The sequence below is a fragment of the Ruegeria sp. AM1 genome, assembly GCF_056540745.1.
In genome coordinates, this window is record NZ_JBQFXH010000001.1 from 56,261 (window position 1) to 279,800 (window position 223,540).

At 58.7% G+C, this 223,540-nt stretch carries 223 protein-coding genes, 1 pseudogene and 2 riboswitches (2 of these 226 cut by a window edge); of the genes and pseudogenes, 111 read left to right on the forward strand and 113 right to left on the reverse strand.

Annotation, left to right across the window (positions count from 1 at the left end):
* The 5 genes in view from ACR0I7_RS00270 to ACR0I7_RS00290 are tightly spaced (at most 9 nt apart) and all read left to right on the forward strand, a layout consistent with a single transcriptional unit that may run on beyond the window.
* Nucleotides 1-186, forward strand: partial view of a cbb3-type cytochrome c oxidase subunit I gene (locus ACR0I7_RS00270; protein ID WP_480507256.1) — the 3' end only. 1,182 nt of this gene lie to the left of the window's left edge; the window shows 186 of its 1,368 coding nt (coding positions 1,183-1,368); the start codon falls outside the window, past its left edge; it ends in the stop codon at nt 184-186.
* Nucleotides 186-1,001, forward strand: a complete 816-nt coding sequence (locus ACR0I7_RS00275) for an AAA family ATPase (RefSeq protein ID WP_480507258.1) — start codon at nt 186-188, stop codon at nt 999-1,001. Before ACR0I7_RS00270 ends, ACR0I7_RS00275 begins: the two co-directional genes overlap by 1 nt.
* Before the next feature lie 9 nt (nt 1,002-1,010).
* Complete coding sequence (locus ACR0I7_RS00280) at nt 1,011-2,933, forward strand: nitric oxide reductase activation protein NorD (protein ID WP_480507260.1); 1,923 nt, start codon at nt 1,011-1,013, stop codon at nt 2,931-2,933.
* A complete protein-coding gene (locus tag ACR0I7_RS00285) occupies nt 2,930-3,478 on the forward strand; it encodes a cytochrome c oxidase subunit 3 (RefSeq protein WP_480507261.1) in 549 nt (182 codons plus the stop codon). The genes ACR0I7_RS00280 and ACR0I7_RS00285 overlap by 4 nt, the downstream gene beginning before the upstream one ends.
* A gap of 5 nt (nt 3,479-3,483) precedes the next feature.
* Nucleotides 3,484-3,756, forward strand: a complete 273-nt coding sequence (locus ACR0I7_RS00290; protein WP_480507263.1) for a cytochrome C oxidase subunit IV family protein — start codon at nt 3,484-3,486, stop codon at nt 3,754-3,756.
* 56 nt (nt 3,757-3,812) lie between these two features.
* Here the strand turns inward: ACR0I7_RS00290 and hemA are convergent, their stop codons facing one another.
* The gene (gene hemA, locus ACR0I7_RS00295; RefSeq protein WP_480507265.1) at nt 3,813-5,036 is read right to left on the reverse strand and encodes a 5-aminolevulinate synthase; all 1,224 of its coding nucleotides are present in this window, start codon (nt 5,034-5,036) and stop codon (nt 3,813-3,815) included.
* Between the two features lie 181 nt (nt 5,037-5,217).
* On the opposite strand from hemA, the gene ACR0I7_RS00300 reads away from it, so the two are divergent.
* Entirely contained in the window at nt 5,218-5,907 is a 690-nt protein-coding gene (locus tag ACR0I7_RS00300; protein ID WP_480507267.1) for a Crp/Fnr family transcriptional regulator, read from the forward strand.
* Nucleotides 5,908-6,038: 131 nt separating this feature from the next.
* On the opposite strand, the gene ACR0I7_RS00305 is transcribed toward ACR0I7_RS00300, so the two are convergent.
* The 3 genes from ACR0I7_RS00305 to ACR0I7_RS00315 form a co-directional block, all read right to left on the reverse strand.
* Complete coding sequence (locus tag ACR0I7_RS00305) at nt 6,039-7,304, reverse strand: ABC transporter permease (RefSeq protein WP_480507269.1); 1,266 nt, start codon at nt 7,302-7,304, stop codon at nt 6,039-6,041.
* Complete coding sequence (locus tag ACR0I7_RS00310) at nt 7,301-8,107, reverse strand: taurine ABC transporter ATP-binding protein (protein ID WP_480507271.1); 807 nt, start codon at nt 8,105-8,107, stop codon at nt 7,301-7,303. The genes ACR0I7_RS00305 and ACR0I7_RS00310 overlap by 4 nt, the downstream gene beginning before the upstream one ends.
* 66 nt (nt 8,108-8,173) lie before the next feature.
* The gene (locus tag ACR0I7_RS00315; protein ID WP_480507273.1) at nt 8,174-9,169 is read right to left on the reverse strand and encodes a taurine ABC transporter substrate-binding protein; all 996 of its coding nucleotides are present in this window, start codon (nt 9,167-9,169) and stop codon (nt 8,174-8,176) included.
* Nucleotides 9,170-9,349: 180 nt separating this feature from the next.
* Between ACR0I7_RS00315 and ACR0I7_RS00320 the strand changes: the two genes are divergently transcribed.
* On the forward strand, nt 9,350-10,324 hold the full coding sequence (locus ACR0I7_RS00320) for a LysR family transcriptional regulator (RefSeq protein ID WP_480507275.1): 975 nt from the start codon (nt 9,350-9,352) through the stop codon (nt 10,322-10,324).
* A 30-nt stretch (nt 10,325-10,354) separates the two neighbouring features.
* Here the strand turns inward: ACR0I7_RS00320 and ACR0I7_RS00325 are convergent, their stop codons facing one another.
* The gene (locus ACR0I7_RS00325; protein ID WP_480507277.1) at nt 10,355-11,374 is read right to left on the reverse strand and encodes a LacI family DNA-binding transcriptional regulator; all 1,020 of its coding nucleotides are present in this window, start codon (nt 11,372-11,374) and stop codon (nt 10,355-10,357) included.
* A gap of 108 nt (nt 11,375-11,482) precedes the next feature.
* Between ACR0I7_RS00325 and ACR0I7_RS00330 the strand changes: the two genes are divergently transcribed.
* The 4 genes from ACR0I7_RS00330 (at nt 11,483) to ACR0I7_RS00345 (ending at nt 17,483) form a co-directional block, all read left to right on the forward strand.
* Nucleotides 11,483-13,810, forward strand: coding sequence for a DUF1989 domain-containing protein (locus tag ACR0I7_RS00330; protein WP_480507278.1), 2,328 nt, complete (start codon nt 11,483-11,485; stop codon nt 13,808-13,810).
* 52 nt (nt 13,811-13,862) lie between these two features.
* On the forward strand, nt 13,863-14,834 hold the full coding sequence (locus tag ACR0I7_RS00335; protein WP_480507279.1) for an ABC transporter substrate-binding protein: 972 nt from the start codon (nt 13,863-13,865) through the stop codon (nt 14,832-14,834).
* A gap of 71 nt (nt 14,835-14,905) precedes the next feature.
* Entirely contained in the window at nt 14,906-15,955 is a 1,050-nt protein-coding gene (locus tag ACR0I7_RS00340) for a quaternary amine ABC transporter ATP-binding protein (RefSeq protein ID WP_480507281.1), read from the forward strand.
* Between the two features lie 10 nt (nt 15,956-15,965).
* On the forward strand, nt 15,966-17,483 hold the full coding sequence (locus tag ACR0I7_RS00345; RefSeq protein ID WP_480507283.1) for an ABC transporter permease: 1,518 nt from the start codon (nt 15,966-15,968) through the stop codon (nt 17,481-17,483).
* A 423-nt stretch (nt 17,484-17,906) separates the two neighbouring features.
* Here the strand turns inward: ACR0I7_RS00345 and ACR0I7_RS00350 are convergent, their stop codons facing one another.
* On the reverse strand, nt 17,907-19,565 hold the full coding sequence (locus ACR0I7_RS00350) for a BCCT family transporter (RefSeq protein WP_480507285.1): 1,659 nt from the start codon (nt 19,563-19,565) through the stop codon (nt 17,907-17,909).
* A gap of 122 nt (nt 19,566-19,687) precedes the next feature.
* Here ACR0I7_RS00350 and ACR0I7_RS00355 point away from each other — a divergent pair, with 122 nt between their 5' ends.
* Nucleotides 19,688-20,614, forward strand: a complete 927-nt coding sequence (locus ACR0I7_RS00355; RefSeq protein ID WP_480507287.1) for a LysR family transcriptional regulator — start codon at nt 19,688-19,690, stop codon at nt 20,612-20,614.
* 204 nt (nt 20,615-20,818) lie between these two features.
* Here ACR0I7_RS00355 and ACR0I7_RS00360 read toward each other — a convergent pair whose 3' ends face one another.
* From ACR0I7_RS00360 to ACR0I7_RS00400, 9 genes are all read right to left on the reverse strand, one after another.
* Nucleotides 20,819-21,076 (reverse strand): hypothetical protein, encoded by a 258-nt coding sequence (locus ACR0I7_RS00360; RefSeq protein WP_480507289.1) that lies wholly within the window; start codon nt 21,074-21,076, stop codon nt 20,819-20,821.
* Nucleotides 21,077-21,091: 15 nt separating this feature from the next.
* Nucleotides 21,092-21,793, reverse strand: a complete 702-nt coding sequence (locus tag ACR0I7_RS00365) for a NapC/NirT family cytochrome c (RefSeq protein WP_480507291.1) — start codon at nt 21,791-21,793, stop codon at nt 21,092-21,094.
* 30 nt (nt 21,794-21,823) lie between these two features.
* Nucleotides 21,824-22,267 (reverse strand): nitrate reductase cytochrome c-type subunit, encoded by a 444-nt coding sequence (locus tag ACR0I7_RS00370; RefSeq protein ID WP_480507293.1) that lies wholly within the window; start codon nt 22,265-22,267, stop codon nt 21,824-21,826.
* Between the two features lie 19 nt (nt 22,268-22,286).
* Nucleotides 22,287-23,210 carry a quinol dehydrogenase ferredoxin subunit NapH gene (napH, locus tag ACR0I7_RS00375; RefSeq protein ID WP_480507295.1) on the reverse strand — a complete coding sequence of 308 codons (924 nt, stop codon included), beginning with the start codon at nt 23,208-23,210 and terminating at the stop codon, nt 22,287-22,289.
* Nucleotides 23,207-24,082, reverse strand: a complete 876-nt coding sequence (gene napG / locus ACR0I7_RS00380) for a ferredoxin-type protein NapG (RefSeq protein ID WP_480507297.1) — start codon at nt 24,080-24,082, stop codon at nt 23,207-23,209. Before napG ends, napH begins: the two co-directional genes overlap by 4 nt.
* Before the next feature lie 29 nt (nt 24,083-24,111).
* A complete protein-coding gene (gene napA / locus ACR0I7_RS00385) occupies nt 24,112-26,613 on the reverse strand; it encodes a nitrate reductase catalytic subunit NapA (protein WP_480507299.1) in 2,502 nt (833 codons plus the stop codon).
* Between the two features lie 16 nt (nt 26,614-26,629).
* Nucleotides 26,630-26,899, reverse strand: coding sequence for a chaperone NapD (locus ACR0I7_RS00390; RefSeq protein WP_480507301.1), 270 nt, complete (start codon nt 26,897-26,899; stop codon nt 26,630-26,632).
* Nucleotides 26,893-27,411, reverse strand: a complete 519-nt coding sequence (locus ACR0I7_RS00395; RefSeq protein WP_480507303.1) for a ferredoxin-type protein NapF — start codon at nt 27,409-27,411, stop codon at nt 26,893-26,895. Before ACR0I7_RS00395 ends, ACR0I7_RS00390 begins: the two co-directional genes overlap by 7 nt.
* 258 nt (nt 27,412-27,669) lie before the next feature.
* Nucleotides 27,670-28,356: a GntR family transcriptional regulator gene (locus ACR0I7_RS00400; protein WP_480507305.1), complete on the reverse strand. Its 687-nt coding sequence runs from the start codon at nt 28,354-28,356 to the stop codon at nt 27,670-27,672.
* A gap of 211 nt (nt 28,357-28,567) precedes the next feature.
* Between ACR0I7_RS00400 and ACR0I7_RS00405 the strand changes: the two genes are divergently transcribed.
* From ACR0I7_RS00405 to ACR0I7_RS00430, 6 genes are all read left to right on the forward strand, one after another.
* On the forward strand, nt 28,568-29,311 hold the full coding sequence (locus ACR0I7_RS00405; protein ID WP_480507307.1) for an SDR family NAD(P)-dependent oxidoreductase: 744 nt from the start codon (nt 28,568-28,570) through the stop codon (nt 29,309-29,311).
* Nucleotides 29,312-29,335: 24 nt separating this feature from the next.
* Nucleotides 29,336-29,647 carry a cupin domain-containing protein gene (locus tag ACR0I7_RS00410; RefSeq protein ID WP_480507309.1) on the forward strand — a complete coding sequence of 104 codons (312 nt, stop codon included), beginning with the start codon at nt 29,336-29,338 and terminating at the stop codon, nt 29,645-29,647.
* A gap of 185 nt (nt 29,648-29,832) precedes the next feature.
* Nucleotides 29,833-30,822 (forward strand): TRAP transporter substrate-binding protein, encoded by a 990-nt coding sequence (locus ACR0I7_RS00415; RefSeq protein WP_480507311.1) that lies wholly within the window; start codon nt 29,833-29,835, stop codon nt 30,820-30,822.
* A 65-nt stretch (nt 30,823-30,887) separates the two neighbouring features.
* Nucleotides 30,888-31,433, forward strand: coding sequence for a TRAP transporter small permease (locus ACR0I7_RS00420; protein WP_480507313.1), 546 nt, complete (start codon nt 30,888-30,890; stop codon nt 31,431-31,433).
* A 2-nt stretch (nt 31,434-31,435) separates the two neighbouring features.
* Nucleotides 31,436-32,716, forward strand: coding sequence for a TRAP transporter large permease (locus tag ACR0I7_RS00425; protein WP_480507315.1), 1,281 nt, complete (start codon nt 31,436-31,438; stop codon nt 32,714-32,716).
* Between the two features lie 35 nt (nt 32,717-32,751).
* A complete protein-coding gene (locus tag ACR0I7_RS00430; RefSeq protein ID WP_480507317.1) occupies nt 32,752-33,273 on the forward strand; it encodes a redoxin domain-containing protein in 522 nt (173 codons plus the stop codon).
* A gap of 28 nt (nt 33,274-33,301) precedes the next feature.
* Here the strand turns inward: ACR0I7_RS00430 and ACR0I7_RS00435 are convergent, their stop codons facing one another.
* The 4 genes from ACR0I7_RS00435 to ACR0I7_RS00450 form a co-directional block, all read right to left on the reverse strand.
* Nucleotides 33,302-34,210 carry a sugar kinase gene (locus ACR0I7_RS00435; RefSeq protein WP_480507319.1) on the reverse strand — a complete coding sequence of 303 codons (909 nt, stop codon included), beginning with the start codon at nt 34,208-34,210 and terminating at the stop codon, nt 33,302-33,304.
* 65 nt (nt 34,211-34,275) lie between these two features.
* On the reverse strand, nt 34,276-35,028 hold the full coding sequence (locus ACR0I7_RS00440; RefSeq protein ID WP_480507321.1) for a FadR/GntR family transcriptional regulator: 753 nt from the start codon (nt 35,026-35,028) through the stop codon (nt 34,276-34,278).
* Complete coding sequence (locus ACR0I7_RS00445; protein ID WP_480507323.1) at nt 35,025-35,219, reverse strand: hypothetical protein; 195 nt, start codon at nt 35,217-35,219, stop codon at nt 35,025-35,027. Before ACR0I7_RS00445 ends, ACR0I7_RS00440 begins: the two co-directional genes overlap by 4 nt.
* Nucleotides 35,220-35,496: 277 nt before the next feature.
* A complete protein-coding gene (locus ACR0I7_RS00450) occupies nt 35,497-36,387 on the reverse strand; it encodes an SMP-30/gluconolactonase/LRE family protein (protein WP_480507325.1) in 891 nt (296 codons plus the stop codon).
* A 108-nt stretch (nt 36,388-36,495) separates the two neighbouring features.
* Between ACR0I7_RS00450 and ACR0I7_RS00455 the strand changes: the two genes are divergently transcribed.
* The 9 genes from ACR0I7_RS00455 to ACR0I7_RS00495 all read left to right on the forward strand — a co-directional run bounded on the left by ACR0I7_RS00455 (nt 36,496) and on the right by ACR0I7_RS00495 (nt 45,486).
* Nucleotides 36,496-37,209 (forward strand): FadR/GntR family transcriptional regulator, encoded by a 714-nt coding sequence (locus tag ACR0I7_RS00455; protein WP_480507327.1) that lies wholly within the window; start codon nt 36,496-36,498, stop codon nt 37,207-37,209.
* 8 nt (nt 37,210-37,217) lie between these two features.
* Nucleotides 37,218-38,426 (forward strand): mandelate racemase/muconate lactonizing enzyme family protein, encoded by a 1,209-nt coding sequence (locus ACR0I7_RS00460; protein WP_480507329.1) that lies wholly within the window; start codon nt 37,218-37,220, stop codon nt 38,424-38,426.
* Nucleotides 38,427-38,461: 35 nt separating this feature from the next.
* The gene (locus tag ACR0I7_RS00465) at nt 38,462-39,439 is read left to right on the forward strand and encodes a substrate-binding domain-containing protein (protein WP_480507331.1); all 978 of its coding nucleotides are present in this window, start codon (nt 38,462-38,464) and stop codon (nt 39,437-39,439) included.
* 73 nt (nt 39,440-39,512) lie between these two features.
* Nucleotides 39,513-40,490 carry an ABC transporter permease gene (locus tag ACR0I7_RS00470; protein WP_480507333.1) on the forward strand — a complete coding sequence of 326 codons (978 nt, stop codon included), beginning with the start codon at nt 39,513-39,515 and terminating at the stop codon, nt 40,488-40,490.
* Between the two features lie 3 nt (nt 40,491-40,493).
* On the forward strand, nt 40,494-41,225 hold the full coding sequence (locus tag ACR0I7_RS00475; protein ID WP_480507335.1) for an ATP-binding cassette domain-containing protein: 732 nt from the start codon (nt 40,494-40,496) through the stop codon (nt 41,223-41,225).
* A gap of 9 nt (nt 41,226-41,234) precedes the next feature.
* Nucleotides 41,235-41,978 (forward strand): SDR family oxidoreductase, encoded by a 744-nt coding sequence (locus ACR0I7_RS00480; protein ID WP_480507336.1) that lies wholly within the window; start codon nt 41,235-41,237, stop codon nt 41,976-41,978.
* Complete coding sequence (locus tag ACR0I7_RS00485) at nt 41,975-42,838, forward strand: aldose 1-epimerase (protein WP_480507338.1); 864 nt, start codon at nt 41,975-41,977, stop codon at nt 42,836-42,838. The genes ACR0I7_RS00480 and ACR0I7_RS00485 overlap by 4 nt, the downstream gene beginning before the upstream one ends.
* Nucleotides 42,835-43,971 (forward strand): fumarylacetoacetate hydrolase family protein, encoded by a 1,137-nt coding sequence (locus ACR0I7_RS00490; protein WP_480507340.1) that lies wholly within the window; start codon nt 42,835-42,837, stop codon nt 43,969-43,971. The genes ACR0I7_RS00485 and ACR0I7_RS00490 overlap by 4 nt, the downstream gene beginning before the upstream one ends.
* Nucleotides 43,972-43,980: 9 nt before the next feature.
* Complete coding sequence (locus tag ACR0I7_RS00495; RefSeq protein ID WP_480507342.1) at nt 43,981-45,486, forward strand: aldehyde dehydrogenase (NADP(+)); 1,506 nt, start codon at nt 43,981-43,983, stop codon at nt 45,484-45,486.
* A gap of 19 nt (nt 45,487-45,505) precedes the next feature.
* Here the strand turns inward: ACR0I7_RS00495 and ACR0I7_RS00500 are convergent, their stop codons facing one another.
* Nucleotides 45,506-46,048: a GNAT family N-acetyltransferase gene (locus ACR0I7_RS00500; protein WP_480507344.1), complete on the reverse strand. Its 543-nt coding sequence runs from the start codon at nt 46,046-46,048 to the stop codon at nt 45,506-45,508.
* A gap of 64 nt (nt 46,049-46,112) precedes the next feature.
* A complete protein-coding gene (locus ACR0I7_RS00505) occupies nt 46,113-47,081 on the reverse strand; it encodes a homocysteine S-methyltransferase family protein (RefSeq protein ID WP_480507346.1) in 969 nt (322 codons plus the stop codon).
* Between the two features lie 116 nt (nt 47,082-47,197).
* On the opposite strand from ACR0I7_RS00505, the gene ACR0I7_RS00510 reads away from it, so the two are divergent.
* From ACR0I7_RS00510 to ACR0I7_RS00525, 4 genes are all read left to right on the forward strand, one after another.
* A complete protein-coding gene (locus tag ACR0I7_RS00510; protein ID WP_480507348.1) occupies nt 47,198-48,781 on the forward strand; it encodes a winged helix-turn-helix domain-containing tetratricopeptide repeat protein in 1,584 nt (527 codons plus the stop codon).
* Between the two features lie 126 nt (nt 48,782-48,907).
* Nucleotides 48,908-50,575, forward strand: a complete 1,668-nt coding sequence (locus ACR0I7_RS00515) for an extracellular solute-binding protein (protein WP_480507350.1) — start codon at nt 48,908-48,910, stop codon at nt 50,573-50,575.
* Between the two features lie 192 nt (nt 50,576-50,767).
* A complete protein-coding gene (locus tag ACR0I7_RS00520; protein ID WP_480507352.1) occupies nt 50,768-51,961 on the forward strand; it encodes a phytanoyl-CoA dioxygenase family protein in 1,194 nt (397 codons plus the stop codon).
* 39 nt (nt 51,962-52,000) lie between these two features.
* On the forward strand, nt 52,001-53,188 hold the full coding sequence (locus ACR0I7_RS00525; protein WP_480507354.1) for a phytanoyl-CoA dioxygenase family protein: 1,188 nt from the start codon (nt 52,001-52,003) through the stop codon (nt 53,186-53,188).
* A gap of 45 nt (nt 53,189-53,233) precedes the next feature.
* On the opposite strand, the pseudogene ACR0I7_RS00530 reads toward ACR0I7_RS00525, so the two are convergent.
* A pseudogene (locus ACR0I7_RS00530) lies at nt 53,234-54,224 on the reverse strand (pyridoxal phosphate-dependent aminotransferase).
* Nucleotides 54,225-54,442: 218 nt separating this feature from the next.
* Here ACR0I7_RS00530 and ACR0I7_RS00535 point away from each other — a divergent pair.
* From ACR0I7_RS00535 to cueR, 4 genes are all read left to right on the forward strand, one after another.
* Entirely contained in the window at nt 54,443-55,000 is a 558-nt protein-coding gene (locus ACR0I7_RS00535) for a TetR/AcrR family transcriptional regulator (RefSeq protein WP_480507356.1), read from the forward strand.
* On the forward strand, nt 54,997-55,833 hold the full coding sequence (locus ACR0I7_RS00540; protein WP_480507358.1) for a sterol desaturase family protein: 837 nt from the start codon (nt 54,997-54,999) through the stop codon (nt 55,831-55,833). Before ACR0I7_RS00535 ends, ACR0I7_RS00540 begins: the two co-directional genes overlap by 4 nt.
* A gap of 178 nt (nt 55,834-56,011) precedes the next feature.
* A complete protein-coding gene (locus tag ACR0I7_RS00545; protein WP_480507360.1) occupies nt 56,012-58,522 on the forward strand; it encodes a heavy metal translocating P-type ATPase in 2,511 nt (836 codons plus the stop codon).
* A 15-nt stretch (nt 58,523-58,537) separates the two neighbouring features.
* Entirely contained in the window at nt 58,538-58,924 is a 387-nt protein-coding gene (gene cueR / locus ACR0I7_RS00550) for a Cu(I)-responsive transcriptional regulator (protein WP_480507362.1), read from the forward strand.
* A 37-nt stretch (nt 58,925-58,961) separates the two neighbouring features.
* On the opposite strand, the gene ACR0I7_RS00555 is transcribed toward cueR, so the two are convergent.
* Complete coding sequence (locus ACR0I7_RS00555) at nt 58,962-61,766, reverse strand: protein-arginine deiminase family protein (RefSeq protein ID WP_480507364.1); 2,805 nt, start codon at nt 61,764-61,766, stop codon at nt 58,962-58,964.
* Between the two features lie 12 nt (nt 61,767-61,778).
* Nucleotides 61,779-64,901 carry a hypothetical protein gene (locus ACR0I7_RS00560; RefSeq protein ID WP_480507366.1) on the reverse strand — a complete coding sequence of 1,041 codons (3,123 nt, stop codon included), beginning with the start codon at nt 64,899-64,901 and terminating at the stop codon, nt 61,779-61,781.
* Nucleotides 64,902-65,389: 488 nt separating this feature from the next.
* Between ACR0I7_RS00560 and ACR0I7_RS00565 the strand changes: the two genes are divergently transcribed.
* Complete coding sequence (locus ACR0I7_RS00565) at nt 65,390-65,893, forward strand: hypothetical protein (RefSeq protein WP_480507368.1); 504 nt, start codon at nt 65,390-65,392, stop codon at nt 65,891-65,893.
* Between the two features lie 210 nt (nt 65,894-66,103).
* Nucleotides 66,104-66,724 (forward strand): 30S ribosomal protein S4, encoded by a 621-nt coding sequence (gene rpsD, locus ACR0I7_RS00570; RefSeq protein WP_480507370.1) that lies wholly within the window; start codon nt 66,104-66,106, stop codon nt 66,722-66,724.
* A 58-nt stretch (nt 66,725-66,782) separates the two neighbouring features.
* On the opposite strand, the gene ACR0I7_RS00575 is transcribed toward rpsD, so the two are convergent.
* On the reverse strand, nt 66,783-67,064 hold the full coding sequence (locus tag ACR0I7_RS00575) for a DUF1330 domain-containing protein (RefSeq protein WP_480507372.1): 282 nt from the start codon (nt 67,062-67,064) through the stop codon (nt 66,783-66,785).
* A 94-nt stretch (nt 67,065-67,158) separates the two neighbouring features.
* On the opposite strand from ACR0I7_RS00575, the gene ACR0I7_RS00580 reads away from it, so the two are divergent.
* The gene (locus ACR0I7_RS00580; RefSeq protein ID WP_480507374.1) at nt 67,159-68,031 is read left to right on the forward strand and encodes a LysR family transcriptional regulator; all 873 of its coding nucleotides are present in this window, start codon (nt 67,159-67,161) and stop codon (nt 68,029-68,031) included.
* Here the strand turns inward: ACR0I7_RS00580 and ACR0I7_RS00585 are convergent, their stop codons facing one another.
* Nucleotides 68,032-68,493 (reverse strand): Lrp/AsnC family transcriptional regulator, encoded by a 462-nt coding sequence (locus tag ACR0I7_RS00585; protein WP_480507376.1) that lies wholly within the window; start codon nt 68,491-68,493, stop codon nt 68,032-68,034.
* Between the two features lie 102 nt (nt 68,494-68,595).
* On the opposite strand from ACR0I7_RS00585, the gene ACR0I7_RS00590 reads away from it, so the two are divergent.
* The 4 genes from ACR0I7_RS00590 to ACR0I7_RS00605 all read left to right on the forward strand — a co-directional run bounded on the left by ACR0I7_RS00590 (nt 68,596) and on the right by ACR0I7_RS00605 (nt 72,935).
* Nucleotides 68,596-70,011: an aminotransferase class V-fold PLP-dependent enzyme gene (locus tag ACR0I7_RS00590; protein ID WP_480507378.1), complete on the forward strand. Its 1,416-nt coding sequence runs from the start codon at nt 68,596-68,598 to the stop codon at nt 70,009-70,011.
* A 64-nt stretch (nt 70,012-70,075) separates the two neighbouring features.
* A complete protein-coding gene (gene hisC / locus ACR0I7_RS00595; protein ID WP_480507380.1) occupies nt 70,076-71,161 on the forward strand; it encodes a histidinol-phosphate transaminase in 1,086 nt (361 codons plus the stop codon).
* On the forward strand, nt 71,158-72,075 hold the full coding sequence (locus ACR0I7_RS00600) for a prephenate/arogenate dehydrogenase family protein (protein WP_480507382.1): 918 nt from the start codon (nt 71,158-71,160) through the stop codon (nt 72,073-72,075). The genes hisC and ACR0I7_RS00600 overlap by 4 nt, the downstream gene beginning before the upstream one ends.
* Before the next feature lie 65 nt (nt 72,076-72,140).
* Nucleotides 72,141-72,935: an extensin-like domain-containing protein gene (locus tag ACR0I7_RS00605; protein WP_480507384.1), complete on the forward strand. Its 795-nt coding sequence runs from the start codon at nt 72,141-72,143 to the stop codon at nt 72,933-72,935.
* Here ACR0I7_RS00605 and ACR0I7_RS00610 read toward each other — a convergent pair.
* Nucleotides 72,932-73,933, reverse strand: coding sequence for a DUF2125 domain-containing protein (locus ACR0I7_RS00610; RefSeq protein ID WP_480507386.1), 1,002 nt, complete (start codon nt 73,931-73,933; stop codon nt 72,932-72,934). The two genes, ACR0I7_RS00605 and ACR0I7_RS00610, sit on opposite strands and share 4 nt — an antisense overlap.
* Before the next feature lie 68 nt (nt 73,934-74,001).
* Between ACR0I7_RS00610 and ACR0I7_RS00615 the strand changes: the two genes are divergently transcribed.
* From ACR0I7_RS00615 to ACR0I7_RS00625, 3 genes are all read left to right on the forward strand, one after another.
* On the forward strand, nt 74,002-74,532 hold the full coding sequence (locus ACR0I7_RS00615) for a gamma-glutamylcyclotransferase (RefSeq protein WP_480507388.1): 531 nt from the start codon (nt 74,002-74,004) through the stop codon (nt 74,530-74,532).
* Nucleotides 74,533-74,602: 70 nt separating this feature from the next.
* Nucleotides 74,603-75,781 carry a biopolymer transporter ExbB gene (locus tag ACR0I7_RS00620; RefSeq protein WP_480507390.1) on the forward strand — a complete coding sequence of 393 codons (1,179 nt, stop codon included), beginning with the start codon at nt 74,603-74,605 and terminating at the stop codon, nt 75,779-75,781.
* A gap of 3 nt (nt 75,782-75,784) precedes the next feature.
* Nucleotides 75,785-77,443 (forward strand): peptidoglycan -binding protein, encoded by a 1,659-nt coding sequence (locus tag ACR0I7_RS00625; protein ID WP_480507392.1) that lies wholly within the window; start codon nt 75,785-75,787, stop codon nt 77,441-77,443.
* A 21-nt stretch (nt 77,444-77,464) separates the two neighbouring features.
* Here the strand turns inward: ACR0I7_RS00625 and ACR0I7_RS00630 are convergent, their stop codons facing one another.
* The 3 genes from ACR0I7_RS00630 to gloB form a co-directional block, all read right to left on the reverse strand.
* A complete protein-coding gene (locus tag ACR0I7_RS00630) occupies nt 77,465-78,355 on the reverse strand; it encodes a YHYH protein (protein ID WP_480507394.1) in 891 nt (296 codons plus the stop codon).
* Between the two features lie 188 nt (nt 78,356-78,543).
* Nucleotides 78,544-80,868 (reverse strand): ATP-dependent Clp protease ATP-binding subunit ClpA, encoded by a 2,325-nt coding sequence (gene clpA, locus ACR0I7_RS00635; protein WP_480507396.1) that lies wholly within the window; start codon nt 80,866-80,868, stop codon nt 78,544-78,546.
* 172 nt (nt 80,869-81,040) lie between these two features.
* Nucleotides 81,041-81,808: a hydroxyacylglutathione hydrolase gene (gene gloB / locus ACR0I7_RS00640; RefSeq protein WP_480507397.1), complete on the reverse strand. Its 768-nt coding sequence runs from the start codon at nt 81,806-81,808 to the stop codon at nt 81,041-81,043.
* A gap of 61 nt (nt 81,809-81,869) precedes the next feature.
* Between gloB and ACR0I7_RS00645 the strand changes: the two genes are divergently transcribed.
* The 7 genes from ACR0I7_RS00645 (at nt 81,870) to ACR0I7_RS00675 (ending at nt 88,235) form a co-directional block, all read left to right on the forward strand.
* Nucleotides 81,870-82,604, forward strand: a complete 735-nt coding sequence (locus ACR0I7_RS00645) for a methyltransferase domain-containing protein (RefSeq protein ID WP_480507399.1) — start codon at nt 81,870-81,872, stop codon at nt 82,602-82,604.
* A 303-nt stretch (nt 82,605-82,907) separates the two neighbouring features.
* Nucleotides 82,908-83,468, forward strand: a complete 561-nt coding sequence (locus ACR0I7_RS00650) for a F0F1 ATP synthase subunit delta (RefSeq protein ID WP_480507401.1) — start codon at nt 82,908-82,910, stop codon at nt 83,466-83,468.
* Nucleotides 83,469-85,007: a F0F1 ATP synthase subunit alpha gene (gene atpA / locus ACR0I7_RS00655; protein WP_480507403.1), complete on the forward strand. Its 1,539-nt coding sequence runs from the start codon at nt 83,469-83,471 to the stop codon at nt 85,005-85,007.
* Between the two features lie 12 nt (nt 85,008-85,019).
* Entirely contained in the window at nt 85,020-85,898 is an 879-nt protein-coding gene (locus ACR0I7_RS00660; protein ID WP_480507405.1) for a F0F1 ATP synthase subunit gamma, read from the forward strand.
* 18 nt (nt 85,899-85,916) lie between these two features.
* Nucleotides 85,917-87,341 (forward strand): F0F1 ATP synthase subunit beta, encoded by a 1,425-nt coding sequence (atpD, locus tag ACR0I7_RS00665; RefSeq protein ID WP_480507407.1) that lies wholly within the window; start codon nt 85,917-85,919, stop codon nt 87,339-87,341.
* A gap of 12 nt (nt 87,342-87,353) precedes the next feature.
* Entirely contained in the window at nt 87,354-87,764 is a 411-nt protein-coding gene (locus ACR0I7_RS00670) for a F0F1 ATP synthase subunit epsilon (RefSeq protein ID WP_480507409.1), read from the forward strand.
* Nucleotides 87,765-87,884: 120 nt separating this feature from the next.
* Nucleotides 87,885-88,235: an H-type lectin domain-containing protein gene (locus tag ACR0I7_RS00675; protein ID WP_480507411.1), complete on the forward strand. Its 351-nt coding sequence runs from the start codon at nt 87,885-87,887 to the stop codon at nt 88,233-88,235.
* Nucleotides 88,236-88,246: 11 nt separating this feature from the next.
* Here ACR0I7_RS00675 and rpiB read toward each other — a convergent pair whose 3' ends face one another.
* Together rpiB and ACR0I7_RS00685 are read right to left on the reverse strand one after the other, a co-directional pair.
* On the reverse strand, nt 88,247-88,687 hold the full coding sequence (gene rpiB / locus ACR0I7_RS00680) for a ribose 5-phosphate isomerase B (protein ID WP_480507413.1): 441 nt from the start codon (nt 88,685-88,687) through the stop codon (nt 88,247-88,249).
* A 57-nt stretch (nt 88,688-88,744) separates the two neighbouring features.
* Complete coding sequence (locus tag ACR0I7_RS00685) at nt 88,745-89,764, reverse strand: ribose-phosphate pyrophosphokinase (RefSeq protein ID WP_480507415.1); 1,020 nt, start codon at nt 89,762-89,764, stop codon at nt 88,745-88,747.
* 109 nt (nt 89,765-89,873) lie between these two features.
* Between ACR0I7_RS00685 and ACR0I7_RS00690 the strand changes: the two genes are divergently transcribed.
* A complete protein-coding gene (locus ACR0I7_RS00690; RefSeq protein ID WP_480507417.1) occupies nt 89,874-90,476 on the forward strand; it encodes a DsbA family protein in 603 nt (200 codons plus the stop codon).
* 41 nt (nt 90,477-90,517) lie between these two features.
* On the opposite strand, the gene ACR0I7_RS00695 is transcribed toward ACR0I7_RS00690, so the two are convergent.
* From ACR0I7_RS00695 to ACR0I7_RS00730, 8 genes are all read right to left on the reverse strand, one after another.
* A complete protein-coding gene (locus tag ACR0I7_RS00695) occupies nt 90,518-91,552 on the reverse strand; it encodes a threonine aldolase family protein (protein ID WP_480507419.1) in 1,035 nt (344 codons plus the stop codon).
* Nucleotides 91,552-92,025, reverse strand: a complete 474-nt coding sequence (locus ACR0I7_RS00700) for a YcgN family cysteine cluster protein (protein WP_480507421.1) — start codon at nt 92,023-92,025, stop codon at nt 91,552-91,554. The genes ACR0I7_RS00695 and ACR0I7_RS00700 overlap by 1 nt, the downstream gene beginning before the upstream one ends.
* Nucleotides 92,022-92,954 carry a bifunctional riboflavin kinase/FAD synthetase gene (locus ACR0I7_RS00705; RefSeq protein ID WP_480507423.1) on the reverse strand — a complete coding sequence of 311 codons (933 nt, stop codon included), beginning with the start codon at nt 92,952-92,954 and terminating at the stop codon, nt 92,022-92,024. Before ACR0I7_RS00705 ends, ACR0I7_RS00700 begins: the two co-directional genes overlap by 4 nt.
* Nucleotides 92,955-93,041: 87 nt before the next feature.
* On the reverse strand, nt 93,042-93,533 hold the full coding sequence (locus ACR0I7_RS00710; protein WP_480507425.1) for a ClbS/DfsB family four-helix bundle protein: 492 nt from the start codon (nt 93,531-93,533) through the stop codon (nt 93,042-93,044).
* Nucleotides 93,534-93,669: 136 nt separating this feature from the next.
* A complete protein-coding gene (locus ACR0I7_RS00715; protein WP_480507427.1) occupies nt 93,670-94,113 on the reverse strand; it encodes a MaoC family dehydratase in 444 nt (147 codons plus the stop codon).
* A 101-nt stretch (nt 94,114-94,214) separates the two neighbouring features.
* Nucleotides 94,215-95,090, reverse strand: coding sequence for a TIGR01459 family HAD-type hydrolase (locus tag ACR0I7_RS00720; RefSeq protein ID WP_480507429.1), 876 nt, complete (start codon nt 95,088-95,090; stop codon nt 94,215-94,217).
* A gap of 119 nt (nt 95,091-95,209) precedes the next feature.
* A complete protein-coding gene (locus tag ACR0I7_RS00725; RefSeq protein ID WP_480507431.1) occupies nt 95,210-96,130 on the reverse strand; it encodes a manganese-dependent inorganic pyrophosphatase in 921 nt (306 codons plus the stop codon).
* Nucleotides 96,131-96,229: 99 nt separating this feature from the next.
* Nucleotides 96,230-97,210 carry a TraB/GumN family protein gene (locus ACR0I7_RS00730; RefSeq protein ID WP_480507433.1) on the reverse strand — a complete coding sequence of 327 codons (981 nt, stop codon included), beginning with the start codon at nt 97,208-97,210 and terminating at the stop codon, nt 96,230-96,232.
* A gap of 138 nt (nt 97,211-97,348) precedes the next feature.
* On the opposite strand from ACR0I7_RS00730, the gene ACR0I7_RS00735 reads away from it, so the two are divergent.
* A complete protein-coding gene (locus ACR0I7_RS00735) occupies nt 97,349-98,023 on the forward strand; it encodes a DUF2161 domain-containing phosphodiesterase (RefSeq protein WP_480507435.1) in 675 nt (224 codons plus the stop codon).
* A 17-nt stretch (nt 98,024-98,040) separates the two neighbouring features.
* Here ACR0I7_RS00735 and bla read toward each other — a convergent pair whose 3' ends face one another.
* Nucleotides 98,041-98,919, reverse strand: coding sequence for a class A beta-lactamase (gene bla, locus ACR0I7_RS00740; RefSeq protein WP_480507436.1), 879 nt, complete (start codon nt 98,917-98,919; stop codon nt 98,041-98,043).
* Between the two features lie 228 nt (nt 98,920-99,147).
* Here bla and ACR0I7_RS00745 point away from each other — a divergent pair, with 228 nt between their 5' ends.
* The 5 genes from ACR0I7_RS00745 to ACR0I7_RS00765 all read left to right on the forward strand — a co-directional run bounded on the left by ACR0I7_RS00745 (nt 99,148) and on the right by ACR0I7_RS00765 (nt 104,118).
* Nucleotides 99,148-99,435 carry a co-chaperone GroES gene (locus tag ACR0I7_RS00745; protein ID WP_480507438.1) on the forward strand — a complete coding sequence of 96 codons (288 nt, stop codon included), beginning with the start codon at nt 99,148-99,150 and terminating at the stop codon, nt 99,433-99,435.
* A gap of 55 nt (nt 99,436-99,490) precedes the next feature.
* Nucleotides 99,491-101,134, forward strand: a complete 1,644-nt coding sequence (gene groL, locus ACR0I7_RS00750; RefSeq protein WP_480507440.1) for a chaperonin GroEL — start codon at nt 99,491-99,493, stop codon at nt 101,132-101,134.
* A 183-nt stretch (nt 101,135-101,317) separates the two neighbouring features.
* Nucleotides 101,318-102,160 (forward strand): DMT family transporter, encoded by an 843-nt coding sequence (locus ACR0I7_RS00755; protein WP_480507442.1) that lies wholly within the window; start codon nt 101,318-101,320, stop codon nt 102,158-102,160.
* A gap of 39 nt (nt 102,161-102,199) precedes the next feature.
* Entirely contained in the window at nt 102,200-102,973 is a 774-nt protein-coding gene (locus tag ACR0I7_RS00760) for an esterase/lipase family protein (protein WP_480507444.1), read from the forward strand.
* Nucleotides 102,970-104,118, forward strand: coding sequence for an alpha-D-ribose 1-methylphosphonate 5-triphosphate diphosphatase (locus ACR0I7_RS00765; protein WP_480507446.1), 1,149 nt, complete (start codon nt 102,970-102,972; stop codon nt 104,116-104,118). Before ACR0I7_RS00760 ends, ACR0I7_RS00765 begins: the two co-directional genes overlap by 4 nt.
* Before the next feature lie 54 nt (nt 104,119-104,172).
* On the opposite strand, the gene ACR0I7_RS00770 is transcribed toward ACR0I7_RS00765, so the two are convergent.
* The 3 genes from ACR0I7_RS00770 to ACR0I7_RS00780 all read right to left on the reverse strand — a co-directional run bounded on the left by ACR0I7_RS00770 (nt 104,173) and on the right by ACR0I7_RS00780 (nt 106,027).
* Nucleotides 104,173-105,246: a 5-(carboxyamino)imidazole ribonucleotide synthase gene (locus ACR0I7_RS00770; RefSeq protein ID WP_480507448.1), complete on the reverse strand. Its 1,074-nt coding sequence runs from the start codon at nt 105,244-105,246 to the stop codon at nt 104,173-104,175.
* The gene (gene purE / locus ACR0I7_RS00775) at nt 105,239-105,727 is read right to left on the reverse strand and encodes a 5-(carboxyamino)imidazole ribonucleotide mutase (protein WP_480507450.1); all 489 of its coding nucleotides are present in this window, start codon (nt 105,725-105,727) and stop codon (nt 105,239-105,241) included. The genes ACR0I7_RS00770 and purE overlap by 8 nt, the downstream gene beginning before the upstream one ends.
* 75 nt (nt 105,728-105,802) lie before the next feature.
* Nucleotides 105,803-106,027: a YdcH family protein gene (locus ACR0I7_RS00780; protein ID WP_480507452.1), complete on the reverse strand. Its 225-nt coding sequence runs from the start codon at nt 106,025-106,027 to the stop codon at nt 105,803-105,805.
* A 163-nt stretch (nt 106,028-106,190) separates the two neighbouring features.
* Here ACR0I7_RS00780 and ACR0I7_RS00785 point away from each other — a divergent pair, with 163 nt between their 5' ends.
* The 4 genes from ACR0I7_RS00785 (at nt 106,191) to ACR0I7_RS00800 (ending at nt 108,687) form a co-directional block, all read left to right on the forward strand.
* Nucleotides 106,191-106,604, forward strand: a complete 414-nt coding sequence (locus ACR0I7_RS00785) for an Hsp20 family protein (RefSeq protein WP_480507454.1) — start codon at nt 106,191-106,193, stop codon at nt 106,602-106,604.
* Nucleotides 106,605-106,609: 5 nt separating this feature from the next.
* Nucleotides 106,610-106,834, forward strand: coding sequence for a DUF1150 family protein (locus ACR0I7_RS00790; RefSeq protein ID WP_480507456.1), 225 nt, complete (start codon nt 106,610-106,612; stop codon nt 106,832-106,834).
* Between the two features lie 108 nt (nt 106,835-106,942).
* Complete coding sequence (locus tag ACR0I7_RS00795) at nt 106,943-107,827, forward strand: PhzF family phenazine biosynthesis protein (RefSeq protein ID WP_480507458.1); 885 nt, start codon at nt 106,943-106,945, stop codon at nt 107,825-107,827.
* Nucleotides 107,827-108,687: a hypothetical protein gene (locus ACR0I7_RS00800; RefSeq protein WP_480507460.1), complete on the forward strand. Its 861-nt coding sequence runs from the start codon at nt 107,827-107,829 to the stop codon at nt 108,685-108,687. Before ACR0I7_RS00795 ends, ACR0I7_RS00800 begins: the two co-directional genes overlap by 1 nt.
* A 27-nt stretch (nt 108,688-108,714) precedes the next feature.
* On the opposite strand, the gene ACR0I7_RS00805 is transcribed toward ACR0I7_RS00800, so the two are convergent.
* The 4 genes from ACR0I7_RS00805 to trxB form a co-directional block, all read right to left on the reverse strand.
* Nucleotides 108,715-109,263: a hypothetical protein gene (locus tag ACR0I7_RS00805; protein ID WP_480507462.1), complete on the reverse strand. Its 549-nt coding sequence runs from the start codon at nt 109,261-109,263 to the stop codon at nt 108,715-108,717.
* A gap of 211 nt (nt 109,264-109,474) precedes the next feature.
* Entirely contained in the window at nt 109,475-111,193 is a 1,719-nt protein-coding gene (locus ACR0I7_RS00810; RefSeq protein WP_480507464.1) for a bifunctional sulfate adenylyltransferase/adenylylsulfate kinase, read from the reverse strand.
* Between the two features lie 196 nt (nt 111,194-111,389).
* Entirely contained in the window at nt 111,390-113,081 is a 1,692-nt protein-coding gene (locus ACR0I7_RS00815; RefSeq protein ID WP_480507466.1) for an adenylate/guanylate cyclase domain-containing protein, read from the reverse strand.
* 133 nt (nt 113,082-113,214) lie between these two features.
* The gene (gene trxB / locus ACR0I7_RS00820) at nt 113,215-114,156 is read right to left on the reverse strand and encodes a thioredoxin-disulfide reductase (protein ID WP_480507468.1); all 942 of its coding nucleotides are present in this window, start codon (nt 114,154-114,156) and stop codon (nt 113,215-113,217) included.
* A 230-nt stretch (nt 114,157-114,386) separates the two neighbouring features.
* Here trxB and ACR0I7_RS00825 point away from each other — a divergent pair, with 230 nt between their 5' ends.
* Complete coding sequence (locus ACR0I7_RS00825; RefSeq protein WP_480507470.1) at nt 114,387-114,887, forward strand: Lrp/AsnC family transcriptional regulator; 501 nt, start codon at nt 114,387-114,389, stop codon at nt 114,885-114,887.
* Between the two features lie 119 nt (nt 114,888-115,006).
* On the opposite strand, the gene ACR0I7_RS00830 is transcribed toward ACR0I7_RS00825, so the two are convergent.
* The 4 genes from ACR0I7_RS00830 to lgt all read right to left on the reverse strand — a co-directional run bounded on the left by ACR0I7_RS00830 (nt 115,007) and on the right by lgt (nt 119,221).
* Entirely contained in the window at nt 115,007-115,789 is a 783-nt protein-coding gene (locus ACR0I7_RS00830; protein ID WP_480507472.1) for a Hint domain-containing protein, read from the reverse strand.
* Nucleotides 115,790-116,514: 725 nt separating this feature from the next.
* Entirely contained in the window at nt 116,515-117,273 is a 759-nt protein-coding gene (pgeF, locus tag ACR0I7_RS00835; protein WP_480507474.1) for a peptidoglycan editing factor PgeF, read from the reverse strand.
* Nucleotides 117,270-118,337 (reverse strand): class I SAM-dependent methyltransferase, encoded by a 1,068-nt coding sequence (locus ACR0I7_RS00840; RefSeq protein WP_480507476.1) that lies wholly within the window; start codon nt 118,335-118,337, stop codon nt 117,270-117,272. Before ACR0I7_RS00840 ends, pgeF begins: the two co-directional genes overlap by 4 nt.
* The gene (lgt, locus tag ACR0I7_RS00845; RefSeq protein ID WP_480507478.1) at nt 118,334-119,221 is read right to left on the reverse strand and encodes a prolipoprotein diacylglyceryl transferase; all 888 of its coding nucleotides are present in this window, start codon (nt 119,219-119,221) and stop codon (nt 118,334-118,336) included. Before lgt ends, ACR0I7_RS00840 begins: the two co-directional genes overlap by 4 nt.
* Before the next feature lie 98 nt (nt 119,222-119,319).
* Here lgt and ACR0I7_RS00850 point away from each other — a divergent pair, with 98 nt between their 5' ends.
* The 5 genes from ACR0I7_RS00850 (at nt 119,320) to ACR0I7_RS00870 (ending at nt 122,531) form a co-directional block, all read left to right on the forward strand.
* Entirely contained in the window at nt 119,320-119,568 is a 249-nt protein-coding gene (locus ACR0I7_RS00850; protein ID WP_480507480.1) for an accessory factor UbiK family protein, read from the forward strand.
* A 324-nt stretch (nt 119,569-119,892) separates the two neighbouring features.
* Nucleotides 119,893-120,393, forward strand: a complete 501-nt coding sequence (locus tag ACR0I7_RS00855; protein ID WP_480507482.1) for a type III secretion system chaperone family protein — start codon at nt 119,893-119,895, stop codon at nt 120,391-120,393.
* 41 nt (nt 120,394-120,434) lie between these two features.
* Nucleotides 120,435-121,250, forward strand: a complete 816-nt coding sequence (proC, locus tag ACR0I7_RS00860) for a pyrroline-5-carboxylate reductase (RefSeq protein WP_480507484.1) — start codon at nt 120,435-120,437, stop codon at nt 121,248-121,250.
* The gene (locus ACR0I7_RS00865; RefSeq protein WP_480507486.1) at nt 121,243-121,581 is read left to right on the forward strand and encodes a tRNA-binding protein; all 339 of its coding nucleotides are present in this window, start codon (nt 121,243-121,245) and stop codon (nt 121,579-121,581) included. The genes proC and ACR0I7_RS00865 overlap by 8 nt, the downstream gene beginning before the upstream one ends.
* Complete coding sequence (locus ACR0I7_RS00870) at nt 121,581-122,531, forward strand: 2-hydroxyacid dehydrogenase (RefSeq protein WP_480507488.1); 951 nt, start codon at nt 121,581-121,583, stop codon at nt 122,529-122,531. Before ACR0I7_RS00865 ends, ACR0I7_RS00870 begins: the two co-directional genes overlap by 1 nt.
* Here ACR0I7_RS00870 and ACR0I7_RS00875 read toward each other — a convergent pair.
* Nucleotides 122,528-123,106 (reverse strand): thymidine kinase, encoded by a 579-nt coding sequence (locus ACR0I7_RS00875; RefSeq protein ID WP_480507490.1) that lies wholly within the window; start codon nt 123,104-123,106, stop codon nt 122,528-122,530. The two genes, ACR0I7_RS00870 and ACR0I7_RS00875, sit on opposite strands and share 4 nt — an antisense overlap.
* Before the next feature lie 352 nt (nt 123,107-123,458).
* Here ACR0I7_RS00875 and ACR0I7_RS00880 point away from each other — a divergent pair, with 352 nt between their 5' ends.
* Together ACR0I7_RS00880 and ACR0I7_RS00885 are read left to right on the forward strand one after the other, a co-directional pair.
* Entirely contained in the window at nt 123,459-123,920 is a 462-nt protein-coding gene (locus ACR0I7_RS00880; RefSeq protein WP_480507492.1) for a hypothetical protein, read from the forward strand.
* A 95-nt stretch (nt 123,921-124,015) separates the two neighbouring features.
* Nucleotides 124,016-124,483, forward strand: coding sequence for a hypothetical protein (locus ACR0I7_RS00885; protein ID WP_480507494.1), 468 nt, complete (start codon nt 124,016-124,018; stop codon nt 124,481-124,483).
* A gap of 14 nt (nt 124,484-124,497) precedes the next feature.
* Here the strand turns inward: ACR0I7_RS00885 and ACR0I7_RS00890 are convergent, their stop codons facing one another.
* Nucleotides 124,498-125,622, reverse strand: coding sequence for a beta-ketoacyl-ACP synthase III (locus ACR0I7_RS00890; protein WP_480507496.1), 1,125 nt, complete (start codon nt 125,620-125,622; stop codon nt 124,498-124,500).
* A 162-nt stretch (nt 125,623-125,784) separates the two neighbouring features.
* Between ACR0I7_RS00890 and ACR0I7_RS00895 the strand changes: the two genes are divergently transcribed.
* The 3 genes from ACR0I7_RS00895 to ACR0I7_RS00905 are packed head-to-tail and all read left to right on the forward strand — an operon-like array spanning nt 125,785 to nt 130,339.
* Nucleotides 125,785-126,252, forward strand: a complete 468-nt coding sequence (locus ACR0I7_RS00895; RefSeq protein ID WP_480507498.1) for a MarR family winged helix-turn-helix transcriptional regulator — start codon at nt 125,785-125,787, stop codon at nt 126,250-126,252.
* Nucleotides 126,249-127,286, forward strand: a complete 1,038-nt coding sequence (locus ACR0I7_RS00900; protein ID WP_480507500.1) for an efflux RND transporter periplasmic adaptor subunit — start codon at nt 126,249-126,251, stop codon at nt 127,284-127,286. Before ACR0I7_RS00895 ends, ACR0I7_RS00900 begins: the two co-directional genes overlap by 4 nt.
* 11 nt (nt 127,287-127,297) lie before the next feature.
* Nucleotides 127,298-130,339 (forward strand): efflux RND transporter permease subunit, encoded by a 3,042-nt coding sequence (locus tag ACR0I7_RS00905; protein WP_480507502.1) that lies wholly within the window; start codon nt 127,298-127,300, stop codon nt 130,337-130,339.
* A gap of 17 nt (nt 130,340-130,356) precedes the next feature.
* Here ACR0I7_RS00905 and ACR0I7_RS00910 read toward each other — a convergent pair whose 3' ends face one another.
* Nucleotides 130,357-130,767 (reverse strand): VOC family protein, encoded by a 411-nt coding sequence (locus ACR0I7_RS00910; RefSeq protein WP_480507504.1) that lies wholly within the window; start codon nt 130,765-130,767, stop codon nt 130,357-130,359.
* A 99-nt stretch (nt 130,768-130,866) separates the two neighbouring features.
* Nucleotides 130,867-134,211, reverse strand: a complete 3,345-nt coding sequence (carB, locus tag ACR0I7_RS00915) for a carbamoyl-phosphate synthase large subunit (RefSeq protein WP_480507506.1) — start codon at nt 134,209-134,211, stop codon at nt 130,867-130,869.
* Nucleotides 134,212-134,383: 172 nt separating this feature from the next.
* On the opposite strand from carB, the gene ACR0I7_RS00920 reads away from it, so the two are divergent.
* The 4 genes from ACR0I7_RS00920 to aspS all read left to right on the forward strand — a co-directional run bounded on the left by ACR0I7_RS00920 (nt 134,384) and on the right by aspS (nt 138,642).
* Nucleotides 134,384-135,517 carry an aminodeoxychorismate synthase component I gene (locus tag ACR0I7_RS00920; protein WP_480507508.1) on the forward strand — a complete coding sequence of 378 codons (1,134 nt, stop codon included), beginning with the start codon at nt 134,384-134,386 and terminating at the stop codon, nt 135,515-135,517.
* The gene (locus ACR0I7_RS00925; protein ID WP_480507510.1) at nt 135,472-136,119 is read left to right on the forward strand and encodes an aminotransferase class IV family protein; all 648 of its coding nucleotides are present in this window, start codon (nt 135,472-135,474) and stop codon (nt 136,117-136,119) included. The genes ACR0I7_RS00920 and ACR0I7_RS00925 overlap by 46 nt, the downstream gene beginning before the upstream one ends.
* Nucleotides 136,116-136,787: a CPBP family intramembrane glutamic endopeptidase gene (locus tag ACR0I7_RS00930; RefSeq protein ID WP_480507512.1), complete on the forward strand. Its 672-nt coding sequence runs from the start codon at nt 136,116-136,118 to the stop codon at nt 136,785-136,787. Before ACR0I7_RS00925 ends, ACR0I7_RS00930 begins: the two co-directional genes overlap by 4 nt.
* A gap of 79 nt (nt 136,788-136,866) precedes the next feature.
* On the forward strand, nt 136,867-138,642 hold the full coding sequence (aspS, locus tag ACR0I7_RS00935; RefSeq protein WP_480507514.1) for an aspartate--tRNA ligase: 1,776 nt from the start codon (nt 136,867-136,869) through the stop codon (nt 138,640-138,642).
* 202 nt (nt 138,643-138,844) lie between these two features.
* On the opposite strand, the gene ACR0I7_RS00940 is transcribed toward aspS, so the two are convergent.
* Nucleotides 138,845-139,564 (reverse strand): response regulator, encoded by a 720-nt coding sequence (locus ACR0I7_RS00940; RefSeq protein WP_480507516.1) that lies wholly within the window; start codon nt 139,562-139,564, stop codon nt 138,845-138,847.
* Nucleotides 139,565-139,699: 135 nt separating this feature from the next.
* Here ACR0I7_RS00940 and mce point away from each other — a divergent pair, with 135 nt between their 5' ends.
* Both mce and ACR0I7_RS00950 read left to right on the forward strand, forming a co-directional pair.
* Entirely contained in the window at nt 139,700-140,104 is a 405-nt protein-coding gene (mce, locus tag ACR0I7_RS00945; protein WP_480507518.1) for a methylmalonyl-CoA epimerase, read from the forward strand.
* A 22-nt stretch (nt 140,105-140,126) separates the two neighbouring features.
* The gene (locus tag ACR0I7_RS00950) at nt 140,127-140,393 is read left to right on the forward strand and encodes a DUF1467 family protein (RefSeq protein ID WP_480507520.1); all 267 of its coding nucleotides are present in this window, start codon (nt 140,127-140,129) and stop codon (nt 140,391-140,393) included.
* A 3-nt stretch (nt 140,394-140,396) separates the two neighbouring features.
* Here the strand turns inward: ACR0I7_RS00950 and ACR0I7_RS00955 are convergent, their stop codons facing one another.
* From ACR0I7_RS00955 to ACR0I7_RS00965, 3 genes are all read right to left on the reverse strand, one after another.
* A complete protein-coding gene (locus ACR0I7_RS00955) occupies nt 140,397-141,095 on the reverse strand; it encodes an EI24 domain-containing protein (protein ID WP_480507522.1) in 699 nt (232 codons plus the stop codon).
* Nucleotides 141,092-141,670, reverse strand: a complete 579-nt coding sequence (locus ACR0I7_RS00960; RefSeq protein ID WP_480507524.1) for a nitroreductase family protein — start codon at nt 141,668-141,670, stop codon at nt 141,092-141,094. Before ACR0I7_RS00960 ends, ACR0I7_RS00955 begins: the two co-directional genes overlap by 4 nt.
* Nucleotides 141,671-141,858: 188 nt before the next feature.
* Complete coding sequence (locus tag ACR0I7_RS00965; protein WP_480507526.1) at nt 141,859-142,107, reverse strand: hypothetical protein; 249 nt, start codon at nt 142,105-142,107, stop codon at nt 141,859-141,861.
* 118 nt (nt 142,108-142,225) lie between these two features.
* Between ACR0I7_RS00965 and ACR0I7_RS00970 the strand changes: the two genes are divergently transcribed.
* From ACR0I7_RS00970 to ACR0I7_RS00990, 5 genes are all read left to right on the forward strand, one after another.
* A complete protein-coding gene (locus ACR0I7_RS00970; RefSeq protein WP_480507528.1) occupies nt 142,226-142,936 on the forward strand; it encodes a M48 family metallopeptidase in 711 nt (236 codons plus the stop codon).
* Nucleotides 142,933-143,301: a YigZ family protein gene (locus tag ACR0I7_RS00975; protein ID WP_480507530.1), complete on the forward strand. Its 369-nt coding sequence runs from the start codon at nt 142,933-142,935 to the stop codon at nt 143,299-143,301. The genes ACR0I7_RS00970 and ACR0I7_RS00975 overlap by 4 nt, the downstream gene beginning before the upstream one ends.
* A gap of 66 nt (nt 143,302-143,367) precedes the next feature.
* Nucleotides 143,368-143,619, forward strand: a complete 252-nt coding sequence (locus ACR0I7_RS00980) for a DUF6455 family protein (protein WP_480507532.1) — start codon at nt 143,368-143,370, stop codon at nt 143,617-143,619.
* A 13-nt stretch (nt 143,620-143,632) separates the two neighbouring features.
* The gene (locus ACR0I7_RS00985) at nt 143,633-143,902 is read left to right on the forward strand and encodes a DUF6455 family protein (protein WP_480507534.1); all 270 of its coding nucleotides are present in this window, start codon (nt 143,633-143,635) and stop codon (nt 143,900-143,902) included.
* A complete protein-coding gene (locus ACR0I7_RS00990) occupies nt 143,902-144,159 on the forward strand; it encodes a DUF6455 family protein (protein ID WP_480507536.1) in 258 nt (85 codons plus the stop codon). The genes ACR0I7_RS00985 and ACR0I7_RS00990 overlap by 1 nt, the downstream gene beginning before the upstream one ends.
* Before the next feature lie 6 nt (nt 144,160-144,165).
* On the opposite strand, the gene ACR0I7_RS00995 is transcribed toward ACR0I7_RS00990, so the two are convergent.
* Nucleotides 144,166-144,408 (reverse strand): CDGSH iron-sulfur domain-containing protein, encoded by a 243-nt coding sequence (locus ACR0I7_RS00995; protein WP_480507538.1) that lies wholly within the window; start codon nt 144,406-144,408, stop codon nt 144,166-144,168.
* Between the two features lie 228 nt (nt 144,409-144,636).
* On the opposite strand from ACR0I7_RS00995, the gene ACR0I7_RS01000 reads away from it, so the two are divergent.
* The 3 genes from ACR0I7_RS01000 (at nt 144,637) to ACR0I7_RS01010 (ending at nt 145,742) form a co-directional block, all read left to right on the forward strand.
* Complete coding sequence (locus ACR0I7_RS01000; RefSeq protein ID WP_480507540.1) at nt 144,637-144,825, forward strand: hypothetical protein; 189 nt, start codon at nt 144,637-144,639, stop codon at nt 144,823-144,825.
* Between the two features lie 146 nt (nt 144,826-144,971).
* Nucleotides 144,972-145,328 (forward strand): diacylglycerol kinase, encoded by a 357-nt coding sequence (locus ACR0I7_RS01005; protein WP_480507542.1) that lies wholly within the window; start codon nt 144,972-144,974, stop codon nt 145,326-145,328.
* Between the two features lie 69 nt (nt 145,329-145,397).
* Nucleotides 145,398-145,742 (forward strand): hypothetical protein, encoded by a 345-nt coding sequence (locus ACR0I7_RS01010; protein ID WP_480507544.1) that lies wholly within the window; start codon nt 145,398-145,400, stop codon nt 145,740-145,742.
* An 82-nt stretch (nt 145,743-145,824) separates the two neighbouring features.
* Here ACR0I7_RS01010 and rimO read toward each other — a convergent pair whose 3' ends face one another.
* On the reverse strand, nt 145,825-147,213 hold the full coding sequence (rimO, locus tag ACR0I7_RS01015) for a 30S ribosomal protein S12 methylthiotransferase RimO (protein WP_480507546.1): 1,389 nt from the start codon (nt 147,211-147,213) through the stop codon (nt 145,825-145,827).
* Nucleotides 147,214-147,312: 99 nt separating this feature from the next.
* Between rimO and ACR0I7_RS01020 the strand changes: the two genes are divergently transcribed.
* Complete coding sequence (locus ACR0I7_RS01020; protein WP_480507548.1) at nt 147,313-149,274, forward strand: AsmA family protein; 1,962 nt, start codon at nt 147,313-147,315, stop codon at nt 149,272-149,274.
* Between the two features lie 47 nt (nt 149,275-149,321).
* On the opposite strand, the gene ACR0I7_RS01025 is transcribed toward ACR0I7_RS01020, so the two are convergent.
* From ACR0I7_RS01025 to ACR0I7_RS01040, 4 genes are read right to left on the reverse strand one after another with little or no spacing between them, the layout of a single operon-like run.
* Nucleotides 149,322-150,818 (reverse strand): phosphomannomutase/phosphoglucomutase, encoded by a 1,497-nt coding sequence (locus ACR0I7_RS01025; RefSeq protein ID WP_480507550.1) that lies wholly within the window; start codon nt 150,816-150,818, stop codon nt 149,322-149,324.
* A gap of 14 nt (nt 150,819-150,832) precedes the next feature.
* Nucleotides 150,833-151,666, reverse strand: a complete 834-nt coding sequence (kdsA, locus tag ACR0I7_RS01030; protein ID WP_480507552.1) for a 3-deoxy-8-phosphooctulonate synthase — start codon at nt 151,664-151,666, stop codon at nt 150,833-150,835.
* Nucleotides 151,667-151,671: 5 nt separating this feature from the next.
* Nucleotides 151,672-153,255 (reverse strand): KpsE/RkpR family capsule polysaccharide export protein, encoded by a 1,584-nt coding sequence (locus ACR0I7_RS01035; protein ID WP_480507554.1) that lies wholly within the window; start codon nt 153,253-153,255, stop codon nt 151,672-151,674.
* The gene (locus ACR0I7_RS01040; RefSeq protein ID WP_480507556.1) at nt 153,233-153,892 is read right to left on the reverse strand and encodes an ABC transporter ATP-binding protein; all 660 of its coding nucleotides are present in this window, start codon (nt 153,890-153,892) and stop codon (nt 153,233-153,235) included. Before ACR0I7_RS01040 ends, ACR0I7_RS01035 begins: the two co-directional genes overlap by 23 nt.
* 241 nt (nt 153,893-154,133) lie before the next feature.
* Here ACR0I7_RS01040 and ACR0I7_RS01045 point away from each other — a divergent pair, with 241 nt between their 5' ends.
* Together ACR0I7_RS01045 and ACR0I7_RS01050 are read left to right on the forward strand one after the other, a co-directional pair.
* Nucleotides 154,134-154,721, forward strand: coding sequence for a uracil-DNA glycosylase family protein (locus ACR0I7_RS01045; protein WP_480507558.1), 588 nt, complete (start codon nt 154,134-154,136; stop codon nt 154,719-154,721).
* The gene (locus ACR0I7_RS01050; protein WP_480507560.1) at nt 154,714-155,499 is read left to right on the forward strand and encodes an SseB family protein; all 786 of its coding nucleotides are present in this window, start codon (nt 154,714-154,716) and stop codon (nt 155,497-155,499) included. The genes ACR0I7_RS01045 and ACR0I7_RS01050 overlap by 8 nt, the downstream gene beginning before the upstream one ends.
* Nucleotides 155,500-155,555: 56 nt before the next feature.
* On the opposite strand, the gene yghU is transcribed toward ACR0I7_RS01050, so the two are convergent.
* Nucleotides 155,556-156,434: a glutathione-dependent disulfide-bond oxidoreductase gene (gene yghU, locus ACR0I7_RS01055; RefSeq protein WP_480507562.1), complete on the reverse strand. Its 879-nt coding sequence runs from the start codon at nt 156,432-156,434 to the stop codon at nt 155,556-155,558.
* Between the two features lie 245 nt (nt 156,435-156,679).
* Between yghU and ACR0I7_RS01060 the strand changes: the two genes are divergently transcribed.
* A complete protein-coding gene (locus ACR0I7_RS01060) occupies nt 156,680-157,198 on the forward strand; it encodes a YHS domain-containing (seleno)protein (protein WP_480507564.1) in 519 nt (172 codons plus the stop codon).
* Nucleotides 157,199-157,259: 61 nt separating this feature from the next.
* Here the strand turns inward: ACR0I7_RS01060 and ACR0I7_RS01065 are convergent, their stop codons facing one another.
* Complete coding sequence (locus ACR0I7_RS01065) at nt 157,260-157,928, reverse strand: J domain-containing protein (protein WP_480507566.1); 669 nt, start codon at nt 157,926-157,928, stop codon at nt 157,260-157,262.
* Between the two features lie 400 nt (nt 157,929-158,328).
* Here ACR0I7_RS01065 and ACR0I7_RS01070 point away from each other — a divergent pair, with 400 nt between their 5' ends.
* Genes ACR0I7_RS01070 through upp form a run of 5 tightly spaced genes read left to right on the forward strand, consistent with a single transcriptional unit; the run spans nt 158,329 to nt 162,851 of the window.
* Complete coding sequence (locus ACR0I7_RS01070; protein WP_480507568.1) at nt 158,329-158,712, forward strand: cytidine deaminase; 384 nt, start codon at nt 158,329-158,331, stop codon at nt 158,710-158,712.
* 11 nt (nt 158,713-158,723) lie between these two features.
* Entirely contained in the window at nt 158,724-160,031 is a 1,308-nt protein-coding gene (locus ACR0I7_RS01075; protein WP_480507570.1) for a thymidine phosphorylase, read from the forward strand.
* Entirely contained in the window at nt 160,028-161,239 is a 1,212-nt protein-coding gene (locus ACR0I7_RS01080) for a phosphopentomutase (protein ID WP_480507572.1), read from the forward strand. Before ACR0I7_RS01075 ends, ACR0I7_RS01080 begins: the two co-directional genes overlap by 4 nt.
* The gene (locus ACR0I7_RS01085; protein ID WP_480507574.1) at nt 161,236-162,222 is read left to right on the forward strand and encodes an adenosine deaminase; all 987 of its coding nucleotides are present in this window, start codon (nt 161,236-161,238) and stop codon (nt 162,220-162,222) included. The genes ACR0I7_RS01080 and ACR0I7_RS01085 overlap by 4 nt, the downstream gene beginning before the upstream one ends.
* A complete protein-coding gene (upp, locus tag ACR0I7_RS01090; protein WP_480507576.1) occupies nt 162,219-162,851 on the forward strand; it encodes a uracil phosphoribosyltransferase in 633 nt (210 codons plus the stop codon). Before ACR0I7_RS01085 ends, upp begins: the two co-directional genes overlap by 4 nt.
* Nucleotides 162,852-162,857: 6 nt before the next feature.
* Here upp and ACR0I7_RS01095 read toward each other — a convergent pair whose 3' ends face one another.
* Nucleotides 162,858-163,871 carry a hypothetical protein gene (locus ACR0I7_RS01095; RefSeq protein ID WP_480507578.1) on the reverse strand — a complete coding sequence of 338 codons (1,014 nt, stop codon included), beginning with the start codon at nt 163,869-163,871 and terminating at the stop codon, nt 162,858-162,860.
* A gap of 146 nt (nt 163,872-164,017) precedes the next feature.
* Here ACR0I7_RS01095 and ACR0I7_RS01100 point away from each other — a divergent pair, with 146 nt between their 5' ends.
* The 3 genes from ACR0I7_RS01100 to ACR0I7_RS01110 all read left to right on the forward strand — a co-directional run bounded on the left by ACR0I7_RS01100 (nt 164,018) and on the right by ACR0I7_RS01110 (nt 166,571).
* A complete protein-coding gene (locus ACR0I7_RS01100; protein WP_480507580.1) occupies nt 164,018-164,965 on the forward strand; it encodes a DMT family transporter in 948 nt (315 codons plus the stop codon).
* Nucleotides 164,962-165,624 carry a sulfotransferase family 2 domain-containing protein gene (locus ACR0I7_RS01105; RefSeq protein WP_480507582.1) on the forward strand — a complete coding sequence of 221 codons (663 nt, stop codon included), beginning with the start codon at nt 164,962-164,964 and terminating at the stop codon, nt 165,622-165,624. The genes ACR0I7_RS01100 and ACR0I7_RS01105 overlap by 4 nt, the downstream gene beginning before the upstream one ends.
* A 185-nt stretch (nt 165,625-165,809) precedes the next feature.
* Nucleotides 165,810-166,571: a Hint domain-containing protein gene (locus tag ACR0I7_RS01110; protein WP_480507584.1), complete on the forward strand. Its 762-nt coding sequence runs from the start codon at nt 165,810-165,812 to the stop codon at nt 166,569-166,571.
* A gap of 55 nt (nt 166,572-166,626) precedes the next feature.
* On the opposite strand, the gene ACR0I7_RS01115 is transcribed toward ACR0I7_RS01110, so the two are convergent.
* The 8 genes from ACR0I7_RS01115 to ACR0I7_RS01150 all read right to left on the reverse strand — a co-directional run bounded on the left by ACR0I7_RS01115 (nt 166,627) and on the right by ACR0I7_RS01150 (nt 174,332).
* A complete protein-coding gene (locus ACR0I7_RS01115) occupies nt 166,627-168,828 on the reverse strand; it encodes a 3-hydroxyacyl-CoA dehydrogenase NAD-binding domain-containing protein (protein ID WP_480507586.1) in 2,202 nt (733 codons plus the stop codon).
* Nucleotides 168,821-169,309, reverse strand: coding sequence for a cupin domain-containing protein (locus ACR0I7_RS01120; protein ID WP_480507588.1), 489 nt, complete (start codon nt 169,307-169,309; stop codon nt 168,821-168,823). Before ACR0I7_RS01120 ends, ACR0I7_RS01115 begins: the two co-directional genes overlap by 8 nt.
* Entirely contained in the window at nt 169,309-170,520 is a 1,212-nt protein-coding gene (locus ACR0I7_RS01125) for an acetyl-CoA C-acetyltransferase (RefSeq protein WP_480507590.1), read from the reverse strand. The genes ACR0I7_RS01120 and ACR0I7_RS01125 overlap by 1 nt, the downstream gene beginning before the upstream one ends.
* Before the next feature lie 10 nt (nt 170,521-170,530).
* Nucleotides 170,531-171,169: a glutathione S-transferase family protein gene (locus ACR0I7_RS01130; protein WP_480507592.1), complete on the reverse strand. Its 639-nt coding sequence runs from the start codon at nt 171,167-171,169 to the stop codon at nt 170,531-170,533.
* A gap of 51 nt (nt 171,170-171,220) precedes the next feature.
* Nucleotides 171,221-171,433 (reverse strand): hypothetical protein, encoded by a 213-nt coding sequence (locus ACR0I7_RS01135; protein WP_480507594.1) that lies wholly within the window; start codon nt 171,431-171,433, stop codon nt 171,221-171,223.
* 54 nt (nt 171,434-171,487) lie between these two features.
* Entirely contained in the window at nt 171,488-173,269 is a 1,782-nt protein-coding gene (locus ACR0I7_RS01140; RefSeq protein ID WP_480507596.1) for an acyl-CoA dehydrogenase C-terminal domain-containing protein, read from the reverse strand.
* A 39-nt stretch (nt 173,270-173,308) separates the two neighbouring features.
* On the reverse strand, nt 173,309-173,710 hold the full coding sequence (locus tag ACR0I7_RS01145; RefSeq protein WP_480507598.1) for a MerR family transcriptional regulator: 402 nt from the start codon (nt 173,708-173,710) through the stop codon (nt 173,309-173,311).
* Between the two features lie 253 nt (nt 173,711-173,963).
* Nucleotides 173,964-174,332 carry a MerR family transcriptional regulator gene (locus tag ACR0I7_RS01150; protein WP_480507599.1) on the reverse strand — a complete coding sequence of 123 codons (369 nt, stop codon included), beginning with the start codon at nt 174,330-174,332 and terminating at the stop codon, nt 173,964-173,966.
* Between the two features lie 115 nt (nt 174,333-174,447).
* On the opposite strand from ACR0I7_RS01150, the gene ACR0I7_RS01155 reads away from it, so the two are divergent.
* The 3 genes from ACR0I7_RS01155 to ACR0I7_RS01165 are packed head-to-tail and all read left to right on the forward strand — an operon-like array spanning nt 174,448 to nt 176,705.
* Nucleotides 174,448-174,867: a PaaI family thioesterase gene (locus tag ACR0I7_RS01155; protein ID WP_480507601.1), complete on the forward strand. Its 420-nt coding sequence runs from the start codon at nt 174,448-174,450 to the stop codon at nt 174,865-174,867.
* Nucleotides 174,868-175,386 carry a PaaI family thioesterase gene (locus tag ACR0I7_RS01160; protein ID WP_480507603.1) on the forward strand — a complete coding sequence of 173 codons (519 nt, stop codon included), beginning with the start codon at nt 174,868-174,870 and terminating at the stop codon, nt 175,384-175,386.
* A 2-nt stretch (nt 175,387-175,388) separates the two neighbouring features.
* Nucleotides 175,389-176,705 carry an MATE family efflux transporter gene (locus ACR0I7_RS01165; protein ID WP_480507605.1) on the forward strand — a complete coding sequence of 439 codons (1,317 nt, stop codon included), beginning with the start codon at nt 175,389-175,391 and terminating at the stop codon, nt 176,703-176,705.
* Here the strand turns inward: ACR0I7_RS01165 and arsC are convergent.
* The 3 genes from arsC to ACR0I7_RS01180 form a co-directional block, all read right to left on the reverse strand.
* A complete protein-coding gene (gene arsC, locus ACR0I7_RS01170) occupies nt 176,702-177,043 on the reverse strand; it encodes an arsenate reductase (glutaredoxin) (RefSeq protein ID WP_480507607.1) in 342 nt (113 codons plus the stop codon). The genes ACR0I7_RS01165 and arsC overlap by 4 nt on opposite strands.
* Nucleotides 177,040-178,098, reverse strand: coding sequence for a quinone-dependent dihydroorotate dehydrogenase (locus tag ACR0I7_RS01175; RefSeq protein WP_480507609.1), 1,059 nt, complete (start codon nt 178,096-178,098; stop codon nt 177,040-177,042). The genes arsC and ACR0I7_RS01175 overlap by 4 nt, the downstream gene beginning before the upstream one ends.
* 94 nt (nt 178,099-178,192) lie before the next feature.
* On the reverse strand, nt 178,193-178,531 hold the full coding sequence (locus ACR0I7_RS01180) for a DUF952 domain-containing protein (RefSeq protein WP_480507611.1): 339 nt from the start codon (nt 178,529-178,531) through the stop codon (nt 178,193-178,195).
* A 108-nt stretch (nt 178,532-178,639) separates the two neighbouring features.
* On the opposite strand from ACR0I7_RS01180, the gene ACR0I7_RS01185 reads away from it, so the two are divergent.
* Entirely contained in the window at nt 178,640-180,223 is a 1,584-nt protein-coding gene (locus ACR0I7_RS01185) for a bifunctional metallophosphatase/5'-nucleotidase (protein WP_480507613.1), read from the forward strand.
* A 60-nt stretch (nt 180,224-180,283) separates the two neighbouring features.
* Here ACR0I7_RS01185 and ACR0I7_RS01190 read toward each other — a convergent pair whose 3' ends face one another.
* Nucleotides 180,284-181,936, reverse strand: coding sequence for a tetratricopeptide repeat-containing sulfotransferase family protein (locus ACR0I7_RS01190; protein ID WP_480507615.1), 1,653 nt, complete (start codon nt 181,934-181,936; stop codon nt 180,284-180,286).
* Between the two features lie 164 nt (nt 181,937-182,100).
* Between ACR0I7_RS01190 and mnmH the strand changes: the two genes are divergently transcribed.
* Nucleotides 182,101-183,153 carry a tRNA 2-selenouridine(34) synthase MnmH gene (mnmH, locus tag ACR0I7_RS01195; RefSeq protein WP_480507617.1) on the forward strand — a complete coding sequence of 351 codons (1,053 nt, stop codon included), beginning with the start codon at nt 182,101-182,103 and terminating at the stop codon, nt 183,151-183,153.
* Here mnmH and selD read toward each other — a convergent pair.
* The 7 genes from selD to ACR0I7_RS01230 are packed head-to-tail and all read right to left on the reverse strand — an operon-like array spanning nt 183,144 to nt 191,239.
* Nucleotides 183,144-185,303, reverse strand: a complete 2,160-nt coding sequence (gene selD / locus ACR0I7_RS01200) for a selenide, water dikinase SelD (protein WP_480507618.1) — start codon at nt 185,301-185,303, stop codon at nt 183,144-183,146. The genes mnmH and selD overlap by 10 nt on opposite strands.
* Before the next feature lie 5 nt (nt 185,304-185,308).
* Nucleotides 185,309-185,695: a Na+/H+ antiporter subunit G gene (locus ACR0I7_RS01205; RefSeq protein ID WP_480507620.1), complete on the reverse strand. Its 387-nt coding sequence runs from the start codon at nt 185,693-185,695 to the stop codon at nt 185,309-185,311.
* 7 nt (nt 185,696-185,702) lie between these two features.
* Complete coding sequence (locus ACR0I7_RS01210; protein ID WP_480507622.1) at nt 185,703-185,972, reverse strand: K+/H+ antiporter subunit F; 270 nt, start codon at nt 185,970-185,972, stop codon at nt 185,703-185,705.
* A complete protein-coding gene (locus tag ACR0I7_RS01215) occupies nt 185,969-186,466 on the reverse strand; it encodes a Na+/H+ antiporter subunit E (protein WP_480507624.1) in 498 nt (165 codons plus the stop codon). The genes ACR0I7_RS01210 and ACR0I7_RS01215 overlap by 4 nt, the downstream gene beginning before the upstream one ends.
* Nucleotides 186,466-188,010, reverse strand: a complete 1,545-nt coding sequence (locus ACR0I7_RS01220; RefSeq protein ID WP_480507626.1) for a monovalent cation/H+ antiporter subunit D — start codon at nt 188,008-188,010, stop codon at nt 186,466-186,468. The genes ACR0I7_RS01215 and ACR0I7_RS01220 overlap by 1 nt, the downstream gene beginning before the upstream one ends.
* Nucleotides 188,007-188,366 carry a Na+/H+ antiporter subunit C gene (locus ACR0I7_RS01225; protein ID WP_480507628.1) on the reverse strand — a complete coding sequence of 120 codons (360 nt, stop codon included), beginning with the start codon at nt 188,364-188,366 and terminating at the stop codon, nt 188,007-188,009. The genes ACR0I7_RS01220 and ACR0I7_RS01225 overlap by 4 nt, the downstream gene beginning before the upstream one ends.
* Nucleotides 188,366-191,239 carry a monovalent cation/H+ antiporter subunit A gene (locus ACR0I7_RS01230; RefSeq protein WP_480507630.1) on the reverse strand — a complete coding sequence of 958 codons (2,874 nt, stop codon included), beginning with the start codon at nt 191,237-191,239 and terminating at the stop codon, nt 188,366-188,368. The genes ACR0I7_RS01225 and ACR0I7_RS01230 overlap by 1 nt, the downstream gene beginning before the upstream one ends.
* Nucleotides 191,240-191,455: 216 nt before the next feature.
* Between ACR0I7_RS01230 and ACR0I7_RS01235 the strand changes: the two genes are divergently transcribed.
* Entirely contained in the window at nt 191,456-191,938 is a 483-nt protein-coding gene (locus ACR0I7_RS01235) for a rhodanese-like domain-containing protein (protein ID WP_480509678.1), read from the forward strand.
* The gene (locus ACR0I7_RS01240) at nt 191,935-192,750 is read left to right on the forward strand and encodes a CE1 family esterase (RefSeq protein WP_480507632.1); all 816 of its coding nucleotides are present in this window, start codon (nt 191,935-191,937) and stop codon (nt 192,748-192,750) included. The genes ACR0I7_RS01235 and ACR0I7_RS01240 overlap by 4 nt, the downstream gene beginning before the upstream one ends.
* Here the strand turns inward: ACR0I7_RS01240 and mdoH are convergent, their stop codons facing one another.
* The 7 genes from mdoH to ACR0I7_RS01275 all read right to left on the reverse strand — a co-directional run bounded on the left by mdoH (nt 192,751) and on the right by ACR0I7_RS01275 (nt 202,253).
* On the reverse strand, nt 192,751-194,622 hold the full coding sequence (gene mdoH / locus ACR0I7_RS01245; RefSeq protein WP_480507633.1) for a glucans biosynthesis glucosyltransferase MdoH: 1,872 nt from the start codon (nt 194,620-194,622) through the stop codon (nt 192,751-192,753). It lies immediately after the preceding gene.
* The gene (locus ACR0I7_RS01250; protein WP_480507635.1) at nt 194,619-196,118 is read right to left on the reverse strand and encodes an OpgD/OpgG family glucan biosynthesis protein; all 1,500 of its coding nucleotides are present in this window, start codon (nt 196,116-196,118) and stop codon (nt 194,619-194,621) included. Before ACR0I7_RS01250 ends, mdoH begins: the two co-directional genes overlap by 4 nt.
* Complete coding sequence (locus tag ACR0I7_RS01255; protein WP_480507637.1) at nt 196,115-197,332, reverse strand: OpgC family protein; 1,218 nt, start codon at nt 197,330-197,332, stop codon at nt 196,115-196,117. Before ACR0I7_RS01255 ends, ACR0I7_RS01250 begins: the two co-directional genes overlap by 4 nt.
* Before the next feature lie 35 nt (nt 197,333-197,367).
* Nucleotides 197,368-198,738 (reverse strand): tetratricopeptide repeat protein, encoded by a 1,371-nt coding sequence (locus ACR0I7_RS01260; RefSeq protein ID WP_480507639.1) that lies wholly within the window; start codon nt 198,736-198,738, stop codon nt 197,368-197,370.
* A gap of 180 nt (nt 198,739-198,918) precedes the next feature.
* Nucleotides 198,919-200,103, reverse strand: coding sequence for a CaiB/BaiF CoA transferase family protein (locus tag ACR0I7_RS01265; RefSeq protein ID WP_480507641.1), 1,185 nt, complete (start codon nt 200,101-200,103; stop codon nt 198,919-198,921).
* Nucleotides 200,090-201,709 carry a thiamine pyrophosphate-binding protein gene (locus tag ACR0I7_RS01270; RefSeq protein ID WP_480507642.1) on the reverse strand — a complete coding sequence of 540 codons (1,620 nt, stop codon included), beginning with the start codon at nt 201,707-201,709 and terminating at the stop codon, nt 200,090-200,092. Before ACR0I7_RS01270 ends, ACR0I7_RS01265 begins: the two co-directional genes overlap by 14 nt.
* Before the next feature lie 79 nt (nt 201,710-201,788).
* On the reverse strand, nt 201,789-202,253 hold the full coding sequence (locus ACR0I7_RS01275; protein WP_480507644.1) for a DUF302 domain-containing protein: 465 nt from the start codon (nt 202,251-202,253) through the stop codon (nt 201,789-201,791).
* 149 nt (nt 202,254-202,402) lie between these two features.
* On the opposite strand from ACR0I7_RS01275, the gene ACR0I7_RS01280 reads away from it, so the two are divergent.
* The gene (locus tag ACR0I7_RS01280; protein WP_480507646.1) at nt 202,403-202,756 is read left to right on the forward strand and encodes a DUF1636 family protein; all 354 of its coding nucleotides are present in this window, start codon (nt 202,403-202,405) and stop codon (nt 202,754-202,756) included.
* Here the strand turns inward: ACR0I7_RS01280 and ACR0I7_RS01285 are convergent.
* From ACR0I7_RS01285 to cbiE, 9 genes are all read right to left on the reverse strand, one after another.
* Nucleotides 202,744-203,238 (reverse strand): hypothetical protein, encoded by a 495-nt coding sequence (locus ACR0I7_RS01285; RefSeq protein WP_480507648.1) that lies wholly within the window; start codon nt 203,236-203,238, stop codon nt 202,744-202,746. The genes ACR0I7_RS01280 and ACR0I7_RS01285 overlap by 13 nt on opposite strands.
* Before the next feature lie 66 nt (nt 203,239-203,304).
* Nucleotides 203,305-204,003, reverse strand: coding sequence for a CbtA family protein (locus ACR0I7_RS01290; RefSeq protein ID WP_480507650.1), 699 nt, complete (start codon nt 204,001-204,003; stop codon nt 203,305-203,307).
* 4 nt (nt 204,004-204,007) lie between these two features.
* The gene (locus tag ACR0I7_RS01295; protein WP_480507652.1) at nt 204,008-204,178 is read right to left on the reverse strand and encodes a CbtB domain-containing protein; all 171 of its coding nucleotides are present in this window, start codon (nt 204,176-204,178) and stop codon (nt 204,008-204,010) included.
* A 38-nt stretch (nt 204,179-204,216) separates the two neighbouring features.
* A riboswitch (cobalamin riboswitch) is annotated at nt 204,217-204,423 on the reverse strand.
* Nucleotides 204,424-204,466: 43 nt separating this feature from the next.
* Nucleotides 204,467-205,210, reverse strand: coding sequence for a precorrin-6A synthase (deacetylating) (gene cobF, locus ACR0I7_RS01300; RefSeq protein ID WP_480507654.1), 744 nt, complete (start codon nt 205,208-205,210; stop codon nt 204,467-204,469).
* Entirely contained in the window at nt 205,203-205,931 is a 729-nt protein-coding gene (gene cobA / locus ACR0I7_RS01305) for a uroporphyrinogen-III C-methyltransferase (RefSeq protein WP_480507656.1), read from the reverse strand. Before cobA ends, cobF begins: the two co-directional genes overlap by 8 nt.
* Nucleotides 205,928-207,244, reverse strand: a complete 1,317-nt coding sequence (locus tag ACR0I7_RS01310; protein WP_480507658.1) for a cobyrinic acid a,c-diamide synthase CobB — start codon at nt 207,242-207,244, stop codon at nt 205,928-205,930. The genes cobA and ACR0I7_RS01310 overlap by 4 nt, the downstream gene beginning before the upstream one ends.
* A complete protein-coding gene (gene cobM, locus ACR0I7_RS01315; protein ID WP_480507660.1) occupies nt 207,237-208,031 on the reverse strand; it encodes a precorrin-4 C(11)-methyltransferase in 795 nt (264 codons plus the stop codon). The genes ACR0I7_RS01310 and cobM overlap by 8 nt, the downstream gene beginning before the upstream one ends.
* The gene (locus ACR0I7_RS01320; RefSeq protein WP_480509680.1) at nt 208,028-208,396 is read right to left on the reverse strand and encodes a cobalamin biosynthesis protein; all 369 of its coding nucleotides are present in this window, start codon (nt 208,394-208,396) and stop codon (nt 208,028-208,030) included. Before ACR0I7_RS01320 ends, cobM begins: the two co-directional genes overlap by 4 nt.
* A complete protein-coding gene (gene cbiE / locus ACR0I7_RS01325) occupies nt 208,393-209,592 on the reverse strand; it encodes a precorrin-6y C5,15-methyltransferase (decarboxylating) subunit CbiE (protein ID WP_480507662.1) in 1,200 nt (399 codons plus the stop codon). The genes ACR0I7_RS01320 and cbiE overlap by 4 nt, the downstream gene beginning before the upstream one ends.
* Between cbiE and ACR0I7_RS01330 the strand changes: the two genes are divergently transcribed.
* The gene (locus tag ACR0I7_RS01330) at nt 209,591-210,343 is read left to right on the forward strand and encodes a cobalt-precorrin-6A reductase (protein WP_480507664.1); all 753 of its coding nucleotides are present in this window, start codon (nt 209,591-209,593) and stop codon (nt 210,341-210,343) included. The two genes, cbiE and ACR0I7_RS01330, sit on opposite strands and share 2 nt — an antisense overlap.
* Here the strand turns inward: ACR0I7_RS01330 and cobJ are convergent.
* From cobJ to ACR0I7_RS01365, 7 genes are read right to left on the reverse strand one after another with little or no spacing between them, the layout of a single operon-like run.
* Nucleotides 210,316-211,068 (reverse strand): precorrin-3B C(17)-methyltransferase, encoded by a 753-nt coding sequence (gene cobJ, locus ACR0I7_RS01335; RefSeq protein ID WP_480507666.1) that lies wholly within the window; start codon nt 211,066-211,068, stop codon nt 210,316-210,318. The genes ACR0I7_RS01330 and cobJ overlap by 28 nt on opposite strands.
* Nucleotides 211,065-211,793, reverse strand: a complete 729-nt coding sequence (locus ACR0I7_RS01340; RefSeq protein ID WP_480507668.1) for a precorrin-2 C(20)-methyltransferase — start codon at nt 211,791-211,793, stop codon at nt 211,065-211,067. The genes cobJ and ACR0I7_RS01340 overlap by 4 nt, the downstream gene beginning before the upstream one ends.
* Nucleotides 211,790-212,419, reverse strand: a complete 630-nt coding sequence (locus tag ACR0I7_RS01345) for a precorrin-8X methylmutase (RefSeq protein ID WP_480507670.1) — start codon at nt 212,417-212,419, stop codon at nt 211,790-211,792. Before ACR0I7_RS01345 ends, ACR0I7_RS01340 begins: the two co-directional genes overlap by 4 nt.
* The gene (gene cobG / locus ACR0I7_RS01350) at nt 212,419-213,546 is read right to left on the reverse strand and encodes a precorrin-3B synthase (RefSeq protein ID WP_480507672.1); all 1,128 of its coding nucleotides are present in this window, start codon (nt 213,544-213,546) and stop codon (nt 212,419-212,421) included. Before cobG ends, ACR0I7_RS01345 begins: the two co-directional genes overlap by 1 nt.
* Complete coding sequence (gene cobN, locus ACR0I7_RS01355) at nt 213,543-216,836, reverse strand: cobaltochelatase subunit CobN (protein ID WP_480507674.1); 3,294 nt, start codon at nt 216,834-216,836, stop codon at nt 213,543-213,545. The genes cobG and cobN overlap by 4 nt, the downstream gene beginning before the upstream one ends.
* 3 nt (nt 216,837-216,839) lie before the next feature.
* Entirely contained in the window at nt 216,840-217,895 is a 1,056-nt protein-coding gene (gene cobW, locus ACR0I7_RS01360) for a cobalamin biosynthesis protein CobW (protein WP_480507676.1), read from the reverse strand.
* Nucleotides 217,896-217,897: 2 nt separating this feature from the next.
* On the reverse strand, nt 217,898-218,281 hold the full coding sequence (locus ACR0I7_RS01365; RefSeq protein WP_480507677.1) for a DUF1636 family protein: 384 nt from the start codon (nt 218,279-218,281) through the stop codon (nt 217,898-217,900).
* Between the two features lie 83 nt (nt 218,282-218,364).
* Nucleotides 218,365-218,571, reverse strand: a riboswitch (cobalamin riboswitch).
* Nucleotides 218,572-218,716: 145 nt separating this feature from the next.
* On the opposite strand from ACR0I7_RS01365, the gene ACR0I7_RS01370 reads away from it, so the two are divergent.
* Together ACR0I7_RS01370 and ACR0I7_RS01375 are read left to right on the forward strand one after the other, a co-directional pair.
* On the forward strand, nt 218,717-219,673 hold the full coding sequence (locus ACR0I7_RS01370) for an NAD(P)-dependent oxidoreductase (protein ID WP_480507679.1): 957 nt from the start codon (nt 218,717-218,719) through the stop codon (nt 219,671-219,673).
* Nucleotides 219,674-219,835: 162 nt separating this feature from the next.
* Nucleotides 219,836-220,090, forward strand: coding sequence for a hypothetical protein (locus ACR0I7_RS01375; RefSeq protein ID WP_480507681.1), 255 nt, complete (start codon nt 219,836-219,838; stop codon nt 220,088-220,090).
* A gap of 473 nt (nt 220,091-220,563) precedes the next feature.
* Here ACR0I7_RS01375 and ACR0I7_RS01380 read toward each other — a convergent pair whose 3' ends face one another.
* Both ACR0I7_RS01380 and ACR0I7_RS01385 read right to left on the reverse strand, forming a co-directional pair.
* Complete coding sequence (locus tag ACR0I7_RS01380; protein WP_480507683.1) at nt 220,564-221,508, reverse strand: hypothetical protein; 945 nt, start codon at nt 221,506-221,508, stop codon at nt 220,564-220,566.
* Between the two features lie 217 nt (nt 221,509-221,725).
* Nucleotides 221,726-223,540, reverse strand: the 3' portion of a protein-coding gene (locus tag ACR0I7_RS01385) for an AAA family ATPase (RefSeq protein WP_480507685.1). The gene runs 1,329 nt beyond the window's last position; the window shows 1,815 of its 3,144 coding nt (coding positions 1,330-3,144); its start codon lies off the right edge, out of view — the gene reads right to left on this strand; it ends in the stop codon at nt 221,726-221,728.

A 223,540-nucleotide genomic window follows, 5' to 3' on the forward strand; every position in this document is an offset into this window, starting at 1 on the left:
ACCCATATGCAGCGCGTAATTGGCGACTACTTCATGGACGTCCAGGACCAGATCGCTATCTTCTACTGGATGCGCTTTGGCTCGGGTGTTGTTGTGGTCATTGGCGCGCTGTTGTTCATCTACTCGATCTGGGTGCCCCGGAAAGAGGTGATTGAACCCGGCGCTGCCGAAACCCCTGCGGAGTGATGGATATGGACGGCTCCGTACAAATGGAACTGGGGGCGGCAAACGCCCCCTTCTACCTGGCGCAGGGCGACGAATGCGATGTGTTCGCCGCCGCCTATGCCAACAACCTGCCTGTTCTGCTGAAAGGGCCGACGGGCTGCGGAAAGACCCGGTTCGTGGCCCATATGGCTGCCAGCCTTGGTCGCCCGCTTTATACCGTGGCTTGTCATGACGATCTGGCGGCCGCCGATCTGATCGGGCGTTACCTGCTGAAGGGCGGCGAAACCGTCTGGGTCGATGGTCCGCTGACGCGCGCAGTGCGCGAGGGTGCGATCTGCTATCTAGACGAGGTGGTCGAGGCCCGCAAAGACGTCACCGTTGTTTTGCACCCGCTGACCGATGACCGGCGCATCCTGCCGATCGACCGCACCGGCGAAGAGCTTGAGGCCGCGCCCGGTTTCATGCTGGTCGCCTCATACAACCCCGGTTACCAGAATATCCTGAAAACCCTGAAACCCTCGACCCGGCAGCGGTTTATCTCGCTCGAGTTCGACTTTCCGTCGCCCGAGATGGAGGCCGAAGTGGTCGCCCAGGAGAGCGGGCTGTCGTTGGAGCGCTGCAAACCGCTGGTACGTCTTGCAGGCAAGCTGCGCGGGCTCAAGGGTCAGGATCTTGAGGAAGGCGTTTCCACACGTCTGGTCGTTTATGCCGCGACGCTGATCGCACAGGGCATGTCCACCGACCGCGCCATCCTTGCCGCAATGATCGAACCTCTGACCGATGACGAGGATATCAAACGCGGGCTCCTCGATCTTGTCACGGCTGTCTTTGGGTGAGGCCCGCCGATGGTCAGGATCGATTTTGAGCCATGGGAACCCGAAGAAACAATCGGGAAACTGTGGCACACCCTTGCCAGCCGCCTCGATGCACCCCAGGTGCATGTTGGAGCCGCGGTCGACCTCTCAGAGGTCGCGGGGCGGCTGGCAGTCCTTTTTCGGGGGTTGGGAGGCAACCCGGGCGTCGAACTGCGCCCGGTCTCACCCGAGGTTTCCCGCCACCGGCTGAGCTGGCGGCGGCGGCTTGGGGCCGAGGTTGAGCTTATGTCGCGCCCGTCTTTTGACGGCGAGGTGCTGCGCCTGCCTGAGCAACTGGCTGTTTTCCCGGCGCGCGAAGCAAATGGCGCACTTTTTGTCTGGCTGGCCGCGGCGGCGGCGCATGCAGGCACGAGAATAGATGCAGACGACCCGCTGCGCGCTGATATGAACGCGCTGGCTGCGGCCCGATCGATGGTCGAAGCCACCTTGGAAGATGCCCCCGGTCTGCGCCCACTTTACACTGAACTCTGTCGTGGTCTGTTGTATCAACGCGCCATCCCAAGCCTGCCACCTGTTGAGGCCGAGGTTGAGGAACTTGTGCGCCATATGCTGGGTGATCCCGCACCGTTGTCGCCCAAGGCGCAGGCGTTGCAAGAGCTGGATGACGACATGTGCGCCCCGCGCGGCTATCAGCACTTCCGCCCGGTGCCGCTGTGGCCCGAGCTGCGCGCCGTCAGCTTTTCTGCACATACCGAAGTGGAAAGCCGCGATACCGAAGGCCAGCCCCAAGAGTCGGGTGAGAAAACCCACCGTGCACGCCGCCGGAAATCCGAGCAGGCCGAACGTCAGGACAGTCTGATCCTCCACAAGTTCGAGGCGATCCTCAGCTGGGCGGAGTTTCTGAACCTCAACCGCAGGGTCGACGATGATGACCCTGACAGTGCAAAAAAAGCTGCTGACGATCAGGATGAAATTGGACTTGGTCAGATATCTAAAGCCCCCCCGACGCGGTTGAAATTGCACCTCGACCTCGCGCCTGAGGACGTGAACCGAGAGCGTCTGTCGGGCCGTATCCTCTATCCCGAATGGGATGTGCGCACCGGGCAGTACCTGCCCGATCACGTCAACGTCCTGACATCGGATGCCGATATCCGCGAGGATGCTGCCGAGTTCGGCAAGGACCCCGCCACCGCCCGCCGCATTCGCGCGGTCAAACGCCAGTTCGAGGCGCTGCGACCGGGGCGGGTGATGACACGTGGCCATCTGGACGGCGATCAGTTGGATATCGAGGCGGCTGTGCGTGCAGAAACGGAGCGCCGCGCCCGCGGGGAAGGCAACGAGCGCGTCTGGCAGCAATCCCGCACCGAGGCGCGCGATCTGGCGGTCTCGATTCTGCTGGACGTAAGCCGTTCGACCGAAAGCGCCGTCACAGGCCGCGCCGTGATCGACATCGAACGCGAGGCGCTGGCCGCTTTGGCCTGGGGCCTGAACGCCTGCGGCGACGATTTCGCCATCCACGCCTTCAGCTCGTTGAAGCGCCAGCGTGTCTATGTGCAGCGCTGCAAACGGTTTGATGAGCCGATGGGGGCGTTGGTCGAACAGCGCATCGCCTCGTTGCGGCCCGGGCATTACACCCGGCTGGGCGCTGCGATCCGCCATTGTTCGGCCGAGTTGGCAGCCCAATCGCGCAAGCGCCGCCTGCTGTTGGTGATCACCGACGGGAAACCCAACGATCTGGACCACTATGAGGGCCGCCACGGCATCGAAGACACCTGCATGGCCGTCCGCGAAGCGCGGCGCGCGGGACAGTCGGTCTTTGGCGTCACTATCGACAAAACTGGCAAAAGCTGGTTTTCGCGTATGTTCGGGCAGGGAGGTTTTGCCGTCATCCCCGACCCGCATCGTTTGACCATGGCGCTGCCGCAAATCTATCGACAGCTGGTTGGCGCATGACAGAGGCTTCTTTGATCGATGAGTTGCCCGGTGAGTTGCTGATGTGGGTCCTCATTATCTCCGAACTGCTGGTATTTGGTGCCGGGTTGGTCGCATTCATGGGCGTGCGTCTGACCGACCCGGTGGGTTTTGCCGAGGCACAAGCGCATCTGCATCGGACGGGGGCCGCGCTGAACACTGCGGTGTTGGTCACGTCAGGCTATCTGGCAGCACAGGCGCTAAGATGGCGTCGCGCCGCGCAGCAACGCGCCGCGCGTCTGGCCCTGATCGGGGCGGCCTGTCTTGGGGTCGTGTTTCTGATCATAAAGGGCGTGGAATATGCTGACAAAGCCGCGCTGGGCATCAATTTCGAAACCCATGCGTTTTTTATGTTCTACTACCTGCTGACCGGATTTCACGCGGCACATGTTCTGGCAGGTGTGGGCATCTTGCTATTGGTCGCTTGGCGGGATGAACCGCGCAACATCGAGGCGGGTGCTCAGTTCTGGCACATGGTCGATCTGGTCTGGATCCTGCTGTTCCCCGTGATCTATCTGTTGGGGTGATTGAGATGCCCGAAGAAAGCCCTCGTCGCTGGATTGCGGGTACTCTGACATCTGCCTGGATTAAGCTCTTGGGGCTGAGTGTCGCGTCGGCCATTCTGACCCTGTTGCCCATGCCGCCTGCATTGTTGGGAGGGGGTATTCTGCTGTTGGCGCTTGCCAAGGCCCGCATCATCCTTGCACGGTATCTTGAGCTTTCAACCCGACCCGCGTGGTTGCGGGGCTTTACCATGGTACTGACCGCGTTTTCTGTGGTGATCTATGGGCTCTACCTAATCTGAAGAAACAAAAACGCCACCCTGACGGGTGACGTTTCGGTGGCAGATACTCGGGCATTTTATTGCGCAGCTATAGGCATCCGCGCGATTTGGCACCGTTGCCACAAGGCTGACAACGCACCCACCAGATGGTCGATATCCTCGTCCGTATGCACCGGCGATGGCGTGATACGCAGGCGTTCAGTGCCCTTGGGAACAGTCGGATAGTTGATTGGTTGGATGTAGATTCCGAACTCTTCCAGCAAGGTATCCGAGATGAATTTGCATTTCACCGGATCGCCAACCATGACCGGAATAATATGGCTGGGGTTGGGGATGTGAGGAATACCTTCAGCATCCAGCCGCGCGCGCACTTGTGCAACGCGCGTCTTTTGCAGGTCTCGTTCAGTGTTTGACTGTTTCAGGTGCTGGATGGATGCCGCGGCACCCGCAGCAACCGCGGGGGGCAGGGCCGTGGTAAAGATGAACCCGCTGGCGAAGCTGCGCACGAAATCGCAGAGCGCGGCTGAGGCGGCGATATATCCACCCACAACCCCAAAGGCTTTGCCCAGAGTGCCTTCGATGACGGTCAGCCGATCCATCAGACCCTCGCGTTCGGCAATGCCGCCGCCGTGCGGACCATACAGGCCGACCGCGTGAACCTCGTCCAGATAAGTCATCGCCCCATAGGTGTCGGCCAGGTCGCAGATTTCTCTGATAGGTGCGATATCGCCATCCATGGAATAGACAGATTCAAAGGCGATCATCTTGGGCGCATCCGGATCAGCGGCGGCAAGCTTAGCTTCAAGATCGGTTAGATCGTTATGTTTCCAGATCACCTTTTGCGCGCGCGAGTGGCGGATGCCTTCGATCATTGACGCGTGGTTCAACGCATCCGAAAAGACGATCAGGTCGGGAATCTTGGCCGCAAGCGTACCCAACGCTGCCCAGTTCGAGACATAGCCGGATGTAAACAGCAGGGCGGCTTCTTTGCCGTGCAGCTCGGCCAGCTCTTGTTCTAGAAGGACGTGGTCATGGGTTGTGCCCGAGATGTTGCGCGTGCCGCCAGCCCCTGCACCGCAGCGATCAAGCGCGTCGTGCATAGCTGCCAGAACCGTTGGTTGCTGTCCCATGCCCAGATAGTCGTTCGAGCACCAAATCTGAACATCCCGTTGCGCGTGCTCATCGGTTTGCCGAGCGTTTGGGAAAGAACCGCAGCGGCGCTGCAGATCGATGAAAACACGATAATTCCCCTCATCCCGCAGGGCGTTGAGGCTCTGGTCAAAAAATCGCTCGTAGTCCATCTCGTATACTCCCGGGGATACTGGCTATGGGGCCAGAATAAGTGCCGGGGCGGGCGCGCAACATGACAATTGTCAAGTTGGCGGTGGGGAAAAGACTGGTGCGTTCCGGCGCGCTTTGGCATAGCCTGTAAGGGGATGGACATGCGGGCCTCTTCAGCCCGCAGAGAAGGGGGGTGCCTCTGTGGCACATGAAATACAAAAGGCGATCGCGCGGCAGTCGCTCTTGCTCAAAAGCTTGCCCGAGCAGCATGTAGACACGTTGCTGAGCCACGCAATCTGGCGTCAATACGACCGCGGCGAGACGATCTTTTTGCAGGAGGAGAAGGCCAAGGCCGTGCATGTGGTTTTGGCCGGATGGGTCAAGCTGTTCCGGATGTCACCAAGCGGCGCCGAAGCGGTCGTGAGCGTCTTCACCAAAGGTGAGAGTTTTGGTGAGGCCGTCGCCCTGCGAAATGTCCCCTATCCGGTGTCGGCTGAGGCCGTGTCATCCTGTGAGGTGATGCATATTCCCAGCCCTGTGCTGTTGTCACTGATGCGCGAAGATCCTGAGATCGGGATTTCGATTCTGGCGGCGACCTTTACCCACCTGCACTCGCTTGTTGCGCAGCTTGAGCAGTTGAAGGCGCAGACCGGGGCGCAGAGGGTGGCGGAGTTTTTGCTCAGCCTCTGCGATTGCGATGCGGATGAGTGTGATGTTGCGCTGCCCTATGACAAAATGCTGATCGCCGGGCGTCTTGGCATGAAGCCCGAAAGCCTGAGCCGCGCGTTTTCGCGATTAAAGGCCGTGGGGGTTAAGATCAATCGCAACCATGCAGAGATTTCCAATATCGGGATGCTGCGGGACTATGCCGAGAGCGACTCGTCGGCTTAATCCGGCTGTCGCCCGCTTCGGATCACTTTGGCCTCAGGACGCATGGCCAACACATGACGCGGCGATTGCAGGCTAGAACGAAAAAGCCCCGGACCATGGTCCGGGGCTTCTTGTTTCTGATCTGTATGGGCTTAACTGCGGCCCTTCCACGGAACAAGGAAGTCCTCTGCTTTGCGCATCAGGATGTCGATGCCATAGCCGATCACGCCGATCAGCACGATGCCCATAATCACGATATCGGTCAGCTGGAACTTTGACGCCGCAATGATCATCATCCCGGCTCCTTTCTGCGCTGCAACCAGTTCGGCCGCAACCACAGTGCCCCAGCAAACGCCCATCGCAACCCGCGCGCCCGTGAAGATTTCGGGCAGCGAGTTTGGCACGATCACGTGACGCATGATCTGCCATTTCGACGCGCCAAGCGAATAGGCCGCGTGAATCTTAGAGATGTTCACACCAGATACACCCGCCCGCGCAGCGATGGTCATGATCCAGAGCGCGGCGAGGAACAGCAGAACGATCTTGCCGGTTTCCCAGATGCCAAACCAGATGATGACCAGTGGGATCAGCGCAAGTGGTGGAACCGGACGCATGAACTCGACAATGGGGTCGAACCATCCACGGAACCAGCCGGACAGACCCATGGCATAGCCCAAAGGAATACCAACTAGGGCCCCTGCAACAAAGCCTGCGACAACGCGCAGCAGCGACCAGCCGAGATGCTCCCAAAGCGAGAAGTTCTGATAGCCCTCGCGCGCAATCTCGAAGAAACGCGAAACAACGGTTTCGGGTGCAGGCAGCCAGATTGGGTTCATCTGCAAACCCTGATCAGGAGTAAATGTAATCGCGCCCTTATCGGTCAACGATACAGTACCGTTCCCTGTGTCCACTTTGACGCCCGCGCCGATAGGCTGGCCGTTGATCGCAACGATTTTAGCCCCGTCTTTGCGGGTGGTCTCGTCATTCTTGTCGAACAGGATTGTCGACGAACGCCCCGCAGGTGCCGCCAGGGCGTCATTCTTGGCAAAGCCGCTGCCTGGCTCTACTTCGAACTTCTCGGCCTCTTCGCCAAAGGCTGGTACGCGGACAAAGATGGTTGCGTCGTCCGTGCTGCCATCGGCACTTTCCAGAGTATAGGTGAACTCTGTATCACCGACAAACGGGCCAGGCACATGTAGCGGGCTAAGCTTGGAGCCGGTAAAGGCCGCCCAGATGACAAAGATCACAAGCACAGAGATGATCGAGGCCGCCCTGTCCGCACGGACAGCACTTTCATCCCCGAACGTCACGGTTTTCAGACTGGTGAAATCCTTGCGGCTTTGCAGGCCGCGGCGCAGAGAGTAGACGATGAAGAACGCACCGGCGAACAATCCGACATAAAATAGAAGTACAATCATGCGACCTGCTCCGTACGGCCCATAATTTCTTCCTCCATCTCCCAGATCATCGACAGGATTTCATCCCGCGTTTCTGCGAACCCCTCGGATTTCTTTACGTCGCGAAGATCAGCATTCACGCCGCGTTCCGCAAAGGGCAGATTGTATTCACGGTGAATACGACCCGGACGCGGAGCCATCACGATCAGTCGTTCCCCAAGCAACAGGGCTTCTTCGACTGAGTGGGTAATCAGGATGATTGTCTTGCCGGTCTCTTTCCAGAGCTTCAGCACCAGCCCTTGCATCTTTTCCCGTGTCAGCGCGTCCAGCGCACCCAGCGGTTCGTCCATCAGGATCACGTCGGGCTCATTCGCCAGACACCGGGCCAGCGCAACACGCTGTTGCATACCCCCGGACAGTTCGTAGACGGCCTTGTCTTTAAAGTCCTGCAGACCCACGACCTCAAGCAGGTGATCAGATATCTGATCCCGCTCGGCCTTGGGCATCCCCTTCATCCGTGGGCCAAATTCCACGTTTTCCCGCACGTTCATCCATTCGAACAGCGCCCCTTTTTGGAACACCATCCCGCGTTCCGCATCCGGGCCTTCAACCACGTGGCCATTCAATTCGACCTTCCCCGAGGTCGGTGCCAGAAATCCTGCAAGGATATTCAGCAACGTCGTCTTTCCGCACCCTGACGGGCCAAGAACGGACATCAGCTCTCCTTCTTTCAGAGTGAGCGAGACGTCCTGAAGAGCCTGCACAGATGACCCGTTGGGCAGATCAAAGCGCATGGACAAATCAATGATGTCCAATTCGGGCATCCTGTTTCCTTCCTGCTTAGATGTGGGTCGGCCCGTCGTGCGGGCCGATCTCCGATTTTTTGACGTTTAGTTGTTAGCTGATTCCAGAGGGGCCGTGCTTACAGCACCGCCATAGGAATCCAGCGCGTTCTCAATGCTTCCGGCGGATTGGAAGACATTCGCAACACCGGTCATGAACTCTTGCGCGCCGCCACCCAGCCATTTCTCCGACAGTTGTTCGTCAACCGATGGGAAGGTGAACAGAGCGATCGTAGCCTCAGCATCTGCAAGATCCATACCTGCATCCTTGGCAATAACCGCAAGCATTTCTTCCTGATTTTCGCCCGAATTCCACTGCGCGTTGGCGTCTGCGGTCACCTTCAAGAACTTGCTGAGCAGTTCCGACTCGCCTTCGACAAAGCTGGCGGGGGCCGAGGTTACGTCAAAAACCAGAATGCCGATTTCTTCTTTCTCGGCACCGGTCAGCAGGACATTCCCATGCTCAAGCATCCGACGTAGGGCGCCGCCCCAGCCGCAGACCATGTCCAGGTTGCCCTGTGCAAATGCGGCCGCGCCATCTGCAGGCGCCATGTCGACGATTTCCATCGAGCTGAGGTCAACGCCGAAATGATCCATCTGCGACAGGAAACCATAATGTGCGGCGGTGCCGATCGGAACGCCAACTTTTTTGCCGTTCAGTTCACCGGCATTGGTTTTGTCGATTTCCAGCGCTTCGGCAACGACACAGTTATCGTTATCCGAATAGCTGGTCGCTACATCCACAATTTGCAGGTCCTGGCCTGCAGAGGTGGCTACGACGAAGGGTGGAACACCCTGGCTGACGGCGATCTGAACGTCGCCCGACGCCATGGCCGCGGACATCGCCGTGCCGGTGTCGAAAGATACCCAGTTGATCTTCGTACCAAGCTCTTCTTCGTAGGTTCCGTTTGCCTTTGCATACTGGAACGGCATCGGCCATTCGAGGAAATACGCAACGGTGATCTCGTCCAGCGCGGCGGCCTGCGAAGCCGTCAGTGCAGTGATCCCGGCGCAAGCTGTTGTGAGCAGATATTTCTTGATCATTTCGAAAATGTTCTCCCTGATTGGTCACACTTTAGCGTGTGTGGTGACCTTCCAAAGTCTGGTCAGTATTTCATACATAGACGGAGGCCGCAAAAACAGTGAAACAATTTCTTAGTTGCGAATAAAGCGAAACTTTGTTTCGCTTTATTCCATAAGGGTCACAATTGCGGGAGCCATCCGGTGACAAGAAAACCGCTCAGCCTCAAATGGCTGGAAGTGTTTCAGCTGATTTCGAAACTGGGTTCGATTCAGAAGGTTTCGGCAGAGACGGGACTATCGATCAGCACTGTCTCTAACCACTTGCGCAGCCTGGAAAAAACACTGGACGTTGAGCTGGTGGATCATAGCCGTCGCCCCATGGGGCTGACCCCGGCCGGCACCGTGTTTGCACGGCATGTTTATGAGGGGCTGACCGCCCTGCGACGGGGCGAAGCCGAGATTCGTTCCGGAAGCTGGCAGCACGCGACCGATTTGCGCCTGGCCCTGATTGACGAGTTCGACAACCAGATCGCCCCCGAACTGTTCCGATTTCTGTCCGCGAATCTGCCCCGCTGCAGCTTTCGGCATTTCACGCGCCCCAGCCATGAAATCATCGAAAAATTGCAGACGCAGCGGCTGGACGCAGGTGTTGCCACGCGGCCCGTCGGAAACATCGAAGGGCTGGTGGAATACCCGTTGATGCGCGACCCGTTCATTGTCGTATTACCGCCGGTTTTCGAGGGTGAGCTGACCAGCCTGAGCGCCGCCGGCGAGCGGCTACCGTTCTTGCGGTATTCGCGGGATCACACCATAGGCAAGCTGATCGAAACGCAGCTGACCCGCAGCAAGATCGACCTCCCCAATCGGTTCGAGCTGGAGTGCAATCAGTCGATCGTTGGTCTGGTAGCCGAGGGAGCTGGATGGACGATAACCACCGCGGCGAGCTATTATCGCGCAAGGCGGTTTCACGAAAGCACGCGGGCAGTTCCCTTGCCAGGCAAGAGTTTCGCGCGCACAGTCTCGCTGTTTACGACCAATGTGTACCCGGCCAGCACATCGCGGCTTATTCACAATAGAATGCAGAGCTTGATCGAGCAGCATTTTATCGAGCATATGACATCCCGGTTCCCATGGCTCAGCGGTGAGTTCCGGACAATCGCGTCGCGCCGCGACTGACGGGTTGGCACCCGCGCGCCGAACGCAGGTTCATTGCGCGCGCAAAATGGTCGACTCACGCACCACCAATTCGGGTCGGAGCTGTTCTGATCGGGGTTTTTTCTGATCTGTAATCCAGCTTGCCATGGCGACGGCTGCCTTTTCTCCCATGCGAAGAACGGGAAGGTGCACGGTGGTCAACGACGGCACCGCGACAGCCGAGCTTGGAAGATCATCGATCCCGACCAGCGAAATCTGATCAGGCACTGAGATGCCCTTTGACTGAAGGCCAAACAAAACTCCCAGCGCAAGAACATCTGACAGGCAAAGTATCGCGTCCGGCCGATCAATCTCTGCGCAAATGCGCGCAACGCTGCTGGCGCCGCCCGACAGGCTGATGTCGGTCTCGTATGTAGAGATTTTTCCATCCCAGGGCAGATCGTGTACGCCTGCCAGACGCAGTTGCGTCCTGTCGTTGTTGTGGGCGGGGCCATGCACAACGGCGACGTGCCTGTGGCCGAGGTCAATCAGATGCTGCAAAGCCAGGCGGGACGCATAACGGTTGTCATAGCCGATCGTCGGTAAGGGATTTTCCTTGTCGTAGAAAGAGGTGACGATCGTGGGCAACATCGTCCGATCAATCAACTCGCGGAAGGCGGTGTTGTGCGCGGCGCCGGTGACAATCAGGCCTTCGGCCCCGATGTCGACCAAGGCTTTGGCTTTTGCGGTTTCCATGTCCGGGTTCGATTCGGTTGTCGCAACGACAAGCGAAAGCTGATTTTCCGACAGCTTACGCTCAAGGGCTGCTAGAAACCGAGAGAAAATCGCGTTGTCCAGCGTCGGCACCAGAGCACCAACGAATCGCGTCCGGCCCGAGTTGATCGCGCGCGCCGCCGCGCTGGGCACAAATTTGAGCTCGGTGATTGCCGCCTGAACTTTCGCGAGAGTGTCTTTCTGCACCAGGGATGAGTCGTTCAGAACGCGCGATACGGTGGCGACAGACACGCCTGCTGCTTTGGCAACATCCCTCAGGTTCGCTCGTTTTTTGGGATTGGATGCCTTTTTGTTCAACGACTATTCGCCTCGCCAGATAATATGTTCACTAAAGTGTTGACATATGAAACTAGTTTCATCAACCTTTGTAACTAGTTTCATAACCGGAATGCGGAAGACAGCAAAATGTACGGTCCATCGGTACTGTATGAATTCGCGAATGCGGGTCTTGATAACCCGGGACGATTGTTCCCCGGTTTTCCAAAAAACAGCGGAACTCAATCGCACATACTGGCGCCTCGTGAGGCGGTCCGGCTGGAGCTGCGCGCGGGCGATCTGCTTTCCATCGACGGGATCAGCGCGTCGCAACCACTGGATATTGCCGCGTTTACCGCCGGGGGAGAGCAGGTGTTACGTGCCCTGAACGTAACACCGACCGGGGTGCTGGCATTCTCGGACTTCGACAGCGCCGAGCTTGGCGGATGGATCAGCGCTCGAGGCGGCGACCCACTGGCCGAGGTGGCCTGCTGCAGATTGAGTCAGGACGAGGAGCCGTTGATTCTGACGGCGGCTACACCTTTGACCGTGTGGTTGGTTTGCTCTGTTTCTGCCCCGAACATGATTGAGGGCGCTGATGCGGGCTGCATCACGGTCAGTCACAAGTCCGCTGCCGCAAGTGCCGCGACGCTGCCGCCGCTTCTGGGGGACACCCGCGACGAATTCACCGTGCCGCGGGGCACAGCGCTGGCGTATGAGCTGCGCGCCGGTGAAACCGTGCAGATCATCGATGTCGAAGGTCAGCAGTGTTCGGATTTCATGGCGCTGTGCGCAGACGGGCTGGACCGCGGTCAGGAATGGATGATCGATTCAACCGCGACCCGGTCGATGGTGCGCCGTGCCTATCCCGGCCCCGGCCTGCTGGACAAGTTTTATGACCGTGAGATGCGGCCTTTGTTGAACGTGCTGCAGGATACCTGCGGACGGCATGACATGTTTGGGCTGGCCTGCACCGCGCGTGGCTATGAAGAGCGTGGATTCCCTGGGCACGTCAACTGCTCGGACAACATATCAAATGCGCTTGCGCCCCACGGGGTTGCGCGGCGTTCAGCCTGGCCGGCGATCAATTTTTTCTGGAATACCTGGATCGATCCGGCCTCGCATCACATCCTGACGGATGAAAGCTATTCCCGCCCTGGTGACTATGTCGCCTTGCAGGCATTCGAAGATCTGGTCTGTGTTTCGACCGCCTGTCCTGATGACATCGATCCGATCAACGGTTGGAACCCCACGGATGTGCATGTGCGCATTTATCGACCTGAAACCCCAATCCGCCGCGCTGTCGCCTATCGTGAAAAGGAAGACGCCCCCATGTCGATCAGTCAGGAGTCTGCCTTTCATGACCGTCTGGCCCCACTGACCCAGAATTTTGCTCCGGCGCGCGACCTGTGGGCGCCCGTCAGCTATCCTGCCCACGGGACGTTGGGTGAATACTGGGCCTGCCGCGAAGCGGTAACCGTGCAGGATATGAGTGGCCTTCGCAAATATGACATCGTTGGCCCGGATGCGGAAAAGCTGATGCAGATGGCCACAACGCGCAACGTGGCCAAGCTGCCGGTATGGCGCGGGTCATATACGCTGATGTGCGACGAAAGTGGATCAGTCATTGACGACGGCACTCTGTTCCGCCTCGCGCCCGAGATTTTCCGGTGGTGCTGTGGCAATGAAGAAAGCGGACGCGTGTTGCAGGCACTTGCGACAGAGCATGAGTTGCATGTGCGTGTGCATGCCATGCGTGGCGCATTGCCAAACCTTGCGATCCAGGGGCCGAAATCCCGGGACCTTTTGCGTAAGATTGCCTTTACCCAGCCGCATGTTCCGGCACTGGATCACCTCAAGTGGTTTGGCGTGACCGTTGCACGACTGGGCGATCGCGACGGGGCGCCGTTCATGTTGTCGCGGTCGGGTTATACCGGCGAACTGGGCTATGAAATCTTCTGCGCCAAATCCGACGCGTGCGCGATCTGGGATGCGGTTATCGAGGCCGGCGAAGAATTCGGGATCAAACCGATGGGCTCGGCCGCACTTGAAATCATAAGAATCGAGGCAGGCCTTGCCGCCGCCGAAGCCGAATTTACCGCAGGCGTTGATGCGTTTGAGGCGGGGCTCGGCTTTGCGGTGGATCTGAAGAAAGAGGAGTTTACAGGCAAAGCAGCACTTGAACGCAATGCGCGCGATCCGCGCCGGGTGCTCAAGGGGTTGCTGATTGATTGCGATGATGTGCCGGCGCATGGCGCGCACGTTTATCAGGGCGAGCGTCAGGTGGGGGTTGTGACATCCGCTACACGCTCGCCGATGCTTGAGAAGGCTATCGCAATGGCGCGTTTGTCGGTAGAGTGCGCCGAAAACGGAGCACGCCTTGAAATCGGACAACTTGACGGTCGGATGAAGCGCCTTGGCGCAACCGTAACTGACGTCCCATTCATAGATCCGCAACGTAAGCGGGCGCGCGCCTGATGGCGCATCTAAATCAAAACCAAGACAACGTATCACAACGGGAGAAAACAATATGAAGCATTTGACGACACTGACTGCGACCGTCGCGTTGGCCCTGGGAGCGACCGCGGCTATGGCGCAGGAAAAAGTCATGGTGGGCGAACCCAGTTGGCCGGGTGCCAAAATCATGAGCCGTGTTATCGGTCAGGTGATTGAAACGCGTCTGGGTGGCGAAGTCGGGTATGCACCTGGCGCGAATGCTGTGATCTTTGCCGCAATGGATGGCGGACGGGGTGACATTGACGTACACCCTGATGTCTGGTTGCCAAACCAGTCGTCATTCACCGACGAATATGTCGATCAGAAGGGCACCGTAGGGCTGTCGTCGGGCAGCTATGAAGGGCGCGCCGGGATCTGCGTTCCTAACTACATGGTTGATGATCACAACATCCGCTCGATCTATGATCTGGCCACGCCTGTTGCGCAGGAACTGTTCGACTCGAACGGTGACGGCAAGGGTGAAGTATGGGTTGGCGCGTCCGGCTGGGCCTCGACCAACACCTTCAAGGTGCGTGTTCGTGACTATGGCATCGAAACCTTCCTTGAGCCGACCACCGAAGACGAAACCGTTTTCTACTCGCGCCTGAAGGACTCGATCGATCAGAAGAAAGGCGCAGCCTTCTATTGCTATGCTCCGCACTATGTTCACGCGCTCTATGACGTGACCATTCTGGAAGAGCCCGAGCATGACGCATCAACCTATAAGATGGTGCAGCCGGATCAGGATGCGGACTGGTACAATAAATCTCATGTCAGCACAGGCGAGCCGGTCAAAACGGTGACCGTTGCGCATTCCAAGTCGTTGGAAGAACGTAACCCCGCCGCCGCGTCATTCCTGAGCAACATCGATATGGATGCTGCGCAGTTGAGCGGCTTGACCTATGAGGTCGTGGTCAAAGGTCGTGAGATTGATGAAGTGGTCGCCGAATGGATTGATGCCAATGGTGACACCGTAGACGTCTGGCTGGGTCTCAAAACCAACTAAACACACTGCACCCCCGGGGTCGTACGCCGCCGGGGGTGTCACGTATCAAGAGCAAAAGTGATGGGATGGGCATGACAGCGGATATCGCAATTGATGCACGCGGCGTTTGGAAAGTGTTCGGAGAACGGGCTGATGAAGCGCTCAAAGCCATTCATGCTGAAGGGCTGAGCAAATCGGAAGTGCTGGACCAGTACAATTGCGTCGTTGGGGTGGCGGATGCCAGCTTTGAAATTGAACGCGGCGAACTGTTCTGCGTTATGGGTTTGTCCGGCTCGGGCAAATCGACACTTGTACGGCATGTAAATCGCCTGCTGGAACCAACAGATGGTCACATCTATCTGGACGGCGAAGATGTAATGGGCCTGAACGCCGAAGGTTTGCGCGATCTGCGCAACCGTCGCGTGGCCATGGTGTTTCAGAATTTCGGTTTGATGCCGCATAGGACAGTGCGGGACAACGTCGCGATGCCGCTGGAAATCCGCGGCACGGGCAAGGCGCGCCGCTGGGAAGAAGCGGATCGCGTTCTGGAACTGGTGGAACTGAGCGGCTGGGAAGACAAATACGCGCATGAGCTTTCAGGGGGCATGCAACAGCGTGTCGGTCTGGCGCGCGCGATTGCATCCGACCCGGAAATCCTGCTGATGGATGAACCGTTCTCGGCGCTTGACCCGCTTATCCGCAAGCAGTTGCAGGACCAGTTCATGGATCTCAGTCGTAAGCTGAACAAGACCACGATGTTCATCACCCATGATCTGGACGAAGCGATCCGCATCGGTCATCGCATTGCGATCATGAAAGACGGGCGCATCGTACAGATCGGCACACCCGAAGAGATCATTCTCAATCCTGCCGACGACTATGTAGCGGACTTTGTTGCGGGCATTTCCAAGCTCAACATGATCTTCGCGCATTCGGTGATGAAGCCTGTGGACGAATTCGAGGCGCATCACGGCGAGGTGCCAGGCGATGCCAAAGAGGCGCATCCCGAGATGGACCTGTCCGACTTGATGACGTTGTGTGTTGATGGTCACGGGGTGGTGGCGGTCACACAGGACGGCAATACCGTCGGCGTGATCAACCGGGCGGGGCTGATCCGCGCGATTCAGGACAGCCAGGCGTAAGGGGGCAGACATGAAAGATGTTTCAACAGAACAGATCAAACCCGAAACGGCTGACCGGCTGGATGGATTGATCGGTGATTTTGTAGGTCAAAGTCAGGACTACTATCAAAAAACCTTCGCCTACATGATGCAGGCACCGGGGTATCGGTTCACCCTGAACAAAGCGGCGGCAATCCTGGGGCCGATCTGGTTCGGCGCGCGTGGGCTCTGGTCGTGGTTTCTGGGCTTTCTGCTGCTGGAAACGCTGGCCTATATCCAGATCGGGTTGGGGCTGTTTGGGGATCTGGGACGAGAGTTTCGGGATCGGGCGGCACAGATCGAGCAGACACTGGAACTGCGGCGTCAGCAGATCACAGCGGCGGAACAGTCCGGGGCTGCCTCGCTGGATTCGTTAAAGCGTGCGGCCGAGTCGCTGGAGGGGGCCCTGGCCGGGGCACAAGAAGCGGCTCGAAGCGCAGATTCCACGGGTCTTACTTATCTGATCGTTGGCCTTGTGCTGCTGGGGCTGGTCAAGTTCCTTGCGGCGTCACTGGCCAATTGGACGCTGGAAGGGCAATTCGCACGTTGGAGGTCTGACTCGAACGTTGCGCATGGATGGTCGCCTACACGGATGATCGTCGCCGCAGCGCTGACAATCACCGTGGTTGTTCTGTCGGCGATAAAATTCGCTCAACCCGATGCTGTTGCGGTGCTCAAGACATTCCCAACCAATCGTGACTGGCGTCTGAACGTTGGCGACGGGGTCCAGGCTGTGTTCGAATGGACCAAGGTTGCAGGACGCGGTTTCTTTGACGGTCTGACCTTTGGGATGCGTACCCTGCTGGACTGGATCGAAGTGGTTCTGGTCGATACTCCCTGGCCGGTGGTCGCACTTGTGATCATCATGTTGGCCTATCTCTCGGCTGGTCCGCGTGTTGCGATCTTTACCGGTGCTGCGCTGGCTTATCTGGGTCTGCTGGACTTCTGGGAAAAGGCGATGACCACCATCGCTCTGCTGGGGGCTGCGGCGCTGATCTCGATCACGCTGGGTATTCCGCTGGGCATTTACTGCGCCCGCCGGCCACGCGCCTTTGCGATTGTGCGGCCGATTCTCGACTTCATGCAGTCGATGCCGTCCTTCGTGTATCTGATCCCGGTTGTGGCCTTCATTGGCTCGGGTAAGCCCGCTGGGGTCGTGGCCACGATGATCTTTGGCAGCCCGCCGGTGATCCGCTTTACCGTTCTGGGGCTGCAGCAGGTTCCCGAAACCGTGCGCGAGGCCGCCTTGGCTTTTGGGGCGACACCTCGCTACTTACTGTGGCGCGTTGATCTGCCGCTGGCGCATAAGACCATTATGGCCGGTGTGAACCAAACCATCTTGATGTCGCTGGCGATGGTTGTTGTTGCCTCGCTGATCGGCGCCAAGGGTCTGGGTGAGGACGTACTGGAAGCCCTGCAATACGCAGCTGCCGGGCAGGGTATCCTTGCTGGTCTGGCGATCCTGTTCTGCGCGCTGATCCTTGACCGGATCGTTGCAGGCAAGAAGTAACGCAGCGCATCAGAACGCTGTATGTTTGAAATGGGGCCGATCATGCATTCGCGTGATCGGCCCTTTTTATTGCGCCTGACATCGGATCAGAGCACCGCCCGCCGATTGGATTGAACCTGTCGGAGCTTCTCGCGTTTCCTCAGCACATGCATGTGCGTTGAGACCGTAGTACTTCAGGAGCCACGCGGTGTCATTGGGACCCACGAAATAACGGCTGTGTTCTCGACCTGAGCGGGCCGGACACTATCTTAGCATGCAGATTGATGTGCCGTAGGCCTGGCCGACCGCGTGGCACTTATCGGTGGGGTCTACTGGCAATCCAAGCCGCGCGTTACCGCAAAAACATTGGAAGGAATTGGCTCAGGCAAAATAAATGCCGCCGCAGTTTCCTGCGGCGGCACCGGTTTTCTGTGAGTGGTGTGTTTACTCGGCCGGTTCGGTCGACACCGTGGTGGGGATACCCGCCTGTTCACGCTTGCCGTCGTTATAGATGGCCTTGATCAGCGCAAAGCACTGCAGCACCATCACAAGTGAGAAGGGCAGCGCGCCGATCACCATTGCGGTCTGGATGGCCTTGAGGCCACCAACCAGCAGCAGAGCGGTCACAACAGACCCCAATGCAACACCCCAGAAGATGATGTGGGGACGTGCCTTCGGGCCTTCGTCACCGGCCGCGTTGATGGTGTTGACGATCAGCACGGCGCTATCTGCTGTGGTGACCAAGTAGGTCATCAGCAAGACCACGATCATGACCGACATGGCCCAACCCAGGAAGGGCGACAGCATATACTGCACCATGGCAAAGATCTTGTCGCCGTCCGGTGCGGACGCAATCTGTCCGTTCGCACCTCCGGTCAGCTCTAGGTCAATGGCGGTGCCACCGGCCCAGGTGAACCAGACAAAGCACATCAGTGAGGGTACAATCATCGCGCCCAGCACGAACTCGCGGATGGTTCTGCCTTTCGAGATGCGGGCGAGGAACAGGCCCACAAACGGTGCAAAAGCAATCCACCAAGCCCAGTAGAAGACCGACCATGCACCCTGCCAGCCTTCCAGCTTGGAGGCGATGCTTTCAGGATTGTCGTCACCCGACCACACGCGGAACATCATATCCGGCAGCGCGATCAGATAGTCCCACAGGCCGACGAACAGCGCCTGAAGACCAAAGAAGGTCGAGCCGAACAACAGGAAGAAGCCAAGCAGGATGATGCTGAGTGCCATGTTGATGTTTGACAGCCACTTGATCCCCTTGCCCACACCAGACAGAGCTGACGCGGTGGAGGCCGCCATGATGACCACGATCGCAACCAGAACCCCGGTTGTGCTGGCTGTACCCGCATCATTGGTCAGGCCACCAATTCCGATCCGTGTGAGGCCTGCTACGAACTGTTCGACACCGAAACCCAGCGTCTGCGCAACACCCAAAATGGTTGCAACAACCGCGACGATATCGACCGTGTGACCGATTGAGCCCGAGAGTCTTTCGCCAAATAGCGGCGTCAGCGACGAGCGCATGGTCAGCGGCAGACCGCGACGGTAGCTGAAGAAGCCAAGAGCGAGACCGGCAATCGCATAGCAAGCCCATGCCCCTAGGCCCCAGTGCAGGAAAGACCACTTATAGGCCATTCTGATGTTGTCTTCGGTGCCACCGTTTGTGAGGCCCTGAATAACTTCGGGGTTATTGGTCCAGTGATAGATCGGTTCGGCCACGGCCCAGGTCAGCATGCCGACCCCGATCCCTGCGCCAAACATCATTGAAAACCAGGAGAAGTTCGAAAACTCGGGCACATCATCTTGCTGGCCTAGCTTTAGGCGACCGGCCGTCGGCCACAGCGCAAGCGCGATACAACACAGAACGAACAGCGCAACGGTCCAGATGTACCAAGCACCAAATGATGACAGGATGAAGCTGTTGATCGAGTTCAGAACTCTGCCGGATTGCTCTGGAAATGCGATCGCCCAGATGACAAGGCCGCCGATCATCAGCTTTGACGAGATTGTCACGATCTGACTGAAGCCGCGATAGAAGCCTCCGTCCGCTACCTGAATCGGTAGCTCGGTTAAAGGGGGTTTGACTGACATGTAGAATCCCTGTTTTCCGTAATCCGCTTTTTATGCATTCCAAATCTGGTTTGCCCGTGGCGGAATTTGCACAAAGTTATTTGTCTTACAAAGCCAGCTGTTTTTGTAGTATTGAATAACTTATGAATGACATTAGCAGTGTTAATAGGAGCCTCAGCCACAATCTGGTCGCGCTGTTTGCGTTTGATATGGTGGCGCGGCATGGCAACTTCACCGGTGCTGCTGAGGCTCTGGGGTTAACACAGCCGGCGGTTTCGCAGCGGGTCAAGGCGCTGGAGGTCGAACTGGGCGTCGCCTTGTTCAAACGCGAGCATCGCGGTGTGACTTTGACCAGCGAGGGGCTGCGGCTGCTTACAGTTGTGAGACCTGCAATGACTCAGATGGGAATCTCGGTCGCCTCGCTGCTTGAACGAAAGTCGCGACCGCGCGTACGTATCTCGGCCGACTTTGCGTTTTCGACTTTTTGGCTGTTGCCGCGGTTGTCACATTTGCGGTCGGAGCTGGGCGATGAAATCGAGATCCAGATACTGGCGTCTCAGGTCCCGCCGGACGATGGGATGGATGATTGTGATATCAGGATTCATGTCCTACCTTTCAGTGACATAAGGCCCGGCGATGTGATGGTGCTGCATGAGCGTGTCGTCGCGGTTTGCAGCCCTGGATTCCTGCAAAAGAACGGACCAATCCAGAGCGCCCAGCAACTATTGGACACGCAGTTGTTGAGCCTGTCCAAACCCCCTTCGGCCGAGTGGCAAACCTGGCAGGGGTGGTTCGAAAGCCTGAACATTACCGGAGAACGGTCGCGGAATTATATCAGCTTCAACAACTATGACATGGTCATACAATCGGCTGCTGCGGGTGACGGTGTGGCCCTTGGCTGGCTGGGTCTGGTCGACGACATGCTGCAGACGAAACAACTGGTGATGGCAACCAATGACATCGTGGAAAGTCAGGCAGGCTATGTGATGTCGCGGACAGATTCTGACATCAGTGACGCGCCACGGCTGGTTTTTGATTGGATCGCTGACCGGCTGTCATCTGAGAGCTGACGGTGCACATAAGGTTTAATTATTAGAATTATTGATTTTGTAAGTCCACGTCGGGGAGACCAAGAGACGGTTGCGACCTGACCCAAGGCGTTTGGCTCTGTGTCTCACACATGAACAGTTAACCCAAAACTGGCACGCTCATAATAATGAGGGGCCCTCCGACCCCTCATTCCATCTGCGAAATATTGCGATGTCGCCTGCAGTTTAGGCGGTACTGCCTTTCAGGCGGATTGCCGTTCCAAGGCTGCCAGCCAAAACACCGATGATGATCGCGATCACAAGTTCCATCATCTCGACATTGGCAAACTGCCATTTGGCGAACAGCAGGGTTTCAATGACCCCGACCGATGCACCCAAAATGGCACCCAGCCACAGCTTACGAGTCATCATTCCAAGCGCAAGACCCATTATACCGGGAAGGCCAAGGATGTTGCCGCCAATTGTTCCTAGGATTTCAAGCATCTGCTTTCCTGCTCCTTATTCCGACCGGCTGTCCAGGAAGGACTGGATAGCCTCTTTGTCCGCAGAGGCATCGGCGCGCACGGCATCCGGGTTTTCAAGAGCCAGCGAACTGACGACATCCTGATAAGCATCAAGATAGTCGGGCGGCAGGCTGTGCGCGATACCCTGATGGCAATCGATGCAGGTCATGTTGTTGTCAATGGCCCGCTGGTGTTCGGATGCGGCACGCGTTTCCTGAATGGTGAAGTCCATATAATCAAAGTTGTGGCAGTTGCGGCATTCGCGACTGTCCGACGCTTTCATCTTTTTCCAGACAGCGGATGCCATCTGCAGACGATGATCTTCGTATTTCTCAGGCGTGCTGATGGTGCCTGCCATTTCATGGTACACATCTTTTACGGCCATGATCTTGGCTTTGATCTTGTGGTTCCACTCCTTCGGTACGTGGCAATCAGAACAGATCGCGCGCACGCCAGAGTGGTTGTTGTAGTGAACCGTTTCGCGATATTCACCCAGGTTGGTTTCCATCGTGTGGCACGAGACACAGAATTCTTCGGTATTGGTCAGTTCCAGCGTCCAGTGGAAGCCACCCCAGAACAGGATCCCACCTAGAAAGCCTGCAATCAGCAGGAAGCCGGTGCTGAACAACGCAGCGGGGGTCCAGAACCCGGTCCAGAGGCGGCGAATCCAGCCGCGTTTTTCAGGAGAGTCTGCCATCTTGAGTGCTCCTTTCAGACATGCGTTGGATTATTTGCTGGCGGACGGCTGAAAGACGTTGTCGATCAGCGCGGGCGCATCTGCCTGAGGCACGTGGCATTGGTTGCAGAAGTACCGGGTCCCAGCGACCTGATCCAACTCGACACCGTCGCGGTCCAGATAATGGGTCATCGACAGCGTCGGCGCATTGCGTTCGCCGGCCTTGGTCCAGTCGTGACAGGACAGGCACTGGTTGGTGCGCAGGTCAATCTGGTATTGATCGGCCTTGTGAGGGATCAAAGGGGGCTGCTGGCGATAGTTGCGCTGCATCCGGCCTTCGACATTGCGATGAACCTGATCGAGGACGACGGGGTCATTCACATCAGCGCCACGCAGCGTTTCCACTTGTGAGCCGACTGATTGCGCAAGAGCTATTCCGGCCGCGGCGGTAACAGCCGCGACGGCAAGGGCGCTGATAATTGCGTTCTTATTCATGAGAAACTCCGTTGTTTGCTCAGGCGGCGCGACTGGCCTCGGATTTCGAAAGAGGTTTCGGACGGGCCGTGCGCCCTGGCGCTGGGGCATCGTCGAAACGGTGAGAGAACTTGAAGACGTCGACCGAACAGATATCGATACAACGACCGCAATTTGTGCAGTCAGGTGACAGGATCAGGGATGTCTCACCGGTTTTGCCCCGCAGGGCTGGCGAGATCACGTGCATCTCGGGGCAGACGGCGAAACAGTCCATGCAATCGTCGCAGGCGGCGCGGTTCACCGCGTTCACACGCAACAATGATTTTTGTCCAAGCAGTCCGTAAAACGCACCGACCGGGCAGATATGTCCGCACCAGCCTCGGCGCGAAACGAAGACATCAAAGACAAAGACGGCGGCGACGAAAACCCATGCAAAACCCATGCCAAAGATCAGGCCCCGATGCAGCATCGAGATCGGGTTGACAACCTCCCAAGCAATGGTGCCGCTGATCGCCGAAACCAGCAGGACTGTTCCAAGCACCCAGTACCGAGTGTTTCTTTTGGGTTGCCAGCCTTTTTGCAGACCCAGCTTGTCATGAAGCCAGTGCGCGCCATCCGTGACGGGATTGATCGGGCAAACCCAGCTGCAATAGACCCGGCCGCCGATCAGCGCATAAGCAATGCCAACGATCAGAGCGCCGATGATGGCGGTGATTTCCGGCCAGTGCTGAGCGAAGATGCCTTGCAGCAGAACAAAGGGATCGGTCAGCGGTAGGATGTTCAGGGTCATCGACCCCGCGAGATTGCCCTTGACCCACCAGATGCCAAACCAGGGGCCCAGCAGGAACACCCCCAAAAACACAGCCTGTGACAGGCGCCGTAGCAGCAAATACTTATGTGCACCGATCCAGCCTTTGGTTTCGATAGCTTCTTGCCCGACCGGGTGGAAAGTCTTGACGCTCATTGGCCCGCTCCGTCCAATTGAGGAAGCGAATAGCTGGGGCTAAAACCGCCCTCCATTGATGGGTCGGGCAGAGCATCTGCACCGTCGATGAAACCACCCGGCGCCACCAGATTGTCGGTGCCGGGTCCGGGTAGGCGGTCGGGCAGGTCGATGAGTTCATCAACCAGCGGATCGCGATCTTCCCAGCCCAGCTTGTAGTGATCTGCAGCCTCGGCCATGGCTAGGTGACGCGGAAGCACTTTGATCGCGGCCTCACCCGGGAGGACGCAGGATTTTTCGCATTTGCCGCACCCTGTGCAGGCATCGGAATGCACGACGGGCATGAAGATTGCATGATGGCCCGAGCGTTCGTTGTGTCGCCGCTCCAGCGTGATGGCCTCGTCGATGACCGGGCAAACCCGATAGCAGACATCGCAGCGCAGCCCCAGCGCGTTCAGGCATTTCTCCTGATCGATCAGAACCGCAAGGCCCATATCCGCGTCGTCGATATCTGTCAGATCAGGATCAAGCGCGCCGGTCGGGCAGGCGGCGACGCAAGGAATGTCCTCGCACATTTCGCAGGGGATATCGCGGGCGGTGAAATAGGGCGTGCCGGTGGCCGGTCCGTCCAATCCCAGTTCGGCCAGTTTCAACGTGTCATAAGGGCAGTCCCGCACGCACAAACCGCAGCGGATGCAGGCGGCCAGAAAATCGTCTTCGTCCAAGGCTCCGGGCGGACGGATCGCCTGCGCCGGAAGGGCGCGGGCATCAATGGCCAGATAGGCCAGAAAACTGCCCGTCACCGCACAGCCCGCCGTGACACGGGCCGTATCCTGCAGGAAACGGCGCCGGTTCATCGGCTTGGTCTTGGCTGTGGTTTCAGTGGCGGGCATCGAGCTTGCTTACATATAAGGGGTTAACGTCAGGCGCGTTCGACCTTGCAGGCGCATTTCTTAAAGTCGGTCTCTTTCGAGATCGGGCAGGTTGCGTCCAAGGTCAGCTTGTTGGTCAACTGGCCCTCGTCGAACCACGGGAAGAACACCACGCCTTTGGGCATCTTGTTGCGTCCACGTGTTTCCACGCGCGACAGCACATCGCCCCGACGGGTCGAGATCGTGATCTCTTGTCCGCGGCGTAGTCCGCGATCCTTGGCATCGTCGGGGTGCATGAACACCACAGCAGCGGGGAACGAGCGGTGCAGTTCCGGGACGCGGCGCGTCATCGAGCCCGAGTGCCAGTGTTCCAGCACGCGACCGGTGACCAGCCACAGATCGTATTCTTCATCGGGTTCTTCGGCTGCGGGTTCGTAAGGAGCGAAGATGATGTTGGCTTTCCCATCGGGCTTGCCGTAAAATTTCACGCCTTCGCCCTCTTTGACATAGGGGTCATAGCCTTCGCGGAAGCGGTACAGCGTTTCCTTGCCGTCCACCACTGGCCAGCGCAGCCCGCGTGCCTTGTGATAGGTGTCAAAGTCGGCCAGATCGTGCGCCTTGCCGCGTCCGAAGTCGGCATATTCCTCGAACAGACCTTTCTGGACATAGAAACCGAAATCCTCGGATTCTTGGTTGTTGAAGCCTTCAGCGGTTTCCGAGAGCGGGTATTTGTTTACCTTGCCATTTTCGTACAAGATTTCGTATAGAGTCTTGCCGCGATACGCTGGCTTCTGGGCGATCAGCTCTTCGGGCCAGACGTCCTCGACCTTGAAGCGTTTTGAGAACTCCATCACCTGCCAGACGTCCGAACGGGCCTCGCCCGGCGCATCAACCTGCTGACGCCAGAACTGAGTGCGACGCTCGGCGTTGCCATAGGCACCTTCTTTTTCGACCCACATTGCGGTGGGCAGGATCAGGTCGGCAGCCAGCGCGGTAACAGTCGGGTAAGGATCGGACACGGTGACAAAGTTTTCTGGGTTCCGATAGGCAGGCCAACCCTCATCGTTGATGTTCGGCGCAGCCTGCAGGTTGTTGGTGCATTGAACCCAGTGACAGTTCAGATCGCCATCCTTCATCTTGCGATGCTGCAAGACAGCGTGAAAGCCGGGCTTGGGCGGGATGGTACCTTCTGGCAGCATCCATTTCTCTTCCGCGATCTGGCGGTGCTTCTCATTGGCTACAACCATGTCAGCAGGCAGGCGGTGGGCAAAGGTGCCGACCTCACGCGCCGTACCGCAGGCCGAGGGCTGACCAGTCAGAGAGAACGGAGAGTTGCCGGGCTCTGAAATCTTACCCATCAGCAGGTGTACGTTATACATCAGCGAGTTCACCCAGGAGCCCCGGGTGTGCTGGTTGAAACCCATGGTCCAAAGGCTCATCACCTTGCGGTTCGGATCGGCATATTGTTGGGCCAGGCGCTCGAGCTGGGCCGCCGGAACGCCCGACAGCTCTGCTACGTACTCCAGCGTATAAGGCGCGACATATTCCTTATATGCTTCGAAATCGATCTTTTCGAGTTTGCCGTGCTTGCCTTCGTGCGATGGGTTCGCCGCAGCCTGTTCCAGCTCATGTTCGGGACGCAGGCCATAGCCAATATCGGTGGCAGTCTTGGTGAAATTGACGTTCTTATTCACAAAGTCCCAGTTCACCGCATCATTCTGAATGATGTAGTTGGCGATATAGTTCAGGATCGCCAGATCGGTCTGCGGCACAAAGATCATGCCATTGTCAGCCAGTTCGAACGAGCGGTGCTCGAAAGTCGACAGCACATGCACTTCGGCACCGGGCTTGGTCAGACGTGTATCAGTCAGCCGCGACCACAGGATCGGGTGCATCTCGGCCATGTTCGATCCCCACAGAACGAAGGTATCGGCATGTTCGAAATCGTCATAACACCCCATCGGCTCATCAATACCGAAGGTTCGGATGAAGCTGGCTACGGCGGATGCCATACAGTGGCGCGCGTTGGGGTCGATATTGTTAGAACGCAGGCCCGCCTTCATGAACTTGGCAGCAGCGTACCCTTCCCAGACGGTCCACTGACCTGACCCGAACATCGAGACGGCGGTCGGGCCTTTCGTCTTGATGCTGTCTTTCCACTTCTCGGCCATCACGTCGAAGGCTTCGTCCCAGCTGACGGGTTCGAATTCACCGTTCTTGTCATAGACCCCGTTTGATTTGCGCAGCAGCGGCGTGGTCAGGCGGTCCGCGCCATACATGATCTTGGACAGGAAATAGCCCTTGATGCAGTTGAGCCCCCGGTTCACCGGGGCCTCTGGGTCGCCCTGAGTTGCAACAACACGGCCGTCTTTCACCCCGACCAGCACAGAACACCCGGTGCCGCAAAAACGGCAGGCGGCTTTGTCCCAGCGAATGTCGGGGGCGCCGACCTGGGCCGCGGCCCCTTCGGGCATGGAAATACCAGCGGCCGAGGCCGTTGCGGCGGCGGCAGTCGCCTTGAGAAACGAGCGGCGGGATGTTGGCAGGGTCATGGCTGAATTCTCCCGTTCAGGCAGAGGGTTGCGACAGGGCTTCGGACTCTGCCGGAAGCTCTTCGAAATGGTGATAGGTCAGGGTGACGGTCAGCACGCCGGGAATCTGATGCAGATCCATGATCTGATCCGAGGCGCGCATCGCCGGGGTGTCTTCGACAGTGACGACAATACGCCCGCTGTCATGGGCATGAACTTCGCCGCCCTCGGTCTCGTTGATGGCTGCGATGACACTGGATGTCATCTCGGGCACAGCGTGGACTAAGCAGCCGCAGATGTTCAGCATGTCTGTGTCTCCGTATTAGGAAGCATTTGAGTGAGGCTGAGAGCACCGACCGGGCAAGGTGCAACGCAGCCGCCACAACCCGTACACGAGGTCAGGTCAATCTGTGGCTCTGCGCGGCCTGCTGTCATCAAGCGGAATCGGATAGCACCGGCGTCGCAGTGGTCCTCGCAGCTGCGGCAGTGGGTGCCGCTTTTTGCTAGGCAGGCATCGGTCGTCTCGGCGCGCCAATACCAGGGTTGTCCTTCGATCAGAGCACCAGCCTCGCAGACTTTGGTGCATTCACCGCAAAACGTGCAGGCCCCATTTTTGACATCAAGCGAAGGCAAATCCTCGCCGTTTTGCACGATGATGCCTTCCGGACAGGCGAGCGCGCAGTCACCGCAAGAAGTGCAGGTCTCTTCGAATTGTCGGGCGTCGAGAGCGCCAAACGGGCGAGCCAGTAGTTGCACAGCCAAATCCGAACGCGAGAATCTCCCGTGCAAGAAATGTCTTCGAGTGGCTTGTGACATCATGACACTAGCGTCCTGGCGTTCAGAATTCCCGTTTTCGCAACGGTGATCTTACTGCTCGAGTGATGTCGCAGACTTGATTTAAGTCATGCTAAGTCAAAGATATCCGAAATTGCTGCGTTTTCAAAATCCCTACGAGCCAGATAACTCGTTCTGAGCGGTTACCCGTGACCTTGCTGTGGTTCCTGCCCGATCCCGTCTGTGCGAATGGCGTGTGCGTTCGGACTAGATACGGCGTTTTGCGTCATGTCTTATAAGGCGCTATAAGGCTTCAAAATAGTGCGCGTTGGTTGATCTGATTGCTTCGATCGTTTCATCAAGCCTCGACAGATGTTCCATGCCCGCATCAACAGCACCTTGCGCGTCTCTGGCCGCAATCGCTGTAGCGATACGTTTGTGATCTTCCAGCAGTTGGGGCATTCGCGCTTCTTTAGACAAGCCCAACATGCACAAACGATCCACCTTGGCCTTTTCCTTGGCGATGACCTCAAACGCATAATCGGTCTCGGCGATATCGCATATCGCCTGATGGAACAGGTAGTCTAACCGACCAAATGCCTCCATATCGTCTTTGGCAAGTGCCTCTGCTTGATCATTCAGGCTGCTAGCAAGCCGCTCTTCGCCGCGTGTGTCTATGCGTTTTGCGGCAAGGCGCAGCACCTCCGCCTCGACCGCCGCACGGATAAATCTGGATTTGGTGATTTCACGCATCGAAAAGCGCTTTATCTCAGTGGCGCGCTGCGGGCGGATAAGCAGCATGTCCAGATTGGCAAGTCGGCTGAATGCATCCCGAACAGGTTGCCGAGAGACGCCGAAACGGGCGGCTACTTCGGCCTCGGAAATCTTGTCGCCGGGTAGCATACGCAATGTGCTGATCTCTTCTTGAAGCTGGCGGAAGATTTCATCCACCGTCGTACGGCGATCTTTTACAGAGTTCAGTTCGTCCATTGGAGCCCTCCCTCGGAGACCGAGGCGCAAAGTGGAATTCCCTGATCATTTACCGAAGACGGTCAGCAGTTTCAACACTGGTATACCAGTTGTAATACTAGTATACCAGTTTCTGATATCGATTCGTATCGCTGGTCAAAAGGCCTGCGAAATGCAGGCGCTTTCCAAGCGTGCTGGACGGGCGGCGAGATGGTTTGAAAAGGAATAAGTAATGAACCTTACAGGGAAAACAGCGATTGTTACTGGCGGTGGTCGTGACATCGGGCGGGCTTGTGCGGTGGCGCTCGCGGACGAGGGGGCCAACGTCGTCGTCAACTACTTTGCTAGCGTGGAAGGTGCACAAAGCGTCGTAGATGAGATCAGGGCAAAGGGCGGAAGCGCTGAGGCCATACAATCAGATCTCAGCACAGAAGCTGGCACAGAAGCTTTGGTCAATGCTTGCGTCGGTGCATTTGGAAGCATTGATATACTGGTTAACAACACAGGTGGGTTGATTGCGCGAAAAACCATTCGCGAAATGACCGTAGATCATTGGCGCGCAGTTATGGATCTGAATATGACCAGCGCCTTTATGATGGTCAAAGCCTGTTTGCCGCATATGCGGACAGGTTCAATTGTAAACATTGCCAGTCAGGCTGGCCGGGATGGTGGCGGGCCCGGTGCTGCCGCGTATGGTGCATCCAAAGGCGCTCTTATGACCTTCACACGCGGTCTCGCCAAAGAACTTGGCCCTGAAATCCGCGTCAACGCGCTGTGCCCAGGTATGATTGATACGGACTTCCACAACATATTCACCAAGGATGAGGTGCGCAGAAACGTCGAGGCCGCCACGCCTTTGAAACGTCAGGGTTCGTCTGAGGACATTGCAAATCTGGTGGCCTTCCTGTCGACCGATGAGTCGGCCTTCATCACCGGTGCAAATGTCGACATCAACGGCGGCACATATTTCAGCTGATCCAAAAGTAGGAGGCAGAAAAAGATGGAGCAGTTTCCGCGCGTTGGACTGGGGAATGGGATGTCACGGCAGGTGATGTCCGATCATCCGGATTTGATGTTGGTCGCTTTTCGGTTTGAAAAGTCGGGTGCCGAAGGGGCGCTGCATGACCATCCTCATGTTCAGTCGACCTATGTCGAAAGCGGGCGGTTCCGCTTTTCTCTGGGCGGGGAGGAGTTCGAGGTGACCGCAGGCGACAGCTTCATCATCCCTTCGCAGATCAGACATGGATGTGTCTGCCTTGAGCCCGGGACGCTGATCGACAGTTTCACGCCGCGCAGGGACGACTTTCTATAACGGGCCGCGGCCCCCGGATGCCCGAGGGTCGCCGGTTAGCCAGCTAAGAATCGAAGTTCGTTGGAGGAGGCGAATCTGAACACGGAAATACAAATAAGTCACTGCAAATAAATGAAAATATTATTTGTAAAAATTTGTAAGTTTACGGCAAGTAGAGGAATAACTAGCCAATTCGGGAGGAAAATATGGCGTACTTAAAACTCAAAGAATGCGCTGCGAGCGTCGCTGTTGCGGCGACTTTTGTCGCGCTCGGGACCGCAGCGATGGCCAAAGATTTGCGCGGCTGGAATATCCATGTCGAGGACTATCCGGTCTCGCATGGTATGGAGGCGTTTATTGCTGAGGTCGCTGAAAAGACCAATGGCGAGCTTGGCGGCAAGGTCTTTCACGGCGGCGTCCTGGGTTCTCAGCCGGACGCGATTGAGCAGCTTCGCCTGGGCGCGCTTGATTTCGGTGTATTCAGCCTTGGACCGATGGGGCAGGTTGTCCCCGAAGCAAACGTAGTGTCGCTGCCTTTCATCTTCAAATCGGTCCCGGATATGTACCGCCTGATGGATGGCGCAGCCGGCACCGCGCTGAATGCGGGCCTCGAGGAAAAGGGCATCGTTGCGCTGGGATACTATGACGCGGGCGCGCGCAGCTTCTACAACTCGATCAAGCCGATCAATCAGCCTTCGGATGTCGAGGGCATGAAGGTTCGGGTTATGAACAATGACCTGTTTGTGGGCATGATCGAATCCATGGGCGGGAACGCGACACCGATGGCATTCTCTGAAGTGTACCAATCGCTAAAAACCGGCGTTGTGGATGGAGCAGAGAACAACCCGCCATCATATGAATCCACCAACCACTTCGAAGTGGCCGGGTTCTATTCTTTGTCGCAGCACCTGATCATTCCGGAATGCCTATGCATGTCCAAAAAAACATGGGACTCTCTGACGTCCGAGCAGCAGGAGATCGTTGCTGAAGCGGGCCGCAACTCGACCGAGCTGCAGCGCAAGCTGTGGGCCGAGCGTGAAGCCAAGTCTATGGAAACCGTTCTGGAGGCCGGCGTTGTTGTGAACGAAGTGTCAGACAAGGCACCGTTCCAGAACGCGATGGAGCCGGTTTACGCCCAATTCCTAGAGCAGAGCCCTGAACTGGCTGACCTGGTTGCCTTGTTTCAGGCCAACTAGGTCGATGACATAGTATCGGGCACCCCTTGACCAAGGGGTGCTCGTGGTTTCCGGAGGTTGCCAAGATGTGTGACAAACCTACCCCCTCGACCCGCCGACACCCCCTCGTGCAGTTTCAGGATGTACTGGCAAAGCTGTGCATCCTGATCTGTTCGATTTCGCTGGTGACATTGGTTGTCACTTTTGGTTGGCTGGTATTTGGTCGCTATGTCTTGAATGTGACCCCTACTTGGGTCGAGCAGCTCGCGTTGCTGCTGATCTGTTACATCACCTTTCTGGGCGCTGGCGTTGGCGTATATGAGGGCACTCATTTAGGTGTCACCATGTTCCGTGACGCGATGCCACGTCCGGTTCGGCGCATCGTCTTGTTGATCACCGATATCGCTCTTGCGGTGTTTGGAGGGATCATGCTTGTCGCCAGCATTGAACTGTTCCAGTTCGGATGGAGTACGTTGCTGCCGATGTTGAACATCCCTGAGAGCTTTCGAACCCTGTCGTCCATCTTCTGTGGCGGTCTGTTGCTGCTCTTTGCCGGTACGCGCGTGTTAATGCGTCTTTCGGACATTTTTTGCGCGACTACTTTCATTCAAGATCCAGAGGAAGCCTGCTGAATATGGGCCTGACTATCCTTCTTTGCGTGTTTTTCGGGTGTGTATTCCTGGGAATACCTGTCGCTTTTGCGATGGGCATGGCCGCCCTTTCCGCCTTCTGGTACGAAGGCTTTCCGCTGATGATCACGTTCCAGCGTGCCGTTTCTGGCATCTCGGTGTTCTCGCTGCTGGCAATACCGTTCTTCGTCTTCGCGGGTGAGCTGATGCTGCATGGTGGGATCGCAATAAGGCTGGTTCGATTTGCGTCAACCCTAGTCGGGCACATCAGGGGTGGTCTGGCGTCGGTGAACATTTTCTCGTCAATGCTGTTTGGCGGCATCTCCGGATCGGCGATCGCGGACATCTCAGCGCTTGGCTCTTTGTTGATCCCGGTCATGAAAGAACGTGGGTATCGCCCCGACTATGCGGTAAATGTGACGGTCACATCCTCCATTGCCGGTATTGTCATCCCGCCCAGTCACAACATGATCATCTTCGCGATTGCGGCCGGTGGCGGCATCTCGATTTCCAAGCTGTTCCTCGCTGGCGTCGTGCCGGGCATTCTGATGTGTTGTTGTCTGGCCGCGGCTGCCTATTTTCTTGCGCGCAAGCACCAGTACCCGGCCGAACCGTTTCCGGGCCTGGGGGCGGTTCTGATCAGTGCTGCAGCCGCAGTGCCGGGGTTGATCACGGCGATTATCATCGTGGGTGGCGTGTTGTCCGGGGTCTTTACGGTCACCGAATCCGGCGCCTTTGGTGCGATCTATGCCTTGCTGCTGACAGCGCTGGTTTATCGGACGCTGGATTGGGAAGGGTTCAAAACCGCCGTGGTTTCAGCGGTGAAAACCACTGCAATGGTGATGATCCTGATCGGCTTCGCCAGTTCCTTTGCTTATTTGCTGGCCCTCTATCAGGTGCCTGAGAAACTGGGCTCGGTGCTGATCGGCATATCCGAGAGCAAGATTATGATTCTGCTGATGATCAACGTGATCCTGCTGATGCTGGGAATGATCATGGATATGGCGGCGCTGCTGTTGATCTGTACGCCGATCTTCTTGCCCATCGCCAAAAGCATCGGCATGGACCCGACGCAGTTCGGCATCATGATGCTGGTCAATCTCGGGCTTGGCCTGTGTACCCCGCCGGTTGGCACCTGCCTGTTCGTGGGCTGTGCCGTCGGCAAGATCAAGATCGAAGAGGCGCTGAAATCCATATGGCCGTTTTATCTGGCGCTGCTGTTGGCCCTGATCCTGATCACGTATGTCCCCGCCTTCTCACTATGGTTACCGTCACTGCTCGACTAGTGCTGCCACTCATTAATCACTGAAAGTTAGTCATCATGCCTGATACGTTAAAATCCGGATCAACCTTTCCAAACCTGACCTTTGACAAAGTCGGCGGCGGAAGCCTGAGCGTTGGAGGTACGCGCCCGAACTGGACGCTGTTCATTGTCTACCGCGGCAAACATTGCGGACGGTGCAAAAAATACCTCAGCCTTCTGGAAACGCTCAAGCCTGAGTGGGAGGCAGCCGGGTTTGACATCGTGGTCGTATCTGCTGATCCGACCGAGAAGGCCGAGGCAGATATCGCGCAGTATGGGTGGACATTTGATATCGGTTATGGGCTGACGCAGGAGCAGATGAACACGCTGGGCTTGTTTGTAAGCGCGCCGTTGAACGCTGCGGAAACCGATCGCAATTTTGCCGAACCGGGGGTGTTTTGCATAACGCCCGACGGGAGGGCTCAGATTATCTCTGTGTCGAACGGTCCCGCGGTTCGGCCCGATTTGGCGGAACTGCTGGACGGAATGATCTTTACCATCAATAACAACCGCCCTGCGCGCGGCGAGGTCGAGGCATGATTGCTTCGCCTCGCTGATGGCGGGCGTTTCAGAGACTTAGCTGCTCAAACGGGACCAGCGCCCCTTTCTTGCAAACCACCTGAGCCGCGCAACGCTGCGCGGCTTTGGTTGCCTGCTCCAGATCGCCAGACGTCAGATAACTGGCCAGGAATGCCCCATTGAAGGAATCGCCCGCCGCGGTTGTATCCACGACGCCCGGAGTGTCTGGAACGGGATAGCTGCTCATCTGGTCGCCTTGCAGCACCAATGTTGCGGCCTCGCCATTTTTTACGACAACCAGTTCTGCGCCCAGCTGACGATAGCGTTGCGCCGTATCCTCGGGTGATGCGTCACCAAAGCACATGCGTTCGTCATCCGCGCTGGGCAGAATGATGTCAGAGATCGCCGCCGTCGCTGTCAACACCTCTTGCATACGGGTTTCATCAGACCACAGACGCGGCCTGATATTGGGGTCAAATGCCACTTTGGCCGTGGGTTTGAGGTGGTCCCGCAACGTCTTGATAAGCAGCTGAGCCGCGTCCTCGGGAAGGATCGCCATCGTGATCCCCGACAGATAGATCAGATCCGCCTGCGCGGCGCGTTGCCAGAGCAATGCGGGGTCTTTCATCATGCTCCGCGCTGCCGAGTTTTCCCGCCAGTAGCTAAAGCTGCGTTCCGCCCCGTCGAGATGGATCATATAGAGGCCCGGCAATCTTTGCTGGTCGGTGGGGGTGTTGTCACAACTGATGCCCGCGGCCTCGATAAAGCCTCGCATCTCTTGCGAGAGAGGGTCCTGACCAAAGGCTGAATGAAATCCGATATAGGTGTCATCCTGCAAGCAGGCGCGCGCGTACCATAGCGTGTTGAGCACGTCGCCCGCATACCCTTGCGCCAACTGTCCGTTGGCGGCCTGCGACAGCTCGACCATGCATTCGCCGATACCAAGAAAATTAAGCATGATGGGACCTCAAGGCAGATGGCCGGACAGGCGTCGGTTTTTGAAAGTTGGGTTGAGTGACAGAGCTATTTCGCCCCGGATGTTGCACCTTCAAAAACACGCATCCGTGCGTTTTCCACGTGCAGACGCATGGCCGCGCGTGCAGCTTTGGGGCCCTGCGTCCGGATTGCTTCGAAGATTTCATAATGTTCGGCCTGAACCAGTTCCAGGCGCTCCCGTGGGCGTGTTAGCGACAAGTTACGCGTCAGGTTCATACCTGTGAGGATGTTGGATTTCATCGAGTTGCGCGTCGCCACAAAATACTGATTGTCCGAGGCCATACAGACCGCAGCGTGAAACGCTTCGTCCGCTTCTACGCCAAGTGTCCCATCGCTCACGCAGTGATCCAGCGCCTCCAGCGCAGACGTGAGCCGGGCCAGATCGGCGTCGCGGCGCCTTTGCGCGGCAAGATAGGCCGCTTCGCCCTCAATCGCGGCGCGGAACTCGAATGTTCTCTGAATATCCGCAATGGACCCGACGGGCGCAAAATCCAGCATCGCGCTGTCAGGGCGGCGTTTTACAAATGACCCCGAGCCCTGCCGGGAAATGATGACATCATCTTCGCGCAACTGCTTGAGCGCCTGCCGAAGTACAGGGCGTGAGACCTGCAATTGGGTGCTCAGTGATTGTTCTGTGGGCAGTTTTGCGCCGACAGGAATCTCTCCCTCCATGATCATGGACAAGACACGCTCGTACACCCGGTCGGAGAGGGTTCGATCCCCCACCGCTTTGTCGCCGCCGGACAAGCCGGTCTCTGCTAGCTTGCTTTCTCCTGTCACCACGCTACAAAATTTTCCTTCGTTGCCGGATCAGGTTGAGGCAGGCTGAAAAGCGGATGCCCTTGCTGAACCATCTCGATACCAAAATCCTCAAAAGCTGCCATTTCAACAGCTTCACCTGCGACATCATCTGCCAGATATTCGGGTATACAAACAACATCTTCGTTATCGCCAGTCCTGATATCACCCACAGATACGGCGATGCCGCGACATGATGCCGCGACATGCAACTGCGTCGGTTGCTGCCGCTACGTGATGTTTGGTCAGGATCGGCGCCGGCGTTACAGCGCGGATTCTCATGAGCTTTTTGTGTTTCTGACGTCATTGACCGCATTCTCCGCTCTGCGGGGTTGTGCGACGCTTAGATAGTTCAGTCGTATTTGTCAAATATTTGTAAAAGAAAATTACAAATACTTTGGCGCAGTGGGGTGCGATCTGGCGGCTTCAGGTCGGTAGAAAGTGAAGAAGTTACCCAAACTTGTGGCTTGGGCGGCCCCGGGTGCCGGTGCGCAGGGCGAACAGGCCTCCTTCGTGCGGATTGGCTGTGATGTGCTCGGGGCTCATCGTGAACCGGGCAGAGGTGACATAGAGCGTGTCCATATCCCGGCCACCGAACGCGCAACTTGTCGGCCACGAGCACGGCAGCTCATGAACGCCGCGCATTTCACCGGTGGTGGAAAACTGCACCACACAGCTGCCGCCCGCGACCCTGCAATTCCAGATGTCACCATTGGTATCCATTGCCGAGCCATCGGGCACACCACGTTCAAAGCCTGATAAGATGGTTCGGCGGTCGACAAAATGCCCAGCCGTGCCTTCAAGCCGATACATGTATATCTCATTCTTCAGGCTGTCTGCGGTCACGACGTGGCCATCGTCGGTCCAGGCGAGCGTGTTCGTGATGCCAAACGAGTCATCGCAGACACGGGTGACGGTTCCATCTGCCTCGCAGCGATACCACTGTCCGCTGTGCCGCGTTATGTCGACGGGGCTGCCATCCGGGGCGATGTTGTTTTGCATTGTTCCGACCCAAAATGCCCCGTCTGGACCAACCCCCCCTTCGTTCAGACGGTTGTCCAGTTTGTCGGGTTCGATGTCTGCAAGCGGGTGAAACTGGTCGTCAAAGTTCCACAGGCAAATGGATTTTGTGAACGCGACCACGGCGCCCCCGTCTTTGCGCAATCCGATAGAGGTGACGAAATCGGAGGTTTCCCAGCTGCGGTGATGGCCGGTTTCGGGGGCATATGAGTGGATGGTTTTCCCAACGATATCAACCCACAAGAGCCTTTGTTGAGCCTCATCCCACAGCAAGCTTTCGCCAACTGTATTTGCGGCAGGAAAGATCATTTCAGCACTCATGCGTGAACTCCGTAATGAAATATGTTGACAGCAGAAATACCTCAACCTTACAAACAATACAAGAAAACCTGTCAGACAGGTTTGAATGTTTAGACAGCAGGATGTGCGATGCAGGACGTTGGTGATAAGTCTGGTTCCACGAATCTCGTAAGCACCACCATTGGTGTGATCACGCATCATATTCGGGAAAACGACCTGGGCCCTGGGGACCGGCTGCCCAGTGAAAGCAGCCTTGCCAAAGAGCTGCGCGTGTCGCGCTCTGTCGTGCGCGAGGCGTTCCGTTCGCTGGCCGCGATGCGGCTGATCAATCTAAGCGCGGGGAAAAGGGCAACGGTCGCGCAGCTGGATCATGGTGCAATGTCGCTGATGATTGAACACGGCGTTCTGACCGAACAGATCAGCGTTCAGCAGATTTACGATGTCCGCCGGACAATCGAGACGCGCACCGTGACGCTTGCCAGTTTGCGCCGCACCGAAGCCGAGGTTCAGGTCATACGCGGGCTGGCGGATGAGATGATGACGTATATCGATGACTCAGAGCGTGTCATGGAAAGCGATCTTGCGTTTCATCTGGCGATTGCACAGGCGTCAAAGAATCCGGTTTTTGCGATGATCGTCGGCGCTTTTCAAGGGGTGTCACGCCAGAGTTGGCCGATTGGTTGGCGTAGCCGCTCGCGGAGGGAGCAGCGGGTCGCCAGCGTGCAGACCCATATCGATATCGCGGACGCTATTGCTGCGGGCGATCCGCAGCAGGCGTCTGACCTGATGCGGGCCCATTTTGACGACAGCACCAAGGTGTTGCTGGATGCTGGCCTGATCTGAGGTGAACGATGAAAATCACGAAGCTGGAAACCATACGGATTGCGGATCGCCCCAACCTTATCTGGCTGCAGGTTCACACAGATGAGGGCGTGACCGGGCTGGGAGAAACGTTTTTCGGAGCGCAGGCCGTTGAGGCCTATATTCACGAGACAGTCGCGCCAATGGTCGTCGGACGCAACCCACTGGAAATAGACAAGCTTTCGGCGGATTTGGTGGGCTATCTGGGTTATCGTTCGACTGGGGTCGAGATGCGGGGCAATTCGGCTTTCGACATTGCCCTGTGGGATATATTCGGAAAGGTGACTCAGCAACCGATTGCGCAATTGCTGGGGGGCTTTACGCGTCAGGATATCCGTACCTACAACACCTGCGCCGGCACGGAATACATCAAGCAGGACACCGGGCAGAACACCGCCAACTATGCGCTGAAGGATGGCGATGTTGAGGGGTATGACGACCTGAACGCCTTTATGAACTGCGCAGATGAGCTCGCCATATCTCTTCTGGAAGAAGACATCACGGCGATGAAAATCTGGCCGTTCGACCTTGCGGCGGAAAAGACCCGTGGCCGGTATATCGAGACATCTGACCTCAAAACTGCACTGCAGCCTTTTGACAAAATCCGCGCAGCGGTGGGCGACAAGATGGACATCATGGTGGAATTTCATCTGATGTGGCAACTGCTGCCAGCCATCGAAATCGCCCGCGCACTGGAGCCCTATGACACATTCTGGCACGAAGATCCGATCAAGATGGACAGCCTGTCCAGCCTCACGCGATATGCCCAGGCCTCACGCGCGCCCATCGCGGCATCCGAGACGCTTGGGTCGCGATGGGCGTTTCGGGACCTGATCGAGACGGGGGTTGCGGGGGTTTTCAACCTTGATATCAGCTGGTGCGGAGGCCTGTCTGAGGCGCGTAAGATCGCGTCGATGGCCGAGGCCTGGCACCTTCCGATTGCACCGCACGACTGTACCGGGCCGGTGGTCCTGTGCGCCTCGACCCATCTGTCGCTGAACGCACCCAATGCGTTGATACAGGAAAGCGTACGCGCGTTTTACAAAACCTGGTACCGCGACCTAGTTACGGCGCTGCCTGAGGTGCGCAAGGGTCGGATCACCGTCCCGCCTGGTCCCGGTCTGGGTATGGAACTGCATCCCGATCTTGACCGTGCTTTCACGACATTCCGCAGAAGGTCAGATGCGGCAAGCATCTAGCGAGAATCAGACACTTTTTTGGGAGGAGAAGTAAGATGAAGAAACTGCTTAGAACGGTTGCGGCGCCTGCGCTGCTGATGGTGGCAGGCGCTGCCGCACAAGCCGATGGGCTGAACATCGTATTCACACATCATTCCTCGGCGTCCAATACGTTCTGGCAGGCCGTCAAAAAGGGATTTGATGATGCCTGCGAAAAGATCGACGCGAATTGTCAGATGATCTTTACCCAGACCGAAGGGTCTATCGAACAGCAGGCCGCCAATATGGAGGCGGCGCTGGCGCGCAACCCGGACGCGTTGCTGACTTCGATTGTAGATGACCGGGCGCTTGATGATGTCATCGCGCGTGCGGTCGGCAACGATGTCACCGTGATTGCCGTGAACGTGGATGACAGCGAAGGGGCCGATGGTAGCGCGCGCGCTGCGTTTGTGGGGCAGGGGTTCCGCCCGGCGGGCTATTCGTTGGGCAAAGCCATGTCCGAGCATTTCCCGGCCGAAGGACCTATCAACGTGCTGGTCGGCATCTCGGCTCCGGGCCAGAACTGGTCCGAGGCACGCGGTGGCGGTGTTCTGGATTTCATGGCGGATTACAAAGCCGCCAACCCGGACCGTGATGTCAGCTTTGAACGTATCGACAGTGGCACCGATCTGGCGGTGACGGCGGACCGTGTCGGGGCCTATTTGAACGCCAATCCTGACACCACGGCCTATTTCGATACGGGGTTCTGGCACGCGGCGGTTGCGCGGGTTCTGAAGGATCGCGGGATTGAGCCCGGAGAGGTCCTGTTGGGCGGTTTCGACCTTGTGCCCGAGGCGGTACAACAGATGCAGGCCGGATATATTCAGGCTCAGGTCGATCAACAGCCGTATATGCAGGGGTTCATCCCGGTGATGCAGGTCTATCTTGCCGACAAGATCGGTCTGGCTCCGGCTGACGTCGATACCGGGCAAGGGATCGTTACGCCTGCTCAGGCTGATGCGATCATGGAGCTTTCTGCGCAGGGCTTGCGGTAACTGATGTGAAAGAACTGGCCCGCCGGTGCGATACGGCCGGCAGGCCTTTCGTTCAGAAAAGGATCGGCGATCAATGAAGCGCCTGCTTAAAATATATATGGAAAAACCCGAGTTAGCCGCCCTGGTACTGCTAATCCTCTTGATTGTGGTTTTCCAGGTTCAGTCTGACGGCGTTTTTCTGAGCGCCAACAACCTGCGCGGCATCCTGGGTATCCTGCCCGAGATCGGCTTGATGGTTATCGGTGTGACCGTTCTGATGATCTGTGGAGAATTCGACCTGTCGGTTGGATCGGTCTTTGCCCTAACCCCTATGGTTATGGCTGTTCTCGTGGCCGATGGCACCCCGTTTTGGCTTGCCTTTCTGGTCGGTCTGGGGGCTGGCGCAGTGATCGGGTTTATCAATGGCTATGTGACGATCCACTACAACATCCCCAGCTTTATCGCGACCCTGGGCATGTTGTTCATCGCGCGGTCGCTGACCATCGTCATCTCGGGCGGCTTCCCGCCGCTGTTGCCCAACGACCTTCCCAACTGGTTGTTCACCGTCTTTGTCGGTCCGGGTGACCTGTTTCGGATGTCGTTTATCTGGTTTGTCCTGATTGCTGTGGCGGCCTCGTTGATGATGAGCCGCACCAATTTCGGGAACTGGATTCGGGCGACCGGCGGGTTCCTTCCGGCGGCACAGGCGATGGGTATCCCCACCGCACGTGTGAAAATTGCCTGCTTCATGCTCTGTTCGATGCTGGCCGGGTTTGCCGGGATGATTCAGGTGCTGCGCCTGGGATCCCCTCTGCCGTCCATTGGCGAAGGGTGGGAGTTGCAGGCAGTAGCCGCTGCCGTGATCGGCGGGACCGCCCTGTCAGGCGGCATCGGCGCGGTGGCTGGGGGCGTGATCGGGGCCATCCTGATCCGCGTGATCGACAACGGGCTGGTCCTGAGTCAGGTGGATGCAAACTGGTTCAAGTTCGCCATCGGTTTTCTGACCATCTTTGCCGTTGTCGCAAATTCGTGGCTGGGCAAACGCGCCAAGGCCATCAAGCTGGAGACCTGAGCGATGACGCAACCCATCATATCGGTGCGCAACCTGCACAAATGGTATTCCGGCGTACATGCGCTCAAAGGCGTCTCTCTGGATTTTGCCCCGAACGAGGCGGTCGGGCTGATCGGGGATAACGGCGCGGGGAAATCAACGCTCATAAATATCTTGTCGGGCGCACAGCAGGCCAGCGAGGGCGAAATCTCGATCGAGGGAGCGCCAGCCAGGATCGCCAACCCGCGTGATGCAATGGATCTGGGGATCGAGACGATCTACCAGTATAACTCGATGGTCCCGACCATGAGTATTTCGCGAAACCTGTTTATCGGCCGCGAACCTCTCAGGTTCTCGCTGTTCGGGCTTGGGATTATGGATCGCAGGAAGATGGCCGAAGAAAGCGTTCGGGCCATTGCGGATGTCGACTTGCACCTGCGCTCGCCCGATGCGCTTGTGGGCGAGTTGTCGGGTGGCCAACGTCAGGGTGTCGCGATTGCGCGGGCGATGCACTTTAAGTCCAAGGTCATGATCCTTGATGAGCCGACCAACCATCTGGCGGTGAAGGAAACCAACAAGGTGATCGATTTTGTCCGCTCGTTGAAAGAGCTGAACATCACCGGGATCTTCATCAGCCACAACATTCACCACGTGTTCGAATGCTGCGACCGGATCGTTGCGATGGCGCGGGGCGAGGTTGTTTTGGACAAAAGAACTGAAGACACCAACATGGACGAAATCATGGATGTATTGTGAGGCTGCACGATGACTGCTCTTAAAGGAAAAACAGCCCTTCTGACCGGCGGCCTTGGGACGCTGGGCCGCGCTCAGGCGCAGAAATTGTCTGCAGAAGGCGCAGAAGTGATCATTCTGGATCGCCCTGATAGCGAGGACGGTGATGCGCGTGCGCAGGCGCTTGGGGACGGGGTCAGTTTCTTTGGCTGCGATCTGAACGATCTTGCCGGAGCCGAGGCGGCGGTCAAAGGTCTGACGGGTCGCTTCGGCGGGTTTGATATTCTGATTAACAACGCAGCGCTGATTATCAATCGGCCGCACGAAGAGTTCTCGCTTCAGGAATATGAGGATCAGATCCGGGTGAACTCCTCGGCCGCGTTTGTGCTGACCAAGACCTGTGCCATCGGAATGAAAGAACGTGGCTATGGCAAGGTGGTCAACTTCACCTCGGTTACCCTGACCGGGCAATGGGATGGCTATGTGCCCTATATCGCCTCAAAGGGCGCGATGCTGGGCCTGACCAAATCCATGGCGCGCGAGCTTGGGCCGCATGGGATCAACGTGAATTCCGTCGCCCCCGGCGCGATTGTTTCAGAGGCCGAAGAACGGGTGTTTGGCGACAAGCTGCAGGAATACAATGACTGGGTCCTTGATCGGCAGTGCCTGAAAAACCGCATCCAGCCGGAACATGTGGCGGATCTGGTGAATTTTCTGGTTTCGCCCGCGTCGGACATGATTACCGGTCAGAACTATGCGATTGATGGCGGATGGTGACGCTTACAGATCTTCGGGCGGGCCCTGCCCATGTGGCCCTCGCGCCTGAGCTGGGGGGCGGGCTGGCCCGGCTGGAGGTTGCCGGGCGGCCTGTTCTGCGCGCTTGGAACGGGGATGAGACTGACCTGTTTTCTTTGGCCAGCAATATTCTGGTGCCGTTTTCCAACCGCCTGTCCGGTGGCGGGTTCGACTGGGCGGGCTGGTATCACTCGGTCGAAATCAACCTTGCCGGTGAAGCATTCCCTATCCATGGCGATGGTTTTCAGAAGCCTTGGAGTATTCAGCAGGATGGCCCCGCGGCCAGAATGGAACTGCCCGAGGGAAAAATTGGACCCTGGCGTTATCATGCCGCGCAAGAATTTCGGTTGTCTGAAACCCAACTTGAAATCGATTTGACGGTCACAAACACCGGGGCCGATGCGTTACCCTTCGGGCTGGGGTTCCACCCCTGGTTCCCCCGAAGCACCGCGACGCGCCTGTCCTTTGACGCCGTGCAGGTCTGGCTGGCCGACGCAGAATTCCTGCCGACCGAAGCGATAGGTGTTGCCGGGTCTCCCGTTTGGGATTTCAGCAGCCCGCGGCCGCTGCCCGATGGCTGGATCAACAATGCGTTTTCAGGGTGGGCGCAGCACGCAACAATCACGCAGAGCGCAGAGGCTGTGTCTTGCCAGATTGCGGCGACTGGCGATCTGACGACCGCCCTTGTGTATTCACCCGATGCAAATGCTGACTTCTTTTGCTTCGAACCTGTATCTCATCCGGTGGACGCGTTTCACCTGCCCGGAACACCCGGTCTGAAAGAACTGGCGCCGCATCAGTCGATGCGGGCCGGAATGACAATTTCCTGGAGTATCGAATGACTGCTTTACCTCTTGGCGGCACATGGGTGGGCCGCGTTTGGCAGCCTGAGGTCTCAGGGCCTCTGGTAGTGACCTGCCGCGATGGCCGGATCATTGATATCACGTCAAGAGATGCCCCCATGGTGCGCGACATTTGCGAAATGGCCGAACCCGTCACCTATGTCACAACCGCCAGAGGCAGAGATATCGGTTCCCATACAGAGATCGCGGCCCGGTCATGCGACCCGGATGCCGTTCATTTTCTGGCCCCATGTGATCTGCAGGCGGTGAAGGCCTGCGGCGTGACTTTCGCGGGGTCGATGATCGAACGGGTGATCGAGGAACAAGCCGCCGGAGACCCGGATCAGGCGCAGGAAATTCGCGCGCGCATCGGTGTGCGTATCGGGGCGAGCCTCAGCGACATCGTGCCCGGCTCTGAAGAGGCCGCGCGCGTGAAGGCCGCTCTGATCGAAGAAAACCTCTGGAGCCAGTATCTTGAAGTGGGCATCGGCCCGGATGCCGAGATTTTCTCGAAGGCGCAGGTTCTGTCATCGGTTGGAACAGGCGCGGATGTCGGGCTGCATCCGGCATCCAGCTGGAACAACCCCGAGCCTGAGATTGTCCTGGCGGTCTCTTCCGAGGGCCGGATCGTGGGGGCGACATTGGGGAACGATGTGAACCTGCGCGATATCGAGGGCCGCTCGGCGCTGCTGTTGTCCAAAGCAAAGGACAACAACGCGTCATCGGCCATAGGCCCTATGATCCGGCTGTTCGACAGCAGCTTTGGGATTGATGATGTTCGACAGGCTGAGTTGACGCTCAGGATCGAAGGGCAGGACGGTTTTGTGCTTGAGGGGCATTCTTCGATGAAGGAAATCAGCCGGGACCCCGAAGACCTTGTTGCGCAGGCGATTGGGCGGCATCACCAGTATCCTGACGGGCTGATGCTGTATCTGGGTACGCTGTTCGCGCCGACGCAGGACCGCGACACACCCGGCGGGGGCTTTACCCACAAGCTGGGCGACAAAGTGACGATTGCCGCAGATGCGCTTGGGTCGCTGGTCAATCATGTCAAACTGTCAACCGAATGCCCGCCCTGGGAATTCGGCGCCAGCCAATTGATGCGCAACCTGTCGCATCGCAACCTTATCTAAGGAATACATATGCTGAAGGGCACGCATCTTATTGCCGGTGCATGGGTGGCCGGGGAAACGACTTTCGCCAATGAACCCGTCTCAGGCCCGGCGGATCATTTTGCCACCGGCACCCCAGAGCTTGTCGCGCGCGCCTGTGAAGCGGCTGAAGAGGCATTCTGGAGCTTCGGATATTCCAGCCGCGCAACGCGTGCCGCTCTTTTGCGTTCGATTGCGGAAGAGATTGATGCGCGGGGCGATGCCATCACCGCGATGGGTCAGAAAGAAACCGGCCTGCCCAAAGCGCGCCTGACCGGTGAACGCGGTCGGACAACCGGTCAACTCAGGCTCTTTGCCGAGCATATCGAAACAGGTGACTATCTGGATCGCCGGCACGATGCCGCGTTACCGGATCGTCAGCCGCTGCCACGCCCCGACCTGCGCATGATGCAACGTCCCATCGGGCCTGTTGCGGTTTTCGGTGCGTCAAACTTTCCGCTGGCCTTTTCGACAGCAGGCGGTGACACGGCGGCGGCGCTGGCTGCGGGTTGCCCGGTTGTCGTCAAAGGGCATGACGCGCATCCGGGGGTCAGCGATCTGGTGGCGCAGGCAATAGACGCTGCCATAAAGCGTCATGATCTGCATCCGGGCGTGTTCTCACAGATTCAAGGCGGAGATCTGGCGGTGGGCCGGTCTCTGGTGACGCACCCGCTCATCCGGGCGGTTGGGTTTACCGGCTCACTCAGAGGCGGGCGCGCCCTTTTCGATCTATGCGCCGCGCGCCCTGATCCGATCCCGTTTTTCGGTGAGCTCGGCTCGATCAATCCGATGTTTATTCTGGATGCGGCCCTGACCACCCGCGGGGCAGACATTGCCGCTGGCTGGGCCGGGTCTCTGACACTGGGCGCAGGTCAGTTCTGTACCAATCCGGGTGTTGTCGTCATGACCGATGGACCCGCTACGCAGAGCTTTATCGCATCAGCAGCCAAGGCGTTGGAAAAGAGCGGGCCGCAGACCATGTTGACCTCGGGCATAGCCAGTGCATTTGATGCCGGCAGGACGCGGCAGGCGCAAACGAGCAGCCTGCGCAGCGTCGTGAATGTGACCTGTGGTGCGCGGCAGGCTGCCCCTTGTATGGGCGTCACAACAGCGGTCGAGTGGATGGCGGATGCCGCATTGGGCGAAGAGGTGTTTGGCCCATCGGGCATTATCATAATCGCTCGGGACTTTTCTGAAGTGGTTGCGGTTGCACGATCATTGCCAGGGCAGCTGACCTGCAGTCTCCATATGGAAGTGGGCGACGCCGAAGAGGCGCGTGCCCTGATACCCGTGCTTGAACGCAAGGCGGGCCGTGTGCTGGCCAATGGCTATCCGACCGGTGTTGAGGTGGCGGACACCATGGTGCATGGCGGGCCCTATCCGGCCTCAACCAATTTTGGTGCGACGTCGGTTGGCACGATGGCGATACGCAGATTCCTGCGGCCGGTCTGCTATCAGAACATCCCGCCCGATCTGCTGCCGCAGGATCTGAGATAGCCAAGCGCGCCGAACCGGATCAGACTGCGGCAGCTTCGTGGTTCGGCATATGCCGTGGGCTGGTGCTGTTATCCGTCAGCCGGGCCATCGTCAGCGCGTCGGCAAATCCGCCGGGCCGCCGGGCATACCGTCTCAGCGTGCCTTCGACCTCAAATCCAAAGGCTTTGTACAAGGTGATGGCCCTTTCATTGTCCGACCAAACCAGCAACCCGGTGCGGTCCAGTTGCAGCCAGTTGTCCGCCAGATCCAGCAACGCGTTCATCAGAGCCTTGCCAATGCCGTTTCCATGAAACTCGCTGCGCACGGCGATCAGGTCGATCTCGCCCACATGATTGTGGCGTGGCACGTCGGGAAAAGTGCGCATCTGACAATAGGCAACAACGCAGCCGTCAACTTCGGCAACCAGCCGGTACATGCCCGGCACCACCGCCGTGCGTTCGGCGACCAGGGCTTCGGCCGTATAAGGAAGCCGCATGGTGCCCAGCATAACAGCGGGATCGGACAGAATTGCCACCACTGCCTTTGTATCGGTCGGATCGACCGGACGAATGAATATGTTCATTTGGAAGTCCCTTCCTGAAAAGCTGATCCGGGTGAGGGGCCCGGATCATTGGGCCCGGCAGCCGCTATTGCGCGGCGACGTTGTGGGTATGCGCACAGACCCGCCCCATTGCGTCCACGTGACGATGATCCGTGCCGCAACATCCGCCCAGTACACGCAGATTTGGCAGCAATTGCATGAGCCTGCGATAATCTTCGCCCAGCTCAGCCGGGTTGCCGTCATCCAGAACCTCGCTTTCGTCCAGTTCCGCATGTGACATCCTTGAGGCGTTGGCACGGACACCGCCAATACGGCTAAGCCAGTCGCCGCCCGCATGCAGCACATGTTCGAAATGTTCGGGATGCGCGCAATTAACCATGTAGTAGCTTGGAAAGCCGCCGGTGCGCTGGTCGATTTCGCCAATGGCCTCGCCCAGCGGCTGACCGGTTGCAAGCGCGCCGTCGGTTTCGACCGTAAAGGCGATGACCGAGGGCACAGATTGCGACTTGCAGGCCTGAACGATGCCCATCGCCTCGGGCGCGTTGTTCATCGTGATTGCCGTGATGATGTCGGTACCGGCGGTGGCCATCGCCGCGATCTGCGGCATGTGATAGTCCCGCGCCTGTTCTGCGGTCATCAACTCTCCGGGCACGTACCCGTCGCCCCTTGGGCCGACACAGCCGCTGATCACCAGAGGGGACACGGTGCTGTTATGGCGATTGCGCAGAGTGCGCATCAGGTAGATTGCATCTGCGTTGATTTTGTCCAGATCGCGGGCGCTGTACCCGAGTTTTTGCCCCCAATCCGGGCTGGAACGCCATGTCGGGCTTTCCAGTACAAAACCCAGCCCATGGGTCCGGGCAACATCGATGTGCTTTTCAAAATAGCGCGTCAGAACGGCGCGGCCTTCTTCGTTTTCGAGCAGCACAAATGACGCGAAAAGGGGCAGGTCGATCTCGTCATGAAAAATGAGCGTGGTTTCGATGCCGCCATCGGTCAAAAAGAACTTGTCGCAGGATAGTGGCAGGTCCGTTGTGTGGGTCTGTTCGGACATTTTTGTCTCCTTCGCTGTCTGTCAATCCGACTGCACTAGGACGGATTGCTTTGCGCCGCTGGGAGAGAAGAGGGAGATTTCTGGGATATTGCAGGGTTTCTCAATCCCACTATGCTTTGAAGACCGATTTTGACCTCTGGGCTGTTGCCGTGAATTTCGTGTTTGAACCCTTCAACCTGAACAGCGCCCGCCGCGAGCTGTTGTGCGACGGGCGGCAGGTTCATCTGCAGCCTCAGGTCTTCGATCTGTTGTACCTGTTGGTTGTGAACGCCCACCGGGTCGTCAGCCGCGATGAAATTGTCGAAAAGGTCTGGAAAGGACGTGTCGTCTCCGATGATGCGATCAGCAGCCGGATACGCGATCTCAGGCGCGCTTTGAAAGATACCGGTCAGGCGCCGAACCTTATCCATACCGTTCGTGGCCATGGGTTTCGTTTTGTCGGAGATGCGGCTTTGCGCGCAGATGCGTCATCGGACAATCCTCAGAATGCACTGCAGGGCGGGCCGGTCAGCGCCGCCCGTCCTTCGATTGCCGTGTTGCCGTTCCAGCGCAATGGCGACATGGACCGGTTCGAAGCCATCGAAGAGGCGATCCCGCGCGAACTGATCATGACGCTGGCCAGCCTGCGGTGGATCAAGGTGGTATCGCACGGCTCGGCCTTCAGATTTCGCGGCAATCATGTTGACCTCAAGCAGGTCAGTGAACTGTTGAACGCGCGGTATTGTCTGACCGGAGTGGTCGAACTGACCGGGACCCAGATCACGATTGATACCGAGCTGTCCGACACGACCAGCGCTGAGGTCATCTGGGCGCTGCGCAAAACCGCAAAGATTGATGATATCCAGGCCTTGCGGGCGGAAATCGCGGCGAATGTCATCATGGTCGCAGAGCTTGAAATCCCAAGGCATGAGGCAGCCTCTCTCGGTCGGTTCGAGACGGAAAACCTGGACGCATGGGCGGCCATGCATCTTGGGTTCAACTACATGAACCAGTTCAGCCGCGACGGGAACGAAATGGCAGAACGGATGCTCAGCCGGGCCATGGCGTTGGACCCGCAGCTGGCGCGTGCCAGTGCAGGTATGGCTTTTGTCCGGTTTCAGAATGCGTTCATGCGGTACACGCCGGATATTGCGGCTGAGGCGGAAAAGGCACGACGGTTTGCCGAGCAGAGCCTGTCGCTGCAGCCCCGCGACCCTTTTGCGAATTTCATGATGGGACGATGCCATTGGCTCGATCACGATCCCGAAGGCAGTAAGCAGTGGTTTTCGCAGTCAGTCAACGCCTGTCCCAACTATACGTGGGGCTATTATGGTGCCAGTTGGGCAGGCGTGTTTACCGATGATTTTGAGAACGCGATGGAGGCTGCCGATAAGGCCATCGACCTGAGCCCCATTGATCCCTTCCGGCCGGGCATGACCGGCAACAAGATGTGGGTCTATATTGCGCGGAACGACTATGCCTCTGCCGTGAAATGGGCCGAGATCGCGGCGCGAACCCCTTGGTCGCATGCGGGGATGGCCTTTTTTACGGCGATGGCGCATCGGCTCGACGGGAATGTCGACAAGGCGAGCTGGTGGGTGAACGAGGCCCGCCGCCGAAATCCCGAGCTGAGGCAAGAGCATCTTTTGGCGCTTGTCCCGGCCTCCAGCACGCAGTTCAGAAATATGCTTGCCGAGGCCACCGCGGCGCTGGGCATTTGAGTGACCCGAAAACCAGCGCCCCGGACGGTTCAGGTCACGTATCCCGCGTCTGGCGAAGTTCGCCGAAGCTGCTAAAATTCGGGTGCCCATGCCGATCTTTTTGCAAAAACCATCAGAGCCGCGCGGATGACAAAGCAAGAATTGCTTGAGACGATCACGCTGTTGGACAGGATGCGCGACCTGAGACATCTCTGGTTTGACGGGGCCACTGCTGATCCGGTGATGGAAATGTCTCTGTTTCTTATGAAACGGCATCTGACCGGGCGCATCACCACGCCGACCAGCCTGGCGCAGGCGGCGCGCGTGCCTTACACCACGGCGACCCGGCGGATCAGCGAAATGCAGGAGCAGGGCCTTCTGGATTTGCGGCCGCGCACCAAAACCGGGCGTTCGTTTTCAGTGCATCCCAGCCCCAAGCTGATTTCGAAAATGACGTCCTTTCTGGTCTCAACCCGGTCTGCCATTGCCGAGGCCAAGGCCGGTCGGAAACGCACGACGGACAAGAGCAGGCAGCGGGATTTGATCGATGCGCCGTCGATCGCACGAAGCACTCTGGGCTTTGAGGGCGGGTTGGATATTCTGGTTCTGGACGATCCGGCCTACGCGCTGGGCAAGCCTTTGCGGCGCGAGTTGAGCTATCTGATGGGCGGGCAGGTCCGGTTTGTCGAAACCTCGATTGACCGGTTGCGGCAAGACGTTCTGGAAAATTCGGCCAGAGCAACGTCCAGATACGATGTCGTGGCTGTCGATATGCCTATGATCGGCGAGTTTGCGATGCGGCGCGTCCTGACGCCGCTGGATGATATCGCGGCCGACAGCGATGTGAACAGCGCCGATTTTGTTTCTGCAGCGTGGCGTGGCGCGATGATCGGCGAAAAACACTATGCCATTCCCATTCTGATCAACCCACAGCTGCTGTTTTATCGGCGCGACTTATTTACCGGGCTGCAGGTGCCCCCACCAACCACGACCGAACAGGTTCTGGCCGGGGCGCGGGCGCTGCACAATTCGGCGGCGGGCCAATATGGCGTGTCCTGGACGGGCGCACGTGGCGCACCTGTCGGTCAGGCGTTCATGCAGTTCCTCGCAGATTTCGGCCAGCCGGTGTTTGCGCTTGAGCGTTCGATTGGCGGGTACAAGGCCAACCTCTCGGACCAGCAGGCGCGCAAACCGCTGATTGATACCGAGCGCGGCCATGCAACGGCTCGTTTCATGCTCGATCTGCTGGACGTTTCTGCGCCCGAGACGCTGCAGCTGGGATGGGAGGGGCAGGTGAACCTGCTGCGCGATGGGCGTGTGGCCATGGCTTATGAATGGGCCTGCCGTGCGGCGCAGCTCAGCGGGTTTGCCGCAGCGCGTGAACTTGGCTTTCTGCCGCATCCAACGGGGCCATTCCCGGGGGAGCAGGTCGTGCGCGCCAATGTTGCGCCGATTGGCGGTTTTGCGTTTGGTATCCCATCCAACATCGCGCCAGCAAATTTGATGAAGGCCTGGAATGCCATCGAATGGCTGGCATCGCCCGAAGTGATAAAGCTGTTGGCGCAGCACGGCGGGTATGTCACGCCACGCATCAGCGTGGCGGCAGATCCGGACGTGCAGCAATTGTCTCCGATGATCGCGGCGGTTGACCGGATGGCCAAGCGCGGTCAGATTCGCCTGTGGCCCCGCCCGCCCGCCGCGACCTATTCGAGCGTCGTGTCGATCCTGGGCGAGGAAATTCATGACATGCTGTTGGGCAAGCAGTCCATCGCCGAGGCGCTGAGCCGGGCGCAGGAACGGGCTGACGCGATCTGAATGACACCTAAAATGTTCAAAATGAATTTATTCGCGCTTGAGTAAAGATGCCTCCCCGTGTCGACTTTAGCTGAAACAAGGTGGTTCACACACAGGGAGGCGTGTTGATGACCAGTTCAGACACCCCTGCCATGCCGGATGGAACAGCCTGCTGCGCCGATATCTCAACAATGCCTGACAAGGGGTGACGCCATGAAAGACCTCGACCTTCTCAAGGATGCAGGGTGGAACGCTGATGTTCCCCCAAACGGATTGATCAACCGGCCCAAAACGATCGAGAACAACGACAACCCTAATGGTCTGTCCTCGGCCAGTGCAGAGATCGAGATCGAAACCACACCTGAGCATATGAATCTTGTGTCGGGGGATCCGACCTGTGCGACCTGGACCCGTGCCTATGACGACCCCGGCGTTGTCGGCTTGCGGGAACATCTGCGCCAGAACAACGGCATCAAGGGGCTGGAACTGGTCGCGCCAAGCGACGTCAAACGAGCTGCCGAATTGTTCCATCGCGATGGGTTTGTCGCTGTGCGCGACGTGTTGACCCCCGAGCATCTTGAGCGGATGCGCACCGCCGCCCATCAAGCGGTCGCCGAGTTGATGGAAGATGACCGGGATTGTTCTGCCGGAGGCGGGGCAGGGGGGCTGCCGCACCGCTATTCCTTTGGGGGTGGCTCGGCGTCACGGCATATGTTGCACAAAGAAGAATGGTGTGAGTTGATTGATCTGCCGACCACCACTCCGATCCTGACCGAAATCTTTGGCTCGCCGGACTATGTGGTTGGCGGGGCCGGGGGGGATATCGCGATGCCGGGTGCCATCGAATATCAGGGGCTGCATTCGGACAACATGTGGTCGGAACTGCCGGACCCCTATGGCAATGTCACGATGCGCGATCTGCCGGTGCCTGTCCTGACAATCAACTTTCCAATGATTGATCTGACCTTCGAAAACGGTCCGATCCGTCAGATACCGGGCACCCAGCGGTCGCGCGCGCCGATCCCCAATCTGGCAGATGAGCCCGAATGGATGAAGCTGTCGACTGTTTGCCCGGCCCCTGCAGGAACAGCTGTGTTTCGCGATATTCGCGCCTGGCATGGCGGGACGCCGAACCTGTCTCGTGATGTGCGGGCGATGCCGAATGTCGAGTATTATGCGCCCTGGTTTCGCAGCGAAGGCATCATGCGCTGTATGCCCTACGCGCGCTGGGAAAAGCTCTCGCCCCATGCGCAGCGCATTTCGCGCTTTGTGGTGTGCGACAAGGGCGAAGAGGTCGTGGGCGCAGGCTATATGGACCCGCGCCGCAAAAAACGCGAGGCGTTCAAGCAAAAGCAACTGGACGCGATGGGTGAGAAAGCTGCCCGCGCGTATCTGGCGCGCTTGTGACCCGTCATCGGGCTTTGACCAATAGAAAGGCAAAAAACCATGAGCAAAGACATACAATCCAGCAGCCCCGTCTGGCTGTCCGAGGCGCATTGCTCGCTTGATGATTTTCGCGCGCATGTCGAATTGACGACCGATGTCAGCAGCGTGCCGCTGGCCGTCGAGGTCGCAAGGAACATTCCCATTTATGACGGTGCCGCCGTTTGCGCGGCTTGCGCCGATGAGGCGAGGGCCCAAGCCTATATGGCCGAGTGGAATGAGGTCTTTGCCACCGGGCCGGGGATTGTCGTGATCAAGGGCAGCTACGACGATCTGAGCCTGATTGATGACGTCACCGGCGTTCTGAACAACATCATCGAAGAGGAACGGCAAAGTGGAGCCGGGGCCGGCGATCACTTTGCTGCGGCGGGCGCCAACAGCCGGATCTGGAATGCACATGAAAAACTGTGCATGGCCGCGCCCGAGCTGTTTGCGCGCTACAATGCAAACCCGGTGATTGATCTGGTCAGCCGGTCGTGGCTGGGCCCGCTTTATCAGATGACCATGCAAGTGAATGTTGTACGCCCCGGCGGCAAAGCGCAGAGCTGTCATCGCGACTATCATATGGGCTTTCAATCAACCGAGGCGCTGGCGCAATACCCTGCGCGTATTCATGGCCTGTCAGCGATGTTGACACTGCAGGGTGGGATAGCGCATTGCGATATGTCGCTGGCTTCCGGGCCCACAAAGCTGTTGCCTTACTCGCAGACCTATCTGCCCGGCTATATCTCGGCGCATATGCCTGAATTCCGCGCCTATTTCGACGAGCGTTGTGTGCAGCTTCCGCTGAACAAAGGCGATATGCTGTATTTCAATCCCGCAGTGTTTCACGCCGCCGGAGAGAACACGACCAAAGACGTCGATCGCATCGTCAACCTGATGCAGGTTGGTTCTGGCTATGGCCGGTCAATCGAAATCGTTGACCGAACCCGGATGAGCGCGGCGCTTTATCCTGTTTTGAAGCAGATGGTGCAGGAGGGACGGGCTGATCCTGCCCAGGTCAACTGCATCGTCGCCTCATGCGCCGAGGGCTATCCGTTTCCCGCCAATCTGGATTTGGATTCTCCGCTGTCGGGTATGGCGCCCGAAAGCCAGCAAGAACTGATGCTGCGGGCGCTGGCCAATGACTGGAGCGCAGCGACCTTTGAAAAGGCTTTGCTTGATCAGCAGCAGCGAAAACGCTCTCATTGACCTGAGGTGGCGATGCGGCGGAAAGCCAGCGCGCCGAGTGCAGGCTCAGGCCTCTGCGGTGCTTAGGGTTTTGCTGTTGGCATGGGCCACCATCCTGTCCAGCGCTTTGGCAAAGCTGTCGTCGTCAATTGTCAGGGCGACGCGTACCCAATCCTTCAGGCTGTTTCCGAACGCCGTGCCGGGCATTACCGAGACGCCGTTTTCCAGCAGGTCCCAGGCGTAGGCCTCGCCATCCAGTCCGGTGGCAGAGACATTGACCAGGGCGAACATGCCCGCCTGGGGGCGGTGGACGGTCAATGCTGTTTCCGTGTGCAATCGCTGCGCCATCAACCCGGCCCGTGCAGAAAACCTTGCAGCCATTTCTGCGGCCACGGGGGACCCGTCGCGAACGGCTTTTTCGGTCATGTCCGCAATGAAAGGCTGGTTGCCAAACAGCGTCGTTTCAGAGACCGGCAACAGGGCCGAGCAGAACGCGGCCGGCCCCACGCACCACCCGCTGCGGAACCCCGGCACGGCGTGGAATTTTGAGATCGATGAAACCGCTATGACCCGATCCGCCAGTGCCGGGTGAGACTGGGGTGAGGCAAATCCGAACCGTCGAACATCAGACCTTCATAAACCTCATCCGAGATGATCCACAGGTCATGTTTGATCGCCAGCTTTCCGATGGCTTTCAAATCCTCAACGATATGAATGGACCCGGCTGGATTTTGCGGGGTGGTCAGCAAAATCGCGCAGCTGCGCGGGGGGATGTGTTTGGGCAATTGCATACCCGGAAAGCACAGGATGTTCTTGGGGTCAAAAGCCCGTCGGCAGCGGTTGCTATAGCTGGCGCCAGTACCTGTCGCAGATTTTGTTCGCCGCATCCGCCGGAATAGCCCATCCAACCCGCCCGCGTGACCACTGCCGCGATGTAAATCAGTTCTGGTGGCGTTGGCGCGCTCGGCGATGCTGTGCACGGTGGCCCGCGCATGTCATTTTCAGCCACTAGATCAAGGGTGCCAAGATCAGCGCTTCCTTTCGGTAACCCGCAGATTCGCGGTTAAATCTGCGTCGCGTTTCGCTCACTTGGGTCCTGCATGCGTCTGCATGAGTAATTATGCGCCTGAATAATTATTGAAGTGACGGCCTACCGCTACTGGAAAATACCCTAAGGCAACGAGCGAAGGTCCGATGTATGTCAACGGATATCCGAGTAGAGAATTTTGGTCGGTTGCCCTTGAAATTGTGTCCCATATGAGACATCTATGTCTCATGAGCAAGATCCGCCCTGATAGTCAGACCGCAATCATTGAAGCCGCATTCGAGGTCTATTCTGAAAATCAAACCGCCTCCCTCGGCGATGTCGCAGAGCGGGCCGGGGTTGGGCGCGCGACGTTGCATCGACATTTTCCCGGGCGCGCGGACTTGATGCGCGCGCTCGCAAAGATTGCGCTTGTCGAGCTGGAGGAGGCAGTCAGCCAGGCAACGGCTGACGCAGAAAGCTATGAAGAGGGCTTTCGATGCGCGCTCTATGCCATCGTGCCACTGGCAAACAGACAATGGTTTCTGGCCAACGAAAATCTGGACGCTGATCCAGAGGTGGCCGCCGCGTACGCAGCCAGCTTGAACGACCTTCGAAAGGACGTCGAAGAGGCCAAACGCGAAGGTGCGTTCGATCCCGGGATTCCGACCGCCTGGATCGTTGAGGCCTATGAAAATCTGATCTACGCGGCCTGGTCTCTTGTTCGGTCCGGCGAAGCGACACCTCGGCAAGCGGCAGAGCTGGCCTGGCGCACATTTATTCATGGATTGAAGGGGAATAAGTCATGAACCTCGATACGTTGACTACCCAGATCGACGAGGCATTTTTTCTGATCGGTGCGGCCATCCTGTTGATCGAAATTGCCGAAATGATGTTCAAGGGCGAACTGCGCGCAAAGACATTCGGAGAGATGCTTGTAAGCGCGTCGACCCAAATACCTTACCTTCTGGTCGAGGTGTTCATTTTGACGGGTGCCTACGGTCTGTTCTGGATCATTTCGCAGAACCTGCCCTTGTCGATTCCCGTGACATGGTGGAGCCTGGTGCTGATCGTTCTGCTGGCGGACGTTACTTATTACTGGGAACACAGAATTGCTCACGAAGTGCGCCTGCTGTGGACGCAGCACGCTGTGCACCATTCATCGCGCGATATGAATATTATTACAGGTGTGCGTTTCGGTCCGTTGGAGGGGGTCTGGTCATTGCTCGCCCATTTGCCGCTGGCCTTCATCGGTTTCGCGCCAGAGGCTATCATTTTCGGCGTAATCACGGTTTTGGCCTATCAGACGTGGTTGCATACCGAATTGATCGGAAAGCTCGGGCCGCTCGAATGGGTGCTGAACACGCCCTCTCATCACAGGGTCCATCACGGGTGTGACGCAAAATATCTCGACAAGAATTACGGCGGCATCCTGATCATCTGGGATCGTTTGTGGGGAACGTTTCAGATCGAAGAAGAAACGCCGCGCTATGGTCTGACACGCGACTTTGACAGTCGGAATCCGCTCAAGGTGTGGTTCTCGGAATGGCCTGCTCTCATAAGCGATGTCTTTGGGGCAAAGACCCTGAAGGATGCCGTGTCGATTCTGTTCCGGGGGCCGGGCTGGACACCCAAGAAGTAACTGCTTTGCGACACTGCCCGGGGTGAGGGATGCTGCACCGCCCCGGCAAAGGCAACTTAGAGCGCTCGGTTAGGACATCCCGGTCGCTCGCGCCTGCAAGAAAGTTAAGCACATGGCTTGACCTTCCACCTGCTGGAAGCCTTATCTTCTCTTTCAGCATGGAATTGGTGGTGAAGACATGACTGAGCGAACGCAAGCGCGCTTAAAGGTTCTGGGCATGAGTTGCGCCTCTTGCGTGGGGCGTGTCGAACGTGCCCTGCAAGCGATTCCGGGCGTAACTGCCGCCACGGTAAATCTTGCCAGCGAAAGTGCCCAAGTTGATTTTCACGCTCCGGCCGATTTGACGGCCCTCGCGACTGCGTTGGACGATGTGGGCTATCCGCTCGCAACGCATGAAACTGTTCTAGATATTACCAACATGTCCTGCGCCTCATGCGTAGGGCGTGTCGAGCGTGCCCTGCAACGTGACGCGGGTGTGGTGTCCGCCTCGGTCAATCTGGCGACCGAAAGCGCTTCGGTGCGCTACGCCGACGGGGTCACGTCCCCCGAAGCCATCGCGGCGCTGGTGACATCAGCGGGCTATCCGGCGACCCTCAGGGTTGCGCCGCGTCCCGAGGCATCGGACCGCAAAGCGGACGAGCTCCGACATCTGGCACGGCGCACCAGCATTGCTGCGGTGTTTGCGTTGCCTGTTTTCGTTCTTGAAATGGGGTCGCATGTTATTCCGGGCATGCATCACCTGATCGCGAGTTGGGTTGGTATTCAAAACAGCTATTATCTGCAGTTTCTTCTGACCACGATTGTGCTGTTCGGACCAGGGCTGCAGTTTTACGCCAAAGGGTTTCCATCCTTGTTCAAGGGTGCTCCCGACATGAACTCTCTGGTCGCGCTGGGAACGTCGGCGGCCTATGGATTCTCTCTGGTTTCGACATTTGCGCCCAATATCCTTCCGGCGGGAACCGCCGATGTCTATTACGAAGCCGCTGCGGTGATTGTCGTCCTTATCCTGTTGGGGCGGCTTCTCGAGGCGCGCGCCAAGGGCCGTACAGGGGAAGCCATTCGCAAACTGGTTGGCCTGCAGGCGAAAACGGCACGGATTGAGCGGGCAGGATCGGTGATCGAACTTCCGATCGAGCATATCGGTGTTGGTGACACGCTGCACGTTCGTCCGGGTGAAAAGATCGCAGTGGATGGCACGGTGGTGACCGGTGCGTCTTATGTCGATGAAAGCATGATCACGGGTGAACCGGTCCCGGTCGAAAAGACCCAAGGGGCAAAGGTGGTCGGCGGCACGATCAACGGTGCAGGCGCATTGACGTTCAGGGCCGAACAGGTTGGCGCAGATACCATGTTGGCCCAAATCATTCAGATGGTTCAACAGGCGCAGGGGGCCAAGCTTGCAATCCAGGGTCTGGTCGACCGCATCACACTCTGGTTCGTGCCTGTTGTGATTGCCGTTGCAGTGATGACGGTGCTGGCCTGGCTGGTGTTCGGACCGGACCCCGCATTTGGTCTGGCCCTGGTTGCGGGTGTCGCGGTGCTGATCATTGCCTGCCCCTGCGCCATGGGGCTGGCCACGCCGACCTCGATCATGGTTGGTATCGGGCGCGCGGCTGAGATGGGTGTCCTGTTCCGTAAAGGCGACGCCCTGCAGGTGCTGCAGGAGACTTCGGTCGTGGCGGTGGACAAGACCGGCACGCTGACCGAAGGGCGGCCCGAGCTGACGGACCTGAATGTGGTCAAAGGCTGGAGCGAAGACAGGGTTCTGCGCCTTGTCGCTGCAGTAGAAGCCATGTCCGAGCACCCGGTTGCTTCTGCCATCACGCGTGCGGCCAGAACGCGCGGGTTGGAACTGCCAGCGCCCGAAGGTTTCAGATCAATGACCGGCTATGGTGTGAGTGCCACCGTCGAAGGCCATGCAATCCTGATCGGCGCCGATCGTCTGATGACCCGCGAGGGGGTTGGCATTGGGGCGCTGTCTGATCAGGGCGCGGCGCTGGCAACCGAGGGCAAGACCCCGCTCTACGCCGCTATAGATGGTGTTGCCGTGGCCGTGATTGCGGTGGCAGATCCGATCAAGCCCAGCACGCCCGCGGCCATTCAAGCTCTGCACCGGTTGGGGCTGACCGTAGCAATGATCACTGGCGATAGCAAAGCCACTGCAACCGCCATAGCCGCACAGCTGGGTATCGATCATGTGGTGGCCGAAGTTCTGCCCGAGGGGAAAGTGACCGCCGTGGAAAACCTGCGGGCAGGGGGGGCCAAACTGGCGTTTGTGGGGGATGGTATCAACGATGCCCCCGCGCTGGCGGTGTCCGATGTCGGGATTGCAATCGGCACTGGCACTGACATCGCCATCGAGGCTGCGGATGTTGTCCTGATGTCGGGCGATCTGATGGGTGTGGTCAATGCATTTGAAGTCAGTCGGCGTACGATGCAGAATGTCCGTCAGAACCTGTTCTGGGCATTCGGTTACAATACGCTGCTCATCCCGGTGGCTGCCGGAGTGCTGTACCCGTTTGGCGGCCCTTTGCTGTCGCCGGTTCTGGCTGCGGGGGCCATGGCGCTGTCCAGCGTATTTGTTCTGACCAACGCGCTGCGCCTGCGTTGGGTCAAAGCACTCCATGACGGGCCTGAGCAGGCCCAGTCAAAACACGACAGGGTGCTGCAATCTGCGCCCGCGCACTAAATCAGGAGGTTCGCCATGAATATCGGAGATGTCGCGGAACGCTCTGGCCTGCCTGCCAAGACTATTCGCTATTATGAAGATATCGGGTTCATCAAACCCAAACGCAGCCCGAACGGGTACCGCCATTTCGATGAAAAGGAACTGCACAAGCTCGCCTTCATCGGACGGGCCCGTTCACTGGGCTTCAGCATCGAGGATTGTCGCGCGTTGCTGGCGCTGTATGAGGACAAAGAACGGGCAAGCGCGGACGTGAAGGCCATCGCGAGGCAAAACCTCAAAGAGATCGATGCAAAGATCGCCGATTTGCAGGCGATGCATGCGACGTTGTCGCATTTGATCGACGAATGCGCAGGGGACCATCGCCCCGATTGCCCGATCCTCAAAACCCTCGGCCAGACCTAGACCGCGCTGGGCGCGTAATGCCTGACAGGCAGTCACATCATTGCGCCGCAACGTGTTCGTCATCGAAGGAAATCACCGTGCTGCGGAACTCATGATCGGGGGCGTCCCAGGCGTTCATCCGGCCCAGCCGGCGCGGGCGGCGCAGAACGTTTGACCCGCAATGGATCTGCCCTTCGCCCAGATGATAGGCCCAGCTGTCCACAAAGTGCAATTGCGCCCCGGCTTCTTCCGCCACCGCCGCGATCCATAGCTCGAACAGATCAACCATGCGGTCATTGACCTTGATCCGGGTGTGAGCCTTGCGCAGTCGCCCGGTCGAGGTGAAATGGCGCCTGTTAGGTACAATCAGTCGCCGGTCCAGCTCATCGTCATCAGCGCCCGGGAAGCTGTCCTCGAAGGCGTGCTTGATATCTGACACGGTCCTCAAGCCACCATAGCTTGCTCGAATTATTCCGCTTGCAGATTCGAGGGCGGCGGGATTGACCCGCTCGACCCAATAGCGCGCATTCAGCAATCGATTGCGCGCGATCAGCCTTGGTCCCACCCGCGCGCGGACTGAATTTGGTACATCGACGGCTTCCATGGCGGTGCGCACCACCTCGATTGCATCGTCGCGCCGCATGCGCGGACCGTACGGTTTGGGAATGCAAAGGTGTCCGTTGACGATTTGCATATTGGCGCAATCGGGGGTGAAGGCAGACGTGGTGTTGCGATGATGCGCATCGCGGAAGGCCTGTACGCTGGCCACCCGGTCAAAGACGACTGGCACCGGCAGAATTGGCAAGCCAATCTCATTATCCAACACGCTGCGGCTTGCGGCGAGAACCGTGGCATCGATTGCGACGTTGACGGATTGCCCCGCCTGATCGCGTTCGCAGAACAGAATTTCAGAGGGCGTGATATCCGCAGGGTATCGCCTGTCACGTCCCTCACCCGGGACCATGCCGATGCGGTGAACGTTAAAGCCCTGGCCACCCCCCAGCGCGGCGGCCAGAGTCATGTAGATCGACGGTGGATCGTTGCTTTGTGAGACCCGGCCTGCCTCTGGCGGACGATGCCGATGGTACCACGATTTGCCCCGCATGGTGCGCGTCACCGGGTGACGCCCTTCGTCCATCAGGCGCGACAATACCCCGGACGGACGCCGCAAACCCGCGATGTTGTTGGGGTGCAGCGGATCAAGACCTGAGCGATACTTGGCCTCTGCCGCACGCAGAATGGCCAGCGCCGCCGCCGACGAGGCATGAAGGATCGAAAACCCGCCGGACCGGCCGGGCACCACCGCCATCATCTCATCGACATGGCCGACCTTCAGCCAAGTGGTGTCCAGCTCGACAATCGGTTGCTTTTTCTGCTTGGCAAAAAGGCGCAACAAATCCGGATCCATGAACTCGCCACCGGTATCGGGGTCCTGCGCATTGCCAAGTATGATCTTGCCAAGCGGCGCACCGGGTAGCGGCGGCGTGCTTTCTACATTGCCCCCGTAATTGGCCGAGCTGTGCATCTGCATCGCCCGCCCGAAAAGGCGCAGGGCCGTGTCCTCGGTCAGTTCGACCGTATTGCCGTCGATCTGCGAGACATAGATGCGTGCCGATGTCGGCCCCCGGACCGAACGGTTGGCAGACGCATCGCGGACCAGCTGGTGCGCGGCAGTCAAAAGCCCGTTCAAAAGCGTTGCCCGTTCGTTGTCGGCCTCTCCGACGGCTGCTGTAATGGCTGTCTGCAGCGCACGTAAGGTCGCGGGGAAACCTGCCAGAGTATCGATGAAGCTGCCTGTGCCGCGCGCGCTCCAGTTCTGATCCACCAGCTTGCCATAACGATCAAGCTGGTCACCGACCTGCGTGATCCTTTGCCCGCCCATGGCCCAATCCCGAATACCCCGAAAGTTAATCCGCAACACGCCGCCGCCAGCGGTGTTTACAGCGATGATGCGGTCCCACAGATCATCGAAAAGCGCGATGTTGCGAGATCTGAAATTGCCCGCGACAAAGCGTTCAAGGTTCTCGCGGATCGACCCGACCGAGTTCTGACGACGCAAACGCGGCAGGTGCAGGATCATCTGGCGCGACCGGCGTGCGCCCTGCATCATCGCATGCTGGTATTGGTCCTGCATCCACATATCGCCGCCGGTCAGATTGCGCGGGACCTTGACCAGCGGAACACTCAAGCGGTTCAGAACGCGCTGCATGTCGGTCAGGGCGGGCTCGTTGTACCCCACATCCACCATGTAGACCCGCGTCGCAGTTGCCATCCGATCGTCCAGGATCACCGGTGAGACTGTGAACCGCCCGTGGTCTTCTGCATGGGCCACAGCCAGCACATCGATCCGCAAGAGCGTCAGCTCAAATCGGCTTTCCTCTCGCTGATCCGCGCGATAGCGCAGGTCCAGATTTGACAATCGACCGAAAGATGCGCCCGCAATTGTGCGCACCTGCAGCGTCAGGTCCAATACGCCCGAGGGCGGAACCTGCGGCAGCTCATATTCTTCGGGGGCGCCCAGCCGATGCGGGACGATGATGCCATTGGCGGTCGAGAGGCGAACGCGGGTGCTCATCACGCCCGGGCAACGAATGCGCAGCCGTTCTCCTGCGCTAAGTGCGCCTGGGGCGACGCGAATGCGTAGGGGGATCACCTCATCATCGCGACGTGCCACCACCGGGTTGTCATAGTCGGGTGCAGGCCTCGCCTGTACCGAAGGCCGTGAGGGCAAGGCGCGCCGGTCCCGGTCCAGATTGGCCACGACAATGGCTCCAGGCCAGCTTGATCTTGCGGCCCGTTCATCCGTGCTTTCGGTCAGCCGTCCGTCACGGTCATAATCGGCATGAAGTTCAATACCCGGCATCACGAATATCGCCTAGTCGGACCCTTCGACCCAAGAACCGTCGGGCTGTTTTTCCCAAACCGGTAACTTGTCATCGGGGCGCAGGCGCACCAGCGTCGTGGGCACACGAACTTCCCACGGCTCACCCACAGGTATCTCATCGCCGGGCCGGCCGAGGCGCTCGGCCAGTTCATCGGCAATCGGCAGATACGTATCGTCCGATATCGCCGGAAGCGCGCCGCCGAACCACGGGTCCCCAAACAGCCGGAAATGATCTACCGCTTCGGCAAAACCGGGTCGCACCGGGATTTGCACCCTCAGGAACCCGGCCTTCAGGAAGGCCTCGAACTCGGCGTCATCGTCTTCGATGACGATCTTGTCGAGCCAGGTCCCCTTGCGGCCCCAGAAATAGGAATAGGGAACCCAGGACAGGTTCTCCCATTCAAACGCCTGCTCGAAAAAACGGACATAGGCCCCTTCCTGCGCCGCTTCGTCAAAGTTGATCTGCGGCAGGCCGCTGGCACCGGTGTCGATCGCGTCGAACAGATCATAGTGCTGCAGGGTCAGCGCGGAAATCGACAGACGTTTGACCTCGTCCTGCATCATGGCAAGGTTGCGGGCCGAAGGACCAGAGGGCACATCCTCCGGGGCCTCGGCCTCCAGCTCGGCAAGTTTGGCCTCATAGTCCGACAGCCGCGCGCGATAGGCCTGTACCAGCTTGGCGTGGGTTTCCGCGCGCCACAGATCAAGGGCACGTTCCGTTGATTCACAGATCACCTCAACTGCGATGGCGACATCGCCCACACGATCAGTGACCATGGCAAAGGGCACGGCACCGGTTTCCTCATCCAGCGAAGTGCTCCAGACCCAGCTTGAGCCCGAGCGGAACTGGTGCGAGCGCTGCCCGATTACACAGCTAACCGACCACTCGTCCCAAACCGCGACCACGTGACCAACCGTCGCCCGGATCGCCTGATAACCGTCTGGCACCTTGATGCGGGTGGAATTGGTAAATTCCTGATCCTTGTCCTCGCCGCCCGTATTGAAATCATAGCTCTCGGTCACAAATGGCTCGGGCGGTGGCTTCACATCCGTCGCGCCATAGAGCGATACGTAGGTTTCGTAATTGACCTCGTTCAGATCGCGCGGGCGCAGCTCGAAGGCTGGGGGTTTCTCCAGTTCCATCGCTGCTGAACGCCGCGACCGGAATGCCTCCAGCAGCAGAGCGCCGGGTTCCGGGATCATGATATCAAAGACGGTCCGCGGGCCGTAATTGAACACCTGCGCCTCGTAGACTTTGCTGACCCACTGGTAAACGCCCGAGATATGCCCCTCGCCCGTGGTATTGTCGAAGGTATGTTGATCGGTCTCTTCGATCTCGCGCGTAACACGGCGCGTCTCGCGGTTCAGCACCCGTTCGCTGATCTTTTCGGTCGCCTTTTGCGTCACAGTGCGCGCGGTTTCGGACGCGGCTTTCTCGGCCTCTTGCGTCTTGCGCTGCCAAGAGGCTTCGACCGATGCGCGAAACTCGACCGTCGGCCCGTATTTGGCCTTGATAGACGCCGATCCTTTGACGCCGACCTCTTCCTGCAATGCAGTTTCGCTCTCGCGCCGCACTTCGAAACGGTCTGTTGTTTCCAGCGAGTTTTCTTTGGTGGTCTCCACCTCCCGCTCACTCAGGGTGATGACTTCGGTTTCCAGCCGGGTGCGGAAGATGCGATCTTTCTTCTCACCTTTCAGAATATTGGCGATGTGCGACACCTCGGAGCCTTCATAGCCCTTGAGCTGCTGTTTCACCATCAGCAGGTCCATGATCCCCGCCGGTTCCACATCCGCGTGGGTCGAGGGAACGCCCGCAGTGGCCGGGCCCAGGATTTCGGGAATGTATTTCAGGATCGCACCCGGCGTCATGGCATAGAGTTCGGGCATCGGTGACGAGGTGATTGCCACCGTCGTGTGGCCAATGGTGCGGAAAGTCTTTTGCCCCACCGGCTGGATCAAGGCCTGAGCCTCAGCGTGCAGCTTGGACTTTTCCGCCGCCAGTTTTGTGACGGTACGTGCCACCGGTTCTGCAGGGTCAAGGCCAAGGGATCGAACCGTTTGTTGGGTATTCCGGCTCAGCCCTGCAACCGCATTCTCATTCAATCTCAGCCCGACAAGCCCCGCCTTGACCGGCTCAAAATCCATCGATCCGCCCAAAGCAATGCGCGCGCCGGATGACAACGATACAAATGGCCCGGACCCGTCCAGATTGGCGCTGTCGAAGTTGGCCATCGCACTGCGCACCACCCCAGAAGAGCCGATGGTGCCCTGATTGGCCTGACCCTGACCGGTCACATCAATTACAGATGACGACAACAAAGCGCGAAGCGCGGTCTGCCGCACTGACAATTCCTGGGTGAACAAGGCCTCGGGACGAATCTTGGACGATGGCAGACGCATCTCAAATGACTTCTGCGGCGTAACCGAATACCCGCCAGGGCGGACACCCCGGAATTCGTTCAGTGCCCCGTCCACTCGCGCATAGCGGTTGGCCAGATCCTTCATTCTCTCCGTCAATTCAATGCGCGGCGGGCGTCGCGGTGCCGGTGGTTTCGTCGGCAAGACCGAGCCGGGAACTTTCAGGCCTTGACGATGGACGCGCACCAGCTCGTTCAGGTCAGCAGGGAAATCCGCATCAGCGTCGAGACGCCGGATCAGCTCGATGACCCGCAGCACTGCCGCCAGACGGCGCAACGGCCGCTTATGGTTGGGCGGCGACATTTTGATCGCCAGAATGCTGTCCTTGAGGCTCGGGATAAGCGACGTCACGGCGCGGGTCGAAATAAAGCTTGCTGGTGCATCGCCCAATGCATCGGTCAGCGCATCCACAAGGCTTGTCCGATCCGAGACCTCCTCCGCAATCAGTGCGTCGACTGCTGTCGCCGCCGCATCTAGGGCCGAAAGACGGGCATTGCCCGCGACGCTTCCGATGAAACGATCAGAGGTGATGAAATTGGCCGCCAAAGCCTGCAGCTGGCGCTTTCGATTGGCACCGTTGGGAATAGCGCTGGCACTGTTCTGAAATGCCGTATCTGCGGCAAGTGCAATCGAGGTGATCTCGTCTTCCGCACGGTTTGCTTCGCGCACGATGTTAAATCTGAACAAGGATTCCATGGCCAATACCCCTTGGCGTTGTCTGCGATACCTCAACAGACCAGCGCACCGCGACTAGATACTTGCAGGCTCTCAACGCACATCGGGGGCAGGAAATTCTGCGTTAAAGTCAGGGCGCCAGCGTCTTAAAATACCGGGTTTCAAACTGAGAAGGCTTTAGAAACTTAATCCCCTAACGTCGCATGTTTTCGCTAATCTGTCAGCCCCCGGCCCCTGAACTGGCCGTGTAAGAGCGGTTCTCCGCTTTCCTTTAGGTGCCCGGCGACGGTGCCGGTGCGGGATAAGGCTGGACCAACAATGGGGTGCCGTGCGGCGCGCCGTTCCGGGACCTGAGCCCAAATGCTCATTAAAAGCACCTGAAGTCTCAAAGTGAATTGATACTCTGGCAACATTAATAACTTTGCTGCAATTCGGTCTCTTTTCCGCCGAATTTGTCGCTGATACACGCTCGAATAGCTGGTGGAATGTTAAACAGTGTAGGCGAGTAGATGAGAACCGGAACGAACGGTCGCAAAGCAGTATTGTGGAGCCAAACAGAGCTTGATGGGTTGGAATCCGCTCCTTTGGCGCTTTTGACAGTGGGGTCGGCGTGGTGCTGGCGCGGCCGGAGCGTCAATCTGTCGGAGGCTGGTGTTGCCGGTGCCGCACAGACAACTGGTACTGAGACCGCAACACTGTATATGACTGACGCGGCATCTCTGGTGATCGGTCGCACCGTTAGCGTCGAAGCTGAGATTAAGTTTTCGAACGGAGCGCAGCAGTTCGCGGCACAACTTGTGCGCGTTGAGGGAGAAGTGACACCGGTTCTTATCTTTGAGAATGGGTGCCCTGCACGGGATCAGGACTTCTGGATCAGTGCTTTTGTAAGCGAGGCAAACCAGATCAATCATCTGCCCAACGATGACGGCACAGTCGTGACCTTCCCGGTCGAGCGTGCCAGTGAACGTTTTGACAGGCCTGTTCCTCAGCTTGCTGCTCTCGCGGCGGAATAGCCGAGCAAGTCGGGCAGTCTGGGCTTTCCATTGTTTTTTAAGGTTTGGTCGTCTCAGTGTGTTGACACGGCGAAATTGCCGGATATAAGCGCGTTTTCATTGGTGTTGGTGGCCCCCGCGAGGGGATGCCTGTCATGAGGGAGACCTCAAGAGGACAACGCCCTTCATAGTGGCCCGCAAGGGCTTCGACCAAAACGAAGGAGATCAGCCGTGACCAAACGCACGTCTGCCAAGTACAAAATTGACCGCCGGATGGGCGAAAACATCTGGGGTCGTCCGAAATCCCCGGTCAACCGTCGCGAATATGGCCCCGGCCAGCATGGCCAGCGTCGCAAAGGCAAACTGTCGGACTTTGGTCTGCAGCTGCGCGCCAAGCAGAAGCTGAAAGGCTACTATGGCGATCTGACGGAAAAGCAGTTCCGTCGCATCTACGCCGAAGCCGAGCGTGTTAAAGGCGACACTGGTGAAAACCTGATCGGTCTGCTGGAGCGCCGTCTGGACGCCGTTGTTTACCGCGCCAAGTTCGTACCGACTGTGTTCGCGGCACGTCAGTTCGTGAACCACGGCCACGTCAAAGTGAACGGCAAGCGGGTCAACATCCCCAGCTACCGTGTCAAAGAAGGTGACGTTATCGAAGTGCGTGACAAATCCAAGCAACTGGCTGTTGTTCTGGAAGCGGCTGCGCTGGCCGAGCGTGATGTGCCTGACTACATCGACGCGGACCATTCCAAAATGACTGCGACTTTCGTTCGCGCACCGGGCCTGAGCGATGTGCCTTACCCGGTCATGATGGAACCGAACCTGGTCGTCGAATTTTACGCGAAGAACTAATCTTCGCCATTCCGATCCGGAATTCAGAGCCGCGCTTTTCAGCGCGGCTCTTTTTGTTTCAGCCCAGCAGAACGATGTCCGAGGCCCCGGCAGACCGCCTCAGGTTGTGAACGTCTTTCAACTCGGGATCGTTAATCCAACCCAAGGCTGAGGCGCGATCGGGGAAAGACAGCAGTGCGGCCACATCCGGTAAATCCGGCGCGCCATCCAAAGCTGTGCTGTCGGCGGTTGCCTGCTCGACCTTGCCGCCGTGACGCGCAAGCGCCGGGCCCGCCTGTTCGCGATAGGCCGCAAGGGCGTCGGGGTTGTTCACGGTGAGTTTGGCATATGCGTAGATCATCGATTTACTCCTTGATTTGGTAAAACCAAGCTAGGGGTGACCGCATCATGCGAAAATGTGTGCTTTTGCATCTATGATATGCGAATTTGCATGCATGGATATTCACTGGGACGATTATCGCGCGGTTCTGGCAGTTGTCCGCAAACGCACCTTGTCTGCCGCGGCCCAGGATCTGGGCGTGAACTACACAACCGTGGCCCGCCGTATTGTCCGGGCCGAGGCCGCAACGGGTGAGGTTCTGTTTGAGCGTCTGGCAGATGGTTATCGGCCCACAGAGGCTGGACATCTGGTGGCCCAACATGCAGCCGAAATGGAAAGCGCTGAACACGCTATGCGGCGTGGCCTGTCGGGTCGGGATGAGACCTTGGCGGGGGAACTGACCCTGACGGCACCGCAACTGCTGATCGCACATGTGCTGACCCCGGTGTTGGATGCCTTCGGACAAAAACACCCTGCTGTCACGCTGCGGGTTCGCGCGGCCAATGAGATCCTCGACCTCAACAAACGCGAGGCTGACATAGCGATCCGCATCAGCCGCAATCCCGGCGATACGCTGAAGGGGCTGCGCCTGACCGAGCAGCATTCGGCCAGCTTTGCCACCCAGGATTGGGCCGAACGTATCGCCAGTGATCCGGGCGGCGCGGTTGATTGGCTGATTTACGAGCGTCAGCGGGACTTACCCGAACAGGTTCTGCTACAACGTCCGGAGTCGCGTATCAGAATGCGGTTTGATGACATGGTCGCCATGTCGGCAGCAGCGCAGGCTGGGTTGGGCGTCGTGCGGATGCCGGTGTTTTTGGGGCGTTCGTTGCCTGGGCTCGTCCAGGTGCCCGAGTTTTCGCCGCAGCCCTATGCAGATATCTGGGTTGTTGCGCATCGCGATGTCTGGCCCTCTGCCAAGCTCAGGGCGTTTCGCGCCATTGCGGTTCCATATTTTCGGAAAAAGCGCCCGTTGTTTGTGACCTGATCAGATCGGCAGCGGTCGCCCTTCGGCAATCGCCTCCATCGCGAAGTAAGATGTCACGCTGTCCAGTTCGACCTTGTCGATCAGCCGCTGATAGACCTTGTCATAAGAGGACATGTCCTGCGTGACAACTTTCAGCTGATAGTCATAGTCGCCGCCAATTCGATGAAAATCGACCACCTCGGGGATGGTCAGAACGTGGCGGCGAAAAGACTGCAACCACTCGGCTGAATGATGGCGTGTGCGCAGCATGACAAAGACAACAAGGCTCAACCCCAGTTTTTCGCGCGATATTTTGGCGGTCGATCCCGTGATGACACCATCCTCGTTCAGCGCCTTCAGGCGGCGCCAACAGGCATTTTGCGACAGTCCGACACGATCCGCCAACTCTCGTTGCGACAGCGTTGCGTCTGTTTGAAGCTCGCGCAGGATGCGCTGGTCAATCTGATCTATTTTTTCGGCCATATGAATTCATATGACACAAAGATTGTAAAATCCATCCAAAGAAAGGTGAAGTTTCCGCACACTCACTCAATCACATTTGGAAGGCAATACGGAGCCTGACCCATGACCTTGTCCAAATTTCACGCAGACCTCTCATCCACCGCTCAAAATTCAACGCTGCGCGATGGGCTGATCGGAGAGAATATTCTGATCCCGGGTCTGAGCGGGGAAGTTCCGCTGGTCTATGCGGATTACGTGGCTTCAGGTCGTGCGCTGCAACAGGTTGAGGATTTCGTCGCCAAAGAGGTGCTGCCTTATTACGCCAACAGCCACACCGAGGCCTCCTATTGTGGGTCTTACATGACCCGGTTGCGCCGCGAAGCGCGCGCTGAGATCGCCCGCATAATTGGTGCGAGGGGAGAAGACGCGGTGATTTTCACCGGGTCCGGTGCCACTGCGGGTCTCAACCGGTTGGTCAGCTTATTGGGGGTACAACAAGCTGACCAGCCGGTTGTCCTGATCGGTCCGTATGAACATCACTCGAACATCCTGCCGTGGCGCGAAAGCAAAGCTAAAGTGATCGAAATCCCCGAAGCTGCTGAAGGCGGTCCTGATCTTGAAAAGCTTGAACAGGCGCTGGTCGAACACGCTGGGTCCGATCTGATCATCGGCTCGTTTTCGGCTGCATCCAATGTGACCGGCATTATCACCGAGCCCGACCCGGTCACCCGGCTGCTCAAGGCGCATGGCGCGCTTGCGGTCTGGGACTACGCCGGTGGCGGGCCATATCTGCCGATGGATATGGGGCCGGACGATGCCCGCAAGGATGCAATTGTTGTCTCACCGCACAAGTTTGCGGGTGGGCCCGGTGCGTCGGGGGTGCTGGTGGTCAATCAGCGTGCGGTGCAGCGCAGCTGCCCTTCCTGGCCGGGCGGTGGGACCGTCAGCTTTGTCTCGCCCTGGCGGCATGAGTACAGCGATGATCTGGCGGCTCGGGAAGAGGCGGGAACCCCGAATGTCATCGGCGACATTCGTGCGGCGCTGGCCTTCATCGTCAAGGATACCGTTGGCACGGATGAGATCGCCAAACACGAGACGCTCTACAAGAAGATGGCTCTTGAGGGGTGGCGCAATAATCCACACCTGACGTTGCTTGGGGCGGACAACCCTCACAGATTGCCGATCTTTTCCTTTCTGATCCGCGACGGGGCGGGCATGCCGGTGCATCAGCAACTGTTTACGCGGATGCTCAGCGATATCTATGGCATTCAGGCGCGTGGCGGGTGTGCATGCGCGGGGCCCTATGCGCATCGGCTGCTGGGGATTGACCGGTCGACATCCGAGGCGCTGCACGCCGCGCTGTCTGCCGGGGAGGAAATGAAGAAACCCGGTTGGGTGCGTCTGAACTTTTCCTACCTCATGAGCGAAGAGACCGTTCAGTTCATCATCGACAGCGTCAACGACCTGTCGCGCCGCACCGAAGAATTCGCGCCATATTACGATGTCGACCCGGCGACGGCGCGTTTCAAAGCCGCCTGAGGGAATTGCTGCTTTTCTCAAGGCCTTGAGAAATGTATGAGGGGCGCAAGTCAAGGAGCCCCTCATGAACAAGATCATTCCGCAACCCGGCATCATGGACATCGCTTTGTATCAGGGCGGTCAGTCTCATGTCGAAGGGGTGGCAAATGTGATCAAGCTCAGCTCGAACGAAAACCCGTTCGGGCCCAGCCCCAAGGCGATCGAGGCCGCGCGTGACAGCGTGACAACGCTGCATCGCTATCCAAACACAGACCACTACACCCTGCGCGCGGCCATCGGTGAGCGGCACGGGCTGAACCTCGATCAGATCATCTGTGGCGTTGGCAGCGATGAGGTTTTGCAGTTCATTGCACAAGCCTATGCCGGGGTCGGGGATGAGGTGATCTATACCGAACATGGGTTTTCCATGTACCCGATCATCGCGCGCATGGTCGGGGCAACGCCGGTGATGGTCCCCGAAAACGAACGCAGGGTGGATGTCGATGCGATCCTCGCGGCGATAACCGAACATTCACGCATCGTTTTCATTGCCAATCCGGGCAACCCAACCTCGACCATGGTGTCCGAAGAAGAACTGGCCCGCCTGGCTGAGGGACTGCCCGCGCGCTGCCTGTTGGTTCTGGACGGTGCCTATGCGGAATTCGTCGATGGATTCGACGGGGGGGCATCACTGGTGGATCGCTATGAGAACGTGATCATGACGCGGACCTTCTCCAAGATTTATGGTCTGGGCGGGATGCGCGTGGGGTGGGGCTATGCCCGCAAATCCGTGATCGATGTGCTGAACCGCATACGCCAACCGTTTAACCTGTCTCTGACCGCGTTGGCTGCGGCTGAGGCGGCTGTGCGCGATATTGACTACGTTGCGTTCTGCCAATCGGAAAACGCGCGGCTGCGGGCTTGGCTGTCTGAAAAGCTGGCTGAGATCGGTGTGCCGTCTGACGTGTCCTGCACCAATTTTATCCTTGCGCGTTTTGTCGATCAGGCCGAGGCCGAAGCCTGTGATGCATATTTGCAGTCGCAGGGTTTGATTGTGCGCCGGGTTGCGGGTTACAACCTGCCGAACGCGCTGCGGATCACCGTCGGCGACGAAGAGGCCTGTCGCCGTGTGTTTGCGGCCATCACCGCGTTCAAAGGGGGCGCTGCATGAGCCAGATTTATGACCGGGTGGCGCTGATCGGGTTGGGCCTGATCGCTTCGTCCATGTTCTGGGCGATCAAACGCGCGGGTCTGGCAGCAGAGGTCACCGGCTATGCCAGATCTGAGGCAACACGGGATACCGCTCGCCGCATCGGGCTGTGCGATCGGGTATGCGACACGGCGCAAGAGGCCGTCGAGGGCGCCGATCTGGTGGTACTGTGTGTGCCCGTCGGCGCGATGGGGGCAGTTGCCCAAAACATAGCGCCAGTACTGAAACCTGGCGCGACGATCAGCGATGTGGGCTCGGTCAAACGACAGGTCATCGACGTTGTCAGCCCGCACATTCCTGAAGGCGTCCATTTTGTTCCGGCGCATCCGATTGCAGGGACCGAGCATTCCGGCCCCGAGTCCGGCTTTGCCGAGCTGTTCGACAATCGCTGGTGCCTGTTGGTTCCGGTTGACGGTTCCGATCCCGACGCGGTGGCCCGGTTGCGCGCGCTGTGGGAAGGGATGGGCTCTGACGTTGATGAGATGGATGCCGAACACCATGACCTGGTGCTGGCAGTCACGTCGCACGCGCCGCATCTGATTGCCTACACGATGGTCGGCGTGGCCGATGATCTGCGGCGCGTGACCGATACCGAGGTCATCAAATACTCAGCAGCCGGTTTCCGCGACTTCACCCGTATCGCCGCATCCGATCCAACGATGTGGCGCGATGTGTTTCTGACCAACAAGGATGCGACGCTGGAAATTCTTGGGCGCTTCACCGAGGAGCTTTTTGCCCTGCAACGCGCCATCCGCACCGGCGACGGAGAGCATCTGTTTGACTATTTCACCCGGACCCGCGCAATCCGGCGCGGTATTATCGATGCGGGTCAGGATACGGAAGCGCCGGACTTTGGGCGTGGAAAGGCCACGTGATGCGAGGTATACGGGGCGGTATTCTTATAAGCATTGCAGCGTTTTGGCCTCTTGCGGCAGCAGCGATGCCGCCGGAATCTTCGCTGATCCCCATGCCGCGCCCCGATGCAGGGCCCGCCGCTGCCAAGGCCATGCCTGCTATGTTTTTGGTCAGCGCCGCGCCGATTGCCGCCATACCAAAACTGCAGCCGAAGCTGCGGCCCGATTCTCCGCAACTGCTGGCAGCCGCCGCACGCCCGGCAGACCTGCCGCTTCTTGGTCCCGACATCTCGCTCAAACCTTATATGCGTCCTGAGTCACTGGAGCAGCAGGTGCTGTTTAAGAAACGCAGACTGCGGAAAGGCTCGGTCTGTGGGGATATTGCCATCCAGGGTAAACCCGTTGGTCGCGTCTCAAGCAAGGTCAGCGCTTGTGGTGTCAAAGATGCGGTGCAGATAACGTCGGTTTCAGGTGTGCTGCTCAGCCGCCCGGCGACCATGGATTGCGGCACTGCGATTGCCTTGAACCAATGGGTCGACAAAACGGTCAAGCCCACCTTCAAGCGGCGCGGCCCGGTGGTCGAACTGCAAGTCGCCGCCCACTATGCTTGCCGCACGCGGAACAACCGCAAGGGCGCGCGTATCTCCGAGCATGGCAAAGGGCGGGCCATTGATATCTCAGGCTTCAAACTGGCGGACGGAGAGGTTGTCACCGTCCTGAACGGTTGGCGCAAAAACCCCTCGCAAAAGCAGCTAGTCAAGGTGTGGCGCGGTGCTTGCGGCCCGTTTGGGACGGTGCTGGGCCCGAATTCCGACCGCTATCACCGCGACCATTTCCATCTGGATACCGCCCGCTATCGCACCGGGCCTTACTGCCGTTAACGCAGGATCAACCGTGGCGCAGGACCCAGTGGCAAGGGGCCAAGCGCGACAAACCCGTCGCGGAAATTCAGCTGCAAATCCAACGCGTTGGGGTTGCCGCCAAGACCGGCCAGCAGGTTCAGCGCGCGGGTCACCGGATCGACGGCCTGATCGGGCAGGGCGCCCGCCGCATTGGCCATCGCAATCATATCCCGCCAGTTCTCGGCTTTGATGGCGATTTCTCCGATCGGGATACCCTGCGGGTCGACCTCCAGCTCTCCTGCTGCGAAAAGGCGCAGCTCGCCCCATTTGATTTCTGCCAGTTTCAGATCGATGGCAACGGGTTGCGGGCGGCGTTGTTCCAGCGCGCTCCGATCCCAGGGTTTGTCGAACGCAACCGTCATATCCAGATCCAGCGTCTCAAAGGCCTGCGGCAGCGATGCGGCCGAGCGCATCAATCGGCGTAATTCTTCACCCGGCGCAAACGCGTCCGCAGTTGCGGTGATGGAATAAACCTCAGGCGTTTCGCTTTGGTTCATGATCAGGCCCAGCGTGTTGCCCGCCGCCGAAACCTCACCCTCTTCCGCGATGGTCCAGGGGCCAGCCGTCAGCGCCATGCGTTCCAGCTCAAGCGCGACGCCCGGGCGCAGGTGCAACTCGGCCTGCAGATCAGCGGCTTCAATCGTTGCGGTCTGGTCGAAATAGGACAGGCGCTGTGGAGTGCCAGCAAAACGCAGGACCTGTCGCCCTGGCCAGATTGCGGGGCTTTGGAAGGCGATCCAATCCGCGCTCCAGGCGGTGCCGTTGACCGGGTCGGCCAGGGCAGGATTGTCCAACCGGGTCACGTGATGCATCGGATAGCCGGATGTGCTGACCTGCGAGAAATCGGCCTGCCAGCCCAGTTCCTGCTGCTTGTCGAACCATCCGGTTACGGCGCTGCGCAGGCCAAAGCCTGCAACGAACCAGTAGGCGCTCCAGACGAGGGTTAAAAAAATCAGAACTCGTATCAGACGGCGCATGAGAAAATGGCCCTTTTTCCTGCCTCGGAATTGATGTTTATAGACCCAAAAGGGCAAGGACCAGTGCAATGACGATGTGGGTTTTCGGATATGGATCGCTGCTGTGGAATCCGGGATTTCCGGTGGCACGCAGCGAACGCGCGACCTTGCGGGGCTATGCCCGATCCTTTTGCATGAGTTCGATCCACCATCGCGGGACAGAAGAGAAACCGGGCCTTGTGCTGGCGCTGGACGAACAGGACGAGGCTGAATGCAGCGGTCTGGCCCTTGCCGTCGAAGCCGGACATGAGGAGCGCACGCTGGATGAACTGCGCGAGCGAGAGCTGATTTCGTCCGCCTATGTCGAAAAAATGCTGGATGTGACTTTTGAGAGCGGCCCGGTCGTAAATGCTGTGACTTATGTGATTGATCCGCATCATGTGCAGTATTGTGGTGGTATGCCCTTGGAAGAACAGGCAAATATCATCGCGCATGCGGTTGGCGGGCGTGGCCCGAATACCGAATACCTGTATAATACCACCGAACATCTGACCGAGATCGGGCTGCACGATCCCGATCTTGAGTGGTTGTCGCAACGGGTGCGTAAACTTACCGCATAAACCCTTGGCCTCGCCGGTGGAATTTCGATAAGTTTGCTTAATAAGAGCAGGCAAACCGGGAACGACGCGCATGGCGCAGGTACAACAGGGCGTGAGACCTCATTTCTCGCAACCGATCCGTCAGATTTTGATGATGCTGATCGCAATCGGCTTGTCGGGCTTTGGAGTCTTTATGGCCTTGCCCTATGTGTTGCCGGTTTTTTATGCCAACCCCTATCTGAATGGATTCATCCTGCTGGTCTTTGTGATCGGTCTGTTTGCCTGTTTTTATCAGGTGACACAGCTGATCGGATCGGTGCGCTGGATCGAAGCTTTTGTTGGCGGGGTCGAGCGGGATGACACCAGCACCCCGCAATTGCTGACCCCGCTGGCGTCGCTTTTGCGGTCGCGCGGTGCGCGCTCTCAGATCAGTTCAACTTCGACCCGGTCGATTCTGGATTCGGTGGCCGAACGGATCGAGGAAGAGCGGGAGATCACCCGCTATATCACCAACGTCCTGATTTATCTGGGCCTTTTGGGTACATTCTTTGGCCTCGCCACAACCGTTCCGGCGATCGTTGACACTATCCGCAGCCTGAACCCGCAAGAGGGTGAAGAAGGGCTTGCCGTCTTCAACCGCCTCATGACGGGACTTGAGGCGCAGTTGCAAGGCATGGGCGTTGCCTTCGGATCGTCTCTGCTGGGGTTGGCAGGGTCGTTGATTGTTGGCCTGCTCGAGCTGTTTGCGGGGCATGGACAGAACCGTTTCTATCGCGAACTAGAGGAATGGTTGTCCACCATTACGCGCGTTGGCTTTGCAGGCAGCGACGAAGGCGGTGCTGAACTGGCTGTGTTGACACCGGTTCTGGATGCCATGTCGGAACAGATGGACGCGCTGCAAGAGATGTTTTCCGCGCAGGAAACCGAGCGGGCAGATGTCTCGGCAAAGCTCGGCAAGTTGGTCACTGTGATCGGCGATATGAATCAGCGTCAGGCTGACAGCGAGGGCGTCACCGCAGCGCTTGAGCGGATTGCGCTGGGGCAGGAGGCGCTGGTCGACCACATGCGCGAGTTTGGCGCAGGCGAAGGGATCGACGCCGAAAGCCGGATGCGCCTGCGCTCGATGGATGTTCAGTTGCTGCGTATTCTCGAAGAGATCTCGGCCGGGCGACAGGACAGCATGAATGAGCTGCGCAAGGATTTCGAACTTCTGGTCAAGGCGTTGACTCTGCCGCAGGGCACCGTGCGGACGGCGCCGAAGGGAGAGTAACTGATGGCCCTGTCCAGACGCACCGGTCAACGGTTCCAAGGGTCGGTCTGGCCCGGCTTCGTGGACGCGATGACGGGTCTTCTGATGGTGCTGACCTTTGTGCTGACCATCTTCATGGTGGTGCAGTTTGTGTTGCGCGAAACCATCTCGGGGCAGGAAGATGAGCTGACGGCGCTGTCAGATGAAGTTGCTGCTCTCGCCGGGGCATTGGGGCTGGAAGAACGCGAAAACAGCCGCCTGCAGGCGCGTCTGGGCGCGCTGAACACCACGTTGACGCAGGCCGAAGATGATCTTTCGCAAGCACAGGCGCTGATCTCTTCTCTGACCTCGGAACGCGATGAACAAGCTGCGGCTCTGGACGCGGCGCAGACCCAGATCACGGATTTTGAACTGCAGGTTGCGGCGTTGCTTGTCGATCAGGAACGTGCGCGGGGCAGTATCGCGGCGCTTGAGGCGCAGCGAGAAGAGCTGTTGAGCGACCAGGATGCGCTGAACCTCGCGCTGGCGGAAAGCCTGGGTGAGATTGAAGCGGGTGCAGCCCGGATTGGCGAACTGGAAAAACAGCTGAGCATCGAGGAGGCGGCGCGGCTGGCCGAAGCCGCCGCGGTCGAGAATCTGCGAGATCGTCTCAAAGATGCGGATACCGAGCTGACCGCGATGACACTGGCGCTGGAAGCGCAGCGCAAAGAGGCCGAAGAAACGCTGACGCTGCTGGCGGCGGCACAGGCCGCGCAGGCGGAGCTGGAGCGGCAGTTCGGCGCGTTGAACAACGAAGACCTTAGGGCCCGGCTGGATGCGGCTCTCGCCGCGCAAAGTGAGGCGCAGCAGCAGGCAGATACCGCCAGAACGCAAGCGCAGGAGCGCGAGGCGTTGCTGGCAGTTGCGCGTGAAACGATTGCGGCAGAAAAGGCGATATCGGCCAAAGCACAGCGCCAGACCGCCTTGCTGAACCAGCAGATGTCTGCCCTACGCAACCAATTGGGATCGTTGCAGGCGCTGCTGGATGACTATCAGGATCGCAATGCGGCAGCTGAGGTGCAGATTCAGACACTCGGTCAGGACCTGAATGCGGCCCTTGCCCGGGCAGCCTCGGAAGAGCGGCGCCGTCGTTTGCTGGAAGAGGCCGAGCGTATTCGGCTTGAGGCTGAGGCCGAAACACTTGCGGGACAGAACCAGGAACTGACGGCGCAGGCAGAGGATCTGCAGCGCTATCGCTCTGAGTTTTTTGGGCGGTTGCGTGATGTTCTGGGGGATCAGGAAGGCGTCCGCATTGAAGGCGATCGGTTTGTGTTTTCATCTGAAGTTCTGTTTGATACGGGATCGGCCGTGCTCTCGTCTGAGGGCAGGCAAGAGGTGGCGAAAGTTGCCGAAATCCTGCGCAGCATCGCCGCGGAAATCCCTGAAGGTATCAATTGGGTGATCCGGGTGGACGGGCATACCGACAACATCCCGCTGGGCGGCACAGGACGGTATCGCGACAACTGGGAGCTCAGTCAGGGTCGCGCCCTGTCGGTGGTTCGATACATGGTCGATGCGCTGGGCATTCCTCCCAACCGGCTGGCCGCGAACGGGTTCGGTGAGTTTCAGCCTGTGAACACCGAAAATACCCCCGTTGCACGCGCCCAGAATCGGCGGATCGAGTTGAAGCTGACCGAAAGGTAAGCCCGCTGGTCATGGCCTCAGCTATCGCCGTCCGAACCTGAAACTGTCATCCGGACTGCCGGCGAAACATCTTGGGACGACAGGATATTCATCCGTCAGGAAATAGGCATAGGTGCCCGATGGGTACTCAGCCGAGACAGTGAAAGCGCCGTTGCATGCGTCCAGAGTGCCAAGCCCTTCGACATAGACGTAGTCCTCGTTGAACGTGCCGTCATAGCGCCCGTCAGGGGCTGCGCCCCCCGGTCGGCTTCCGGATCTTAATTGATAGGACGACGTCATCGGCACCACCTGCCCATCGATGGTTCCGGTCCGGGCATAGATCGGGAAACCGTCTGCTGCGTATCCGATCAGGGGCGAGTGCTGATCGGGCGACCACCCCAGCACTTCGATCAAACCCGTCGGCACGCCGTGATAGTGGTATTTTCCGTTCGGCTGCACATGCGCGTAATTCTCGTCAAGACCAAGAGAGATCGCGCCGCCCAACGCATTGTAGGACCAGCCGGATCGTGGGTCGCCGTGCCAGAATTCCGCGGCCAGCGGGTCAAAAACCACTCCGCTCAGGGAAACGCCAAAATTCCATCCCATGGCCAGAGGTGTTTGCGAGGCATTCATGATCGGGTCGGACGGAACGTTCAGTTTCACGCGTTGCTGCGAAATCTCATGCGGATTGCCGCGATTTGGGAACTTGCCCACAAGGTGATCGGGAATGCCATTGCCCGAAATGCGAACCGATGAACGGGTTTCTCGGATGTCCGACCGACTGGTGCCCGGATCGACCACCGCCGGCTCAAGGTTCAGCGAATGAGATTTTGTTTCATCGTGATAACGAAACCGGTGCTGTGCCGATGCAATGACGGCGGCTGCCGAACAGACAAATGCGATGCTCCAGAATATCGTGGTCTTTTGCTTCATACCGACGTCGCCTTTCTTAATTCATATAAAGGTTCAACGCACGGCGATGACATTTCCGTCGGAGAAAGTCCGGCATCATCAGGATTCTTTTCCTGCGGTCGGCGTCGGGACCAAATCGCGCATCGTCAAAACAGAAAGCGCCCGGTCAGTTTCCTGACCGAGCGCGAGCATGAACTGTCTTGCGTTGATCAGTCGGCAGTCAGCAAAGGTGGCTTGTCGCCCGGAATTCTGGGCTGGTCCGGCCCGAGGATTTCCAGATCCAGTTCCCCCTTCTTCACCGAGACGCGCACTACGCCGCCTTTGGCCAGTTTGCCGAACAGCAACTCCTCGGCCAGAGGTTTCTTGATGTGCTCCTGAATGACGCGGCCCAGTGGGCGGGCGCCCATCTTGTCATCATAACCCTTGTCCGCCAGCCACTCGGCCGCTTTGCGGGTCAGATCAATGGTCACGCCGCGATCCAGCAACTGCGCTTCAAGCTGCAGTACGAATTTCTCGACAACCTGCAGTATGACCTCTTTAGGCAGAGGTGCGAATGAGATCACAGCGTCCAGACGGTTACGGAATTCAGGTGTGAACATACGCTCAATCGCGGCTGTGTCTTCACCCTCGCGGCGATCACGGGCAAAGCCGATGGCGGCCTTTGCCTGTTCCTGCGCGCCCGCATTCGAGGTCATGATCAGCACGACATTGCGGAAATTCACCGTGCGGCCGTTGTGATCGGTCAACTCACCGTGGTCCATCACCTGCAGCAGGATGTTGAACACGTCGGGGTGCGCTTTTTCGATCTCGTCCAGCAGCAGTACACAATGCGGATGTTGATCCACGCCGTCGGTCAGCAAACCACCCTGGTCAAACCCGACATAGCCCGGAGGCGCGCCGATCAGACGGGATACCGCATGTTTCTCCATGTATTCCGACATGTCGAAGCGCAGCAGTTCCACTCCCAAGGTATCGGCCAGCTGTTTTGCCACTTCGGTCTTACCTACACCAGTCGGACCGGCAAACAGATAGTTTCCGATGGGTTTTTCAGGTTCGCGCAGACCGGCACGGGCCAGTTTGATGGCGCTCGACAACGCATCAATGGCTTCATCCTGACCAAACACCACCCGTTTCAGCGAGGCTTCGAGGTCCTTCAGAACTTCGGCATCGTCCTTGGTCACGTTTTTGGGCGGTATACGCGCGATCTTGGCGACAACGGCCTCGATCTCTTTGACACCGATGGTTTTGCGCCGCTTGCTTTCGGCCAGCAGATGTTGTGCGGCACCGGCCTCATCGATCACATCGATGGCTTTGTCGGGCAGCTTGCGATCATTGATATAACGCGCTGCCAGTTCCACAGCCGTCTTAATCGCGTCGGCTGTGTATTTGATCGAGTGATGTTCTTCGAAATAAGGCTTCAGACCACGCAGGATTTTCACGCTGTCCTCAACCGATGGCTCGCTCACGTCGATTTTCTGGAACCGACGGCTCAGCGCGCGGTCCTTTTCGAAATGCTGACGGAACTCTTTGTATGTGGTCGAGCCCATGGTGCGCAGCTTGCCCCCCTGCAGCGCAGGTTTCAGCAGGTTTGACGCATCCATTGCACCGCCCGACGTGGCGCCTGCACCGATCACCGTGTGAATCTCGTCGATGAACAGCACCGCGTCCGGGTGATCCTCCAATTCGGTTACAACCGCCTTAAGCCGTTCCTCAAAATCACCGCGATAGCGAGTGCCAGCCAGCAGTGCGCCCATATCGAGCGAGTAGATGGTGGTCTCAGAAAGAACATCTGGCGCTTCGCCCTGTACGATCTTATGGGCCAACCCTTCGGCGATGGCGGTTTTGCCGACGCCCGGATCGCCCACCAGCAGCGGGTTGTTTTTGCGGCGGCGGCACAGCACCTGAATGCAGCGCTCGACCTCGGCTGCGCGCCCGATCAGAGGATCAACATCGCCCGCGCGCGATTTGGCGTTCAGATCGACGCAGTATTTACCCAGCGCGCTTTCCTTCTGGTCCGCCTCATCTGCGGTGGATTGCGCCTCGTCTTCAACCTGATCAGCGCCGGTTACGGGGCGGTTTTCGCCAAAGGCAGGGTCCTTGGCTACGCCATGGGCGATGAAGTTCACCGCATCATAGCGCGTCATATCCTGTTCCTGCAGGAAATAGGCCGCATTGCTTTCGCGTTCCGCGAAGATGGCGACCAGCACGTTGGCTCCGGTCACTTCGGTCCGACCGGAACTTTGGACGTGGATTGCGGCGCGCTGTATCACACGTTGGAAAGCGGCCGTGGGAACCGCTTCTGATCCGTCGATATCCGTGACGAGATTTGACAAATCCTCGTCAATGAACTCGACCAGAGTGCTGCGGAGTTCATCCAGGTCGACGCTGCACGCCTTCATCACGCGGATCGCATCCGGTTCTTCCAGCAGCGCCAGCAACAGATGTTCCAGCGTTGCAAATTCGTGGCGCCGTTCATTCGCAACCGCCAGGGCCGCGTGGATGGCTTGTTCTAAAGTGCTCGAGAATGAAGGCACGCGGGTGCTCCTCTGTCTTGGGTCGGAAGGGGCAGGCGTCGGCCGGATCCCCATCCCAACCATGTCCTCATACTATTAGAGTTTGGTTGATCGTGGCCCGGCTTCAAGGGTTTTCTTTCACTTGACAGTCACATTTCACGTGACCGTGGCCCTGAAGGGTGCTTTTTTAGGCCTAAAACCGATCTTTTCGGTTGCGAATTTCCGTGAACACGGTTGCGGCATCGGCCCCTTGCATCCCCAGATTGGTCAGAATCGCTGGATCGGATGCGCGCAAAAACGGATTTGTCGCCTTTTCGAGGGCCAGAGACGAAGGGACGGTCGGCTCGCCGGCAGCGCGCGCGCGGTCGATGTCGACAATCCGGTCCCGGAGGGCCTGATTGTTCGGGTCGATGGTGATCGCAAATTTTGCATTCGACTGGGTATATTCATGCCCCGAGCAGACCGTCGTGTCCTCGGGCAGGGCGGCCAGCTTGCTGAGCGAGGCCCACATCTGCGGCCCGTCGCCTTCGAACAGCCGCCCGCATCCCAGCGCCATCAGGCTATCGGCGGTGAATACAGTGCTGCTTTGAGGCATGTAATAGGCGACATGTCCCTGCGTGTGGCCGGATACGTCCAAAACCTGGACGGGTTCGCCGCCAATGTCGAACGTATCGCCCTCGGCAACCTGCAAATCCAGCGGTGGCAACCGGTGCGCACCCGCAGCCGCGCCGACAACCCGCGCCGGGTGCTGCGCGAGAATGCCAGGCAGGCCATCCACGTGATCCCAGTGGTGATGCGTCAACAGTATGTCGCTAAGCCGCCAGCCGCGCTGTGCCAGCTCTGCCAGAATGGGGCCGGCTTCGGGCGCGTCGATCAGGGCCGTATCGCCGCTGGTCGCGTCGTGGGCAAGAAAAGCATAGTTATCGCTGAGGCACGGGATGGTTACGATCTCAAGAGGCATGGCCTTTTGCCCTTTCGTTGCTAGACTGCGCCCAGCTAAGCTGATTGACCGGGTGTCCGCAATGCATCTTGATGTGCAGGATCTGAGAAATTTCTATTATCGCAGCACGTTGGGTCGTGCGGCGCAAGCGGCCATTCGCGGACGACTGACCGAACTATGGCCTGAGGCCAAGGGGCAGACCGTGGCCGGATTCGGTTTTGCCGTTCCTCTGCTGCGCCCATATCTGACGGATGCGCGCCGCGTGATTGGCCTGATGCCCGCCCCTCAGGGGGTCATGCCTTGGCCTGCCGGTATGCCCAATGTCTCGGTCCTGACGGAAGAGACGCTTTGGCCGATTGAAACCGGGCATGTTGATAAACTGGTCGTGATGCACGGTCTTGAAACCTCTGAAAGGCCCAGTCAGTTGCTGGATGAATGCTGGCGGGTTCTGGGCCCCGGGGGCAAGGCGATGTTCGTTGTGCCCAATCGAGCGGGGCTCTGGTCACGGTCTGATCGTACGCCATTTGGCTTTGGCCATCCGTATTCCGCAACGCAGTTGGAAAAACAGCTTAAAGCGCATCATTTTGTTCCCGAACATCACTGTTCGGCCCTCTATATGCCGCCTTCGTTTCGCCGGTTCTGGCTCAAATCTGGCAGCCTGCTTGAAAAGACGGGACAGCGCGTTCCGACGGTCATGGCAGGCGGAGTATTGATGGTTGAGGCCAGCAAGCTTGTCCGGCCACCCAGCGGGCATGTCACCAAAGATGCCGTCAGACGCCCGATCAAGGCGCTGGATGGTCTCCTAAAGCCAGCATGAGGAGATGGGGCCGTTTGCATAGGCAAATATGCGGGAAAAAGGTCACAGGAATCGCAAAAAGCTGCAAGTTGGTAACATTTTTCAACCCACCTGATCGCTAAAATAGCCGCACCCTTAACTAAGTGCATGAAATCACGTGTTTTGTGGATAAATCCGCTACGGTGATAATATATTGCTAGCTGGGTTCGGCTCTGCTACATCCCCGGTGATTTTGATCCCCGGCCTTTTGGGCGGGGTTTCTTCACGCCCCCGGGGTAGCTGCCGCAACGCGAATTCGGGGCCCAAAATATCGGAAGGGTGGACGTGTCCGAACCAGCTTCGATTTCCACTGGCATCGCCGAGCGCTATGCCACAGCGATTTTCGAGATCGCAAAAGAGAATAATGACCTCGCAGGTCTGGAAACCGGCATCAATGATCTGGCAGCAGCACTGGGTGACAGCGCCGACTTGCGCGACCTGATCGCCTCGCCTTTGGTTTCCCGCGCCGACCAGGAAGGCGCAATCACAGCAATCGCTGCGAAAATGGGTTTGAACACCATTTTGGGCAACACGCTTGGCCTGATGGCGCAGAAACGTCGTCTGTTTGTTGTGCCGCAACTGGTGCAGGTTCTGCGCGACATGCTGGCGGATGAGCGTGGCGAAGTGACCGCGGATGTCGCCTCGGCCAAGGCGCTGACCAAGACTCAGATGGATAAACTGTCCAAGACGCTGTCCGAGCGCGTGGGCAAGACCGTGACAATCAATGCGACCGTTGATGAGAGCCTCATCGGCGGTCTTGTCGTTAAAGTGGGCTCGAAAATGATCGACAGTTCGATCCGTTCGAAGCTGAACTCCCTACAGAATGCAATGAAAGAGGTCGGATAAATGGGAATCCAAGCTGCAGAGATTTCTGCAATCCTGAAGGACCAGATCAAGAATTTTGGTCAGGAAGCCGAAGTGGCCGAGATCGGCCGCGTGCTGAGCGTCGGTGACGGGATTGCCCGTGTATACGGCCTGGACAACGTGCAAGCGGGCGAAATGGTCGAATTCCCCGGCGGCATCATGGGCATGGCCCTGAACTTGGAAAGCGACAACGTCGGTGTCGTTATCTTCGGTTCCGACCGTGACATTAAAGAAGGTGACACTGTTAAGCGCACCAACTCAATCGTGGACGTTCCGATTGGCGACGAACTGCTGGGCCGCGTTGTGGACGGTCTGGGCAACCCGCTGGACGGCAAGGGCCCAATCAATGCCTCCAAGCGTGGCGTTGCAGACGTCAAAGCCCCGGGCATCATCCCGCGTAAGTCGGTGCATGAGCCGATGGCAACCGGCCTGAAATCGGTTGACGCGATGATCCCGATTGGCCGTGGCCAGCGTGAGCTCATCATTGGTGACCGTCAGACCGGTAAAACCGCTGTAGCCCTGGACACCATCCTGAACCAGAAAAACTACAACGACGCGGCAGGCGACGACGAGTCGAAGAAACTGTACTGCGTCTACGTTGCGGTTGGTCAGAAGCGTTCGACCGTTGCGCAGTTGGTGAAGAAACTGGAAGAATCCGGCGCGATTGAATACTCGATCGTTGTTGCCGCAACCGCGTCCGACCCGGCTCCGATGCAGTTCCTGGCGCCTTACGCTGCGACCGCGATGGCCGAATACTTCCGCGACAATGGCCGCCACGCGCTGATCATCTATGATGACCTGTCGAAACAGGCCGTTTCGTATCGTCAGATGTCCCTGCTGCTGCGTCGTCCGCCCGGACGTGAAGCTTACCCGGGTGACGTTTTCTACCTCCACTCGCGTCTGTTGGAACGTTCGGCGAAGCTGAACGAAGACTTCGGTGCAGGCTCGTTGACCGCTCTGCCGGTTATCGAAACGCAGGGTGGTGACGTTTCGGCGTTTATTCCGACCAACGTGATCTCGATCACCGACGGTCAAATCTTCCTGGAAACCGAATTGTTCTATCAAGGTATCCGTCCTGCTGTGAACACCGGTCTGTCGGTTTCGCGTGTGGGCTCGTCAGCTCAGACCAACGCCATGCGCTCGGTTGCCGGTCCGGTGAAACTGGAACTGGCGCAGTACCGCGAAATGGCGGCCTTTGCTCAGTTCGGCTCGGACCTTGACGCATCGACCCAGCAGCTGCTGAACCGTGGTGCGCGTCTGACCGAGCTGATGAAACAGCCGCAGTACTCGCCGCTGACTAACGCGGAAATCGTCTGCGTCATCTTCGCCGGTACCAACGGTTACCTCGACAAGATCGACGTATCTGAGGTTGGCCGCTACGAAGCTGGTCTGCTGGCGCACCTGCGCGGCAAGCACGCTGAACTGCTGAAGTGGATCACCGACGAAGATCCGAAGATCAAAGGTGAAGCAGCAGACAAGCTTAAGGCAGCGATCGACGAATACGCCGCGACCTTCGCTTGATAGGGGGTTCCGATGCCTAGTCTGAAGGACCTTAAAAACAGGATCGAGTCGGTCAAATCGACCCGCAAGATCACCAAGGCCATGCAGATGGTCGCGGCCGCAAAACTGCGCCGCGCCCAGGAATCTGCCGAAGCCTCGCGCCCTTATGCCGAACGGTTCAATGCCGTGATGGCGGGGCTGGCGGCGTCGGTCGGGGGCAGCGACAGCGCCCCCAAGCTGCTCCGTGGTACGGGCAGTGATGATGTCCATCTGCTGGTTGTTATGACAGCTGAACGCGGCCTCTGCGGCGGCTTCAACTCGAACATCGCCAAGCTGGCCCGTCAAAAGGCGGACGAGCTGCGCGGCAAAGGCAAAACGGTCAAAGTTCTGACCGTTGGCAAAAAAGGCCGCGACGCGCTCAAGCGTGATTTTGGCGATCTGTTTGTCGGACATATCGACCTGAGCGAGATCAAGCGCATTGGTTATGCCAACGCACAAGATATCGCCAAGGACGTACTGTCCCGCTTTGACGGGGGTGAGTTCGACGTTGCCACGATCTTCTATTCGAAGTTCGTCAACGTTGTAACGCAAATCCCGACGGCGCAGCAGGTCATTCCCGCCTCGTTCGAAAACGAAGCGGCGGGTGACGACAGCGGTGCCATTTTCGACTACGAGCCCAGCGAAGAGGCCATCCTGGCCGACCTGCTGCCTAAGGGGGTTGCGACTGCGATCTTCTCGGCTCTGCTCGAAAACGGAGCGTCTGAACAGGGTGCGCGGATGTCCGCGATGGACAACGCGACACGCAACGCGGGTGAGATGATCGACAAGCTGACGATCCAGTTCAACCGCTCGCGTCAGGCCGTGATCACCAACGAGCTGATTGAAATTATTTCCGGCGCCGAAGCGCTGTAAGAAAACCGGAGACGAAACATGGCGAATGCAAAAGGCAAAGTCACACAGATCATCGGGGCCGTCGTCGACGTGCAGTTCGAAGATCAGTTGCCTGAAATTCTGAACGCGCTGGAAACCACCAACAACGGCAAGCGCCTCGTGTTGGAAGTTGCTCAGCACCTGGGTGAAAACACCGTCCGCACCATCGCGATGGACGCTACCGAAGGTCTGGTCCGTGGTGAAACCGTAACCGACACCGGCGCACCGATCTCGGTTCCGGTTGGTAACGCAACTCTGGGCCGCATCCTGAACGTGGTCGGCGAGCCGATCGACGAAAAAGGTCCGGTTGAAGCAACTGAAGCCCGCGCGATCCACCAGCCCGCACCCGAGTTCGACGAACAGTCGACCGAGTCGGAAATCCTGGTCACCGGCATCAAGGTTGTTGACCTGCTGGCGCCCTACGCCAAAGGTGGTAAAATTGGTCTCTTCGGCGGCGCCGGCGTTGGTAAAACCGTTCTGATCATGGAGCTGATCAACAACATCGCAAAAGTACACTCGGGCTTCTCGGTGTTCGCGGGTGTTGGTGAACGGACCCGTGAAGGGAACGACCTGTACCACGAGATGATCGAATCGAACGTTATTAAGCCGGACAACCTGTCGGAAAGCCAAGTTGCGCTGGTTTACGGTCAGATGAACGAACCTCCGGGTGCGCGTGCGCGTGTTGCTCTGACAGGTCTGACCCTGGCCGAGCAGTTCCGCGACCAGTCCGGTACCGACGTTCTGTTCTTCGTCGACAACATCTTCCGCTTCACGCAGGCGGGTTCCGAGGTTTCGGCTCTGCTGGGTCGTATTCCTTCGGCGGTTGGCTACCAGCCGACACTGGCGACCGACATGGGCGCTCTGCAGGAACGCATCACCTCGACCAAGTCGGGCTCGATCACCTCGGTGCAGGCCATCTATGTTCCTGCGGACGACCTGACCGACCCCGCGCCGGCAACATCGTTTGCGCACTTGGACGCGACCACCGTTCTTAACCGTGCGATCTCGGAAAAGGGTATTTACCCTGCGGTTGACCCGCTCGACTCGTCGTCGCGCCTGCTCGATCCGGCCATCGTTGGTGAAGAGCATTACGGCGTTGCGACCGACGTTCAGCAGATCCTCCAGCGCTACAAGTCGCTGCAGGACATCATCGCCATCCTCGGCATGGACGAACTGTCGGAAGAAGACAAACTGACCGTTGCCCGTGCCCGTAAGATCGAGCGCTTCCTGTCGCAGCCGTTTGACGTGGCCGAAGTCTTCACCGGTTCGCCGGGCGTTCAGGTTCCTCTGGACGTGACCATCGCATCGTTCAAAGCTGTTGTGGCCGGCGAATACGATCACCTGCCCGAAGCGGCCTTCCTGATGGTTGGCGGCATCGATGAAGTGATCGCCAAAGCGGAGAAGATGGCCGCAGAAGCCGCCTAAGGAGTATCCCTGATGGCAAACACAATGCAATTCGACCTCGTCAGCCCCGAGCGGAGCCTTGCTTCGCTTGAGGCCTCTGCGGTCCAGATTCCCGGCGCGGACGGGGACATGACGGCGATGCCCGATCATGCCCCCACCATCACCACGCTGCGCCCCGGCCTGCTGAAGGTTGAAGCCCCCGAAGGAGCCAGCGAATACCTGGTCACCGGCGGGTTTGCCCAGATCAACGGCGATAGCCTGTCAGTGCTGGCCGAAAAGGCGATCCCGGTTTCCGAAGTGACCCGGTCGCATCTGGACGACCTGATCACTGAGGCGCGCGCGTCGCACGAGGCAGCCAAGGCTGGCGATGATCAAACCATCATCGACGACGCTGCCAAGCTGCTGGCCGACATGGAAGCCTTAGGCACGCATATGAGCCTGTAACGCCTCATAAGCAGGATAAAATTTACGAAACGGCTCCGCTTCGACGGAGCCGTTTTTTTTGTGGTGCTTTTGACCAAAGGTCAAGGTAAGCTGCGGGAATTCAAGAATAACGATGACAGAATGAAGAAATTTCAGACCCACCCCATCGGCATAGATCAGGGCGAAGAAGTGCTGTTTTCGGAATTTGCCGAAGGCGGTGAGATGTGGACCGGCGAGGGCGCCCGCGAACGCCGCGCAGCCATTCAATTCAGCGAACCCTTTCGCGCACCGCCCGTTGTTCAGATCGGTGTGTCGCTCTGGGATGTCGACACCTCATCCGCATTGCGGGCCGAGGTACAGGCCGAAGAGATCACGGCGATCGGTTTTAATGCCGTCTTCCGCACTTGGTCCGACACCCGCATCGCCCGTATCCGCGTGACGTGGACCGCGATCGGTGAGATCGCGCATGAAGATGATTGGGATATAAGCTGACCCCTGCTGGTCTATGCCTCAATCATGTCCACGCGCGTTGTGTGTCGGCCCCCTTCGAACTCGGTCGACAAAAACGCATCTACAATATCCAGCGCCGTGCCTTGGCCAACAACACGCGCACCAATGGACAACATGTTTGCATTATTGTGCTGGCGGATCATCCGAGCTGAAAAGCTGTCTGAACAAACCCCACAGCGGATGCCGGGGACTTTGTTTGCGGCCATCATGATCCCCTGTCCGGTGCCACACAGAATAATCCCGAGCGTGCAATCACCCGAGGTTACGGCCTGTGCAGCCGCTTGACCATGCAAGGGGTAATGCGTGCTTTCAGGGCTGGTCGGCCCAATATCCACGACCTCCCAGCCTTGGTCGGTAATGTGCGCGGCGATGATCTGCCGCAACTCGATGGCGGCGTGATCGCTGGACAGAACAACACGTTTCGAGCTTGTCATCTTGGGACCTGCTTTCTTGTGCACAAAAGGGCGACTGTTGCCAACCGCCCCGTTCGATCAATCCATGTGATAGAGCGACTCGTAGATCGGCGTCAGCGTCTTGTCTTCGAACAGGGACGAAACGCTTGTGCCGTTCCAGATGTTCAGGATCGCCTGCGTAAAGATCGGCGCGGTCGGCACGATGCGGATGTTCGCGGCTTCGGTAATCTCAGGCGTCGGTTGGATCGTGTCCGACAACACCAGCGATTTCATGACCGAATTGGTCACACGCTCGACCGCCGGGCCGCTCATTACACCGTGCGTGATGTATGAATGCACTTCTTTGGCCCCGTTATCGATCAGCACCTGCGCTGCCTTGCACAGTGTTCCTGCGGTGTCGCAAATGTCATCTACAATCAGACAGATCTTGTCGGTCACATTGCCGATCACGGTCATTTCTGCGACTTCCCCAGCCTTTTCGCGGCGCTTGTCGACGATCGACAGCGGTGCGTTGATCCGCTTTGCCAACTCACGGGCCCGGGCAACGCCGCCCACATCGGGGGACACAACCATTAACTCATCCATGCGGTCTTTGAATTGGTTTTTAACGTCCAGTGCAAAGATCGGCGAGGCATAAAGGTTGTCCACCGGCATATCGAAAAAGCCCTGAATCTGCGCTGCATGCAGGTCCATAGTCAGGATACGTTCGATCCCTGCGCCGGTCAGCATATTGGCCACCAGCTTGGCGCTGATCGGTGTGCGGGCCTTGGTGCGGCGGTCCTGGCGAGCATAGCCGAAATAGGGGATCACTGCGGTGATCCGGTCAGCGGATGACCGGCGGAGCGCATCGGCGATAATCAGCAGTTCCATCAGGTTATCGTTGGCCGGGTTCGAGGTCGGCTGGATAATGAACATATCCTCACCGCGGACATTTTCGAACACTTCGACGAATATCTCGCCGTCATTGAACCTTTCGACCCGTGCATCGACCAGACCCTGATCGACGCCGCGATGCAGGCTCATGCGGCGTGCGATGGTTTCGGCTAAAGGAAGATTGGCGTTCCCAGCGATAAGCTTGGGTTCGTGAAGTGTCGGCATCGGCTGATTTTCCCCGGGCAGCAATGGCAAATGTGACAGATTCGTGATGTTGACACCGCTTAGCATGGCCTTACCGTTCCGCAAAGATAACGCAGCGGAGAAAATACACATGGCCGACATTGACTACTTTTTTGCGACACTGTCGCCTTATTCCTATCTTGCTGGCACGCGTCTGGAGCAGGTTGCGGCAAAACACGGCGCGACCATTGCATATAAGCCGATGGACATCGTTGCCCTGTTCGGCCGAACCGGAGGGACGCCGCCGAAAGACCGGCATGTGTCGCGCATCGAATACCGGGCGCAAGAGCTGCAGCGTCAGTCCCAGAATCTGGGTATAGACTTCAACCTGCAACCGGCGCACTGGCCCACCAACGCTGCACCTTCCTCTTATGCGATCATCGCCGCAATTCGCGACGGATCAGGGGATGTGGGCGCGCTCTGCCACGCGATCCTGCGCGCCTGCTGGGCCGAGGATAAAGACATCGCGCAGGATGATGTGATCCGTGCATGCCTGACACAGGCGGGGTTTGATCCCGATCTGGCCGACAGCGGCCTGCTGGTCGGTGCCGAAACCTATGCGGCTAATCTGGAAGAGGCCGTGGACCGCGGTGTCTTTGGTGCGCCGTTCTATATCACTCAGGATGGGCAGCGGTTCTGGGGTCAGGATCGGCTGGACGACCTTGACCGCCATTTGGCTGCTCTAAAAGGGTAAGGGCACACTGTCTGCCGCGACGGGGCAGTGTCCCCGTCGGATCACAGCAATTCCAAGAATGCGTCGATCTGATCGGCAGTGATGGACCAATCACACACCAGTCTGCAGGCCAGCATCTCGTCTTCGTCGGCCCCCTCCAGCTCGCAGCCCCACAGGTGATACGCAGTGCCCGCGTCGTGCAGGCGGCGATGGGTGCTGCGCGGGAAACTGGCAAAGACCATATTCGCCTGTGGTTCATGCAGGAAGTCGGCCTCGGCGGCCCGCAGCCCGTCAACCAACCGCGCGCAGTTTGCATTCGCCTGACGCGCTGATGTCAGCCACAGATCATCCCGCAGATAGGCCGCCATCTGGGCCGACAGATAGCGATGTTTGGAAAACAGATGCGCGCCGCGTTTGCGCCGCAGCTCGAATTCCCGCGCTTTGTCTGCATCAAAGAGGATCACCGCCTCGACCCCCATCAGGCCGTTTTTGGTGCCGCCGAAACTCACCGCGTCGACACCTGCTTTCCAGGTCATTTCAGCGGGCGAGCAATTCAGCGCCACCAGCGCATTGGTAAAGCGTGCGCCGTCCAGATGGACGGGCAGGCCAAACTTTTTAGCGACAGCGCAGAGGGCCTCCAGCTCGGCCAGTGTATAGACCGAGCCCCGTTCGGTGACCTGCGTGATCGACACCGGCCCGCGTTGGGGGCCATGCACGCCGCGTGTCTCTTCGGTAAGGATCGCACCGCGCAGCGCCTCGGCGCTCATTTTATCGCCGCCCGGCACTAGCGTCAGTTTGGTGCCGCTGTAAAACTCTGGCGCGTTGCATTCATCTTCGTGGATATGGGCAACCGGCGAGCAGAAGACCGTGTCCCAGGGTTGCGCCAATGTCGCCAGCGCCAATGAGTTTGCCGCCGTTCCTGTCGCCACCAGATAGACCGCCGCCTCTGGCGCTTCAAAGATGTCTTGAATGCGCGTGCGCACCTCATCCATCAGGTCATCAGCCCCATAGGCCATCTGATACCCCTGATTAGCCTCAGCCAGCGCGGCCAGAACCTCAGGATGAACCGGCCCGGAATTGTCAGAGGCGAAATGCATCAGATAGGCTCCTCGATTATATGGTCTTCCCACTCTTCCAATGGGGTTTCAAATTCCGAGACGGTTCGCCCCTGAACCGACACGCCCGCCGCATGGACGCTGTCGGGCGTACCAGACAGCAACGGGTGCCAGTCGTAAAGAGGTTTGCCCTCCCAGAGCAGCCGATAGGCGCAGGTCTGCGGCAGCCAATAGGCGTGCTGGTCAATATTGTCGGGCGTCATCACGATGCATTCGGGTACGAACTGATGCCGAATGTCGTATTGGGTGCAGCGGCAGCTCTCATCATCCAGCAGACGGCATGCCACGCAAGTCAGCGCTACCTCACCGCTGTCTTCATCTTCCAGCTTGTTCAGGCAGCATTTGCCACAGCCGTCGCACAGTGCCTCCCACTCGCGGTTGTTCAGCTTGCGCAGCGGTTTGCGTTCCCAGAAACGCGTCGGCAATCCCGCCCGTTCAATCGGATCCGTGGTCATAGCGCCGCCAAAAGCGCGCGCGCCTGATCGCAATCCGCATCCATCTGGGCAATCAGCGCATCCAACCCGTCAAAGGTCAGCTCCGGACGCAGATATTCGACCAGCCCGACCGACAGCGTCGCCCCATACAGGTCGCCCGAAAAGTCGAACAGGAAGGTTTCGATATTGGGCACCTCGCCATTGAACATTGGGCGTGTACCTACTGATGCCGCGCCGCAATAGCTGCCTTGATGCAGGCCATCCAGAACATCGACCAGCACCGCATAGACGCCGAATTTCGGCGGGTGTAGCCCTTCGATCGACATATTGGCCGTGGGAAAGCCCAATTCGCGCCCGCGCTGTTCACCGCCCACAACTTCGCCTTCGATACGGTGCCAGTGCCCCAGCATTGCTGCCGCATCACGAGGTCGGCCGTCGCTCAGCGCGGTGCGGATCGCGGTGGACGACACGATATTCTCGGACCGGGCCATCAGGGGCGCAATCGTGACCCCAAAGCCCATCTCGCGGCCAAATCGTGCCATGTCCTGCGCAGTGCCGCTGCGGCTTTTGCCGAAACAGAAATCAGCGCCGACCACGATATGGGCCAGCCCTAGTCCATCGCAGATGACGTTTTGCGCAAACTCTTCCGGCGTCAGCCCCGCCAATGCTGCGTTGAAGGGCAGCTCATAGAGCTTCCGGACCCCCAGCTTTTCCAGCCGATGTGCCCGCGCATTGCGTTGCATCAGGCGAAAGGGAGGGGCGTCGGGTGCAAAGTACTCGCGTGGATGCGGCTCAAAGGTCAGCACGCCAAGTGGCGCATCCGGTGCTGCATTGCGGGCCAGATCGATGACTGACTGATGTCCAAGATGCACACCGTCGAAATTACCGATCGCAACGCTGGCGCCTCGGTTCTCTGGCTCGACAAACTGGAAGTCCCGGATGATCTGCATGCAGAGTGCCTAGCGGGACAACGGGGCAGGTTCAAGCGTCTGATTTATGTAGGGTGCCCGCTCTGGCACCCCGCAACTGCAATCGCCCTACATCGCCCGCAGTCGGGCGCGAATGTATTTGGCTGCCGACCGAAAATGGCTCGGGCCTGCGGCTTCGGCCCAGCGCCCAGTGGTCCAGTCATTGCGCGCGCCATTCATGGGGCCACCATACAAGGCGTCTTGTGGCAGTGATTGAATGAAGTCGGTCAGCTTTGCGTATCGATCCTGCACAGCCTCCACGGCTTCTTCCCAGCCCAGATCTTTCTGTCTTTCGCGTAGCTCAGCGTTATAGCGTTTTAGCTCGTTCCACTTATAGCCCTTGGCAGGAAAATGAACCTCAACACCGGCCTGACCATCCGCATACCACCCCAGAAACAGATCGATCCAATGGGCGCGGTGGGCGATGACATCCTTGATCGTAACCGCGTCCTCATCTGGCACCATGGCCTGCTCAGCGGATATGCCAGAGATCAGCTTTTCAAGCTTGCGGAATTCCTTGTCGCTGATGTCGAGCAGTTTGTCTTTGTTGGTCGCAGCCATCTCTTGTCACACATGCAATTCAGCTAAATACCGAATTTCAGCATGTGCGCCGACGGCTGCGCTGCCCATGATCCATATCAAATGAGCAAGGCCGAAAAGAGCCTGCTCATTTGTGCGATGGAATGCGGTCAGGGGATTAGTCGAATTTACGGGACGGCGCCAGCACCATTGCTTCGCCGATCAACACCTTCTTGCCGCCAACCGCGCAGTGGCAATCCAGCTTTACGCGACGTTTGGCAAAGTCGATATCGATCACCTTAACCTCGGCATAGACCATGTCGCCGGGACGCACAGGCGCCAGAAACTTGAGTGACTGGCCCATATACACCGTGCCGTGGCCCGGAAGCTGTTCACCGATAACGGCCGAGATCAGGCCAGCGGTCAGCATGCCATGGGCGATACGGCCTTCAAAGATCGTGTCGCGGGCATAGTCATCGTCCAGATGAACCGGGTTCCTGTCGGTCGACACCTGGGCAAACATTTCGATATCTTCATCGGTCACCACTTTGCGCAGGTGCCGTGTCATACCCATTTCGATGTCTTCGATACAGATTGTTCCGCGCGGAAGATTGTCCAACATGGTGCCCTCACTCAGTGCTGGTCATGAAACAAAAAATCACCCATGACCTCAGGTTGGTAACTTTATTACTTCGCAGTTGCAGAAAATCAAGACCCTTTTTGCTATCGCAATCGCCCGATAGAATAAGTTGGATTGACTTTTTCTTTTTTAATATAGTTGGTTAGAGCATCGGGGTCGGGCTGGTATGACGTTTTTGTCTCGGATGCAGCCAATCCGCCGGTGATAAACAGGGAATCGATCCCTTCCCCCATGCCGCCGGTTATGTCGGTATGCGGGCCGTCGCCGATCGCCAGAATCTCGGAATCGTCGACATCCGTGCCCAGCGCATGCAGGCGGCGACGGGCCAGATCATAGATTGGCGGATGCGGTTTCCCGAAATACAGGCTTTCGCCCCCCATTTCAGCGTAAAGCCGCGCCAATGCGCCAGCGCACCATTCGCGTACCTCGCCCCGGTCGACGACGATATCGGGGTTTGCGCATAGCAGCTTGAGCCCTTTTTGCTTGGCATAGAGGAAATCCGGGCGATTCACATCCGGGTCCGCCATGGTGTCGAACGGCCCGCAGCAAACAATGCCTTCTGCCTGGTCCAGCGGTACACGCTCGATATGCAGCGGGTGGTCAAGCAGCTTCAGCGGCTCAAAGAACCCCTCATCGCGCTCCCATTCTCCCATGAAATAGACCTTTTGACCCACGGCCCCGCGAAACATTGCTGAACGGGCTGAATCGCCACTGGTGGCGATCGTGTCATAACAGTCCGCCGGTACATTGAAATGCGTCAGCTGCTCGGCCACGCCGGCGCGCGGTTTGGGAGAGTTTGTGACCAGAACCACTTTGCCACCGCGCGCGCGATAGGCCTGCAGGGCGGTGACCGCCTCGGGATAGGCGGTGATGCCGTTGTGAACGCAGCCCCAGAGATCTACAAACAGCGCCTTATAGCGGTCAGAGATTTCGGCGAGTGTTGTGACGATCTGGGTCATGGCTGTACTTTCCGGGTAGCGGGCAGGATCATCCGGCCTATGGCAGAGGTGGTGCGGTTTGGCCAGAGGGGGCTCTGCCCCGACAAAAAAGGCGCCCGCATGGGGCGCCCTTTGATTGATCAGACCTTGAGGTTCGGGATGATCTGTTTTTTCCGGCTCATGACACCGGGCAGAACCACCGCGTCGCCGTCGACATTCGCGTCAAAGCTTTTCTCGGCGACCGATTTGACCAGATCGTTGGGCACCAGCAGCGTTGCCTCTTCGTTCAGGATGTCGACAACAAAGAGCAGCACCTGATCCACGCCATCTTCTTTGGCGACGTCGACCATCGATGCGGCAAGGCTGTCCTTGCGGTCCAGCACAACGCCCGGCGCCGTGGTTTCCAGAACCGAGACGCGGAACTTGGTGCCGTCGACCTCGTATTCCTTGCTGTCCATGCGGAGCAGCTCGGCATCCGAGAAAGACGAGACATCGGATTTCGCCGCAAACATCTCTGCCGCATAAGACGGGATGTCCAGACCCAGATCAGCGGCCAGTTGCTCGGCAACGGCGCGGTCGTGATCCGTGGTAGTGGGCGAGCGGAATTCCAGCGTGTCAGACAGGATGCAGGTCAGCGCCGCGCCTTTGACGGCCTCGGGTGCTTTGGCAAGGTCGTCGCCGATCAGGTCCACCATGATGGTGGCGGTACAGGCCAGTGGGCGCACGGTGATGTCGATGGGGCCTTTGGTTTCCAGACCCCCGACCAGTTTGTGGTGGTCGATAATGGCGCGGATATCAGCGCTGTTGATGCTGGCGGGCAGCTCGGCGGGGTTGTTGGTGTCCACGATGACAACCGGCGCATCCTCGGCCACGTCGTCGATGATCTGCGGCTTGGGCAGGTCCCAGCGTTGCAGCATAAAGGCGGCTTCGGTGTTGGGTTCACCCAGCAACACGGGCGTGGCCTGTTCGCCTTTCACCTCGTTCAGATACCAGGCCCAGAGGATGGGTGATCCGGTCGAGTCGGTGTCGGGGGATTTGTGGCCAAAAACTTGGAGTGTCATATCTGCGTCCTGAGGATTTGAATTTGCGCGCCTTATAGGCGGGGCAGGCAGGTTTGTCACCCTGCCAGACGGCTGTCTGCGGCGGTTGGTCCTGCGGGTTCAGAACGGCGCGCGTTCCAGCGCGTATCCGGCCTGCTGCAACTGGTTCAGCAACCCGTATTCGTCACTCAGGTGGCCTGCGCCGACCGCGATGACAACGGTCTGGTCCTGCATCCTGAGAATCTGCTCCATCCAGTTCGCGTTGCGCTGTATCAGCAGCATGTCTTCGAAGCTGCCCCATTCGGCATTGAATTCTTCTGGCGTCAGCCCCGAAGCTTCGATCCCCTGCAGCTTGGCCAGTTGCAGGATTTCGGCGTGGTTTTCTTCCATATAGGCGTTGGCCATGGTGATCAGATGATCGTCGCCTGCCTGCAATGCAGCGGACAGCCGGATCAGCGATTGCACCTGTTCCTCGATCGGATGGCTGTCGAACATGGCCATGACTTCGCCGATGCTTTCCAGCGAGTACTGGGGAATGTCATGCGCCTCGGCCAGTTCGGCCAGACGCTGATCCATGCCGCGATCTGCGTCTGGTGTTGTCGTCAGGCATGGGGGCAGGCCCAGCATCAAGCTCAGAAACCAGGGCCGCATCTTGGCGGCCATCCAGCCGGGAATGCCGCGCTCGGCTAGGGCATCGGCGAAGAGGGCCCACTGGTCCTCTTCCATCAGTTCGATCAGAGTTGGGCCCGATGTGATCAGAACCGGGCTAAAGTCCTTCTGCAGGTTTTTTTGAAAGGCCTCGATCTCGTCCTGAGTCACCTCAAAATAGAACGCATCCGCCTGGGTCAGGGTAGGGGTCAGCCGTTCAACCACGGCACCCATGCGCGCGTCATTCAGATGCAGGGTACCGATCAGATGCAGAACGGCGTCGCCTTTGCGCGCAATCCAGTGATTGCCTTCTGGAAAGACGATCTCGCTGACGGCCTGATCCAGTTGTGCGCGCTGGTCCGCGGTCATGTCCAGCCGCAGATCGCGGCCCTCGCAGGCCGCAAAGACGGGCAGGGGCAGCAGAAGGCCAAAGAGTAGGCTGAGCAAGCGCATGAGTGTTGCCTCGATGAAAGGTAAGAAGCGTCTTACGGGTATTGATGCCCGCCTCATCCCAAAGGCGCAAGCCATCTGATTTGAGGGCTTGCATCAACGACGTCTGGTAATTCCCCCCAAACCGCATAGCATGCGCGCATGGACCGCGAACAAGATCTCTATCCGCCGGTAAAGGCATTGCTGGAACGGCAGGGATACACCGTCAAGGGCGAGGTCGGGGCGGCGGATGTTGTGGCCGTGCGCGACGGGGACGCGCCGGTGATTGTTGAGCTGAAGCTCAGGTTTTCGCTGGCTCTGTTTCATCAGGCCATCGCCCGGCTGAAGGTGACCGATCAGGTCTATATCGCGGTGTGCAAGCCCAAAGGGCGCAGCGCGCGGCGGGCGCTGCGGGATAATCTGGCTCTTTGCCGTCGGTTGGGTCTGGGGCTGATCACTGTTCGGCCTGACGGGCGGGTCGAGGTGCAATGCGACCCCGGTCCCTATGCGCCGCGCAAGAGCAAAGCGCGGGCCGGGCGTCTGCTGCGCGAATTTGACCGGCTGGAAGGTGACCCCAATGCGGGTGGCGCCACCCGGCACGGGATTGTCACGGCCTATCGGCAAGACGCGCTGAAATGTGCGGCGCATCTGGCTGAATGCGGCGCGACCAAAGGGGCCGAGGTTGCCAGATCGACCGGCGTTGTCGCGGCCACGCGCCTCATGCGTGATAATCACTATGGTTGGTTCGATAAGGTGGAAAAAGGCGTCTATGCGCTGTCCGCATCCGGGGCCGAAGGGCTGAAACACTGGGCCTACAGCTGGGAAGATGCGGACTAGCCGACGCCTCTGGCGCGTCAGTCCGCGCGCGCGTTGATCTCGGCGATCATGGCGCGACCGATGTCTGACAGCACAGCGTTGCGCTCGGGGAAGGGCGCGTCGCTTTCAGTCAGATAGATGGCGGCCAGATAGGTTCGGGCATCGGCGGTTTCCAGAAAGGCGACGATTGCACGGCTGCCATGGCCGCCCGCTCCGGTCTTGTCGCCGATGATCCAACCCTCTGGCACATGCGCGCGGATCAGCGCGTCAGCCACTTGATCGTCGATCATCCATTGCCTCAGTTCGGCGGCAGATGCTGCCGAGAGGACCTCGCCAAACAACAGCTGGTCCAGCGTCGCCAATATGGCGCTGGGCGTTGTTGTGTCGCGCGGATCGCCCGGGGTGGCTTCATTCAGGTCTGTTTCCCATCGGTCAAGGCGGGTGACGTCGTCACCGGTTGACCTGAGGAATTCAGTCAGCCCCGCAGGTCCGCCGACACGCTGCAGCAACAGATTGGCCGCCGTATTGTCACTGATCGTGATGGTTGCCTCGCATAGCGCATCTATGGTCATGCCAGACACAACATGCTCGCCGGTGACCGGCGAGTATTCGACCAGATCCGTTGACTGATAAGTGACGTTTTCTGACAGGCTTTCCGTGCCGGCGTCGACCTCTGCTAGCACTGCGCCACACAAGAGCGGCTTAAAAGTGCTGGACATCGGAAACAGCTCATCAGCCCTGTGTGAGACCTTCCATTCGCTGCCGGGTTCATAGAGCAGGACGCCGATACGCGCCTCAAGGCGGCGCTCCCAGCCTTGGACCGTTTCGGTAAGATTCTGCGCTTGTGCTGAGATGGATGATCCAAAAATGGCAATACTAAACAGTATATTAGCCGCGAAAGTCTGGTGTCTTTGCATCGAAATGACCTTGGTTGAATGTGAATGTCGCCACCTTAGACAGCCGAGGCGCGGTGTAAACGGGTTGGTTTGTGGATTTTGAGTGCGAAAAATATTCGCACAACTTGTTGACTCGTTTTGTTCGACCCCCTAGCTATGCGTCGTTATCACTCGCAAGTTATGAGTGCTAACGCCTCGTCGACAGGCGAGGGGAGGATAAACAAACTTTGAGCCCAAGGAGCTGCAAAGATGGCATTGAAACCGCTTCATGACCGTGTGCTGGTTCGTCGCGTAGAAAGCGAAGAGAAAACCGCAGGCGGCCTGATCATTCCCGATAGCGCAAAAGAAAAGCCCAGCGAAGGCGAGGTCGTCTCAACCGGCGAAGGCGCACGCAAGGACAGCGGCGAACTGATCGCAATGGCTGTGAAAGCTGGCGACAAGATCCTGTTCGGCAAATGGTCGGGCACCGAGGTTCAGGTCGACGGCGAAGAGCTGCTGATGATGAAAGAAAGCGACATCATGGGGATCATCGAGTAAGCCCACGCGCTTTCTCTGATCTTCATCTTAATACATTTTCTCAAGGAGAAACGACATGGCTGCAAAGGACGTCAAGTTCGACACCGATGCCCGTAACCGTATGCTGGCAGGCGTTAATGTTCTGGCCGACGCGGTTAAAGTGACCCTGGGCCCCAAAGGCCGCAACGTGGTTCTGGACAAATCCTTCGGCGCGCCGCGCATCACCAAAGACGGTGTTTCGGTTGCCAAGGAAATCGAATTGGAAGACAAGTTCGAAAACATGGGCGCGCAGATGGTGAAAGAAGTCGCCAGCCGCACCAATGACGAAGCCGGCGACGGCACCACCACCGCAACCGTTCTGGCACAAGCCATCGTTCGCGAAGGTCTCAAGCAGGTTGCTGCTGGCCTTAACCCGATGGACCTGAAGCGCGGCATCGACCTGGCAACCGCCAAGGTTGTTGAAGGCATCAAGTCGGCTTCGCGCGAAGTCAAAGACTCGGCCGAAGTTGCTCAGGTTGGCACCATCTCGGCCAACGGCGAAGCCGAAATCGGCCAGCAAATCGCAGACGCGATGCAGAAAGTTGGCAACGAAGGCGTTATCACCGTCGAAGAAAACAAAGGTCTGGAAACCGAGACCGATGTTGTCGAAGGTATGCAGTTCGACCGTGGCTACCTGTCGCCTTACTTTGTCACCAACGCAGACAAGATGATCGCAGAGCTCGACGACTGCATGATCCTGCTGCACGAAAAGAAACTGTCCTCGCTGCAGCCGATGGTTCCGCTGCTCGAGCAGGTGATCCAGTCGCAAAAGCCGCTTTTGATCATTGCGGAAGACGTTGAAGGCGAAGCGCTGGCAACTCTGGTTGTCAACAAACTGCGCGGTGGCCTGAAAATTGCTGCTGTCAAAGCACCGGGCTTCGGCGACCGCCGCAAAGCCATGCTGCAGGACATCGCAATCCTGACCGGCGGTCAGGTCATCTCCGAAGATCTGGGCATGAAGCTCGAGTCCGTCACCATGGACATGCTGGGCACCGCCAAGAAGATCGAGATCACCAAAGACGAAACCACCATCGTCGACGGTGCTGGCGAGAAAGCAGAGATCGAAGCACGTGTTTCTCAGATCCGCACCCAGATCGAAGAAACCACCAGCGATTACGACCGTGAAAAGCTGCAAGAGCGCGTTGCCAAGCTGGCAGGCGGTGTTGCTGTGATCCGCGTCGGCGGCATGACCGAAGTTGAAGTGAAAGAGCGTAAGGACCGTGTGGACGATGCTCTGAACGCAACCCGCGCTGCCGTACAAGAAGGCGTTGTTGTGGGCGGCGGTGTTGCTCTGGTTCAGGCCGGTAAAGCACTGGAAACTCTGGAAGGCGCAAACGCTGACCAGAACGCTGGCATCAATATCGTTCGCAAAGCCATCGAAGCGCCTCTGCGCCAGATCGCTGAGAACGCAGGTGTTGACGGCGCAGTAGTTGCCGGCAAGGTTCGTGAATCGTCAGAAGCGGCCTTCGGCTTTAACGCTCAGACCGAAGAATATGGCGACATGTTCTCGTTCGGTGTCATCGACCCGGCCAAAGTTGTCCGTACCGCTCTGGAAGACGCGGCATCGGTTGCTGGCCTGCTGGTCACCACCGAAGCGATGGTTGCAGACCGTCCCGCCAAAGAAGGCGCGGCACCTGCAGGTGGCATGCCCGACATGGGCGGCATGGGCGGCATGATGTAAGCACGTCGAATTCGCTACGGCGAATTCTGACGGCCCCGACAGTCGTTTGGTCGCACGGCCAAGCAGCCGACCGGGAAAGCCCGATAAAGAACAGATGGGGTCGCCTTCGGGCGGCCCCGTTTTTTCATGTGAGGCGCGGGAATGTGAGTGTCCAAGCCGCCGCGAAACCGCTATGCGGTTGATATGCGATTGTTTCTGCTCACCACCCTGACCATGTGCGCCTTTGCGTCGAACTCGATCCTGAACCGATTAGCCATAGACAGCGGCAGCAGCGACCCGGCCGGGTTTGCCGTGGTTCGGGTGTTGTCCGGGGCGCTGATTCTGGCCGCATTGGTTTATCTGCGCAAGGCCAACCTGCCGCTTTTTAATCGGCGCCGGGTTGCTGGGGCGGGCTCTTTGTCGCTTTATATGATCGGATTTTCCGTGGCCTACCTGACGCTGGATGCCGGGCTGGGGGCGTTGATCCTGTTCGGCGTTGTCCAGATCACGATGTTTGCGATTGGCACGATGACAGGGGCCGCGCCCACGACGCGGCAGATGCTTGGCGCGGGCATCGCTTTGGCCGGGCTGGCCTTTGTGCTCTGGCCCGCGGGCTCGGTTCAGGTTGATCCCGTCGGGGCTGGCCTGATGACCGCTGCGGGGATCGGCTGGGCGGTCTATTCCATTGTCGGGCGATCCGAACCGGATGCCCTGTCGGGGACCGCTGCCAACTTTGTGGTGGCGCTTCCGGTCACCGGGCTTGCGCTTTGGGCGCTGGGCGGCGCTTGGCAGATGACGCCGCTGGGCTATCTGCTGGCGGCGCTGTCCGGTGGGGTGACCTCTGGCCTGGGATACGCGTTGTGGTACCGCGTCCTGCCACGCCTCTCGCCGGCGGTGGCCGCAATCGTACAACTCAGCGTGCCGGTCATTGCGATTGCCGGTGGCGTCGTGCTTTTGGGAGAGGTCGCGGGCCTGCGCCTGCTGCTGGGCACCGGGTTTGTTCTGGGTGGAATTGCATTGGCCGTTGCGCGCCTGAACCGTAGCTAGGGGGTTTTCTCGGCGCCCGTTAGCCCTTATTTCGCTGGCATGAGATGTCTTGTCGCCCTTTTTCTGTGCCTTGCACCCGCCGCCGCCAGCGCCAAATGCGTCGTTCTGCTGCACGGCCTGGCCCGGACCGAGGCATCCTTTACGGTGATGGAGCAGCTTTTTCACGCCCACGGCTATACCGTCGTGCGCCCCGGCTATCCGTCAACCGATCTGACGATCCCCGAACTGGCCGATCAAACCCTGCCCGATGCGTTTGCGGCCTGCGGGGATGACACCGTGAATGTGGTGGCTCATTCGATGGGCGGTATCCTGTTGCGCTATTGGCTGCAGGACAACCACCCCGAGAACCTGGGCCGTGCCGTTATGCTCGGCCCCCCAAATCAGGGCAGCCAATTGGTGGATGAGCTTGGCGCATGGGAAGTGTTTGGTTTCCTGAACGGTCCCGCTGGCCTCGCGCTGGGGACCGGTCCCGAGGGGATACCCCGCCAGCTGCCCCCTGTGGATTTCGACCTCGGCGTGATTGCGGGTGAGAACTCGCTGAACCCGGTTTTCTCATCGATGATCGACGGACCGGATGACGGTAAGGTTTCGATTGAGACCACCAAAGTGGACGGCATGGCCGACCACATCGTTCTGCCGGTGACCCATACCTTCACGATGAACAACCCGCGCGTCATGGCGCAGGCCCTGCATTTTATCGAGTTTGGCCAGTTCGACCCGCAAATCACTTGGCTTGATGGTGTCCTCGACATAATAGACGAGATCTGTATCGGGCAGGATTGTTCGGAACCGGAATCGGAATCCACACGATGACATCACTTGAGCTGAGATTTGAGGGGGCAGAGGTTCTGCTCTCCGATGAGGGTATGGTACGTACTACGCTGTCCATCGGGGAAGGGCTGCTTCAGCAAGGCGGGGGCCGACCGGTTGATCTGTCGGGCTATCTGATCCTGCCCGGTATCATCGACCTGCACGGGGATGGGTTCGAACGCCATATCGCACCGCGTCGTGGCGCGATGAAACAGATGGACGAAGGTATCCTGTCGGTCGAGGCTGAACTGGCCGCAAACGGCATCACCACGGCGGTTCTGGCGCAGTTTCACAGCTGGGAAGGCGGCGTGCGCGGCCCCGAATTCGCGGGGCAGGTGTTCAACGCGATCGCCTCGGTCAAGGACAGCGTTGTGACCGATCTGGTCCCTCAGCTGCGTTTTGAAACCCATATGCTGGACGACTATTCCGGCCTGCCCGAGCGCATCGTCGAATGGCAGGTGCCTTACGTGGTTTTCAACGACCACCTGCCGCATGACCGGTTGGCACAGGGGCGCAAACCACCCCGCCTGACCGGTCAGGCCCTCAAGGCCGGGCGCAATCCCGACGCGCATTTCGAGTTGCTGCAAGCCATGCATGCCCGCCGCGCAGAGGTTCCCGCCGCGCTTGATGCGCTCTGCGCTGAACTGAACCAGCATGGCATCCGTCTGGGCAGCCACGACGATGCCACCACCGAGGCGCGCGCTGGATGGCGCATGCGCGGAGTGACGATCTCGGAATTCCCCGAGACGCTTGAGGCCGCCGAGGCCGCGCGCGCCGCGGGCGATTACATCATTCTCGGCTCACCCAACGTGGTGCGTGGCGGCTCGCACAAGGGCAATGCCAGCGCGCTGGACCTGATTGCGATGGGTCTCTGTGATGCGTTGGCCTCGGACTACCATTATCCCAGCCCACGCCGCGCTGCGTTGATGCTGGCTAAAACCGGCCTGCTTGATCTGGGCGGCGCATGGGCTCTGATCTCGTCAGGGCCGGCGCAGGTGCTGGACCTTGAGGATCGCGGCACATTGCAGCCGGGAAAGCGCGCCGATCTGGTGATACTGGACGCCGCGACCCACCGTGTCGCAGCCACGCTGTCCGCCGGGCAGGTCAGCTATATGTCCGGGGAGATTGCGGCCCGGTTCCTGACCTGATCGGGGCGTCATCTGATCCTCAACATTCCCACCGGGGGCATCGCGCAGGCGCGACTACCCCTTGCGGATGATCCGGTTGACATGGCCCATCTTGCGGCCTGCCTTTACCTCGGCCTTGCCATACAGATGCAACGCCAAATCACGCTCGCGCGCCAGTTCGGGCACGCGGTCCATATCGTCGCCGATCAGGTTCTCCATCACCACATCCGCGTGACGTTGCCCATCGCCCAGCGGCCATCCTGCAACGGCACGGATATGCTGTTCGAACTGATCAACCGCGCAGCCATTCTGCGTCCAATGCCCCGAATTATGCACACGCGGCGCAATCTCGTTCACGATCAAACCCTGCGGCGTCACGAACAGCTCAACCCCCATGACGCCGACATAATCCAGCGCGTTCAGGATATTGGCAGCCTGCAACACAGCATCCGTCCGCTGCGACGGGGGCAGGCGGGCGGGAACCGTAGTGGTGTGCAAGATGCCGTCGCGATGCACGTTCTCGCCGGGATCAAAACAGGCGACCTGACCATCCAAACCGCGCGCGGCAATGATCGACACCTCGTGAGAGAAGTTCACGAACCCTTCGAGGATGGCGGGTGCCCCGGCCATGTCGGCCAGCGCTGTCTCTGCATCCTCGGGCGACCGCAACCGTGCCTGCCCCTTGCCGTCATAGCCAAAGCGCCGGGTTTTCAAGATGGCGGGCGTGCCGATCTCGGAAATCGCAGCGATCAGACTGTGCAGATCGGTGATGTCTGCAAAAGGTGCCGTGGTCAGCCCCAGCCCTTGCAAAAAGGTCTTTTCGGTCAGCCGATCCTGGCTGATCCGCAGCGCCTCGCGTCCGGGGTGGATTGGGCGATACTGCTCCAGCAGATCCAGCGCCTCGGTCGGGATGTTTTCAAACTCATAGGTGATGACGTCAACCGACCCGGCAAAGGCAGTCAGTGCCTCAACGTCATCATACGCTGCGGTGGTTATGCGGTCAGCGACCTGCGCGGCGGGGGACTCGGCACCCGGCTCGTAGATATGTGTCGAGAACCCCAGCCGGGAGGCTGCAACCGACAGCATACGACCCAACTGTCCGCCGCCCAGAATGCCAATTGCCGCTCCAGGGGCCAGTGCGTCAGTCATCGCTGGGCTCCTGCGGGATCGATGCAGATAGAGCCTCGCGCCAGGCATCCAGCCGGTCGGCCAACGCGGCGTCCTGCAGGGCCAGAATGCCAGCTGCCATCAAGCCGGCGTTAGCCCCGCCAGCCGCGCCGATGGCCATGGTCGCGACGGGAAACCCTTTGGGCATCTGTACGATGGAATATAGCGAGTCTACACCCGACAAGGAGCGCGTCTGAACCGGAACGCCAATGACAGGGACGCGTGTTTTCGATGCCATCATGCCCGGCAGATGCGCAGCCCCGCCCGCGCCCGCGATGATCGCCTGCAACCCGCGCTGAACGGCGGTCTTGCCATAGTCCCACAGCCGATCTGGCGTTCTGTGGGCCGAGACAATACGCGCCTCATAGGCGACGCCCAGCTCATCCAGAATATTTGCGGCTTCTTTCATCGTGGGCCAGTCTGACTGGCTGCCCATGATGATACCGACCTTGATCTCACCCATCCGCTTTGTCCCCGCCTTCGGAAAGAGCGCGCACTATAGCCAAATCCGCTTATGTGGCAATGCGGCAGACAGGGCTCAGGCGATGATATCCGGGGTCAGGCGGTCTTCGATCAGGCGGATGATGTCTTTCAGGCGCAGTTTTTGCTTTTTCAACCGCTTCAATGTCAGCTGATCTGCGGTACCTTTGGCCTGCAGCGCCTCGATCGCTTCGTCAAGGTCGCGGTGCTGACGGCGAAACACCTCCAGCTCGACCCGCAGAACATCATCGGTTTTCATCGAAAGATCGGTGGGGGCGTTCATGAACGAATCAGTATTCTTGTGGTGCTTTGCACACAGAATAGTGTGTTCAGGTGAATCCGCCTAGACCTTGTGGACATCCCTGCACATTCCCATATTCTACTGTACGCGGTTGCCAGAACGGGGCCGCAAAAGACGTCGCTTTGACAATAAAGGACGAGAATACGTGTCAAAACTTACTCTTGGCTCATACCCGCATCTTTTGGGGTTCGAGCAGCTGGAACGCCTTCTGGAACGGTCTGCAAAGACCGGAAACGAAGGTTATCCGCCCTATAATATCGAACAGACCTCGGACTTTTCGTACCGCATAACCCTGGCCGTTGCCGGTTTTGCGGAGGAGGACCTGTCGATCACCATCGAGGATCGCCAACTGGTGATCCGGGGCCGTCAACGCGACGACAGCGAGGGACGTGTGTTTCTGCATCGCGGCATCGCCGCGCGCCAGTTTCAGCGCATGTTTGTGCTGGCCGATGGCGTCGAGGTGGGCGAAGCGATCATGGAAAACGGTCTGCTGCATGTGGACCTGACCCGCGCTGTGCCCGAAACCGTGGTGCAAACGATCAATATAAGAAAGGGGTAAGAGCGATGAATACACCGATTGAAATCAACACAGAAGGCGACCGGATCGTTTATGTAAAAACAGTCGAAGTGGCCGACCTGCCTGAGGATTTGCAGGAACAGGCTGGCGATCTGGGTCAACTCTATGCGGTACACGATTCCGATGGTCAGCAACTGGCCATTGTGGCGGACCGCAAGCTGGCCTTTGTGCTGGCGCGACAGCACGACCTGTCACCGGTGGCCGTTCACTGAACGGCCCCCTCTCACTGAAAACACGTGACATCTGCCACCGCAGCGGCGAAATATGCGAACCGGCAGGGCCTGACCCTGGCGCGATAAGATGCATATGGGAGATGCCGCATGAGCTGGTTCGATTTCGACTGGGTGGACGCGTTCAGTGACCGGGCGTTCGGGGGCAATGGCTGTGCCGTTGTGCATGGCGGCGCGGGTCTGCCCGTGGAGGTCTGTACTGCCTATGTGCGCGAAACATCTCTGGTGGAATGCACATTCACGGGCCCCTCTGATGTGGCTGACGTCCGCGTCCGCTATTTCCTGGCGAGCCGAGAGATTCCGTTTGCCGGTCACCCCACCATTGCTACCGTCGTTGCCCTGCGGTCGCGCGGTTTGGTTCAAGGCGATCACCTGACGCTGGAGACCGGGGCAGGGATCGTCGACATTCGTTTAAACAGCGATGAGATCGAAATGACGCAGGTCGCGCCGCAATTCGGCGCACTCACCCCGGTTGATCTGGTGGCGCAAGCCATCGGGCTCAGCCCGGATGCGATCATCTCGCCCCCTCAGTTTGTGTCGACCGGATTGCCGTTCTGCATCACTGTCTTGCGCGACCATCAGGCGCTGCGGGCTGCAAATCTCGCTGTCGAGCATCTGCCCAAAGTGGCTGAATTCGCAGGTCACTCAGGCTCGGACATGGCCGAGCCTTTCCTGGTGACGCTTCAGGGTGCAACCGACGCGGGGGACACATTTTCGCGCCTTTTGATGGCACCACCCAGCCCGCCTGAGGACCCGTTTACCGGTTCTGCAACCGGGGCGATGGCGGCTTATCTGTGGAAACACGGCCTGATGGCCAAAGACACTTTTATCGCCGAGCAGGGCCATGACATGGGCCGTCCCGGGCAGGCCACCGTGACGCGGGTTGGCCCGGCTGAGGCCATGACTGGTATCAAGGTCGCGGGCACCGGGCACGTCCTGATGCGGGGACAGGTCGATCTACCCGAGCAGATATAATGACCGAACCCGCCATCGCAATCCTGCCCTATGGGCATCGGCTGGGCCCAAAGCTGGCGCATGTTCCGCTGTCCGATCTGCTCTGGCCGTTAGGCTGCCCGGAGCGTCTGACGGGAAAAACCGTTGGCGATCTTGAGCGTACCGATCATTTGATCATGTATCCAAACTCAACGGTGCATCTGCGGTTGCGGCGCGGCACGAAGGCGCGGATTTCCCTGATGATGGGCGAGCCGTCGGCGATACACGCCAAACATGACAAAATGCTGCGCTATACATGGCGGCGCTTTTTCCGCATCTTCACCTTTCACGATGTCTTGCTGCAAAGCATCCCTAACGCGGTCTTCCTGCCCTATGGCGTAACTATGGTGCCCAACTGGCGCGATCTGCCGGTTGAGAAAACCCGTTCCTGTTCCCTGATCGCCTCGGCCAAACGTGATCTTGCGGGCCACCAGCTGCGCCATTCCGTGATCGACTGGATATGCGACGGCGGGGCGGATGTGGACATTATGGGCCGCGGCTACACACCCTTTGACGAAAAATCAGACGGCCTTGCCCCCTATCGCTATTCGGTGGTGATCGAAAATGTGCGCGAGCGGAACTATTTCTCGGAAAAGCTGATCGATGCGGTGTTATGTTCGACGGTGCCGATCTATTGGGGCTGTCCGAATATCGCGGATTTCATGGACATCTCGGGCATGATCCTGTGCGACAGCGAGGATGACTTGCGCCGCGCCATCCAATCCGCCTCGCCCGAGGATTTTGCCGCGCGCCTGCCGCAGCTTCGGGCGATCCAGCCCGTTGCGGATAAGTTCGGCGATTTTCACCTGCGCGCGGCCGAGGCGCTGCGGGCGCAGCTCTAGTCCGGGCAATCTGGCGGGCGAACCCGATCAGCGTCGTGAGACACGCTCGAGATAATCGATGGCATCCTGCAGTTCTTCCAGAATGTCATACCACCCGTCGACATCCCGCAAGCGCCTGAACTCGGCCTTGACCGCATCATCATGCATCATGTCCTTGGCCTCTTTCAGGCTGTCCCGTGCGGAATCGGGTTCCATATTGCCCGCTGCCGTTTTGGCTGCGGCGATAACCTCAAGAATCTGGCGCAGACGCGTGGTCCCCGGTGTTGGCGGAACAGGTGGCAGCACCGGCAGGTCCAGCCCACCTGCAGGTGGTGGCTGCAATGTGTTCAGTGCCTTTTCGATCTTGGCTTTGATCTTGTCGCATTCCTTGACCCAATCAGAATAGGTCCGCACGGATTTCAACAGCTCCAGCAGCCAGTCCGGCACAAAAGGAAAGCCCGCCATGGCCGGAGAGGCGACCAATCCCGGCAGTTGCAGGCGGGCAAACTGGGCGATCTTGTAATCCGCAATCGCCGAGGCCCGTGCGTCACATGCAATAAGCGTGTCGGCAGCGTTGGTTGCTTTCTTTGCTGACATTTGTTCACCCTCCCACTTGTTATGATCAAAAAGTTGTCACTTTGATGGATGCCTGATCCTATCATAGTTGGAGGTATTGGTCGAATATGACTGCTCTTATTAAGTATATTGTCTATTTATTGACGCAACGATAGAGTGCGATGCTCGGCAATCGGTCAAAGAAAAACCCCCGGATATCCGGGGGTTTCAAAGGGTGGCGATGGGATTGATCTTATGAGGCTGCGATCAGGCCCATGCTCTCGAGTTTCAGCAGAACCTGATGGGCGCAGTTATCAACCTCGACATTCTCGGTTTCGACGCTCAGCTCCGGGTTCACCGGCACATCGTAAGGGTCAGAGATACCGGTGAATTCCTTGATCTTGCCTTCGCGTGCCAGCTTATACAGGCCTTTGCGGTCGCGACGTTCGCATTCCTCGATGCTGGTCGCCACGTGGACTTCGCAGAAAGCACCAAACTGTTCAATGTCTTCGCGCACGGCGCGACGGGTGGTGGCGTATGGCGCGATTGGGGCACAGATGGCGATCCCGCCATTCTTGGTGATCTCACTAGCGACATAGCCGATACGGCGGATGTTCAGGTCGCGGTGCTCTTTGGAAAAGCCCAGCTCGGACGACAGGTTCTTACGCACGATGTCACCGTCCAGCAATGTCACCGGACGCCCGCCCATCTCCATCAGCTTGACCATAAGCGCGTTTGCGATAGTCGATTTGCCCGAGCCCGAGAAACCGGTGAAGAACACGGTAAAGCCCTGCTGGCTGCGCGGCGGCTTGGTCTTGCGCAGCTCGGACACAACCTCGGGAAAGCTGAACCATTCGGGAATTTCCAGACCCTCGGCCAGACGGCGACGCAGCTCGGTGCCCGAGATGTTCAGGATCGTGACGTCGTCCTTGTCCTTGATCTCATCATTGGGTTCGTATTGCGCGCGCTCCTGCACATAGACCATGTGCTTGAAGTCAACCATCTCAACGCCGATCTCGTCCTGATACTGGCGGAACAGATCCTGCGCATCATACGGACCATAGAAGTCCTCACCGGCCGAGTTCTTGCCGGGGCCGGCATGGTCACGACCAACGATAAAGTGGGTACAGCCATGGTTGGCGCGGATCAGCCCGTGCCAGACCGCCTCGCGCGGGCCAGCCATCCGCATCGCCAGGTTCAGCAGCGACATTGACGTGGTCGAGGCCGGGTATTTGTCCAGAACAGCCTCATAGCAGCGCACACGGGTAAAGTGATCAACATCGCCCGGTTTGGTCATCCCAACAACCGGATGGATCAGCAGGTTGGCCTGTGCTTCCTTGGCGGCGCGGAAGGTCAGTTCCTGATGCGCGCGGTGCAGCGGGTTGCGGGTCTGAAACGCCACAATGCGACGCCAGCCCAGCTTGCGGAAATAGGCGCGCAGCTCGTTTGGTGTGTCGCGGCGGGCGCGGAAATCATAATGCACAGGCTGTTGGATGCCGGTCACCGGACCACCCAAATAAACCTTACCGGCAACATTGTGCAGATAGTTCACGGCCGGGTGCGCGTCGTCGTCCGCACCAAAGACCTTCTCGGCCTCAAGCGCCTTGTTCGGGGTCCAGCGATCTGTGACCGTCATGGTGCCCAGAATAACACCTTCCTGATCGCGCAGCGCGATATCCTGACCCAGTTCGATGCTGGCGGCAAAGTCTTCGCTGACATCCAGCGTGATCGGCATCGGCCACAGCGTCCCGTCCGCCAGACGCATGTTCTCAACCACGCTGTCATAGTCCGCCTGGCCCAAGAACCCCTTAAGCGGGTTAAAGCCCCCATTCATCAACAGCTCCAGATCGCAGATCTGGCGCGGGCTCAGGTCCCAGCTGGTCAGGTCGGCGGCCTCGACCTTGAGTTTTTGTGCCGAGTCATATGACACGTACAGTTCGGGGATCGGAGCCAGATTGCTTAACATTGTCATCAGAATACTCTTAATCGTGGTGTGGCTTTTGGTGATTTAAGGGCGTTTCGGGGGCCATGTGCCCCGGTTGCCCGCCGAAGTCTAGATACCTACTTAAAACAAAGGACGATATGCGTGGATTCTGGCCGGAATGGAAGGTTTTTCCGGTGTTATCGCTGCAAAGCGATTAAATTCCCGCCAGTGGTGGACAATTCTGTCACACCGCGGGGATCTGTTCTTTTGCGCTTACACTCACGTCGAGTGTTGCGGCCCGTTTCACGGGTAGGGCAGGGATCGAGTTTGCGACCCCGCGCAGCTGAAACGCGCGCATCTCCGGTAGATGATCCGTCAGACCGGCAGCGTCCATCACCTCAGCGGATACCAGCAGTTCGACCTGCAGCGCTTTGGTTTCGGCTTCCAGACGGCTGGCCACGTTGACTACGTCCCCGATTATGGTCTGAGAGGCATGGCCCTCTGCGCCGATCTCACCCAAAACCAGATCGCCAAGATGCAACCCCATACCGATGCGAATCTCTGGGCTGCCCTCAGCGGCCAGTTGTTGATTGAATTCTTGCAGCGCCGATCCAACCGCCGCCGCTGATTTCAACCCCGCCCGGGCCGAGCTGGCCGCATCCGGGGTTTCGAAAACCGCCAACAGACCATCGCCCATATATTTGTCCACTGTTCCACCGTTTGCGGTGATGGCAGGTACGATCGCATCGAAGAATCGGTTCAGCAGGAACACAACATCATAGGGCAACTGTCCTGCAGTGCGCGATGTAAAGCCGCGCATATCCAGAAACAGCACCGCCAGTTGCCGTTCTTGCCCTTGGCTTGCATGGGCGCGACTGCGCGCGCCATTCGGACGAAAGACACGCAGTACTTTCAGAGGCGCAGTTGGCCGGATCTGGCATGCCAGCCGAGTGCCTTCCGGCGCGTTTACGGCGGCCAGACTGCGAGCCTCAACAGGACCCGGTGCCGGCAGTTGGCCGCCATCGTCTTCGACGAAGACACGGCAGGTGGTGCAGCGTCCTTTGCCACCGCATAGCGCAGTGTGTGGGATGCCATTGGCCTGTGACATCTCAAGCAGGGTCATGCCCTTCTCGCCAACGATATCAGGGCCGTTCATATAGTGAATTCCGACCGAATGCCTGCGTCGCCACAGCTTGCGCCCCAGATAAGTCAGCGCTGTGAGGATCAGCAGGAACCAGAACACACTCAAGGCGCTGTTCTTGATGCTGAACATCGTGGCAAACTGATCAGGTGTGGGCCAGTTATAATGCTCGATATACTGCTCGCGCAGGAACGGGTCGCCAAAATCCGTCCAGATACGCCGCCCTTCGGTCAGCAGCCCGGTCAGGGCAAAGCTTGGAATGAAAACCGCAAGACCAATCAGGTAGGGAACGACCTGTCGCCACCAGCGGGTCATGCGCAGCCACATATGCAGCCCGATGCAGCCATGTATCCAGACCAGCAACAGCAAAATGCTCTGCATCCAGATCGCTGAACTGGGCCACATCAGGATGATGATATAGCCCATCTCGTCATTTACGTCATAAGCCAGATTGGCATAGCGGGTATGGATGATATGCGCGATCAGTTGCAGCGGGATCAGCAACCCCAACACAATCTGCAAACCGGTGCTGAAAGGCATCCTTAACGTACGCCGCTGCGCGACAGATACCAGCGATAGTCCCGCATGGGTAAGCAAAGCAACATACAGCAATACACTGCCAGCCATATGCCGGGTCACTGACGTGCGGCCATCTTGCATTTCGTGCAGAAAATCTGTGTGAAACAGGCCCAGGCCGATATTAATGAAGTGAAAAAAGGCAAACACGAAGAGGACCAGACCGCTTGCGATCCGGATGCGGGTTGCCCAGCTGCCCTGCCAAAGAGCACTCTTCAATGATATCACCCGCTTGCTGCCGTGTTTGGTTCAAGTCTGCGTTGACCACGGACAGGGGTCAAGAGCGGCCCGCGTCAGACCGCCCGGTCACAAGGTGCCCGGGCAGCATATGCCTACGGCAAAGGTCAGGGGCTTATTCCTGCTCGGCCAGGAACCGCTCGGCATCAAGGGCTGCCATACAGCCCATACCGGCCGAGGTAACCGCCTGACGATAGATATGATCAGTAAGGTCGCCAGCAGCAAACACACCGGGCACCGAGGTTTCCGTCGAGCCCGGCTTGGTTATGACGTAGCCGCCCATATGGGTGTCCAGCGTGTCTTTGACCAACTCATTTGCGGGCGCGTGGCCAATGGCCACAAAAACGCCCTTGCAAGGGATTTCGGTGATCTCGCCGGTTTTGACATTCTTGACGCGGACGCCCTCGACGCCCAGCGGTGCGTCGGTGCCGATCACCTCGTCCAGCTCGTGGAACCACAGCGGCTCGATCTTTTCGTTCTTGAACAGACGATCCTGCAGAATTTTCTCGGCCCGCAACTCATCCCGGCGATGGATCAGCGTGACCTTGCTGGCGAAATTGGTCAGAAACAGCGCCTCTTCAACAGCCGTGTTGCCGCCGCCGATCACCGCGATTTCCTGGCCGCGGTAAAAGAACCCGTCGCAGGTGGCACAAGCGGAAACGCCGAAGCCTTTGAACTTGTCCTCGGACGGCAGGCCCAGCCATTTCGCGCGCGCGCCGGTGGCCAGAATAACCGCATCAGCGGTGTAGGTGGTGCCGCTGTCGCCCTTGGCGGTAAAGGGGCGCTGGCTGACGTCCAGGTCGCTGATGATGTCGCCGATGATTTCGCACCCCATGGCTGCGGCGTGTTCCTGCATTTTGATCATAAGGTCGGGGCCCTGCACCTCGGTAAAACCGGGATAATTCTCGACCTCGGTTGTTGTGGTCAGCTGCCCGCCCGGTTCGATGCCCTGAACGAGAATCGGCTCCAGCATGGCGCGGCTGGCATAGACGCCAGCTGTGTATCCGGCAGGTCCCGATCCAATGATCAGAACCTTTGTGTGTTTCGTGTCGGCCATGGTACCCCCGGTCTCAAATCTGGCTCAGCGAACTGCCATCCGCCGCGATTGGATATAACGATGGGGGCACGCCTCTTAAAGCCCTTTCCTGTCGCGCATCTGTCATGCGTGTTCGGCATATCCCGGTCAAAAAAACGGCGTTGAAAACAAAGAATATTGCGCAGACGCGAAACAATATTGCGCATCGTGGGGGTGCTGATATAAGAACTGGAAAATTTCAGGAGCAATTGATGGTCACGACACGGCTGGATGAGATCGACCGGAAGATACTCGCAGAGCTGCAGGCAGATGGTCGTATGACCAATGTTGAGCTTGCCAAACGTGTTGGGATCTCAGCGCCCCCTTGCTTGCGGCGGGTGCGTACCCTGGAAGAATCCGGCTATATCCGCGGCTATCATGCCGAGGTTAACGCCCGCGAACTGGGGTTTGAGGTTCAGGTCTTCGCCTCAGTCGGCTTGGAAAGTCAGGCAGAATCAGAACTCAGCGCTTTTGAGGAACGCTGCCGCGAATGGCCCTTGGTGCGCGAATGCCACATGCTGAACGGCGAGGTCGATTTCATCCTGAAATGCGTGGCCCCCGACCTCAGCAGTTTTCAGCAGTTTCTGACGGGCGAGTTGCTGACCACGCCCAACGTGGCCAGCGTCAAAACCTCGCTTGTCATCCGCGGCGCCAAAGACGAGCCCGGCGTCCCGTTCGATGTGTTAGAAGAACGAATGAACCTGACGGCGTAAGCCCGGCGCGGTTGGCTGGCGTGCTGCCAGCCGGCAGGAATGCGACAACGGTCAGTGAGATGACCCAGCTCAATAATATCTGCATGATGCCCCCCAAAATGCAGTCTTCGTTTGTGAGTTCACGCTGAAATCGCGTCTATCTCTCCTTCTCCGGCGCGCGGCATCAGCAGCGGGCCAAAATCATGCAGCGATTGAATATGCGCGAACAGATTCAGATAGATCGCGCGCAGCGAGTGACTCATCATCCGGATTGTGTTGATCCCGGGATGATAGGTTTCGAACGGCAGCCCATCAACCCTGACCACCGCGTGGCGGGACAAACATATGTGATAGAGTTCGACTGGCGTGGGCGGTTGCGTTTCGATAACGCTGGTGCCGTCCTGAAATTCTGACACAGGCGTCAGCATCGGCTCGCCCCCGTTTATGTGGCGCAGATGCGAGGGCGTGCCCAGCAGGCGCGCCGCGGGGCCCGCAATCATACCCGACATCGGCTTCTGCATCCCAAACGTATCCGCCATGATCCGAGTCAGTGGTCGGGTGCGTCCTCGCGAATCCTCGCGGCCCGGCACCAGAGTGACAGAGCCCTTCCACAACACGGTTTCCGATGTGCCATCTTCGGTCAGGACCGTATCCCCCGGCAGCAGATCTTCGATGGCCATCGGTCCCTGTTCTGTTTCGATCAGCGATCCCCGCGTAAAGGCGCAGAATGCATCCTCAAAGGCGGGCAGAGCCGGCGCGATGTGATGGGTTTGCGAAATCTCACCGTTTTTTAGCAAAGTGCTGACTTCATAACGCCGTAGCTGCGCTTTTTGCTTGGTAGCCGGGCGCGGGTTTTTTGAAATAATGGTCGTCGTTTCAATTGCGTTTCTGGCAGCACGCCCCAATGATGTTGGAATAGTCATACGTATTCCGTTCCTTCTTATGCGCGAACAGGCAGCAGCTCCCCATGCAGATCTGCCTGACGACTTTGTTCTTTGTCCTGAAATAAATGGGTGACCATTTGGCATTCGCCGGTTTGGCGATGCTCAGCGAATGAATTTCGCGGATTTTCGGTCAACACACTGACCCCCAGACAAACTCGTTACTCACAGGTCAACGCGACCTGAACACACGTTCCAAAAAAGACCGCAGGACAAATCTACGGCATAACAGGTATCAGGCTGGAACAGCTCCTGATCTGTTTTCTGTTCCCCGGAACCGGCAGCTTGGTTCCGTCAGGATTTGGTCTCAGCGTCGCACCGCGATACGGCGTGCAACTCGGGCCGAGTGACTTGAGACCCGCTTCCAGGGCATTTCAAGTTTCTGATCTCTGGTCGCCGCGACAACTGCGTTAAGAAAGCGAGATTTGGTCTTCATTTTTTCTGATCCTGCTCTGATTTGGGCGGAAGCCCGTTTTCCCGGTTCTCAGACTGTGCTGTTGATTTGCGGCAGCGATAAGGCTGATACGGGAAGAATTCAGGACAGAAATGAAGCTGATATGCATCCTTTTAACTTGGATGCCAGAATCCAAAGGACCGACAAGCGGGTAACCATCTGAGCACTGGCAAAAAATTCACACGATTCTTATTCTGGTAAACACAAGAATTGTGGCGAAAACGGGGCGTCTTTGCCACAATTGCCTTAAACCTCACAGCCGTATGGCGGAAATCAGGCGGCCATAGTCCGCTTCTTTGGCGTGGGTCGTCCGGCGGTAGGAATAGAACCTGTCCGGGTCGAAATATGTGCAGTGTTTTGTCCACTCGGCCTGACCGATTCCGGCCTCTCTCAGCCGGTGCAAGCCATAGGCGGGAAGATCGAATTGCAGCCTGTCATCCTGTCCATTTGCAAAGAAACGCGCATTATCGTGCGAGGCGGCCATGAAGTCTTCCATGAACTCGGGGCCGACCTCATAGGCGCGTTGCGAGATGGTGGGGCCGATCACCGCGCGCGTGTTTTCGCGGCTTGCGCCCAGCGCCTCCATGGCGTCCAGCGTTGCCTCAAGAACGCCGTCCAGCGCGCCGCGCCATCCCGCATGGGCCGCGCCGATCACATTGGCGTCAGGGTCGGAAAACAGGACCGGCTGGCAATCCGCGGTCAGGATGGTCAGCGCAAGACCGGGCGTGGCGGTCACCACCGCGTCCGCTTTGGGTTTCTCACCATTGATCGGGCTATCGACGGTCAGCACTATTGGCGAATGCACTTGATGCACACCCACCATCGCGTCGGGCGCGACCTCCATCGCGTTTGCTACGCGCCTACGATTCAGCGCCACCGCCTCGGTCTGGTCCGACGATCCATGGCCGCAATTCAATCCAGAAAAGATACCCGAAGAAGCGCCGCCGCGGCGGCTGAAAAATCCATGCCGGACTGTGCCGAGCAGATCAGAGGTGATGATTTCCAGTGTCATGGCTCCAGTCCCGGCGGTGCTGCTGACTGCGCCGGGTAAAGGCCCAGCACTTTGAACAGGTTTCCCATTTCTTCGGGATGCGTCAACCGGCGATGTGCGGCAATCAGTGTCTCCAGCTCGGTACCGCTCAGTCGCGCCGCCAACGCCTGCGCACGCGCGGTGATCCCAAGCCGTTCCAGAAACACGCCCTGTGAGGTCAGGCGGGTATGCGCACAGCCCGCCGCACGCGCGGCAAGCGCCAGCGGTTCAAAATCCACATGCGCGGTCAGATCGGCCTCGCCCGGTGTTTGCAGCGGATCGGTATGCTGATGGCCTTTCAATGCCTGAAGCGTATCGCCCAGCGAGCGCCAGTCACCATAGTCCACAATCAACGCTGCCCCACCATGGGTCGCGATTCGCCCGGCAATACCGGTAAGAAGCAGGGTTGCTGCCGCGCAGAGTTCGACCAGATCGCCGTCCTGCGTATCGCTCAACCGCTCCTCCAGCGCGGGTTGCGGCGCGTTTGCCCCCAGCCCGAACCCCAGCGCGGTATCTTCGGCTCCGATCAGCCGCTCGCGCCAGGTTGCGCCATCGCGCAGGAATTGCCGGATGGGTAGGGCATCGAAAAACTCGTTGGCGACCAGAAACAGCGGATCATCCGGCAGGTCCGCAACGGAATCGATCCAGAGCGGCTGGTGCTCGGTCAACGTGTCCGCCTGAACGCCTCTCAGCTTTAGCGAGGCTTCCATCAGCACCACCTGCGCGGCCTCATGAAACCCGGGCACACCCCGGGTTGCGCGCAGCATGTCGGCCATCAATGTGCCGCGTCCGGGCCCAAGCTCGGCCAGCGAGAACCGGGCGGGCCGCCCCTGATCCATCCAGCTCTGCGCAATACACAGCCCGATCATCTCGCCGAACATCTGGCTGATCTCGGGCGCGGTGATGAAATCGCCCTGCGCCCCAAACGGATCGCGGGTGCTGTAATATCCCAACTCGGGATGTAGCAGGCATTCCGCCATATAATCTGACACGCTCATCGGGCCATCCTGACGGATGCGCGCGATCAGGTGATCCAGCAGGCTCATGCCACCCGTCGTGCGCGCAGTACGAACCACAGGCCGAGCGCGATCATCGGCAGCGACAGCAACTGACCCATCGTCAGCCCATAGCCGCCCACATGCCAGGCCAGCCCCAGCGGGTTGCCGGACGAGACAAACTGCGCATCCGGCTGGCGAAAGAATTCAACCAGAAACCGCGACGCGCCATAACCAGCCAGAAACAGCCCCATGATCAGCCCCGGTTTGCGAAACGCCCCGCGCCGATAGGCCAGCCAGATCAGCGCCGCGCCCAGCAGCACGCCCTCAAGCGCGGCTTCGTACAGTTGCGATGGGTGCCGAGCGCACATCCCGGCAACTACGCCGGGGCAATCCTGCGCTGCAAAGCCCGGAAAGATCACGGCCCAGGGCGCCTCGCTGGGTCGGCCCCACAGCTCGGCATTGACGAAATTGGCCAGCCGCCCCAGCAGCAGGCCGGGGGGCACCGTATACGCCACCAGATCGCCCAGCGACAGAATCTGGATGCTGTGGCGGCGGGCATACAGATAAGACGCAATCACAACGCCCAGCAGCCCGCCGTGAAAGGCCATGCCGCCCTGCCAGACCTGCAGGATCTCCAGCGGATGCGACAGGTAGTAAGAGGGCTGATAAAACAGCACAAATCCCAAACGCCCGCCCAGAATAACGCCCAGAATAATCCAGGTGATCAGGTCCTCGACCTGCCCGGGCTTCATCGGGGGCGTATCGCTGTCCCATAAGGCAGGGCGCCGCAGCGCCATCACCGCCATACGCCAGGCAATCAGGATGCCTGCGATATAGGCCAGCGCGTACCATCTCAGGGCGAACTCCATCCCGAATGCGGAAATCGAGAAAAGTTCGGGCGACAGATCGGGGAAATTCAAAACAGCCTGCATGTGCGTCTCATTGCCCGGGGTTTGCAGGGCAAGTCAACCTTGAGCCCGCGCCAATCATTCCCCATATAGAGAGCAATCACGATTTCGGAGTTAAAGCCATGCAAACCCGCAACAAGATCCTTGATGACATGTCCCAGCTGATGACCAACGCCATGGGCGTGGCGCAAGGCGCGCGGGAAGAGGCCGAGAATGCGATGAAATCGATGATCGACCGGTGGCTGGCGGATCGCGACTTTGTCACCCGCGAAGAATTCGACGCGGTCCGCGCGATGGCGCAGAAAGCCCGCGAAGAAAACGCCTCGCTTGAGGCGCGCATCGCCGCGCTTGAGGCAAAGCTGGAGAAGTAACGCCCGCGCGTTTCAACAGAGCTCGCAATTTCAGGACATCGATAACCAGCGTGCAATCCGTCGTCGGGTTGCGCGGTGCGATGAATTTTGACGCAGCGCAGAAATTAATCAAGACAAAGCTGCAATTAGGGCCAATATTTTGACGCCCGTTGCCATCTGTCCACAACTTATTGCTGTTATCCCCAAAAAATGGGGTTGTCAGGCCATCCACCACATCGCACCATATTTAGTACAGGCCTAAGGGGGAAGCCCGGCTTGTAGAGCAGGCAACTAGCGCTGGGGCGCTGCCAGCCCCGAAATGCTAGAGATTAGTGAGGTGGCATTATGGCCCTTTCCGAGCAGTTTCTCGAAGAAGACCTTCATCCTATCGATATTGTTGAACATCTGGCCGAACATCATGACTGGGATTTCGATCGCATTGGCGACGATCAGATCGCGATGGCTGTTGAGGGGCAGTGGCGCACATATTCCATAACGCTGGCATGGTCTAACTTTGATGAGACCCTGCGGATGGTTTGTTCATTCGAGATGGAGCCACCAGCCGAGCGTGAATCCGAGCTGTATGAGTTGCTCAACAAGATGAACGATCAGTGCTGGGCCGGGGCGTTTACCTACTGGGCGAACCAAAAGCTGATGGTCTATCGCTATGGTCTGGTGCTGGCGGGTGGTCAGACAGCCAGCGCCGAGCAGATAGACACCATGATCACCGCAGCTGTGCTGAGCGCTGAGCGGTACTATCCCGCGATTCAGCTGGTGACTTGGGGCAATCGCGACCCCGAAGATGCGATGCAAGTCGCCATTGCAGAGGCCTACGGCCGCGCGTAAACCTTTGCCCCGAACCTGAAATCAAAGGCGAGGGGCAATCCATGGACATGACACGTGTCGCAGAACAGGGGCTGGTGCTTTTGGGATGCGGTAAAATGGGCTCTGCGATGCTGGCGGGCTGGCTGGATCACGGTCTGCCCGCTGCGTCTGTTTGGGTCATTGATCCGGCACCCTCCGACTGGCTCAGAGCGCAGGGTGTCCATATCAACACACCACTGCCCGAAGCCCCAGCTGTTGTGCTGGTTGCGGTCAAACCGCAGATGATGGGCGCGGCGCTGCCTGCGATACAGGCGCTGGGCGGTGGTGGCAGCCTGTTTATCTCGGTCGCTGCAGGCACGTCGCTCGATACATTTGAAACCGTTCTGGGGCAGGGCACGCCGATTGTACGTGCCATGCCCAATACACCCGCCGCGATTCGGCAGGGCATCACTGCCCTGATCGGAAACTCAAACGCGTTGGACGCGGATATAGCGCTGGCTGAAAACCTTCTGTCTACCATTGGCGAAACCGTCCGCCTTGAAAACGAAGGCCAGATTGATGCCGTTACCGGCGTTAGCGGATCGGGACCGGCTTATGTCTTTCATCTGATCGAAACGCTGGCTGCAGCGGGTCAGGCGCAGGGGCTGCCCCGTGATCTAGCTATGCGGCTTGCCAAATCGACCGTTGCCGGGGCAGGGGCGCTGGCCATGGCTGCTGACGAAGACCCCGCACAGCTGCGCGTTAACGTGACATCCCCAAATGGCACAACACAGGCCGCACTTGAGGTGCTGATGCATCAAGAGACCGGCTTTCCCGACCTGCTGCACCGCGCCGTTGGTGCCGCCACCACCCGATCCAAGGAGCTCTCGCGTGGCTGACATTACCTTTGACGATTTCCTCAAGGTCGACATCCGCGTTGGCGAGGTCCTGCGAGCCGAACCCTATCCCGAGGCGCGCAAACCGGCGATCAAGATGTGGATCGATTTTGGCGACGAGATCGGCGAACGCAAAACCTCGGCCCAGATCGCCGCGCATTACGATCCGGCAACGCTGGTCGGGAAACAGGTGATGGCCGTCGTCAACTTTCCTCCGCGTCAGATCGGCAAGTTCATGTCCGAAGTTCTGGTGCTGGGCCTGCCCGACGAAAACGGAGAGATCGTGCTGATCGGCCCGGATGGTCAGGTTCCGTGCGGCGGAAGGATGCATTGATGAGGCTTTGGCTCACCCGGCCGATGACCTCGGTGGTACAACAGCGCGCGCGGGCCGAATTTGACGCCGAGATTCGCGAATCGACTGCGCCGCTGACCCATGACGAGATGCTGCGCGCCTTGACCGAGTTTGACGTGGTGGTGCCCACCCTCGGCGATCAGTTCTCGGCCCGGGTATTTGACGAAATAGCGTCGCCCCGGTGCAAATTGCTGGCCAATTTCGGCGTCGGCTACAACCATATCGATGTTGCGGCGGCCCATGGCGCCGGGCTTAAGGTCACCAACACACCCGGCGCGGTAACCGACGCGACCGCAGATATCGCAATGACCCTGCTGCTGTCGACCGCCCGCCGCGCGGGCGAAGGCGAACGGCTTGTCCGGGCAGGCCACTGGCAAGGGTGGCACCCGGCGCAGATGCTGGGCCATCACGTCAGCGGCAAGCGTGTGGGCATTGTCGGAATGGGCCGCATCGGGCAGGCCATCGCGCGACGGTGTCATCTGGGCTTTGGCATGAGCGTCGCCTATAGCGCCCGCAGCCGCAAAGAACTCGCCTTTGAGGCGGACTATATTCCTGACCTTCTGCAGCTGGCCGCGGATGTGGATTTCGTGGTCGTCGCGGTACCAGGCGGGGCGGAGACGCAGCACCTAATCAATGCGCAGGTTCTGGCGGCCATGCAACCTGCAGCCTTTCTGATCAACATCGCACGGGGTGAGGTGGTGGACGAATCTGCTTTGATCACTGCGCTGCAGGGCAGGCAGATCGCAGGCGCCGGTCTGGATGTCTATGAGTTTGAACCCAAAGTGCCGCAGACGCTGCGTGACATGGAAAACGTCACGCTGCTACCGCATCTGGGCACCGCGACCGAAGAGGTTCGCAGCGATATGGGGTATATGGCCCTGGATAATGTCGCGGCCTTTGTCGCCGGGCGGCCCTTGCCTAATCCAGTCTAGCGGCCGACCGCCTCGCGCCAGTGTTTGCGACAGAGCGAGACATAGGTCTCGTTCCCGCCGATCTGTACCTGCGCGCCTTGGGTGATGGCTTTACCGTTTTCATCCTGGCGAATCACCATGGTTGCCTTGCGTCCGCATTTGCAGATGGTGCGGACCTCTCGCATCTCATCGGCCAACGCCAGCAAGGCCGCCGAGCCGGGAAACAGCTTGCCCTGAAAATCCACGCGCAGACCATAGGCCAGCACCGGCACCCGCAGGTCGTCCACCGCGCGGGTCAGTTGCCATACCTGCTCTTCCGACAGAAACTGCGCTTCATCGACAAAAACGCAGGCAACCGGCCCGTTGCGCAGCCGCGCTTCGATCATCACAAATACGTTGTCATTGGGCCGAAAGGTGTCGGCCTCTTCCGAGATACCAATGCGCGAGGCAATGCGCCCGGTCCCGGCGCGCCCGTCAACCGCAGCGGTCATCAGATAGCTGTCCATGCCGCGTTCGCGATAGTTATGCGACGCCTGCAAAAGCACCGTCGATTTTCCCGCGTTCATAGTAGAATAGTTGAAATATAGTTTTGCCATGGCGGCGGGTCTAATCTGCACCGGGTATTGGGGCAACCTATCTTTGCGCCCACCAATAAGAGACGCCGCTGTTGCAGTTGCAGAGCCTGAGCAGATGCTCTTGGGGATGGAAGCTCCACGACCGCTCCAGCGACGTCAGCCATCATGTGGCCAATACACCGTAAGGCTAAAATCTTGCCCTACTTTTACTCTTTACCGGCATGAACTGCCGCCACTCACTCACAAAATCCCTGCTTATCTGAGGGATAGCCAATATATGACATTTGAATTAATACTCGAGTATGGGAAATTTCCCTGCCCTTTCCCCGGCACAGGCGGATGGGATCGGGTTCGCAGACAAAAAGGTACAAACATGGCAGATATCGGGGCTTACCTCAAAAAGCATACCGAAGCACTGGTTAAGGATGTCGGAATCGAAGCCGCATGCGAGATAACCGGTAAATCCAAGGCGACGCTGGGCCGGTATTATTCGGACAATGCCGAACATGCCGACAGGTTCATGCCCGTGGATGCAGTGGCTCGTCTGGAAAACGCATCAACCTATCCGCATGTCACATCTGCGCTGGCCGATCTGCAGAACATCACGCTGTCCTATGACGGACGCAACTCGGACAGCCCGCGCACAGGCGGCGTCAACGCCGATGTTATCGCGCTCAGCCAGCGGTTCGCGATGCTGATGACCGAATATCAAGCCGCGATCGAAGATGGCATCATCACAGTGAACGAGGCCAAACGCCTGCTGAAAGAAACCAGCATGCTGCAACAGGTCCTGATAGAGATGAAGCTGCACCTGGAAGAAGAAAGCGTCAGCTGAGTTCTCAAGTTCGTCAGTTTTTTGTGCTGGCTTTTCTCGCAAGGCGGCGCAGCTGTATGTTTCAAAACTGATAGTCCGGGTGTGTAGGTGCTGGCATGTACAGAATGAAGCCCGGCGTCAAAAAAGACCCGCACAGGCGATGGGCTCTGCCTGACCGGGTGTTTTTCGGCAATGGAGCCTGTCACATTCTGGCGGGTGTTTACCTGCAGATTCGACCGCTGCCGGGTTTCTATGCCGAACGCATCATTCCCGCCGAAGGTTTTGCCGGAAATCATATCTTTGTCACAAATGGCAGCATCGCGTTCGACTACCACGGCTATACGGTCAGAAATCGACTGCTGCGCTACTACACGAACAACTGGGCGGGCGAATATGAAGGCGGTTGGCACTGCACGCTGGAACGCGTCGAATTTGATCTGCTCAGCACAATGGAACTAAATGCAAGAAAGATGCTTGGGCCAGACCAGTATCTGTACGATGCGCTCCAGCGCGCGCAGACCTACATTCGCAAGGTCGATCATCGAAGGGATTCAGAGAAAGCCCAGCTGCTGCTCAACGTTTAGGATGGCCGCGATACTTAACCGTGCCGTCGTACAATCACGGACCCCACCGAATACCCCGCACCGAACGAGCAGATCAGACCCACATCGCCGTCCTCCAGATCATCGGAATATTTGGAAAACGCAATGATCGAACCTGCGGATGAGGTGTTGGCATAATCCTGCAGGATGTTGGGCTGCTCGTCGGGTTCCGGTGTGCGCCCTAGAACCTTCTTGCCGATAAAATCATTCATCGTCTTGTTCGCCTGATGCAGCCACAGGCGCTTCAGGTCATCGCTGCCGACACCTTCGGCCTCCATATGATCGCTGATATGGCGGCTGACCATGGGCAGCACTTCCTTGAAGACCTTCCGCCCGTTCTGCATGAACTGCATATCGCGACGGTCGATCATTCCATCGGGGCGCGAGCGGCGCAGGAAGCCGTTATTGTTGCGGATATTGTTGGAAAACTCAGTGGCGCAGCGGGTCGATAGTATCTCGAAATGCGGTCCCTGCGCGGCATCGGCACGCTCGATCAGCGTGGCTGTGGCCACATCGCCAAAGATAAAATGGCAGTCGCGGTCGCGCCATTCCAGATGGCCCGAACAGATCTCGGGGTTGACTACCAGCGCCGCGCGAACCGAGCCCGACCGCACCATATCGGCCGCCGCCTGGATGCCAAAGGTTGCAGATGAGCAGGCGACATTCATGTCAAAGCCAAAGCCGTTGATCCCCAACGCCTTTTGGATTTCGATGGCCACAGCCGGATAGGCCCGTTCATGGTTCGACGCCGCGCAGATCACCAGATCGACGTCGTCGGCCTTGCGCCCGGCCTGCGCCAGCGCCTTGGCGCAGGCGTCCACGGCCATCTCGGTCATGATACCCGGTTCGTCATCGCTGCGCTGGCGCAGCGCGGGACACATGGTGCCGGGGTCCAGAACGCCGCTTTTGTCCATAACATAGCGGTTCTCGATACCCGATGCCTTGACGATGAATTCTTCCGAGGAATGCTGCATCGGCTCTATGAGACCTGCCGCGATAGCGTCGGCGTTGTCGGCGTTCACCTTGTCCGCATAGGCGTTGAACGCCTCGACAAGCTCGGCGTTGGTGATGATGTTCTCAGGCGTGAAAACACCGGTACCGGTGATGGCGGGCGTATGCATGGCAGGTCCTGAATGTTTGGATTTGCACAAAATGCAGTCACACTCGCATTTGATCAAGAGAGATTGACCTAACGGAATGTGGGGGATTTATCCGAATTCAGCTTCACATCTTGAATAGTTCATAAATCGAAGTATATTCCACGCACATCGACGGAGCCCCCAATGCCAGATGACATCAGTACCCGACTGGGCCGACTGAGCCCTGAGATACAGGCCATGATGGGCGTCTATGCGCTCTACTGGAAGCTTGAGGAGAGCTTTGACTGCATCGAAACCGACCTCAGCCATCAGGAATGCCACATGCTGATCAAGCTGGATCAGCCTAAGCGCATGGGGGTGTTGGCCACCGATATGTTGACCGTGCCGTCTACGATCACCGCAACTGCAGACGCGCTGGAAACCACAGGCTATCTGACCCGCCAGCGCGACCCCGAAGATCGCCGGGCCTGGTTGTTGGTCCTGACCGAGCAGGGCGAAGAGGCACGCAACATGCTGGTCACAGTCGCCGGAGAACTCTTCCGCAGCGCCTCTGGGCTGGATGCCGAAGAAACAGATATATTCGCGCGACTGGCGCATAAAATCCGAGACAATATTCTGAAAACGGGAATTCCCGAGGGATTGACGAAATGAAACTCCTGACCTCACTGGGCCTCGCCCTGACCCTTCTGGCAACGCCGCTTGCCGCACAAGATACCCCCAAACCGGTCAAATTGATGCTGGTCCGGGAAACCGCGCCGGGCTTTTCCCGCCAGTTCTTTGGTCGGGTCGCTGCGCGCCAGACCGTTGATCTTGCTTTTCAGGTGGCCGGACAAATCATCGACATGCCGGTGACCGAAGGCTTTGTAATCGGCAAGGGCGACCTGATTGCCAGCCTCGATCAGGAACCGTTCGAGCTGCGACTGAATCGTGCACGCCTGCAGAAGGAACAGGCTGACCGGACTGTCGCCCGTTTGTCGCGCCTGCGCGGCACCGCGGCCAGTCAGGTGGCGGTAGATGACGCGGAAACAAACGCGCAGCTTGCAGCAATTGCGCTGCGCGACGCGGAATATGAGCTTGAACATGCCACCCTGACTGCACCCTTCGATGCGCTGGTCTCCAGCCGCGCGGTCGAGGCGTTCAGCACCATCTCTGCGGGCGCGCCCATCGTGCGTATCCACGATATGTCAGAATTGCGCATCGAAGTGGATGTTCCCGAAATCCTGTTTCAACGCTCGGGGCAGGAAGACGAGATCTCCATCACTGCCAAATTCCCGGTCAGCGACGAAGTCTTCCCGCTGGAAATCCGCGAATTCGATGCCGAAACCTCCAGTGTGGGCCAAACCTTTCGCATTCAGTTCGGCCTGACACCGCCGGATGATTTGCAAATCCTGCCCGGCTCATCCGTCACTGTGAATGTGCAGGTGCAGGACGAACGCACCGGAATCGTGGTCCCCGCCACCGCCATCGTCGCCGAGCCCGATGGCGCGCTGGGCGTCATGGTCTTCTCGCCAGTCGGTGCAGATGAGGGCACAGTGCGCCGCGTCCCGGTGACCATCGAACCCACCCAAACCGGCGATGTCCGCGTTCTGACCGGCCTGACGGACGGGGATGAGATTGTGGTGGCCGGGGGGGCTACCCTGACCGATGGCCAGACCGTCCGCCGCTTTGCCGGCTTTGCGAATTAAAGGACGGACCGATGAATATCGCACGCGCGTCTATCGACCGGCCAATTTACACTTGGCTCATCATCCTGATCGCTCTGTTTGGTGGCATTTGGGGCTTTACCTCGCTTGGCCGTCTTGAAGATCCGGCCTTCACCATCAAAAACGCAGTCATCGCCACGCAATACCCCGGTGCAACGGCCGAACAAGTCGCGCTGGAGGTGTCCGAACCCATCGAATCCGCCATCCAGCAGATGGGCGAGGTCGATGTCATTACCTCGGTCAATCAGCCGGGTCAGTCGCTGATCGAGGTTGAGATCAAATCCACCTATGACGGCTCGGAACTACCTGACATCTGGACTCGACTGCGCGCCAAAGTGCGCGATGCGGCGCGCGCACTGCCATCAGGCGTCAGCGCGCCTTATGTGAATGACGGCTTCGGCGATGTCTTCGGACTATTCTACGCCGTCACCGCAGAAGGATTTTCAGACGCCGAGAAACACGAACTGGCCACCTTCCTTAGGCGCGAGTTGCTGACCGTTCCGGGCGTTGCAGATGTCGAGGTGCAGGGCCTGCCGGATGAGGCGATCTTTATCGAACCTGATCTGTCGATCTCGGTGAACCAGAACGTCCCTTTGCAGGCGATCAACGATGCGATTGCCAATGCGGATTCGGTCAATGCGTCCGGCTCGCTGCGCTCGGGCAATGATCGCACAACCATCCTGACTGCCGAAGGGTCCGACAGCGTGTCCGCGATTGCCGGCTTGTCGGTTGGCTCGCAAGGGCAGGTCGTCAACCTGTTCGATATGTCAGATGTTTACCGCGCCCGGCAGAATGACCCTGACATCATGATCCGTTTCAACGGGACCGAAGCGTTCACGCTGGGGATCGCCGGACTTGCGACTGAAAACATTGTCGAGGTCGGCAAGCGTGCAGATGCCAAATTCGCCGAACTGGACACCGAGATTCCCTTTGGCGTCGATATTCTGCCGATTTATCAGCAGCATGTCGTGGTCGAACAGGCCTCGAACGATTTCCTCGTAAACCTCGCCCTGTCAGTGACCATTGTGGTTGCTGTTCTGGGCATCTTTATGGGATGGCGCGCCGCTGTGGTTGTGGGCTCAACCCTGCTGCTGACAGTGGTTGGCACGCTTCTGTTCATGTCCATATTCTCGATCGAGATGGAGCGGATTTCGCTGGGCGCCTTGATCATCGCCATGGGCATGCTCGTCGACAACGCCATCGTCGTGGCCGAAGGGATGCAAATCTCGATGCTGCGCGGCAAATCCTCGCGCGATGCGGCGGAAGAGGTTGCGTCAAAAACCCAAATCCCGCTGCTGGGGGCCACGGTGATCGGCATCATGGCCTTTGCAGGCATTGGCCTCAGCCCGGATGCAACCGGAGAGTTCCTGTTTTCGCTCTTTGCCGTCATCGGAATCTCGTTGCTGCTCAGCTGGGTTCTGGCGATCACCGTCACGCCGATGCTGGGTCACTATTTCTTCAAACAGGGCAAAGAGGGTGAGGTCGACGCCTATAGCGGCATCCTCTTCCGCATCTATGGCGGTATCCTGAACTGGGCCCTGCGGTTCCGCTGGCTGGTGGTGGTTGGCCTCGTCGGCATTACGGTGGTTTGCTTCGCGGGCTTTGGTCTGATGAAGCAGCAGTTCTTTCCCAATTCGAACACGCCGTTGTTCTTTGTGCATTACAAGCTGCCGCAAGGCACACCCATCGCCCGCACGGCCCAGGATATGGCAGTGTTTGAAGACTGGCTGGCCCAGCGTGATGACGTCGTCTCGGTCGCCACATTTGTGGGGCAGGGTGCCACACGGTTCATGCTGACCTATTCGGCAGAAAAACCGAACCCCAGCTACGGTCATATGATTATCCGCACCGAAACGCTGGATGACATCCCCGCACTGCAGGCCGACCTTGCCGCCTTCGGCTCGGCCCAGTTCCCCGAGGGCGAGTTCCGCACCAAACGCCTGATCTTTGGCCCCGGCGGAGGTGACCCAATTCAGGCGCGCTTCTCGGGCAGCGATCCGGTTGTGTTGAGACAGCTTGCGGATGAGGCGGTGCAGCGCATGATGGCGGCATCTCCGAACGCGCTGCATGTTCACCACGACTGGCGTGAACAGGAACTGGCCGTTCAGCCGATCTATGCCACCGAGCGCGCGCAGACCGCAGGTGTCACCCGCGAAGACATCGCCGCGACGCTGCAATTCTCGACCGACGGGATCACTGGTGGCGTGTTGCGGGAACGCGATCGTCAAATCCCCATCATTCTGCGCCGTCCGGCGGATGGGGAGTACTCGATTGTCGATCAGGTTGTGTACTCGGATCAGTCTCAGCGTTTTGTACCAATTGAACAAATGGTGGATGGATTTGAGTACAAATCAGTCAATACGCTGGTTCATCGCCGAGATCGGGTGCTCACCATCACCGTCGGCGCCGAGATCCCGCCCGAACTGACAGCCGCCCAGGTTCATGCCGAAGTCCGCGGTGCCATCGAAGAGATGGAGCTGCCTCTGGGCTACAAGCTGGAATGGGGCGGCGAGTTTGAGGATTCGGGTGACGCACAGGAAAGCCTTGGCAAGCAACTGCCGCTTAGCCTGCTGATCATGGTTCTGATTTCCGTCCTGCTTTTCAATGCGATACGGCAACCCATCATCATCTGGCTGCTGGTGCCAATGTCTGTGAACGGCGTGGTGATCGGCCTGTTGGGCACCGGTCTGCCCTTTACCTTCACCGCACTGCTGGGCCTTTTGAGCCTGTCGGGCATGCTGATCAAGAACGGGATCGTTTTGGTTGAGGAAATCGACCTCGTCCGCGCCACAGGAAAACCCCTGCGCGAGTCGATCATCGAAGCCTCAGTCTCGCGCCTCCGCCCCGTTATGCTGGCTGCGATCACCACGATTCTGGGCATGGCACCGCTGTTGACGGATGCGTTCTTTGTCTCGATGGCCGTGACGATTATGGGCGGGCTGGCCTTTGCAACCATCCTTACCATGGTCGCTGCACCAGTGTTCTACATGATCTTCTTTTCGCGAGAGGAGAGACGCAGACTAGCTGCAGCCTGAAGGGAAGGGCGGTCGGATCAGCCGCCCTTATCCTCGTCCGGGTCATAGCGATACAGAAAACTTGACAGCTTGTTCCCATCGGGATCGCGCAGATAAGTTACATAGAAATCAGCCGCATAGCGATCTCTGACGCCCGGTTCGCCGTCGTTTGTGCCACCATTTGATATTCCGGCATCATGAAATCGGCGAACCTGATCCGCATTTTTGGCAGGAAAGGCGATCATTGTGCCGTTGCCTGTGCTGGCCGGTGCACCATCGAACGGGGTGCAGATCCAGAAACCAGTGCCTTCATCGGGCTCGGTGCCCCATCCGGCCCAGCCCTCTGACCACCCCGGCAGGCGGGGTTGCTCAAGCACAGCGAAAATCGCGTCGTAAAAGCGGATGGAGCGCCGCAGGTTGTTCGATCCGACTGTCGTAAAAAGCTTCATGTGATCCTCCGCAGGTCGCACCTCGCCATCATGCGCTGCAGAGCAAAAGGAAAAAAGCCCCGGACGGGCCGGGGCTTTTTGCTTGTTTTGTATCGTGGATCAGCCTTGAAGCGACTTTACCTCGACTTCCTCTTCGGCCTGCGCCTTGATCGCCAGCGCGGCCGCGTGGCTTGCCGCCGCCGTGGTGTAGTAGGGGATTTTGTCGTAGAGCGCGATTGAGCGGATCGCCTTGCTGTCCTCGACCGCCTGTGCGCCTTCGGTTGTGTTCACAACCAGCTGGACCTGACCGTCCTTGAGCATGTCGACCACGTCGGGGCGACCCTCATAGACTTTGTTGACCACATCGCAGGCCACGCCCTGTGCCTCAAGCCAGGTTTGCGTGCCGCGGGTTGCGACCAACGAGAACCCTTGTCCGACCAATACCTGAGCTGCCTCGAGCATCGCAGGTGTCTTGTCGGCATCCTTGATCGAGATGAAGGCACGGCCAGACGATGGCAACACCATGCCAGCCCCCATCTGCGCCTTCAGGAAGGCGCGCGGGAAGTCGCGGTCCCAGCCCATAACCTCGCCGGTCGAGCGCATCTCGGGGCCCAGAATGGTATCGACGCCGGGGAAACGGGCGAAGGGCAGCACCGCCTCTTTCACCGAGAACCATGGCATATCCGGGTCGGCCAGCGTCATCTGATCGGCGATCTTGGTGTCGTCGACCGTCTTGTAGGCCGGGCGCATCGGGAAGCCCGAGAGCTTTTCCCCCGCCATCAAGCGCGCGGCGATGGATGCGATGGCGCTGTCTGTGGCCTTGGCGACGAAGGGCACCGTACGCGAGGCGCGCGGATTTACCTCGATCAGATAGATTTCATCATCCTTGATCGCGAACTGCACATTCATCAGGCCAACCACATTCAACGCCTTGGCCAGTTTGAATGCCTGATCCTTGATCCGGTCGATGACCTCTGCCGACAGCGAGTAGGGCGGCAATGAACAGGCGCTGTCGCCCGAATGCACACCGGCCTCTTCGATATGCTGCATGATGCCTGCGACGTGGACATCGGTGCCATCGCACAGCGCGTCAACGTCCAGTTCAACCGCGCCAGCCAGATAGCTGTCGAGCAGAACGGGGCTGTCGCCCGAAACCACCACGGCCTCGTTGATATAGCGTCTCAGCTGATCCATATCGCGCACGATTTCCATCGCGCGGCCGCCCAGCACGTAGGAGGGGCGGATCACCAGCGGAAAGCCGATCTCTTCGGCAATCTCAAGCGCCTGTTCGTCGGTCGAGGCGATGCCGTTCTTGGGCTGTTTCAGGCCCAGATCGTTGACCAGCGCCTGGAAACGTTCACGGTCTTCGGCCAGATCGATGGCGTCCGGCGTGGTGCCCAGGATCGGGATACCTTCGGCCTCAAGCGCGTTGGCCAGTTTCAGCGGGGTTTGACCGCCGAACTGAACGATCACACCGTGCAACGTGCCATTTTCCTGCTCTTTCGTCAGGATTTCCATCACATGTTCAAAGGTCAGCGGCTCGAAATATAGCCGGTCCGAGGTGTCATAGTCGGTCGAAACCGTCTCGGGGTTGCAGTTGATCATGATGGTCTCATAGCCCGCATCGGTCAGTGCGAAACAGGCGTGACAGCAGCAATAGTCGAACTCGATCCCCTGACCGATCCGGTTCGGGCCACCACCCAGAATCACAACCTTCTTGCGGTCGCTTGGCCGCGCCTCGCATTCGACCTCACCCATCATCGGGGCCTCATAGGTCGAGTACATATAGGGTGTTTGCGCCTCAAATTCGGCGGCGCAGGTGTCGATGCGTTTGAACACGGCGCAGACACCCAGATTGCGGCGGGCGCGGCGGACATTGTCTTCTTCACGACCGGTCAGATTGCCCAGACGCGCATCGGTGAAACCCAGCATCTTGAGCTTGCGGATGCCTTCCTCGGTCACGGGCAGGCCGTCTTTACGCACCTGACGCTCGGCGTCGATGATCTCGCGGATGCGGGCCAGGAACCAGGGGTCGAACTTGGTGACGCCGAAAATCTCATCATCAGTCAGACCGTGACGCATGGCCTGCGCGATGGTGCGCAGACGGTCGGGCGTCTGCTGGCTGATCGCCTTGATCACGGCAGCCTTGTCGGTCGCTTCTTCCCAGACGCCCACATTCAGGCCGGAGATTTCGATCTCATCAAAGCCGGTCAGGCCCGATTCCATCGAGGCCAGCGCCTTTTGCATCGATTCGTGGATGGTCCGGCCAATGGACATGGCTTCACCCACCGATTTCATCGCCGTGGTCAGGTAGGGTTCGGAACCGGGGAATTTCTCAAACGCGAACTTCGGAATCTTGGTGACAACATAGTCGATGGTCGGCTCGAACGACGCGGGCGTGACTTTGGTGATGTCGTTGTCCAACTCGTCCAGCGTATAGCCCACGGCCAGCTTGGCCGCGATCTTGGCAATCGGGAAACCGGTCGCCTTGGAGGCCAGCGCGGAGGAGCGCGACACGCGCGGGTTCATCTCGATCACAACCATGCGGCCATCGACCGGGTTGATCGCCCATTGCACGTTCGACCCGCCGGTTTCGACGCCGATCTCACGCAGAACGGCAATTGAGTGGTTGCGCATGATCTGGTATTCTTTGTCGGTCAGCGTCAGGGCCGGGGCCACAGTGATCGAGTCACCTGTATGCACGCCCATCGGATCGACGTTTTCGATGGAACACACGATGATGGCGTTGTCGGCAGTGTCGCGCACCACTTCCATCTCGTATTCTTTCCAGCCCAGCAGGCTTTCGTCGATCAGGATCTGACCCACGGGCGAGGCATCCATGCCCGAGCGGCAAATATGGATATAATCCTCGCGGTTATATGCCACGCCACCGCCGGTGCCGCCTAGGGTAAAGGCGGGGCGGATAATCGCAGGCAGGCCCACTGTTTCCAAAGTTTCCAGAGCCAGCGCCACGCCGGCGTCGAGGTTTTTCTTTCCGCTCTCATCCTTGGGGGCGGTCACGATCTCGGCCTTGGGGTTTTCGATGCCCAACCGGTCCATCGCTTCACGGAACAGGGCGCGGTCCTCAGCCATTTCGATGGCGTCGCGTTTGGCGCCAATCATCTCGACGCCGAACTCTTCCAGCACTCCCATCTCTTCCAAAGCCAGCGAGGTGTTCAGGCCAGTCTGCCCACCCATGGTGGGCAGCAGCGCATCGGGGCGTTCTTTTTCGATGATCTTGGCGACAACCTCGGGCGTGATCGGTTCGATATAGGTGGCATCGGCCAGGCCGGGGTCGGTCATGATTGTCGCCGGGTTTGAGTTCACCAGGATAACCCGGTACCCTTCCTCGCGCAGCGCCTTACACGCTTGTGCGCCGGAATAGTCGAACTCGCAGGCTTGTCCGATGACAATGGGGCCCGCCCCGATGATCATGATCGACTGTATGTCGGTTCTCTTCGGCATGGCCAAGCCCCTTCGATTTTGCACGAGTCGCGGGCACCGCCCAAGCGCCCAAATTGTCGTGGGTTATAGGGACCGGGACGAAAGGTTCAAGAGGGATCGGAAACAGAAGCGAATTTGCCGCTTTCCCCCCTTTCCCTTGTCACCGTATTCTCTATATCGCGCAGGACGGTAGATGAGGAAGCAATTGCGTATTCGTTTCGATCACGGACCTGCGGGGTCAGGAACCGGCTTTGACCGGCCTGTTCGGCTGATCCGTGCAGATACTGCAGCGGATGTCGCGCCAGCTTTGGCAGCGCTGGATGAGGCGCGGGCGCAGGGGGCCTGGCTTGCGGGATATGCCAGCTATGAGCTGGGCTATGTGCTTGAGCCGCGTCTGCAGGAGCGGCTGCTGGATGGGCGACGCCTGCCGCTGCTGTGTTTTGGGGTCTATGATTCGCCATCGACGCTGGACCTGCCCACAGGCCCGGCAGCTATCTCCGCGTTTCAGCCGCGCTGGGACGAGGCGAGCTATACGCGCGCATTCCGGTCTGTTCACGACGCCATCGGCGCTGGGGATATCTATCAGGCCAACCTGACCTTTCCGATCGATCTGCAGTTTACCGGGGACAGTTCGGCCCTTTACGCTGCATTGTTGAGCAAGCAGCAGGTCGGGCATGGGGCGTTGGTGCTGCAGGACGGGCTGCCCGATCTGCTGAGCCGGTCGCCCGAGTTGTTTTTCCGGACAGATGCAGATGGGCTTATCGAAACACGCCCGATGAAGGGCACCCAGCCCCGTAGCGAAGATCTGACCGAAGATTCGCGTCGTCGGGCCTTTCTGTCCCAAGATGCCAAGAACCGCGCTGAAAATCTGATGATCGTCGATTTGTTGCGTAATGATATCAGCCGGGTCGCTCTGCCGGGGACGGTGACAGTGCCCGAGCTTTTTAAGGTCGAGACCTATGCGACAGTGCATCAGATGGTTTCGCTTGTTCGGGCAAAGCTGCAGGTGGGGGCCGGGCTGTCAGATATTCTGAACGCATTGTTTCCCTGCGGCTCTATCACAGGTGCGCCCAAGATCCACGCGATGGAGATTTTGTCCGAGCTTGAGCCCTGGCCGCGCGATATCTATTGCGGAGCGATTGGCTGGGCGGCCCCCGACGGGCGGTCGGAATTCAACGTCGCGATTCGCACGTTGATGGTTGACGATGGCGTCGCAACGCTGAACGTGGGCGGTGGCGTCGTCTGGGACAGCACGGCCCCGTCCGAGTACGAGGAAGCCTTATGGAAAACCCGATTTGCACGCCAACTGAGCCTGATTTCCGTCTGATCGAAACACTGGCATTCCGGCCCGGTCAGGGGTTTGTCCGACGTGATCGCCATCTTGCCCGCATGGCGCGTTCGGCAGATGTGCTGGACATTGCTTTTGACGCTGATCGGGCGCTCGGGGTCTTGGAGGCGATCAAAGAAGATGTTCCGCTGCGCTGCCGACTCACACTGGATGCCGCTGGGCGATTTGACGTCACAACAGGGGTGCTGACTGAGAACCCGTCGCACTGGCGGCTGGGGGTTTCAGAGGTCAGGCTGAATTCGTCGGATCCCTGGCTGGGCCACAAGACAACCCGCCGCGCGGTTTATGACACTGCGCGCGCGGCTTTGCCTGACGGTCTGGACGAGCTGCTGTTTCTGAACGAGCTTGGCGAACTGTGTGAGGGTTCCATCACAAACCTGTTCCTAGAAATACCCGATGGGCGTTGGCTGACACCGGCGCTGTCTTCGGGGGTGTTGCCCGGCATCCTGCGCGAGGAACTGCTGGAAACAGAAAGGGTTACCGAGGCAACTCTGACATTGACCGATCTGCATAAGGCCAGGAGCGTACACATGGGCAATTCCCTGAGAGGGCTGATCCGAGTGGAGCTGGCAACACTATGAGCGAACAGGGTGAATTGACCCCGGCGGTCGTTCCGCAGATGCGCCTTCGACTGGAATTCGGCGCATTCTTCGTGGCCGCACCGTTGCTGATTGCAGTCCTGTTTCCACCCAACTGGATGTTCCCGGCCCTGTTTGCCTTTACTGCGCTAGGCATCATTCTGCTGCACAATACACCGGGATTTTCCTGGGCCGAGCTGCGTTGTGGCTGGCGCAACTGGACGTGGCGTGAGGTCATCCTGTTTTCGCTAGCGATGCTGGTTTTCTGCGCCTGTCTGGTGACCATGACCCGGCCCGATGCGGCGTTTTTTCTGCTGCTGCACCGTCCAGAGATGCTAGCCTTTATCTGGATCGGATACCCGTTGCTGTCTGCGCTGCCGCAAGAACTGTTGTTCCGACCGTTGTTCTTCCGCCGCTACCAAGCGGTTCTGCCTGCTGGCCGCGGGGCCGACCTGCTGAACGCGGCCCTGTTTTCGTTCGCTCATCTGATGTACTGGAGCTGGATCGTCGCTCTGATGACATTTGCCGGCGGGCTTTTGTTCTCGTGGGCATATCGCAAGCGGGGATCGTTCTTTTTTGCGGTGTTGCTGCACGCGATTGCGGGCAATATCATCTTTGCTGCGGGTCTTGGCATTTATTTCTACTCGGGCAATGTGCAAAGGCCGTTTTGAAGGGCCAAGTCGCCTTGACTTTCCAAGCCTGACAGGGTGTATCGGCGCGACGAATTCTGCGCCCGAAGGGATATGATCCATGCACGCCTATCGCAGCCACACCTGCGCCGCTCTGACCGCCGCCAATGTCGGTGAAACCGTCCGCCTGTCCGGTTGGGTGCATCGCGTCCGAGATCACGGCGGCGTGCTGTTCATCGACCTGCGCGACCATTTCGGCGTGACGCAGGTTCTGTGCGACGGCGACAGCGCGGCTTTTGCCGAGCTGGAGAAGGTGCGTTCGGAATGGTGTATTCGCATCGACGGCACCGTCAAAGCGCGCGATGCCGATCTGGTGAACGCAAAACTGCCCACCGGTGAGATCGAAGTTTACGTGCGCGAGTTGGAAGTGCTGGGCGCCGCTGACGAACTGCCGCTGATGGTTTTCGGCGATCAGGAATATCCTGAGGAAACCCGCCTGCGCTATCGCTATCTGGACCTGCGCCGCGAGGCGATGCAACAGAACATGACCCTGCGTTCGGATGTGGTCGCCTCAATGCGCCGTCGGATGTGGGATCAGGGCTTTCGTGAGTATCAGACGCCGATCATTACGGCCTCGTCACCCGAAGGTGCGCGCGACTTTCTGGTGCCGTCGCGCCTGCATCCGGGCAAGTTCTATGCGTTGCCGCAGGCGCCGCAGCAGTTCAAGCAGTTGATCATGGTCTCGGGCTTCGACAAATATTTCCAGATCGCGCCCTGTTTCCGGGATGAGGACCCGCGCGCGGATCGCTCGCCCACCGATTTCTATCAGCTTGACCTCGAGATGTCCTTTGTCGAGCAGCAGGACGTGTTCGACACGATCCAGCCGGTTCTGACTGGGGTGTTCGAAGAGTTCGGCGGTGGTCGCAAGGTCGATCAGGACTGGCCGCAGATTTCCTATAAGGATGCTGCTTTGTGGTATGGCTCTGACAAGCCCGACCTGCGCAATCCTATTAAAATGCAAGTGGTCTCCGACCACTTTCGCGGGTCTGGCTTCGCGATTTTCGCCAAGCTGCTGGAGCAGGAAGGCACCGAGATTCGCGCCATCCCGGCGCCGACCGGTGGCAGCCGCAAGTTCTGTGACCGTATGAACGCATTCGCTCAGAAAGAAGGGCTGCCCGGTATGGGCTATATCTTCTGGCGCGATCAGGGCGAGGGGATGGAGGCGGCTGGCCCGTTGGCGAAAAACATCGGCCCCGAACGGACCGAGGCGATCCGGCAGCAACTGGGGCTGGGCGTCGGCGATGCGGCGTTTTTCCTGGGCGGCAAGCCGAAAGCCTTTGAAAAAGTGGCGGGCAAAGCGCGTGATGTGATCGGTGAAGAACTGAACCTGACCGAGAAAGACCGTTTCGCTTTTGCCTGGATTGTGGATTTCCCGATCTACGAGCAGGACGAAGAAACCGGTGCCATCGACTTTGAGCACAACCCCTTCTCAATGCCGCAGGGCGGGATGGAGGCGCTGGAGGGGAATCCTCTGGATGTGCGCGGCTATCAATATGACCTGGCCTGTAATGGGTACGAACTGGTTTCGGGCGCGATCCGGAACCACAAGCCCGAGATCATGTTGAAGGCCTTTGAACTGGCAGGCTATGGTGCGGATGAGGTCAAATCCCGCTTTGGCGCATTGTTCAATGCGTTCCATTATGGCGCTCCGCCGCACGGGGGGTGTGCCGCGGGTATCGACCGGATCGTGATGCTGCTGGCCGATGAGGCTAACATCCGCGAGGTCATGATGTTCCCGATGAACCAGCGCGCCGAAGACCTTATGATGGACGCCCCTTCGGATCCAAGTTCGGATCAGCTGATGGAACTGGGCCTGCGCATCATCCCGCAAGAGTGAGAGCAAAGCGTCCACCGTGCGCGGACGCTTTCTTCGCCGCGTCCGCAGATCGGGTTCACAGGCGCATGAGTTTGTCGCGACCTATTCGAGTAGCTGTCTCCGGCCCTCTCGGCTGGTCCGGATAGAACGTGCTGTGGTTCTGGCCCGGTGATAGAACCATGCGCACAGCAAAGTGGCGGTGATGAAATAGGCAACAGTCACCTCAGATTGCCTCCCTTTGCTTCAGGCGATTTTGCACCAGACCGGCGACGCGCGCCGCGTGGATTGTGATTGGTGCCCCTGCGGCCTGCGACAGCGCCAGTTGCCGCGTGGCCTCGGCCAGGGCGGTGTCATCTGCATCCCGGGCCACCCCGCGCAGGAACTGAACGGCATAATCCAGCGCGTTGCTGTCGTTAGTTCCGGTCAGCACATCGGCGATGTGCGCCATATCATCCTGATAGGCCATCGGGTCCGGCTGGATGATCTCATCTTGCACCGCATGCAGGTCACTTGGGCGACGATCCTCGGGCAAAAGCTCCAGAATGCTGCGCTGGAAATAGGCAAGCGAGCTTAGCGGTTTGGTCAGAAAACCGTCTGCCCCCGCTTGAATCGCCATGGCCTGCGCCCCGTCATCGCCGGACATGCCCAGTATGGCGCCAATACGCGGGACCGCCTTGTTAAGTTCGCCGATCAGATCAGCACCGGAGCCGTCAGGCAAGCCCATATCCACAATTATGACAGACGGGCGATAGATCTTCAGATGCCGGCGGGCGGATTTCAGGCAATCCGCGCGGCGAATGCGCGCGCCGCTGTGCATACACATCAGCCGCATCGCGTCGCAGACATACCGGCTGTCTTCGACAATGAGGATGGTCTGACCCAGTAAAGGCCGGTTGGCGTTGGGCAGAGGGGGCGAGGTGGCAAATGGGCCCGAATCGTCCATGGCAAAGCTCCTGTTCAGCAGATGCCTCACGCTAGGAACTTCTGGCTAACACAGGGTTAATGGGCGATTTGGCGCACTTGCTCTTTGCAGGGGCTGCCCCCATAACCCAGTCAACGCTGAACAGAGGAGAGTTCTATGATTGGTCGTCTGAACCACGTTGCCATCGCCGTCCCGGACCTTGAGGCTGCTGCCGAGCAGTACCGGACTGCGCTGGGTGCCAAAGTTGGTGCACCGCAGGACGAACCTGATCACGGTGTGACGGTGATCTTTATCGAACTGCCCAATACTAAGATCGAGCTGCTGTATCCGCTGGGCGATGACAGCCCAATCAACGGCTTTCTGGAAAAGAACCCGGCCGGCGGCATTCACCATGTCTGCTATGAGGTTGAGGACATCATAGCGGCCCGCGACCACCTGAAAGAAACCGGCGCGCGTGTGCTGGGGTCCGGCGAGCCGAAGATCGGGGCGCATGGCAAACCTGTTCTTTTCCTTCATCCCAAGGACTTCAACGGCTGCCTTGTCGAACTGGAACAGATCTAATCCTTAGGCCGGAGGCCCTCTTATGACGATCACTGCCGCTCTGGTCTTGTTCGCCGTTATTTGGTTCCTAACGCTGCTTATTGTATTGCCGGTGCGGATCAAAACGCAGGGTGATGTCGGTGAGATTGTGCCGGGCACCCATGCGGGGGCACCCGAAGAGCATCATCTGAAGAAAAAGATGTGGATCACCACCGGCATTTCGGTGGTGCTCTGGGCGATCATTGCCGGGATTATCATTTCGGGCGTGATCTCGGTGCGTGACTTCGACTGGCTGAACCAGTTGGACTAGCTGTCAGGATCTGGTTCCTGACAGCCCGTGATAGATGTGGGTGAAGGTTGCGGCGCCGATAATCGGGATCACAAGGTTCACCAGCGGCACGGATAACGGGATCGCCATCAGCGTTCCCGCGACCCAGATTGTGACCGTGTGCTTTGATCGCAGTTTTCGCGCACCTTCACGACCCAGTCGTCGCATGGCCGCAAGCGTAAAATATTCGCGCCCCAGCAGGAATCCGTTCATGGCCCAGAAGATGAAGGGCGCAAACGGTGTGAAGATGGCGTAAAGGATCAGCGCAAGCAAATTGGCGACGATCAACACGCCCAGAAAGCTCAACGTGTCTCGCAGCGCGTCCGCAAAAGGGATGCGTGGTGTTTGAGGTAGTGTGGGGTAGTGCTTGTCCTCTACGGCCTGCGCGACCTCATCCAGAAACATCGAGGTGATGGCAGAGGCCACAGGCACCATCAGGAAAATCGACAGTACCATCATCAGTAAAAACGATGAGATACTGAGCAGGTCGTTCAGCCAGGTCACTTCGCCCAGAACGGGCAGCATGGCCTGATCACCAACCAGCGCGTTGATCAGCCACAAAAGCCCGGCATAGGCCGCCACCAAAAGGGCGAATGTCAGCGCGATTCCCAGCAGTAGGACTTTGCGAAACCGCGGGTCGCCGATCTGGCCCAGGGCCTTCAGGAAAGACTGTATGATGATCATTCCGAGACCCATTCCGTCAGCGCCGCGACATCCGGGCGCGGGCGCTCGGGCGGGGTTTTACCTTCGGTTGCGATATGGACAAACCCCACGACCCGTTCGTTCTCGGCAAGACCCAGCCCGTCTTTGCAGAACATCCGATCATGTGCGGGCCAGCCCGAAAGCCAGTTCGCCCCCCAGCCGGCCGCAAGTGCTGCGTTCAGCAGCGCCAGACAAGCTGCGCCCGCGGAATAGGTCTGCTCAATGGCGGGCACTTTGTCCGAGGCCTTTTGCACTTCGATGACAGCGACGGCCAGATGACCCATGTCGAACTGGCTGCGGGCTTTGGCAATTTCTTCGTGCGTTTTGTTCAGCGCAGCGCCCCGCTGTTCGGTGAGGGCGGCCAGGCGGGGCATCGCCCCCTTTTCCAGAACGACAAAGCGCCACGGCTCAAGCTTGCCGTGGTCCGGGCTGCGCGCTGCTGCGGTGAGCAAGGGCATCAACTCCTCGCGCGCGGGGGCGGGGGCGATCAGCGTTTTTGCGGGGCGAGACCTGCGGGTCATCAAAAAATCAAGCGCGGCCGGGCTCTTTAAGGACATATGTTAACTTCCTTTACATCAACGCTGTGTATCTCGGTCAGATGTCTGCTGTTTTCAAGGGGATTTGCAAATTGTTCATATTTCTTTTGCGTGAAAGAGTCGCGCTGGCTCTGACCTCGGCGCAAAGGCCGCACGATTTCAGGGCCCTGTCCGTCAGGCTGTTGGAGGCCGAATAACCATGCGGTAAATCACTCGTCCTTTGGCTCTGTCTCGCGTATCTGATAGACGCCTTCAGGCAGATCCAGCGCGGCAGCAAGATCGCGCACCTGTTCGGGAGACAGGGTGATCTTTTGCAGCTGTTCAGTTCGCGGATCCAGCTGCTCAAGGGTCACGCATTCGGCAAAACTGTTGATGACGATATCCTCTTGCAAAGGCTTCGGGCCTTCGTCCACCAGAGTAATCACTGTCGAGTCGAATTCATGCTCAATCGAAAACATAAAATCAGAGTGCCGGGTCAAAAGCAGCATTGCAACCCGTTGTCTGACAAAGACATGATGGAAAGCCCGAAGGTGCCGCGCTAAGGTCATCTTCGGGCTTGATAAGAAAGGACCTGGAATGACCCGTTACGTTCTGTTGCTGATCATGCTTGTTTCAGCATGCGGCCTGAGCCCCAACAGTTCTGGTTTTATCCCGGTCGAGTACTGGAACCCCTCCGCGGACGGCTTGCGCGAGAAGGCTGCCAGTTTCAAAGAGGTCAGCTGGACCGTAGGACGGGCCGCCAGCACAGAATGTCGTCGGCAGACACGTGACATGAACTGCGAGTTCAGAATCCTTGTTGATCCGGACCCCTTCGCCGAGGCCAACGCGTTTCAGACGCTGGACGACGAGGGGCGCCCCTTTATCATCTTTACCCGACCTATGATCGAGTCGACGCAGAACGCGGATGAAATGGCTTTTGTCATGGGGCATGAGGCGGCGCATCATGTTCTTGGCCATATCGCCCGCCAGGCCCAAAACTCGCAGGAAGGCGCACAGATATTCGGTGAACTGGCGCGTGATCGCGGTGCCGATGCCGCCGAGATCGAAGCCGCGCAGAAGCTGGGTGCCGATGTCGGCGTGCAGGTCTATGTAAAGGACTTTGAGCTTGAGGCCGACCGGATGGGCGTGAGCATAACGCATTCAGCCGGGTATAATCCGTTGATTGGTATGGCGTATTTTCAACGCATTCCCGACCCGGGCGATCGTTTTCTGGCGACCCACCCTCCGAATGCGCAGCGGGTGCAGGAGGTCTTGCAGGCCGCGGCCGAGCTGGGGCTGACCCGGTGACCGCGTTGACGCGGCTTGGGGTGGTTCTGACCGACCGGGGTTCGAAATACGCGGTAACCGGAGCTCAGGTTCGAAGCCGCGATGATGTGGATGCCGTGCTTGCCGAACTCAAGTCCGAAAAGAGCTATGCTAAAGCGACGCATAATACCTGGGCTGCCGTTCTGCCGACGGGCGCGCTGAAGGCGGATGACGGAGAAAGTGGCGCCGCAATGGTGATCCTTCGGATGATGGAGCGGGCCGAGGTCACGAACCACGTCATCATCGTCACACGCTGGTATGGCGGAAAAAAGCTGGGCGGAGACCGGTTTCGCCGGGTGCAGGACGCGACGCGCGCCTATCTGGCTCAGGCCAAAACAGGCTTTTGACTTGCATCAAAGGCAGGCGCGCCATTGTGTGGCACCCTTTCCTTATGCGACGGGAAAGGAAACTGCATGCCGACTCGTGAGATGTTACGACGCCACGCCGAGCTTGTTGACCGAATGGCCACGACTCTGGGCGTGGATCTGGAAGCGGCGGCGATTAGTGGGCAGGTCTCGGTTGATGAGATTTCAGACGCCGTTCTAAGCTGTACGAATTGTCCCAATCCCAACCATTGCAAGGCGTTTCTGGCGCATGAGAAACCGTCAGAACAGGCACCGGAATACTGCAGAAATCAGGAACTGCTGCACAGCCTGATACCATAGGTAGAATGGGCAAATGATACAGCTGGGGCAAATCATGACACATATGCGCCTTGTCCTTCGGATGGGACAGGCGACGGGGACCGATCTGGTCGCGGCCCATCGCCGCGGCGACCTGAGCCAGCAGGACTGGGCAGAACTTATTCAACGGTGCCGGGGTTGTACATATGCCTGTCGGTGTGCGGATTGGTTGAGTGAAAATGAAATCGCTGATCTGGCGCCGGAGAACTGCTTAAATCGTGTGCGGTTCGCTGCGCTCAAGTCAGAACAGTCGCGGATGAACTGATGGCCCGCGCTCCGTTAGGCGATATCGAAAAGCACTTTTGGCTCACGCGATCCGTGGCACGTTGTATGGGCGTTTCCATGACCGAAGCGATGGCGGATGGCAGGCTTTCCGAGGCTGATTATGCCCGCTTGGTAACACGTTGCCGTGCAGCTTCTTGCAGTGAGAACTGTGCCGTCTGGTTGTCGATGCAACAGGCACAAGCAAAATCTGCGCCCGACTTCTGCGTGAACGCCGACATGCTGAACGATCTGAGATAAGACGGGTCAGAGCTTTGAGTGTGTTCCATCGCAAAGCGGCAGATTTGATGTCTGCTTGCATCCGCAGAAGAAGACCTTTTTGCTAGAGTCTGCCGTATATTTTACGGGTTCAAACTCAGTGCCTTTATGCGACCCGTCGCAAAATGGCTGGCGCTTAGACTTGCCGCAGGCACACCAGAAATAGCTTTTGCCCTCGGTCACTTCGACCGGAAAGGGTGACTTTTGAGCAATAATAGGTGCATCTGACATCTGGCTACTCCGCTTTGGCTGGTGTCAGATAGTAGCTTAGTCTGGTTGGCGAGAATAAAAAGCCGGGTATCCAGAGGTTTTTTGTTTGAGAGGCCTCCGCAGGCGTGGTTTCGCCTCAAATCACAGGCTTGTTATTGAGGCTGTTGCCAGAAAGACGCCTTGGACGTATTCTGTTTTTGGCCCCGAAAAATTGGGCAATATCAGAAAAGTAATAAAGGATTGATGGACATGAAACTCAAGTTTGCCGCTCTTTGCGCCACCGCAGTTGTATTGGGTGCCTGCGCTCAGCAAGAAGAACCGACCCCGGTTTATGTGCAGCCCAACTATGACAAGTTTGGCTCCCCGAGCTGCTCGGCAGGATATGAACTGGCCACAACCGAAGCGGGTCAGACCGTTTGTAACCCGGTTACACAATAGGCATTCCGCAGGCGGTCCTGTTTGGGGGCCGCCTGCATCTGATCTGAGAATACACCGCCCTTTGAGGGCGGTTTTTCTTTTCTGGTCATCCGGCAAAAATGCTGGTTTTGTTTTCGGGCAGGCAGACCCAAGGAACGAGCGAGCACATGCGAAACTTCTTTCAACGTCTTCGTGATCGCACCCTCTGGAGTTGGCAGGGGCTGGCTGCCACCTGGCGCGAAGAGTATTCGTTCCGGGTTTGGGGCTGGCTGAACCTGATCTCAGTCGTCTGCGCCATAGGACTGCCACTGACGGCTGGCGAGCGAGCACTGATCTTGGCGCTGGGAGTTCTGGTTCTGGTGGCCGAGCTTTTCAACACGGCCATTGAGCGGGCGGTTGATCATACATCCACTGAACATCACCGCCTTGCCGGGCAGGCCAAGGACGCTGCCAGCGCCGCCGTGGCGCTTACAGCGGTGGCGGCGGGGCTGGCGTGGTTGGTAGTGCTGATCAGCCTGATCTGATGGTATCCGGCCGGATCAGTGCCTGCGATACTTATATCCATATCGATGTTTGTATGACTTCAATATGTGATGCTTGGGCTTTTTGTACACGTGCAAACGATGCTTATGCCGCTTGTGGCCATGATGGCGTTTGGCTTTGTGTGGCGCGACGCCGTAGTAGGACGGTTTCGATTTATAAAGCTTTGCGGTCGGCGGCACGAAATGACGGTGTACGTGGTGCGCGCTGCGATGATGAAGACCGTGTTTTGTGGACCCGACTTTTATGAAACCGGCCGAGTCATTTTCGAGATATTGCGCAGCCGCGGGGCTGGTGCCAATATAGGCGGCGATGATCAAAGCCGCGCAGGCTGGCATGATTTTTCTGATATGAAACATGAAAACCTCCTGTCTGTGGGGGGTAACTTCATGTATTAGATTTGGCCGATGGGCGAACAATGCCAATAAACTTGGCTCACAGTTTGCCCATGTCGTTTGTATTCGCGTGATCTGAAGGCAGTCAGACGGGCGTGCCCCACAGATCATACTCCCCAGCTTCGTCCACCTCGACCGTCAGGATATCGCCGGGTTTGAGGGCCTCGAACCCGGTGTCGATGAATAGGTTCCCATCGATTTCGGGCGCATCTGCCTTGGTGCGGCAGGTGGCGGCTTCCTCGTCGACCTCGTCCACGATCACCTCGATCTTTTGCCCGACCTTGGCGGCAAGCTTGGCCTCAGAGATGGCCTGTGCCTTTTCCATGAAGCGTTCCCAGCGCTCTTGCTTGACCTTGGCCGGAACGTGATCCGGCAGGTCGTTCGAGCGTGCGCCAGCCACGTTTTCGTATTGAAAACAGCCCACACGGTCCAGCTGAGCCTCGTCCATCCAATCCAGAAGGGTCTGGAACTCGGCCTCGGTTTCACCGGGATATCCCACGATAAAGGTCGAGCGCAGCGTGATATCGGGGCAGGTCGCGCGCCAGGCGGCGATTTCATCCAGCGTCTTGGCCGCCGCCGCAGGCCGGGCCATGCGCCTCAGTACATCCGGGTGCGCGTGCTGGAACGGGATGTCCAGATAGGGCAGGACGTTGCAGCCGGCATCCGCCATCAACGGGATCAGTTCGCGCACATGCGGGTAGGGATAGACATAATGCAATCGAACCCAGGCATCGAGCTGACCCAGTTCGCGCGCCAGATCCGTGATATGGCTGCGAACTTCGCGATCCTTCCAAGGGTTCACATCGTATTTTCGATCCAACCCATAGGCCGAGGTGTCTTGTGAGATCACCAGCAGCTCGCGTACGCCATTGTCGACCAGCTTTTCGGCCTCGCGCAGAACGGCATGCGCAGGGCGGCTGGCCAGTTTTCCGCGCATGCCGGGAATGATGCAGAACTTGCACTTGTGGTTACAGCCCTCTGAAATCTTGAGATAACTGTAGTGGCGCGGGGTCAGCTGCACACCGCTTGCGGGCAGCAGATCGACAAAGGGATCAGGGTCGGGTGGCACCGCTGCATGTACCGCGTCCAGCACCTGTTCGTATTGATGCGGGCCGGTGACGGCCATGATGCGAGGGTGATGTTCGCGTATGTATTCCGGCTCGGCCCCCAGACATCCGGTCACGATGACCTTGCCGTTCTCAACCAGCGCCTCGCCGATTGCGTCCAGCGATTCAGCCTTGGCGCTGTCCAGAAACCCGCAGGTGTTCACGATCACGGCATCCGCACCTGAATAGTCGGGCGAAATGCCGTACCCTTCGGCCCGCAGACGGGTCAGAATGCGTTCGCTGTCGACCAGAGCTTTGGGACAGCCCAGCGAAACCATGCCAATGGTGGGCTGGTTAGAACGGGGCGTCTCGGTGATCTGGGCAGCAGGGGCCAGGTCAGGGCGGAGGTTTGGCGGGTTTGTAGTCATGGCGCGGCATATAGTGGGGAACGCTTCCCCTTGCAAATGTTGTGTAGACAGGGCTGACTTGCAACAGAGCAGACAAGCCGAAAAAGGCGAGGGCAAAGTATGAAGTGGTTGATACGGATCGTATTCATTCTGGTTGCCGCATTTGGATTGGTGATCGGTGCGCTACTGATGATGCCGGGCGACAAACTGGCCGCTATTCTGGCCGAACAGGTGCGGGCGCAGACCGGGCGCGAGCTTAAGCTGTCGGGCGATGTCAATCTTTCCTTCTGGCCCGTATTGGGGATGGAAACCGGGCCGGTTGCCTTCGGCAATGCGCCCTGGGCGGGACCGGACCCGATGCTCAGCGCGCAGAGTCTGGCGGTGGGCGTTGATGCCTCGGCTCTGTTGAGCGGTGACCTGCGCATTAGAAGGCTGCTGGCAGACAACCCCGTTTTGCGGCTTGAGTTGTCCGACGGGCGCGGAAACTGGGAACTGACGGCGACAGAGACCGGCCCCGGTTCCACAAGTGAACCATCAGGCTCTGTGGCAGCATCCGAGGCAGGCGCGATCACCCTCGATCGGTTGGAACTGACCAACGCGCGTCTGATTTATGTCGAGAATGGTGAAACCAAGATGGATTTCGCCAATGTCGATCTGTCCGCCAAATGGCCCAGCACCACATCGCCGATGGACATGTCGGCAGAAATGCCGGTGACCGGGGGCTCGGTAGATGTCGACCTTACGATTCCCGATTTACCTGCCTTCGCATCCGGTGCCGTCACACCGCTTGAGTTGAGCATGACTGCGCCCGGCGGAGATATCAGTTTTTCGGGCCGTGTAAATCTGACCGGTGAAATGGACGGCAAAACGCATATCAAAACCACCAGCACAGAAAAACTGCTGACCGCCTTTGGTCAGGAGGGCGTTTCGGTGCCACAGGGATTGGGGCAAGTCGCCGATGTGTCGGGTCAGATGACCTATACCAGCGATGGCCGCATTTCGCTGCGGGAGTTCACAGCGCTGTTGGACAGTAATCGCTTTGACGGTGAAGCGGACATCGTCATCTCGGACCCGCCTCAGTTCACCGCGCGTCTGAATGCGGGCGATCTCGACCTGTCCAGCGTGACCCAGACCGGGACGGCAGGTGCCGGTAATGGCTCAGGCGGTGGTGCGGCGGCATCGGATGGGTGGTCAACAGACCCGATCGATGCCTCCGCTCTGTCGTTGGCCAATGGCAGTATCCGGCTAAAGGCGAATTCGATCGCAGTGCCGGGCATGACCTTTGGGCCCAGCGACCTGACGATGAAGCTGGACCGGTCGCGCGCCGTATTGGAAATGCATCCCGCGAGTCTGTTTGCAGGGCAGCTGAACGGACAGCTTGTTGCCAATAACAGAAACGGGCTGTCGGTTGGGGGAAACCTGACCGCCAAGGGTATCGATATCAAACAGGCGCTTAGCACGATGGGTGGGATCGAACGTCTGTCGGGGTCCGGGTCCGGGACGTTTGAGTTTTTGGGGGTTGGTCAGACCGAAGACCAGATCATGCGCTCGCTCAGCGGTAAGGGGAGCATCGATGTCGGCCAGGGCGTGATCTCGGGTTTCGATCTCGACCGCCTTATGGGACGTGGGCAGGGAACGGGCGGCACAACCGTCTTTAACAGCCTGACGGCAAGCTTTGTAATGGATCAGGGGAATCTGACAAACAACGATCTACTGATGAAGCTGGATAACTTTCGTGCCGACGGAAAGGGTCGCGTCGGGTTAGGTGCACGCGATATCGACTATGTGTTCACGCCGGTGGCCCTGCGCGCGAATTCGGGCAATGGAATTTCGGTGCCGGTGCGGATCATAGGGCCATGGAGCAACCCGTCTATCAAGCCCGACCTGACCAAAGTGATTGAGGCCGCCGCCGACGTGAAGGTCAAAGAGCTTGAAGAGGATGCAAAGAGCAAGGTTCTAGAAAAGGTCGGGAATGAACTGGATACCACGATCACCGACAGCGAACAGGTTGAAGATGCCGTTAAGAACAAGCTTGAGGAAGAAGCCAAGAAAGGCCTTCTGAAGCTGTTCGGCGGGAATTGAAGCTCGGTATAAGGGGCGGGGCGCATAAAGACGCCCCGCATGACATATCAGATCGTCTGATCGTAGTCGCCAACGCCCGGTTCGGTCCGGATCACGGCGTCGATATCTGCGAAGATGGCCCGCATCTCTTCGTCGCTTTCGCTGCTTTCGCAGACCACAACCAGATTGGGTGTGTTTGACGATGCGCGCACCAGACCCCAGCTGCCATTGTCCAGAATGACCCGCGCGCCATTCACAGTCACGACCTCTTTGATCGGGCGACCGGCCAGTGTCTCACCGGCCTCGGCCTTGGCCACCAGCTTGTCGACCAGCCGGGCGAGAATGTCATACTTCTCGGTATCCGCGGCATAGGGCGACATGGTTGGGGTGGACCAGGTTTTGGGCAGTGCCCTGCGCAGGTCAGACATGCTCTGACCCGGGTTGCGGTCCATCAGCTTGCAAATCTCAACGGCGACGCGCATGCCGCAATCGTACCCGCGCCCAATGGGCTCGGCGAGGAAATAGTGCCCCGATTTCTCGAACCCGGCCAACGCACCAATCTCTTTGACGCGGCGTTTCATGTGGCTGTGACCGGTTTTCCAATAATCCGCTTTTACGCCCTTCGCCTTCAGCTCAGGATCGCTGGCGAACAGACCGGTCGATTTCACGTCTGCCACGAAGGTTGCGCCGGGGTGAAGCTTGGCCAGATCGCGGGCCATGATCACGCCCACCTTGTCGGCAAAAATCTCTTCGCCCTCGTCATCAACAACGCCGCAGCGATCACCGTCGCCGTCAAAACCCAACGCTAGATCCGCACTACTGGCTTTTACCGCGTCGGACATGTCGTGGAGCATCTCCATCGCTTCGGGGTTGGGGTTGTAGTTCGGGAATGTGTAGTCGAGCGCATTGTGGCTGGGCACAACCTCGACGCCGATCCGTTCGAATATCTCGGGGGCAAAGGCTGATGCGGTGCCGTTGCCGGTGGCACACACCACCTTGAGAGGTCGGGACATTTTGAAATCCCCGACAAGGTCGTCAAGATAGGCCTCTTTGACGCCATCCACAAATTCACAGGACCCGCCTGGATGCGCCTGACTTTCTCCGTTCAGGACGATGTCGCGCAGTTCGGCCATTTCGTCAGGGCCGTGGGTCAACGGGCGATCAAAGCCCATTTTTACCCCGGTCCAACCATTCGGATTGTGGCTGGCCGTCACCATGGCCACAGCGGGCACATCCAGGTGAAACTGTGCAAAATAGGCCATCGGGCTGAGTGCGGGGCCAATATCCTTGACCTGAATGCCCGCCTGAACAAGACCAAGGATCAGCGCATTTTTGATCGCGAGTGAATAGTCGCGATAGTCATTTCCAACCGCAATCACGGGTTTGATCCCGCGACGGCGCATCTGAGTGCCAAGGCCAAGGCCCAGAGCGGTCATGCCGGGCAGGTTGATCTCATCAGGGTACTTCCAGCGCGCGTCATATTCGCGGAACCCGGTGGGTTTGATCATCGGGTCGCGCAGAAAGCTCCAGGTGTTGGGTGTCACCTCAGGGATTGGTTTGGTCATGAAAATCTCAATTATTAAATTTCAACAGGGTTCGATTTTGCCAGCGCATCAAAGCGCATCAATGTGTCAACCAGGTGAGGCATCTGATCCAGAAAAATCATATTCGGCCCGTCACAGGGCGCATTGTCCGGGTCCTGATGAGTCTCCATGAAGACGGCGGCTGTGCCAACCGCGACCGCAGCGCGCGCCATTACAGGCGCGAACTCGCGCTGACCACCGGATGAACCGCCTTGTCCACCGGGTTGTTGGACCGAGTGGGTGGCGTCCATAACCACCGGGTAACCTGTCTGCGCCATAATCGGCAGCGCCCGCATATCCGCGACCAGCGTGTTGTAGCCAAAAGACGACCCACGTTCAGTCAGCAGAAGCTTCTGGTTGCCGGTGCTTTCGATCTTGGTGATGATGTTTTGCATTTCCCAAGGGGCAAGGAACTGCCCCTTTTTAACGTTGATCACCGCACCCGTGTTACCTGCCGCCAGCAACATATCGGTCTGCCGACAAAGAAAGGCGGGTATCTGCAGGACGTCTGCGGCATCCGCCGCCAATGCGCATTGCGCCTCGGTATGAACGTCGGTCAGAACCGGGATGCCCATCGTTTTGCGAATATTGTCCAGCACCTTTAGGCCCGCATCGATCCCCATCCCGCGTTTGCCGGACAACGAGGTACGGTTTGCCTTGTCGTATGACGCCTTAAAGACATATTGCGCCCCGGCTGCGTCGCAGGCCTCTTTCATGGTGCCAGCGATCATCTGGGCATGATCCGCAGTTTCCAACTGGCAGGGACCGGCGATAATGGTCAGCGGAAGGTCATTGCCAACCGTCAGGTCGGCGATTTTTACATGTTTCATGGGTCTTACGAAGATACCTGTTCACGGAGGACTGACGCTGTCAGTGAAATCAGCAGGTAGATACCAGCAAATACCAGGAAAGCCAAAATCGTATTTTCGAACTTGCGAGGATAGCTGGGTTCCTGACTGGGGATCGGGTTCACCGAGACTGTCAGATAGCGCACCTTTCTATTGGCCTCGGTTCGCGTGGATTCCATTTGTTGCATTGCGGTTTGCAGCATCATATCGCGTGCGGCCAAATCGGCCTGTGCCATCTGAATGCGCACACTGAGACGGGCAAGCGAGTTTTCGCCAGCGGACGCATCCAGCATTTCTGCATTCAACTCTTCAAGCACCGCTTCGAGTCGGCCTATGTCGGCCTGAACACCGTCAACTTTCGCCTTGTTCGGGCGCGGATTGTCCAGCAATGCGGCAAGTTGCAGTTCCTTGTCTTGCACCTGAAACTCGATTTCGGTGATGCGCTGCCGCAGCCCCGCCAGAACGTTTGCCGGATCCAGAACCGCGCCCTGTAGTTGCAGTTCGATCAGATCTTCCTGAGCGTTCCTGCGTTCCACTTCGGCGGTCTCAAAGCTCTCTAGCGCGTCGCGCATCTGATCCGCGCGCTTTTTTTCCGACAGTGCATTGACCCTTTCTTCGGCGTAAGAGATCAGCTTCTCTGAGAATACAGTCGACGTGTCCGGGTCCGGCGCTGCCACCTCCATCCGGATCACGCCTTCGGTTGGGTCATATCCGATTGTGATCACTTTCTTAAAAAGCTTATAGGCATCTTCCAGCGTTGCATCCGGCTCCAGACGCTGAATCGAGTCTATCCAATCCTGTTGATAAACTTCGGTGAATCCGGCGTCTCGATCCAGCAGCAAAAGGGCCTCTTTCGATTCGAGGAAAGACTGCACCGAAATCGAATCCTGAGTTGTCGCGAATTGCGTCCCTGCCAGCAGCCCGCCAATGCCGCCGGGGCCGCCGTCAGCTTGAAGGATCAGAAACTCGGACTTGCTGGCATACATCGGCGTTGCCACGCGATAGAAGTAATAGCCCACGACCAGCGTCGGCAGGAGAACAAACACGGCCAGTCGCGCAAACAGCGTAAACAGTTTGCGTTTGCGGCGGCGCGCGATGTCTTTCTGGATCTGCCCGATCTCAAATTCGCGGCGCTGGGCAGGGCTCAGTTCAGGCCCAGGAAGGTTTTCCGGCTCTTCCTTCACCGTTTGCGGCAGATGGATCGTAACCTTGTCCTGCGACTCGGCGCTCTCATCTGAATTTGAATTGCTGGCTGCGGCAAGCTCCAGCAGGTTTGCCCGCTGAAACGGATCGATACCTTTTTTTCGTAGCAGGCGTACGGCATCATAGTCTGACGTGGCTGCCAACCCGTTCTTTTGCGCCAGCCTGCGGGCAATACGCAATTGTCGGCCTGTCAGCCCTTCGCGCTTGATCGCATCCAGTTCAGTGCCGGGCTGAGGCTCTTCCGCCTCTACCGGTGTTTGCGTCGCCTCGCGGATGCGCTTGATGGCATCCGAGCGCGCGGATGCCGATCCATCGGTGTTTTCCGACCGGTCGGGGTTGTATTTCTTAGCCTTGGGTTTGGTAGTCATAGAGTTGCTGTGCCTCTTCCAAGGAATCAAACAAGTAGAGTTGCCCGTCGAGCAGGACGGCGGCCTGCCGCGCGAATTTTTCCAGCACCTTAGGGCTGTGCGAGACAATCACAAGCGTCGTCGTTCGCAACCGTTCCTGCAGGATTGCGCCAGCCTTCTTGTTGAATTCGACATCGGTTGTTGCGGGCATTCCTTCGTCAATGAGGTACATGTCGAAATCGAGCGCCAGCATGAGCGAAAAGGTAAAACGTGCGCGCATCCCGCTGGAATAGGTCCCGAGCGGCTGATTGAAGTACTCACCCAGCCCACATAGCCAGCTACAATATGCCTCAACATAGTCCGGATCCATGCCATAGATATTGGCGATGTATCGGGAGTTTTCCAACGCAGACAAACGCGGCGCGACACCACCGGTAAACCCCATTGGGAACGATACCCGGCACTCGCGCCGGATGACACCTTCATCTGGTTTCTCAAGGCCCGCCATCATGTTGATCAGAGTTGTCTTTCCGGTGCCGTTGGGTGCGAGAACACCCAGCGATTTGCCAAGTTCAACCCGAAACGAGGCATTGTCCAGGATCACTTTACGCCGTGTCCCGGTCCAGAAGGATTTGCTGACATTCTCGAACTCAAGCATGCTCGGCCTGGTGGTCGTCCCGTTTGGATCTTTATCTTGTTAGATCGGGTATTGAGCGCATTCAATACCGGTCCATATTGGCCACATTATGTCGAATTATGAAACAAATGATCAATGCGTACCGGTTCTTGTTATAAGGAATGTGATCTGAATTCTGCTCTGGTTGCTGGACCAAAGCAGCAGACCCGTTATCTTTGCACAGAGAGATGGACAAGTTTTTTCAGGGAAATCTTGCGGTCAGATGAATTCGCTGCCTGAACAGATCAAATCCTGTCGCATATGTGCCGATACATTCGCGCAGACCGTTACGGCACATGAGCCGCGCCCGGTCGTCTGGTTCCGCTCTGGCGCGCGTATCCTGATTGCGGGTCAGGCGCCGGGGGCGCGGGTCCACGAGTCGGGGCGACCTTTCACCGATCCTTCTGGCGATCGCCTGCGCGACTGGCTGGGCATAGGTCCGGATGTGTTTTATGATCTGTCTCGCGTTTCAATCGTGCCGATGGCGTTTTGTTTTCCCGGCTACAATGAACGCAAGGCTGATCTGCCGCCGCCGGCCATTTGTGGCCGCACGTGGCATGACAAGGTGATGCGCGCCTTGGGCGATGTGCCGCTGACCGTCCTGGTCGGGGGGCACGCGCATAAATACCATCTGGATGTGCAAACCTCAGTTACTGATACGGTACGCAACTGGCGAGACCATGCGCCGTGCGCCTTTGCCTTGCCTCATCCGTCCTGGCGCAATACGGCATGGCTGAAGAAAAACCCGTGGTTCGAAAGCGATCTGCTGCCTGTTCTGCGCGCGCGGGTTCAGGAGGTGCTGAATGACTGAAACGGCTTTGGACGCCGCACATGCCGGAATGCAGGCTGACCCGCAGGATGATGCGGCGCGGCTGCGGTTCTTTGAACGGCTTGCCGACAGCGAACTGTTCCTGATGTTGACCGAAGAGGCGCGGGACGAGCAGATTCAGCCCGAACTGTTCGATGTCGCCGATGGTCGCTTTGTTCTGGCCTTCGACCGAGAGGAGCGTCTGGTGCGCTTTGCCGGTCGTCCGGTGCCCTATGTGGCGCTTTCAGGCCGGGTGTTGTCGTCGATGCTTGCGGGGCAGGGCATCGGGCTAGGGTTGAACCTGGATACGGCGCCGTCATCGATGTTGGTTCCCGCCGAGGCGTTGGGATGGCTGTCCAGTACGCTGCAACACACGCCGGAAGAGGTGCAACAGAAACTGGCAGAATTTCTGTCGCCATCGGGTCTACCTGACAGCTTGCTGACCGCTCTGGACGCCAAGCTGGCAACAGCGGTGGGGCTTGCTCAATCGGCCTATCTTGTTGGCACAACATCTGACGGAGGTGGTCGCGGTCACATGCTGGGCTTCATCGGCGCGCTGGATGGGGCGCAGTCGGCCTTGGCCAAAGCCGTCTCCGAAGCGTTGACCTTTTCGGGGATCGAGGCGGGTGCATTGGATGTTGGTTTCTTTGATCCCGAAGACAGCGCTGCTGCGGCCTTAGCGCGCGCTGGCCTGCGTTTTGAACTGCCTCAACCGGAAAAACGGGAGTTATCTCCCGTCGTGCCGGGCAGCGATCCGGGCAAGCCGCCGATTTTGAAATAGACAACCAACTTGTTGACCACGCGAAACGGGTCGCGTGGTTAAGTTGCCTGCTTTCGTTACTCTGAGGTAGCCGCAAGCTTGTCCTGCGTCCTGGTCTCAAAGTCACTGGCATCGTGGCGTTCGTGCAGTTGAGTGTGAGGTTCGCCAAAGGGGCGGTTGACCATACGGCCGCGGCTGACCGCCGGACGCTCGTCAATCATTTTAGCCCACCGCATGACGTTCTTGTAGGATTCGACATCCAGAAACTCGGCCGCTTCGTAAAGCCGGCCAAGAACCAATTGACCGTACCACGGCCAGATCGCGATATCTGCGATCGTGTAATCGTCGCCCGCGATATAGGTCTTGTTGGACAGTTCGCGTTCAAGAACGTCCAGCTGACGCTTGGCTTCCATCGCAAAGCGATTGATCGGGTATTCCCATTTTTCCGGCGCATAGGCGTAGAAATGGCCAAACCCACCCCCAAGATAAGGCGCGCTGCCCATCTGCCAGAACAGCCAGTTCATGACCTCAACACGGCCCGGGCCCGGTTCAGGCAGGAATGCGCCGAATTTCTCGGCAAGGTGAAACAGGATAGAGCCGCTTTCAAAGACACGCACGGGTGCATCGCCGGACCGATCCCAAAGTGCTGGGATTTTAGAGTTGGGGTTGGCGCCCACAAAGCCCGAGCTGAACTGATCGCCTTCGCCGATATTGATGAGCCAAGCGTTGTATTCGGCGCCTTCATGACCCAGTGCCAGCAACTCTTCCAGCATGACCGTGACCTTGACGCCGTTTGGCGTGGCCAATGAATACAGTTGCAATGGGTGCTTGCCGACCGGCAGGTCCTTGTCGTGGGTGGCACCTGCGATGGGCCGGTTAATATTTGCAAATTGGCCGCCGCTCTCGCTGTCCCAGGTCCAGACCTTTGGCGGGGTGTAAGTTGCGTTGTCGCTCATCTCGTGCCTTTCGTGCCAGTGCCGGGCGGTATGCCCGCAGCTCAACAGCTAATATTGCAATCCTGAGAGTCCAGCCCCTAACGCGGAACCGGGTTTGAAACATTAGCCCTCAAATGCCTCACGATTGCTCGTCAGATTTCACAGCGTCGCGAGCAGGGCTACGAAGTGATCTGAAATCGCATATTGTCACGGCAATACCGCCGCACAGGCACCCTTGAGACTGATGAGACAAAAGGATTGATCACATGAAACGATTTGCCCTGACTTTTGCCGCCGCTATGGCGTTGGCTGTTCCTGCCTTTGCGGGGCCGCAATATATCGACGGCACCGGATTTGCAGTCTCGGGTTATGATGTTGTCTCCTATCGTGGCCTTGATCAGGCTCCGGTTGGGCAGACACAGCCGTCTCCGGTTCGCGGTCGCGCGGATATCACGGCGGATTACAATGGTTCGACATGGGCCTTTGCCAGCGAGGAAAACCGCGACAAGTTCCTCGAGAACCCGGCCTTTTATGCGCCGCAATATGATGGTCACTGTGCTTATGGCGTATCGCGCGGTGGTAAGGTTCCCGCAAACCCGAACCTGTGGCGGATCGTGGATGACAAGCTGTATCTGAACATCACGGATGTTGTTGTGGGCTTCTGGGAAGAAGACGTCCCCGGCAACATTGATCTGGCCGAAGGAAACTGGCCGGGCATCGAAGGTGCGGGTGCCTCTGCCGCCGTCATTCCGAAATTCACCTCGGAAGGTCCGATTTCTAACTGATATCAGATCTGTTTGACAAAGCCCGGCCGGTTAGGCCGGGCTTTGTTACAATGAAGTGCGCTCAATGCTGGCGATGCATCTGCTGATCGGCGTCAAACCGGATGCGCACGCTTTTGGCGCCGGGAAATTTACTCTCCCGCAGGGCGTCGGGTATCACCACTTCGCCGACACCGGAACTTTTGGACTGAAACGCGAGGATCTCGGGCTCTGCCTGCCGGCGGGTTACCAAAATGCATGTCGGTAGTGCGATCCGATTTGGACCTTCGCAAACCGGAGAGGTGACAACGAAGGTCAGGTCCCGCCCGAAACACTCGACAGCCTCTGGCACGTGATCGGATGCACGGCCCGTAGCCTTAGCCAAATTGGCGGCATCGTCGTCCTCTGCCTCGTCTCTCCGGTGCGACAATGCAAGATCCGCGTTGAGCAGGCCGTAGCAGGTTTTCAGCTCTTCGGCATCGAACTCGATCAGACGTTTTCGCAACTTGGGCCGACGTGGCTGAGGCTGAGCATCCGCCTCGGTACTCCGGTCGGTCAGACCTTCAGCGCGCAGATAGTCATACGCAGCTTTTGCCTGAGAAAAGTTTGTATAATCGCCTCCGGTGTGATCCGGGTGTGCATGAAACGCAATGCGCCGCCACGCGTCGCGAATTTCATCTGCACCGGCCGATGGGTCAAGCCCAAGCTCACCGAGCGCATCGACCCGGGCCTGGGTCCTGTTAACTGGTTCCATAACTACCAACACTTATTAAACTACACGATCGCTAGTGTGGGGGGCGCCATGATTTTGTCAAATTTCAGGGGGGATTGGCGCCTCTGCCAGAGACAATGCTGCGACCTAACTTGCGATTGTTTGTCTGATGAGGTGCCTTCGTCAAGGCTTCGCAAGCCCAAGAGAGCCTCCCCAAGGTGCGACCTTGCGATCCTGTGTTGGATTCGGCCCTGCGCCACAAGCTGCTAGAAGGCGACCGGTAGGATCGCATCTGGCCGAGTTCAGCGACCAAATTTCATATGGTCTTGGTCAGGGTCGGAGCGCTTGGGCTAAATTTCGCTGTAAAGGGGCTTAAAGTTTCCACTTGCCTTCATTTAGAGTATCGCTTTCTGACCAGATGATCAAAAGCTGAGGAATCGCAATGTCACTCAGAGAGGCAGCCATTAAAGTGCGCGAAAATGCGCACGCACCCTATTCCGGCTTTAAGGTGGGCGCTGCGGTGCGGACCCCATCAGGTGCCGTCTACATGGGGTGCAATGTTGAAAATGTCGCTTATCCCGAAGGGACATGTGCCGAGGCTGGCGCAATTGCCGCGATGGTCGCGTCGGGTGAAACCCAATTGGCCGAGGTTTATGTGGTTGCGGGCAGCGCGCAGCCGGTGCCGCCGTGTGGGGGCTGCCGTCAGAAACTGGCAGAGTTTGGTGCGGGTGATGTAGTGGTCACAATGGCAACAGTTGCAGGGGCAGAAGTCAAAACCACCATCGCAGATCTGCTGCCGGGTGCCTTTGACAAGACGTTTCTATAGAGGCAGCTCAGATGGACGCCCGTTCAATTATCACAAAGCTGCGCCAAAATGACGTGCCAACCTCTGAGGAACTGACCTGGTTCGCGCAGGGCCTCGCCGACGGTGTTGTCAGCGATGCGCAGGCGGCGGCCTTTGCCATGGCGGTATGCATGGGCGGGCTGAATGCCGAGGGCCGCGAGGCGCTGACCCGCGCAATGCGCGACAGTGGCGATGTCTTGCAGTGGGATCTGGATGGCCCGGTGATCGACAAGCACTCGACCGGAGGCGTGGGCGATTGCGTCAGTCTGGTTCTTGCACCGGCGCTCGCGGAATGCGAGGCATATGTTCCAATGATCTCGGGCCGCGGGCTGGGGCATACCGGCGGTACGCTGGACAAGCTTGAGGCAATCCCAGGTGTCAGCACGCAGATCGGGCAGGACCGGCTTGCACAGATATTAAAGGAAACCGGGGCCGCCATTGTTGGCGCAACCGCGCAAATCGCGCCGGCGGACAAGCGACTTTATGCAATTCGCGATGTCACCGCAACCGTGGAAAGCCTGGATCTGATCACAGCGTCGATCCTGTCCAAGAAACTCGCGGCCAGCCCGGATGCGCTGGTTCTCGACGTCAAAGTCGGCAGCGGCGCGTTTATGAAAAGCCTCGAAGATGCGCGCCGACTGGCCACCGCTCTGTCTCAGACGTCAAACGCCGCCGGGTGCAAGACATCTGCGGTGATCACAGACATGAACCAGCCGCTGGCGCCTGCATTGGGCAATGCGCTTGAGGTGGCCGAGGTTATGAAAGTGCTGACTGGTGGGTACGACACGGCGCTCGCAACAATCTCGACCGAGTTGGGGGGCGTTCTGCTGGCAGATGCAGGGATCGCCGATAGCGCGTCGGACGGGCGTGACCTGATTGCCGGGTCAATCCGCGATGGCCGGGCGGCAGAACGGTTTGGCAAGATGATGGCCGCTGTTGGCGCGCCGCTGGGTTTTGTTGATAACTGGTCGCGCTATCTGCCCGAAGCCAGCGTCATTCTTGAGGTTCAGGCCCCGATCGACGGATATGTCACGGCCATTGATGGCGAAGCGTTGGGCCTTGCAGTTGTGGCGCTGGGCGGCGGTCGGCAGGTCGAAAGCGATACAATTGATCCCGCAGTCGGGCTGTCGGAAATTGTCCGGCTTGGAGAGAAGGTTGCGAAGGGCGCGCCTCTGGCCACCGTACATGCCGCGCGCGAAGACGCGGCGCGACGGGCTGCCGAGGTTATTCAGCGCTCGGTTACAATCGGTCCGGCGCGGATCGAACCACCGCAGCTGATCCATGAACGGATCACGCCATGAGCCGCGCGTTTCTGGTTGTCATGGATTCCGTCGGCATCGGCGGCGCACCGGATGCGGACCAGTATTTTAATGGGGATACCCCGGACACCGGCGCAAACACGCTGGGCCATATTGCGCAAGCCTGTGCCGCCACGCGCGCCGAAGAAGGCCGGTCAGGCCCTTTGCACATGCCGAACCTGGATCGCCTTGGGCTGGGTGCTGCGGCGCGTTTGGCGTCTGGTGCGGAAACGCCGGGGCTTGAAATCACGCCAACGGGCCTGTGGGGATGCGCGCGGGAACATTCGCCGGGCAAAGACACCCCCTCGGGCCATTGGGAACTGGCAGGGTTGCCCGTTCCGTGGGACTGGCACTATTTCCCCGAAAGCAAGCCCGCATTCCCCCCCCATCTGAGCCGCGCCGCCGCCGCTGCCGCCGGAACAGCGGGTATTCTGGGGGGTTGCCATGCATCGGGTACCGCGATCATTGCGGAACTGGGGGACGAACATATGCGAACGGGCTGGCCGATCTGCTATACCTCAGCGGACAGCGTGTTTCAGATCGCAGCGCATGAAGAAAGCTTCGGGCTCGAGAAACTGCTGGAGATGTGCAGAACACTGGCGCCGATGCTGCATGAGATGAAGGTCGGACGGGTCATCGCGCGGCCATTCGTTGGCTCGGCTGAGCAGGGCTTTGCCCGCACGACCAATCGCAAGGATTTTGCTATTACGCCCCCTGCGCCTGTGCTGACCAATTGGGTGCAGGATGCGGGGCAGCGCGTGCATGCAGTGGGCAAAATAGGCGACATATTCTCGATGCAGGGGATCGATACGCTGCGCAAGGGATCTGATGCCGAGCTGATGGTGCACCTTTCCGATCTGGTCGATCAGGCCGAAGACGGCAGCCTGACCTTTGCCAATTTTGTCGAGTTCGACAGCTTGTACGGCCATCGGCGCGACATCAGCGGCTATGTGCGCGCGCTGGAATGGTTCGACCGCGAGATCGGCGCCATTCTTGAGAAACTGCGCCCCGATGATCTGATGCTGCTGACCGCAGATCACGGCAATGACCCCAGCTGGATCGGAACGGACCATACGCGCGAGCAGGTGCCGGTTCTGGTCGCCGGGCAAGGGGCGGGTCAGATCGGTCAGGTCAATTTCGCAGATATCGCCGCCAGCATCGCCCATCATCTGGGTGTTCCGGCGCAAGGTCCCGGCAGGAGCTTTCTATGACAGTCGCTGATCTCCCCAAAATCGAACTTCACCTGCATCACGAAGGGGCCGCACCTCCGGCGTTCATTCGCCAGCTTGCCCATGAAAAACGCATCGATCTGAGCGGTATTTTCAAATCGGATGGCAGCTATGATTTCAGGGACTTCGCGCATTTTCTTAATGTTTACGAGGCCGCCTGTGAGGTCTTGAAATCACCCGAAGACTTTCGCCGCCTGACGCTTGCCATTCTCGAAGAAAGCGCGGCAAACGGCGTGGTCTATTCCGAGACGTTCCTGAGCCCCGATTTCTGCGGTGGTGGTGACCTTAACGCATGGCAGGATTATCTGAACGCGATCCGCGACGCAGCCGATGAGGCCGAGCGCAAGTTCGACATTACGCTGCGCGGGATCGTCACTTGCGTGCGTCACTTCGGGCCAGAGCAATCCCGGCAGAGCGCCATCTGCGCCGCCGAAACAGCCGGGAATTGGATCACCGGTTTTGGCATGGGAGGGAACGAATCTGTTGGCCGTCAGGGTGACTTTCAATGGGCCTTTGATTGCGCGCGAGAGGCCGGCCTGCGCCTGACGACCCATGCAGGTGAGTTTGGCGGGCCAGAGAGCGTGCGGGATGCAATCCGTGATCTCGGGGTGGAACGGGTTGGCCATGGCGTACGCTCCATCGAAGACCCCGATCTGGTGCGCGAACTGGTCGATCGCGGCGTCACGCTTGAGGTTTGTCCTGGCTCCAACGTTGTGCTGGGGGTGTTCCCCGATTTTGCCGCCCATCCAATTGCGCGCCTGCGTGATGCGGGGGTAAAGGTCACGGTCTCAACCGATGACCCGCCGTTTTTTCACACCACAATGCGGCGCGAATATGAGATGCTGGGGCAGGCCTTCGGCTGGCAGGCCGAGGACTTTGCCGCCCTCAACGATACGGCCCTGAACGCGGCCTTTTGCGATGAAGAGACCCGCGCGCGGGTCAGAAAAAGACTGGAGAACACATGAGCGAACATCTGACCGTCGTTGATCACCCGTTGGTGCAGCACAAGCTGACGCTCATGCGGGACAAGGGCACATCCACCGCCGTATTCCGCCAGCTGCTGCGCGAGATCACCTTGCTTTTGGCCTATGAGGTCACACGTGAGCTGCCGCAGACCACACGCCATATCGAAACCCCGATGGAAGAGATGGATGCCCCCATTCTGGCGGGTAAGAAACTGGCCCTTGTCTCGATCCTTCGGGCGGGCAACGGCATGCTGGATGGCGTACTGGAACTGATCCCGTCGGCACGAGTCGGGTTTGTCGGCCTCTATCGGGACGAGGAGACACTGAAACCGGTTCAGTACTACTTCAAGGCCCCAGAGGGGCTGAAGGATCGTCTGGTCATAGCCGTTGATCCGATGCTGGCAACGGGCAACAGCTCGGCTGCCGCGATTGATCTGTTGAAAGAGGCCGGGGCGAAAGACATTCGTTTCCTCTGCTTGTTGGCCGCGCCCGAAGGTGTCGCCCGCATGAAAGAAGCGCACCCGGATGTGCATATCGTTACCGCTGCGCTGGATCGCGAGCTGAACTCAAAAGGCTATATCATGCCTGGGCTGGGCGACGCGGGTGACCGCATGTTCGGGACCAAATAGTCCCGTTCACTCGCCGCAGATGTTTTGCAACTGAACCCAATCGCGGTCCGGCAGGACCTGTTCCAGCGTTCGCCCTGCCATCGGGTCAGCCTCGATCAATCCCAGAACCGTCTCGCCCGTGATGTCGCGGGCGTAGGCGTAGGGGGTTGAGGGCATCGCGGCCTGCGCAAACATCGCAAGCAGTTGATCATCCGTCAGCGTCGGTCGCGGTTCGGATAGTACCTGTTCCGCATAGGTATCCACAATATCGGCGGTCAGCTGGCCGGTGGTAAGCAGACGGAACGCCGCAGAAGGTCCGGTGTGGTTCAACAGATCGTCCAGCGGATCACTATACGCCGCAAGTGCGCGCTCGGCGATCACATAGCCGGCAGCAACGGCGGGGTCTTCATGATCTTCGACAAGTGCGCGGTTCAGCAGGATGGTCCCGCCGGGTAGGCTGAGGCTGTCTTTTACCCCTGCGGGCAGAATCACAATCTGACGGACACCTGTGCGCCGCGCAAGACGATCCAGTGAGGCCTGCGCGTCCGGCGAAGCACAGGCGCGCCCGGACACCCGTTCGATCCGTTGCAGAATCGTGTTGCCAATCTCTTGCCTCTTGATCGCCGGCACGACCGAGACGACATGGCTTTGCAGAGCATCGGGCAGCCAAAGCAGCAGCACTGCCGCCACCACTGCGACAACGCCTCCGACGCTGAGCCACCGAAGCCGGCCGGGACGCGGACGTGCCTTTTCGATGGCGCGCTGCAACCTGTCTATCGCCTCAATCATTGTGGTCTCGGATTCATCCAGCTCAAGCGTCTCACCCGGGTCGCCATCGGGGTTGAAAACCGCCGGGTACGCGCCGGGGTTTTGACGTTCAAGCGCTGCCAGAGACCAATGGGTCAGCGCATGATCATTGAAGTCCGAGATCGTCAGTGTTGCCTCGCCAATCGAGACCACTACCTCGCGCCGCTGTTCATCGGGCGAGGGGCGCCACAGACCGGTGGCTTCGATCCGCTGGTACTGTTTTAGTGCGGTCATGGAACTGGTTACTGCTCGTTCTCGTTTGAGATGAGCTTAGCATGTTGCCGCCTCGGGGCGCAAACTTGTTGCGATATGTTTCGCAATTATGCTGGATACTAGAACTGCCGTTTTGGCAGGCCGTTGAAAGGGAGCGGGATACAAAAATGCATGCGCCGCCGCAGACCTCTCTGATGCTGGCATCCGTGTTGATGGTGGCGTCGATGGCGATCATCGGGGTCATCGACAACTTTGTGATCCGGCTGGCAGAAACCATTGGTCTTTGGCAGTTTCATTTCAGCAGGGCGCTGATGATGTTGCCGCTTATCGGGGTGCTTTCGTTGTTGGGCTTCGGCAGCCTGCGGCCACGTCGGATAGGTTTTGTCCTGTTGCGCAGCGTTCTGATCACCCTGGCGATGCTGTTTTATTTCAGCGCTCTGGCCCTGATGCCGATTGCGCAGGCGTTGGCTGGGCTGTTTACCTCGCCTATTTTTGTCCTGTTGATTTCGGCGCTGTTTCTCAGGCAACCGATCGGGCCATGGCGCATTCTGGCGGTGTTGATGGGGTTTGTTGGTATCATGTGCGTATTGCAACCCGATCTGCGGTCTTTCGATATGCTGACTCTGTTGCCGGTGGCCGGAGGGTTCTTTTACGCGCTCAGCGCCATTGTCACGCGCACCCGCTGCGCAGATGAAAGCACAGTTGCCCTGCTGGCGACGATGATCACAACACTGGGTCTGGCCGGAGGGATCGGGCTGCTCGGCTTTACGTTCTTTCCTATGGCGACGCCCGAGGGACCCGCAGGTTTTGTGACGCGGGGCTGGGTCTGGCCGATGGATCTGGCCTTGCCCTGGGTTTTGGTGCAGGCGGTCGGATCAACGGTTGCCGTCTTTATGTTGATCAAAGCTTATCAGCTTGGCGAGCCGTCTTATGTCGCTGTCTTTGAATACTCAGTTATGATCTTTGGGCCACTCTTTGCGTGGGTTGCACTGGGGCAGACCATCGGTCAGCTGCAGATTGCAGGTATCGCTCTGATCGCGGCCGCAGGTGTGTTGCTGGGATGGAGGACCGCGCGTGCCGAGGCAGCGCCGCGGGCACAGGCGGGCAAGGCTTGATTATCTCAACCGGACGCTCCTATATCTTCGTGCATATGCCCAAGACCGGGGGAACCTCGCTTGCGCTGGCGCTGGAACAGCGGGCGATGAGGGATGACATCCTTTTTGGGGATACGCCCAAAGCGCTGAGGCGGCGCAAGCGCAAGAAGCACCTGCGGGCGCGGGGACGTCTTTGGAAACACGCGACGCTGGCGGATATTGATGGGGTCCTGTCTGCCGATCAGATGCAGGGCCTGTTTGCCTTCACCCTTGTGCGCAACCCATGGGACCGGATGGTCAGCTACTATCACTGGCTGCGAGGGCAGACATTTGACCACAAGGCGGTCACGCTCGCTAGGTCGCTGGATTTTGAGGCCTTTGTATTGCATCCCGAGACGCAGAGCGCATTCCACCAAAGCCCTGCGCGGCACTACATGACGCGCGCGGATGGGGTAGAGCAATGCCAGGCCTATATCCGGCTAGAGCATTTCGAACAGGATGCCGCACCGCTGATGGCACATTTGGGCTTTGATATCTCGCTGCCGCATCTCAACATGTCTGAACGGGACCGGGACTATCGTCGGTACTACTCATCCAGAAGCGCGCGCGCCGTTGCGTCTGCTTGTGCCGAGGATATCGAAAGATTCGGATATCGGTTCGATGAGCTTCGTGGCCATTAGTTTCCAAAATTGGAATAAATGCCGATTTTGCACCCGGAGTGTCTCTGAAACCCTCGGGAATCCATCCATTTTCGGCTTAATCTGGGCCTAAAAGTGTCAAAAATAAGTCCTCCGTCGTGTTTTCATGCTAGTACAGTGACGTAGTTTGTTGGTGCCAAAAGGGGGTGAGGCACGTGTTGGAAGTAGTGAGTATTCATAGTTTTTCGGATCGGTCGGACATCTCTGAACAGGATGGTGTTCAAGAAGCTGTTTCGCCGCGTCGAGGCGGTTTCCTGCATGGGACCAAAATTGCAACGACCAGTGGCTGGAAAGTGGTCGAACGGATTGTGGTCGGTGACCTAGTGCGCACACTGGACCATGGTTTCCGTGAGGTGCGACGCATTTCGGTGGATCGGGTTGCAATTCCCGAAGGTGAGAGCCGCCCTGAGAGTTTGCCGATTTTCGTGCCGGCGCAGGCGGCCTATAACGGCAACCCTGTCTGGCTGATGCCCGAGCAGGGGATCGCGCTGGACCTCAGTAAAATCGACAACGAAGCGGGCGGCTTTTCGGTTGTTCCGGCCAGGCTTCTGAACGGGAAATGCAGGTTAAGTTCGCAGGTTCCTGGGTCTTCATTTGATGTCAGAACGCTGTATTTCGACGAAGATGAGGTGATTTTTGTTCAGGGTGGGTTGCAGGCCTTCTGTTCTTGCGGTCGTTTCAGCATGCGGCCGCGGCCCAACCGGATCAGCTATCCTGTTGCAACAGAAGACGAAGCAACCGCGCTGATTGATATGTTGGCGGCCAAGGGCGATTTATCTGCCTTGTCAAACCCGATGGGCGCACTGCCTGCGCCGATCCCGCAGGATCCGATTTTTCCTATCCGGCCACCGGCGGGGATGCGTCGTCCGGGGCGTCCGGGGCGGCCGAACATGCCGACCTTGTTCTTAAGGTCCGAATGGCGGCTTTGACGGGACCGATTTAGAAGTGATGGCAGGCGCGCGGTGGGGCGCGCCTGCATGTCATTTAGGCGGCTTTTGCTTCAGGATCGAAGCGTGCGTAGAAACTTTGACCTTTCTCGGCCATTTCACGCAGCAATGGAGGGCAGGCAAAGCGGTCCCCGTAAGCCTCGGCCAACTGATCGCAGCGCTTTGCGGCGTAGGGCGTACCGATGATGTCCAGCCAGCTCAGCGGGCCGCCGGACCAGGGTGCAAAGCCCCAGCCCAGAATGGCACCGACGTCGCCTTCACGGATATCTTCCAGAACACCTTCCTCCAGCGCACGAACGGCTTCCAGAACCTGCGCAAACATGAGGCGTTCCTGCACTTCGATCAGGTCGGGCTGTTCATCAGACTGCGGGTACTTGTCCTGCAGACCTTTCCAATACTCGATGCGCTTGCCCTTGTCGTCATAGTCGAAGAAGCCTGCATTCGCCTTGCGGCCCAAGCGACCCTGGTCTTCCATCCAGAAGATCAGATCGTCCGATGGGCTTTCCGGATAAGCATTGCCCATCGCGGCCTTGGTGGCACGTGCAATCTTGGCGCCCAGATCAATCGAGGTCTCATCCGTCAGTTGGATTGGGCCCACCGGGAAGCCCAGCTGACGCGCAGCGTTGTCGATCAGAACCGGGCTTACGCCTTCGGCGATCATCCGCACGCCCTCGTTGATGTAGGGGATGATGCAGCGGTTGGCGTAGAAGAAACGCGCATCGTTGACCACGATCGGCGTTTTTCGGATTTGGCGCACATAGTCTAGCGCCTTGGCCACCGCACGATCGCCGGTTTCCTTGCCTTTGATGATCTCAACCAGGAACATCTTCTCGACCGGTGAGAAGAAGTGGATGCCGATGAACTGTTCGGGCCGTACTGAGGCTTTCGCCAGATCGGTGATCGGCAGGGTCGAGGTGTTTGAGGCAAAGATGCAGTCCTCGGGGATGATCGCCTCGACCTTCTTGGTCATCTCGGCCTTGACGCCGGGGTCCTCAAACACGGCTTCGATGATCAGATCGCAGCCCTTGAGATGATCCAAGTCTGGGGTCGCTGTGATCTGACCCAGCATAGCCTCTTTCTTTTCAGCCGTGACCTTGCCGCGTTTGATACCCTTGTCCAGATAGTCCTCGGTATAGGCCTTGCCCTTGTCCGCCGCCTCTTGATCCCGGTCGATCAGAACAACCTCCATACCGGCCTGAGCCGAGACCAAAGCGATGCCAGCCCCCATCATGCCTGCGCCCAGAACGCCGATCTTTTTGACCCGCTGATCGGGCACATCCTTGGGCCGCACCGCGCCTTTCTCCAACGCTTCCTTATTTAGGAACAACGACCGGATCATGGCTGACGAGGACGGGTTCATCAGTACATTGGTAAACCAGCGTGCTTCGATCTTCAGCGCAGTGTCGAAGTCAACCAGCGCGCCTTCATAGATCGAACTCAGCAAGGCCTTGGCTGCCGGGAATGCGCCTTGGGTCTTGCCGTTGACCATCGCGCTGGCACCGACAAAGGTCATGAAACCCGCGGGGTGGTAGGGCGCGCCACCGGGCATTTTGTAGCCCTTGGCATCCCATGGCTTCACCAGATCAGCATCCTTGGCGTTCAGAACCCATTCCTTGGCCGCTGCGACCGGATCATCCGCCACGGCGTCGATCAACTGCGCGCCTTTGGCCTTGCCCGGATCCATCATTTTGCCTTCCAGTAAGACCGGAGCCGCTGCCATCGCGCCAACCATACGGCTATAGCGCATGGTGCCGCCACCACCTGGGAAGATGCCCAGCAGAATTTCGGGCAATCCGATTTTGGATTTCGGGTTGGTGGTCATCACGCGGTAATGACAGGCCAGAGCAATCTCAGTCCCTATCCCGGCGCAGGTGCCATTGATAGCGCAGGCCACCGGCTTGCCGCCTTTTTTGGTCTTGGGGTCCATCCCGGCCAGTTCCAGTTTGCGCAGGATGTGATGCCCGCCCATGACGAAATCGAACAGGGCCTGCGCAGGCTCATCACCTGCTTCTTCGCGGATCGTAGCCAGCGTGCCCAGGTCCATGCCACCGGCAAAAGACCCTTCTTTGCCCGAGGTGATGACAATGCCTTTGACCTCGTCATCTTCCAGCGCTTGATCGATCAGCGCGCTGACTTCCTGAAATGCCTCGCGGGTCAGGACGTTCATGGATTTGCCCTGCGCGTCCCAGGTGACGATTGCAACGCCGTCGGCGTCTTTGGTCAGAGTGAAGTCAGTCATTGTCATCTCCAATCTGGTCAGCCGTCAGCGGGCTGCCGTCCTTACGGGTAAAGCGAAAGTCATCGCCCTCAAACTTCACCATCATATCTATGTCGCTGTAGTAGCCGGTCTCAGTCGGGGTACGGGTACCTACCACCAAAAAACTCGCGGGCGCATCGGATTTGTTCACAAGGTGGTGGCCATTGGCGTCACCGGCGGGCCACGCGGCGCAGTCGCCGGGCAGCATCTCATGCTCACCATCGTCGTCGATTAGCACGCATGTGCCGCTGAGCATGATGGCGAACTCATCCTGCTCCATGTGGTAGTGGCGCAACGAGGACAGGCCATTTGGCTCTAACCGCACAATATTGACCCCAAATTGGGTCAGGCCGTTCGCGTCGCCCAAAGGTTGCACATAGCGGTCGTCGCCTGCTTTAGCCAGCTTGCCGGGATAGCCCGAACCGTTCCGAAACGGGATTTTGGAAAGATCAATTTTGGGCATCAGACACGCTCGATAATTGTAGCCGCACCCATGCCGGACGCAATGCAAAGCGTAGCCAGACCGGTTTCCTTGTCCTGACGCTCCAGCTCATCCAGCAGTGTTCCGATGATCATCGCACCGGTTGCGCCCAGTGGGTGACCCATAGCGATCGAGCCGCCGTTGACGTTGACTAGTTCAGGGTCGACATTGAATGCCTGCTGGAACCGGAGCACAACAGAAGCGAAGGCTTCGTTCACTTCGAACAGGTCCAGATCGCTGATCTTCATACCGTTATCGGCAAGGATTTTCTCGGTCACCGGAACCGGGCCGGTCAGCATAATGGTCGGGTCGGTGCCGATCTTGGCGGTCGCCTTGATGCGTGCGCGTGGTTTGAGCCCGTATTTTTCGCCGAACTCTTTGTTACCGATCAAAACCGCAGCGGACCCGTCTACGATGCCCGAGCTGTTGCCCGCGTGGTGGATATGGTTGATCCGCTCAAGATGCGGGTATTTGATCATCGCGACCTTGTCGAAGCCGGGCATCTGCTCGCCCATCATCTGAAACGACGGGTTTAGGGCGCCAAGTGACTGCATATCGGTGCCGGGGCGCATATATTCGTCGCGGTCCAGAATGGTGAGGCCGTTTTGATCTTTGACCGATATAACCGATTTTTCGAACCGGTTTTCTTCCCAAGCTTTTGCGGCACGTTTCTGCGATTCCACGGCCAACGCATCGGCGTCATCCCTGCTGAAACCATACTCGGTTGCGATAATGTCCGCCGAGATCCCTTGCGGCACGAAATAACTGTCCATTGCCAGCGTCGGGTCTACTGCAATTGCTGCGCCGTCGCTGCCCATGGCCACGCGGCCCATCATTTCTACACCACCCGCGATATAAGCGTCGCCTGCGCCACCTTTGACCTGATTTGCGGCCAAGTTCACGGCTTCCATACCCGAGGCGCAGAACCGATTTATCGCGAGGCCGGGGATCGATTGATCAAGGTCTGATGCAAGAACCGCCGAACGTGCAAGGCAGCCGCCTTGTTCTTTTACCTGAGTGACGTTGCCCCAGATTACATCTTCAACAGCGTGGCCTTCCAGATTGTTCCGCTCTTTCATCGCGTTCAGGGTCACGGCAGACAGGCGCACCGAGGTCACCTCGTGCAGGCTGCCGTCCTTACGGCCCTTGCCGCGCGGGGTGCGTATGGCGTCATAGATATAGGCTTCGGTCATGGGGGTCTCCTTAAGCGCGATCCGACGGGTTGCCGGGCATCAGGTCGTAGGGGGCTTTCCAGCCAGGCTGTTCGCTGAGGCGTGTCAGCCAGGCATCGATATGGGGCCAGTCAGCGCGGTCAAAGCCGAATGGTTCAGGATAGTAGAGATAGCCGCAGCAGCTGAGATCGGCATTGGTAACGCCATCGCCAACGATCCAGTCGCGGCCATCCAGATGGTTATTCAACACTTGATAAGCGGCTTTCAAACGGCCTTGGTTAAAGGCGATGACATCCGGGTTGCGATGTTCCTCTGGCAGGAAGTTGATCAGAAAACGCGTCAACCCTGCCATCGAGCTGAGCTTGTGGTTGTCCCACAGAACCCAGCGGAAGATGTCATAGTTCTCTTCCCGGTTGCCGCCGCCGAACTTGCCGGACTTTTCCGTCACATAGGCCTGAATGGCTCCGGACTGGGAGGTGCGGAAATCACCGTCGATCATGACGGGCACTTCACCCATTTCATTCACGTCGGCACGGTATTCGGGGGTGCGTGTTACGCCATTGAAAAAGTCGACAAAAACCGGCTCCCATTCCAGCCCCGACATCTCGAGCGCCAGCGCGGCTTTGTACGAGTTACCGCTTTCTCCAAAACAGTGAAGTTTTATGGTCATGTGATGCCCCCTCCCGTGGTGCATTCAAAATTATTTTTCCCAACCAAGCTCTTAGCGTTTGCGCGCTTCCAGTTCCGAGTTAAAAACCCTGAGGCGTCGGGTTAGGTTGTCCTCATCAATCAGACTGTTGAAGTTTTCGAAAAGAAAAGACAGGGCTTCGCCTTCGTCCAGACCGGCCTCACGGGCAAAGCCTCTGAGCCGACGATAGCCGTCTTCGGTCATCGCGACCGGAAAGCGGCGGGTCAGGCGAAAGCGTTTTGGCATCGTGTCTCCTTGTAATGAGGGCCCGGACCGCGAGGCCCGAGCCCCACACTCAGATCAGAAATTCGCCGCGTCCAGTGCCATTACCGTGTCTGCACCGGTCTGAATGCGGGCGAGATGCATGGCGGTCGCCGGCAGGCGGCGCGCCATGTAGAAGCGGCCAGTGTTGATCTTGGTTTCGTAGAACTCTTTGTCCGAGGCACCACCATCCAACGCGTCTTGAGCGGCTTTGGCCATCTGCGCCCACATCAGGCCTAGGCAGACATGGCCAAACATATGCATGAAGTCATAGGAGCCAGCCAGAGCGTTGTTGGGGTTCTTCATGCCCTCCTGCATGAAATACATGCCAGCGGCTTGCAGGTCTTTTGAGGCGGCTTTCAACGGTTCGATGAAGGCCTTGTCATAAGCGTCGTCCTTGCCGCCGTTTTCCTTGCAGAAGGTTTTGACCATGTCGAAGAAGGCCATGACGTGCTTGCCACCATCCTGCGCCAGCTTACGGCCCACAAGGTCCAGCGCCTGTACGCCATTTGCACCCTCATAGATCATCGCAATCCGCGCGTCGCGGGTGTATTGTGACATACCCCATTCTTCGATGTAACCGTGGCCGCCATAGACCTGCTGGGCCTGAACGGTCATGTCGTACCCCTCATCGGTCAGGAAGCCCTTGATGACCGGGGTCAGCAACGAGATCAGCCCGTCCGCGTCCTTGTCACCCGACCGATGCGCCTTGTCGATCATCGTCGCGCCCCACAGGATGAACGCGCGGGCGCCTTCGGTGAAGCTTTTCTGGTCCATCAGGTTGCGGCGGATGTCCGGATGCACGATCAGTGGATCGGCGGGGCCGTCCGGGTTTTTCACGCCGGTTACGTCACGCCCCTGCAGACGGTCCTTGGCATACTCCAGCGCGTTCTGGAACGCAGCCTCGGCTTGGGACAGCCCCTGCATGCCCACACCCAGACGCGCCTCGTTCATCATGGTGAACATGGCGCGCATGCCCTTGTGTTCCTCGCCCAGCAGCCAGCCGGTGGCTTCGTCATAGTTCATAACGCAGGTCGAGTTGCCATGTATGCCCATTTTCTCTTCGATCTTGCCGACCGAGACACCGTTGCGTTCACCCAGGCTGCCGTCTTCGTTCACGAGGAACTTTGGCACTATGAACAGCGACACGCCCTTGATCCCCTCGGGGCCGCCGGGAATCTTGGCCAGCACCAGATGGATGATGTTGTCGGCCATGTCGTGATCGCCAGCGGAGATAAAGATCTTCTGGCCAGAAATCTTGTAGCTGCCATCACCTTGCGGCTCTGCTTTGGTGCGCATCAGCCCCAGATCGGTGCCACAATGCGGTTCGGTCAGGTTCATGGTACCGGTCCATTCACAGCTGACCATGTTGGGCAGGTATTTGTTCTTCTGCTCATCCGACCCGTGCGCCAGAATGGCCGATGCCGCACCATGGGTCAGGCCCTGATACATCGTGAAGGCCTGATTGGAGCCCGAGAACATCTCGCCCACTGCTGTACCGATCACATAGGGCATGCTCTGGCCGCCATACTCTTCCGGCATGTCGAGGCCAGTCCAGCCACCCTCCTTCATCTGCTCGAAGGCGTCTTTGAAGCCTGTAGGAGTGTAGACAATCCCGTTTTCCAACCTGCAACCTTCGGCGTCACCGACCACGTTCAGCGGATGCAGAACATTGGTCGCCACCTTGCCTGCTTCTTCCAGCACGGCGCCAGTGAATTCTGCTTCAAGATCGCTGTACCCCGGAATATTCGATTCCGAGACTTTCAGAACATCGTGCAGAATGAACTGCATATCTTTGGTTGGTGCGTTGTAAACGGGCATTTGAAACTCCCTTAATTCAGATGTCCGGGGCGGCTGGTTTTACTCGGCCGCCTTCTTTTCTTGTTTCATCGAGGCGATGACTTTTTCGCCCCAGCGCAACTGCTCTTTCAGGTCATTGATGGCTTGCGACAGCTCTTCGCGGCGCGATTCCATGTCGGCTAAACGCTCACAAGCAATCTCGTAGGTGCGAGACATTTGCGTCAGCTGTTGATCGCCCACATGGTACAAGTCCAGAAGCTGGCGAATTTCTTCAAGACTGAACCCAAAACGTTTGCCGCGCAGGATTAGTTTGAGGCGCGCCCGATCTCGTTTCGTGAATAGGCGCTTCTGCCCTTCGCGGATTGGAAACAGAAGCTCCTTGGCCTCATAGAACCGCAACGTTCTGGGCGTGACGTCGTAGGTCTCGCACATTTCGCGGATGGTCATCAGGTCTTCGGTCATCAGTTAACACTCTCATCGCTGGCGTTGTGCGGCATGAGTTGCGCAGTTGGTACCCGCTTTACAACATGTAGATGACGTTTACGTAATGGGGACGCTACGTCACAAATAAGTTGACGTAACATCCGGTCGCGTTAAGCAGTCTGCAGATAATTTTATTGCCCTTAGGTCAAGTCGAAAACGACTTTGATGGGCCGCATAGCGCAAAGTCGTTGTGACGGGCTGTGTGCAAACGCCTGACGAAGTTAGTTGATGCCTATTGCAGCGAGTTGGCTGTCTGATCCCGCAGGCGGGTCAGTTCGTCCAGCGCTTCGTCCAGCTGCCGTCGCTGCTGCCGCAGCTCGTCCATCTGCCGGTCTGCCATTTCGACAAAGGCTTCCATCTGCGCGCGGTTGCCTTTGTCTTCGTAGATCAGCAACCACTGACGAATTTCTTCTAGTGGAAATCCGAACCTGCGTCCCCGCATGATCAGCTCCATCCGCGCGCGCTCACGGGCTCCATAAAACCGCGAGCGACCATCTCGGTCCGGCTGCAGCAGTTCGATATACTCGTAGTAACGCAATGTGCGAGGCGTGACATCAAACTCGGTGCACATCTCTTTGAAGGACAAACGTTTGTCGGACATCCCTGGTCTCCTCGGCGGCAGCCTATGGCGTCATGCCTCCAAGCGCAACAGGCGGGCTTGCTCTTTGCCGCTCGGACGGCTCATAAAGTAGAAGGAGACGAGAGGACACATACCAATGGTCGACAAGTCAGTGTTTGCGCGCCAGTTCATCGAGGCGATCCCCCATGCGCGGGCCCTAGGCCTATCGTTGACCCATATCGGGGCTGGTGAGGCAGAGATCGCCATGGCGTACAACAAAGAACTGGTTGGTGACCCAAGGACCGGTGTCATCCATGGCGGGGCGGTGTCGACCATGCTGGATACGTGCTGTGGAGCAGCCGTTATGAGCCATCCCTCGGCCCCGGGGGCGACCGCGACCATTGATCTGCGTATCGATTATATGCGCGCAGCGACACCGGGTCAGACGATCGTGACGCGTGCCTCGTGCTATCATATCACGCGGAACGTGGCCTTTGTGCGCGCCACCGCGATGGATGATGACACAGACCGACCTGTCGCCACGGCTTCGGGTGCGTTCACGGTTGCGGGGGCTTGAATGGCACGTCCCCGTCCCGAACCAATCCAGATCGTCAAACAGCGCCGGGATGCCGCGCTGAAGGCGCTTGTTGAAGGTGTGCCCTATATCCGGTTCCTCGATATCAGCTTTGACCGGCGCGGTGATGAATTGACCGGAGTGCTGAATTTCGATGAAAAGCTGATTGGCAACCCGATGTTGCCCGCGCTGCACGGAGGCGTGACAGCCGCATTTCTCGAGGTCACGGCCGTTATCACGCTGAGTTGGTCGCATATGTTTCCCAAGATCGAAAGCGGCGAGATTGACGCCAGCGACCTGCTGAAGGACGACACGATCCGGTTTCCCAAAACCATCGACTTCACGGTCGACTATCTGCGCTCGGGTCTGCCGCGTGATGCTTATGCACGGGCCTTTGTCAGCCGGTCAGGGCGGCGCTATGCCTCTGTCCGGGCCGAGGCGTGGCAGGACAATCACGACAGACCCTTCGCGCAGGCGACGGGTCATTTCCTGATGCCTCAACCCACGCCGGACATGCCCTGAACATGCAGAGTACTTCTGCACCGATCACCCACTGCCGCATTCTCAAAATTGCCGGCCCGATTGTGCTATCGAATGCAACCGTTCCCATTTTGGGGGCCGTGGATACAGGTGTCGTAGGGCAGATGGGGCAGGCGGCCCCGATCGGTGCGGTTGGCATGGGGGCCGTTATCCTGTCGGCGATCTATTGGGTGTTTGGCTTTCTCAGGATGGGTACCACAGGTTTGGCGGCACAGGCACGTGGCGAAGGGGATACCGATGAGACCAGCGCCCTGCTGATGCGCGGTCTGCTGCTGGGGGGCGCCGCCGGGCTGCTCTTTGTCTTGATGCAGGTGGCCTTATTCGCGGGCGCCTTTGCCCTGTCCCCCGCCAGCCCCGAGGTCGAGAGCCTGACGCGAGACTATTTGCAGATACGCATCTGGGGCGCGCCTGCCACCATTGCGCTCTATGCGATTACCGGCTGGCTGATTGCGGTCGAGCGCACCCGCGGGGTGTTTGTGCTGCAGGTCTGGATGAATGGTCTGAACATCCTGTTGGACCTGTGGTTCGTGTTGGGGCTGGGCTGGGGCGTCGAAGGGGTGGCGGTTGCAACCCTGATCGCGGAATGGACGGGGCTGGCGCTGGGGCTTTGGCTGTGCGGGGATGCCTTTGCGGGCAGTCAGTGGTGCAACTGGTCCCGCATCTTCGACGCCGCGCGCCTGCGTCGCATGATGCAGGTCAACGGCGATATCATGATACGCTCGGTTCTGTTGACCGGGGCCTTTACAACCTTTCTTTTCGTGGGCTCCGATCTGGGGGACGTGAATCTGGCTGCCAACCAGATATTGCTGCAGTTCCTCGAAATCACGGCCTTTGCGCTGGATGGTTTCGCATTTTCAGCCGAGGCGCTGGTCGGAGGCGCCGTTGGCGCGCGGGATCGGCTCAGGGTCAGGCGCGCGTCAATCATGGCGTCCCAGTGGGGCGTGGGTGGCGCAGTTGCGCTGACGGTTTTTTACTTTGTCGCGGGTCCCGCCCTGATTGATCTGATGTCGACATCTCCCGACGTGCGTGCAGCGGGGCGAGAGTTCCTGTTCTGGGCCGCAATCGCGCCTCTGATTGGCGTCGCCAGCTGGATGCTGGATGGTATTTACATCGGGGCGACATGGACACGTTCGATGCGGAATGCGATGATCCAATCGGTTGGTATCTACATCGTAGCGCTGTTTGTTCTTGTACCACTGTTGGGTAATCACGGGCTGTGGGCCGCGCTGATGATCCTGAACATTGCACGCGGCGCGACACTCGGCGCGCGCTATCCGAAGCTTGAGGCGCAGGTGGCCTAAAGCAGCGCTAACAGGTTCTCAGTTGGGCGTCCGATTGCGGCGCAGGCTTTGGTAAAGGCCAAGGGACGCTCGATCAGGATTGGATTCTCGGCCATCGCGTTGATCAGATCATCTTCGCTGCTGGTTTTGGTCAGCCCCAGCTCTTTGAAACGGGTCTCTCCGCTGCGCATCATATCGATCACGGGAACACCCAGCAATGCGCGAGCTGCGCGCAGTTCCTCGGCCGAGGGCGCATCTTCAAGGTATTTACGCACGCTGATCTGCGCGCCACGTTCTTCCAGCAGAGCCAGGCCCGCGCGCGATTTTGAACAACGTGGATTGTGCCAATATTCGATCACAGCCAGTCCTTTCGTTTGCTGCCCACGGCCTGAGAAACGGTGTCGAACCCGTCGCGCGCTAGCAAATCGTCCAACCCTTTTGCGATATCGGCAGCCAGCGAGATGCCGCCGTAAACCATCGCCGTATAGAACTGAACCGCAGATGCCCCGGCACAGATTTTGGCATAGGCCTGTTCAGCATTCCCAATACCACCAACGCCGATCAACGGGATTTCGCCCTGCGTCAGCTCACTGAGTTTCGCCAGCACCCGCGTAGATTTTTCAAACAAAGGCGCGCCGGACAGCCCGCCGGTTTCGCCCTTGTGAGGGCTACGCAGGCCCTCGCGCGACAGGGTGGTGTTAGTGGCGATGACCGCATCCACGCCGGTTTCTTTCGCGACTTCGGCGATGTCTTCCAACTCGGCTTCGGTCAGATCCGGCGCGATTTTGAGAAAGATCGGCAACCGGCGAGGCAGGGCGTCGCGTGTCTCAACAACGCCGCCCAGCAACGCACCAAGCGCAGCCTTGCCCTGCAGGTCGCGTAGTTTTTCGGTGTTTGGGGATGAGACATTCACGGTCGCGAAATCAAGATAGGCCTCGCAATGCGCCAGCACCTTTGCGAAATCGCCGGGGCGGTCGTCGCTGTCTTTGTTCGCACCCAGATTAAGGCCGATCACCGCATCCGCGGGGCGGTTGGACAGACGCTCGGCCATGACCTCCATCCCGGCATTGTTAAAGCCGAACCGGTTGATGGCGGCCTTGTGTTCGGACAGGCGGAACAGGCGCGGTCTGGGATTGCCCGGCTGTGGGCGCGGCGTAACGGCCCCCACTTCGATAAAGCCAAATCCAGCGCGGGACAGCGGGGCCAACACCTCGCCATTCTTATCAAACCCGGCGGCCAGCCCCACAGGGTTGGGAAGCTTAAGGCCGGCAATCTGCGTCTTCAGACGGGGCGAGGTCACAGGACCCGGCGCGGGCGCCAACCCCGACTTCAACACTTTGATCGACAGGCCATGAGCGGTTTCGGGGTCAAAACGATGCAGGAGGGCGAGGCCTATTTTCTCGGTCAGGTTCATTTGGAAAGGGGTCCAATTTGGGCCGTAGAAGAAGAACACGTGTGCTGGGTCAGGTCGCAGGGTTCGGGATGTTTTCCTGCTTTGATCAACACGATCACACCATTTCTTTTGGAAACTGATGAGCCTGTCCATCGAACGGCAGGTCACGCGCCCAAACAACGTCTGTCATACGGATCTGCCGGTAGAGATGGGGGAAAAGGGCACCGCCGCGCGACACTTCCCATTTCAGATCATCGCCCATCGCCTCTGCATCGCAGGCAAGTAGGGTTAGGCCTTCAACGCCGGCAAAGTGCTTGGCCGCCGTTTCCGCCGCCTGCTTGGCCGTTGAAAAATGTACATACCCGTCAGTGATATCGATGGGCGCGCCGTCGGATGCGCCCTGTGCCTGCAGTGCGGCCCATTCGTCCGCCCGGAAAATCTTGTAGATAAGCATATGGTCCTGATGCCCCGCGCGGCGGGTAGAATCAAGCCGGATTTCCCCCTTTGACTCTTTGCCTCGCCCGTCGCACGATCCTGTTAATCAACGACAGGGAGTTTCAATATGTTCACCCGATTCATGACATCGGCAGCTGCGCTGGCACTGACGGCCGGCATGGCGGCCGCTGAATACAAACTGACCATTTTGCATACCAATGACCTTCACAGCCGCATCGAGTCGATAAACAAATACGATTCGACCTGTGACGCCGAAGGTGAAGCCGAAGGGAAATGCTTTGGCGGCGTTGCGCGCCTCAAGACAATGGTGGATGCCCGGCGCGACGCTTTAGCGGACGACAACGTGCTGCTGCTGGACGCAGGTGACCCGTTTCAGGGCTCGCTGTTCTACACCACCTATAAAGGTGCCGCAGAGGCCGAGTTCATGGAAGCGATCGGCTATGATGTCATGGCAGTCGGCAACCATGAGTTCGATGACGGCCCCGAGGGTCTTGCCGCATTTATCGACGCCGTCAGCTTTCCGGTGATCTCCGGCAATCTGGATCTGTCAGCATCGGCTGAGCTGAAGGACAAAGTGGGCAACCACGTCGTTCTGGATGTTGGCGGTCAGAAAGTCGGGATTATTTCGGCACTGGCGACCGATACGGTCGAAACATCCAGCCCCGGTGAAGACGTGGTTTTTCAGGATGAAATCGAAAGCCTGACGGCGGATGTCGCTGCCTTGCAGCAAGAAGGTGTCAACATCGTCATCGCGCTTACCCATGTGGGACTGGCCAAAGATCTTGAGATCGCTGAGAAGGTCCCGGGTCTTGATCTGGTGATTGGCGGCCATTCTCACACGCTGCTGTCCAACACTCAGGAAGGTGCCGCGGGGGCATATCCGACGATGGTTGGTGATGTGCCGGTTGTTCAGGCCTATGCCTATTCGAAATATCTGGGCGAGGTCACGCTGACCTTCGACGATGATGGCAATCTGATCTCAGCTGAAGGCGAACCGATCCTTCTGGATGCATCGGTTGAGCCCAACGCAGATATCGCCGCCCGTGTGGCTGAGATGGGCGCGCCTATCGAAGAAATGAAGCAGCGCGTTGTGGCAAGTTCAGCTGCCTCCATCGAAGGCGATCGATCGGTTTGCCGTGTGCAGGAATGCGAGATGGGTAACCTTGTAGCAGATGCCATGCTGGCCCGAGTTGCGGATCAGGGTGCACAGATTGCCATCGCCAATTCGGGCGGTTTGCGTGCCTCGATTGATCCCGGCGACGTGACCATGGGCGAAGTGCTGACGGTACTGCCGTTCCAGAATACGCTCTCAACCTTTGAGATCAACGGTCAGGGGGTCATTGATGCGCTGGAAAACGGTGTCAGCCAGGTTGAAGAAGTGAAAGGCCGGTTCCCGCAGGTCGCGGGCCTGACATTCACCTGGGACCCTGCGGTTGCCCCGAATGAGGGCCGCATCACCGAGGTAATGGTCGCCAGCGGAGATGGTTTCGTGCCGATCGACCCTGCTGCAACCTATCTGGTGGTCACCAACAACTATGTCCGCAATGGCGGCGACGGGTACAAGATGTTCTCGGGCGAAGACAAGAACGCTTATGACTTTGGCCCTGATCTTGCGGATGTGACTGCAGAATATCTTGCGGCGAACGCGCCTTATCAGCCTTATGTCGACGGACGTATCAAGCAGAAGTAAAGACCAAGAGCACAACAAAAAAGGCCGCGCTTTCCGGGCGCGGCCTTATACATACGAGGATCAGCTGAAATCATATTCGGGCCAAAGCGACGGATCGAACCCTTTCAACATCGGTTCAAGATGCTCGGCCACGTCGCGCCAGCCGCCGATCGAGTTGGTTGAGATTTTTTGCCGGACCTGATCAATGCTCGCCGTGCGCACCTGTTTGGCGTTCTTTTCGGGATGCATCATCACCCCGTGCCATTCGATTCCGCAGAAGCTGGCCACTTTTTTGCTGTAGGTTTCCGCGTCGATAACCAGCTTTTCGTAAGGGATGGTTAGAATGCGGTCCCCGAAGACGGCTTTCCAATGGGTCATATAGCGGCGGTACAAGTTCGCGGAATGCGCAATCGATTTCAGGTTTGAGGCGTACCGCATACCACCCGCGGGGAACCTTCTGATCCATTTAGACAGGCCAACATCGCGCGGATCGCGCAGCATGTTGATGACCTTGGCATTGGGAAAGGCGGCCAACAGGAAGCCAACACGCTGATAGTTATGCGGCATTTTATCGACAAAAGCGGTTGCGTTTTCGGCGATGGGCGGCATCAGCCTGCGAAACTCGTTGGCATATTCCAAAGCGTCAGCTGAGTTGAAGCGTTTTTTCTCTTCTACAGCTGCATAAGACAGATCCGCACCCAAAGTCAGTTCCCCACACCCCGATACGTTTGGCATCGAACTTAACATCATCTCCATCAGCGAGGTGCCCGAGCGTGGTTGCCCAATTACAAAGATGGGCAGTGGTGATCCCTCTGAACCACTGGTTGGCAGCGTTGCGTCTTGGGGGAAAAGGTCACAGATCTTCTGGAATTTTTTCTCTTCGTTCTCAAAATGATACGGACTTAGTCTATGTTGAGCTGCGTTGGCCCGAGCGAATTGCGGCAATGCTGCACTGAGATCTTGCAGTTTTGCGATCAGGTGTGCTTTGGCAAATTCAAGCTCAGACACCACATGACCCTCGGCCGCAATTGCCGTATCCACCTGACCAGAGAGCGTCTCGGCTTGATCCCGGCTCGCCATGGCCGACAGCTGTAGCAAGGCTTCAATGCTCTCTGGATCACGTTCCAACACGGTCCACAGTAACTCTGCGCTTTTCTGTTTGTCGCCGCTTTGGTGTAGGCTCACAGCTTTTCTGACGGCGATTGCAGTGTTATCCGGGCTGAGTTCAAATGCCCGATCCGTATCGCGAGTGCTGTCCGCCTCGAAGCCGATCTTTTCATATGCCCGCGCACGAGTGGCGTAGTACTTTGCGTTTTCCGGTTCTTTCCTGAGGCGCTCATTGGCATACTCAATGATCGCGCGCCAATTGCCAGCCTTAAGCTCAATTTCGTCAAGGACACGTGTGAGTTCTGCGCTATATGGAAACTCGACCAGCTTTTGTTCCGCATAAGTAAGTGCGCGCGCGATTTGCCCGGTCTGCATGAGCGCATTCGCTAAGTTTTCGGCGAATTGGGGGTCGTCCGGCTTCATCCGAGAGGCTTCGACAAAATGTGGGATAGACTTCCGGTATTGCTTCATTTCCGTCAAAGCGAAACCCGATATCGCGTGAAAGTCGGTATCTTTCGGGAACTTCTTAAGGCCCAGCTGCGCCTTCTTCAGAGCTTGAGGATACCTGCCTGCCTTCAGATAGCCTACCGCTGCATCCTTGAGGGATTTCGCTGTCTGATTTGCCATGTGATCTGCTCGAAATTGTGTCCGTCTGAAACGACTATCGATGTTTAATTGCGCCTACGGGCGCAGTTTTCAATAACCCATGCTGGTAAGCGCGCCAACTGCCGTCTGTACCAGGAAAACCCTGCCTGCTTTCATTTCGGTCACCCGCGCGATAGATCATCTACATGGTTTTAGAAGTCCTGCGTCTGCCCAAGCTCTATTCTCACGTCTTCGACACTGTGATCGATGTACGCAGCCCGGCAGAGTTCGCCGAGGATCATCTGCCAGGAGCGATCAATTTTCCTGTTCTGGATGATGATGAACGCGCGCGTGTTGGTACGATGTATGTACAGCAAAGCCCGTTTCTGGCGCGAAAACTCGGGGCGGCGTTGGTGTTTCGCAACGCAGCGAACCATATTGAGCAACGCCTGAGCCACCACGACGGCGGATGGCGACCGCTGGTGTATTGCTGGCGTGGTGGGCAGCGATCAGGGGCGTTCACATGGATGCTGCAGCAGATCGGATGGCGGGCTGAGGTTATCGAAGGGGGCTATCGCACCTATCGCCGCCTTGTGAAACGGTATCTTTATGACGACCCTCTGCCCCACAGGCTGGTCGCGCTTGACGGATATACAGGCACGGCCAAGACCGAGCTGTTGGCTGAGCTGGATGCAATGGGCGTGCAGGTTCTTGATCTCGAGGCGCTGGCCAATCACCGAGGGTCCCTGTTGGGAGAGATGCCCGGGGGTCAGCCCAGCCAAAAGGGCTTTGAGTCAACCTTGGCAGCGGCGCTTTGCGCGCTGGATTCCGATCGTCCCGTTGTGGTTGAGGCCGAATCGTCAAAGATTGGCAATCTGATCCTGCCTCCGCGCCTGTGGGAGGCGCTGCGTGCAGCACCGCGTATCCTGATCTCGGCCCCAATTCAGGCCCGCGCCACGTATCTGGCCCATGCCTATGATGATATCTTGTCAGAAACGGATCGTCTGATTGACCGGCTTTCTCCGCTGAGGGTGCATCGCGGTCACGCGGTTGTGGACGCGTGGATTGAGCTGATCGAGGCGGGTGATAGGCAGGTCTTTACGCAAGCTCTGATGGAACAGCATTATGATCCGGCCTATGACAAATCCCGAAAAGCGCATCCCACCAAGATGATCGCCCGCATCGATGCGCAGACACTTGATAAGACCGGCTTGAAGCAGGTTGCGGGTCGAATTGCGCAGGTGCTGGATCAGCTTTGAAGGTCAATCCCGGGCGTATCAGTCAGTTGGCCTATAACGGCGGCTGGGTATCCCGCGGTTTGCAATTTGCGACACACAGCGTCTGCCTGCTCCGTCGCGACGGCGGCCAGCAGCCCGCCAGCGGTTTGTGGGTCGAATAGAAGGTCTGCCTTGCCGCCCGTGGGCAATTCGGGTGTGATAGCGTGATTATCTGCAAACAGCGTTGACCGGATGTTCTGATGGGCCAGTTCTATTGCGCCGTCCAAAACGGGGATTGCATCCAGGTTCAGGCGTGCACCACAACAGGATGCCTCGCACAGCCCGGCCAAATGACCGGCGAGGCCGAAACCCGTGACATCGGTCATAGCATGCGCCTGAGACAGAATGAGGGCGGCATCCTGCTGAGGTTGTGTCATGATCTGCAATGCAGAGGCAATCCAGGCACCTGCTGCCTGTCCGGCCATCTCAGCGGCCATCAACACGCCGCTGCCGATGGGCTTGGTCAGGATCAACGCATCCCCCGGCTTCCCTCCGGACAGCGTTATCGGCGCGGCCTCGCACAGGCCCGTCACCGTGAACCCGATGGTCAACTCGTCACCCATGGAACTGTGACCGCCGACAATCTCGGCGCCCGCCTGCCGCATAACCTGATCTGCCGTGGTCATTATCTCGTGCATCGTGCGTTGCTGCAGCTCTGCTGACATGCGGGGCAGGATGAGTGTCGCGGTTGCGGCCTGCGCATTGGCACCCATCGCCCATATGTCACCCAGAGCATGTACAGCCGCGATGCGGGTCATCAGTACCGGATCGTTAACAAAGCTGCGCAAATGGTCTGAGCTGATCACCTGGCGCGCACCGCCCGTGGACAGCATCGCAGCATCATCTCCGGGCAGGTCCGTAACATCTTCCCTCTCAGACGCAGGCAAGCCTCGCAGCGCAGCGCGCAGCGCGTTTCGGCCAATCTTGGCCCCGCAGCCGCCGCACATGGGTTTGTCGCCCAGAGCCTCTTCCATGCCCGCGGCATGATGTCTGGGCAGTGTTGGCGTCTGCATTGCGGGCAGGTTGCGGAATTTGTTCATGAAGGTCTGGTCGATGTGGTTTTTCCATTTCCACATCAAGGGGCCGCTGAAAGAGCGCCCCAACCGTTCGGCCAATGCCGATTTCGCACCCAGCGATATGAGTTTCAGATAATCCTTCTGGGGCGCATAGCGCCGCATATGCCCTGATCCGAGTGCGGCGCGTAGGTTGTTGAGCAAAACCGGCGCTTCGCGCACCGCAAAAACCCCGGCTTTAGGGCGCGGGTTTTCAGACAGGTGGGCGCAGTCTCCGGCAGCGAAAATCGCAGGTTCGCTGGTCTGCAAGTATCCGTCGACCTCGACATACTCCTGCTGCAACTTCAGTCCAGTTTCAGCAAGCCACCTATACGGGCGCGCACCCGCCGCGCCCGTAACAAAGGCCGCAGCGATATCGCGACCATCTTCCAGCGTGATCCGATCCTGAGTGATTTGCCGGATATTGGCGTTTTCGATGAGGTCGACGCCCAGTTCGTGCATGGCATCGCGGATGGTCTGTGACGCCGATGGGCTGGTCGCGGTCAGCGCGGTGGCGTTGTCGATCAATGTCACCTGCGCCGTCCGCGACCGCGCGCGCAAGGCATGTGCCATGGCCATCGCCAGCTCAGCCCCGGCCACGCCGCCTCCGATCACGGCAACGGGTGCGGGGCCGGTGCAGTTGAGATAGTCAGCCCATTTGGCGGCAAATGGGCCGAGCGGTTTGGCAGGAACGGCATAGTCAGCAAACCCCGCCATGGACGGCATGTCCGACGTGATCCCAACGTTTATGGATGCGATATCAAAGGCGATCGGCGGGCGGCCCGGAACATGTACGGTTCGAGCATTGGTATCGATGCCGTCGACCGGCCCCAATATGACCCGCGCGCCTGCAAACCGGGAGAGCCTGACCAGATCGATATCCAGCTCCCAGCGTTTGTAATGGCCGGCGACATAGCCCGGCAGCATACCCGAATAGGGGGCCGTCGGGCCCGGATTGATGACGGTTACCCGCACGCCTGCCAAAGGGTTCATACCCCATTTCCGCAGTAACAGCGCGTGCGTATGACCTCCGCCGATCAGAACCAGATCTCGGGTCAGGGGCAGAGGGGTTGTATGCATCGGGGTCAGTTCGTGCTGTGGTCCGGGACGTCTTCGACCTGTTCGACGGCGTGCGTGGCCCAAAGCTCATCCTCGCCCGCATCCGGCAGATCGTTGGGTTTTTCATGCCGATGAATGTGCCATTTTGCAATGAACAGAGCCGTGATCGGTGCAGTGAGGAACAAGAACAGCGTGATCAGCAATTCGTGCAGCGACAGCTTGCCCTCCAGTAGGATCGAGTGCGCGATCGAGGCTAGCAAAACGCCGCCTACACCCAGCGTAGTCGCTTTGGTCGGTGCATGCAGGCGCGACATCGGGTCTTTGAGCTTGATCATGCCAAACGAGCCGACAAAGCCAAAAATGCCCGAGACGATCAGGAAAAACGCGATCAGAAATTCGACGAGAACTGTCATATCGCCCTCACTCGATGATGTTGCCGCGCAGCATAAAGCGCGCATAGGCCACGGTGGAAACAAAGCCCAGCATGGCGATGATCATGGCAGCCTCGAAAAAGATTTCGGTTCCCAGCATCAACCCATAGAGGATCATCAGAGCGATGGTATTGATGACCATCGTATCCAGGGCCAATACGCGGGTGCCGACGCCCTCGGCGGTAATGATCCGCCAGAGACACATCATGATTGCAGCGCCGAAACAGGCGAAGGCAAAGTAAATCGCATAGGTGATCATTCGAAAATCTCCTTCAGGCGGCGCTCATAGCGCTGCTTGATTTCATCACGCACTACCTCGGGGTCGGGGGCGTCAAGGCAATGGACCAGCAGGTTGTGGCCCTGTGCGGACAGGTCGCAGCTGACTGTGCCCGGCGTCATGGTGATGGTCCCCGCCAGCACGGTGATTGCTTCGGGCGTGCGCAGTTCAAGCGGTATGCAGACCCAATTGGGCGTGCGATCCGCATCGCGTTTGAACAGGATGATCCGGGCAACGGTGATATTGGCCATCACAATGTCCCACAACACCACCAGCATATACTCGACGATCATGGGCCAGTTGCGCAGCTTTGGCCGGTCCGGCCAGTAGGGCTGTGTGATGAACGGGATGATGATCCCAAGGATCAGGCCAAAGACCAGAGAATTCAGCGAAGGCGCATTGGCCAACAATACCCACACGAGCGTAAGCAGAATGGTCAGATGGGGGTGCGGGAATATCCGATGCAACAGCTTCATTATTCTTCCCCTCCCAAAACGGCGGAAATGTATTGGTCCGGCGTGAACAGCTGTTCGGCTGTTTTGCTGGTGTATTCAAGCGCTGGCCCGGCAAACAGGGTCAGCAGAACAAGCCCCAACACGGTGCCGAAGATCGACGTAAAGGCCAGCCCGGGTATCGGTTCAGGGGCCGAGCGCCCAGACGTCTGTTCCTCGGGCGCCGGGTCGGGCTCAGGGGCGTGGCTGGCATCGTGGCTTTTCCAGAAAATCAGCGATCCGGCGCGCGCCAATCCAACGATCGTGACGAACGAGCCGATCAGCACAACGGCCCAGATCATGGTGGCATCGGGTGCGTCGCGCGATGCATCCAGAATCAGCAGCTTGCCGACAAAGCCCGATAGCGGTGGCATGCCCGCCAGTGCAATCGCGCCGACAAAGAACAGGGCTGAGATGAGCCCGCTTTGCGGCATCGGTGCTCGGGGTTCGATTGCGCCACCTCGACGTTCCATCACCATGTCGGCCACAAGGAACAGCAATGCAGTCGCAAGCGTCGAATGGAAGATATAGTACAGCGCCGCCGCCGTTGCCCCCGGTGTGAACAGAGAGATAGCGATCAGCAAAGTTCCCATCGAAGCGATGGCGCAAAAGGCCACCATACGCGCGATATGGCGCGAGCCCAGAATGCCGATGGCGCCCACGGCCAGCGTCAGCAGCGCGGCAGGTTGCAGCCAGGTGCCCACCAACCCTTCGGTCACAGCAACCTCTGGTCCGAAAGCCAGCGTATAGACACGCAGGATCGAATAAGCGCCGACCTTGGTCATGATGGCAAACAACGCGGCCACGGGCAGGGGCGCATTCGCATAGCTGGCGGGCAGCCAGAAATGCAGCGGCAGGACGGCGGCCTTGATACAGAACACCAGCAGCAGCAGCACCGCACCAACGCGCAGCAGGGCGGTGTCTTCGGGCGGTATCTCAGCCACACGTACGGCCAGATCGGCCATGTTCAGCGTGCCGGTCACGGCATAGATCGTGCCCAACGCGAACAGGAAGAGGGTTGAGCCCAGCAGGTTGTAGGTGACGTATTGCACCCCGGCTTTCAGCCGCACCGCGCCACCACCGTGGGTCATCAGGCCATAGGACGCGATCAGCAGAACTTCGAAAAAGACGAACAGGTTGAAGGCATCGCCTGTCAAAAACGCTCCGCAAACACCCATCAGCTGGAAATGAAACAGCGCATGAAAATGCTTGCCCCGATCATCCCAGCCGGATGCAATCGCATATAACACAATGGGCAGGGCCAGCAGAGCGGTAAGCAGCACCATCATCGCCGACATCCGATCCAGCACCAGCACGATGCCAAAAGGCGCGGGCCAGTCGCCCAGCTCATAAACCTGAATGTCGCCACCGGACGCTTGCGCCGTGATGGTCAGCGCGATACCCAGCAGCGCGACCACTCCAGCGACCGAGAAGATGCGTTGCAGGTCCAGATGATACCGCAGGACCATAATGATGAAAGGGGCCAGAATCGCAGGCAGGACGATCGGCGCAACGATCCAGTGGTTCATGCGTCTTCTCCCTGCGCGTCCACGCTGTCATCCGGTTTCATGTCGATATGGTCATCCTTAGACGACAGATAGGCGCTGAGCGCGATCATCACGATCACTGCCGTCATCCCGAATGAGATCACGATGGCCGTCAGAACCAGCGCCTGCGGCAGTGGATCGGTATAGGGCACGTCTTTGTATTTATTCAGCACTGCGGGCGCATCCAGCGCCAGCCGGCCGGTCGCAAAAAGGAACACATTCACCGCATAGGTGATCAGCGACAGACCGAGGATGACCGGAAATGTTCGGCGGCGCAGGATCAGGAAAATCCCGGCGGCGGTCATGACGCCTACGGCAGAGGCTACGAGCGCTTCCATCAGACCTGCTCCTTTTCTTCTTGTTCTTCTTCCGGTGGATTGTCGCGCAGCGGGTTGATGTCCATTGGGAATTCCTGCGCCATGCCCGGCTGCCAGGCGAAGCGTGACAGGCTGTCCAGCGCCAGCATCACCGCGCCAAGAACGGCAAGGAAAACACCGGTGTCAAACAGGATGGCCGTGGCCCATTCAAACTCTTCCAGTGGCGGCCAGTGGATATATCCAAAGTCGCTGGTCAGGAACGGACGGTCGTTGAACCATGCCCCCAGACCAGTGGCGGCTGCGATCAGCACGCCCCAACCGATGGTGCCGTGGTAATAAAACCGCTGCCGCTCAATCGCCCATGTGTACCCGCTTGCCATGTATTGCATCAGGAAGGCAATCGCGACGATCAGACCGGCGATAAAGCCACCGCCTGGCTGGTTATGGCCGCGGAAAAAGATATAGGCACCAACCATCAGCGCAATAGGCATCATAACGCGCGTCGCCACAACCATCATAAGCGGATGTGAGTCGCCCGATTGCGGCCAATGCGGTTTGCGGTTCAGCAGATAGCTGCGGACATTGGTGCCCAGAACCGCCTCGGTCAGGGCAAAGATGATCAGCGCGGCGATGCCCAGCACGATAATCTCACCAAAGGTATCAAACCCCCGGAAGTCGACGAGGATCACGTTGACGACATTGGTGCCGCCGCCGCCTTTGTATGAATTCGCCAGATGAAACTCGGAAATCGTCGGAAAGGCAAAGTCGCGCAGCATCAGCGCATAGATCAGACCACCCGCCCCGATCCCGGCCACGACTGAAATCGCCGCGTCCCGCCAGCGCCGCGAGGCGGAACTATCCCACGGCGTTTCGGTCGGCAGAAAGTTCAGCGACAAGAGCAGCAGGATCATCGTGACCACTTCGACCGAGATCTGGGTCAGCGCCAAATCCGGGGCCGAAAGATAGTTAAAGGCCATCGAGACGATCAGGCCCACAACGCCGATCAGAACCAGAGACAGTAGGCGATTGCGGTGGAACCACATGATCGCCAGCGTGGCCCCAACCAGACAGATCCAACCAATGATTGGGATGATCGGTGCAGGCAGCGGAACGCGTGTTTCCACGCCAATTGTGCCCGTCGCATAGGCATAGTAGCCAATCCCAACGGTGAAGGCGACCAGCACGATCGCATAGCGGCTGATGACGCCATTATGCAGCTGGTCGGTGATCCAGCGGCTGATCGATGTCAGTGCGCGAATGACCGCATCAAAGATGACCTTCGCCTCAGGCCGGGGCAGGGCGTTCCACAATCGTTCGCCGTGGCGATGCTGTGATAGCAGGAACAGCCCGCCCAGAGTCGCCACTATCGACATATAGAGTGCGGGCGTAAACCCGTGCCACAGCTTGAGAGAGTAGTAGGGCAGTTTCTCTCCACCGATCACGGCGCTGGATACGACAGCGATCAATGGCCCTACGATGGCATTTGAATAGAGGCCGATCAGCACGACCAGTACGACCAAGAACGCCGGCGCCAGCCACAATCCAACCGGTGGATCGTGGGGATGATGGGGATAGTCCTGACGTTCGGGGCCAAGGAACACATGTCCGATAAAGCGGAACGAGTAAGCGGCCGAGAACAGGGCCGCCAAAACCGCCAGACCGGGCACCAGATAGTGCGAATGCAGCCATGTGGTGTGGACTGTCTCTTCCAGCATCATCTCTTTGGACAGGAACCCGTTCAAAGGCGGCAGCCCCGCCATCGACAGCGCCGCAACGGTACCAATTGTGAACGTGATCGGCATCAGATGGCGCAACCCGCCGAGGCGCTTGATGTCGCGGGTGTGGGTCTCGTGATCGACAATGCCTGCGGTCATAAACAGCGCAGCCTTGAACGTGGCGTGGTTGATGATGTGAAAAACGGCGGCAACAGCCGCAAATTTGGTGCCAAAGCCCAGCAGCATCGTGACCAGACCCAGATGGGATACAGTCGAAAAGGCCAGCAATGCCTTGAGGTCGTCTTTGAACAGCGCGATGCAGGCACCGATTAGCATCGTCACCAGTCCGGTGGTGGCCACGATATAGAACCACGCATCTGTACCCGCCAGCACCGGCCACATCCGGGCCATCAGGAACAGTCCCGCCTTTACCATGGTGGCCGAGTGCAGATAGGCCGAGACCGGCGTCGGCGCCGCCATGGCATGAGGCAACCAGAAATGGAACGGAAACTGCGCCGACTTGGTGAAACACCCAAGCAGGATCAGGATCAGCGCGGGCAGGTAGTAGGGCGATGCCTGTATCAGGTCTTTGTTCTGCAAAATGACACTCAGGTCATAGGACCCGACGATATTGCCAAGGATCAGCATCCCGGCGATCATCGCTAGCCCGCCAGAGCCTGTTACGGCCAGGGCCATCCGGGCGCCTTGTCGCCCTTCGGGAAGATGCTTCCAATACCCGATCAGCAGGAATGAGCTGAGCGATGTCAGTTCCCAGAAAATAAGCAATAAAAGGATATTATCAGACAGAACGATTCCAACCATCGCGCCCTGAAACAGCAGCAGATAGGTATAGAACTGCCCCATCGGATCTTCTCGTGACAGGTAGAACCGCGCATACAGGATGATCAGCAGGCCGATACCCAGAATCAACAGCGCAAACAGGAACCCCAGCCCGTCCAGCATGAAGTTGGCATTCAGCCCCAGCCCCGGAATCCAGTCGAACCGCGCGGTGATCACCTCGCCCCGCATGACGGCAGGGATGTGGATGAATAATCCGGCAAGAGCCAGAAACGTGGTTAACCCTGCGGCAGATGCCGCCGCATTACGCCCTGCACGGATCAGCAGTGCGGGAAATACAGCTCCGAGGAAAGGAAGGGCCGCGATAAGGAATAGGGACAAGTGCGATACTCCGGGCTTGGCGGTCTAAGTGATATTGATTTTGTAAGGATAATTCTCTGAGTGTCCAGATATTGCAAGTTTATGACCGGGTACTAGATGCCACAGGTCGTGGAATTTGTTGCGTGGTTCACATGACAAGAACTTGATCCGCGACTGTGATCAATGCGCGGGAAAACACATCCACCTTGTGCTACAACCTGCTCAGCGCGACAGGAGATATCGGACGTGGCAGGACTCGCGAACCGAAACAGACGATGGGTGCTGCTTGGCGGCGGCGCGGCAATTGCTGCTGGCTTTGCAATCCGCGAGTATCGTCTGATCCCGCAGGATTATGCGGGTGGCCAGCTGAGCGTACGCGACGCATATCAACAGGTGACATCGGGTGAGGTGTTGCTGATTGATATCCGTACGCCGCGTGAATGGGCGGCAACAGGCATCGCGCAGGGTGCGCACCCTCTTGATATGCGTCGCGAGGATTTTGAACAGTCGCTTGACCAGCTGAGCGCGGGCAACCGAGGCGCGCCCATTGCGTTGATCTGCGCGCGCGGGGTGCGGTCGGCCAGGTTGAGCAACCGCCTGACCCAGGCTGGGTTCACCAATATTATCGATGTGCCCGAAGGCATGCTCGGCTCTGCCGCAGGTCCCGGTTGGGTGCGTGCGGGTTTGCCTGTGAATTCATACAAAAAGGATACTTCATGACCGTTAAATACTGGTTCGCATTGCCTTTTGCAATTTTGGGGCAGGCCGCGTTGGCCGAATGTGGCGATTCCGAAAACATTTGCGAAACCCCGTCGGGCGGGTATTTCATCGAACTGCCAGAGGCCGGCAATCCCCCCATGGTCGTCTTTTTACACGGGTTCGGTGGCAGCGGCGTGGGCACGATGCGCAATCGCGGCATGGTCGACCCGCTGCTGAGCCGTGGCTATGCGGTGATGGCCCCGGATGGGGCCATCCGCAATGAAAGGAAAAGCTGGAATTTCTTTCCGGGTTGGGACGGGCGTGACGAAACGGCCTTTCTGACCGAGGTGGTGCAGGACGCGGCAGACCGGTTCGATGTGGACCCCGACCGGGTTGTGTTGGCCGGGTTTTCGGCCGGCGGGTTCATGGTGAATTATCTGGCCTGCGCAACACCTGATACATTTTCGGCCTACGCGCCGGTGTCTGGCGGCTTCTGGCGCCCGCATCCTGAGGACTGCGCGGGGCCTGTGCGGCTGTTTCACACACATGGGTGGACGGATAATGTGGTGCCGCTCGAAGGGCGCTTTTTAGGCGGAGGACGGTTCCAGCAGGGGGATATCTTTGCGGGTCTGGAAATCTGGCGGGCCGCAAATGAATGCGTCGACAATCGTCCGGATGCGTTCGGAAAGACCGACCAGTTCATGCGCCGAAAGTGGACCCGCTGCGCTGAAGGAAGCGCGCTTGAGTTCGCGTTGTTTCCGGGCGGGCATTCGGTGCCGACAGGCTGGTCCGATATGGTGATTGACTGGTACGAAGGATTACCCGGAAGTTGATCACTCTGCCGGGGTCATTACCCCTTTGCCTTCGATGGCCTGTTTCAGCTCGTTGCGATGGCGACGGGCTAGGCGTGTGATCGCCGGTTCCTTAAAGTCTTCGCGCATACGGACCATCTTCCGCGCCGCGCCAGCTGAGACGCCGCTGAGTGCAGACAGCGGGATCGCCAGCGCCAGGCTGATCGCAATGGGTGCCAGCCAGATCGAAACGAGACCTGCAATAATTCCGACGCTCAACATGAGGCCACTGAGAGTTTCTAACGCATGGCACAGAATCAGGGTGCGCAGGCCATAGCTGCCTCCGTCGCGGGCTTGCGGTGACCAGCCCTTTTGAAGACCCAGCGCGGTCCGGAAAACTGCGATCATCTGCTGAACCATCAAAATAGGCGCATAGAGAACTGAAAGGATGACTTCGGACAGGAACGACATGAAAAACCGCCGTCCACCTCCAAAGTCAGAATACCGCATTCCGCTGAGGGGCAGAGCTGCGACACCCAGAACCTTTGGGGCCAGCAGCATCGCATACATCACCAGAATGATCAGAACATGACGCGTCTCGCTCATCTCAGGCCATTGCGGGAACAGCGGATTGTCGGGGCTGAAGTAGTGCAGCACCGACGCTTCTTTGCCCAGACCGATCAGCGCCCACATCACCAGCAATGCAAACCAAAGTGGTGACATCAGGTATCCGACGGCCCCGTGGAACATGTGAAAGCGCGATACCGCACGGAACCCGGCCGAGCCAAGCAGCTTGAGATGTTGCAGATTGCCCTGACACCAACGCCGATCCCGCATCGCGTGATCGATAAGGGTCGGCGGAGTTTCTTCGTATGAACCCCGAATACGCGGCAGGAATCGGACTGCCCACCCAGCACGGCGCAGCAGACCTGCCTCGACAAAGTCGTGGCTCATGATCAGCTTTTCCTGCCCGCTTAACGAACGCAGTTTGGGCAGTCCGGCGCAGGTTGCGAACGCACGGGTACGGATGATCGCGTTGTGGCCCCAATAGTTGCCCTCTTGTCCGCACCAGCGCGCCAGACCTTCGGCAAAGGCGATGCCGTAGACGCCGTTGGCGAATTGCTGCATCCGCGCGAAAACCGACTGCGCACCGATCAGCTGCGGATAGCTCTGGATCAGACCAGCGCCCGGATCACGCGAGAGGGCATCGGTCAACCTTGCAATGGCGCGACCGGTCATCAGACTGTCAGCGTCCAACACCAGCATCGCGTCCCAGTCAGCGCCCCAGCGGCTGACCCAATCCGAGATGTTCCCAACCTTCCGGTCCGTATTCTCGGCGCGGCGACGGTAATAAAGCTCCAGATCGGGGGCCAAGGAGGTGCGCAGTGCCTCGATACTCGCTTGCTCCTGTGCGGCGATATCGGGGTCGCGCGTGTCGGACAGGATAAACATCGCATAATGATGCTGCCCGCCACGAGATCGCAACTCTTCCAGCATGGTTCGCGCGTTGCCCAGAACGTACCATGGAACCTCGTTATAGACGGGCATCAACAGGGCAACCCGCAGGGGTTGAGACCGCCCCTTGCGCACAGGGCGTTCCTGCCGGGACAGAGACACCATACCCAGCAGAACGGTGCAGACAGTGAATGAAATCCAGAAGAAATTGAACGAGATCAGCGCCAGCAGCACGCCTTCGATCAGATTGATCCCTGCGGCGCCGAACCAGTCGCTCATCACCCAGAGCAGCGCAAGTGTCGCAAACATTGCCGGAGAAAACGCCAGCGCCCTCCAAAATCCGGCAGATGGCCTGCGGTGTGCAGATGGCGCATCAGCATCTCGGAAACCCGCGTCAAAATTTTGCGCGGGCATCCGCAGCGGCGCCTTTGGAGGCATTATGTTTAAATCGCTGTTCATGAGGTCCATCTGTACAGCCACACTTCTGAGGCGGGCTGTGTCCCGAGTCTCAGTTGTGCGCGCAGTTCGACATGATTTCGGTCGCCGGGCTCAAAAGAGAACGCCAGCCGCAATCCGCCGGTATCAGGGTTGTGCTGCAACACGCCCTCCGATGTCTCGGCGTGAGGTGAATCCACAAAGATGGTCATCGCGTCGGGGTCTTCGAACAGATCGCTGGCCTCAAAGTCGATCACCGCAAGGCGGCCTTCGCCAAAGGTATTTTCACCCATCGCGGTATTGATCACGCGTGGCATCGGGGTGCGCTGCGGTTCTTCCCCCCAAATCAGGCGATAAGACATGTCGACTTGCGCGCCTGCGGCATAGGGTTCAGCCGGACGCCAGTAGCTGACGATGTTGTCATAGATTTCCTGATCTGCTGGGATTTCAACCAGCGTGACGCTGCCTTTGCCCCAATCGCCCATCGGCTCAACCCACAGGCTGGGGCGCTTGTGATAAAGCGCTTCGAGATCGGCATAGTCTGAAAACTCGCGCTTGCGTTGCATCAAGCCGAAGCCCTGCGGGTTGGTATCAACAAAGGATGAGATTTGCAGGCGTGTAGGGTTGGCAAGCGGTCGCCAGAGAACTTCGCCCGCGCCGTTGCGGATCAAAAGCCCGTCGCTGTCATGCACCGCCGGTCGGAAATCATCGAAACGGCTATGATTGGTTTGATCGAACAGGAACATTGAGGTCCCAGGCGCGATGCCAACATGGGTCAGTTCGGTGCGCGGGAACAGTGTCGCTTCAATTTCCATCACGCAGTCCGCACCGGCGGTCACGTCAAATCGATAGGCACCAGTCACGCTGGGGCTGTCCATTAAGGCGTGAACGATCATGTTGCGTTGGCCGGGCTTTGGGCGTTCAAGCCAGAAGCGGATGAATTCCGGGAATTCTTCGCCATCCGGGTCACCGGTTTTCAACGCCAGACCGCGCGCTGACAGGCCATAAACCTCGTGCAGGCCAATCGCGCGGAAATAGCTGGCACCTTGCCACACACAGAACTCATCGGTTTTGCCGGGGCGGTGCATTTCGGTGCGCAGGCGCAGGCCCGAAAAGCCCAGCGTCTCATCCACCGGCAGTTGCGGCACGTCCTCAGACTTGTCGAACATCGCCAGATCAAACTCGACCGGTTTGGTCATGCCGTTTTCAACGGTCGATACCTGCACAGTGCGCGGGAAGTAGAGACCCGGTGTAAAGAAATCGATGTTAAAGGGCGTCTCAGTTTCGAACCACAAGGCGCGGTCCAGGCGGAACCGGATCGAGCGGTATTGCTGATAGGTCAGCTCCTGCCATTCCTGTGGCACCATTTCGCGGTCTTCAAAGGGGCGGCTGGCCAAATCACGGGCCAGCGCAATCACATCGTTTCGATCAAACGGAACCTCGCCACCTGACGCAAATGCCGACGGAGCGAATGCAAGCGCTGTCGACGAGGCCAGAAATGCACGACGTGTAAAATTCATTTCTTAGTCTTCCAAGGTTGTGATTTGAACCAAGCGGCCAGATAGGCCACACCGATGATCATGGCAAAGCCAATCATGTTGGCGACAAAGACACTGGCGAAATCCCGCCCAGATTGATCTAGCGCAACACCGATAAGTCGTGCCGCCGCCATGGAAAATACAAATACCGCCAAAGACTGCTGACCCACTTTGGTGATCAGTTTCAACACCACCTGCCAGATGCGGGCACCCGCGCTATGACCGGTCGCGATCAGGCGGTGACCATGTTCCCCTGCCGCGACCCACCCTAGATAGGCGAGCGACAGGAAATGGACATAGCGCAGCAGCCCGAATTCGGTCTTGCCCCGCAATTCCTCGGTCAGCGGCCAGCCCTTACGCAGCACGGCGCCCAGATCGGGCGCGGCGGCGTTGATCCAGGAAAACACCTTCCACGATCCAAACGGGGCGGAGAGAACCACAAACGCGATGGCCGCCCAGATCAGCGTTTTTGATACCGGAGGGGCTGGAATCCAGCCGCGCATAAAGGCAAAGCCGGTAAAGAACAGCAACTGCCAGCCAAAGGGGTTAAAGAACCACTGGCGCTCTGACCACGGCTCGGCTGGAAGCGCCAGCACACCTGTCTGCGCGATGTACCAGATCGCCACCGAGACCGCAGCCATCAGCCAGAAACTGACCCGATAGAGTGCCATATAAAATGGCATCAGGGCCAGAACCACCAGATACATTGGTAGGATGTCAAAGTAGTTTGGCACGTAGGTCAGCGTAAACAGCCCCACGATTTGCGGCGCCGGATCGTCGAAGAAATGCTGAAGATTGAGCGATGAGATATAGTTCTTTTCGAACAATCCGGTCTGGTTCAGTGCAGCCATCGACATGGCGACAAAGAAAAACAGACAGATATGCGCCCAATAGACCTGCCAGATGCGGAACGACACGCGCGCGGTGCCCATCCACCATCCCTTGTGCAGAAACGCACCGCCAAAAGCGATGGCTGAGGCCATACCTGAACAGAACACAAAGATTTCTGTCGCATCGGAATAGCCGAACCGGGCGGGTATCCACTTGGCCCAAGGATCATTGGGAATATGGGCGATCAGGATGATGAACATCGCAATCCCGCGATAGAAATCCAATCGCGGGTCGCGCGTGCGAGCAGGGGCTGCGGCTGGGGCCGCAACCGGTGCAAAATCAGAAGCGGGCGATGCTGTCGCCATTCGATCTTCAGTCCTTCTTGGTCGTCTTGTTGTTTTTATTCGGCGGGGACGCTTTGTGCGTCGCCGCTGTCACGCGCCGCATCGATCAGGGCGCGGCGTGCCAGGGCATAGTTATCCTCGCCACCAGCGCGCTTTGCACGCCGGTCATCTAGAATGCGTTCGACCGCATCCAGCCGGCCTGCTCGAAGACCGGAGTCGATAGTAATGCGTTCAAATACATCGCGTTGGGCGTGGCTGCCACCTGCCAATTGCATTGATCCGCGTGCATTTGACAAAAAGTCGAACGCCGCGCCGTATTGCCCGTCGCCAAAGGCCTCAAGCCCTTTGGCGGCGGCAATGCCGGGGTCAGACATCCGAATTGCGGTGTCACCGTGATTGCGTCCAGCATCCTTCTGAATGCGCTGCAGCATTTTGCCGGTCGCATCCGCACGGCTATCGCCCGTCAGAGCCAAAAGATAGTGCAGGTCGGCAAAGATCAGGCAGCCGTCTTCGGTGCGCGCTGCGCTGAGGTCGGCAAGCTCCTCCCAGCGGTCGCCGACATTCACACCCTCAAGCTCCAGCCGAGACAGCAGCGATGTGGCGTTCGAGATATCCCGGTAGTCATCCGTTTTGTCTTTGCGGATGTTCTGGTCATACAGCTCGATCACACGGTCGACCTGACCTAAATCCAGATGCATCAGCGCCTTGTGCCACCAGACGTGATAGCGGAAGTTGTTGCAATGCGCCCAAGCATCCTCGCGCCCGGCTAGCCAATCCAGGCCCAGTTGCGCGTTACCGGTCATCTCATGAACATGCGCCACCGCGTGCAAACCCCAAGCGTCATCCGACACCATCCAAAGCGCCTGACGACCAGCGATCTCGGCCTTTTCATAGGCGCCGGTTTCTTCCAGTGCGAAGGAATGACAGCCCAGCAGATAGCCACGCCCGGCGTGATCGGGTTCGTAAGTAGGCAGGACGCGTTCGATGGAACGGCGCATACCCTCAGAATCCCCCAGCACAAAGCGTGTTGCATGGCTCAGCTTCATCGCCAGCGTGTCTTGCGGGTTTGTGCGCAAAATCTCTTCGAATTTCTGTACCGCTTGCGAGGGCAGGTCAGCGAGATAGAGCGCCAGCGCCTCGACATACTGTTTCTCGCGCGCTGAAACCGGCTGACGTTCCATCGCGGCATTGGCCGCGGCCAGAGCCTCGGTCGCGACGGGAAGCATCTCGCGCCGGCCCAGCAAAACCATGAACAACCCTTTGATCGCATGACCCAGTGCGAAATCCGGTTCAAGCTCCAGCACTTTACCCAAATGCTGAGGGGTGATTGCGGCATGCGCCATGAACCCAAGCAGAACACCATTCCAAGCCTCAGCACTTTCGGCCGTGGTCAGCGTGTTCATTTGTCCAAAAATATCTTGTTTCATACTTGGGTCCAATCTGATTGCGATATTTGACACTGTTCGATTTAACAGAGTGTGCCGATGGCTCGTACCAGTATCGACCCTCCTCTCGAATTGGTGAAAAGCTGTGTGCGTAAAAAGTGAAAAAAACCGCCGATTCAAGGGCATGTTTCAGCAACATGCCGCCTAAATGGTCAGAGTGTTTCAGTCTTCGAACGGATTTTCTGCGCTCAGAACCGTCTCTGTGTCAGCACCGAACACAGGCGGGGCCTTGCGATAGGTTACAGGCGTCTGTGAGAACTTGAGGGGATTCCCGATCAGTTGCACTTCGGATGGGTCGGCCTGCATGGCGATCTGCATCTGCCGGGCGGCAACCTGATCGGTGGCAAAAACCTGATCCAGGGTCTGAACCGGCCCCACCGGAACCTTGAGCTGTTCCAGCCCATCAATGGCCGATTTCATATCCACCTTTTGCAGCGCCGGACGCAGGATCGTATTCAATGCATCGCGGTTTTCCAGGCGCTGCGGGTTGGTTGCGAATCGAGGATCGTCGGCCAGTTCCGGATGGTCAATGAAGCCGCAGAAACGTTTGAACTGGCTGTCATTTCCGACGGCCAGTATGACGTACCCATCCGAAGTTTCATAGACGTCATAAGGCACGATGTTGGGGTGCCCGTTGCCGCGCCGCTGGGGCACAGCGCCCGAGGTCAGATAGTTGACGCCTTCGTTGATCAGCCAGGCAATCTGTGCATCCACCAGGGCCAGATCGATCTGCTGACCTTCGCCGGTAAGATCCCGGTGGCGCAACGCCGCCAGAATGCCAACGCTTGCGTACATGCCGCACATCACATCCGCGATGCCAACCCCGACCTTTGTGGGGACGCCTGCGGGGTCCCCGGTCAGGGACATGATGCCGCCATAACCCTGCGCCATCAGGTCATATCCCGGCTTGGTCGCATTCGGGCCGGTCTGGCCGTAACCCGAGATCGAGCAATAGACGAGCCCCGGCAAGTCCTGCGACAGCGTCGCATAATCAAGACCATACTTCGCCAAACCGCCGGGTTTGAAGTTCTCGATCAGAATATCGGCATGGGACGCCAGCCGACGGATCTGAGCCTGCCCTTCGGGCGTGGTGATATCGATGCTCACAGATTTCTTGTTGCGATTGGCAGACATGAAATAAGCGCTCAAATCCGAGCGATTGCCATCCGCATCCACCACATAGGGCGGGCCCCATTGGCGGGTGTCGTCGCCGCCGGTTGCGGGGTTCTCAATCTTGATCACGCTGGCCCCCAGATCGCCCAGCAATTGCGTGCAGGTGGGGCCGGCCAGAATGCGGCTAAGGTCCAGAACTTTGACGCCCTTCAGCGGTCCTTCAGATCCGGCCATCATATCCTCCGCGGTCGATTTCTGCGGCGATGACCGTAAAGCGATCCGCTTTGGTCGCCTGTTCCAGCGCGGCGCGCAATTCCTCGCGATTGCGGACGGTGTGCCCATATCCGCCGAAGGCGCGGCCCATCGCGGCAAAGTCGTGACGGTCGAAATCAACACCCCGGTTGCCCATCTGTCGTTGACGCTGTTTTAGTTCGATCAGCGCAAGGCTGGCATCGACAAATACTAGAAAGATGGGGTTGCCACCAATTTCGGCTGCGGTCGACAGCTCTCCGGCGACCATCAGGAAACCGGCATCGCCTGAGAAGCTTATAACCGGGCGGTTGGGCTCGGCCAATTTCAGGCCAATGGCCATGGGTACCGCGCAGCCCATTGTACACAGCGCCGACGACTGGATTAGCCCGCGCGCCTCGTGGCACGGCCACATCTGGCTCAGCAGGATACGGTGCGCGCCACTGTCGGCGGTCGCCAGCGTTTCGGGCGGTAATACGGCGCGCGTTTCGGCGATCACAGCGGCGGGGCCCCAATCGTCATCTGTAGGGAATGCCTCGGCCAGTGCAGCGTTTACCTGTTCAGGTTCGCCATCCGGCCAAGTCTGACGCGATGGATTGCCCTTGGCGAGCGCCTCAAGTGTGGCGCCTGTATCGGCGACCATATTAAGGCCAGCCTGATGCATGTAGTGGTCGTTGATCACAGCTGAAATGTCGATCACACGCTTTTCCTCGGGATCCCAGATCTCGCGCCAGCCGGGGCGCATTTCGATCGGGTCATAGCCGAGGCACAGGATCAGGTCAGCCTGTTCAACCAAGGGCACCAGATGCTCGTCAGCCAACGGAGACAGGCCTGCGCCGCCAAGACATAAGGGATGATCCTCGGGTACCACCCCTTTAGCTTTATATGTGGTTACAAAGGGAATGCCGAAATGCTCAAGGAAAGCGCGCACAACGCTGCGCGATTCGTCATAAAGCACATCGAGACCGATGATCGCCAAAGGACGCTCGGCACCTGCAATCCATCGGCGTGCCTTTTCCAAGCAATCGCCCTCTGGCGCAACGGCGGCGGGCTTTGCAAGACGGCGGCGTTTCGGAGTGCTGACACGGGCGTCGGCTACTGAAATCGGCACGTCAATATGCACCGGACCGGGGCGGGGCTGCGTGGCAAGCGAGACCGCCTTGTCCGCAACAATGTCTGCCCCCTCAGCGGTCAGCATGAACGTCCCTTTGGTGATCGAGCGATAGACACGGCTGTGATCCATCACCTGATGGGTATAGGTCAGCGCCTCATCCGCGTCGACGCAGCCGGTCAGCACGATCATCGGCACCCGGTCCTGCAGCGCATTCGCGACCACATTGATCCCATTCATCGCGCCGGGGCCAAGTGTGGCGACCAGAATGGCGGGTGCGCCATCCCGATGATGCACGGCCTCGGCCATGAAGCCCGCCGCGTTCTCATGCTTGGTCAGGTGAAAGGTGATACCGGCCTGTTCCAACGCATCGACCAGCGTCAGAACTTCGCCGCCGGGCATGCCAAAAGCGTGACGGCACCCGGCCTCATACAGCCGTTGGGCCAGTAGATCAGCAGCGCGCGGGGACAGATCCTGCATCAGTTAAGCTCCGAATTTCTTTTGTCAGAGCAGATTGCGGAGTACGCCCTCGGGCGCAAGTCGCTTCACGTCAGTGTGACTATTTGACTGCGTTTTCCGCCACCGCCTGAAACTTAGCATCCAGTTCAGTGGCGATGTCAGTCAGTGCCTCACCGCCCTCATAGACATAGGGGGCAAAGACATAACTGGGCGTCTTGTAGGACAGAGTTGCCGTGCCATCATCATTTTCTGTGACGTAGAAACGGATTGGGGCCTCGATCATCGCGGCGGTCGACGTCTCAAGAACCCGGACCGCATAGTCATTGTTGAAGGCCCCGATGACCCGGTTGCCCGGAATGGTGATCCCGCGTGCCGCTGCGGCCTTGGTGGGCCCGGCCTGCGTGACCACGATCAGCCCGTTTTCTTTCACGGCAACCCGAGTGTCATCCACCAACTGCTCAAAGCTTTTGTCGGTCGGATAGACCGCCCAGCCCGACAGGGGTTCTCCCACATCCGCAAGGGCAGGGCAGGGCAGCAGGCAAAGCGCGGTCCAAAAGGGTTTCATAAGGCCACCTCTCGAAATTGGGTCGCGAAAGTGTTGTCAGAAAACAGACCAGAATGCACTCACATTATCGTGGGGTCCCTGTCGGTGTGGGCTTGCGCAGCAATCGTGAAAGGCGCAGAAACAGCAGGGGCAAGCATAACAGGAATACCGTGGCTCGGAACCGTCTATTGATTTGCAGCAGTTGCACAGGCGAACGCGATATGAACGCTGACAAACGAGCCGTCCTGGTTGCGCTGGAACGGGTAGGGCTGCAAGCGCAGATTGAAGTGCGGGAACACGTTTGTTTCAGTGGCTGCGACACACCTGTATCAATTGCCCTTCAGGGTGAGGGAATGGCCTCTTACGTCTTTTCCGGGCTGGATGTGGCGGCGGACGCAGATGACATAGCTGCGACCTGTAAAACCTATCTGGACAGCCCGCTGGGCTGGATTGAAGACGCCCGGCCTTGCGGGCGGCTTCGATTGTGTTTGCGGGCGCGTATACCGGCGCTTCAATCCACCTGAACCGTCACCGAGGCCCTGACCGGCACCTCATCGACCATCAGCGCGCTGTGGCTGTTGGCGTTCAGTGACACCTCAATTTCGACTTCGCCTTTGGGCAATTCTGCAATATGCATCCAGTTGCCGTAGAGGCGGGCCAGCTTTGCGCCATTCACATAGACATGCGCGTGACCCTCACCGGGATTGTCTGCGGCCGAGGCGTTTTCCGGTGCAAAGCGAAAGTTCTGTGGCGCAACGTACAGGTTCCATCCGGCCATTGGGTCTTGGGTCAGGGCAATCTCAAGACTGGGCGCATCCGGGCCGCCCGGCAGATTGATTGTTGCTGCGTGATCATGTGCCATGGTTTCGGCATGCGTACCGCCATGATGTGAAGGGTTGGAATGGTCATGGCCATCAAACGTGACACCATTGGCTGCTGCAAGCACGAAACCTGCACCGCCGCCAAAAACCAGACCGATCGCGAACAGCGCTAATGAGCGGGTCATTTCGTTTCCTAACGCAAAAATGAAAATCCCGCCGGGCCGGGCCCGGCGGGGTGAAGCGATGACAGATCAGGTTGCGGCTTCTGCGCGCTTGCCTTCGCTTTGCCAGAAATAGCCGGCAAATGCTCCAACCAGCACCCAGGCCGCCAGCCCAATGCCAAAGGCTCGGGCGGCGAACAGGGCTCCGATTTCCGTTGGAACCGGGCCGGTGAACACATCCGGTTCAGGCGCGCCGATCAGGTGAGGTGCAAGAAGCAGACCTGCCGCGATCACATAGCTGACGATGTTGCCGCCAAACGCGATCAGCCACATGGAGACCGACGCGGCAGCGACCGTCGCAAACCACCAGATCTGCCGCGCAGAAACGTCTGCGGCGGCAACCCCCGGGACTTCGGGCGCGAGCGAAAAGCCGGGCGCAAGATGAACTGCGATAAAACCAGCCAGCCCCCACAAAACACCGGTGCGGCCATCAACCGGATGCCCCTGACCTTCGGCCATGGACATCAGCGCAACCAGAACCAGCGCATAGCCGGTATAGGTCAGCATTGTGAAAATGACGCTGAGCGCATCGCGGGTCAGTTCCGTGAACATGCCCGGCAGCTCGGGATGTGCAGATACAGCTTCGCCGCCGAAATGCACCAGCTCTCCGGATTCATACAGCTCGGCATGCAACAGAACGGGTTGCACAAATACCAACTGCAGCAAGGCGGCTATCAGCCCCGCTGCAGCACCAGCGAACAACGCGCTGGTCAATATCCGACTGAACATCTGCTTAGTGGCAGGGGAAGCCGGTTGCGTGACGCACGTCGTGTGCCGCGTCATGCAGCGCAGCTGCCTGAACATGGCCGGTCAGCGTGATAAGCCCCAGGCCCAGGGCCACTGCGAAAAAGACCGAGAAGATACCTGTGCGTGCGACGCCGGCAGTTTGGGTCTGTGTTGTCATGTCTTAGTCCTCCTGTGCCGTCGCACCCGACGGCCGGTGTTTCAAGTTGTCGCCTGGCAGGTCTCCTGGCTTGCGGGTCAGTGCTTCTGCTCGCCTTCCCCCCGAATTTCGGGAGTGGCTGGTTGAGCAGAGGCTCACCGCTTACAGTCGCGGGGGCGGCTCTGGACTTGACTGACGTGCAGTCTCACCAAATTCCCTCTTAGCATCCAGATTTCTCTGGCGGGACCAAGCGCTGCCATATAGCCGTGAACCGGGTGTCGGTGCAATTGTCATTTGCGACCTTTTATGTCAAATTCCCCGCTTGCGCAGCAAATAGATGTCCATGATCCAGCCGTGTTGCGCACGGGCGCTGGCACGGGTCTTCAGAATTTCTGCGCTGACCTTGGCCAGCGGACCGCTGATCAGGATCTCTTCTTGCATACCCACATAAGCGCCCCACCAGATGTCGAAATCGGCCATTTCAAGGCTTTGAAATGAACATTCACCGTCCAACATGACCGCTACGGTTGTGCCGAACTCAGGCCAGCCCTCGTCTCGGATGCGGCGGCCGGTGGTTACGACGAAGGGGGCGCCAATCTCGTTGACGGGTATCGCATGTGCGGCAGTCAGCGCCTGCAGCGCGGTGATGCCCGGAATGACCTGGATACGCGGCTGCGGCACCAGCCGGGATGCGATTCGCAGCGAGCTGTCATACAGCGACGGATCGCCCCAGATCAGCAAAGCGATGCGGCGTGCCTTGGGGTGTTGTGATATTGCCGTTTGCCAGCGCTCGGCAATGGCGTCGTGCCAGTCGTCCACGCCGCGAAGATACCCGTCATCCGCGCGTCGAGGCGGGATATCGAAATAAGAGAGCACGGGCGCATGGTCGGTCACCTGCACGATGATTGCCTCACGTATCCCTGCTAGATCCTCCTTGTTCTTGCCCTTGCGCGGGATGAGGATCAGCTCTGCCTCACGTATCGCTTCGGCCCCCTGCAACGTCAGGTGATCCGGGTTGCCTGTTCCGATGCCGATCAGGCTTAGCTCATACATGCTCAAGCTCCGCAAGTGGGCCATAGAGGATCAGAGCAGGTGCGGTTCCGATTTCCTGGCGCAGCGTTTCTGCCAATGCGCCGATGGTGGACCGCTGGAGCGACTGCTGAGGCGTTGAGACCGCTTCGGCCATCAGAGCCGGAGTCTCAAGCGGCAAGCCATGGGCGTGCAACATGTCGACCAGCGGTGGGAAGGTGCGTTTGCCCATGAAAACCACGGTGGTTGCCTGCGCGTCCGCAAGCGCGGGAAGGTTCAGGTCTTTAGGTAGTTTTCCGCTGACGTCATGCCCGGTGACAAACTGCACACGCCGTGCCGTCAGACGCCGTGTCAGGGGAATTCCGGCCGCTGCTGCCGCCGCCACAGCCGAGGGTATGCCGGGGATGATTTCATACTCGACCCCGGCCTCGCGCAGGGCGACCAGTTCCTCCTCAAGCCGTCCAAACAGCCCCCCATCGCCCGACTTCAGCCGCACGACGCGGGCACCGGTTTTGGCGTAGTCGACCAGCAACCGGCTGACATGATCCTGTTTGGGCGACGGACGACCGGCGCGCTTGCCGACGCCAACCAGATCGGCGCCCTGGCGGGCATGGGTCAGGATCGGGCCGCTGCTCAGATCATCGAACAGAATCGCGTCCGCCTTCTGCATGCGGTCTACGGCCTTGAGGGTCAGCAACTCCGGGTCGCCGGGGCCTGAACCGATGAACGAAACAAAACCACTCATGCCGATGCCTCGACGATCATGTGAAAGAATGTGCCTGTGACATTGCCGCGCCGCGACCCAGTTTGTGGGCCTTCCGACCCTTCGGCATCAAAAACACGCGCCAACGGCGCATCGGGCTGCTCGACGATTGAGGAGTAGTGGAACTCATGCCCCCGCAGAGCGGTTCCGGCGGCAAAACCGGGCATATCGGCCAACAGTTCCGCCCTGCGATAGCCAAGGTTGAATTTGCGTTTCTCGTAGGACGTGACAAGCCCCAGTAGGCCCGCCATTTGATGGCGCGCACCTTCCTTGTCGATCAGAACATCCCCAAGGGCCATGTAGCCGCCGCATTCGCCATGCACGGGCCGTGTTTCGGCGTGACGGCGCAACCCTTTACGGAATGTCGTGGCGGCAGCCAGCGTTGGCGCATGCAGCTCGGGATAGCCGCCGGGCAGCCAAATCAGATCGGCATCAGTAGCGGGGGCTTCATCCGCCAACGGAGAAAACGGCAGAATCTCCGCCCCCGCGCGGCGCCAACCCTCCAGCAAATGCGGATAGGTAAATGAAAACGCAGCATCCTGCGCCAGCGCGATCCGTTGCGCCGGAGGGCGCGGCAGCGCGGCTGACGATGGCCCGTCCGGGCCTGAGGAGGCCGCAGTTTTGAGGGCCTCAAGATCCACATGCTCGCGCAAAAAACGTGCATAGCCTGCAATTGCGCTTTCCAGATCGGGGTGTTCGACCGCCTGAATCAATCCTAGATGCCGTTCAGGCAAGGTCAGGTCCCCTCGGCGCGGCAACACCCCAAGAACCGGAAGGCCGGCACGTTCCATCCCCAGACGGGTCAACCGCTCATGACGGGGGCTGGCACATCGGTTCAAAATCACGCCCGCAAAGGGCAGGTCCGGATTATACATCCGGAACCCCAGCGCGGTCGCCGCTGCGGATTGCGCCTGTCCTCCGACATCCAGAACCAGAACCACCGGCCACCCCATGCGCTGCGCGGTCTCTGCACTGGTGCCGTGCCCCTGTTCGCCCGGTTTTGCCACTCCGTCAAACAGGCCCATCGACCCTTCGGCAACAACAATATCAGCCCCGGTGGCCTGCGCAGAGATAGCGTTGAACAGGGCATCGTTCATGGCCCAGCTGTCCAGATTATAGGACGCCCGCCCGGCGGCCGCCCGGTGAAAGGCCGGATCGATATAGTCCGGCCCGCTTTTGAACGGCTGAACCGTCAAGCCATCTTCGACCAGCGCGCGCAGCAGGCCCAGCATCACGGTGGTCTTGCCGGTGCCGGAAGACGGGGCCGATATCAACAGTCCGGGGGGGTTAATCATCGCCGTGGCTCCAGCTTGACCACGGGCTCTCGGCGCTTTGCGGGCGATAGCGGCGGTCATAGGTTTTGGAATACAGACAGCTTTCGTCAAAGCCTTCACCGGCCAGCGCAGGTCCAACCATGATCAGCGCTGTACGCGAGATGCCGTCATCCAGCGCTGCGCTGAGCGTCGACAGCGTGGCCCGGATAATCCGCTCGTCCGGCCAGCTTGCGCGATATACAACGGCCACAGGGCAATCCGCGCCATAGGCGGGTGTTAGGTCTGCGACGACCTTCTCCAGATTGCCGATAGACAGATGGATCGCCAGCGTGGCCCCGGTACGGGCAAAGTTCTCCAGCGTCTCGCCTTCGGGCATAGACGAGGCGCGTCCGGGCGTGCGGGTCAGTACGACAGATTGCGCCAGGCCGGGCAGGGTCAACTCGGTGCCAAGTGCCGCTGCAGCTGCCGCAAAAGAAGGCACACCGGGGGTGACGCTGACGGGAATACCCATGTCTTTAAGGCGGCGGATCTGTTCGCCCATTGCTGACCAAACGGACAGATCGCCGGAATGTAGGCGCGCCACGTCCTGCCCGGCCTTATGCGCGATTTCGATTTCAGCCATGATCGCATCCAGATCCATGGGCGCGGTGTTTACGATCTTTGCATCCTTGGGGCAGTGGCTCAGGATTTCCTCGGGCACCAGGGACCCCGCATATAGGCACACGGGGCAAGACGCGATGATGTCGCGCCCGCGCAGGGTCAACAGGTCGGCGGCACCCGGTCCGGCACCGATGAAATGAACGGTCATAACTGTCCTCCGATCGCGACGGCGCAGGTCGCAAGCCGGTCGTCCGATATGTGTCTGGGTGAGATCAGCCGCGCGCCGGGCCCGGCGGCAGCAAGGGCGGATGCCTCGGCCACGCTGCCGGTGCCATATGCGGAGCGGCTGCGGGGTGAGGAGGTAAGCGTGGGCTGGCCACTCAAGTCCGTGGCTCCGATAAGATGCAAGGGCAGGCGCAGGGTCGCCGCAAGTTGTTGCAGCGCCGGGTGCCCGTCTTTGTCAGCTGCGGTCGCTAGCGCCTCAACCTTCTGACCGGTTGCGGCCTGATCGAACACTGCCTGCAGGCTGCCGACTGTCGCAGCAGAAGAGAACCCGATGCCAGCCACGATCATAGCGTTACGCTCCACTGCACCACCGGATAGGCCGATTGCCATCCGCGTCGCGGACCCAGCGGCGCGGCCTGCGCCAGGACGATGCGCAACAACTCCCCGCCCAGTTTTGTCTGCCACTCGGCCAGCAGGGCCTCGCTTTCGAGGGTCACCGCGTTTGCGACCAGCCGGGTCCCGGGGCGTAGGTTGCCCCGCAGCCAATTCAAAAGCGCAACGCTCATGCCGCCGCCGATGAAGACCACGTCTGGCAGAGGTAGATCAGCCAGCGCATCGGGTGCGGTGCCATGAACAACCTCTAACCGGTCTTGTCCCAGTGTATCGGCATTGCGTCGAATACGCTCGGCACGGTCTGCACGCGGTTCGATACTGGTGGCTGTCAGCGTCGGATCACACATCAGCCATTCGATGCTGATGGAACCTGTTCCGCCGCCAATGTCCCACAGGTGCTCGCCTCGTTGCGGGGCCAGCGCCGACAAGGTCAGGGCGCGGATCGGGCGTTTGGTAATCTGCCCGTCCGTTTCAAAGATATCGTCCGGCTTGCCCGACGCTTTTGGAAAGGCGCGGCCCGTTCCCGTCACTTCAAGTCCGACGCAAACCGGGTGATCGAACGTGCCCAGCAGGGCTTCGGTCAGCGACACGATCCGGGTATTTTCGCGCGGCCCGCCCAAAGCCTGCATAACGTGCAGCTTACTGTCGGCAAAGCCAGTTTCGGTCAGGTAGGTGGCCAGTTCTGCAACCGCCTTGCCATCGCGCAGCAGCAATATGGCGTACAAGCCGGATGACAAGTGAGGCCGCAGGCGGGTCAGGGGGGCGGCGTGCAGGCCAAAGGTTAGCGTGCTTTCCAACGGCCAACCCAATCGAGCCGCGGCGAGTGAAAAGGTCGACTGACCGGGCAGGGCGGTCCATTCGCCAGCGTCAAAATTGCGCGCGATCACCGATCCCGCGCCGAACCAGAATGGATCACCCGAGGCCAGAACAACCGTGCGCCGTCCGCGCAGCCCCTGTAGGATTGGCAGTCCATCGATAAAAGGAACCGGCCATTCGATGCGCTCGGCATCGGTTTTAGGGACCAGCGATAGGTGACGCGGCGGGCCCATCACAACCTCTGCTGCATCCAGCACTTGACGGCTTGCGGGGGACAGGCCATCCAGTCCATCTTCGCCCAGTCCCAGCACGGTGAGCCACGGAGCTTTATGCATGTCCAAACTCCTGATCCTTGGCGGTACGACCGAGGCTAACGCATTGGCCAAAGCTGTTTCCGACCAAGGTGTTGCGGCGGTTTATTCCTACGCAGGCCGTGTCGACACACCGCGCCCGCAACCCGTGCCGGTGCGGGTCGGAGGGTTTGGTGGCGCGGAAGGTCTGGCCATGTATATCCGAGAGAATGATATCAGCCACGTTATCGACGCAACCCATCCCTTTGCCGCGCAGATGAGCCGGAACGCTGCCCGCGCCTGCTGCATGGCAACAGGGACGCCTATGGCTGCGCTGACGCGCCCAGCCTGGGTTCCGGGCGACGGAGATCGCTGGAAGCATGTTCCAGACATCGCGCGCGCTGTTGATGCTTTGTCCGGCCCAGCGCAGCGGGTTTTTCTGGCGGTTGGTCGAATGCACCTTAGGGATTTTGCAGCTCAGCCTCAGCACGACTACCTGCTGAGGCTGGTCGACGCACCCGACGAACTGCCCTTGCCAAAGCGAGAGGTGGTGGTGTCGCGTGGTCCGTTCACGGTGCAGGAGGACACAGCGCTGATGCAGCGCCACGGAACCCAGTTGGTTGTTTCCAAAAACGCGGGCGGAACTGGCGCGCGCGCCAAGCTGGACGCCGCACGGGCGCTTGGCCTGCCGGTGTTGATGATCGATCGCCCAGCCCAGCCTAAACGGATCGAGCTTACGTCGGTGCCGCAAGTTATGGACTGGCTGGCTCATTCCGGGGTGAACCTCGGCGTGTAAACGATTGGTCCGCCGTCTCGTTCGATGATCCGCGTCCGCGAAGAGCCGACGATCACAACCGTCTGCATATCGGCCATCTCTGGCGTGGCCTCGGCCAGTGTCGAGATACGAAGCGCCTCATCCGGCCGCGAGATGGCCCGCGCAAATAGGATTAGGCGTTCGGGTTCGCATTCATCACGCAGGATTTCCAGCGTTTTTACAAAGCCTTCCGGTCGGGATTTCGACCGCGGGTTATAGAAGGCCATCGAAAAGTCCCCCTGCGCCGCCAGACGCAGGCGTTTTTCGATCAAGGACCAAGGTTTGAGATTGTCGCTCAGATTGATCGCACAGAAATCATGCCCCAGCGGTGCGCCTGCGCGGGCAGCCGCAGCCAGCATGGCCGTAATCCCCGGCAAAACGTCGATTTGAAGATCACGCCACATCTCGGGGCCGCTTTCCAGAGCCTCGAACACCGCCGCGGCCATTGCAAACACACCCGGATCGCCCGATGAGACCACCACGACGCGTTTACCTTCCGCCGCCATTTGCAGCGCGTGTTGGGACCGGTCAATCTCAACCCGGTTGTCGCTGGCATGCAGCGTCAGGCCCGCGCGTTCGGCCACGCGGGCGACATAGGGAAAATAGCCGACCACATCGGTCGCCTCGGCCAATGCCGCCGTTGCTTCGGGCGTCACCAACGTTTCATCGCCGGGGCCAAGACCTGCGATTTTGACCCAGCCACTCATGGTCGGCGTCCCTGACCATGTACGATAATGATCGAGAAATAGGGTGCCAGCTTCTCACAGGCCTCGGACAGCTTGGTCACGGTCTGGTTTGGCATCTGCGCATATTCCACAATCCACGCCCGATCAAACAGACCGGCCGTTTTCAGCGCGCGCTTTACCTTGTCGATATTGCGGCCGATCTTCATTACAACCAGCGCATCGGTCTGAGCCATACGCTCGGCCAGCGTATCCTCGGGCAGGGTCCCGACCAAAACCGTCAGCACATCGTCGCCCCAGGTGATCGGATCGCCGGTTGCAGTCCAGGCCCCCGACATACCGGTGATGGCGGGGATGATGTCGACGTTAACATGGTCGCGCAACCGGCTGTAAAGATGCATGAAAGACCCGTAGAAGAACGGGTCGCCTTCGCAAAGGACCACCACCTCTTCACCGCGATCTGCAAGCGCTTTCAGGTGCGCTGCACAGTCTTCGTAGAACGCAGATAGCAGTTCGTTGTAGCGCGGGTCGGTGACAGCGATTTCCGTAGTAACGGGGTATTCCATCGGAAACTCGACGGCACCGCTGGGGATCATCCCGTTCACGATCTTTCGTGCCTGACCGCTACGACCGGGCTTGCGGAAGAACGCGATATGCCGGGCGCTACGCAACAGACGGTCGGCCCGGACACTCATCAGATCGGGATCCCCCGGGCCGAGGCCCACGCCGTATATGCGACCTGCACTCATTCGGCGCGGCTCGCGATTGCGTTGATGGCAGCCACTGTGATGGCGCTGCCGCCCAGGCGTCCTTTGACAATGCAAGAGGGTACGGGTTGTGCCGCCCACAGCGCGTCTTTGGACTCCACCGCGCCCACAAAACCGACAGGGCATCCGATGATGGCCGCCGGGCGCGGGCAATCAGGATCTTCCAGCATGTTCAGCAGATGGAACAGCGCGGTCGGGGCGTTGCCGATCGCCACCAGCGCACCGTCCAGATGCGGCCTCCACAACTCAAGCGCAGCGGCAGAGCGGGTATTGCCCATCTCAGCGGCCAGAGGGCGCACACGGTCGTCATGCAGGGTGCAGATCACCTCGTTATCGGAGGGCAGCCGAAAGCGTGTCACCCCCTCGCTGACCATGCGCGCGTCGCACAGGATCGGTGCGCCGTTTTCCAGCGCGGCGCGGGCAGTTGCTACGAAATCCGGTGAGAAATGGACAAACTCTTCCAGCCCGACCATCCCAGCAGCATGGATCATGCGAACCGCGACCTGTTCCTCGTCGCCATCAAAACGCCCGAGATCGGCCTCGGATCGGATCGTGGCAAAGCTCTGCTTGTAAATTGCCGCGCCGTCGGTTTCGTATTCATAGGGCATCAGGTGAAGTCCATGGTCATAAGGGTTTCAGGGCTCAGCCCGCGTTGGCAAGGCTCATCCCCCGCGCGGCCCTGTTTGACAAGATCAAATCGTCCGTTGTTGCCGATCAAAGTGATGTCGGCCGATCCCATTCGAGCGCAGCCCTTGGAACAACCCGAAACATGCAGGTTGCCCGGAACACGCGCGGCCAGGGCGCGGGCAATGTCGCGGGTTTCAATCTGCGCCTGCGGGCAGAACGGGGCGCCGGGGCAGGCGTCAGTGGTTAGCAGCGGATCAGTGCCATCTGTGACGAACCCCGACGCACGGAGCGCCGCCCCGCCTTCCAGCAGGATCAGTCGCCACGGGGTGACGCGCAGGGCGCTTGCACCCGATGCGCTGATTAGGTCGGCAAGCCGGTCCGCAGGCAACTGTCCGAAAGCCGCGCCATAGAGCGTGCCCAACCAGCAACGACCCGGTTGCAGCGGCGCTCCGATAGGAGCGAGTGCGTGCCCCAGCCACTCTTGCGGCAAACCCTGTGTTGCCACCAGCCGGGCCATGCGGCGGGTCTCGGGCGCGTGATGTTCTGTAAACCAGCTAGCCAGCGATATGACCCGATCAACTGCGTTGGCTTCGCTGACAACGCGCCCGGTTTCGGCCCCATCGGCCCGAAGAATCAACCCATCGGGGCCATTTTCCAGCCGGATATCTGCTGAATCTCCGGCCAGCAGACGCTGCACTCCGGTATCGATGGCAAAGCCGAACTTTGCGGGCAGAGAGGGCAGGTCGCCCAGCCGGTCAATAAGCTTTTGCGTCAACCGTGAGGTCAGATCACCGGCCTCATAGAGCGGTGAGACCAGAATGTTCCGCCGCACCTCGATGCCGGGCTCGGCGTCCAGCAGGTCGAGCCCGGCAAGTTCCTCAAGCAATGCCCGATGGTCCGTTTCCGCAACCCCGCGCAGTTGCAGGTTGGCGCGGTTGGTTAGGTCAATGGTGCCGTTGCCAAACCGACCGGCCAAATCACAGAGGCCGAGCGCCTGTTCGGCCGTCAACCGCGCCAGTCGGGGGCGCACACGGACAACCAGACCGTCACCGGACATCATTGGTCGGTGCGCGCCGGGGCACCAGCCTTGAACCACCGGAGCACTCATCCCAGCCCCTCCAGATCCGCGCGGATCGAGTTTCGGCGTGTGTCCCAGAGCCCTGCCGCCAGCAATGCGCGGAACCGGTCCTGCATGGCCTGATGGGCCAGCGGGTTGGCCTCTTGCAGGAAGGCGTCGACCTCTTCATCGCCCAGTGTTGCATCGTGATAGAGATCGAACAGATGCGGTGCGACGGTGCCGGACAGATGCGCGAAGGACGCCATATGATCCAGCGTGGCCGCGATCTCGGCCGCGCCTCGGAACCCGTGCCGCTGCATCCCTGCGATCCATCCAGGATTGGCGGCGCGCGCGTGAACGACGCGGCTGATTTCCTCGGGCAGCGTACGGGCGCGGGGATGTTCCGGGTTGGTATTGTCCAGATGATAAAGCTGCGCGCTGCCGCCGATGATCTTCTTGGCCGCGGCAAACCCGGCTTCATGCGTGGCATAGTCATTGGCCAGTAGAAGATCGGTTTCGGTCAGATCCTGCAGATGGACAAAGCTGTCAGCGTTGGCGACGCGTTCGGTGATGCCGAGGACATCCTGCGCAATATGCTCCCCTTCCAACGCATAGGAACTTGCTTGCAGCCATGCTTCACCTGCCTGCATGCGGGCCTCATCCGTGTAGGTCTCGGACAGGTGCGTCATGTTCACGCCATAGCTGCCCGGTGCCGGCCCAAAGACCCGTGAGACAGGCGCCTGACCGGCGTAGGGGTTCCAATCTGCGGCTTCATCACGGTTCGACAAGGCCCGGATGGCTTGACCGAACAGCGCCGAGAGCGTCGGGAAGACGTCCCGGAACAAGCCCGACACGCGAAGGGTCACATCCAGGCGCGGGCGGTCGAGGTCAGTGATCGGCAGAACTTCGATGCCCGAAACCCGTTCAGAGCCTTTGTCCCAAACTGGCTTCACGCCCAGTAGATGCAGCGCCATAGCGAATTCCTCGCCCGCTGTGCGCATGGTGGCCGAGCCCCATAGATCGACGATCAGCCCTTTGGGATAATCGCCTTCCTCTTGCAGATGCCGACGGACGAGTTCCTCAGCCAGTTTGACGCCTTGGGCATAGGCCGCACGGGTCGGCACGGAACGCGGGTCCGTGGTATAGAGGTTCCGTCCCGTCGGCAGCACATCCGAGCGACCGCGATAAGGCGAACCGGATGGTCCGGCCTCGATCCGTTTGCCCGCCAGTGCATCGGTCAGGGCGCCGCGTTCGGCACGGGCCGATGGCGCAGGATCGAAGTTGCCGGTTGCTTCGGGCACCCGGCCAAAGATATGCAACCCGTCGCCGAACTGACTTTCCTTGATGTCACAGACAAAGCGATCGATCCGGGTGATCGCCTCGGCGGTGCAGGTGGCCTGATCCAGGCCCAGATCGCTTTCCAGTCCGATGGCCTGGGCTTCGTCCCGGATGTCCTCTTGCAGGCGGTCACGGCGTTTGGGGTCCAGTCCGTCGGCGTTCGAGAATTCATCTAGCAGCGTTTCCAGTCGGACCATACGATCCGGCGTACCGCTTTCTTTCATGGGTGGAGGAATGTGGCCCAGCGTGACTGCTCCGATCCGGCGTTTGGCTTGTGCGGCCTCGCCGGGATCATTGACGATGAACGGGTAGATCACAGGCAGATCGCGGATCAGCGCTTCGGGCCAGCATTCGGCGGACAGCGCTACGGATTTGCCGGGCAGCCATTCCAGCGTGCCATGTGCCCCGATGTGGATCAGCGCGTCTGCCCCCAGACCTTTGCGCAGCCACAGATAGAACGCCACATAGCTGTGGCGCGGAGTGCGCGAGAGGTCGTGATAATCGTCGTCGCGCAGCTCGGGCGTACCGCGTTCCGGTTGCAGTGCGATCAGGGCCTTGCCGCGCCGCAATGCGGTGAAATGGAATGCGCCGTCTGCGAAGACCGGGTCATCCTCGGGAGTGCCCCAGACCGATTGCAGGTCAGAGCACAACTGCGCGGGCAGGTCCGACAGTGCTGCCCGATAATCATCCATTGACCATGATATGCGCGCGTCCGGCAAGGTCTGGGCGATCGGTTCGCCCGCTGCGGTGTCATAGCCGTCGCCTGACAAGTCGGCCAGCATCGCCTCGGCCGAGGCCAGCGCGTCCAGGCCGACTGCATGGGCCATTTGCCACTCTTTGCCTGGGTAGGTGGACAGCACCAGCGCGGGAACCTGATCCTTGTTTGGCTTGGCGCTGAGGTTCATCCAGCCCGCGACCCGGTCGATGATCGCCTCGATACGTTCCGGCTCGGCGCGGTGCGCAAAGCGGGAATACTCCAGATCGGGATCACGCTTGCCCGGTTCTTTGAACGAAGCGATGCCTGCTGAAATTCGCCCGTCAACCTCGGGCAGCACAACATGCATGGCAAGATCCGCTGGTGATAGCCCACGCTCCGCTTCGGCCCAGGCTTTGCGGCGCGACGTCGCGAGGGCGACCTGAAACACCGGCACATCTGCTGCGTCCAGAGGCGAGGTGCCCGATGCGCCTTTGCCTGAGAATGAGGTGGCGTTGATGATCGCCGAAGGGTTCAGCGCGACGATGCCTTCGCGCAGCCAATCCGCCGATGCAGGCGCTTTCAACGACGGGGCGAACAAGCCAACCGCTGCGAACCCGCGCGCGCGCAGGCGATCGATCAGAGCCGCAACCGGTGCGGTATCGGCCGATGTCAGATACGCGCGATAAAAGGTAACGAGGATGCGTTTTGCATCACCCGTGAAGGCGGTATCGATCGGGATCACGCCCCGATCCGGGCACCATGCGCCGCATTCCGGCAGGGTTTTGGCACCCATTACGGGCCCGGCATAACACCCCGCCGCCAGAGCCATCTGGGCCAATGCAGCCTGCGCCGTGACCTCGCCGCCGGTATCACACAGATGGGCCAGTCGGCGCAGGGTCGAGACGGGCAGGGTGGAGTAGTCATCCAGCCGGGTATCTTCGCGCCCGTCCGCGGGCAGGACGGCCAGAGCGATGCCCTTGGCCTGCGCCAGCGTCAGCACCTGCTGCAAACCGTAGGGCCAATACGGCACCCCGCCGATCAGGCGGATCAGGATGCCTTTGGCCCCGTCCAATGTCTGCTCGACATAGGTGTCGACGGACAGCGGGTGTTTCAACGCGGTCAGGTTGGCCAACCGCATTGATGGCATGTGCCCGTCGGGACCGCCGCCCCGATGCCAGCCTGCCGCGAAAGCGCCAAGGTCGCTGTCGGAAAAGGACAGCACCACCAGATCCGCCGGGCTTTGGCCCAGATCGGTTGGGGTTTCGGTCTCTTCCAACCCGTGGCTTTCGCGAAAGACGACGTGCATGGCTTATTCGGCGGCCTCTGGCACTCCGACGAGAATATCGCGGATTTGGGCCTCTTTGATATCGTCATGCTCGGCAATGACCACCAGACGCGAGCGGCGTTCTTCGCCGGGCTGCCATGGGCGGTCGTATTGATGACGCACGCGCGCGCCGACAGCCTGTACCAGCAGGCGCATGGGCTTGCCCTGAACGGCGGCATATCCCTTGACGCGCAGGATGTTCAACTCGTTGGCAAGGCGTTCGATCTTGGAAACCAGCGCAAGCGGGTCGGTCTGTTCCGGCAACTCGACGATGATGCTTTCAAAGTCGTCGTGTTCATGATCGTGATGGCCGTCATGGTGCGACGGGCGCGCGTCCATGTCATCTTCGGCAGCCGCTTCCAGCCCAAGAACGACCCGAACGTCGACGACGCCCTCGGCGACCTCAACCACGGGCAGCGGGCGCGGGGCCTCGGCCGCGATGATCTCTTTGGCTTTGGCAACACCTTCTGGACCCGCCAGATCGGGCTTGGTCAGCAGAATGATGTCTGCGCAGGAGATCTGATCCTCGAATACCTCGGACAGGGGCGTTTCATGGTCAATCGAGTCATCAGCCATGCGCTGCGCGTCGACCGCCGCGACATTCGGGGCAAAGCGACCGGCGGCCACGGCTTCGGCATCGGCCAGAGCGATCACGCCATCCACGGTGATCTTGGACCGGATATCCGGCCAGTCGAACGCCTTGAGCAAGGGTTTTGGCAGCGCGAGGCCTGAGGTTTCGATCAGAATATGCTCAGGGCGCGGCTCCAGCGCCATCAGTGCTTCGATGGTGGGGATGAAATCGTCGGCCACGGTGCAGCAGATGCAGCCATTGGCCAGTTCCATGATGTTTTCAGCCGGACAATCCGGGATGGCGCAGGACTTCAGGATGTCGCCGTCAACGCCAACATCGCCAAATTCGTTGACCACTACAGCCAGCCGCTTGCCTTGCGGGTTCTGCATCAGATGGCGGACCAGGGTGGTCTTGCCCGACCCAAGAAAGCCTGTGATCACGGTGACGGGGAGTTTCTCGAGATTGCTCATTTCTATGCTCCAATCGGAGGGATGCGCGAGGCGCAGTTTTTGCGAAAATGCTCGGGGCGTTCGCGCCACTTCACCAAGCCATCTTCGGTGGCCAGATATTTGGTCGCGCCGTCAACGATCACGTCGATATGGTCGGTCTCGTTCAGGTTCTCATAGACAAAGGTCCAGCGCTCGGGGCCACCCCGCAGCACGATGGAACAGCCCTGATCGCAATTCGAGAGGCATTCAACCGGCTTCAGAGTGATGCCCTTGGGCAATTCGGCCTGTTCCAGCGCTTTGTGCAGCAATGTGCCGGGGCGCTGGGCGTCATCTTCGACGGGCAGGCCGCGGCGGCAAGTGGTACAGACCAGCAGTTCAACTGGTTTGGTCTCGGTCACGTGTCTCATCCCCCTAATCGGTTCATGGGGGACGGGGTTTCATGCGGGCCACGCAGATTGCCATGGTCCCGACGCCGGAACACCCCGTCCGGTTTCGTACTCGGGTGCTGGCAGGTCTCCCGGCTTGCGGATGCCAAGGCGGTTGCCTTGTCGGATGTCCCGCCTTCCCGGCCTTTTGGCCAGTGGCATTGGGCACCCTCTCCGGTCACGGTCGCGGGGGCGGCTGCGTTTGACGGAAGCTCCGCTGACGCATTCCCTTTTCATCCTCGTTCGAGGACACCAACGGATCGGACATGCGGTACGGGCGGGGGGCTTGTCAAGCATGTCGAGCACGTCAGGTGTCGTCGGCGATAAAAAGCGACCTGTCGACGTCGCTGGGCGGCATGACGTTGCGGATGTGTCATGCTGCGATGATCGAAACAGATCAGCAAAAACAGGTGCCATATGAAAGTGGGTTTTGTCGGGTTGGGGAATGTCGGGGGCAAGCTGTCGGGCTCGTTGCTTAGAAACGGGATTGACCTGACGGTTCATGATCTCAACCCAGAGCTGGTTGCCCGGTTGGCCGCCGATGGCGCAAAAACTGCTGACGATCCGGCCCAGCTTATGCGGGACTGTGACGCGGTCATTACCTGTCTGCCCTCACCGGCCGCTTCGGATGCTGTTCTGCAGGACATGCTGCCTGAGGTGCGACCCGGAAAAATCTGGATGGAGATGTCGACCACCGACGAGGCTGAGGTGAGGAGCTTGGGAGCTGCGGTGATTGAACGCGGCGGAGTGGCCGTCGATTGCCCCGTTTCCGGTGGTTGCCATCGCGCGGCGACCGGAAATATCTCGATCTTTGCGGGATGTGATCGTGAAACCTTTGAGATGATTCTGCCGCTGCTGACCACGATGGGGCGCCGCGTGCTGCACACTGGCGATTTGGGTTCGGCCTCGGTGCTTAAAGTCATGACCAACTATCTGGCGACCGCCAACCTGATCACCTGCGCCGAGGCTCTGGTGACCGCTAAAGCGGCAGGCATGGACCTGAGTACGACCTATGAGGCGATCAAAATCTCCTCTGGCACCTCTTTTGTGCATGAGACTGAAAGCCAGGTGATCCTGAACGGCTCGCGGGATATCTCGTTCACGATGGATCTGGTGAAAAAGGATATTGGTCTTTTTCAAGAGGTCGCCGACCGCGCCGGGGTGCCGCTGGAGATGAACCCCGCGATGATCAAGATCTTTGACGACGGAATTGCACGCTATGGCGAGCGGGAATTGTCGCCCAACATCATCAGGCGGCTTGAGGAGGCCACCGGCCTGGATATCCGCGCGCCGGGGTTTCCAGCCGAAATGCAGGACGATGAACCTGAGGAGCCGGGTTACGAAGTTATTCCGCGGGGAAGAGCTGGCGCATAGCCCCCAGCGTGGTCACGCGATTGGGGCTTTTAGCAGTGACACTATGGCAAGGCGCTCCGCGGTGCCGCCAGCTCGGTGTGTGGGCTCCTTAGGGAAACGACTCAGGATATGCTATTTGTCGCTTCAGACGCGAGATGACTCTTTACGAACGCGTCAACGTCCATGATAGATAGCTCGGTCAAAACACAAGAAATGCCGGTTCATGAGACGATAACCGACCGGATTTCCAATATGGCGGCTCCGCTACGTCATATCCAATCCATGGACATTGCCGTGTTGGACATTACCAATGCGCCTTATGAGCCTAAGGTCACCACAGATTTTGATGCGATATGTTTCAGCCTAGGCCAGGTAAAAGGGTACAAAGCTGATCTTATCACGGAGCAGAACATCGTTCCCGGGCGCGCCTACGTATAACCCAAGGGGAGAGGTAGGCAAACTGACCAGAACCCGCCTAGTTCAGTGTCCTGGATTGTGAGTGGAGCACTTCGGCGGGTGGTATGGTTTTAACAAGTTGAATCGATCTGTTCTTTCACGTTTCGGGTTCTCAGTTTCCTGCTCAGCGGGCGCTGGATTCTGCCCGCGGGCTGAGAGGATCAGGCCTTTGTCAGTCGATCTGTTTTAGCCGGATTTTGTCATGCGGAGCGGACAGCCGGTGTCCGTGGGAAGACACATCAGACCGGAGTTTCAGAAATCTCTCCGTTGTGGCACCGCTCCTGTTGGATTGCGTTATGCAAAAGCGGCGCCCAGGTCCTAACCCGTGGCCCACGCCATGACTTTCTGGCGTTCGTGACGATGTATCGATGCCGATCTGACCGAAAATGTGGTTATAGGAAACTTTGACGGCGGATCCTTTTGCAAGACTGATCCACCGCCGCAGTCGATGCCTATTACTTGGTATTCACTATAGGCGGGTGCTTACAGCGTCCGAGGCAATAGTGAACGCCCGCTACATCAGCCGGCGACAAGACGGGCGGCACCTTGGGGCCGGGGAACAGCATGTCCACACAGGCGTCTTTATCGACGTCAAAATACGCCGCTATGCGCGGAGGCATACCCGGCGTACTTTTGGTGTACATCTTCCATTTCGGATTATTGTTTTTGTTCTGTGCATTTGCTTCCCAATAGTTAACGATCCGAATGTTTCGCCCATTGGCATACAGCTTAAGGTTCAGATGCTGATTTTCAGCTGTTGCTTTTATTTTCAGGCCCGTCGCGCTGGCGGCGGCCGGGAAGATATTGTCGGGATTGCTGTTATCTCTTTTGTCGACTCTGGCATTTTTTGCCTCGACGTGAAAATACTGATACCGAAACCGGCTGTTTCTGTCCTTGGCGTTAGGAATCTCGGTTATCATCAAAACGCACAACCTCAGATCGCGGGTCTTGGAATTGTAGCTATAGCCAGAAAGAAGTGGGTCATGCGCGCAGTTTTCCAGAATCTGACCCTTTACGAAAATCTCCCGTTTTCCATTTGATCTTTGTGTTGAGTCCGCAGCTCTCAGCAATGCGCGCCCTGTGATGCCTGACAGTCCTTGAAACTGTTTTTTGCTGTTTTTGAGCTTTTGAATACAGGCGTTGAGCGATCCGTTCTCACTACATAAATCTGGCGCAAGCTCGTGAAATACGTTGAGGAATTGCTGATCGTCGAGCTCATCCACTGGAACCGGGGCCGCATTTCCCGCTTTGTTGGACCCGCCGACAAGGAACTTCTTGCTTGGTACCTCGCGGGTATTCAGAATTTCACCGGTCTCCGGGTCGACCGGTCCGGGTGTGCAGGCTGCGAGAACAAGTCCCAAACCTGTAACTGCTGCAAATCCCAGTAGCTTCTTTCTCATAATCGTCTCCAAAGGCAAAAAAATATGCACCAATGTAGCACAAGCAACAGATAATTATGAGACTTTTTCAAAACGCCCTGTTGAACAATGCGGCGCGCGCATTGCGGTGCCGTTTTTCACTCCGCACGCTGTGCAGAAATATCGTTTCGTGTACGTCTGTTCTTACTGAGGACGTTGCGGTGTTTATGGATCACCGCACTCGTTTTCGCCGCTGGGATCAGCCAGTCTCTTCTATCTGCGCGTTGCGCAGCGCTGCTTCGACGTGGTCTGTAAACGGCAACTGGTATCGGACGCTCCAGGATTGCTCGTTCGATCTGACATCCGCAATGATCTCCAGACCTTCGGATATCTCGCCTGCCTTCAAATGTGCGTCTGCCAGCAGTGTCTGGGCATAAAGTATGATCTGGGTCGATCCTGTCTCGAGATAGTTTTCAATACCGGCCCGGATTTCGGCAATCCCATCAGCATGATGGCCATTTGACGATTGCGCCCATCCTCTCAAAATGCTGCCCCATGCGTCCCAATAGCGGAATTTCCGTTCCTGACTGATTTCAATGGCGCTATCGACCAGGTCCATAAGGGCCTCGGTGTCGCCCAGTATCTGGTAGGCGGTTGCCAATATGCTGAGACCATAGCAGCGGGTGAAATCATGAGGCTCGTCCCTTATCTGGGCCGCCAATTGGGCAACCTCAGAGCGGAAATCATGGTTATTGCCATTCTGGAGTGCCCGCGCCCAGCACCGCATCGCGCGATCAACCAGATAAATGTCCGCTTCGTGATAGTTGAACAGATCGTCGGATGAGGCCAGCTCCCGCAAGTTAATAGCGCGATCAAATGCCGCCAGTGCTTCGTCCAGTCGACCCAGCATGAAGGTGCTCATCCCGATATTATGGGCTGCAAGCGCCTGCATCGTCGGGTTGTCGGCCCGCTCGGCTGTCTCTTCTAGATAGTCACACAGGGCTAGCGCGCCCAAAGGGTCGCCCAGTGTGAGTTGTGCGCCGAACTGTACATGGCCCGCCAGAAACGCATCCGAGGGGTTGTCGGCGGAGCGGTCAAGCAGATGGCGGAACTGGTCCAGGTTCTCCAGAACCTCTTTCGAGCCGAAGGCGCGCGTGCTGAGCGCCACATTCAACATCTTGCGCAGGGCGATCTCTTCTTGATCGCGTTCGGCGCCGGGACCGAGTTTGGCGTTCTCGGAGAGGGCTTCGTTGAGATGGTGGATGGTTTCTTCGTTTGCGAAACGGTCGCCCGAGACGACCGCGGCTTGGCGCCAGGCGTCTCGGGCCTGTTTCGGCAGGTCTGCACGGGCGTAGTGCTGTGCCAGCAACTCGGGGTTTTGCGCAACCAGATCCCTGAACGAGGTCGCCATCACATCGGCAATCTGGCTGTGCACGGCGCGCGCGCGGCTGGGCAACATCAGATCATACGCGGCTTCCTGTATCAGAGCGTGACGAAAGGAGTAGGTCCCCTCGGATCCGACGCCGAGCCGCACCATGATCTGCGCGTCCACCAGTTCATCCAGCATGTTTTGGGTGGCTTCGGTTGACTGATTGGTGACAGCGCTAACCATTGCGGGCAGGATGTTGCGGCCGATCGCGGCGCAGATCGGAACAACCTCGCGGGCCGAAGTCAGCTTGTCGATCATCGCCCAGAACAGCTCTTTGAGTGTCGACGGCAAGGTGAGCTTGCTCTGCGGCGATATCGAACCATCGGGGTCGGCGAACCGGTTTTCGACCATCCGGGCCATTTCTTCGGCAAACAGCGGCACGCCATCGGTTCTGGTTGCGATCCGATCTTTCATTTCCTGCGTGACTTGGTTGGACTGCAGCAGCCGGTCCAGCATCTGATGGACATGGTCTCGGTTCAGCCGCGCAATCTGCAGTGAAACCACGCTTTTGTCATCCACCCATGGCGGGCGATAAGTCGGTCGGAATGTGCATATGATCAAAACGGACTTTGATCTGAGCTGGTCGATCAGTAGTTTGATGATTTCTTCTGTCGACGGATCGACCCAGTGTAAATCCTCGAACAG

What these genes read in the sequence shown, in the direction of transcription:
- ACR0I7_RS00275 (WP_480507258.1), top strand. Translation starts at nt 186, where the DNA reads ATGGATATGGACGGCTCCGTACAAATGGAACTGGGGGCGGCAAACGCC.
- ACR0I7_RS00280 (WP_480507260.1), top strand. Translation starts at nt 1,011, where the DNA reads ATGGTCAGGATCGATTTTGAGCCATGGGAACCCGAAGAAACAATCGGG.
- ACR0I7_RS00285 (WP_480507261.1), top strand. Translation starts at nt 2,930, where the DNA reads ATGACAGAGGCTTCTTTGATCGATGAGTTGCCCGGTGAGTTGCTGATG.
- ACR0I7_RS00290 (WP_480507263.1), top strand. Translation starts at nt 3,484, where the DNA reads ATGCCCGAAGAAAGCCCTCGTCGCTGGATTGCGGGTACTCTGACATCT.
- hemA (WP_480507265.1), bottom strand. Translation starts at nt 5,036, where the DNA reads ATGGACTACGAGCGATTTTTTGACCAGAGCCTCAACGCCCTGCGGGAT.
- ACR0I7_RS00305 (WP_480507269.1), bottom strand. Translation starts at nt 7,304, where the DNA reads ATGATTGTACTTCTATTTTATGTCGGATTGTTCGCCGGTGCGTTCTTC.
- ACR0I7_RS00310 (WP_480507271.1), bottom strand. Translation starts at nt 8,107, where the DNA reads ATGCCCGAATTGGACATCATTGATTTGTCCATGCGCTTTGATCTGCCC.
- ACR0I7_RS00315 (WP_480507273.1), bottom strand. Translation starts at nt 9,169, where the DNA reads ATGATCAAGAAATATCTGCTCACAACAGCTTGCGCCGGGATCACTGCA.
- ACR0I7_RS00330 (WP_480507278.1), top strand. Translation starts at nt 11,483, where the DNA reads ATGTACGGTCCATCGGTACTGTATGAATTCGCGAATGCGGGTCTTGAT.
- ACR0I7_RS00335 (WP_480507279.1), top strand. Translation starts at nt 13,863, where the DNA reads ATGAAGCATTTGACGACACTGACTGCGACCGTCGCGTTGGCCCTGGGA.
- ACR0I7_RS00340 (WP_480507281.1), top strand. Translation starts at nt 14,906, where the DNA reads ATGACAGCGGATATCGCAATTGATGCACGCGGCGTTTGGAAAGTGTTC.
- ACR0I7_RS00345 (WP_480507283.1), top strand. Translation starts at nt 15,966, where the DNA reads ATGAAAGATGTTTCAACAGAACAGATCAAACCCGAAACGGCTGACCGG.
- ACR0I7_RS00350 (WP_480507285.1), bottom strand. Translation starts at nt 19,565, where the DNA reads ATGTCAGTCAAACCCCCTTTAACCGAGCTACCGATTCAGGTAGCGGAC.
- ACR0I7_RS00355 (WP_480507287.1), top strand. Translation starts at nt 19,688, where the DNA reads ATGAATGACATTAGCAGTGTTAATAGGAGCCTCAGCCACAATCTGGTC.
- ACR0I7_RS00360 (WP_480507289.1), bottom strand. Translation starts at nt 21,076, where the DNA reads ATGCTTGAAATCCTAGGAACAATTGGCGGCAACATCCTTGGCCTTCCC.
- ACR0I7_RS00365 (WP_480507291.1), bottom strand. Translation starts at nt 21,793, where the DNA reads ATGGCAGACTCTCCTGAAAAACGCGGCTGGATTCGCCGCCTCTGGACC.
- ACR0I7_RS00370 (WP_480507293.1), bottom strand. Translation starts at nt 22,267, where the DNA reads ATGAATAAGAACGCAATTATCAGCGCCCTTGCCGTCGCGGCTGTTACC.
- napH (WP_480507295.1), bottom strand. Translation starts at nt 23,210, where the DNA reads ATGAGCGTCAAGACTTTCCACCCGGTCGGGCAAGAAGCTATCGAAACC.
- napG (WP_480507297.1), bottom strand. Translation starts at nt 24,082, where the DNA reads ATGCCCGCCACTGAAACCACAGCCAAGACCAAGCCGATGAACCGGCGC.
- napA (WP_480507299.1), bottom strand. Translation starts at nt 26,613, where the DNA reads ATGACCCTGCCAACATCCCGCCGCTCGTTTCTCAAGGCGACTGCCGCC.
- ACR0I7_RS00390 (WP_480507301.1), bottom strand. Translation starts at nt 26,899, where the DNA reads ATGCTGAACATCTGCGGCTGCTTAGTCCACGCTGTGCCCGAGATGACA.
- ACR0I7_RS00395 (WP_480507303.1), bottom strand. Translation starts at nt 27,411, where the DNA reads ATGATGTCACAAGCCACTCGAAGACATTTCTTGCACGGGAGATTCTCG.
- ACR0I7_RS00400 (WP_480507305.1), bottom strand. Translation starts at nt 28,356, where the DNA reads ATGGACGAACTGAACTCTGTAAAAGATCGCCGTACGACGGTGGATGAA.
- ACR0I7_RS00405 (WP_480507307.1), top strand. Translation starts at nt 28,568, where the DNA reads ATGAACCTTACAGGGAAAACAGCGATTGTTACTGGCGGTGGTCGTGAC.
- ACR0I7_RS00410 (WP_480507309.1), top strand. Translation starts at nt 29,336, where the DNA reads ATGGAGCAGTTTCCGCGCGTTGGACTGGGGAATGGGATGTCACGGCAG.
- ACR0I7_RS00415 (WP_480507311.1), top strand. Translation starts at nt 29,833, where the DNA reads ATGGCGTACTTAAAACTCAAAGAATGCGCTGCGAGCGTCGCTGTTGCG.
- ACR0I7_RS00420 (WP_480507313.1), top strand. Translation starts at nt 30,888, where the DNA reads ATGTGTGACAAACCTACCCCCTCGACCCGCCGACACCCCCTCGTGCAG.
- ACR0I7_RS00425 (WP_480507315.1), top strand. Translation starts at nt 31,436, where the DNA reads ATGGGCCTGACTATCCTTCTTTGCGTGTTTTTCGGGTGTGTATTCCTG.
- ACR0I7_RS00430 (WP_480507317.1), top strand. Translation starts at nt 32,752, where the DNA reads ATGCCTGATACGTTAAAATCCGGATCAACCTTTCCAAACCTGACCTTT.
- ACR0I7_RS00435 (WP_480507319.1), bottom strand. Translation starts at nt 34,210, where the DNA reads ATGCTTAATTTTCTTGGTATCGGCGAATGCATGGTCGAGCTGTCGCAG.
- ACR0I7_RS00450 (WP_480507325.1), bottom strand. Translation starts at nt 36,387, where the DNA reads ATGAGTGCTGAAATGATCTTTCCTGCCGCAAATACAGTTGGCGAAAGC.
- ACR0I7_RS00455 (WP_480507327.1), top strand. Translation starts at nt 36,496, where the DNA reads ATGCAGGACGTTGGTGATAAGTCTGGTTCCACGAATCTCGTAAGCACC.
- ACR0I7_RS00460 (WP_480507329.1), top strand. Translation starts at nt 37,218, where the DNA reads ATGAAAATCACGAAGCTGGAAACCATACGGATTGCGGATCGCCCCAAC.
- ACR0I7_RS00465 (WP_480507331.1), top strand. Translation starts at nt 38,462, where the DNA reads ATGAAGAAACTGCTTAGAACGGTTGCGGCGCCTGCGCTGCTGATGGTG.
- ACR0I7_RS00470 (WP_480507333.1), top strand. Translation starts at nt 39,513, where the DNA reads ATGAAGCGCCTGCTTAAAATATATATGGAAAAACCCGAGTTAGCCGCC.
- ACR0I7_RS00475 (WP_480507335.1), top strand. Translation starts at nt 40,494, where the DNA reads ATGACGCAACCCATCATATCGGTGCGCAACCTGCACAAATGGTATTCC.
- ACR0I7_RS00480 (WP_480507336.1), top strand. Translation starts at nt 41,235, where the DNA reads ATGACTGCTCTTAAAGGAAAAACAGCCCTTCTGACCGGCGGCCTTGGG.
- ACR0I7_RS00490 (WP_480507340.1), top strand. Translation starts at nt 42,835, where the DNA reads ATGACTGCTTTACCTCTTGGCGGCACATGGGTGGGCCGCGTTTGGCAG.
- ACR0I7_RS00495 (WP_480507342.1), top strand. Translation starts at nt 43,981, where the DNA reads ATGCTGAAGGGCACGCATCTTATTGCCGGTGCATGGGTGGCCGGGGAA.
- ACR0I7_RS00500 (WP_480507344.1), bottom strand. Translation starts at nt 46,048, where the DNA reads ATGAACATATTCATTCGTCCGGTCGATCCGACCGATACAAAGGCAGTG.
- ACR0I7_RS00505 (WP_480507346.1), bottom strand. Translation starts at nt 47,081, where the DNA reads ATGTCCGAACAGACCCACACAACGGACCTGCCACTATCCTGCGACAAG.
- ACR0I7_RS00515 (WP_480507350.1), top strand. Translation starts at nt 48,908, where the DNA reads ATGACAAAGCAAGAATTGCTTGAGACGATCACGCTGTTGGACAGGATG.
- ACR0I7_RS00520 (WP_480507352.1), top strand. Translation starts at nt 50,768, where the DNA reads ATGAAAGACCTCGACCTTCTCAAGGATGCAGGGTGGAACGCTGATGTT.
- ACR0I7_RS00525 (WP_480507354.1), top strand. Translation starts at nt 52,001, where the DNA reads ATGAGCAAAGACATACAATCCAGCAGCCCCGTCTGGCTGTCCGAGGCG.
- ACR0I7_RS00535 (WP_480507356.1), top strand. Translation starts at nt 54,443, where the DNA reads ATGAGCAAGATCCGCCCTGATAGTCAGACCGCAATCATTGAAGCCGCA.
- ACR0I7_RS00540 (WP_480507358.1), top strand. Translation starts at nt 54,997, where the DNA reads ATGAACCTCGATACGTTGACTACCCAGATCGACGAGGCATTTTTTCTG.
- ACR0I7_RS00545 (WP_480507360.1), top strand. Translation starts at nt 56,012, where the DNA reads ATGACTGAGCGAACGCAAGCGCGCTTAAAGGTTCTGGGCATGAGTTGC.
- cueR (WP_480507362.1), top strand. Translation starts at nt 58,538, where the DNA reads ATGAATATCGGAGATGTCGCGGAACGCTCTGGCCTGCCTGCCAAGACT.
- ACR0I7_RS00555 (WP_480507364.1), bottom strand. Translation starts at nt 61,766, where the DNA reads ATGCCGGGTATTGAACTTCATGCCGATTATGACCGTGACGGACGGCTG.
- ACR0I7_RS00560 (WP_480507366.1), bottom strand. Translation starts at nt 64,901, where the DNA reads ATGGAATCCTTGTTCAGATTTAACATCGTGCGCGAAGCAAACCGTGCG.
- ACR0I7_RS00565 (WP_480507368.1), top strand. Translation starts at nt 65,390, where the DNA reads ATGAGAACCGGAACGAACGGTCGCAAAGCAGTATTGTGGAGCCAAACA.
- ACR0I7_RS00575 (WP_480507372.1), bottom strand. Translation starts at nt 67,064, where the DNA reads ATGATCTACGCATATGCCAAACTCACCGTGAACAACCCCGACGCCCTT.
- ACR0I7_RS00580 (WP_480507374.1), top strand. Translation starts at nt 67,159, where the DNA reads ATGGATATTCACTGGGACGATTATCGCGCGGTTCTGGCAGTTGTCCGC.
- ACR0I7_RS00585 (WP_480507376.1), bottom strand. Translation starts at nt 68,493, where the DNA reads ATGGCCGAAAAAATAGATCAGATTGACCAGCGCATCCTGCGCGAGCTT.
- ACR0I7_RS00590 (WP_480507378.1), top strand. Translation starts at nt 68,596, where the DNA reads ATGACCTTGTCCAAATTTCACGCAGACCTCTCATCCACCGCTCAAAAT.
- hisC (WP_480507380.1), top strand. Translation starts at nt 70,076, where the DNA reads ATGAACAAGATCATTCCGCAACCCGGCATCATGGACATCGCTTTGTAT.
- ACR0I7_RS00600 (WP_480507382.1), top strand. Translation starts at nt 71,158, where the DNA reads ATGAGCCAGATTTATGACCGGGTGGCGCTGATCGGGTTGGGCCTGATC.
- ACR0I7_RS00605 (WP_480507384.1), top strand. Translation starts at nt 72,141, where the DNA reads ATGCCGCCGGAATCTTCGCTGATCCCCATGCCGCGCCCCGATGCAGGG.
- ACR0I7_RS00610 (WP_480507386.1), bottom strand. Translation starts at nt 73,933, where the DNA reads ATGCGCCGTCTGATACGAGTTCTGATTTTTTTAACCCTCGTCTGGAGC.
- ACR0I7_RS00615 (WP_480507388.1), top strand. Translation starts at nt 74,002, where the DNA reads ATGACGATGTGGGTTTTCGGATATGGATCGCTGCTGTGGAATCCGGGA.
- ACR0I7_RS00620 (WP_480507390.1), top strand. Translation starts at nt 74,603, where the DNA reads ATGGCGCAGGTACAACAGGGCGTGAGACCTCATTTCTCGCAACCGATC.
- ACR0I7_RS00625 (WP_480507392.1), top strand. Translation starts at nt 75,785, where the DNA reads ATGGCCCTGTCCAGACGCACCGGTCAACGGTTCCAAGGGTCGGTCTGG.
- ACR0I7_RS00630 (WP_480507394.1), bottom strand. Translation starts at nt 78,355, where the DNA reads ATGAAGCAAAAGACCACGATATTCTGGAGCATCGCATTTGTCTGTTCG.
- gloB (WP_480507397.1), bottom strand. Translation starts at nt 81,808, where the DNA reads ATGCCTCTTGAGATCGTAACCATCCCGTGCCTCAGCGATAACTATGCT.
- ACR0I7_RS00645 (WP_480507399.1), top strand. Translation starts at nt 81,870, where the DNA reads ATGCATCTTGATGTGCAGGATCTGAGAAATTTCTATTATCGCAGCACG.
- atpA (WP_480507403.1), top strand. Translation starts at nt 83,469, where the DNA reads ATGGGAATCCAAGCTGCAGAGATTTCTGCAATCCTGAAGGACCAGATC.
- ACR0I7_RS00660 (WP_480507405.1), top strand. Translation starts at nt 85,020, where the DNA reads ATGCCTAGTCTGAAGGACCTTAAAAACAGGATCGAGTCGGTCAAATCG.
- atpD (WP_480507407.1), top strand. Translation starts at nt 85,917, where the DNA reads ATGGCGAATGCAAAAGGCAAAGTCACACAGATCATCGGGGCCGTCGTC.
- ACR0I7_RS00670 (WP_480507409.1), top strand. Translation starts at nt 87,354, where the DNA reads ATGGCAAACACAATGCAATTCGACCTCGTCAGCCCCGAGCGGAGCCTT.
- ACR0I7_RS00675 (WP_480507411.1), top strand. Translation starts at nt 87,885, where the DNA reads ATGAAGAAATTTCAGACCCACCCCATCGGCATAGATCAGGGCGAAGAA.
- rpiB (WP_480507413.1), bottom strand. Translation starts at nt 88,687, where the DNA reads ATGACAAGCTCGAAACGTGTTGTTCTGTCCAGCGATCACGCCGCCATC.
- ACR0I7_RS00685 (WP_480507415.1), bottom strand. Translation starts at nt 89,764, where the DNA reads ATGCCGACACTTCACGAACCCAAGCTTATCGCTGGGAACGCCAATCTT.
- ACR0I7_RS00690 (WP_480507417.1), top strand. Translation starts at nt 89,874, where the DNA reads ATGGCCGACATTGACTACTTTTTTGCGACACTGTCGCCTTATTCCTAT.
- ACR0I7_RS00695 (WP_480507419.1), bottom strand. Translation starts at nt 91,552, where the DNA reads ATGCATTTCGCCTCTGACAATTCCGGGCCGGTTCATCCTGAGGTTCTG.
- ACR0I7_RS00700 (WP_480507421.1), bottom strand. Translation starts at nt 92,025, where the DNA reads ATGACCACGGATCCGATTGAACGGGCGGGATTGCCGACGCGTTTCTGG.
- ACR0I7_RS00705 (WP_480507423.1), bottom strand. Translation starts at nt 92,954, where the DNA reads ATGCAGATCATCCGGGACTTCCAGTTTGTCGAGCCAGAGAACCGAGGC.
- ACR0I7_RS00710 (WP_480507425.1), bottom strand. Translation starts at nt 93,533, where the DNA reads ATGGCTGCGACCAACAAAGACAAACTGCTCGACATCAGCGACAAGGAA.
- ACR0I7_RS00715 (WP_480507427.1), bottom strand. Translation starts at nt 94,113, where the DNA reads ATGTTGGACAATCTTCCGCGCGGAACAATCTGTATCGAAGACATCGAA.
- ACR0I7_RS00720 (WP_480507429.1), bottom strand. Translation starts at nt 95,090, where the DNA reads ATGACCCAGATCGTCACAACACTCGCCGAAATCTCTGACCGCTATAAG.
- ACR0I7_RS00725 (WP_480507431.1), bottom strand. Translation starts at nt 96,130, where the DNA reads ATGACACTCCAAGTTTTTGGCCACAAATCCCCCGACACCGACTCGACC.
- ACR0I7_RS00730 (WP_480507433.1), bottom strand. Translation starts at nt 97,210, where the DNA reads ATGCGCTTGCTCAGCCTACTCTTTGGCCTTCTGCTGCCCCTGCCCGTC.
- ACR0I7_RS00735 (WP_480507435.1), top strand. Translation starts at nt 97,349, where the DNA reads ATGGACCGCGAACAAGATCTCTATCCGCCGGTAAAGGCATTGCTGGAA.
- bla (WP_480507436.1), bottom strand. Translation starts at nt 98,919, where the DNA reads ATGCAAAGACACCAGACTTTCGCGGCTAATATACTGTTTAGTATTGCC.
- ACR0I7_RS00745 (WP_480507438.1), top strand. Translation starts at nt 99,148, where the DNA reads ATGGCATTGAAACCGCTTCATGACCGTGTGCTGGTTCGTCGCGTAGAA.
- groL (WP_480507440.1), top strand. Translation starts at nt 99,491, where the DNA reads ATGGCTGCAAAGGACGTCAAGTTCGACACCGATGCCCGTAACCGTATG.
- ACR0I7_RS00755 (WP_480507442.1), top strand. Translation starts at nt 101,318, where the DNA reads ATGCGATTGTTTCTGCTCACCACCCTGACCATGTGCGCCTTTGCGTCG.
- ACR0I7_RS00760 (WP_480507444.1), top strand. Translation starts at nt 102,200, where the DNA reads ATGAGATGTCTTGTCGCCCTTTTTCTGTGCCTTGCACCCGCCGCCGCC.
- ACR0I7_RS00765 (WP_480507446.1), top strand. Translation starts at nt 102,970, where the DNA reads ATGACATCACTTGAGCTGAGATTTGAGGGGGCAGAGGTTCTGCTCTCC.
- ACR0I7_RS00770 (WP_480507448.1), bottom strand. Translation starts at nt 105,246, where the DNA reads ATGACTGACGCACTGGCCCCTGGAGCGGCAATTGGCATTCTGGGCGGC.
- purE (WP_480507450.1), bottom strand. Translation starts at nt 105,727, where the DNA reads ATGGGTGAGATCAAGGTCGGTATCATCATGGGCAGCCAGTCAGACTGG.
- ACR0I7_RS00780 (WP_480507452.1), bottom strand. Translation starts at nt 106,027, where the DNA reads ATGAACGCCCCCACCGATCTTTCGATGAAAACCGATGATGTTCTGCGG.
- ACR0I7_RS00790 (WP_480507456.1), top strand. Translation starts at nt 106,610, where the DNA reads ATGAATACACCGATTGAAATCAACACAGAAGGCGACCGGATCGTTTAT.
- ACR0I7_RS00795 (WP_480507458.1), top strand. Translation starts at nt 106,943, where the DNA reads ATGAGCTGGTTCGATTTCGACTGGGTGGACGCGTTCAGTGACCGGGCG.
- ACR0I7_RS00800 (WP_480507460.1), top strand. Translation starts at nt 107,827, where the DNA reads ATGACCGAACCCGCCATCGCAATCCTGCCCTATGGGCATCGGCTGGGC.
- ACR0I7_RS00805 (WP_480507462.1), bottom strand. Translation starts at nt 109,263, where the DNA reads ATGTCAGCAAAGAAAGCAACCAACGCTGCCGACACGCTTATTGCATGT.
- ACR0I7_RS00810 (WP_480507464.1), bottom strand. Translation starts at nt 111,193, where the DNA reads ATGACAATGTTAAGCAATCTGGCTCCGATCCCCGAACTGTACGTGTCA.
- trxB (WP_480507468.1), bottom strand. Translation starts at nt 114,156, where the DNA reads ATGGCCGACACGAAACACACAAAGGTTCTGATCATTGGATCGGGACCT.
- ACR0I7_RS00825 (WP_480507470.1), top strand. Translation starts at nt 114,387, where the DNA reads ATGGTCACGACACGGCTGGATGAGATCGACCGGAAGATACTCGCAGAG.
- ACR0I7_RS00830 (WP_480507472.1), bottom strand. Translation starts at nt 115,789, where the DNA reads ATGACTATTCCAACATCATTGGGGCGTGCTGCCAGAAACGCAATTGAA.
- pgeF (WP_480507474.1), bottom strand. Translation starts at nt 117,273, where the DNA reads ATGACACTGGAAATCATCACCTCTGATCTGCTCGGCACAGTCCGGCAT.
- ACR0I7_RS00840 (WP_480507476.1), bottom strand. Translation starts at nt 118,337, where the DNA reads ATGAGCCTGCTGGATCACCTGATCGCGCGCATCCGTCAGGATGGCCCG.
- lgt (WP_480507478.1), bottom strand. Translation starts at nt 119,221, where the DNA reads ATGCAGGCTGTTTTGAATTTCCCCGATCTGTCGCCCGAACTTTTCTCG.
- ACR0I7_RS00850 (WP_480507480.1), top strand. Translation starts at nt 119,320, where the DNA reads ATGCAAACCCGCAACAAGATCCTTGATGACATGTCCCAGCTGATGACC.
- ACR0I7_RS00855 (WP_480507482.1), top strand. Translation starts at nt 119,893, where the DNA reads ATGGCCCTTTCCGAGCAGTTTCTCGAAGAAGACCTTCATCCTATCGAT.
- proC (WP_480507484.1), top strand. Translation starts at nt 120,435, where the DNA reads ATGGACATGACACGTGTCGCAGAACAGGGGCTGGTGCTTTTGGGATGC.
- ACR0I7_RS00870 (WP_480507488.1), top strand. Translation starts at nt 121,581, where the DNA reads ATGAGGCTTTGGCTCACCCGGCCGATGACCTCGGTGGTACAACAGCGC.
- ACR0I7_RS00875 (WP_480507490.1), bottom strand. Translation starts at nt 123,106, where the DNA reads ATGGCAAAACTATATTTCAACTATTCTACTATGAACGCGGGAAAATCG.
- ACR0I7_RS00880 (WP_480507492.1), top strand. Translation starts at nt 123,459, where the DNA reads ATGGCAGATATCGGGGCTTACCTCAAAAAGCATACCGAAGCACTGGTT.
- ACR0I7_RS00885 (WP_480507494.1), top strand. Translation starts at nt 124,016, where the DNA reads ATGTACAGAATGAAGCCCGGCGTCAAAAAAGACCCGCACAGGCGATGG.
- ACR0I7_RS00890 (WP_480507496.1), bottom strand. Translation starts at nt 125,622, where the DNA reads ATGCATACGCCCGCCATCACCGGTACCGGTGTTTTCACGCCTGAGAAC.
- ACR0I7_RS00895 (WP_480507498.1), top strand. Translation starts at nt 125,785, where the DNA reads ATGCCAGATGACATCAGTACCCGACTGGGCCGACTGAGCCCTGAGATA.
- ACR0I7_RS00900 (WP_480507500.1), top strand. Translation starts at nt 126,249, where the DNA reads ATGAAACTCCTGACCTCACTGGGCCTCGCCCTGACCCTTCTGGCAACG.
- ACR0I7_RS00905 (WP_480507502.1), top strand. Translation starts at nt 127,298, where the DNA reads ATGAATATCGCACGCGCGTCTATCGACCGGCCAATTTACACTTGGCTC.
- ACR0I7_RS00910 (WP_480507504.1), bottom strand. Translation starts at nt 130,767, where the DNA reads ATGAAGCTTTTTACGACAGTCGGATCGAACAACCTGCGGCGCTCCATC.
- carB (WP_480507506.1), bottom strand. Translation starts at nt 134,211, where the DNA reads ATGCCGAAGAGAACCGACATACAGTCGATCATGATCATCGGGGCGGGC.
- ACR0I7_RS00920 (WP_480507508.1), top strand. Translation starts at nt 134,384, where the DNA reads ATGAGGAAGCAATTGCGTATTCGTTTCGATCACGGACCTGCGGGGTCA.
- ACR0I7_RS00925 (WP_480507510.1), top strand. Translation starts at nt 135,472, where the DNA reads ATGGAAAACCCGATTTGCACGCCAACTGAGCCTGATTTCCGTCTGATC.
- ACR0I7_RS00930 (WP_480507512.1), top strand. Translation starts at nt 136,116, where the DNA reads ATGAGCGAACAGGGTGAATTGACCCCGGCGGTCGTTCCGCAGATGCGC.
- aspS (WP_480507514.1), top strand. Translation starts at nt 136,867, where the DNA reads ATGCACGCCTATCGCAGCCACACCTGCGCCGCTCTGACCGCCGCCAAT.
- ACR0I7_RS00940 (WP_480507516.1), bottom strand. Translation starts at nt 139,564, where the DNA reads ATGGACGATTCGGGCCCATTTGCCACCTCGCCCCCTCTGCCCAACGCC.
- mce (WP_480507518.1), top strand. Translation starts at nt 139,700, where the DNA reads ATGATTGGTCGTCTGAACCACGTTGCCATCGCCGTCCCGGACCTTGAG.
- ACR0I7_RS00950 (WP_480507520.1), top strand. Translation starts at nt 140,127, where the DNA reads ATGACGATCACTGCCGCTCTGGTCTTGTTCGCCGTTATTTGGTTCCTA.
- ACR0I7_RS00955 (WP_480507522.1), bottom strand. Translation starts at nt 141,095, where the DNA reads ATGATCATCATACAGTCTTTCCTGAAGGCCCTGGGCCAGATCGGCGAC.
- ACR0I7_RS00960 (WP_480507524.1), bottom strand. Translation starts at nt 141,670, where the DNA reads ATGTCCTTAAAGAGCCCGGCCGCGCTTGATTTTTTGATGACCCGCAGG.
- ACR0I7_RS00965 (WP_480507526.1), bottom strand. Translation starts at nt 142,107, where the DNA reads ATGTTTTCGATTGAGCATGAATTCGACTCGACAGTGATTACTCTGGTG.
- ACR0I7_RS00970 (WP_480507528.1), top strand. Translation starts at nt 142,226, where the DNA reads ATGACCCGTTACGTTCTGTTGCTGATCATGCTTGTTTCAGCATGCGGC.
- ACR0I7_RS00980 (WP_480507532.1), top strand. Translation starts at nt 143,368, where the DNA reads ATGCCGACTCGTGAGATGTTACGACGCCACGCCGAGCTTGTTGACCGA.
- ACR0I7_RS00985 (WP_480507534.1), top strand. Translation starts at nt 143,633, where the DNA reads ATGATACAGCTGGGGCAAATCATGACACATATGCGCCTTGTCCTTCGG.
- ACR0I7_RS00990 (WP_480507536.1), top strand. Translation starts at nt 143,902, where the DNA reads ATGGCCCGCGCTCCGTTAGGCGATATCGAAAAGCACTTTTGGCTCACG.
- ACR0I7_RS00995 (WP_480507538.1), bottom strand. Translation starts at nt 144,408, where the DNA reads ATGTCAGATGCACCTATTATTGCTCAAAAGTCACCCTTTCCGGTCGAA.
- ACR0I7_RS01000 (WP_480507540.1), top strand. Translation starts at nt 144,637, where the DNA reads ATGAAACTCAAGTTTGCCGCTCTTTGCGCCACCGCAGTTGTATTGGGT.
- ACR0I7_RS01005 (WP_480507542.1), top strand. Translation starts at nt 144,972, where the DNA reads ATGCGAAACTTCTTTCAACGTCTTCGTGATCGCACCCTCTGGAGTTGG.
- ACR0I7_RS01010 (WP_480507544.1), top strand. Translation starts at nt 145,398, where the DNA reads ATGCTTGGGCTTTTTGTACACGTGCAAACGATGCTTATGCCGCTTGTG.
- rimO (WP_480507546.1), bottom strand. Translation starts at nt 147,213, where the DNA reads ATGACTACAAACCCGCCAAACCTCCGCCCTGACCTGGCCCCTGCTGCC.
- ACR0I7_RS01020 (WP_480507548.1), top strand. Translation starts at nt 147,313, where the DNA reads ATGAAGTGGTTGATACGGATCGTATTCATTCTGGTTGCCGCATTTGGA.
- ACR0I7_RS01025 (WP_480507550.1), bottom strand. Translation starts at nt 150,818, where the DNA reads ATGACCAAACCAATCCCTGAGGTGACACCCAACACCTGGAGCTTTCTG.
- kdsA (WP_480507552.1), bottom strand. Translation starts at nt 151,666, where the DNA reads ATGAAACATGTAAAAATCGCCGACCTGACGGTTGGCAATGACCTTCCG.
- ACR0I7_RS01035 (WP_480507554.1), bottom strand. Translation starts at nt 153,255, where the DNA reads ATGACTACCAAACCCAAGGCTAAGAAATACAACCCCGACCGGTCGGAA.
- ACR0I7_RS01040 (WP_480507556.1), bottom strand. Translation starts at nt 153,892, where the DNA reads ATGCTTGAGTTCGAGAATGTCAGCAAATCCTTCTGGACCGGGACACGG.
- ACR0I7_RS01045 (WP_480507558.1), top strand. Translation starts at nt 154,134, where the DNA reads ATGAATTCGCTGCCTGAACAGATCAAATCCTGTCGCATATGTGCCGAT.
- ACR0I7_RS01050 (WP_480507560.1), top strand. Translation starts at nt 154,714, where the DNA reads ATGACTGAAACGGCTTTGGACGCCGCACATGCCGGAATGCAGGCTGAC.
- yghU (WP_480507562.1), bottom strand. Translation starts at nt 156,434, where the DNA reads ATGAGCGACAACGCAACTTACACCCCGCCAAAGGTCTGGACCTGGGAC.
- ACR0I7_RS01060 (WP_480507564.1), top strand. Translation starts at nt 156,680, where the DNA reads ATGAAACGATTTGCCCTGACTTTTGCCGCCGCTATGGCGTTGGCTGTT.
- ACR0I7_RS01065 (WP_480507566.1), bottom strand. Translation starts at nt 157,928, where the DNA reads ATGGAACCAGTTAACAGGACCCAGGCCCGGGTCGATGCGCTCGGTGAG.
- ACR0I7_RS01070 (WP_480507568.1), top strand. Translation starts at nt 158,329, where the DNA reads ATGTCACTCAGAGAGGCAGCCATTAAAGTGCGCGAAAATGCGCACGCA.
- ACR0I7_RS01075 (WP_480507570.1), top strand. Translation starts at nt 158,724, where the DNA reads ATGGACGCCCGTTCAATTATCACAAAGCTGCGCCAAAATGACGTGCCA.
- ACR0I7_RS01080 (WP_480507572.1), top strand. Translation starts at nt 160,028, where the DNA reads ATGAGCCGCGCGTTTCTGGTTGTCATGGATTCCGTCGGCATCGGCGGC.
- ACR0I7_RS01085 (WP_480507574.1), top strand. Translation starts at nt 161,236, where the DNA reads ATGACAGTCGCTGATCTCCCCAAAATCGAACTTCACCTGCATCACGAA.
- upp (WP_480507576.1), top strand. Translation starts at nt 162,219, where the DNA reads ATGAGCGAACATCTGACCGTCGTTGATCACCCGTTGGTGCAGCACAAG.
- ACR0I7_RS01095 (WP_480507578.1), bottom strand. Translation starts at nt 163,871, where the DNA reads ATGACCGCACTAAAACAGTACCAGCGGATCGAAGCCACCGGTCTGTGG.
- ACR0I7_RS01100 (WP_480507580.1), top strand. Translation starts at nt 164,018, where the DNA reads ATGCATGCGCCGCCGCAGACCTCTCTGATGCTGGCATCCGTGTTGATG.
- ACR0I7_RS01115 (WP_480507586.1), bottom strand. Translation starts at nt 168,828, where the DNA reads ATGACTGACTTCACTCTGACCAAAGACGCCGACGGCGTTGCAATCGTC.
- ACR0I7_RS01120 (WP_480507588.1), bottom strand. Translation starts at nt 169,309, where the DNA reads ATGCCCAAAATTGATCTTTCCAAAATCCCGTTTCGGAACGGTTCGGGC.
- ACR0I7_RS01125 (WP_480507590.1), bottom strand. Translation starts at nt 170,520, where the DNA reads ATGACCGAAGCCTATATCTATGACGCCATACGCACCCCGCGCGGCAAG.
- ACR0I7_RS01130 (WP_480507592.1), bottom strand. Translation starts at nt 171,169, where the DNA reads ATGACCATAAAACTTCACTGTTTTGGAGAAAGCGGTAACTCGTACAAA.
- ACR0I7_RS01135 (WP_480507594.1), bottom strand. Translation starts at nt 171,433, where the DNA reads ATGCCAAAACGCTTTCGCCTGACCCGCCGCTTTCCGGTCGCGATGACC.
- ACR0I7_RS01140 (WP_480507596.1), bottom strand. Translation starts at nt 173,269, where the DNA reads ATGCCCGTTTACAACGCACCAACCAAAGATATGCAGTTCATTCTGCAC.
- ACR0I7_RS01145 (WP_480507598.1), bottom strand. Translation starts at nt 173,710, where the DNA reads ATGACCGAAGACCTGATGACCATCCGCGAAATGTGCGAGACCTACGAC.
- ACR0I7_RS01150 (WP_480507599.1), bottom strand. Translation starts at nt 174,332, where the DNA reads ATGTCCGACAAACGTTTGTCCTTCAAAGAGATGTGCACCGAGTTTGAT.
- ACR0I7_RS01155 (WP_480507601.1), top strand. Translation starts at nt 174,448, where the DNA reads ATGGTCGACAAGTCAGTGTTTGCGCGCCAGTTCATCGAGGCGATCCCC.
- ACR0I7_RS01160 (WP_480507603.1), top strand. Translation starts at nt 174,868, where the DNA reads ATGGCACGTCCCCGTCCCGAACCAATCCAGATCGTCAAACAGCGCCGG.
- ACR0I7_RS01165 (WP_480507605.1), top strand. Translation starts at nt 175,389, where the DNA reads ATGCAGAGTACTTCTGCACCGATCACCCACTGCCGCATTCTCAAAATT.
- ACR0I7_RS01175 (WP_480507609.1), bottom strand. Translation starts at nt 178,098, where the DNA reads ATGAACCTGACCGAGAAAATAGGCCTCGCCCTCCTGCATCGTTTTGAC.
- ACR0I7_RS01180 (WP_480507611.1), bottom strand. Translation starts at nt 178,531, where the DNA reads ATGCTTATCTACAAGATTTTCCGGGCGGACGAATGGGCCGCACTGCAG.
- ACR0I7_RS01185 (WP_480507613.1), top strand. Translation starts at nt 178,640, where the DNA reads ATGTTCACCCGATTCATGACATCGGCAGCTGCGCTGGCACTGACGGCC.
- ACR0I7_RS01190 (WP_480507615.1), bottom strand. Translation starts at nt 181,936, where the DNA reads ATGGCAAATCAGACAGCGAAATCCCTCAAGGATGCAGCGGTAGGCTAT.
- mnmH (WP_480507617.1), top strand. Translation starts at nt 182,101, where the DNA reads ATGGTTTTAGAAGTCCTGCGTCTGCCCAAGCTCTATTCTCACGTCTTC.
- selD (WP_480507618.1), bottom strand. Translation starts at nt 185,303, where the DNA reads ATGCATACAACCCCTCTGCCCCTGACCCGAGATCTGGTTCTGATCGGC.
- ACR0I7_RS01205 (WP_480507620.1), bottom strand. Translation starts at nt 185,695, where the DNA reads ATGACAGTTCTCGTCGAATTTCTGATCGCGTTTTTCCTGATCGTCTCG.
- ACR0I7_RS01210 (WP_480507622.1), bottom strand. Translation starts at nt 185,972, where the DNA reads ATGATCACCTATGCGATTTACTTTGCCTTCGCCTGTTTCGGCGCTGCA.
- ACR0I7_RS01215 (WP_480507624.1), bottom strand. Translation starts at nt 186,466, where the DNA reads ATGAAGCTGTTGCATCGGATATTCCCGCACCCCCATCTGACCATTCTG.
- ACR0I7_RS01220 (WP_480507626.1), bottom strand. Translation starts at nt 188,010, where the DNA reads ATGAACCACTGGATCGTTGCGCCGATCGTCCTGCCTGCGATTCTGGCC.
- ACR0I7_RS01225 (WP_480507628.1), bottom strand. Translation starts at nt 188,366, where the DNA reads ATGGAAGCGCTCGTAGCCTCTGCCGTAGGCGTCATGACCGCCGCCGGG.
- ACR0I7_RS01240 (WP_480507632.1), top strand. Translation starts at nt 191,935, where the DNA reads ATGACCGTTAAATACTGGTTCGCATTGCCTTTTGCAATTTTGGGGCAG.
- mdoH (WP_480507633.1), bottom strand. Translation starts at nt 194,622, where the DNA reads ATGAACAGCGATTTAAACATAATGCCTCCAAAGGCGCCGCTGCGGATG.
- ACR0I7_RS01250 (WP_480507635.1), bottom strand. Translation starts at nt 196,118, where the DNA reads ATGAATTTTACACGTCGTGCATTTCTGGCCTCGTCGACAGCGCTTGCA.
- ACR0I7_RS01255 (WP_480507637.1), bottom strand. Translation starts at nt 197,332, where the DNA reads ATGGCGACAGCATCGCCCGCTTCTGATTTTGCACCGGTTGCGGCCCCA.
- ACR0I7_RS01260 (WP_480507639.1), bottom strand. Translation starts at nt 198,738, where the DNA reads ATGAAACAAGATATTTTTGGACAAATGAACACGCTGACCACGGCCGAA.
- ACR0I7_RS01265 (WP_480507641.1), bottom strand. Translation starts at nt 200,103, where the DNA reads ATGGCCGGATCTGAAGGACCGCTGAAGGGCGTCAAAGTTCTGGACCTT.
- ACR0I7_RS01270 (WP_480507642.1), bottom strand. Translation starts at nt 201,709, where the DNA reads ATGCAGGATCTGTCCCCGCGCGCTGCTGATCTACTGGCCCAACGGCTG.
- ACR0I7_RS01275 (WP_480507644.1), bottom strand. Translation starts at nt 202,253, where the DNA reads ATGAAACCCTTTTGGACCGCGCTTTGCCTGCTGCCCTGCCCTGCCCTT.
- ACR0I7_RS01285 (WP_480507648.1), bottom strand. Translation starts at nt 203,238, where the DNA reads ATGACCCGCTCATTAGCGCTGTTCGCGATCGGTCTGGTTTTTGGCGGC.
- ACR0I7_RS01290 (WP_480507650.1), bottom strand. Translation starts at nt 204,003, where the DNA reads ATGTTCAGTCGGATATTGACCAGCGCGTTGTTCGCTGGTGCTGCAGCG.
- ACR0I7_RS01295 (WP_480507652.1), bottom strand. Translation starts at nt 204,178, where the DNA reads ATGACAACACAGACCCAAACTGCCGGCGTCGCACGCACAGGTATCTTC.
- cobF (WP_480507654.1), bottom strand. Translation starts at nt 205,210, where the DNA reads ATGTATGAGCTAAGCCTGATCGGCATCGGAACAGGCAACCCGGATCAC.
- cobA (WP_480507656.1), bottom strand. Translation starts at nt 205,931, where the DNA reads ATGAGTGGTTTTGTTTCGTTCATCGGTTCAGGCCCCGGCGACCCGGAG.
- ACR0I7_RS01310 (WP_480507658.1), bottom strand. Translation starts at nt 207,244, where the DNA reads ATGATTAACCCCCCCGGACTGTTGATATCGGCCCCGTCTTCCGGCACC.
- cobM (WP_480507660.1), bottom strand. Translation starts at nt 208,031, where the DNA reads ATGACCGTTCATTTCATCGGTGCCGGACCGGGTGCCGCCGACCTGTTG.
- ACR0I7_RS01320 (WP_480509680.1), bottom strand. Translation starts at nt 208,396, where the DNA reads ATGATCGTGGCTGGCATCGGGTTCTCTTCTGCTGCGACAGTCGGCAGC.
- ACR0I7_RS01330 (WP_480507664.1), top strand. Translation starts at nt 209,591, where the DNA reads ATGTCCAAACTCCTGATCCTTGGCGGTACGACCGAGGCTAACGCATTG.
- cbiE (WP_480507662.1), bottom strand. Translation starts at nt 209,592, where the DNA reads ATGCATAAAGCTCCGTGGCTCACCGTGCTGGGACTGGGCGAAGATGGA.
- cobJ (WP_480507666.1), bottom strand. Translation starts at nt 211,068, where the DNA reads ATGAGTGGCTGGGTCAAAATCGCAGGTCTTGGCCCCGGCGATGAAACG.
- ACR0I7_RS01340 (WP_480507668.1), bottom strand. Translation starts at nt 211,793, where the DNA reads ATGAGTGCAGGTCGCATATACGGCGTGGGCCTCGGCCCGGGGGATCCC.
- ACR0I7_RS01345 (WP_480507670.1), bottom strand. Translation starts at nt 212,419, where the DNA reads ATGCCCTATGAATACGAAACCGACGGCGCGGCAATTTACAAGCAGAGC.
- cobG (WP_480507672.1), bottom strand. Translation starts at nt 213,546, where the DNA reads ATGAGTGCTCCGGTGGTTCAAGGCTGGTGCCCCGGCGCGCACCGACCA.
- cobN (WP_480507674.1), bottom strand. Translation starts at nt 216,836, where the DNA reads ATGCACGTCGTCTTTCGCGAAAGCCACGGGTTGGAAGAGACCGAAACC.
- cobW (WP_480507676.1), bottom strand. Translation starts at nt 217,895, where the DNA reads ATGAGCAATCTCGAGAAACTCCCCGTCACCGTGATCACAGGCTTTCTT.
- ACR0I7_RS01365 (WP_480507677.1), bottom strand. Translation starts at nt 218,281, where the DNA reads ATGAGACACGTGACCGAGACCAAACCAGTTGAACTGCTGGTCTGTACC.
- ACR0I7_RS01370 (WP_480507679.1), top strand. Translation starts at nt 218,717, where the DNA reads ATGAAAGTGGGTTTTGTCGGGTTGGGGAATGTCGGGGGCAAGCTGTCG.
- ACR0I7_RS01375 (WP_480507681.1), top strand. Translation starts at nt 219,836, where the DNA reads ATGATAGATAGCTCGGTCAAAACACAAGAAATGCCGGTTCATGAGACG.
- ACR0I7_RS01380 (WP_480507683.1), bottom strand. Translation starts at nt 221,508, where the DNA reads ATGAGAAAGAAGCTACTGGGATTTGCAGCAGTTACAGGTTTGGGACTT.